This is a genomic window from Bacillus sp. 005/A4HT-01/001 (assembly GCF_004634445.1).
Taxonomy (GTDB): domain Bacteria; phylum Bacillota; class Bacilli; order Bacillales; family Bacillaceae; genus Bacillus; species Bacillus altitudinis.
The window spans coordinates 805570-1036255 of record NZ_SEIZ01000001.1 but is presented as its reverse complement, the minus strand read 5'-3'; the positions used below and the strand labels follow the sequence as shown (position 1 = coordinate 1036255).

Sequence of the window (230686 nt, the reverse complement as noted above, 5' to 3'; positions counted from 1 at the left end):
AATAGAGGGTTGATCATGTAAAAGGTCGGTTTTTCTTCAATATTTATGATTTTACAGAAGGAAAAAACATGAGAAAATAGAATTATAAAAAGGTAGTTTTTAAAGGTGGTGTAGGTTCATGAAGCATTCACTCTCACGCTTCTTCGGGCTTGGTGACAAAGAACATCCTGAGCGTGATACCGAAATAGAGGCAGAGATTGCTGAGCATGAAACATTAAAGGAAGAGATACAGGAGCTCCCGGTCGACACAATTATGCCTAACCGTTTTCAGCCACGCACCATTTTTTCAGAAGAAAAGATACAAGAGCTGGCCACAACCATTCATACCCATGGCATTATTCAACCGATTGTTGTTAGACCAACAGAAGAAGAAGGAAAATATGAACTGATCGCCGGCGAAAGACGTTGGAGAGCGGTACAAACTCTTCAATGGGAGAAGATCCCCGCTATTATAAAAGATTTTACTGATACGGAAACGGCATCTGTGGCATTGATTGAAAATTTGCAAAGAGAAGAGCTGTCTGCAATTGAAGAGGCTCATGCTTATGCTCGTCTTTTAGAGCTTCATGATTTAACGCAAGAAGCGCTTGCTCAGCGTTTAGGTAAGGGACAATCGACTGTTGCAAACAAACTAAGACTTTTAAAGTTGCCTGAAGAGGTACAGCAAGCCATTTTGGAGAAAAAAATCTCTGAGAGACATGCCCGTTCACTTGTACCTCTAAAGCTGCCAGAATTACAGATCACGCTGTTGCAGGAAATCATCGAAAAGCAGCTGAATGTGAAACAGACTGAAGAGCGTGTAGTGAAGATGCTTGAACAAAAAACAGATCGCAAACCGAAGCCGAAACGTAAGGCGTTTAGCCGAGATACGCGAATTGCGATGAATACCATTCGTCAGTCTCTCCACATGGTAGAAGACAGCGGACTTAAAATAAACACCGAGGAAGAAGAATTTGAGGAATATATCCAATTAACGATTCGAATTCCTAAATAGAAAGAAGCTGATGAGCATTACTCGTCAGCTTTTTTTGTCTTTCTCTCCCTTCAATTCATGATATTTACTTATTATTAATTAATTGGTAAAATATGATTTTCATAGTAGAAGGGAGGTGACATATAACCGATGAAAATGAAAAAGACTATTTTTGCTATTATCTGTTATTTACTAATCTCTTTTTCTCTTTTTTCAAATGAAACGACTGTATTTGCTGTGAGCACGTCAACGAATCATGATACTCATTCAGCGGAAGAAACGATTACGAAAGAAGAACTGAGTACTCTGAAGAAACAAGGTGTGGTTTCGACAGATGTAACGGTTCAACAATTAAATCAAGAGCAAGCGTCTCAGGACGATGCGATCGATGTGATCACAGCTGATGATGATTTGGAGAACTATGGTTTAAGGCAAAACAAACAGGATGAAATGGTAACGGATGAAAGGCCGAATACCATTCGCCATCTTTTTGGTAAACCGTATCCTGGAACCGATATTATGCCTCAAAAAGGGGATATATTGGTGACGAGCACTGGTGCTTTGAATGGTTTAATTGGTCATGCAGGCATCGTCATTAATGAGAAAAGCTATGCATCCATTCCTGGGTTCCGGCAGCATCCAAATATTGATTCCATTCAAAGCTGGTTTCGCTATAGTGCCAATACAAAGGTGATTCGGATTAATCATCAGGAAAAGGCAGATTTAGCAGGGGATTGGGCGCATGATTACGTGAAAGACCATCCGAAGGCTCGATATTCGATCACTATGTCTATTCAATCCTTGGACCCTACTTATTGTTCAAAGATTGTATGGCAGGCTTACGCGAAAACCGGGGACGCTGTTGGACATGCCACATTTACCATTAAAGCACCCTATGGTTTTTTGAAAAAGAAGAACTATAAAACAGTGACACCTAAAGTCATTGTAAGTGAAGGCCGAAAAATTGGCGGGCTAAACTTTTGATTGTATCTCCCTCACTTTTATAAAAGTGGGGGTTTTTTGTCTAGTTATTTTCTTTAAAAAAGATATATTAATATATTTTTAAAACATATTTTTATGCATCTATTCATGTACGGAAACACAGATTCATTCACGAATTTATAATGGGGAAACAAAAAAAGCAAACGTTTCATACTTTTTTTGATAGAATAGGAAGTATGAATGAATGAGAAATTTGTTAAGTTGAAAGTGGGTGACATCGTGGGGAAAATCATAGCGATTACCAACCAGAAGGGCGGCGTTGGGAAGACGACAACTTCTGTTAATTTGGGTGCGTGTTTAGCATACATAGGAAAACGAGTGTTGTTAGTTGATATTGATCCGCAGGGAAATGCCACGAGTGGTATTGGGATTGAGAAGGCCGACGTAGAGAAGTGCGTGTACGATATTTTAGTAGACGATGCAGATGTACTTGATGTGATTAAGACGACAGAGGTCGAAAATCTTGATGTCATTCCTGCGACGATACAGCTTGCAGGGGCGGAAATTGAGCTTGTGCCTACGATCTCACGTGAAGTGAGGCTGAAAAGAGCACTTGAATCTGTGAAGCAAAATTATGATTATATGATTATTGACTGCCCGCCATCGCTTGGATTACTGACGATTAATGCGTTAACTGCATCCGATTCTGTTTTAATACCGGTTCAGTGTGAATATTATGCGCTTGAAGGATTGAGTCAATTGTTGAATACGGTTCGTCTTGTGCAGAAACATCTAAATACCGACCTTGCCATTGAAGGTGTCTTACTGACAATGCTGGATGCAAGAACAAATCTTGGAATCCAAGTCATCGAAGAAGTAAAAAAATACTTTAGAGATAAAGTCTATCAGACCGTGATTCCGAGAAATGTGAGACTAAGTGAAGCGCCTAGTCATGGGAAACCTATTATCTTGTATGATCCACGTTCAAGAGGTGCAGATGTCTATTTAGACTTAGCAAAGGAAGTGGATGCGAATGGCTAAAGGTCTTGGAAAGGGTATTAATGCACTATTTAACAATGTGGATGCCAATGAAGAAACTGTCGAAGAAATTAAGTTGAAGGATTTGCGTCCGAACCCTTATCAGCCGAGGAAAACGTTTGATGATGATGCATTGTCTGATCTCAAAGAATCAATTCAGCAGCATGGTGTTTTACAGCCGATTATTGTTCGTAAGTCCATTAAGGGATATGACATTGTCGCGGGAGAACGCCGTTTCCGTGCAGCACAACAAGCTGGTTTGACAACGATTCCTGCGATCGTCAGGGAATTTTCAGAAACACTGATGAGGGAGATCGCTCTTTTAGAAAACTTACAGCGCGAGGATTTATCTCCATTAGAGGAAGCGGAAGCCTATGCCTCCTTACTAGATCACTTAAGTGTGACTCAGGAGGAATTAGCCAAGCGATTAGGCAAAAGCAGACCGCATATTGCGAACCACCTTCGTTTATTAACATTACCGGATGAAGTACAGAAGCTGATTGCAGATGGAACATTATCCATGGGACATGGACGCACGCTGCTTAGTTTGAAAAACAAAAAGAAGCTGGCGCCATTGGTAAAGAAGGTCGTGGACGAAGGATTAAATGTCCGTCAGGTTGAGAAACTTGTTCAGCAATTAAATGAAAATGTTCCACGTGAAACAAAGAAAAAAGAAGCACCAAAGGATCGCATGTTGAAAGAAAGAGAATCTTTCTTACAAAATTACTTTGGTACTTCAGTGACGATCAAGAAACAGAAGAAAAAAGGGAAAATTGAGATTGAATTTCTCTCAAATGAAGATTTAGAAAGAATCCTTGAATTGCTTTCTACGAGAGAATCATCGGAATGACCATCTTGATATGAGATGGTCTTTTTTATATTCTTCCCGTGATATTTTGAATAGGGGTGAAGAGAGAACGGCTTTTTTCTCTCGTCCAATCCATTTGATCAATGTGGGATAGACTTTCAGACAGTGTATTGGCCATAGACATCACAAGATGGAGACGTGTGTTTTGGAGAACGAAGTATTCCATAAAACCGCTCACGTTGACGATTCCATTAATATGAATATTACCTACTTCTGGAAGCTCTTTTTGGACACCTGCACCGGGCTTTAACGGTCCTTCTCCAATTTGAAACGATCCTACACTTTTCACTCTCCCTAAACAGGCATCAACGGCTACGATAAATGGATGTTTATGAGCTTGTTCAATTTCAGCGAGCTTTTCCTTTAAATTGACCGCATGCACTGGGTCAGAGAGAGTGCCGTATACATGCAGCTTTTTTAAATCCAGACCTGAAAGCTTTGTTCCTACAAGTGGACCTAGAGAGTCACCGGTTGAGCGGTCTGTTCCTATGCAGACGATGGCAACGGGTCTTTTTCCTGCTTTCTGAAGATGCGAGAATAAAATACTTTTAAGCTGCTGAATGGCATTTGTATCCGTATGGGACACGTATTCTTTCACCCTATTTCTTAAAAAAAGACCGTTCTTGCTATTCATAGGTCTCACTTCCTTGTCATAGTAGTTAGTAACAGTATACGGAAACAAGCTTAATTCTATACCTATGAGGTGATGATTGTGTGGAAGGCTGGTTCAAGGTGGACGCTTTTAATTTTAGGAAGCTTGATAGGAGCGGGATATGCCTCTGGTCAAGAAATTTGGCAGTTTTTTGGCCTTGATAGCGGACTAGCCATTCTACTGTTTACGCTCATGTTTATGCTGTCGACCTATGTGGTGTTAAAAATCAGTTATGAGGTGCGTGCTGATCATTTTGTGCCGGTGTTAGAGCGTCTTGTAGGTCCTTGGCTGGCCAAGGTGTATGATATTTTAATTGTTCTTTATCTATTCACGACAACAACAGTCATGATTGCCGGTGGCGGGGTGACACTTGAGATGTATCATGTGCCATTTTGGGTTGGAATCGGTGCATTTTGTTTATTCTCATTTATGATTTTTTTCTGGGATGTGAAAGGGCTCTTATCTGTGAATGCCTTCATTATACCAATTTTGGTGGCGGGGCTCATCTATGCGTTTGTTTTTTATTATATGAATAATGATCATATGTGGAGAATTGATTTTGGCCAGCAATACAATTGGCCTGCCAGTATCGTCTTTGCTTCTTTGAATATATTATCTGTTGTGGCGGTGCTATCTTCAGTGGGGAAAGAAATGAAGGGGCTTGGAGAGGCCAAGGTTGCAAGTATATTAAGCGGTTTGATTTTTGGTGTCATTTCTTATGTGTATAACGAAATACTAGTTGATATTTCTGGGAGTCTTTCAGCAGAAGGGATTCCTTTGTTTACAGTATTAGAGGGGGCACCAACATCATTGTTTGTGTTTATGACCATTGTTCTTTGTTTAGCGATTTATACAACAACTGCTGCGGGATTATTTGGTTTATCCAGCCGCATGCTCTCTTTTGTACGAATGCCCCGCTGGTTCATTGTATTCATCATGCTTCTTTTGATGGCACCTTTAACCTCTCTTGGATTTGCTGATTTAATTGCTTTCTTGTATCCGATTTACAGCTTGCTCAATCTTTATTTGCTTGTCTGTTTAATGCTGTATCCGATTTTAAGTAAAAAGATATTTTTCCGTTCTAAAAATTATACTGATAAAATAAAATAAACACCTCTCTTTCAAAGAGAAGTGCTTATTTTATCCGAATGGAATCAATCGCTTCCTTGATATCGTCATATACAGGCATGTGCTGGAGACGCTGCATGCGTTCCTCTATTTCTGAGATGGCTTGTCCCTTTAAATGCTGGGATACATGCTGTTTGACAATGGTTGTCTGGTTCATCATGTCTTCTGTTTTGGACAATTGGTACTCCAAGTGCATGCGTGTGTTTGCCAATTCATCGTGAAGCCGCATTTTCAGCAATCGCTTTAAATCTTTTCGTTGTCCTTCTCTGCGCATGGCCTGAATAGCGGCAATTTCTTCAGGTGATTGCGATTGTGTTTGTGGTGCAGATTGACTTTCGAATACAGACATGGAGCGGCGGGCACTCACATTTTGCAAGAAACGCTGGGCGTCACTAGGAGGTTTATTTTGATTGATCATATGGCGACTCCTTTCTTAACGAATACCCATTTGCATCGCAAGGCGTCTATCTGCCTTGGCATAGTCATCACCCATTGTGTACATATGTCTTGAAAGGGTGGAAAGTTCTTGTTCGTAGTCTCTCAAGGTGTACAAGGCATTCAGTTGTTTTTCATGAGAATAAAAGGATGATTGCGGCTGCTCCATCCTTACTTCCTCTAACAGTGCTTCTACATCGCTATGGGTTAATAAATCATAGTGACCAAATCCTACAAGTCCTTTCAGCTCTTGTTTTACATGATGGACGGCATCTTTGACACTATCATCAATTCCATCTATTTTCTCAAATACAGTGTGTACTTCATGTTCAATAATACTTTGTAGATCATACGATGAATTTTTTAGTAAATGGGATTTTATGATAATTTCAAGCCCGTTTTGTGCATATGCACGGCCTGAATGGATTTCTTGTAAAAGCATCGCTGTAAAACTTGTATTGTGATCAAGCTGTTCATCTAAAATACGAGCGGTTCCATTCGAATGGAATGAATACCCATTTACTTTGAATTCTCCTGAAACGAGAGCTAAAAATGCATTTGTATCAAACGATTCGTTCCACTCTATATTCATTGATGCAAAAGCTGATCTTAAAAAGGTGTCAATTTCTCTTGGTTTATATTTTATGGATTCTTGGACCGATCCCTGCTCCCGGGGTGGTACGGTGTACTTGACTTGTCCAACTCCATGATCATGGCGATTGAGTAAACCTACATAATGATTGGGTTGAATATATTCCGTGAGAACATGGGTATATTTTCCTTCTACTGCTTTTTGCTGAATGGAAGGTGCCAGGCTGCTCCATATATTTGGGCTATCGAATGTGATGGCTTTTTTGACAGCTGGCTGTTCTGTCGCAATGTAAGCACAAACAGCACCGGCAAGCGCTTGTCCAGTGAGATAGATGGTTGCATTCGGGTGCTTCTGACAGACGTCCTCGATGTATTCCTTCCCTTTAAAAAAGACATGATCTTGTTTCCCGGCTAAGGATTTTCTTTCAATGGGGTAGGCATAATCCGTTTTTAACAATGATTGGGTAGCCGTTTGAACTTCTTGTGTCGATGTCACCGTCATTTGTTTTGGCAGAGGACAGTGAAACGCGACAATGAACTCATCTGACTGTTCCTGCTGCATCGTTAAACCATATAATTGATGATCTATTTTTAGAAAATCGTTGACAGTGAGCGTATGCTGACCTACTTCTATCGTATGGTTCTGCTGGTAATTCTCTGCGTTTCCAGCGTGATCGGATATGATTTTATAATCTTTGTCGGTTAATCTATCCTTTCGATTGACCATCGTACCTGCTCCCTCACATAACATTTATGCAGATATCATAAATCAAAAAATATGGAAAAACCACAGCGTTCTACCAATAAAAACCTTTTGACCTACAGTGTTTGTGACAATATTGAAAAAAAGCGGAGTTTAAGTAACTATTGGTCACAAATAAAATGATCTAAAAGAAGGGTTTTTTCTATAAAAAAGAACGGGATTGATACATGACAGCGGCTCTTTATTTTGTGCATTGCTCTCTATCGGCATTTTTTTGTACAATAGATTTAATGAAGTGAGCAAGAGAGGTGAATGCTGATGGCAGACAAAGCATTTGGGTTACATGACGTCGTTGAAATGAAAAAACCCCATCCATGTGGTGCCAATCGGTGGAAAGTTATTCGTTTGGGCATGGATATTCGTATTAAATGCGAAGGGTGCGGGCACAGCGTGATGATCCCAAGAAGAGATTTTGAACGAAAAATGAAGAAAATTCTCGTCAAGCATGAGGAGCCAACTGCTTAAGTAGGCCTCATGCTTTTTTGATGAAATTTGTCTTTTGTTCAGAGAAACAGCTGTAATTTCTCATTTTAAAGCTCCGATTTAGTCTTTTTGGTAATGTTTCTTCTATTGAAAATGCATGATGGTTAGCTTGTCTTTTCATGTAAACCTACTTATAATTGCTCTAGGTTCATATTACGCAGTATAACGAGCACGTTTCATATAGAGGAGATGAAAGAATGGCTTTAACAGCTGGTATTGTTGGCTTACCTAACGTCGGGAAGTCAACGCTATTTAATGCAATTACACAGGCTGGAGCGGAGTCTGCTAACTATCCGTTCTGTACCATTGATCCAAACGTCGGAATTGTAGAAGTTCCAGACGAGCGTTTGCAAAAACTGACAGAATTAGTGCAGCCAAAAAAGACAGTTCCGACTGCTTTCGAATTCACTGATATTGCTGGTATTGTGAAAGGGGCATCTAAAGGAGAAGGTTTAGGGAATAAATTCCTTTCTCACATTCGTCAAGTAGATGCAATCTGTCACGTGGTGAGAGCATTTGCTGATGATAACATTACACATGTGTCAGGTAAGGTTGACCCAGTGTCAGATATTGAAACGATTAATTTAGAATTGATTTTGGCTGATCTAGAAACAGTTGAAAAGCGTTTAACTCGTGTGAGTAAGCTTGCGAAACAAAAAGATAAGGAAGCGGTAGCTGAATTTGATATTTTGGAAAAGCTGAAGGACGCATTTGAAGCTGGAAAATCTGCAAGATCGGTTGAATTTACAGATGAGCAGCAGAAGCTTGTGAAGCAACTTCATTTACTCACGTCAAAACCTATTCTGTATGTAGCAAATGTGAGTGAGGACGAAGTAGCAGATCAGGACGGAAACGAATATGTACAGCAAATTCGTGAGTTTGCATCTGGCGAAAACGCTGAAGTCATCGTTGTTTGTGCGAAGATTGAGTCTGAAATTGCAGAGCTTGAAGGAGAAGAGAAGCAAATGTTCCTTGAAGAGCTTGGCATTAAAGAATCAGGTCTAGATCAGTTGATTAAAGCGTCTTATTCACTTCTAGGTTTAGCTACGTATTTCACAGCAGGTGAGCAAGAAGTACGTGCTTGGACATTTAAAAAAGGAATGAAGGCGCCGGAATGTGCTGGAATCATTCATACGGACTTCGAGCGTGGATTTATTCGTGCTGAAACGGTTGCTTATGAAGATTTACTAGCTGGCGGAAGTATGTCTGCTGCAAAAGAAGCAGGAAAAGTTCGTTTAGAAGGTAAAGAATATATAGTGAAAGATGGAGACGTCATTCATTTCCGTTTTAACGTATAGGTTCTTGTCATAGGCAAAGTAATTTGTTATAATATACAATTGTGAGTAATATAATTTATTGCTCCTTGCCCGTATAGGGCCGCTTAGACCAAAAGGAGGTGCAATCAGATGAGAAAGTACGAAGTTATGTACATCATCCGCCCAACAGTTGACGATGAGGCTAAAAAAGCAGTTATCGACCGTTTTAATAACGTGTTAACTTCTAACGGTGCGGAGATCACTGGAACAAAGGATTGGGGTAAACGTCGTCTTGCATACGAAATCAATGATTTTCGTGAAGGCTTCTACCAAATCGTAAACGTTCAATCTGACGCTGCAGCAGTTCAAGAATTTGACCGCTTAGCTAAGATCAGTGACGATATCATTCGCCACATTGTTGTTAAAGAAGAAGAATAAATCATTGAAATATATATTTAAAGGTGGTCTTTCAATATGCTAAACCGTGTTGTATTGGTCGGAAGACTAACAAAAGACCCTGAGCTTCGCTACACGCCTAATGGTGCGGCTGTAGCCACGTTTACTCTAGCTGTGAATCGTACGTTTACGAATCAATCTGGAGAGCGTGAAGCCGATTTCATTAACTGTGTTACTTGGAGAAGACAAGCCGAGAACGTGGCTAATTTCTTGAAAAAAGGAAGTCTTGCCGGTGTAGACGGTCGCTTGCAGACAAGAAACTATGAAAACCAGCAAGGACAGCGTGTCTTCGTGACAGAAGTTCAAGCTGAAAGTGTTCAATTTCTTGAGCCTAAAAGCGGCGGTGCTGGTTCAGGTGGATACAGCGGCGGTGGCAATAGCGGAGGCCAGTATTATGGCGGCAGCCAAAATGATCAGAATCCATTTGGAAATGAACCAAGTCAAAATCCATATGGCAATCAAAACAACCAAAATCGTAATCAGGGAAATAGCTTCAATGATGACCCATTTGCGAATGATGGTAAACCGATTGACATCTCCGATGATGATTTGCCATTCTAATTGATCTGAAAAAAATGACCAAAGGAAAGGTGTGAAAACAAATGGCAGGTGGACGCAGAGGCGGTCGTGCGAAACGTCGTAAAGTATGTTTCTTTACTTCTAACGGAATCACGCACATCGATTACAAAGATGTTGATCTTCTTAGAAAGTTTGTTTCTGAGCGTGGTAAAATTTTACCTCGTCGTGTAACAGGAACTAGCGCTAAGTATCAACGTAAATTGACATTAGCGATTAAAAAATCACGTCAAATGGCATTACTTCCATACGTTACTGGTGAGTAAGTCGTTGACTTAAAAGCGAAGGGCCTTGAGCTCTTCGCTTTTTTTATTTGTCTCACTTTTATGAGAAAGTCGTTTCTGGCAGTCTAACTAGGGGAAGTATGTAAAAAGAGAGTTAACGTGACAGTTTGTTCTATACAAATACTAGGTTAATCTGTCATATTGGTATTTTAAAATATACTTGCAGTCAGGGCGTGGGAAGATGATTGAATTTAAGAATGTATCGATGCAATTTTCTGATGACCGCTATGCCGTTCAATCTGTTGATTTGGAGATTCAGAAAGGTGAATTTTTTGTATTGATTGGACCTAGTGGAAGCGGGAAAACGACGACTTTGAAAATGATTAATCGTCTCATCTCTTCTACAGAAGGTGAGATTTACATAAAGGGTCGAACCATCAGCGATTATGATATTTATGAGCTGCGCTGGGATATTGGTTATGTGCTTCAGCAAATAGCGTTGTTCCCTCATATGACCATAGAAGAGAATATTGCTGTAGTGCCAGAGCTGAAACAATGGAAGCGGACTGAGACGAATCAGCGTGTTGATGAGTTGATGTTCATGGTGGGGCTTGAGCCTTCTACCTATCGACATCGAAAGCCAGCAGAGCTTTCAGGAGGACAGCAGCAGCGAGTCGGCGTAGCACGGGCACTTGCTGCTGATCCTGAGATTGTCCTAATGGATGAACCTTTTAGTGCGTTAGATCCACTGACGAGAGAGAAATTACAAGATGATCTGCTTGAGTTACAGCGCCGTATTCAAAAGACCATCGTTTTTGTGACACATGATATGCAGGAAGCCATGAAGCTTGGAGATCGAATATGTGTGATGAATGAAGGAAAAGTGGTGCAGGTTGGACGCCCAGAGGAATTGATTCAGCATCCAGTTAATCCATTTGTGCGGGAGTTTGTTTCAGGAGCTGCCCGTCATGTAGACCATCAAGCATTTGAGCTGACAACTATTTATCAGCCCATGCCTCAAGATGATCTGTTAGGCGATGAGGCGGTCTCCATCCATGCGACGCTGGAAGAGGTTCTATCTCGACTGGCAGAGCATGAAGAGCTTGTTGTTGAAAAGGATGGGGAACGGATCGGGCTCATCACTCGTCAAGCGGTGATTCAGTATTTAGCCGGTACTTCTGCTGAGAGGGGCGAGACACATGAATGAATGGATCAGTGTGCTATGGGCTCGAAAAGATCAGCTCGGACACGCCTTACTTGAGCATATTCAAATTTCCTTCATTGCGTTATTTCTAGCGATTTTGATTGCCATTCCTTTAGGGATTTATTTAACGAGAGTCCCTAAGATAGCAGAGTGGATCATTGGGGTGACGGCTGTCTTGCAGACAATTCCGTCTTTGGCGCTGCTTGGACTTCTGATTCCTCTCGTTGGGATTGGTCAAGTGCCCGCAATTATCGCTCTTGTCGTCTATGCTCTTCTTCCTATTTTAAGAAACACATATACAGGCATTCGTGAGGTCGATCCGTCGCTGCGAGAAGCGGCGCTCGCTATGGGAATGAATCACCGCAAACGCTTATTAAAAGTAGAACTCCCTCTTGCTATGCCTGTGATCATGGCAGGTATCCGAACAGGGATGGTTCTTATTGTAGGGACAGCCACTCTTGCAGCTCTTATTGGGGCAGGCGGATTAGGGAGTCTGATTCTGCTTGGAATTGATCGAAATGATATGTCTTTGATCATCATTGGTGCTATTCCAGCTGCATTACTTGCGCTCTTATTTGATGTGGTTTTGCGGACACTTGAGAAAATCTCCTTTAAAAAAACCGTGATCTCTGTGACGGTCTTTGCTGTAATAGCAGGAGCAGTTGTCGCTGCCCCATTGCTGTTTCAACAAGAAAAGAAAGAGATCACCATTGGAGGGAAGCTGGGGTCAGAGCCTGAAATTTTGATCTCCATGTATAAGCTTTTAATTGAGCAGGATACAGATATCCAAGTCAATCTTAAGCCTGGTCTTGGTAAGACGTCCTTTGTTTTTCAAGCACTGCGGTCTGGTGATATTGACATCTATCCTGAATTTACAGGGACAGCGATTTCTGAATTTCTGAAAGAAACAGCGAAAAGCACGGATAAGGAAAAAGTGTATGAGCAAGCGCGCCAAGGTTTGGCGTCATCCTTTCAGCTTCAGCTTCTTCAGCCGATGGCTTATAACAATACATATGCTTTAGCCGTGCCTCAATCACTAGCGGATCAATATGATTTATCAAAGATTTCAGATCTGGGTCAAATCAAGAATCGCATACGTGCTGGCTTTACTTTAGAGTTTTCTGATCGTCAGGATGGATATTTAGGCATTCAAAAAGCTTATCAGTTTTCTTTTGACGATGTGGTCACGATGGAACCGAAACTTCGATATCGCGCCATTCAAAAAGGGAATATTCAGTTGGTCGATGCGTATTCGACAGACAGTGAATTGAGACAATACAAGTTGAAGGTGCTTGATGATGACAAGCATATTTTCCCGCCCTATCAAGGAGCGCCCTTGCTAAGACAGGAGACATTAAAAGAGTATCCTGAGATTGAGGCCTCTCTCAACAAGCTCGCTGGTCAAATCACAGATGATGAGATGAGAGAAATGAATTACGAAGTCAATGTGAAGGGGAAAGATGCATTCCAAGTAGCCGAAGCCTATTTAAAAAAGAAAAAATTGCTTCAATAATCAAGGGAAAGCAGGTCTGCTATAACAAAGCGGCCTGCTTTTGAAAAGAAAAAAACAAAAATCATTGACATCTATTTCAAAAAGGAATATCCTTAATTCGAGATAAATATATTTTTTAGTCATATATCTCGAATTCGAGATAATATAAAAGCGTCAGTCAAGACATAATGAGTAGGGACATGTTACGTCATGAAGAGGAGGTCATTAGAAGTGAAGAAAACAGCAGGAATTCACCATATCACAGCAATTGTTGGTCATCCTCAGGAGAACGTTGATTTTTATGCAAGTGTTTTAGGTCTGCGTCTCGTGAAAAAGACCGTCAATTTTGATGATCCAGGCACATACCATTTATATTTTGGAAATGAAGGAGGTTCTCCAGGTACCATTATTACGTTTTTCCCTTGGCCAGGTGCACAAAAGGGACAAATTGGAGCAGGTCAAGTAGGTGTGACAACATATGTCGTACCGACCGGTGCCTTCTCTTTTTGGAAGGAACGGCTTGAGCAGTTTGACGTTTCTTATGAAATGATTGAACGCTTTGGTGAGGCCTTTCTCTCTTTTGAAGATCCGCACGGTTTATTGATAGAACTTGTAGAGCGTGAAGAAGGAAAACAGAATGACTGGACATTTAATGGGGTGACACCAGAAGTAGCAATTAAAGGGTTTGGCGGAGCTGTTTTATTAACTTCACAGCCTGAGCAAACGATGCAGTTGCTAGAGCAAACGATGGGACTTGAAAAAGTCGGCACGGAAGGAGATTATGTGAGATTCCGTTCGTTTGGAGAAATCGGCAATGTCATTGATGTGAACAAGACACCTGTTGCACGAGGACGTATGGGCGTGGGTGTTGTACATCATATTGCGTGGAGAGCAACAGATGATCAGGATCAATTAGATTGGCAAAGACATGTTGCGCAAAGCGGATATCAAGTGACGCCTGTGCAAGATCGAAATTATTTCAATGCCATTTATTTTAGAGAGCTTGGCGGCATATTATTTGAGATTGCGACCGATCCTCCAGGGTTTGCACACGATGAATCTGTGGAAACGATGGGTGAAGCGTTGAAACTGCCGCCGCAATATGAGGCGCAGCGTAGTCAAATTGAACAAATCGTGCTGCCGATTGAGGTAAGAGAAATCAAAGGGAAAGGAGATTCATGATGAAGCATCTTTTTCAAAAAGGAAAGAATGAACAAAAACCTGTCCTTCTCATGCTGCATGGAACTGGCGGGACAGAGCAAGACTTATTGCCGCTTGCAGAAGTGGTAGACCCTGAAGCATCTGTTCTTAGTGTGAGAGGAAATGTATCAGAAAACGGCATGCCGCGTTTTTTCAGGCGTTTGGCAGAGGGTGTTTTTGATGAGCAAGATTTAATTGAGCGTACAGAGGAATTATATACATTTATCGGGGAAGCAGCAGATAAGTATGGATTTGATCGTCACAATGTTGTAGCCATCGGCTATTCAAACGGGGCGAATATTGCTGGAAGTCTGTTATTCCATTATGGAGATGCGCTGAAAGGAGCGATCCTGCATCATCCAATGGTCCCAAGACGAGGGGTTTCATTACCTTCATTAGCGGGGAAACAAGTCTTTATAGCAGCTGGTGAAAATGATCCAATGTGCCGTCCTGAGGAATCTCAGGAACTGGAGCAACTGCTTCAGGAGGCGGGAGCATCCGTAACGCTTCATTGGGAAAATCGTGGACATCAGCTAACGAGAGAAGAAGTCGATGCTGCGGCATTGTGGTATCGTCGTCAATTTAAATAAGGTGGGGAATACAGGTGGGATTTTTACAGAAGCTTTTTGGGCAAACCAAACAAAAGGAGATGGAACAAGTGGAAAACGTAAAACTAGCGATTATTTATTATAGTTCAACAGGTACAAACTATCAGATGGCGAAATGGGCGGAGGCTGGAGCGAAAGAAGCTGGTGCTGAAGTCAAAATTTTAAAGGTTCCTGAATTGGCACCAGAAGCAGTTGTTGCATCAAATCCAGCATGGAAAGCACATTTAGATGAAACAAAAGATGTCCCTGAGGTTCAGTTAAGTGACTTAGAGTGGGCAGATGCCATTATTTTCAGCATGCCGACACGTTTCGGTAACTTACCGGCTCAAATGAAGCAATTCTTAGACACAACAGGCGGTTTATGGTTCCAAGGGAAACTAGCAAACAAAGCAGTGAGTGCGATGACATCTGCACAAAACCCAAATGGCGGACAGGAGCAGACGGTTCTGAGCCTGTATACAACGATGTTCCACTGGGGAGCTATTATTGCCGCTCCTGGCTACACGGATGATTCCCTATACGGCGCAGGGGGTAACCCTTATGGTGTGAGTGTGACTGTTGACCAAAATGGAAAGATCCAAGAGGATGCAGAAGCAGCCGCAAAACATCAGGCGAAACGTACAGTGAATGTAGCAGAATGGATCAAAAAAGGTCAAAACGCTTAATAGATGTATACAAAAAGAATGCAGCCACTCCGCTGCATTCTTTTTTCATTAATAAGGATCTGAAGGGGTGCTGTTGTTGATCGCATCGTTGACAGCCTGTGCCGCGCCTGTTGATCCAATTGGTCCGCTTGGCTCCTCTTGTTTGAAGGCTTTTAAGCCATCGGCCACACGTTTTCCGTAGTCAGGATCAGCTTTTGTAAAGTTTTCGATCATTTGGTCTTGGATATCTTTTTGGCAGGTAGCTAAGGTGTTGACTAAGTTTTTAATCAGTTCCTCACGTTCCCAATCATTGAAGCGGCGATAGGTTTCTCCCGCTTGTCCGAAATTGTTCGGGCGGTCAATGGCTTCTCGTTTGACTTCACCCTCTACAAAAGGCGTATGATCCTTTCCATCTTGCTGCGCTTCTTTTAATCCCCCGAGAATGGACGGTTCATAATTCACATGGGGGTTTTGTCCTTTTCCTTGATCCACATGATATTCCATTTGCCCATCTCGCTGATTGGTGGCAACATGCTTTTTCGGTGCATTGATCGGCAGCTGTAAATAATTTGGCCCCACACGATATCGCTGCGTATCAGAGTATGAGAAGGTACGTCCTTGCAGCAATTTATCATCTGAGAAATCTAATCCGTCTACAAGAACCCCTGTCCCAAAGGCAACCTGTTCCACTTCAGCAAAATAATTTTCTGGATTTTTGTTTAGCACCATTCGTCCGATCGGTTTCCATGGATAGTCATCCTTGTACCAGAGCTTTGTCGGATCGAGTGGATCAAAGTCTAGATGGGGGTGGGTGTCATCTTCCATGATTTGAGCGTATACTTCCCATTCAGGATGATCCCCTTGTTCAATGGCTTCATATAAATCCTGTGTGGCATGATTAAAGTTTTCCCCTTGAATGGCTTGGGCTTGTTCTTGTGTCAGGTTGCGAATCCCTTGCTTCGGTTCAAAGTGATATTTGACCAGTACTGCTTTTCCTTCATGATTCACCCATTTATAGGCATGGACGCCAGAGCCTTGCATGTGCCGGTATGTGGCGGGAATGCCCCATGGTGAGAAGAGAAATGTCACCATATGTGTTGCTTCAGGTGATTGTGAAACGAAATCAAAAATGCGCTCGCCATCCTGACGATTGGTGACAGGATCAGGCTTAAAGGCATGAACCAAATCAGGGAATTTCAAAGCATCTCGAATAAAGAAAATTTTGAGGTTGTTCCCAACGAGATCCCAGTTGCCGTCTTCTGTATAAAATTTGATCGCAAATCCCCGCGGATCGCGTAAAGTTTCTGGTGAATGTCCGCCGTGAATAACAGAAGAGAATCGAACGAAGACAGGGGTCTTTTTTCCTTTCTCTTGAAATAATTTGGCTCTTGTATAAGTGGAAATGGGTTCGTCACCGAATGTACCGTAGGCTTCAAAGTATCCGTGTGCGCCGGCACCTCGTGCGTGAACGACACGTTCAGGGATGCGTTCACGATCAAAATGACTGATTTTCTCTAGGAAATCGTAGTTTTCAAGCGTAGTCGGTCCTCTATTCCCAACGGTTCTCATGTTTTGATTATCTGTTACCGGGTGACCTTGTCGATTCGTCAAGGTTTCTTCTGACTCTGAAGATGATTTAGGCTGTTGATCTTCTTTCAAGGTAGAATCCCTCCTTCAATATCTCCCTAACAATATGGTCATGTTGCTCCCTATTTCATACAAGGATTGATATAATGAGTGAAAACTTTTATGAGGAGCGGACCTAATGATTCGATTACACTGCCTTCACGCACATCCATCTAATATTTCTTACATTGACGACGCTTTCTATGACACAGGATTTGATCTGCATCACATCGTCGATTCATCATTTATGGAACGAGCCAAACAAGATCCCGCATTTGATCTTGAGCAGCAGCAAACCTATGCCATCAACAGACTCATGCAAGAAGGAGAGGCTGATCTTGTTTTATTAACGTGTACACAATACATTGCGGCTTTGGGGGAGCAGCAGCACCTGTTCAAACAACCAATTGTTCCGATAGATGAGCCGTTATTTGAGCAGATTTGTGAGCGAGAGGGTCCGCTTCAGCTGGTGTTTTCAAACCCAGATACAGTAGAAGGAACGATGAAGCGACTGTCTTCATATGTAAAAGAGCGGGGAAAGCAGTTGAAGGCAGAAGTGGTTGTGCTAGAGGATGTCTTTCATCTTTGCTTGAACGGTGATATACAAGCCTACCATGAGCGAATCATGGAACAGTTAAGGCAATCTGTGAAGCAGCAGCATGGAGATATTTGTGTGATGCAGCTCTCGATGGTTCACGCTGCAAAGCAGGTGGAGCAGGAAACAGGAGTGTCCATCATTCATCCGCTATCACCACTCAAACCATTTGTTTATCAAAAAATAACGGCTTTAAAAGAGTGAACCCGTCAGGTTCGCTCTTTTTGTATAGAAACGTAAATGGGATGACATGTTAAAAAAATAATGGAGCGCAAACTATTTTTAACAGATGCGCGTCTATCCAATGTAAGAAATAACAGATGCGCATTTAAGATAAAGGAGCTCTTTGTAAAATGAAGAAACGAAAGATTGATGATCAATTTGCGGATTACGTAATGGAGCATAAACACAGTTTTTATCGATTGTCCTATAGCTATGTCAAAAACCCAGAAGATGCGATGGATGTCGTTCAAGAGGCGATTCATAAAGCACTCAAATCTGTTCACCGATTAGAGGATGCGACTAAGATGCATAGCTGGTTTTATAAAATCGTCGTAAACGCTGCCCTCGACTTTTTACGAAAGAAGAAGCGTGTGCAAGTGACAGACGATGACACGCTGGAATTTTTATCACAGGGTGAATCGGATGTCTATGAGGATCAAGATGTCAGACGGGCGATAGAAGATTTGCCGGAGATGTATCGGGTCATCATTATATTAAGATTCTTTGAGGATTTAAAGCTAGAGGACATTGCTCATATTCTTGGAGAAAATGAAAACACCATTAAAACAAGATTATATAAGGCGTTGCGGCTTTTAAAAGTAGAATTATCGCAGGAGGAAATATAAATGGATAAGCATTTGGAACAGTTAAAAGAGGAATATTTAGAAATCCCTATTCCCCCGGAATACGATGCTATGGTTGAACGGACATTAAAACGAAAAAACAAGAAACCTCATTTTCAGAAATGGACGATCGGACTGGTTGCTGCGGCTGCTTTATTTGTCACCACTGTAAATGTCAGTCCGCAGGCAGCAAGAGCGATTTCAGAAGTACCCGTCATTGGAGAGCTTGTGAAAGTCGTGACGTTCACAGAATTTAAAAAGAGCGATCAGGGAACAAATATTGATCTCAAAACACCACACGTTTCAGGGCTTGGGGACGGAAAATTACAAGACAGCCTGAATCAAAAATATTTAGCTGAAAACAAAAAGCTGTATCAAGATTTTGAAAAGGAAACAAAGGGTTATAAAAATGGTCATTTGAGTGTAGAGAGCGGATATGAAGTAAGAACAAATAATGATCAAATTCTTTCACTAGGTCGATACAAGGTGACAACTCAGGCTTCTGCGGCAGAGGAAATGACATATGATACGGTGGATAAGAAAAACCATGTACTCATTACATTACCAAGTCTGTTTAAAGATGACCGTTATATTGATGTGATTAGTGAAAATATTAAAGAACAAATGAAGAAACAGATGAAAGAGGATTCAAATAAGATTTACTGGATGACGAAGCAAGATACGGTTGATCCGTTTAAGAAGATTCAGCCAGATCAAAGTTTCTATATCAATTCAAAAGGCAAACTGGTGATTTCCTTCAACGAATATGATGTGGCGCCTGGTTACATGGGTGTAGTTGAATTCACGATTCCAACAAGCGTGCTAAAGGATGTTCTTGTCAGCGATATGTACATTCATTAAAAGAAGAAAAAAGACTGCTGAAGATGTCAGCAGTCTTTTTATGTTTATGAAGAAAGTGCGTCTGTTAGTGCAGGCACGACTTGTTTCTTTCTTGATACAACACTTTTGAGTAAAGCAGTGTTGTTTTCAAGTGTGACATTAAATGCTTTTTCTACTTTTGCTGCTTCAGCACCAAGGGCAAGCGCAAGAGAATCATTTTCTAGAATGTCTGTGATCACTAAAACAAATAGATCAAGACCTTTCGCTGCGATAACTTCATTGATTTTTGCTTCGATGTCAGCTTGTCTTGCTGTTACTTCAGCAATATCAACTGTATTAACTTGTGCAATTTCGACTTTGCTGTTACCTAGTGCAAATTCTTTTGCATCCAGTGTGATTAATTCTTGAACTGTTTTTTGGCTTAGGTCAGCTCCTGCTTTCAGCATATCTAAACCATATACGTCAGGGTCTACTCCTGCGATTTTTGCCAGCTCATGCGCAGCATCAACATCCTGCTGTGTGCATGTTGGGGATTTGAATAGCAAGGAATCAGAAATGATCGCAGACAAAAGCAAACCAGCGATTTCTTTTTCAATTGTGACTTGGTGCTCTTTGTACATTTTGTTTAAGATCGTTGCTGTGCAGCCAACTGGCTCAGCACGATAGTAAAGAGGTTCACTTGTTTCAAAGTTGGCAATACGGTGATGGTCAATGACCTCTGTCACTTGTACTTGATCAATATCGCTTACACTTTGTTGGAATTCGTTATGATCGACAAGAATGACTTGTTTTGTTTCGTTTGCAGCCGTTTCAATGAAACGAGGTGCTTCTTGTTTAAAGAAATCTAATGCGTATTGTGTTTCTCCATTGATTTCTCCAAGTCTGACAGCTTCTGCTTGAACGCCAATTTTGTTTTTCAGATCAGCGTAAGCGATAGCAGAGCAAATCGTGTCTGTGTCAGGGTTTTTGTGTCCGAATACGAGTGTTTTTCCCATGTGAATTCTCCTTCTTACTTTTATTGATGATGTTTCTATTCTAACAGCTTTTGACCTTGAATTCAGGGTTTATAGCTAAGAATAATCTAAAAAATTGTAACATGCTGTCTGAAAAGTTGCATGTACAAGACGATCTAAGTTGTTCCACGTGAAACGTTCTTGGAATAGCCTGCATTTTACTTGCGATTTACGGCTATGGTAAAATAAAGGTTGGGTCAAGATATGACGGAGCGTACATCGTACGTATACATAGAAGTACACATTGAGCAAGATATAGAAAAATGATTGGATTGAGGTGAAGGTGTGAAACAAACAAAAGCGTTAGTAGAAGGCGCTATCATGATCAGTATTTTTGCGGTGATGACGCTGTTTTATTTGTATGTGCCACTTTTAGCCATTATTTTCTTCATGGCTGCTCCGATTCCGATCATTCTCTATACAATCAGGCATGGCTTGAAAAAAGGAATTGCGGCTGGCGCTATTGGCATAGTGATCAGCTTTTTAATTGGGTCTATTAATGGGCTGTTAAGTGCGCCAATGTTGATTGCTGTTGGAATAGGTATGGGTGTTTTCTACAGCAGGAGGCAGCCAGGTCAGGCTATTATTACGGGTGCGCTGATCTACTTATTCAGTTTTCTCATTTACTTTGTTGTCAGTGTCCAGCTGTTTCAAGTAGATATACTGGGTGTCGCAAAGGAATCAATTGACCAAATCATGCCGATGGTAGAGAGTACCTTAAAACAATCTGGCGCTTCTGATCAGGAGATAGCAAAACAACTCAAGCAGTTTAGAGAGATGCAGGATACGGCATTAAATTCTTTACCTGTAGCGCTTTTGATTTTTGTCACGCTCATGTCTTTCGTCAATCATTGGTTTGTGCGGCCGTTGATCAAACGGTTTGTTCCAGACATGCCAGCTCTTAAGAAATTTAAGGATATGCGGCTGCCAAAAAGCATGGTATGGTATTATTTACTCACACTGCTTTTGATGCTGATTCAGCCGGAGAAAGGCAGCTTTTTATCGCTCGTGCAAACGAGTGCTTTTCAAATTTTATTTATACTGGTGCTTATTCAGGGCTTTTCTTTTATCTTCTATTATTGCCACGAAAAAAACATCTCAAAAGTGGTACCCATTTTTGCCGTCGTATTGACGATTCTCTTTCCGCCAATCGGTGTGATTGTGCGTATTATAGGGATTGCTGACATAGGCTTTGATTTAAGAGAAAAAGTAAAAACAAATAATTCACTCTGAATGTTGAGGAGTTGATATCAGTGCCAAGCTTCTATCGAAAACCTGTCATCAAGTATCCGATCTTCGCGTTAATTGTCCTTGCGGTGATCACAGTCCTCCTCAACCTTTATTTTAATTGGATCATAGGAGCGGTTGGTCTTTTAGTCCTTGCGGGTGTGCTCTACTTTTTAAAGTGGGCAGATACGCAGGTGCAAAAAGAGATTGATTCATATATTTCAACATTATCCTATCGAGTCAAAAAGGTTGGAGAAGAAGCATTAATGGAGATGCCAATTGGTATTATGCTGTTTAATGACCAGTATTATATCGAATGGACCAATCCATTTCTCGCTTCGTGCTTCCATGAAAGCACACTTGTCGGCAGATCCTTGTATGATACATTTGAATCCATTGTGCCTCTTATTAAACAAGAGGTTGAGACAGAAAATGTGACGCTGAATGACCGGAAATTCAAAGTCATTATTAAACGGTCAGAGCGCCTTTTATATTTCTTTGATGTCACGGAACAAGTGCAGATTGAAAGACAGTATGAAAATGAACGAACGGTGTTATCTTATATCTTTTTAGACAATTATGATGATGTGACGCAGGGTCTTGATGATCAGGTGCGCAGCGCGATTAATAGTGAAGTCACATCGCTGTTAAACAATTGGGCACAAGAATACGGCATTTTCTTAAAAAGAATTTCATCTGAACGATTTATGGCTGTATTAAACGAGAGCATCTTAGCAGAGCTTGAAGCATCGAAGTTTTCCATTTTAGACGAGGTTCGTGAGAAAACAGGGGCACATAGCGCCACACTTACCCTTAGTATTGGAATCGGTGCGTCTGTTCCTTCTTTAAAAGAACTTGGCGCACTTGCGCAGTCGAGTCTTGACCTTGCCCTCGGACGAGGCGGGGATCAGGTAGCGATTAAACAGCCGAATGGGAAAGTGAAATTCTACGGTGGAAAAACCAATCCAATGGAAAAACGGACACGAGTACGCGCACGGGTCATTTCACATGCTTTAAAAGAAATTGTATCTGAAAGCGGTAATGTCATGATCATGGGGCATAAGTTCCCCGACATGGACTCTATCGGTGCCTCGATCGGGATTTTAAAGGTTGCTCAGGCGAATGGAAAAGAAGGTTACATCGTCATTGATGCCAACCAGATTGGGGATAGCGTTCAACGCTTAATTAGTGAAATTAAGAATTATGAAGAACTTTGGTCCCGTTTTATCACGCCTGAGGAAGCGATGGAGCTTGCAAAGGATGACACATTGCTTGTGGTCGTAGATACACATAAACCGTCGCTTGTGATGGAAGAACGACTGCTAAATAAGATCGAAAACGTCGTTGTCATTGACCACCATAGACGTGGTGAGGAATTTATCCGTGATCCTTTACTTGTCTATATGGAGCCGTATGCTTCATCTACAGCAGAACTGGTGACAGAGCTGTTAGAGTATCAGCCGAAGAAATTGCGGATTAACATGATTGAGGCCACAGCACTTCTTGCTGGGATTATCGTGGATACGAAGAGTTTCTCCCTCAGAACGGGGTCAAGAACGTTCGATGCAGCATCCTACCTTCGTGCAAAAGGGGCAGATCCTGTCCTTGTGCAAAAGTTTTTGAAAGAGACCGTCGATCATTACATCAAACGGGCAAAGCTCATTCAGCATACAGAGCTGTATCAAAATCAGGTAGCGATTGCTTCCTTGCCGTCTGACAGATCTGAGTATTATGATCAAATTACGATCGCACAGACGGCTGATTCTCTCTTGTCGATGAGTGAGGTTGAAGCATCATTTGCTGTCGCAAGGCGAGATGACGATACGGTCTGTATTAGTGCAAGATCGTTAGGGGATATCAACGTTCAAATTATTATGGAAGCATTAGATGGCGGCGGTCATTTAACTAACGCTGCGACCCAGATTTATGGTATAACCATTGAAGAAGCGGTAGAGAAGTTAAAAGCTGCCATAGATGAATATTTCGAAGGAGGGGTTCAAAGATGAAAGTCATCTTTCTAAAAGACGTAAAAGGCAAAGGGAAAAAAGGCGAAGTCAAAAATGTAGCAGACGGATACGCTCACAACTTTCTCATCAAACAAGGGTTAGCTGTTGAAGCAACTCCAACGAACCTAAGTGCATTGGAAGGGCAGAAAAACAAAGAGAAAAAGAATGCCATCCAAGAGCTTGAGCAAGCGAAACAATTAAAAGAAACACTTGAGGCGCTGACAGTGGAACTCACTGCTAAATCAGGTGAAGGCGGTCGTCTATTTGGATCGATTACAAGCAAACAAATCGCTGATAAATTGCAAAAAGAACATCAAATCAAACTCGATAAGCGTAAAATCGAGTTGAATGATGCCATCCGTGCGCTAGGATACACAAATGTACCGGTGAAGCTTCACCCAGAAGTACAAGCAACATTAAAAGTGCACGTCACAGAACAAGCATAAACAGAAAAGAACCCGTCTCCTCGTGAGGCGGGTTCTTTGTTTATGATGGATCCGAAATATAGACGCTTCGTCCAGCACGCATACCGGATATAAACATGAAAAATAGGACGATGATAAAGATGATAATGGCTGGCGTCCATGTATGTGTCACATCAAAAAGGATACCGATCATGAATGGACCAACAGCGGCTAATAAATAACCGAGTGACTGCGCCATTCCAGAGAGGGCAGCTGCTTGTTCCATATTGGTTGTTCTTAATCCAATAAATGTGAGGGCAAGACTGATACTGGCCCCTTGTCCGACGCCGATGAATAGCACAGAGATGACAAGAATAGGCGTCGACCCTCCGAGAAGGAGTCCAATCATGCCGAGTAAATACACAAGGACAAGGCCGACGACAAGCGGTCTTTGCGTTTTTAATTTTTCTGCAAAAACGGGCGTTAAGAAGGTGGATGGCAGACCAGTGAACTGCATAATAGAGAGCATCCATCCCGCTGTCGCTAGGTTCATGCCATGTGATGTCAAAATATCAGGAAACCATGCGATACTGCTGTAGAAAAGGAATGATTGCAAGCCCATAAAAAAGGTCACCTGCCATGCGACACGTGAACGCCATATTGGCTGTTCTTTGAGTGAAATGCTTTTGACAGCCGCTGTGTTCTGATGAAGAAGCTGCGGCGCCCACACCATCATCGCAAGAAGGGCAAGTCCAGCCCAGACAAGGAATGATGTATTCCAGCCCCCAGGCATTGCATGACTGAGCGGAACGCTGACACCAGATGCAAGTGCAGCAAAAACGGACATCGATGTCGTATACACGCTTGTCATTAATCCAGCATGTGCAGGGAATTTATGTTTCACAAGTCCAGGTAAAAGCACATTACAAATCGCAATCCCGACGCCGACTAGCGCCGTTCCCATCATTAAAAAGGTGATGCTACCAAATGAACGAATGACAATCCCAAAGAGCAGGACAGCAAGCCCAAGCCAAAGTGTTCGTTCATTCCCAAGACGTTTTCCGATTTTAGGTGCAATAGGAGAAAGCAATGCGAATGAGAGCAGTGGTAATGTCGTGAGGAAACCAGCAAGTCCATTTGAAAGCTGTAAATCAGAACGAATGGCACCGATCACAGGACCAACAGACGTAATGGCTGGCCTCAGGTTAAAGGCAATGAGTAAAATCCCAGCAATCAGCAAAATGGTTTGCCCTGTACTGCGAGGATGAAATGTTGATTTTTCTAGTTGTTGTTCCATGAATGTAAACTCCTTTATTTCTTTAAGAACGATCTTTCTTCTGTTCAAGCTCCGCTAATTTAGCTAATAAGATGTGCTGCGGCATATGCATGATTTGCTCTAACGGTACATTGAGTGATGCAGCAAGCTTTTGTGCGGTATCGGCTGAGATTTGTAAAGGTCTCATGCGCAAATCCCTCCTCTTTCAATCTATACGTTCCAATATACCATATCGACTTTGTGACTTGCTGATAAAAAATTTGGGTTTTCTTTTATAAAACCACTTGATGGCCGATAAGAAATTTTTTTGAAATTGTTTCAGATGGTGGCCCTCTCCTTGTTCAATGTGAAAGTGAAGCTTTCGTTCCTGCATCCCTTTCTGTAATAAAAGATCATGGAGTTGTTTGTTGAATAAAGGCATGTGCTGTTGGGCAGATGTTTTGCCTTTCCCTTCTTCACTGCCTACAGACAAATAGACAAGGTGGTCCACAGACTGAATGCTTTGTTGTTTAGCAAACGATAGAAAATCTTGATACCAAAATGACCCGGAGAGGGACGCGATGTTTTTAAAAAGGTCAGGGTACATGAATAAGGTATAAATAGCAAAGAGTCCACCTAATGAAGCACCTACGTGGCTATGTTCATGACCGGTCTGTTTAACTGGGTATTCTCTTTTGATATATGGAAGCAAGTCATTTGCTAAAAATGACACATATGTCTGTGCCTCACCTTTAAAGTCAGGGAATCCAGAATGCAGTGATGATGCTTTCCATGGTGTATATTCGTCAAGTCGATTGAAGGGGTGTATACCGACGATGATGATTGGCGAGATGGTTTTGGCTTCAATCATGCTTTCGATCTCTAGCAGGTGGGTTCTAAACAAAGAAGAGCCATCTTGTACAAAGACAGCTGGAACATCAATAGAGGTGTCTGGTGGAAGGTAAATATCAAGCTGACGCCCGTTCAATTCGTCATATAGAAACGTTCCGTTCATGTGTATTCTCTCCTTCAAGTTTTCAAGCTCCGCTGAAAAGAAGAACAAAGGACTAAAATGTTTAGCCCTTTGTCAAGATGCGCATCTTTTTAGTTGGTTTGATCTAGCCATTTGACAGCCTGATCAAGGAAGGTGGTTTTGCTTAGTGCTGTTCCTCCCTGAAGCATAGGATCAACGACATTTTCATTGATGTGTCCATTTTTCACAGCTTTTAGGCTGTTCCAAATTTTATTTCCCTCTAAGTCCTTCAATGCATTTGGATTCGATGAGTTTTCCTCTTGGGAGAATTGAACAAAGATATAATCAGGATTGAGTTCACCTAGGCGTTCCAATGAAATCATTGCTTGTGCTTTGGCTTTTTTGATATCACTTGGTGCTGTAAATCCTAAGTCCCCATATAAAGTAGAGTTGAAGTATACGTCTTCAGGGTACACGTACAGGTCGCCCTGTCTAATGCGTAAAATGACAGCTGTTTTGTTGTTGCTTTTGTCTTTCAGGGTTTCTTTCGCTTGTTTGAGATCTTTCTGATAATCAGAAATGATGCTTTTCGCTTCTTCACTTTTTCCAGTCAGTTCACCGAGTAATAAAAGGTTGCTTTCCCAGTCGGAAGAGACATGTGATACTGGGATCGTCGTTTGAACTTTATCTAGTTTTTTAATTGTTGCAGGCGGGAACTTGGTTGATCCGAGTATCACGTCTGGTTTTAGTTTTAAGATTTTTTCTAGGTTCGGTTCTGTTTTTTCCCCAATGCCTTCTGTTTTTGCTGTAATGTCTTTAAATAATTCAGGGAAAGTGCCGCCGACAGTAGAAGCACCAATAGGCTCGATACCAAGTAGTTTTGCATCTTCCATCGATTCTAGGCTTCCAGCAATGACGACTCTTTTCACTGGTGTTTTGAGTTTGTACGTTTGATCTAAATATTTGATGTTTGTTTCTGCTGCTTCAGCTGACTTGCTTTTGGTTGTGTTTGAAGCCGGTTTATTTTCTGCAGCACCACAGGCTGCTGCGGTGATCGTCATGATACAAAGGATAAGCAATGCGAACCATTTTTTCATTTATTTTCTCCTTTAACTGATAATTGTTCTCAATTAAAGATTGTAGTAGTCATTCGTCCTTTTATCCATAGACAATGATCTGTCTAGTGATGGACTTTTTACGGAAAAAAAGATAAAAGGTCCTGAATGACTCGTTGATGACTGGCTGCTGTGTATTCACGCCAAGGGTCAGAAGCGAGTGGATAGACGGCTTGTTGCGTCACAGCCTTGAGATTTTGCCAAGCCTCCTGTTGCTTTAACTTTTGATAAAAAGCAATGGTTTTTGGTTCTTTATGCAACAAGAGGAAGATGGCATCGGGGTCTAACTGCTGTATAGAGTGAATGCTGATTTTTTTTTCTATTAGCTGTCCATCATTCTGAAAAGCTGGTAGAAGGCCAATGTCATGAAAAATTACTTCTGCCATAGTACGATTGACAGATAAGTAGAGCTGATCTTGAAAGATACGAAGAGGCAGGACGGTTCTTGGTGGATGATCAATAAGGCATGCCTTTTTCGCTTGAATGACGAGTTCTTCGTAATGAAGGAGCCATTCTTCTGCTTCCCTCGTTTCGTTTAAGAACAGAGCTGTTTGTCTGAATTGAGCGCGCCAATCCAATTGTGTGAATGGAACAAAGTGAACAGGACAGATGGTTTTCAACACTTGTTTTTCTTCCTCTGTCACATGATCATTGGCAATGATCAGCTCAGGTTGTGCTTCCTTCAATTGCTGTAAATTGGCTTCAGCGTGCTCGTAGATACGATGTGCACTCAGATGAATCGGAATTTCTTCTGCATAATGCTCAAAATCATGTGCTGTCCATTTAGGGTGAAGAGGGGCAGCATATGGGATGATATGAATGGGTGTGAGCTGACCGAGTATGGAATGACCATAGGCAGCCATTTTCCGTTGACGGCTTTTCATATAAGCAGAAGGAGTGATACCCGTTTTTTTCTTAAAGATGCGGCTAAAGTAATAGGGGTCTTGATAGCCGATGTCTTGTGCAATGTCTTTGAGCTTTGCATGACCTTTTGCCATGAACTGTTTGGCTCTAGCCAGTCTTTTCTTGGTGATATAATCAGTGACACTCACATCAAAATGCTTTTTAAATAACTCGCTGTAATGATTGGCGCTGATACCAGCCATATGAGATAGACTTGTAAGGCTGAGAGGTTCTTCGGAATGTTGATCGATATATTGTTTTGTTTTGAAAAGGGCGTGTGTTGTGTCACAAATGTCTTCTTTATGCAGTGTGAAAAGCTGCAGGATGAGCTGTTGAAAAAGGGTTTGGCTTCTAAAAAAGCTAATGGATTCAGGTTTTTGCCATTCTGTTGTCATGTCGGACAGTAAAGAATGAATGTGTTCAATCGAGCTAATATCGATAAATTGCCATACATTCAGTAAAGATTGGGCTTGTTCAGTTGATACTTCTTCTATGCTTTGACCTTGTAGCGTGTACATCTGAAAGCGAAACAGATAGAGCTCGTGTTTTTGATGTGGCTCTGTTTTCAACATAAATGTTTCCCCAGGCATCATCGTATAGAGTGTCAGATTTTTCAATCGCCATCTTTGATCATTCAATGTAAGTAAACCGCTGCCGCTTATGTTAAAGAGGAGGCAGAAAGTATCTGAAAACTGCTGCTCCGTATGTGGAAGATCTGCATTATTTATTTTTTCAGTATATGTTAATCGATAAATGCATTGTTCAGCATTTACCTTTGTACATAATTGATGATTGTTTCCCATAAAACCACCTGATCTCTTATTAATTGATAAATATTCTCAATTGAATTGTATCAGAAAGAGCTGGAAAATGGTGTGTTTATTCTGTCAAAAAAGCACCCTGATGGAGATCAGGGTGCGTAGGGTGTAGAGAAATACTTGCATTCGTTGTCCGTCCTGCGCATGTGATAAGGGCAATCTTTTGAGATAGATCACTATGTTTCGTGTGTTCACTAGCTTTTTTCCATGTCTGTGGTTGTTAAAGGATCATCATGATAGAGTGCAAAACGAAAAGCATAATTCATCAGCACCGGCAAAACGGACGTATGTCCTTCTTCAGGGAACTCGTGATAGGCAGTATGCAAGCCGTATGACGATAAAGGCAACATACGATTTGCTAGTGAATTGGCATGATCATTCATTTGACATGGATGATGTTTTTCTAACTCACCTACACCTACAAGCAGCCTGACATCCATAGGCACCTGACGTATATAGTTGGTGAATTGGTGTTCTTTTTCTAGAAATAATTTTTTGTTCCAGTGGATAGAAGGGCTCCCTGCAATATATGTCTGATAAGCATCAGGGTGCTCAAATAGTGTGTGTAATACAAAAAGACCACCAAGAGAATGCCCAAACAGTGTTTGACGACTTTGGTTGATCGGAAAGCGTTGTTCGATATAGGGCTTTACCGTCATTTCTAAAAAAGAAAAGAAAGTAGAAGCGCCGCCATATGTATGGTTGGAGAAGTCCTTTCTTTTCCTCCCAATGGAAGCATCAGGGGCGGTAAAAGTGAGATCATAATGCCTAAGCGGATGATAGGATTCTTCTGTTTGATAGCCAATTCCAACAATGATTGCAGGTATGATTCCTGTTTTTTCAGGTCTTCTTGACTGTAAACGAATGGCTTCGACCATTGTGCCAAAAAGCGAATTTCCATCAAGTACGTACATGACTGGAAAACCAGCCGCTGGAGGAGTAGCATTCGGTTTAAATATAAAAAGTCTGTATGGGTGTGCTGTGATATCCAGTTGCTCCGTCCCAGGTATAAAAAAGGGACGGCTTTCTCCGAAAAGTGAATTCTCAGTACCCATTCCTTCAGGGTGTTTCAACATATATAAAAATTCCCTTCCTCAAAATGATCCTCATATGGTGATAAAAGCAGACTTGTGAATATTGGTTGGATGAGAGTATTACTTGAAAACTTCAAATGAAAATGATTCTCAATTATCATGTGAGCAAACCAAATAATAATAGCTATTAATTATAAAGTCAAATGTTCATAAAGTTATGTAAATGTTAATTTCGCCCAATTCATTGATGCGGCCTGCTCTGCTTCTATATTTTGCGTAGGCAGCCGGTCATCGAGAAGTTCCGCCATACCAAGCACCGTCCTTTCATACAAAAATACACTACTCTTCTTTTTAACATTTTCATTCATAACAAAATGAAATGGTCAGTCGGGGTTCTGCTAGAGAGCGTGTTGAAAGAGGAGGGGCTGTTTTAAAAGTGACGAAATAACATATAACATCAAAAATGAGGCAATAAAAAAAGTAAGGGAGGTACCCTTACTTTTTGATCGTATCTGTCAACACTAGTTAATTAAAATCCATCTGTGACATCATATTCGTAACGGATATCGGCTTTGACATTGCTCATAGTAGATCTCGCCGTAGCTTTTGCGTTGTACTTAAAGTTCCATTTTTGAGCGACTCTTAATTGATCTTCCAGAGATATACGATAAGAACCACTTGTTGCAGAGGAGAAAAGTGATTGATACCAAATGTTACTTTCACTATCCATTAATTTGTGTGTGACATTCCCTTGGTTGGGTGTTTGAGTACTAGTTGTCGTAATCGATTTAACGATTGCACTTTTAGGAATAGAAGAATTGTTCGTTAAATCCATTGTAATGACAGAAGAATCAACCCCTAAAAAATTTAAAGAAGAATTTCCCAAGTTTGTAGCCGTCCCCGTAAAATTGAATGTCCCATTTCCAGATTTAATACGATCTTGAATGGAAACAGTAAAATACATATTCCCTGTATATGTACCACGGGTCACTTTCACAAAATAAGTTTCTGAAGTTGAAGTCACGTCACCAGTATTTGCAAAAATAAAGGGTGTGACTGAATCAGGATTAATGACTCTGGACCTTCCGTCCGAATTTTTTGAATTATACACCTCGATTTTCATACCTGTATATTGCTTATTATACGAACTTCGGACATAAACTCTTTCACCTTTATTGATCGTAAACTGATAATACGCTTCATTTTCACCTTCAGGTAAGATTGTCGTGTCTGAACGACTATTTTTCCAATATCCCATTGAACTTGCAGTGTTAGGACTGTTATTCCCCGTAATTGCTGCTTCTGCTGACGTAGGTGCGAAAAAACTAGTAACAAGCGCCAATAATAATGCTGGTAATAATAAACGTTTAAAGATCGTATTTGTCATATATTAACCCTCCTTGTAATAATTACTATATCGACATTAAACTAACAAATTTTAACTGAAATGCCGATATATTTAATAATCACTATTTTCTTAAAAAAGGAGAATCAAAATGAATATTAATACGTCATACACAGCCAGTGCTTCAAACAATCTGAACCAAATAGACTCTAAAGGCCAATCAGCTATTAAAAGTACAAATGAAGTGATGACCGAATCTGATAGACGGATGAAAATATTAGATGAAAAATACGAAAAAATAAATGAACAAAATAAACGATTCAAAGATCCTCATGGTCATATATTTGATAAGTATCGAAATCCATACTCTCCTTATTTCAGAAGTGACCTAACCAAACCAGAAAGAGAAGCGGCTTACTCTATTGAAATTGGCTGGGCTAATAATGGAACAGGAGGACATTATAATTCTAATGATGCCGCCTTCCGTAATGAAAAACGGTACGATCCTACCCAAGAAAGTGTAGAAAAGAAACTATTAAATCGTCAAAAGGTGAATGAACAACTGCAAGCTTTGTTTTCTACCAATGGTTTGAACATTCCTAAAAACGCCAATTTAACTTTTACCATTGACCCAAATCATTTCAAATTAGTGGTGAGTGGATCAACTGATGAATCACTGATCAACCAAATAGAAGACATATTAAATACAAGCAACAATACAAGAGAACTATTTTTCCATATTATGAAAAGTAGAAATGATGATTCGACTCAATTCACGCCGGATTCACTTGCAAAGTTCCACCTTGTCAATCAAATCAAAACGGTGACAGGCTACAATTTAAAAGATTTAAGCATTGTAAACGGTCAATTTGTAACGGATACCGGAGCGAATATTTTCGATATCTACAAAGAAGAACTTCTGAAAAATCCATACACAGCAGAAAATGCCCGCATTGCTGCATCACATTATGGTGCACAGCTCTTTGACTTAGCCAAAAACGGATATGATTCTATTCCCGATTTGGTGTTATCTATTGGGTATGAAAACGGGTCTTTATATGACATTGGACAAAAGGTGAATTACGGAGTTAAGAAAACGATAGATTAAAAAACGCACCTGATATTTTCAATATTTGATCATGTGCGTGTACATGCCATGTTGGAGTATCGATCACATGTGTGAACAACAGCTACAAATTCCATTAGCGATACAAAGGACTCTATAACAATTTATGTTACAGAGTCTTTTCTATTTGAAGTGTGTTGTTTCGCTGTTCAACAAAACATCGACATGGTAATTTTGACTATAGTTGATGTTTTTCACTTTTTTATTGATGAAAATGTTAAAATGATGAGTAGCGTATTTTTTTATGAAAGGACGGTGCTTGGCATGACGGAACTTCTCGATGACCGGCTGCCGCCGCAAAATATAGAAGCCGAGCAGGCCGTATTAGGTGCTGTTTTTTTAGAACCATCTGCGCTAACGCTCGCTTCTGAAGTATTAATTCCAGAGGATTTCTATAGAATGTCGCATCAAAAGATTTACAATGCGATGCTTGTACTTGGTGATAGAGGGGAACCGGTTGACCTTGTCACGGTGACATCAGAACTTGCCAATACAGACTTACTAGAAGAGGTAGGCGGGATTTCGTATTTAACCGATATTGCGAACTCTGTCCCAACTGCCGCAAACATTGAATATTATGCAAAAATCGTGGAAGAAAAATCCATTTTAAGACGTCTGATCCGTACAGCGACAACCATTGCACAAGATGGATATACGCGTGAGGATGAAGTAGAAGATCTATTGAGTGATGCTGAAAAAACCATTATGGAAGTGGCTCAGCGTAAAAACTCAGGAGCTTTCCAAAACATTAAAGACGTTCTTGTTCAGACATATGATAATATTGAACAGCTTCATAATCGAAAAGGTGATATCACTGGGATTCCAACGGGTTTCTCAGAGCTTGACCGGATGACAGCTGGCTTCCAGCGAAATGACTTGATTATTGTAGCCGCTCGTCCGTCCGTAGGGAAAACAGCCTTCGCGTTAAATATTGCCCAAAACGTCGCGACCAAGACGGATGAAAGTGTCGCCATCTTTAGTTTAGAGATGGGTGCTGAGCAGCTGGTCATGCGTATGCTTTGTGCCGAGGGAAATATCAATGCACAAAACCTAAGAACCGGTAATCTCACAGAAGAGGACTGGGGTAAGCTGACAATGGCGATGGGTTCGCTATCAAACAGTGGGATTTTCATTGATGATACACCTGGTATTAGAGTCAGTGAGATTCGCTCGAAATGCCGCCGTTTGAAGCAAGAAAACGGACTTGGCATGATCCTGATTGACTACTTACAGCTCATCCAAGGGAGTGGCCGATCAAGCGATAACCGTCAGCAAGAGGTATCTGAAATTTCTAGGGCTTTAAAGTCACTAGCAAGAGAACTTGAAGTGCCGGTCATTGCCTTATCACAGCTTTCTCGTGGGGTAGAGCAGCGTCAGGACAAACGTCCGATGATGTCTGATATTCGTGAATCAGGAAGTATTGAGCAGGATGCCGATATTGTGGCGTTCCTTTATCGTGATGATTACTATGACAAAGAATCAGAGAATAAGAACATTATTGAAATTATTATTGCAAAACAGCGTAACGGTCCAGTTGGAACGGTGTCACTGGCATTCGTAAAAGAATATAACAAATTCGTCAACTTAGAAAGAAGATTTGACGATGCGGGTGTTCCGCCCGGTGCTTAAAGCCCAGCTCAAGAAGCTGGGCTTTTTTTGATCCATCTACATCGAAAGAATGACTGAAAAACAGTCGAAATGAGGAGGAGTGGAAGAAAAAGAGAGCGTATACTAAAAGGAGAGAAAAGGAGTGATGACTGATGAAGTTTCAACAATTCGAAGCCGCTCAATTACGCATCGCACGTCCGACCGTCAACATGAAAGAGGTTGTTTCTTTTTATGAAGAAGGTTTAGGGCTGAAACGAATAGGCTCATTTGATCAGCATGAAGGGTATGATGGGGTCATGCTTGGGCTTCCTCACCAGCATGTTCATCTGGAAATCACCAAACATGAAGAAGACGAAAGCTTGCCTGTTCCCCACCCAGAGCAGCTGCTTGTATTCTATATTCCGGATGAAGAAGAATTTCAGCAGATGAAAAAGAGACTGATTGCATTTGGCGGACGGCATGTCACCTCTACGAACCCGTACTGGGATCGAGGAGGCGTGACGATTGAAGATCCAGATGGATATCGAGTGGTGCTCATGAATACAGAAGGAATTACACCTGATTAAGAAAGACTCCCATCTCGTGGGAGTCCCAGCGTGTAGACAAACCCTCGCATTCGGTGTCAGTCCTGCGTGCTGGTGCTCACGAATGATAAATTCGCTCCGCGCCAGTACTCGTCCTTCCTAGGGCTGCAAAGGTTTTCTATCACGCTGAAAAGAAGACAAAGGGCTAAAATCAACACCATTTTAGCCCTTTGTCAACAACCTGAGACTCCCATCTTGTGAGAGTCTCAGATTGTTAGGAACGAGGCGTGACACGGAGCTTCAGTTCTTTTAGTCCATACATACCGCTGCTTGTCATTGGGACGTAAGAGAGAAGCTCTAGTGATTCATATCGTGACTGTATGGCTTTGATGGCAGTGTATGCTTCCAGGCGAGCAAGAGGTGCGCCTAGGCAGAAATGAATGCCATGGCCAAAGCCAATATGGGGATTAGGGTGCCTGTGTATATCGTACTCATGTGCGTTTGGAAATTGACGCTCATCCCGGTTCGCAGAAGCAAGAAAGACAATCACACTGTCTCCCTTTTTCAAGACTTTTCCTCCAAGTTCGGTGTCTTCTGTGACATACCGGACGATGGTAGGCGCAGGGGCACGAAAACGGACAGCCTCCTCCACAGCTCGAGGAATGAGGTCAGGTGATTGAGCGAGCGCTTCATACGACCCCGGATTTTCTAACAAACTAAAGATCATATTGGAGATCAGGTTGGTGGTCGTTTCGTTGCCTGCTAACAGGAGAAGATTGCAGAAAGGAATTAATTCGTCTGCGGACAGCTTATCTCCATCTTCCTCCGCTTGGATTAAAAGCGAAATCAAATCCTCACTAAGGTTCTGCCGCTTCTCTTCAATGATGTCAGCAAAAAACGCCATCATGTCCGCTTCGCTTTGATCCCGTGTTTTTTGCCATTCAACGACATCTTTTTCATGTTCACTTTTAGGCATGCTGACGAGAATATCGGACCATTCTTTAAAGGATTGTTTATGTTCTGTTGGCACACCTAAAAGCTCTGCAATGACTATGACAGGAAGCGGATAGGAGATGTCTTGAACAAGATCAATCTCTTCCTTACCTTCTATTTGTGCAATGAGATCATCCATTAACTCTTGAATGCGTGGTTCCCACAATTTCATCACCCGGGGTGTAAAGGCTTTGCTCACAATGGAACGGATTCGTGTATGTTTTGGCGGGTCCATCATGACCATTGTTTTCATCAGTGAATGTTTCCGGTGGTCTTGAGGAGGTTGACTAGAAAAGGTATCTTTATCGATGGTGACGCGCTTTGCTTCTTCATAGGTGAAGACACTCCATGTTTGGCTGTGTTCATCAAAATGAACAGGGGATTCTTGACGCATTTTGGCGTACCAATCAAATGGGTGATACGGGTCCTGCTTATTTTTCCCTCTTAATAACGCTTTCTGAACGGCACTAGGTGTTGTTGTTTCCATGATCATCACTCCTTATGGGTTGTCAGATGATTCCTTTTTTTCACTGTGTTAGATTTAAAGGTAATTCATCAGGAGAAAGGATTCAACCAACAGAAAAGAGAAATCTGTTGAAGAAAATGGGAAGGGGAGAGCGGCTTGTGGCGGACTGCTACAGAGGGGATAAGCGCACAACTGAATCAAAGCAACAATTAAGAAAAGCGTTATTTCAGTTATTAAAGGAGAAGGAATGGGGGAAGATTTCTGTACAAGATTTGACGAACAAGGCAGGAATCCATCGCACCACCTTTTATCAGCATTATGAGGATAAGTTTGACTTGGCTCAGCAGGTCATGGATGAGATGTTTGATGTCATGAAAACCGCTATTTTTGCTCCTGTACATGAAAATGAGTGGAAGAGCGATCATGCAGCATATGTGTATATTTACCGCTTTTATCAGCATTTGCAGGAACATGAAGAGGAGTATCAGATTCTCTTGAAAAGGGGAAGAGAGCTTAATGTTCATCAGACGGCCAGTGCTTTTTTTGAAGAAAGCTTTACTTTAGGGCTAGAAGAAGTCACAGGTTCAACACCTGATCCACAACACGTTCCTCTCGAGATGCAGAAGCAATTTGTCATTTCTGCTTATGTTGGAACAGCTGAGTGGTGGCTGAGAAAAGGTAGACCATACTCACCCGACTTTATGGCAAGTTCGATGATTCAATTGATTGAAAATCACTGAACAAACGGAAATGAGAAAAACAGTAATTTTGATCGAAATCTTCTTGTTCAAGCGTAGAATGAGCAATTAAAGCGCTTTTCCTCACATGTAAAACGAACAAAATTTGATTTCGAGATATTAATGTTCGGATTTCACGTTGACTTTTTCATTGTCCATTGATAAAATAAATGTGTTTGAAAGAGATAACGTTTTGAAAGGTTAACGGAGGTGCACGATATGTCTTCAGTAGTCGTAGTAGGTACGCAGTGGGGTGACGAAGGGAAAGGGAAAATTACCGATTTCCTTTCAGAAAATGCAGAGGTGATTGCCCGTTATCAAGGGGGAAACAATGCAGGTCACACAATCAAATTTGATGGAGTGACTTACAAGCTACACCTCATTCCGTCCGGTATTTTTTACAAAGAGAAAACTTGTGTCATCGGTAATGGAATGGTGGTTGATCCTAAAGCGTTGGTCACTGAGCTTGCGTATCTTCACGAACGGAATGTGAGTACAGATAACCTCAGAATCAGCAATAGAGCCCATGTCATTCTGCCTTATCACTTAAAATTGGACGAGGTAGAAGAAGAGCGGAAAGGGGCTAACAAGATTGGTACGACGAAAAAAGGAATCGGACCAGCTTATATGGACAAAGCTGCCCGCGTCGGAATCCGTATCGCAGATTTATTAGATCGTGAAGTATTTGAAGAGAAGCTTGCACGTAATCTAGAAGAGAAAAATCGTCTTTTAGAGAAAATGTACGACACAGAAGGCTTCAAAATTGAAGATATTTTAGATGAGTATTATGAATATGGTCAGCAAGTGAAAAAATATGTCGTGGACACATCTGTTGTATTGAACGATGCTCTAGATGAAGGCCGCCGTGTTCTTTTTGAAGGGGCACAAGGCGTTATGCTTGATATCGATCAAGGGACATATCCGTTCGTGACGTCATCTAACCCAGTGGCTGGAGGCGTGACGATTGGTTCTGGTGTAGGTCCTACGAAAATTCAACATGTGGTCGGCGTATCAAAAGCTTACACAACTCGTGTAGGTGATGGCCCATTCCCGACAGAACTCCATGATGAAATTGGCGATCAAATCCGTGAAGTTGGCCGTGAATACGGTACGACAACTGGCCGCCCGCGCCGTGTTGGTTGGTTTGACAGTGTTGTTGTCCGTCATGCACGCCGTGTGAGTGGAATTACAGATTTATCTCTTAACTCCATTGATGTACTGACAGGGATTGAGAAATTGAAAATCTGTGTTGCTTATAAATTGAACGGAGAAATCACTGAAGAATTCCCAGCAAGTCTAAATGAATTAGCGAAATGTGAACCTGTCTACGAAGAAATGCCAGGTTGGACAGAGGATATTACAGGCGTGAAGAATTTAAGTGAACTGCCTGCAAATGCCCGTCATTACTTAGAGCGCATTTCACAATTAACAGGTATTCCACTTTCTATTTTCTCAGTCGGACCAGACCGTTCCCAAACGAACGTTGTCCGCAGCGTGTACCGTCCATCATTATAGACTGATCAGACACCAGTAAAATCACACATTTTACTGGTGTTTTTTTGTTTAAATATTCCTTAATTTCTACGGAACGCTCTTCCTGTCATTACCAAAATGTGATAACTGTATAAAAGGGAAGGAGCGTTCTAGTGAAAGAAAGAATACGATTATTAGATATTTTACGAGGTTTTGCGATATTAGGCACATTGGGTACAAACGTCTGGTTTTTTGCGTACGCAGGGGATACCTTTGCGACAGATCAGATTGCGGATGAATATGAAAATGGCAGTTTTCTTGAAAGTCTTGTCTCTATGTTCGTTTATGGCAAAATGCTATCGCTGCTCACGATCATGTTTGGTGTAGGGCTAGAGCTGAAATACCAGCAGGCGAAAAGAAAAAATACGACTTGGCCGGGTACATATTTATGGATTCTTTTATTCTTATTGATTGAAGGCTTTGTCCATTTTGCGCTAGTGATGGAATATGATGTGCTCATGAGTTACGCCGTCACGGGTTTGCTTGTGGCGTTTATTGTCCGTGGAGGAAGTCGGCGCATCAAAAAAGGCATGATTGTCTCGGGTGTCATTCATTTGTTGGTGACGGCTTTTCTCGTTGTATTTTCTTTCTCTGAATTGGAAACTGAATCCTATGACGGGAGCAGTGAACCAGCGTACGAAGAACAACTGCCGGAGACATGGATATCTCAAGTTCAAGACCGATTACAGCACTTTTTGATGTACCGAGAAGAAGCGATCTTTATTATCCCAATGAATACCTTTTTGTTTTTATTAGGTGTGCGGATGATGAGAGCCGGTGTATTTTATGCAAATGAGCGTGGGCAAACTCTGCGGAAAACATTATTTAGAATGGGTTTGTGGATTGGACTGCCGCTGAATGCGCTCGTCTTCGTACCAAATGACATAGTAGAATTTGTGGTGCGCTATGTGTTTTCACCATTCCTCTCTATATTCTATATTGCTGTTGTGGCGAAGCTTTTAGCACGGACGGAATCATGGTTCATGTGGACTTGGTTTGAATATGTAGGAAAAATGGCGCTTAGCTGCTATATCCTGCAAAATGTCATCTGCTCGCTTCTTTTTTATAGCTGGGGATTGGGTCTTGGCGGGCAAATCAACGCCCCCCTTATCGTCTTGTCATGGCTGTTCATTTCACTTCTGCAAATTGCCATTTCAGCCCTTTGCTTAAACGTCTGGCGGATTGGACCAATGGAGTATATCCGATCACGGGCACTTCGCCGTGTGACAATGAAGAAAGCATCTTAAAGGGGAATAGATACAATGTTTTTCAAAAAAACCACGAAAAGAGAACAAGCCAATGCACAAAAAGCAGCTGTAACAGCATTTGTCTTTTATCTTCTCGCATTAGGAGGACATGCGCTGTACATGTATTTCCAGGGTAATAAACCACCTGTCACTTTTATCATTCTCATGGCGGGTCTCTTTGTTTTTTTCACCGCAGATTGGCTATATAATAAAAGGCATTCATAAAAAAAGCCCTCATCACGAGGGCTTTTTCCTTACTTCAGGCTTTTATACTGGCCTTTTAAATTTTTACGAATGTATTGAATGATTTTGCGCAGTTCGTTGGCATGCGGTCTGCCAAATGGACTTGTTTGTCTTTGCTGATAGAGGACTTGGCCTTTTTCATTTAATAAGAAATAAGCAGGTTCTCCGTGCACCCCATGATCTTCGTATGGGGCATCTTCCCCGTGATAGAAGACTTCATAGGCTTTCAATGATGTGAGGTCTTGGTCAGACATGATGGGGAAAGAAAGTCCCTCTTTGTCTGCAAATTCTTTCAAGTCTTCAGGGTTATCCGTTGAGATCGTCATTAAGTGAATATCCTTGTCTTGAAAATAGGATTGCTGTTTTTCCAGCTCTTTTAATTCCTCGACACATACTGGGCACCATGATCCTCTAAAGAAAACGATAAGGTGCCAGCTTTGATGCTCCTCTAAATGTTTGTAAAACTCAATGTGATCGCCCTGCACTGTTGGCAGTGAAAAATCGGGCATTTTATCTCCTAATTTAAATGAACTCATCCTATGCTTCCTCCTTTTTCAATCACCATGCTGTTTGTTTCTTGTATAACCAATATTGGTCGGAATCAAACGTTTCTGTGTGCTGGATTGGGCAGTAGCCATTGATTGAATGAAGGCGCTTGCAGGATTAGGCGGTTTAACAGAAGATATCAAATCCGACACTTTTTTTAAAAAAATGTCGAAAAACGTATTGCCATATGTAATTACTCTATGATATTATAAATCTCGTTGTTGCAAAGGTCTCTGAAACTTGTTAAGATGCGATTTTCCAGCTTTTAAAGCGATTGGTTTGACGCAGTACAACTTCTTCAGAATTACTTTTCACAAACCGAGAGCCATTAGCTCAGTTGGTAGAGCATCTGACTTTTAATCAGAGGGTCGAAGGTTCGAGTCCTTCATGGCTCACCATGTTTTGGCCCGTTGGTCAAGCGGTTAAGACACCGCCCTTTCACGGCGGTAACACGGGTTCGAATCCCGTACGGGTCATTGATTTACTTTAGCGTTAAGCTAATTTTTCCTCACTTGCTTGAAGGAGCACCACGATTGCTTTTTCGGGCAAGTTACTGAGGTCCGGTAGTTCAGTTGGTTAGAATGCCTGCCTGTCACGCAGGAGGTCGCGGGTTCGAGTCCCGTCCGGACCGCCATTTATACATATTCATCTTTTGATGATGGCTCGGTAGCTCAGTTGGTAGAGCAACGGACTGAAAATCCGTGTGTCGGCGGTTCGATTCCGTCCCGAGCCACTTCCAAACGCATCTGCAATCGCAGGTGCGTTTTTATTATGAAAAGAAGGCATAAAAAGGGAGAAGCCGGACCTAGGTAGGGCCCGGCTCCATAAGAAGAAGACGTTACATGTATATAGACGTTTGGTGACTGGAAAAGTTTCAATAAAAAAGGAAAAAGTCATCAAATCTTTTGGGCGGGGTTCTTCTATCCAACGTTTACTAGCAAAGAAAGCCGTTATTATTTTTATCTTTGCCTCTTAAAACGTTATAATAGACAGTGAGCCTTTTTTTTCGTAAATGAAGAAGGCGTAATGAGACATGCAAAATGGAATGACATAGATGCTAAAAATGCAGGAGGAAATCACAATGGAAAAAAAGATTCTTGTCGTAGATGATGAAAAGCCGATTGCGGATATATTGGAATTTAACTTAAGAAAAGAGGGCTACGAGGTTCATTGTGCGTATGACGGAAATGAAGCCCTTGAAATGGTAGAAGAAATTAAGCCAGACATCATTTTGCTCGACATTATGCTGCCGAACAAAGATGGCGTTGAAGTATGCCGTGAAGTGAGAAAGAAATATGATATGCCGATTATCATGCTGACAGCAAAAGACTCTGAAATCGATAAAGTCATTGGTCTTGAGCTTGGCGCGGACGATTATGTCACAAAGCCATTCAGTACACGCGAGCTGCTTGCACGTGTAAAAGCAAATTTAAGAAGACAGACGGCTGCTCCGCAATCAGAGGAAGAATCTGAATCAAATGATATCGAGATTGGTTCACTTGTGATCTACCCAGATGCGTATGTCGTGTCTAAGCGTGACGAAACGATTGAATTAACGCATCGTGAGTTCGAATTGCTTCATTACTTAGCGAAACATATTGGACAAGTCATGACACGTGAGCACTTACTGCAAACGGTTTGGGGCTACGATTACTTTGGAGATGTCCGTACAGTAGACGTGACAGTCCGCCGTCTTCGTGAAAAAATTGAAGACAACCCTAGCCACCCGAGCTGGATCGTGACAAGACGAGGCGTCGGCTACTATTTAAGAAACCCAGAGCAGGACTAAGATTCTTATGAGTAAAGTAGGTTTTTTTCGCTCGATTCACTTTAAATTGACCTTGATTTATGTGCTGCTGATCATTGTCGCCATGCAGATCATTGGCGTGTACTTTGTGAAGCAGCTAGAGCAGTCCTTAATTAATTCATATGATAATTCCTTGAATCAGCGAATCTACTCGTTATCGTATTACCTAGAACAAGATTCATCGAAAAGCAAGGCAGAATTAAAAGAGGATGCTCAAAAGATATTAAACGATTTTAACAACAAAGATGAGTCTAATGAAATTTCTGAAGTCAGCTATATTGACGAAAGCAGAGAGGTCATTGCCTCTGTGAATAACGGCAGTCAAGAGATTGCCGGGAAGAAAATCACAGATCAAATCATTAGCCGTATTTTCGCGGTTGGCAAAGACTACGAAAAAAAATTCTATGACCCAGAATCGAATAAACGAGTCCGCATATCAGCGACAGCCGTGAAAAATGAGAACCAAGAAACTGTTGGTGTCATTTATGTGGTCTCATCCATGGAAAGTGTTTTTAACCAAATGCGAACGATCAACACCATTTTGGCGACGGGTACACTCATCGCACTTGGGACGACTGCTCTACTTGGTATATTCATATTCAGAACCATTACACACCCAATTTCGGATATGAGAAAGCAAGCGATCGAGCTCGCCAAAGGGAACTTTTCCAGAAAGGTCCGAAAGTATGGACATGATGAGATTGGTCAACTAGCAACGACATTTAACCATCTGACGAGAGAGCTGGAGGAAGCGCAGCTGATGACAGAGGGTGAGAGGAAAAAGCTTTCTTCTGTTATCGCCTATATGACCGATGGCGTCATTGCCACGAATCAAAACGGTGCCATTATTCTATTAAACAGCCCAGCACTAGAGCTGTTGAATGTTTCACGTGAAACAGCTCTAGAGATGCCGATCACATCCTTGCTTGGCTTAGAAGAAACTCATACATTTGAAGATTTAGTCGAAAATCAAGACTCCATGCTGCTAGAAATTGAACGCGAAGATCAGTTGTCTGTTTTGCGTGTCAATTTCTCAGTGATTCAGAAAGAGCATGGGAAAATTGATGGCTTGATCGCGGTCATTTATGACGTAACCGAGCAGGAAAAAATTGATGCGGAACGTCGTGAATTCGTGGCGAACGTATCGCATGAGCTGCGCACACCGCTTACGACGATGCGAAGCTATCTTGAGGCTCTCGCTGAAGGTGCGATTGGTGATAAAGAGCTTGCGCCAAGGTTCCTCAGTGTCACGCAAAATGAAACAGAGCGCATGATTAGACTTGTGAATGACCTGCTCCAGCTGTCTAAGTTCGACAGCAAGGATTATCAATTCAATCGTGAGTGGACGAATTTTATCAGGTTTATCTCGCTCGTCATTGATCGTTTTGAAATGACGAAGGAGCAGCATGTCGATTTCATCCGGAACCTGCCGCAGCGTGAAATATATGTGGAAATTGATCAAGACAAAATCACACAGGTGCTCGATAATATCATTTCCAATGCTATGAAATACTCGCCAGAGGGTGGACACATTACGTTCACTGTCGATTTGGATGAGGAGCAAGGTCTTGTGTTATTCAGTGTCAAAGATGAAGGAATCGGTATTCCGAAGAAGGATATGGATAAAATCTTTGAACGTTTTTATCGAGTGGATAAGGCAAGAACAAGAAAACTTGGCGGAACCGGCCTAGGTCTTGCGATTGCAAAAGAAATGGTTCAGGCTCATGGCGGAGATATTTGGGCTGACAGCATTGAAGGAAAAGGAACAACGGTAACCTTTACCCTTCCGTACAATGAAGAACAAGAGGATGATTGGGATGAAGCGTGAGACCTTTAAAACCATTATATTGACAATCCTAATTGCGATCAGTCTTGTGTTTACGTGGAATATTTGGATGTTCCAGCCCGTCATGCAGGATCAGGCGGATGCCGGTACACAGGTCGTGGAAACGAAGAAGATTTCAAGCGACGAGCCTAGGAGTCTCATTGATGTCGTGAAACCGCGTGAGATGTTCATCCATTCCAATGGAGAGCATTTCAAAGTGGATCAAAAGGAACTCTTCCAAAACTTTTGGAATGATGTGAGCCTGTGGGATGTCAAAGAGATTGCCGATGTGTCGGACCAATATTCCGAGCAGAAATTTAAGAATTTCTTCTATGGACGCGAGGGGCAAGGCAAAACATTGGATCTTGTGTTCAATGATCCGATTCCGATTGATATTTTCCAAGCGCTGTTTAAATGGCCGAATAAATCCATTGAATACAACTCATTTGACCGGATGATTGTGCCGTTCGCTCAGCCGGATAAGGCCAATAAGAAAGTCTATTTGGTTTCATACAGCAAGGAAACGGTGCTTGAGCTGACGATTGAATCAGCCAACTATCGTAATCTGATGGATAGTATTGCAGCCGCTCAAAACGAGATGCCGCGCTATGATCTATATACTTTCTCTACGAATTCAAAACGAGATTTCCTTCTGCCGCAGAAGCAAAAGCAGCTTGAAGCGAAAATGTTCTTTATCGAAACGATTAAGACAAGCAAATTCAAGGACGCTTTGTTTACAGACCCAAGTCTAGTTGGGGAGGAATCTAATTTAAACCGGACGGTGTATACAGATGGAACGAGTCGTCTTGAAGCAAATCAAAAAGACCACCGCATCCAATATCAGCATCGTAATATCAATTCTAGTACCGTATTCCAAACGGGAGATTTGATCAAGCGAAGCGTGAAGTATTTCAATGATACCGGAAGTTTTACCGATAATTATCAATACTTCGGCATTAACAGCAACCAGCAGCTGTCCTTTAATATGTTTATGGATGGACTGCCGATCGTCAACAGCACAAAACATCCATTTGGTATGACATCACTTGAAGTACAATGGGCGAATGATGACATCTTGAGTTATAAGCGTCCAAACTACATTCTCGGCAACAAAGCGAGTCAGAGTGAACAGGTCAAACTGATGAATGGGACAGAGCTGAAAAACTTGATCATCAAGCAGACGAAGTATGATGATTTAGAGAAAATTGAACAGATTTTCCCTGCCTATCAAGCGACATCCACGGCATCAGATCAGGATCAAGCGATGTTTGTCTGGCTAGAGCCGGTATGGTGTATGAAATATAACGGAAAAACCGTCATTTTAACGAATGATTTGCTGACAGAGGGGAGCGAGAATCATGGAGTGGAATAAGACCAAAACGATCTTTATCCTAGCCTTTCTCGTTCTCGATATCTTTCTAGGTTTTCAATACTTTGAAAAGCGATCGACCGATCATTTTGCGATTATCGAAAAAACAGATACGCTGGAAGAAATGAAGGCAGACGGAATCAAATATGGCAATCTATCAGATGAAGCGAAGATTGGATACCGCATTACAGCTGAGAAAAAGCAATATACGAAAAAGGATGTCGATGGATTAGCTGATCAAAAGACGAAAAGCACATTCCCGAAAACCGAGAAAGATGATCCTGTCACCCTGCTTGAAATGACCTTCAATAAACCAGTTGCATTGCCGAAAAAAGATATGAAAACAGCAGCGACCAATCTTGTGAGCCAGCGTTTACTGGATGGCAAGAATTATAAGCTCTGGAGCATCGATGAAGAAACAGGTGAAATCGTCTTTTTCCAAACGTATAAAGGAAAATACATCTTCCAAGAAGGTCTTGATGACACCGAAACCATCGGTAAGATCACATTGGATGTGAACGATCAAAACGAGGTCGTCTCGTATCGGCAGTCGATGGTGACATCGATTAATGAAGTGAGAAAAGAAACCCTTGTCCCAGCGCTTGAAACGGTGAAGGACTTATATACACAAAATATGCTGAGCCAAAACACGACAGTGAAAAAAGTGGAGCTTGGCTACTACACGCAATACCCAGGTGCAAGCACTCAAGTCATGGTTCCTGTATGGCGAGTAGAGATTGAAGGCGTGGCAGCTGGTTCAAAGAAAAAGACAGAAGAAGAATATTTGATCAATGCCATTGATGGCTCAACACTTGATCATATAGAGAAAGAAGACAAATCTTCATTGGAGTGAGAGAACATGAGCTTGCAGTTCAGTGTACTAGCGAGCGGAAGTACGGGGAACGCTTTTTATTTAGAAACAGACGAGCATGCTTTTTTAGTAGATGCGGGCTTAAGCGGCAAACAGATGGTAGAGCTGCTTGGTCAAATCGATCGCAAGCCGGAAGACTTGGACGGAATTTTTGTCACACACGAGCACTCAGATCATATTAAAGGACTCGGTGTGATGGCAAGAAAGTACAAGCTTCCTGTCTATGCAAATGCGAAAACATGGAAGGCGATGGAGTCACATATTGGGAAAGTGGATACGGAGCAGAAATTCCACTTTGATATGGAGACGGTTCAATCATTCGGCGGTCTCGATGTTGAATCATTTGGCGTATCACATGATGCGGCAGAGCCCATGTTTTATGTATTCCATTATGGCGGGCGTAAACTTGCCCTCATGACGGATACAGGCTATGTGAGTGATCGAATGAAAGGGATTATTAAATCAGCCAATACGTTCGTATTTGAGAGCAACCATGATGTCGGCATGCTGCAAATGGGGCGCTACCCATGGAGTATCAAACGCAGAATTTTGAGCGATGTCGGACACGTATCCAATGAAGATGCAGCTCTTGCTATGACAGACGTGATTGGAGACGCCACCTCACGCATTTATTTGGCCCACTTGAGTCAAGACAACAACATGAAGGACTTAGCCCGTATGGCGGTCCAGCAGACGCTTGAAATGAAGGGCTTTGTTGTAGGGGACGGCTTTGATTTATATGATACGGACCCGAAAAAAGCAACCCCGCTTTGCGCCGTATGATTTTTACAATCGTATGATTAAGATAAGAGCTTCTTACCAACACTATATACATCATCTATTCACTGAAAGGAAGGAAACATAGTGGATTATCGCGATGTAGAGTGGAAGCCGAGACGAAGCAGAAAAGGATATTTCCTATCTGGTCTGATCGGTGTATTGGTAGGAGCTTTTTTAATGGGATTCTTTTTCCCCTATGTGTCTGGACAGAGCGGCAGCCCCTTTGGCTGGCAGTCAGCTGGAGATCAGCAGGCATCAGATGGCCCTTTAAAGACCGTCAATGTGAACGTGAATGATGCGGTCACAAAAGTGGTATCGAGTATGTCGGATACAGTTGTCGGCGTCATTAACATTCAAAAGTCCAGCTTTTGGGAAGAAGGCGGTGAAGCAGGCAGCGGGTCAGGTGTGATTTATAAAAAAAAGGGTGACACTTTTTATATCGTGACCAACCATCATGTCATCAAAGGCGCAAACCAGCTTGAAGTGAGCCTTCAGGACGGGACAAGGATCGGGGCAAATCTTGTCGGCAGTGATCAGCTTATGGATTTAGCGGTACTCACGGTCAAAAGTGATAAGATCAAGAAAACCGCCGCCTTCGGCAATTCAGACCATGTCAAACCAGGTGAGCCTGTCATCGCCATTGGAAATCCATTAGGCCTTGAATTTGCTGGCTCCGTCACACAAGGTGTGATTTCTGGAACGGAGCGTGCGATCCCTGTTGATTCTAATGGTGATGGACAGACGGATTGGAATGCGGAAGTTTTGCAAACGGATGCCGCCATTAATCCTGGGAACAGCGGCGGAGCCTTGATTAATATGGACGGCAAAGTGATCGGCATCAATTCAATGAAGATTGCTGAGTCAGAGGTGGAAGGGATTGGGCTGTCTATTCCTGCGAATCTGGTGATCCCTGTCATAGAGGATTTAGAGCGCTATGGAGAGGTGAAGCGTCCGTACCTTGGTGTTGGGATGAAATCACTAGCAGATATTGCGAGCTATCATTGGCAGGAAACGTTAAAACTGCCATCAAAGGTCACAACCGGAGTCGTCGTGATGAGTGTCGAGCCTTTGTCTCCAGCAGGGAAAGCAGGGTTAAAAGAGCTGGATGTCGTGACGTCGTTTGACGGCAAGGAAGTACAAAACATCGTCGATCTGCGTAAATATCTCTATCAAAAGAAAGTCGGCGACAAGGTAAAGGTGCAATTTTACCGAAGCGGAAAGAAAAAATCAGTCGAGATCAAGCTCTCCCAAACCGATCGGTTCGGAGGCTAGCCAGTTCCTATAGGGGACTGGCTTTTTTTATATGCACAGCATATGATAAAGAAAAGGGGGAGAGAGGATTTGGTCACATTACAGCCGGTGTCACAAACGGATTATGACGTCTTGATAGCGGCAGCCATTAAGAGGTACGCAGAAGAAAAGATACTCGCAGGGACGTGGGGTCAGGAAGAAGCGCAAAAGAACGCAGAGGAACAATTTGACCGGTTGCTTCCTGAAGGCCTTCGGACAGAGGATCATGAGTTGTGGAACATCTTACATGGAGAAGAAGCCATCGGATGGGTATGGCTTTGCTATGACCGAGATCATCCTCAGCACGAAGGATTTATTTATAATTTTATTTTGTTTGAAGCGTATCGAGGAAAAGGCTTGGCAAAACAGGCCATGGCGGCATTAGAAGAGCAGGCAAAGTCATTAGGTGTGAAAAAACTATCGCTGCATGTCTTTGCCCATAATCAAATCGCCCGCTCACTTTATGAGAAAACGGGCTTTGCTGAGACTGGGATTTACATGAGCAAGCCTTTATAAAAAAAGAGAAGTACCGTGCAGTGAGCGTACGGTACTTTTTACGTGGACATCATGGCATCTTGCGCCGTGACTCGGTATAGATCGACTTTGCATTTCACAAACGCACGGATGATGGCTGGGACTTGAGCTTCTGAACGAATCAACAATGAGGTCTCGTCATCTCTGATCACAAGGTCTGTTCCCACACTTTGTAAGTACTGCGTGAGAACAGGCTTCACCTCATCATCAATCCATGCATGCTTGAAGGTGGCACGAATGGTTGAGGACGTGATGGTTTTCTCTTGAGGATGAGTACTTGAGGACACGATTTTTCCTTCAGATATGAAAGCTGTTTTGGTACAAATAGGCTGGGTGAACCTTGGCTCGTCTGCTGTTAAAAAGACAGTTTTCCCTTCAAATTTTAACGATTCAATCACCCGCTGGATATGTAAGATAGAATCTGCATCAATATCCGCAAAAGGCTCATCAAGTAAAATAAAGTCAGGCTGATGAGCGATGGCTTGAGCCATTCCGAGCCGCTTCTTCATCCCAGGTGTAAAGGCACCGACTTTCTCTTGATAATAACGATGTAAGCCAACAAATTCGAGTAATTCTTCATAATAGCTCGTTTTCTGGCGAGCACCCGTAATTTTCGATAAATAGGCAATATGCTCAATAGCAGTCAGCCCTTCATATAAATCTGTATATTCAGGCAGAACACCGATATGATGACGTACTTTTTTTAACGACGTCATGTTCATCATGATAAACGTGCCAGAGGTGGGGCGGGAGATCCCTGTAATGATATTAAAAAAGGTCGTCTTACCAGCACCCTTCGGTCCAATGAGGCCGAAGATATCCCCTTGATGGATATCAAGATCAATATGATCTATTGCGACTTTTGTCCGATATTTTTTTGTCAGCCCTTTTGTGTGAAGCACTTAGACATCCCTCCTCTGAAACAGTAGTGCCGTTCCAATGAGTAAGACAACTGTCAATGCGGCATTCATCAGCACATAGGTCAGCGGTTCACTCCAGCGCGCATAATAATAAGGCGTCACGTATTGGAACCAGTGAATCAACCGTTCTGAAGAAAGAACAGACATCATGCTCATGATTGGAAATAGAAAGGAAAACAACATGCCAACAAACATCGATTTCTGTGGTGTTGGAAAGAGCATGGACAAAAACAAAGCACAGGAGATGCCGACACTGATAAACGTTAATATTTTTAAGGCATCAGAGAACAGAAAACGATGTGAAATCACCATATTTAATATATATGTGGTCATAATGCAACTGAGCCAAAACAGCATCAGCCCAAGATATTTCCCGATGACAATGTTTAAACGGGTCGTTTTGCTGACGAGAAAACGAATGGTTTTCAAATGAATTTCGCGGCTCAAAATATCATGAGATAATAAAAAAATAAGGAAGAAACCAAATAACGAAATCACTAGTTCATTCCCAATGGAATAAGGGTCCTTTGCCTGTTCCCACTTCCCTTGATAAGCAGCTATAAATGGAAGACTTGATACAAAAGTAGATAAAATGAAAATAATAACAATTGTTAAGATGGATTTTGTGCTTTTGAAGAGCTGCTTAAATTCATTCATACAGATGGTCCACACAAACTGTACCTCCCTTCATCTTTATTATACCGCTAGAAAAGAAAGACACCATATCTCGCTCTTTAACATTTGCTTAAATTTTATAAAAAAGAAGACTCTTCCAAAACAGTTAACTCATTTTTAAAAATGTTCAGAAAAATATCTTGATTTATCAAAAAACATCATGTATGATAGCTTTAATTCAAGATAGTTAAACAGGCAATGACGAGAGAAAGTACAATCATCAATTTTTCCACAGAGAGCTTCGGTAGCTGAAAAGAAGCAAAAATAATGATTCGAAAAATGGTCTCTGAGCCTCGTGCTGAACATATCCATGATATTAGTAGGTGACGACGAGAGTTGGTACTCGTTATCAAAACCACAGTATATGAGCCAAATTGGAGCTTTGTACTTGTAGAGGCTGTTTAGCGCGAGCAAACAGTAAATAAAGGTGGTACCACGAGACAAATACCTCGTCCTTATGATTCATAGATAAGGATGGGGTATTTTTTATTGTCCACTTTTTTTCATACAAATGTTCAAATGTTCCACGTGAAACACCACAACCATTTTTTCAAATGAAAGGGAGATTAACATGAGTGAACATGCATTGGTTTTGCAATCAGATTTCGGTATTGATGATGGAGCGGTCAGCGCAATGTACGGCGTAGCCAATACAGTGAGCAGCGGCATCCGCATTTTTGATTTAACTCACAACATTCCCCAATATGACATTTGGGAAGCGTCTTATCGCTTGCTTCAGACGGTTACATATTGGCCGGAAGAAACGGTATTTGTCTCCGTTGTTGATCCAGGCGTTGGATCAGAGCGAAAGAGCCTTGTCGTCAAAACAACAAGCTCACACTACATCATCACACCTGATAATGGGACACTTACGCATGTCGCACAGGATATTGGCATCGTGGAGGCTCGGTATTTAGATGAAACCATCAACCGTCTGCCGAAGTCAGGAAAATCACATACATTCCATGGTAGAGACATTTACGCCTATACAGGCGCGAGAATTGCTTCAGGTGTGATTTCTTTTGAAGAGGTCGGGCCAAAGGCGAATATAGAGGACATTATTCACCTTCCAGTCGTACAAGCTTATGCGGAAGAAGAAGTGATCACAGGGACGATTGATATTTTAGATGTGCGGTTCGGAAACCTATGGACAAACATTCATCATACGTTATTTGAACAGCTTTCAATCAATTATGGGGATGCAATAGAAGTTACCATTGCCAACGGGCCAAAAAATGTGTATAAAAATATCATGACCTATGGACGATCTTTTGCCGATTTAAAGGTAGGCGAACCACTCGTATATGTCAATTCACTCGATCATTTAGGCGTGGCGATCAATCAAGGGTCATTTGCAAAGGCTTATAACATCGGTATAGGCACAGGCTGGCGCCTTTCGATTCGCAAAGCTCCGCGCATTATATATGAATAAGAGGAGGAAACATCATGGCAGGTAAACAACTTTCAACGAAAACTGTCGTTGCCATCGGGATTGGCGCAGCCGTCTTTGTCATTTTAGGACGCTTCGTCTCCATTCCAACTGGGATTCCGAATACACAAATTGAAACATCGTACGCGTTCCTTGCATTAATGGCCGTGCTATTTGGTCCTATTGCAGGCGCATTGATTGGATTTATTGGTCATCTCATTAAAGATGCCACCACATTTGGACCTTGGTGGAGCTGGATTATCGTTTCGGGTGTGGTTGGTTTATTGATCGGCCTCATTTCGAACCGTTTAAAAGTAGAAGAGGGCGACTTTGGCTGGAAAAAAATCACGCTCTTCAACGCCGTCCAAGCCGGCGCACAAGCATTAGGCTGGTTTGTCATTGCGCCGGTACTCGACATTGTGATCTATGCAGAACCTGCAAATAAAGTGTTTGTTCAAGGCATCGTAGCAGGAATCTCAAACATCATCACAGTCGGTGTACTAGGCACCATCATCATTGCGGCTTATGCGAAAACAAGAAGCAAAAGCGGCAGTCTATCGAAAGAAACATCATGAAGCAAGGTGGAACACATAAATGAAGAAACCGATGATTCAATTCGAACATTTCGGATTCAAGTATCGCAGTCAGGCAGAACCAACATTGAAAGATATCAACCTGACCATCTATGAAGGAGAAAAAGTCCTCATCGCAGGCCCGTCTGGATCGGGAAAAAGCACACTAGCCCATTGTATCAATGGGCTAGTTCCTGCGTCTTATAAAGGTTCTATGGAAGGAAGTCTTCACATCGGCGGGAAAAATGCAGAGAAAGAGAACATTTTCTCTCTTTCACAGCTCGTCGGAACGGTGCTGCAAGATCCTGATGGACAATTTATCGGGCTGACCGTTGGAGAAGATATTGCGTTCACACTAGAAAATGATCAAGTCACACGCGAAGAAATGAAAACACGTGTCGAGAAAGCGGCAAAATTAACAGAGGTAGACGGCAAACTGGCATCATCCGTGCATGAGCTGTCAGGCGGTCAAAAACAACGTGTCGCCATCGCAGGCGTACTTGTCAACGATGTCGACATTTTGCTGTTTGATGAGCCACTGGCAAGCCTTGATCCCGCAACAGGCAAAGAAGTGATCGACCTTATTGACCGTCTGCAAAAAGAAACAAAAAAAACGGTCGTGATGGTGGAACATCGATTGGAAGACGTCCTCTTCCGTCATGTCGACCGCATCATCGTTGTCAATGACGGCACGATTGCAGCGGATATGACACCAGATGAATTGCTCGCCTCAAATGTATTAGAAGCGGCGTATTTACGTGAGCCTTTATATGTGAGAGCGATGAAATATGCAGGTATTCCGATTGCAGCAGGAGATCAGATCGCTAATTTACAGCATCTCACCTTAAACGACGAGGCAAAAGAGAAAATCGAGCAATGGATGGAAGCATCTGAGCCATCAGTCGAGCAGAATGAAGCGCCGGATTTACTAGAAGTGCGTGAGCTGAGCTTTGATTATCCGACAAGACCCAACACACTGAGCAACATCTCTTTTACCGTCAAAAAAGGAGAAATGATCAGCATTGCCGGTGCCAATGGCGCAGGCAAGACGACACTATCCAAGGTGCTTTGTGCATTTGAAAAGCCAACAAAAGGGACAATCCTTTTAAATGGCGATGACATCACAGGAGACACCATCAAACAGCGCTCCGAACGAATCGGTGTCGTCATGCAAAACCCAAATCAAATGATTTCGAAACAAATGATTTTTGATGAAGTCGCCCTCGGTCTCGTTTTAAGAGGCGTACAGGAAGACGACATCAAGGATCGTGTAGAGCGGGTTTTAAAAGTATGCGGGCTGTATCCATTTCGAAATTGGCCGATCTCAGCACTCAGTTTTGGACAGAAAAAGCGCGTTACCATTGCATCCATTCTTGTGTTAGAGCCAGAAATCATCATCCTAGACGAGCCAACCGCCGGACAGGATTTTAGACATTACACAGAGATGATGACATTTTTAGAGCAATTAAATCAGCAGGGCGTCACGATTATGATGATCACCCATGATATGCATCTCATGCTCGAATACACAACAAGAACCATTGTCATTTCAGATGGAGAAAAAATCGCAGACGATACACCAGCTAAAGTACTGACAGATCAGTTGCTAGTCCAAAAGGCGAGCTTAAAGGAAACGTCGCTGTATGAACTGGCGCTAAAAGTAGACTGGCCAAATCCAAATGAACTCGTGGATCGCTTCATTGAGGTTGACAGAAAGGAACGAATGACATGGCTGTAGACATGCTGTCTTATATCGATCGCCCGTCGCCAATTCACCGGCTGACAGGGGCAACCAAACTCATTTGCTTTATCCTCTGGTCATCCGCAGCGATGCTCACGTATGATACAGGCGTATTAGTGTTTATGCTAGTTGCCAGTATCGTGTTCTTTCAACTGTCGAATGTGCGATTTCGTGATATCTCCTTCGTGGTGATCGTCCTAGCGATTTTCCTTGTGATCAATAACATCGCCATTTACATCTTTGCTCCCCAGCAAGGTGTCGCCATCTACGGAGCAAAGCACGAGCTATTTCATATTGCAGGCTGGTACAACGTCACACTTGAACAGCTTTTCTATCAATTGAACATTACACTGAAATACGTGACCGTGATGCCAGCGGCACTATTGTTTATTGTCACAACAAATCCAAGTGAATTCGCCTCATCGCTCAGCAGAATCGGGGTCAGCTACCGGATTTCGTATGCTGTAGCGATTGCTTTGCGCTATATTCCAGATATTCAACGTGATTTTCGAACGATTGCCATTTCTCAGCAAGCAAGAGGCATTGATTTATCGAAGAATGAAAAACTGGGGAAACGGATTAAAAATGCGCTGTCGATTGTGATGCCGCTGATTTTCTCCAGCCTAGAGCGGATTGAAACGATCAGCAATGCGATGGAACTGCGCGGGTTTGGAAAGCATAAAAAGCGCACATGGTTTACGGCGAAAGACTTTCAAAAAGCAGATTATGCGGCGTTAATCTTTGTTGGAGCGGTACTGATTGTGTCGCTAGTAATTACATTTGTTAGAGGAACGAGATTTTACAATCCGTTTTGATAGAAGGAAGCCTTCACAGGAGTGGAGGCTTTTTTATTTGGTTTGTGGATAAAAGGTGTGGAAAATGGTAAAAGACTATTAACATGTGAATAAATCGGTTATATTGAACAATGAGCGAAACACATGTGAATAACCAAACAACATATTGGAGGAATTAGAAACTTATGAACAAATCACTTTATGCTTGTGCAGAACATATAGAAACCGTACTAGACATGTACATAGATGATCACGAAACACCGCCAGAATTCAGAAAAATCGAACATACACACAGCTTATCCACAACCTGTGAATTGTGCGATGAACCTGCAATATATATAGTGGGGAACGAATGATCGGACACAAAATACACAAATTTTATCCACAATTGTTGATAACTTATATGAATAACTTGTTCTTAAGGTGGGGATGACCTGTGAATATATCAATTATCACAGTAGGAAAATTAAAAGAGAAATATTTAAAGCAAGGCATAGCCGAATACACAAAACGATTACAAGCATACGCAAAAATCGAGATCATTGAGCTCGCAGACGAAAAAGCACCCGAGAATCTCAGCGAGCAAGACATGAAAATCATCAAAGACAAAGAAGGCGAACGCATCCTAAGCAAAATCAACCCAGACGCCCACGTCATCGCCCTCGCCATCGAAGGAAAAATGAAAACTTCCGAAGAATTAGCCGATACAATAGATAAGCTGGCAACATACGGAAAAAGTAAGGTGTGTTTTGTCATAGGTGGGTCACTTGGGTTAAGTGATGCTGTGATGCAGCGTGCGAATGAGAAACTTTCATTTTCAAAAATGACGTTTCCGCATCAGTTGATGAGGCTGGTGTTGGTGGAGCAGATTTATCGGGCGTTTCGGATTGTGCGGGGGGAGCCTTATCATAAGTAGATGAGGTTTTTTTAATCATTCCTACCATAATTAATAGTATCTTGATGTAAAAAGGTTCAGCTTAATGTTCTATAAAAGATGTCTTTGCTAGACATTGTAAACTTAAATCTTATGAGTATCTGATAATGATACATTAAACTTTCCATTCGCTGTCTTCTCTGTTTTATCTTTTGTTGATGCATCATAGGAAAATCATTGAATTTTTCAATAACCAATATTTTTTCTTTTTAAAATCGCTAGGTTTATTCTTACTGTTAATTTTTTATGTCTAATTCCATAACTTATTTAAACAATAGTGAGTAGAAGAATATGAATGATAATGAACCTATTTTGTGAAATCGTAGAGACTAACAATTTCTGTTAAAATATTATTCGATTGAATGAAGTTTTATTGAAATTAGGTAATGGAAAATTAAATAATAGGAGACATAACTTGAAAAAATAAAATATTAAATAGATATGGATATCGCACTTGAACAAGCATTAAAAATATCTGGTGTAAAGATAGAAAGAGAAAGCTTTCTGACCAATACCTTTTCAGAACTTGTATCTCCAGCACATTATCCATATTGATTTACAAGATAGCATACTAGTAAAAGATTAATAATTCAATTATTAATCGGTAGTATAAAGTAAATGTATTAAAAGAAAGGAGAATAAATAATGGCTACATCTATAGAAGTAAATAAACAGAGTGTAAAGCAACTATTAGAAACAGGAAAAGTAAATAAATTTGTTATTCCTGAATATCAACGTCCGTATGCATGGACTGACGAACAGATTCAAACGCTTTTTGAAGACTTAACAGAGTATACAGAAAATGATAATGGAAGCACTTATTTTCTAGGAACGATTGTTTCTTATGAAAATGATAGTGGTGAACAAGAAATTATAGACGGTCAGCAGCGAATTACGTCCTTATTCTTATTGTTACGAGCGCTTTACTTCAAACTTAATTCAATGAAAGAAACAAAGGAAGTAGCAAACTTTAAAGCACAAATAGAATCAGCATTGTGGGAACAAGATGAATTAACAGCTGAGGTTAACTTTGAAAAAGCTCTAATTGAATCTAGAGTTATAAGTGATGAGGGAAACAAAATTTTTGGTCAGATTCTTGTTAACGGGACTACTAAAGAAACTGCAAAAGATAACTATTCACTTAACTATAAATTATTTACAGAGTTAATTGAGAATTATGCTTCAAATGAACCGGAGTTATTTTTTTGGTTTATTAGGAATGTTTTAAACAAGGCAATCTTATTACCAATCACAGCTGATTCCCAAGATACAGCTTTAACGATCTTTTCAACTCTTAACGATAGAGGACTAGCTTTATCCGATGCTGATATTTTTAAAGCGAAAATCTATAATAATTTAAGTGTTGATATTAGAGCTGTTTTCATTGAGCAATGGCAACAACTTGATGATGAAGCGAAAGATGCTGGTGAAAGCATTCAAAAACTATTCTATTATTATATGTTCTATTTAAGAGCCTTAGAAAATGATCGAAATACTACAACTCCAGGTCTAAGAAAGTATTATTCCAGAAATAATTTTGAACAGTTATATAAAACTGATATTATTACAAACTTAAATTCAATGCTGAATTTATGGAAGGTGGTTAACAATCGTGTGGAAATAGAAGATGAGAATTGGTCTAAAAATATCGAGATTAAACAAATACTTGATGGGTTATCTTCGTATCCAAATGAATTTTGGAAGTATCCAGTAGTTATTTATTATCTTAATTATTATCATTTACCAAATTTCGAAAACCTTTTTTTACGGTTTCTTAAAAATTTACTTGCTGTTTTGGCAGCGCGTTACATAGTTACGCCAACTATTAATGTAGTCAAGCGAGGGATTTTAAATCTAAACTCTGAAATTATTAATTCGCCTACACCTATATTTAATTTTAATAAGTTGGATGAACAAGAGCTGAAAATTAAGATTAAAACTGCGCATCGTAATACTGTTCGGATGATTTTAAAGATACTTGCTTATCAAAAGCAGGAGAAACTCCTTCCTGATAAATGGGAAATCGAGCATATACTACCTAAAAAATGGCAATCCAGTTATTTTCCAAATAATTCTGAGGAAGAGATAAAAGAACTTGTGGAGCATTTGGGAAATAAAATACCTTTTGAAAAAAAGCTTAATATCATTGCAAGTAATGGATATTTTAAAAAGAAACAAGACAGCTACAATAAGTCTAAAGTTCAAATCTTATTAAATTTATCTAGCGAACATAAAGACTGGGGAATGAATGAAATTCGAGAAAGAGACATACGAATTTCTGACGAGCTATTAAATGTATTTAATGATTGGGGATTAAATCAACCCGATTTTCTAAGTAAAAGTGAAGAACAACCAACCCCAACCCCTGAAGATTTAAGAGCAATAAGGGAATTAAAAAGAAAAGGTCTAATTTAAAATTTATTTTTTAGAAGCTATGAATTTGAGTGACTTGTGTTAATTTCATAGCTTTAAATATACTTACCGCACTTAGATACGTCACGGATTTAAAAACATCAAATTAAATGAACAGTTAATAGAAAATAATTTTAAAAACTCTTAAAGGAGAACAAGATAATTAAATCATTTGTTATTACTTTTATCGTATTACCTTCATTATTAGGAGCTGCATTGGCATTCACTTTAGAAATACTACCCCTAATATGGAGTATCATTACACAAAAAGGGACAAGCTTGGCATTTAAAGATTTAGTAATTACATTTGTTTTAGGCTATGTAATGTATCTGGTGTATATTGTATATAAAGCGATCATTCACAAATTCAATAAAAATAAAAGTCACTAAAAATATATACAGATACAAAGCGAAATTTTAACAAAAAGCTCTTAAATTATTAATTTAAGAGCTTTTTTGAGTTTTCAGCTATCTTTCTAACGAACATCACGATCACCATTCTTTAAATAATCCTATATAATGTAATAATTTACATTCAAACAATCCAGATTATTCCGATATATGGTTTATAAGGATAATAGAGGGGTGTAGTATGAATGGCAATTACATTACCAGAAAGTATTAAAAGTACTGCTACTGCAGGAGAACGAATTTTATTTCGAACATTAAAGGAATATCTACCCGAGGATTATATTGTTCATTATGAGCCTAATATCAATGGGTTTAGACCAGACTTTGTGATAATCGGTCCGGATCTAGGAGTATTAGTTTTGGAAGTAAAAGATTACACCAAAAATACAATAAGAGAGCTAAACGACAATACCTGGGGCATTTTAAATTCTTCTGGTGATTTACATAGAGTGAAGAATCCCCTAGTTCAATCCAGAGAATATGCTTTTAAAATAAAAGATATGCTTGAGAAAGATATTGATTTAATCAATACAGAAGGGAAATATCAGTTTAAATTAAAGTTTCCTTATGGTTATGGTGTCGTCTTCACTCGGCTTCATGAAGAACAACTTTTAAAAAATAAAGTATATGAGGTTATTGATCCACATTTTATTTTATCGCGTGATCAGATTGATCCGGATAATGACCATTTTGATCCTGAGATCTTAATAGAAAAATTGTTTGATATGTTTCATGTGCCTTTCAAGTTAAATACGCCACTATCATCTGACGAATTAGAAAGGATTCGCTATCATCTATACAAAGAAATACGCGTTGGAGCAGATGTTGAACCAGTCCCATATCAAGAAAAACTGTTATTATCTTTTCGAAACATCAAAACGATGGATCTGCATCAAGAAAACTTGGCTAAACAGATTGGTGATAAACATCGGCTAATTAGAGGAGTAGCAGGAAGCGGTAAAACCTTAATCTTAGCGACTCGAGCAAAAATGTTAGCTGAACAACATCCGAATTGGAAGATATTAATACTCTGTTACAATGTAGCTTTGAAACAAAATATTAAACAAATGATTCATTCTAAATTTACAGAACCAGATGAATTTCTGACATCCGATCATAGAAAAACACCAAATTTAAATAATATACAAATATTAAATTTTCATCACTGGATTAAAAAAGATCATGGTATTTCAGAACTTGAAATAGATGATTACATTGAAAAAGTAGAAAATGATGCTTTAACTCCTGTAAAGTATGATGCCATTTTAATTGATGAAGGGCAGGACTTTGAAGGGAGCTGGCTGCATCTCATCAGCTTATGCTTAGATCAAGAGACGCAATCTTTACTTTTAGTAGAAGATAGAGCGCAAGATATCTATCGGAAAAGTAGAAGCTATGTGAAAGATACGGGGCTTGATTTTAGAGGTAGATCTAGAATCTTAAATATAAATTATCGTAATACGTCACAAATTGTGGATTTTGGATGGAAATTTTACGATAGCCATAGAGCTTTAGATCTTAAATTAAAACAAGAACAGACAGAGACAATCGAAATCATCCCTCCAAAAAAGACGAAACGTAAAGGGCCAGAAGTAGAGCTTTTAAGATGTAATAACTTTAAAGAAGAAATAGAGGAGATTACTAAACAAATAGTGGATCAACATAATGAAAAGAACATACCTTACTCTGAAATGGCTATTTTATATCGTATAAAGGGATATAATAACCATTATATATCAGCGATTCAATCTGAATTTCAAACAAAGAATATTCCTTACAATTGGATAACTGAAAATGGTGCAACCAAACATAAGTTCAATCCAGAGGAAGAGACAGTCAAAATTTGTTCTCTCGATAGTAGTAAAGGTCTTGACTTCCACTCAGTTTTTATTGTGAAAGCTGATCTGATGCCATTAAAGTATGAAGAGGATCAAGAAAAAGAAGTGTCTTTAATGTATATAGGAATGACTCGTGCTAAAGAGTACCTATCAATATCTTATTCAGGTGTTTCTTCGTTTACTCAGTATTTTGAGGATGTAAAGCAAAAAGAGCCGACATTTAATCAATAATTTTAAATAGTAAAAGGTACGGGAATTATTCATTTCTCATACCTTTTTTCATGTAAGAAGAAAAGAAGACTCTTCTTAATAAATATCGTATTATATAATGAAAACTTAGTTCAAAAAACAATGACAGCAGGTATTGGGAACGATCACATATTCAATCTACAATTACTCAAAGGAGACTTTCATGGGTTTCAAAGCTGATTTTAAACATGAAATACGTAACGTAATAAAAGATATAGAAAAAGAAATAAATAAAACATGGAAAATTGAATATAAAGGGCATTTTATAGAAATTATAAACCAAATAAAAGAAGAGCAACTAATCATTGATGGTGTGACAGTTGATAAAAAACAACGAAAAAGTTTATTGACTCATATGATCCCTTATTCAAAATTGTCAGGGATATTGGAGCTTCAAGATGGTACAAAACACAAGGTGTCCGTTAAACTTGGCGGTTATGTACGATTTCGTTGTATGGTGAAAGTAGATCGTGAAACGATTTTAGATGAATCAATGAAGATAGACTTTCTACCATGGGATCATAAAGAGAAAATCGTTCCCTTTATTCAACAACAAATTCAATCACATCATAAAATAGTAGACGACCGTTTACCCGATGAAGATTATTTATTTGACGAAAATGAACCACGATTGGCTCCCGGTTTATCTGATTATTATGTAGATGAACAACCTGCTCCTTTTTATGTGAAGAAGCTATTGATGCTTTTTGAAAAACAACTAAATCATCCTACAAATGAAACAAGAAAAAAAACATATGAAAAAATCATTTCTAACAATATGGCGAGCCGCAGCAGTGAGCTAATTGAACGATTTCAGCAAACACAATGGGATGAATCCCGTGTACAGCAAGAAGCGTTATGGCTTCTTGAATATGCGGCACATCGGGAGGTCGTCAAATTTGCAGTTATGATATTGGGATGTACGAACTGTGAAAAATACAAAGAGCTTTTATTCACAATAGGTATGCATGAAGAATTTACTTCTTATGTCGTGATTGCATTGAAGAATGGCACAATTCAAGGAAACGAACATGTTTGGCGTCTTGCAAAGTCTGTTGATGGATGGGGAAAAATTTCGGCTGTTGAGCAATTGGAAGCCTCGACGCCAGAAATAAAACGTTGGTTACTAACAAAGGGCTGCGAAAATACAATCATGAATGAATACTTAGCCTATACTTGCGCTCTTAATGGTGATCTGGAAACAGCTTTATCAGAAGATGAAATTTCCAAAGAATTATATGATGGAGCGAGTCTCATCATTCAAGCATTATTAGAAGATGAGGTTTCTATCTACGTAATCGATGAGTATTCAAATGCAAGCTCAGTTCTCTGCCGATTTATTCACCATGCTCATAAGCACTGCCAAGCAATTGAGGACTTTTATACAATATTGAAAATAAATGAGTTTTTAAATGATGAACAAGAGATTTGGGAAGACCGATTGAATGCTTCATGGAAACAGGACGATTATAAGGCTATCCAGGAAGCTGTTCAACCGTTTATTAATGACAGTAGATGGCCAAAGCTTGCGATCGATTCGTTACAACAGGGTTTTAGCTCCCAAGCACTTGAAATCGCTCTCTTTTATCGTTTAGATGTGATTGAGCATCTATTTGCTTTACTTGAGAAAGATCCGGCAAATAGTGAAATATACTTTGCTGTGATGGACACAAATCATCACCAGCATATTAGAGAGCTTTGTACATTTGCAGAAACACATTTATCGTTATCAAACCTCTCAGATGATGAAGTGGCTTGTCTACAATATATTGTGCAAGATTTATATGAACACGAAGGTGTAGGATTGCCATTGATTCAAGCTGCACTTAGATCAGATGATGGAAATTTACAGTATCATGCTTTAAGTGTATTAAAAGAATGGTCTCCTTCGTATTCGCAGCAAGCGGCCACAAGAGAATTGATTGAACATATTGCTGTGAAGACAAAGGATAAAGAAGATCGAAAGTTAGCCAAATACTTATTAAAGAAATAGGCTTCGGTTTACCTTCGCACTACGAGAATAAAATCTAAATATTAGAGAGCAGGCACACCATGCACACAATCAAAAAAATAGGCCAAACCTTCTCCTACATCACACCAATATCACTCTCTGACCGCCCCATCCTAGGCATGGTCATAGGCAATAACAAAACATTAATGATCGATGCTGGTAATTCAGAAGATCATGCGAACTATTTTATCCAAAAGACCTTAAAACAAGAGAACGCCATGCCGGATATGGTTGTCCTCACGCATTGGCATTGGGATCATATTTTTGGTCTACCGGCGCTGCCTCATGCGGTTTCAATTGCTTCTGCAAAAACCAGAAAGGAAATGGAGAAGCTTCTTCCGTTTTCTTGGTCAGATGAGGCGATTGATGAGCGGGTGAGGGAAGGAACGGAGATTGAGTTTTGCGCGAAGGCGATAAAAGAAGAATATAAGAATCATCGAGAGATTCAGGTGGTTTTACCGGATGTGACGTTTGACCGTCGGATGGAGATTGATCTTGGCGGGGTCACTTGTGTTGTGCAGCATGTTGGAGGCGATCATGCCGCAGATTCAGTGATCGTGTATGTGAAAGAAGAGAAAATTCTATTCCTAGGAGATTGCATTTATCCGAAAATGTATGCAGAAAAAGTACATTTTACGTTGAATGAAATCTTGCGTCTTTTAGATGAGTTAGATGCTTTTGATGCCGATACGTATATTCCTTCACACCAAAGACCGTGGACAAAAGAGGAGTTTCGTCAGGAAACAGACAAGCTTCGGATGATGGCGAAATACACAGATCTTTGTGGTGGAGATCAACAGAGAATCACGATAGAATATCAAAATTACGTGAACAGAGAATTGAAAGAAGATGAACTAGAAACCATTGCTTACTTTGTAAATGGTTATTAAATAATTGTGGTGACTAAACAGAAAAAGTCTCGTTTGAGGGAAATCACTCAAATGAGACTTTTTTATTTCTAAGGTAAACCTACAAAGTCTTCTGCATCACGAACTGTGACAGACATCTGTTTTGCATTCATAATAATGACACAATCCCAAGTGGGCTTTATTTGCAGTTCATCATTCTCATCAATACGAATAATCCCTTTAAATTCAACAGTCTGTTCTAGAAAGACCATTTTCTTTTCTGTATCATCTTTGACGGCTGTTAAATGTTCAGGATAGTGAATCGTCCAATCATAAAAAGCGGTTTTCTTCATAGTTCCTCCTATTTTCATTCGTACACATCTCCGAATACTTCTTTTGTTTGCCGGATTGTCAGTGATTTATTGGTTGGATCAATTGAAATGACACAATCCCAAGTAGGTTTGATTTGTAGCTCGTTGTTGTCGTCTATCCAGATGATGCTATTTAGTTCAATGGATGGCTCTAAAATAACCATTTTCTTTTCATGATGATCGGTAATCGCTGTTAAGTCTGCTTGTAAATAGATGGTCCAGTCAAAAAAAGTGATGTTTTTCATTGTTTCTCCCCTCATCTTCGCTTATATTTCCATTATAACCTGAGTGTTTTCTGACACCATTTTTTATCAATTCTTCTATTAATAGAGAGGTTACTTACAGATGGACAACATAACTGACCTATACGACACGTTCAAAACCAAAATATCGAAATATCCAATTGAACAAAATCATTGGCAAGTCTTCAAAGATGGAACAACGATTAAACAATTAAAAGCAGGTACATGCATGATCAAGGCTGGCGATCCAGTGAAGCATGCCTACTTCTGCATAACAGGTCTCTTCCGTCTCTTCTATTTGTTACCGGATGGAAGGGAGTACAACGTGGCATTTACGTTGGAAGATGATTTTGCTACTTCTTATGCAAGTATGATCAACGGGCAGCCTTCTCCTTATTCGATTGAAGCGATGGAGGATTCTATCGTGATTGAAATTCCGTATGATCTACTTCAAAGGTCGATGGACAGCAGTCATATGTGGGAGCGGTTTGTTCGGGTGAGTGTAGAAAGGCTGTATACGAGAAAGGAAGAGCGTGAGAGGGAACTGCTCTATTTGCCAGCCATTGAGCGATATCAGGCATTTTTATTGAAATATCCCGGGTTACATCAGCGTATCGCTCAATATCATATTGCCTCATATATCGGTATTTCTCCGGTTTCGCTGAGCAGGCTGCTGCATCCTGCTGAACATTAACCTATGTTAATGCACATTCTCTAGATCTGGCGTACAATCATCACATCATAGAAGAATCGAGGGGCTTGATGATGAAATATATGATGGTTGTTTTATTAGAGTTCTATCCATCTTGGCTTGCTTTACCACGAGAGGAGCGCAGAACCCATGCGGCTTCGCTGCAAGAGTTGATGCAGAAATATGAGGAACATGTGATGGTGCGCTTTTTTGATGCTGAAGCTCTTCCAGGTAAGGATTACACAGATTTTGTGATGTGTGAAACAGATGACCTGAAGTTCTATCATTTTATGTGGGAAGAGATTAGAGATTCTATTCCTTACACAAGTGGTTATGTCAAAATGAAAGAGGTCATCATGGGAATGGAAGATGCTTTTCAAACATATGAAAAAGAATCTTTGAAAATGGATTAGTAATCGAAAACCACCTGCTATCAGGTGGTTTTTTGCACATTCTATTTTTTGGTATAATCAGGGGTAAGGTAAGAACGGGTAAATTTTTGAACTGAATCGGAGGTACTTATGAAGCAGCTGTATATGAAGCAAAAGGTATTTAGTCTGAGCGGCAGGTTTACGGTAAAGGACCAACAGGAGAATGATGTATATGAGGTCGAAGGCAGCTTTATGAAGGTGCCAAAGACGTTCACCATTTTGAATACAGAACGAGACGTCATCGCTGTAATTACGAAGAAAATGTTTAGCTTTTTACCGAAGTTTTTAGTAGAAGTCGGTGGACAAGAGGTATTGACGATCAAAAAAGAGTTTACGTTCTTCAAAGCCAAATATTCAATTGATGCTGCTGGGATCGAAGTACAAGGGAACTGGTGGGATATGAATTTCCAAGTGCTGCAAAGCGGCGAAGTGATCGGTCAGGTAAAGAAGGAATGGTTTACTTGGGGGGATAGCTACAAGGTGGATATTTTGAAAGAAGAGATGGAGCCTGTGATGATTGCATTGGTTGTTGCGATTGATTGTGTGAAAGCGGATGAAGCGGCGTCTAGGTCTTCTTCGACGACAATGAATAATTAATTGGAGGGTTTAAAGTTGGACAACCTCACCCGCATTTTAAGATTAAGAGATGCAGAGATATGGGAGTATGAATTTCTCGATAATAAAGACATCATCGTCTATTTCTCGATTACAGATTTAAATAGAAAAGCAACGATTCATGATAACCCTCTGGCCACTCAAGAAGAACTGGATGAAAGAGATAATTACATATCAATGGATGTGCACAGCCATCTAGATCTCAAGAAAACGCTAGCAGAAGATATATTTGATGACTTTATCACCAATATCTCAGCTTTAGTAGAGCATATGCATGATTTTCACAATGCGCATGTTTTTATTCACATGCATGTTCATGACAAAATCGAATTAACAGATTTTCAGTTAGAAGAAGATGAAGAGATGCATGGCGATGAAAAAGAACAACTCTATACATTTAAACGTTTATGGATTCAGCAGGCATGTTTTCAATTGGTCGAACAACAATTAAATCGAAAAATCACAGACATGTCTAACAGTAGGTTTTGCCAAGATCTAAAGTGAGGTGAGCAAACGAATGACATTCCCATACAAAGTATTTCAAACAGTCGTCGAATGCGGCAGTTTTACAAAAGCCGGTGAGAAGCTTGGGCTGACGCAGTCTGGGGTGAGTCACAATATGGCGAAGCTTGAGTCAGAGCTTGGGATTGTGCTGCTTCATCGGAATCGAAACGGGCTGTCGCTGACAGATGCAGGTGAGCGGGTGCTGCCCCATATTCGCCAAATCATTCATCATGCGTCATTGCTTGAGCAGGAGGCGGCGTTGATTCAAGGGATGGAAGTGGGGAGTATCAAGATCGGCACGTTCTCTAGTTTTTCTTCAAAAATGCTTCCGCAGCTCATTCATCGTTTTACGAAAAGTTATCCCAATATCCAATTGGAGTTATACGAAGGCGGCTATGAAGAGATTGAAGAGTGGATCGCGTCTGGCACAGTTGATCTTGGATTTTTAACACAGCCATCTAGAGATTTGGAAACTGTTCCACTGTTTCAAGATGAATTGGTGGTGCTCATGCAAGAGAGTCATCGTTTCCATACAAAGAAGGTGATGGAAGTGGCTTCGTTCCAGGATGAACCATTTATTATGCCAAAAGCGGGCTGTGATCAACTCATTAAGAAAATATTAAAAGAAAGAGGCGTAAAACCCCATGTTTTATTTGAGATTGGGGACAACAATACGCTCATCTCTATGGTTCAGGAAGGCCTTGGGCTCACGATCATTCCGAAGTTGATGTTGCCGCCTCAGGTGCCTCAGGCGAACGTAATTCCACTTGAGACCAGTGTTTATCGCGAAATCAATATGGCGTTTAAATCTTTTAACGCAGCCTCTCCCTCTACTAAAAGATGGATTGAAGCGGTCAAAGATCATTTTAAATAGATTCAGCTTGAACGAGAGTCTCTATTCAAGCTGATCAATTTATAGCGTGACCACCCCGCGAATGGTAATAACCGCTGCTCCTGCTACTTTAATGACCGGCTTTGCTTCATTCGGAATGACCGTGATACGAAGCAATCCTGGTCTGCCGATGGCATCACCTTGAGCAATGCGCAGATGAGTGGTTTCTTGCTGAGGAATGATCCCTTCCAAATACAGATATCCGGCTAATGCCCCGTTTGCTGCTCCGGTTACAGGATCTTCGGGTATGCCAATGCCAGGTGCAAAATCCCTTGTATAAAGATCACAGTCCTTTATGGATTGAAACGTATAAAGATGAGTCGTTGTGATACCCTGCTCTTTATTCATTTTCCCTAAAGTTGCTAATTTTGGTGCCGCTTGATCAATGTCATCCTGGTGTTTCAGCGGAACAAGGAGATGCCAGTTTCCGGTGTTTGCTAATTTTATAGAATAGGATGGATCAATCCTGTCACTGCTTATACCGAGCATGTCACTAAGCTCTTCTACATCCATGATAAAATCTCGCGTCTTTGGCGTAACCTGTGTCATCTCCACATCCACAACTTTGCCATTTTCCTCGTGCCATACAACGGGAACATGGCCGATCTTTGTTTCTAACACCACCCCTGATTTTTCTTTAGCCATATCTAGCTCCGTCGCTAAAAGCCAAGTCAATCCAACCGTCGCATGCCCGCAGAAATTGACCTCTTCCGTTGGAGTGAAATATTTCACTCGATAATCGGCTTTCTCATCATGTGCCGGCAGCAAGAAAACGGACTCGGGTAAGTTCAACTCCTTGGCGATATTCTGCATCTCATCCTCCGTTAACCATTCCCCATCCAACACCACCCCAGCGGCATTACCTCCAAATTTCTCAGTTGTAAACGCATCGACATGATACACCCTAATATCTTTCATCTGACGAATCCCCCTAACCATGTTGTTATGTTCATCATAAATGTGTAGGATGTATTCGTAAAATGAATCTTTTGAATGTGATGAATTGGAATTGTTCATGTAATATTAAACAACTAGGCGGTAAGGCTGAAAAAAATAATGATAGTTCAAAAGGCAGTTCAAAGAGAATCTGATTTTTGTAGTATGCTTGAACAAAACAAAAAGAAAGCGAGGGGGTCAGCATCGCTTTAGGAGGATATATCAATATTGGATTGGTATTCTATGATGACATTCATTTAACAACCACTTTCCACCAACTGATTGTCTATTTAACAAAGAAAGGCATTTCAATAACGAAAGTAAAGTTTAGTCAAGATGCTAATGGCGAAGCATGGATCGAACATGATGTAAAAGAGATTAAAATCAAAAACAATTACTTGGAAGGTTTTTATACAGAATTTGAATTGGAGGGAACATGTCTAAAACATACAACCATGAACATACAAAAAGAAGCTGGTTTTGTTGGGTTCGTTCTGTGTTTAAATTGGACAGAGGTTGTTTCACATGATGTCGTTCGTATTCAACAGGAGATCGTACAGTGTCTTGTAGAACTTTATCCTACTCTTACGTTCGAGTATTCATTCATTGGACATGAAATGGAAGTCGAGCTTCATCCAGATGATGTTGAAAAGAGTCTGCAAGAACATCATGCTTTTCCAGTTGTTCTTATAGGTAAAGGGGATTATTTAGTCACTTTTTATGGTGATACTCTCATTGACGGGCTAACTACTCAAGAGAGAGGGAAGAAATATTTAAAGGTTAAAAGAGAACAGTAAAAAAGCCTCCTGAATGTATCAGGAGCTTTTTCCTTTCATCACCCATAATAATTATTCGCCTGAATAAAAAATTGGGATTGCATGTAGTTATATGTGATTTTCGAGAAGTCGAAGGGCTGTCCGTTTGTGAGATGGAAAACGGTCTCGACGCGGAGGGCAGGATCGTCTTGTTTAAGTCCGAGGTGCTTCGCTTCAGTTTCGTTTAGTTTGCCAACTTGCAGGTACATGTCAGAAAAGCCCACTTTAAGACCAAGGCCTTCACTAATGAATTTAAATACAGAATCGGCTGCAATTTCTGTGTTGAGGTAAGGAATAATGGTTTTCCGGTAATAGGACTCTTCTAAACATAAAGTTTGTCCATTGATGTAACGAATGCGTTTAAGGTAGAAAACATCCTCATCTAGTTCAATGTTTAAATTCAGCGCAGCTTCTTCTGGCGGTTTGATGGTATCTAACGTGAGAACTTCTGATGTCAGTTGAAATTCCTCTAAATCTTTTTTGAACCCTTGGTTGGATAAAAGGCTGATATAGCCTTTGCGTCTATGCCTTCTCACAAAGATGCCGCTGCCCCTCACCTGATAGACAATCCCTTTTCTTTCGAGTAAATCTAATGATTTGATAATTGTACTTTTGCTCACAGCAAATTGATTCATGAGCGTCTCAAGCACAGGAAGTTTGTCTCCTTGCTGCAGCTCATGTGTGACAATATATTTTTCAATATCGCTCGCAATTTGTTGATACTTTAACATAGCCATTCCTCTTTGTTTTCACGATTTATTGTCTTTGTATTATAGCACATCCCGATTTCTCTTTGATATGCAAACTAAAATTATATATGTATTGATAAATTGTACCGGTATAATTATAATGTACATATACTAGTAGTGATAAAGGGGGGTTTTATATGTCAAAAGTGAGGGATTATCAAAAGCTTGCAGAAGACATCTTAGAAGCAGTTGGCGGAGAAGAAAATGTGGTGAGTGCCGCAAGATGCGCCACGAGGCTGCGTTTGGTGTTGAAGCGTTCTAATCCAAAGGCAAAAGAAGCAGTCAACGCCATGCCTGGAGTCATTACAGTGGTGGAAAACGGTGGTCAGTTTCAGGTTGTGATCGGTCAGCATGTGGGTGAGGTATATGAGCATTTTTCCAACCTTGTTCAGCTCCAAACGTCTGATGATGACCAGTCGAATGAAAATAAAGGAACGATACTGAATCGGGTCATTGCGACCATGTCCGCTGTGTTTGCGCCATTTGTGTATATTTTAGCCGCAGCTGGTATTTTGCAAGGTGCACTTATCTTAATAAATTTGATATTTCCAAGCTTCTCGAAAACAGGCACTTATGAAGTGTTTAGCTTTATTTCTTGGGCACCGTTTACGTTCTTGCCTATTTTTATTGCGATCACTGCAGCCAAGCATTTCAAAACAAATATGTATATCGCGGTTGCTTGTACAGCAGCGCTTGTCAGTCCTTCTTGGACAGAGATTGCTGGACGTGTAGCATCAGGGGAAGGTGTGACCTTTTTAGGGATTGCGTTATCTGAAACGGTTTATACATCATCCGTCTTGCCACCGCTTTTCTTAGTATGGATTCTTTCTTATGTAGAAAGATTCTTAAACAAACGAATTCATGAGGTCGTCAAACCGCTATTTGTCCCATTTTTATGTATGGTCGTTATGGTTCCGTTAACCATACTATTAATCGGTCCTCTTTCGACAGCAGGTGCAAATGGGATTGCAAACGGATACAATGTCTTAGCTGAAAATGTACCAGCTCTGGCAGGGGCCATTATCGGCGGTTTCTGGCAAGTACTCGTGATTTTCGGTGTTCACTGGGGCATCACGCCAATGGTACTTGCGAACTTTGAACAATATGGACGTGACTCTTTTCAGGCATATCAAACCATCGCTGTTATCGCTCAAGTCGGTGCGGTGCTGGGAGTTATTTTAAAAGCAAGAAATCGGGAAACACGGAAAGTTGGGGTTTCAGCTGGAATCACAGGACTCTTCGGTATTACGGAGCCTGCGATTTACGGTGTCACCTTACGTTTTAAAAAGCCGTTTATTTTCGGGTGTATTTCAGGAGCGGTCGGTGCCGTTGTAGCCAGCTTCTTTACGCCTTATTACTTTGCATATGCAGGGCTGCCTGGCCCGCTGACCATTGTGAACGGAATCGATGCAGATTATCCAACGTCTATTATTGGTATTTTGATTGGTGTGGCCATTGCGCTGATTTTACCAGTTGTGCTTATTCAATTGTTCGGTTATGGGGAAGATACGGTAGACCAGCCAGCTGGTGAAACATCTGTTAAAGATCAAGACGGAGAAACGACACAAGCTTCTATGAACAATGAAGAAATGATCACGGCTCCACTTACAGGAAAGGTGCTTTCGTTATCTGAAGTACCAGATGCCGTATTTAGCTCTGGTGCGATGGGGAAAGGCTTTGCCGTTCATCCGACCGATAACAAACTGTTTGCACCGTTTGACGGCAGTGTCGTCATGCTTGCACCAACAAAACATGCGATTGGTCTGCGTTCTGAATTTGGTGTGGAGTTACTTGTTCATGTAGGAATTGATACGGTCTCTCTAGATGGATCGGCATTTACACTCAATATCAAAGAAGGCGACAAGGTGAAAAAGGGTGACTTGTTGATGACATTTGATCAGGAAGCAATTGAAAGCAAAGGATTACAAACAATCACACCTATTATCATTACCAATACCCAAGCATACGAAGATGTGATTGTAGAGAAACGTTCGACATGTCAGCCAACTGACGTGATGATGACAATTGTGAAATAGGAGGAATAGATAATGACTTTACCAAAAGATTTCTTATGGGGCGGGGCATTAGCCGCTCATCAATTCGAAGGTGGATGGAATGCAGCTGGCAAAGGGCCGAGTGTTGTAGATGTGATGACAGCAGGTGCTCATGGTGTACCAAGACAGATCACGGAAACGATAGAAGAAGGAACTTTTTATCCAAACCATGAAGCCATTGATTTCTACCATCGTTACAAAGAAGATATCGCCATGTTTGCTGAAATGGGATTAAAATGCTTGCGAACATCGATCGGCTGGAGCCGAATTTTCCCTAAAGGGGATGAAGAAGAGCCGAATGAAGCAGGCTTACAGTTTTATGATGATGTGTTTGATGAGCTGATTAAACATGGAATCGAGCCTGTCATTACGTTGTCTCACTTTGAAATGCCCCTTCATTTGGCAAGAGAATACGGCGGATTCCGAAGCAGAAAAGTCGCTGAATATTTCGCGAAATTTGCGGAAGTATGCTTCAATCGTTACAAAGACAAGGTCACGTACTGGATGACATTTAATGAGATCAATAACAAAATGGACGTCAACAACCCGTTGTTCCTTTGGACAAATTCAGGGGTATCTGTCAAAGAAGGCGAAAATGCCAAAGAAGTCATGTATCAAGCGGGCCATCATGAATTGCTTGCAAGTGCATGGGCAGTGGCAAAAGGCAAAGAGATCAATCCGTCCTTTCAAATTGGAGCGATGGTGTCCCACGTGCCAATTTATCCATATACCTCAAACCCAGAAGATGTCATGCTGGCAGAAGAATATATGAGACAGCGCTATTTCTTCCCAGATGTCCAAGTGCGTGGCTACTATCCAAGCTACGCGTTAAAAGAATTTGAGCGCGAAGGCTATCATATTCCATTTGAAGAAGGCGATGAAGAAAGTTTAAGAAAAGGAAAAGTAGATTACCTTGGCTTTAGCTATTATATGTCAACAACGGTCAAAAGCGATGCAGTATCTGATCACAAAGGAGACATTGTCAATGGAGCACTGCCACATGGTGTAGAAAATCCGTATATCAAATCAAGTGACTGGGGCTGGTCCATTGATCCGACAGGTTTAAGGTATACATTGAATCGTTTTTACGATCGCTATCAAATCCCGCTATTCATTGTGGAAAATGGCTTTGGTGCCATTGATCAAGTGGAAGAAGACGGTTCTATTCATGACCCAGAGCGAATTCAATATCTCGCTTCTCATATTCAAGCACTGAAAAAAGCGGTTGAATATGACGGTGTGGACCTCATCGGCTACACACCTTGGGGCATCATTGATATCGTGTCATTCACAACCGGTGAAATGAAAAAACGCTACGGCATGATTTATGTTGACCGTGATAACGAAGGTAATGGTTCAATGAAGCGTCTTAAAAAAGATTCGTTTACTTGGTATCAAAACGTCATCGCAACGAATGGTGAAGAAGTGTAATAAAGGAAAATGCAGACCCGGATGAGTGTGGTATACGCTTGTTCGGGTTTTTGTGTTTCTTTCGACAAAAATGGTGCGCATATCCTTTTGTTAACAAGAAATAAGTCTTATAATTTAGATAGAATATTTGATGATGAAAATAAGAGAAGATAGATGGAATGGGAGAGGTAGTAAATGACGAAATGGTGGATGGTTCGTGCGGGTGACCAAAACGAATTAATTACAATTTGGGAAGAGAAAGGCATTGCATCGATAGGGTGGCCTAAATTAGGTAATCCAAAACAATATCAAACAAAGCAAGAGATGAATGCTCGAGCTGATGTCATATTCGCTGAGAACAAACCTTTTACGAGAAGAAGCTGGGTCAGTCAGGTATGGAGGTTTAGTAGAGAAATCAAAAAGGGAGATCGAATCATTACGTACATAAAAGAAAGCCGTGAATATCGAGTAGGTACGGTGATTGCTCCGCATTTTTTTGATGAAGCAGTTGGAGATAAAATGTATCCAAATCATATTCAGGTAAATTGGGAACCAATAGCAGTTAAACGAGATTCTCTCAGTCAATCAGCTAAGAACAGCCTCGGTTCTATATCAACTGTTTTTCGTGTAGATGATTGGGGGAAAGAGATTGAACATTTACTCAAAAACCCTACATCTATATCAGCACCTGAAGATGAAACCGAAGAAGATGAAATTATCGAAGATTTAGTCAGCAAAGCTACTGTCATGATTGAAGATAAAGTAGATAAATTGGACCCGTGGCAAATGCAAGACTTAGTCGGAGGCTTACTGCAAGCAATGTCATACAATGTTCGCGTGAGTCCAAAAGGGCCAGATGGCGGTGTGGATGTATTAGCTTATAAAGATGCATTTGGATTTGAAAAGCCTATTATTAAAGTACAAGTAAAGCATCGGAAAAATTCAGCCAGTTCGCCAGAGGTGCAGCAATTATTAGGTGCTAATCCAATGAATGCTAACAGTTTATTTGTTTCTACTGGTGGGTTTACTTCTCATGCAAAAGCTGTTGCGAAGCATAATGAGGTTCATCTAGTGGACTTAGAAGAACTCGTAAATCTTATTGTACATTGGTATGAACATATGCCAGCTGAGACAAGATCCTTATTACCTCTGAAAAAAGTGTATGTACCTGAGTGATCTTTTTATTGTCTATGTTTCAATAACTCCTGAATACAAAGAAAAAAGAGGGTAATGACGGTAAAATAGTTCATTGGATTCTGAAAGATATTGATGTTCATTGATAATTGAAGAAGAATCCACAGACTGAATACCACCATAACAGCAGGAATAATTAATTTATACACAATGGTTCTCCCTTCTAGAGTAGTGCGGTTTTAGTTGGCATTGTCTCATATCATTGTAGAGGTTGAAAAGAGGTAAAGGTTTTAATAGGTTCTATCACATAATTCGGTATAATTGGTCTATAAAAACGATAAATGGTAGATAAAGAATAGGAGTTGTTGAAATGAATCAAACTCTGCAAATGGGTGCCAATACCGTACTAAACTCTCCAAAGGGGCAATTATTCATCAGTTATGAAGTGTCATCTGCAATTGATATTTCTTTAACGGCGTTTCTCTTAACAGATTCAGATCTAGTTCAAGGAGATAATGGCATTATTTTTTACAATCAGCCGGAGAGTACTACGGGTGTCGCGACACTTTTACCAGCAGAGATATCAGATCAGTTGAAAAGACATCAATTGAATTTTGATATGAGCAAAGTGCCTGTCGGAATCACAAAGATGGCTATTACACTAACAGAGGATCGAGGAATCGGCTTTTCTCATGTGAAGAATCTGCAAGCAGAAATTCGAACAGGTGATGAGGTGCTATACCTAACACCAGTAAGCTTTACAAATGAAAAGGGTATTGTCGTAGTAGAGCTATACATAAGAAATAGTGAAACGAAAGCACGATCCATCTGGCGTGGCTTCGATTCTGGATTGGAAGGGCTATGCAAGCTTTATGGGGTGGAGGTTGAACCTGATGAACAGGATGTTTCTACACCTCCTCAAATGGTTTCTGAAAAACAAATTAATGAGCCTGCTCCAATGAACACAGCCGCTAAAGAGAAAGTCTCTGCACCTATTAGCTTAGAGAAAGTTCAAGGTAAAATTAGTCTAGACAAAGGTCATAAACCGATCATCATTGACAAAACACCAGAGATTACGGCTACAGTATCTTGGGAGTCTGGTACCGATTATGATATTTACGCGTTGATCTATACGAAGTCAGGAAAACAAATAGATGTGGCCATGTTTGGCGCAAAAGGTGTTCCCGCTCTCAAAAGTTACGGTAACGGGGCTGTTGAGCATATGGGAGATGTCGGTAGAGATCGTGAATCAATGAAAACAGAAGTCATTAAACTAAGGTTAAATGATGATATCCTTGCGGTGGTACCCGTTGTTTACTCTGCTCAATCAAATGGAACAGGTTCTTTCTATAGATATAGAGTGTCTATGAGTATCGATAATCATCAAGGAACGTCTGTCACGATTTATGCAAAACATGCAAATGACAATGATCGAATTTATTCTTGTGTTCCTGGTATACTTCAAAACACAAATGATGGCGTGATCATCCGTCCACTAGAGCTTTACAGCAAGCCGAATTCCGAGCGCAGACCTAAATTAAAAATGAAGTCTTCAAATGAAATTGATGTTTTGATGGATAAAGGACCAATCAATGACTATAAGTGACGTGAACATGTGGCTAGACAGAGTATAATGAACTGTCTGGCCTTTTCTATATCTCTACAATGGATAAACTCGTTTATCCAAATTAGAGGGTAAATTGAATAGAAAGTCCATTCCATTTTTTATGTCATTTAGCCTATTTTTCAGTTTTGGAGGTCACGGTAAAATAGACTTTATGATCAATAATGGAGGGAGTGGCTTCTTCTGGGCAAGATACTTGATGCAAAAGCACTAACCAGTGCCATGGATACAAGGGCAAAACACTATCAGGAACTCCGCGAACAAATGATAGATTTTAAAAAGGCATTACAAGGTGTTGCCAACCTCGGTGACGACTTCACTGGAAAAGGTGCCGATAACATTAAAAGCTTCTACAAAGAGCTCGCAGGAAATGTGGACATGTTTATTAGCTTCATTGATAAACAAAAAGCCTTTCATGAAGGTGTTTCTGGAACGCTTGATGATACAAACTTTGGCGGCGATACCTTTGTAGAAGAACACTTTTTAGACAACGCTGTACATATGGGCATCAAAAACGCCAAAAGCATTGTAAAGGATCAAAAAAAGGCACTCAAAACGATTTTTCAAGATATTGATGACCTCATTTCTCTGGAGGTATTTGATAGTAAAACCTTTGACGAAAAGATTGCAGATGCGGAAGATGAACGCAAGAAAACGGTTAAAGATTTAATAGAACTTGATCAAAATCTAAAAGATGAATATGCTTTGTCAGAGACTGAGGAGAAGGCTACAATGGCATTGTACGCAGAAATGATCAATGCCACAAATGACGGAAAATCCATTTCGCCTATGAATTTTGACAAGAAAGCGTATCAAAATAGCGAAATCTACAAGGCAAAAAGCGATATTGAGAAGCAAACTTCTGAATATCTAAAAATCAAAAAAGATCAAGAAGAAGCCCGCAAGATCGCAAAGGAACAAGAAGCGCTCGCCAACCGTCCGTGGTATGAAAAAGCTCTTGATTACGGAGGAAATATTGTCAATGAATTGACAGGCGTGAACGATGCAAAACGTGCTGCAACAGGTGTCGATCCGATCACAGGTGAAGAACTCACCGCAGGACAGCGAGTCGCCGCAGGAGGCATGGCTGCAGCAGGATACATCCCGATCGTCGGCTGGGCAGGACGTATTTTCAAAGGCGGTAAAGCCGTTTATAAAACGACTCAAGCCACGTCCGCCGCAGTCAGAGCAGTAGACATTTACAAGACATCACAGAAGTCTTTTGACGCCCTGAAAACATCACAAAAAGGCTTATATGGCCTCACCGCAACAAACGGCTTCAGCGAAGCGATTACGGGTCGAGATATGTTTGGAAATAAGATCTCGAAAGAACAGCAGGAAGCGAGTATGAATGCAGCGCTTGGGATGCTTTTGCCGTTTGGGGCAAAAGGGTTTCATGGGAAGATGGGTGTAAAGAGTTCAGGTATACCTAATATTTCAAAAAGGCATGATGAAATTGCTCATAAAAGTTATTATGGTAGAAAAGATTTTAGAATAAAGATAAATAGTGCAGTATATTCTCATCATGATAATAAGCATTTAAAGGCTAGAACTGCCGAAGAAGCGAAACGTTTTAGTGAAACCGGAAGACGAAATGCTCAATACCTACCTGAAATAAATAATAAAGTGATAGAAAAAGAAGCTCTTCAAAGAGGGCATATCATTGATAATGGCAATAATAATTTTTACTTCATTTATGATACTGGTAAAGTTGTTGGTTATGATAATGGAAAATCTACTAGTTGGATTAGAGGAGAACTAACGAGTGGTAATGTGTATCACGGTCATCCAATAGCTGGTGATAGATTAAATAAGTATTTAAACAAATTAGGAATAAAATAACTATAAAATTAACAAAGAGGTCGGATAAAGATGAGAAAGCATGTGAAACTTGATATTCCGGAAGTAAACATTCATCCCTTGAGGATAACTGAAGGTTGGAATGTCCGTTATAATCATTTTTGGGAAATTGACCCTAGAAAGTTAGAAACAGAAGATGAAAGATGGTTTATGTTCACTGAAAGTTTGTTACAGCTTTATCATGAGAAATCATCAATAACATTGGACTTAGGTTGGTATCCCGATTTATCTTCAGATGGCAACTATCTTGTTCTAATAGTTAAAAATACAGATTGGGACAATCCTATTCAGGAGTTTAGCTCTGATGACTATAGCAAAGTGATAGATTTTATAGAATTTCATTTAAAAGAAATTACATATAACTGGTGGAAATAAAACTGTATGTATTTCTACGAGGTTAATAAGGCTATTGCTTCTCTGTTTTGCCGTTTCTATGGTGGTGGTCTTATAATGAATAAAAACCAAACAATGCTTAAAAAGCAAAATATGTGGAACCATCATTGGAGCATTAAAAATGTATATAGAACTGGATAAAATTTTATCCGCTGATAAATACTAGTAAGTGAGATACTCTTGTATTTTAGCCTAAACGATTGGGGAGAACTATCAAAACAGGTACTCAATAAACTAATAGAGTGGCAGCGAAAAATTGCGTACTGTCTCGATAATGAGTGCAATGAATATGAGTTTCATATTTTATTGGATTTGCTGAATACTAATGATGCGGAATTATTTGAGATTTGTATTGATACATTAAGAAGTTATCCTATTGAAGAGGGTAAAAAAATAGTACTGAAACATCCTCAGATTACAGAACGTATAAATCAAATGTTGACTACTACTGCGAACCTACCAGCAAAGACAGTTCTTCGAGATTTCATTTCAAAAATACATTCAAATTAGTCCGTTATTGCTGAAATTTAATGATGAAATAAGATCTTGATTGGTTTTATACTGATCAAGATTATTTAATTTACACTGATGAAAAATGTCACATTGTAAAAAGAGTAAGTAGGAATGTATTTATTCGGGATTTTAAACAACATAAGATTCATTATTACGTACATGTAATTATACAAAGTCCCCATTTATATTGATTTCCTAGATTTATATCCGGAAATTTTGAAAAAAAGCATAGTTATCTAGAAATCAGTTCATTCCACCGTGTAGCCTGGTGGAATTTTCAAGGGGGAGATGTCTAGAGAGCAATGTTTATACGCCTTGTGGAGGTGCTCCTATGAATAATAAAGGAAAAACAAAAATCGAAACCTTAAAAAGAAAAAGCAGAAGAAAGCACTTAATAAACGAATTAAGTTATATGACACTTCCAGAACCCCCTTTTTTGGAGGTCGAAGAGAATCAATTTTTTTGTCAGAAGGTATTTACTTTCCTGCAATCGAGAGAACATAAAAGTCAAATACATGGAGACAACGATCTAGAGCATATTGAAAAGTCTACACAAATGTTAAATGAAATGGTCGGGAGGATAAAAGAGACTCCTAAACAAGGGAGATTGCTTTTTTTCCGAGATCATGAAATTGAAGCGCTTTTAGTAAATGTGGATGAAGTGTTTCATCATTTAAATCAACTTCTTGAGCAAACCAAATTTTTAAGTGGATACGGAGATTTCATTTTAATAGCAGAGGATTTTCATTTTGGATTATGCATAGAGCGTACAGAATATTTTTATGAGTTTAGTATTTGGGGCTGTGAGATTAAAAGTGGGATGTAGAGACGAAGAGATAAGGTTTTCTTGATAGTCAGGGTTTCTCAATGGTGTCAGGTTGACATCGTTTTTAGTTTGTTTTATTCTTTCTCACTCTATCAGTCATCTGAAAAGGTACATTTGGTTGATAAAAACAGACTCTTTGATCTATATTTATTCATTTTTTATTTGATTTTTAAGAAAAATGTTGCTTTTGTTTAAAAAATTACTTACTATAGTGATATTAACATGTTAAAAGCGGTTTCATGAAACGATGAAAAGCTAAAAATAGAATAATGCGTACATTCAATAAGGCGTGTTACTGTTCGGCAGGCAAGACCTAGATTGGATGGGATATCTGTATTTGTATATTCCCACCCAATCCAGGTCTTTTTTTGTTGCCTGAGCTCCTATAATTAAAAATGAAAGCGGTGACTTTGATGAACCATAAAGACTTAGCTCAAGACATTCTAAAGCATATTGGTGGAAGTGAAAATGTTCAAAATGCGATCCACTGTATGACGAGATTAAGGCTGACATTAAAAGACTCTTCACGTGCAAACTCTGAAGAAATTAGTCGTCTTGATGGCGTTATTCAAGTAGCGGATACAGCAGGTCAGTATCAAATTATTATTGGAAATGATGTAGGTTATGTCTATAAAGAATTTGCAAAGCTTATTGATCACAACCCAGAAGCAAGCGGGCAAATTGTCCAGAATAAAGATCATAGCTTCAAAGGATACTTCAATCGTTTTGCCAATTTAATCACTGGCATTTTTGCACCAATTATCCCTGCAATTGCCGGTGCTGGTATGTTGAAGGCTTTGTTGATTTTGTTGCCGATGCTGAATTTGATGAAAGAAGATAGCCAGACCTATTTGGTGTTGAAAATCATTTCAGATGCGGCGTTCTTCTTCTTGCCGATTTTGTTAGCCTATACAAGCTCGCAAAAATTTGGCACAAACCCTATGGTATCCATGGCTTTGGCTGGGGTTTTATTACATCCTAACTTAACAGCTTTGTTTAGCAGTGGCGATCCAGTTGCTTTTGCTGGAATACCCTTGAAAGCTGTATCTTATGGCGCATCGGTTATTCCAATTATATTGATTGTTTGGCTTATGTCCTATGTTGAAAGGCTTGCGGATAAATTATCACCGGGACCCGTCAAAATTTTTATGGTTCCTTTAATCACAATGATCATTGTCGCGCCGATTGGTTTACTGTTTCTAGGGCCGCTCGGTATGTATCTGGGCGCAGGGTTAGCAGCGGGAGTGCTATGGATACAACAAACTGCGGGATGGGCGGCTGTTGCAATTTTAGCTGTTTTCTTACCTTTTATCGTGATGTTTGGCATGCAGAAGGTGTTCTATCCAGTTGTTATCGCTTCCCTTGCTTCGCCTGGATATGATGCGCTCATTGGAGTAGCCATGTTAGCGGCGAATTTTGCACAAGGTGGAGGTGCTTTGGCAGTTTCATTTAAAACAAAAGATCCTAAGTTAAAACAAATTGCGATGTCCGGAGGAATTTCTGCTTTATTTGGCATCACAGAACCTGCATTATACGGTGTCCATTTAAAGCTTAAGAAAACATTACTTGCATGTATGATTGGAGCAGGGGTTTCAGGTATATTTGTTGGATTAATTAAACTGAAAGCGTTTGTCATGGTTTCACCTGGAATTGCCACTATGCCGATTTTCATTGAAAAAGGGACTTCAAACTTTACGTTTGCCATTATTGGTGCAGTCATTTCAGCGGTAGTCGCATTTATTGCTGTTTACATCATTGGCTTTAAAGATGCAGAAAATGAAGTCGTCCAGAAGAGCAATGAGCCTATCTCTACAACAGAAAACACAAGAAATCGTGAGGTCATTTATGCACCGATCAAAGGAGCTGTCATCCCATTAGCGAAAGTAAATGATAAAGTATTTTCTGAAGAAGTGATGGGTAAGGGGGCAGCGATCCAACCTAGCGATGGAAAAGTAGTAGCTCCATTTGATGGGCAAGTAGAAATGATTTTCCATACAAATCATGCGATTGGTCTAAAGTCAGACTTAGGTGTTGAAGTTCTTATTCATATTGGGATTGATACCGTTAACTTAAATGGACAACATTTTACTTCACATGTTCAAAAAGGTGATACAGTAAAGCAAGGCCAGCTTTTAATTGAATTTGATGATCAGAGTATACAAAAGGCTGGTTATGACACAACAACACCAGTGATCATTACAAATTCGGCTGATTATTTAGAAATTTTAACCCAAGAGGGAAAAACCAATCCTTCTGGTCATCAGCAGCCACTTTTAACTGTCTTATAAATAGATTTTGAATGTAACCAGGAAGGTGATATGGTATGGAAATTATAAAAGTGCTGAATACCAGTGTGGTTCTCGCTAAACGAGATGATGGAAAGGAAATCATCGTAATGGGGAAGGCGATCGGGTTTAAAAATAAGCCTGGCAGTCTTATTCAAGAGGAAGATATACAAAAGATTTATGTGCTAGAAGATCGAAGCACGTCAAATGATTTAGCTGAGCTCATGAGAGAGACTCCAGAGGAATTTTTAATCATAACGGATGAGATTATTTCCTATGCGAAGCATCGATTATCCACACACTTAAATGAGCATCTTTATATTTCTCTAACAGATCACCTTTTTATGGCTACAAAGCGCTTTAAGGAACATCTCACGATACAAAATCGCCTGCTTTGGGAAGTGAAGAAATTTTACCCCGAGGAATTTAGCATTGGTATGCACGCACTCGATCTAATAAAAAAACAACTAGGTATTCAATTACCGGAAGAAGAAGCAGCGAATATTGCTTTTCATCTAGTAAATGCGCAGCAGACAGAAGACAATTTGAATCAAATCGTGATGATGACCAATATGGTCAAAGATATTCTAAACATCATTAAAATGCATTATAAGATCGATATTCCAACAGATACGATTAATTACTCCAGGTTTTTAACACATTTACAGTTCTTTGTTCAGCGGTTGCTGGAGAACAAAATGCTTGAAACAGATGACCATGATTTAATCGATCAAATCATGAGGAAATACCCTGAAGAAGTGAAATGTGTGGAGAAAATCGAGAAATATATTAAAACAAATGTGGATTACACCATATCCAATGACGAAAAAATGTATTTAATTATTCATGTCAATCGAGTGGTTTTAAGAAATAATGGATCGTCTTAAGGGAGGAAGAGAGATGTCTAATCAAGTTAGAAAGTTTCCAGAAGGTTTTTTATGGGGTGGCGCTATTGCGGCTAATCAAGCAGAAGGTGCATGGAATGTAGACGGAAAAGGGCTATCGACTGCTGATGTGGCGATTTTTAAAAAAGGCCTCAGCAAGTCTGACTATAAAAAGCACAATAAAGTGGATGAAGAACAAATTCAACAAGCGATGCGTGCAGATACCGCTGAAGGTTATCCGAAACGAAGAGGTGTCGATTTTTATCATCGTTATCCAGAAGACATGGCGCTCTTCAAAGAGATGGGATTAAAGACGTTGCGTGTCTCGATTGCCTGGACACGTATTTTTCCAAAGGGAGATGAAGAAGAGCCGAATGAAGCGGGATTATTGTTTTACGACCGCTTATTCGATGAAATGAAGAAACATGATATTGAACCACTCGTTACGCTATCTCATTATGAAATGCCGCTATACTTAGTCAATCAATATGGTGGATGGTCTCACCGCATTGTTGTTGATTTCTTTGTGAAATTTAGTCGAGTGGTATTTGATCGATACAAAGATAAAGTCAAGTATTGGCTGACTTTCAATGAAATTGATAGCATTGTTCGCCATCCGTTTACAAGTGGAGGAATCGTGTCAGAGCGTTTTGATAATGTAGAGCAGGCTGTTTATCAAGCGCTACATCATCAATTTGTTGCAAGTGCTCTGGCAGTGAAGTATTGCCATGAAATGATCCCGGGTTCAAAAATTGGCTGTATGCTGACGAAATTAACAACGTATCCTTATTCTTGTAATCCAAAAGATGTTTTAAAGGCATCGAAGAACAATCAATTTAATATGTTCTTCACAGATGTACAGGTGCGCGGGGAGTATCCACGTTTTATCCATCGACTGTTCAAAGAAAAAAACATTCACATTGAGAAACAGCTAGGAGATGACGAGTTATTAAAGGTTCATACCGTCGATTTTATTTCTTTTAGTTATTACAATTCACTTGTTGCTACTGAAAACAGTGAAGGGATGGAAACGGTCAGCGGAAATACGATAGGTGGCGTAAAGAATCCTTATTTAGAAGTGAGTGAGTGGGGATGGCAGATCGATCCTATTGGTATTCGTATTTCTTTAAATGATCTATACGACCGCTATCAATTACCGCTATTTATTGTTGAAAACGGATTAGGAGCAAACGATCAGGTGGAGCAGGATGGAACGATCAATGATGATTATCGTATTAGTTATCATGAACAGCATTTCCAGCAGATGTTAGAAGCGATTGAGGATGGAGTCGAATTGATGGGGTACACGAGCTGGGGGATTCTTGATTTAATCAGCTATTCATCGTCAGAAATGGAAAAACGTTATGGGTTTATCCATGTTGATCAAGATAACGATGGAAATGGAACATTAAATCGCACACCTAAGAAAAGTTTTTACTGGTACCAGAATGTGATTCGTCAAAATGGACTGGAAATGAACGAATAGATGTGTCAGAAATCTTTTAAGGAGTGGTGTATACCCACTCCTATTTTTTATTGATGAATGTTTCAGCTCGTAAAAGAAAAGATATGCATATGGATATGCATTTCCCTCAAATTTAAGCAATTCACTATCATTACCTTTCACATTCATATAAAATAAGAGCTAGTGAAAATTTGAAGAGATGCTTGATAAATGAAGGGCATGTAAGCTGTATGAAATGATGAGTTGTTTCAAGTACGTGAAGGTTGCAAAGCTGTTTCTCCTCACGCATGAATCTTGTAAGCGTAACCATTATTTGTCACTTCATTGCAATGTGTTGAGGGGTGTGTCAGCATGAGGAATCCGTATTTGAGAACGGCCTCTAGTCTTTATATCAATTATTTTTTATTAGGTATGGTCAATATTATTTTGGCTTCTAATATGCCATTTTTGATCAAACAATTAGATACAAATAGTGCGGGGATAAGTTATATGATATCTGCACTCGGTATTGGCAGGGTGCTCACGTATGGTCTATCGGGCGTACTGTCAGATCGTTTTGGACGAAAGCCGGTCATTTTGGTTTCTGGGGTGCTGATGGCGGTGTTCCTCATCGGAATCCCATTGTCTCCGAATTATCAAATCGCGTTTGCGTTTGCGATTTTGGCAGGGGTGGCGAATTCGGCGATGGATGCAGGGACGTATCCGGCTTTAATGGAAGCTTTTCCTCAAAACTCGGGATCTGCAAATGTGATGGTGAAGGCGTTTATTTCGATTGGGGCGACCATTCTGCCGCTCGCTATTTTCTTTTTAGCAGAGCATGATTTGTTTTATGGATTTGCGTTTTTTGTACCTGCTTTTATCTATTTAGTGAATGTGATGATGCTGTGGACATTGCCATTTCCGAATCATCGCAAGGTGGAGCAAGTTCAGGTGACGGAGCATGATGAACTTCCGCGCTTCTCATCAGAGCCTACGTTTTGGAGAGAAGGGGTCGCACTGATTGTGATCAGTTTTACATCAAATGGTCTGTACGCCTTGCCGCAAATTTGGCTGCCTACGTACGGTGAGGAAATTTTGGGGATGGCTTCTGGCAGTGCTGTGAAGCTGCTTAGTTACTATAGCATGGGCGGTTTGCTGTCTGTCTTATTGCTCGCATTTCTTTTGCGCCGCATTGTTCGTCCGGTCACCGTGCTGCTACTCTATCCGATTATTACATTAGCCTCTATCTGTGTGCTATTGGTCGTGAAGTCTCCAGTCATCGGGACCGTCAATGCATTTGTATTGGGCTTTTCAACAGCGGGTGTCTTTCAGCTGACGTTAACCGTAATGGCTGAGTTCTTCTGGAAAAACAAAGGGACGATGACAGGAATTATCTCAACAGCAGGCGGAGTGTCCGCCATTGTGATTCCAGTCGTCACTGGTTTGATCGAAACCCACTCGACCATTTTGCAAATCTTTATATTTGATGCGGGTGTGGCTGTTGTAGCGATCATCGGCGCGGTGTATATCCTTTATCGATATCGCCGTGTGATGATACACGAATAAAAAAAGACGACTTCCAAAGCGGAGGTCGTCTTTTTTCTGTGTTTCGTTTAGAAACGGTCATTTTCAAATAGAATTTGTTTCACTTGTTCAACAGGCATATCCTCGCCAGTAAACAGTTTGTACGCAAGGGCACCTTGCCATAGCATCATGCCAAGACCGTTAATCGTTTTGGCACCAGCTTCTTGTGCTTGAGCAAGAAGTTTTGTTTTTTGCGGGTTGTAGACGACATCTGTCACGATTAAGTCTTTGCGTAATACATCAAGGGTATCGTCAATAATGCTGAGCTCATCTAATGGTTTCATGCCAAGACTTGTCCCGTTTGCTAAGATCGCACTTTCAGCTACTTCACGACGGAAAGCGTCTTTGTCTTCAAGTGGGAAAATATTCGCTTTGACACCGAATGATTTCATTTCGTTGTTGATGTAATTTACATTTTCCTCTGCTTGAACAAAGTATTGATCATTACGAGCAAAAATACTAATTTCACGAATACCTGATTGTGCAAGCTGAATGGCGATCGGTGTTGCAGCGCCGCCAGATCCAACGAGTGTAACCTTTTGTCCAGCTAATTCAACGCCGTGTTCAATTAAGTTTCTTACGTAACCAAGACCATCTGTGTTGTAACCAACCAGCTTGCCATCTTTGTTCACAACTGTGTTGCTTGCGCGAGTATATTTTGCAGAATCATCTAGTTCATCTAAGTAATCGAGTACTTTCATTTTGTTCGGCATGGATACGTTAAATCCAGCTGCACCCATTGCTTTCATCCCGTTTACTGCTGCTTCTAGTTCATCATTTCCTACCTCAAAAGCAAGGTAAGCATAGTTGATTCCTGTTAGTGTATAGCCAAGGTTGTGCATCCGTGGTGACAGGCTGTGTCCGATTGGTGTTGCAAGAAGACCGACTAATTTTGTTTTTCCATCAATATTACGTTCGTGTATGTTTGTCATGATTGACATCTCCTTTAATTATCTAAACAATTTTTTCATGCGTCGTAAAACAAAGACTGCTAACAATACGCTGATGACCGCAATGATCATATCGAAGAATAAAGTCATTTTAATATCGTACGTGCTGACGAGTCCGCTTGTAATCAGCGGAACAAGGATAAACGCTGAGCTTGCCGCAATGTTGACATATGATGAAGCCGTTGCTTTGTTTGTAGGGAATAATTTCATCATAATACTCATCGCCAACTGGAAAATGCCGGCTGTAAATAATCCTAAGAAAAAGGTACTAACAATGACAATGCCGTACGTTTCGATTTGAAATAGTGAAAGCATGGCAAGGAATGCCCCGATTGGGTAAATAATGGCGACCATAATCGGTGAAATGAATTTATCTAATACGATTGAAAGCAATAGAACAGATACGAGTGCACCGATACTAAAATAAGAAAGAAGCTGTGTCGCTTGTCCTGAGCCAAGCCCAATCAATTTCAACCCGAGCTGTGGAAGCCAAGTTTGCCATACGACAAATAATGCAGTAGACGTGAATCCCATAAGTACAACAGCTAAACCTTCACCAAACATTTTCGGTTCTTCCTTCATTTGCTCTTGAACGGGAAGATCGTTTTGAGAAGCCGTTTGCTTATGATTTGGGAACGGCATAAAGATCAAGTAAATGCCTACAAGTAAATAAAGAAGTCCTAGCCCAAAGAATGCCCAGCCCCAGAAGATGTCATGTGCAATAAGGAATGCCAAGATAAATGGAAGAACAGTCGCACCAATTGATACAGACGCCTTCACTAATACAGAAGCTGAACTTGCTTTTTTAGGAAATGATTCTGTCAAAGCAGGATATGTTCCTGAATCAAGTAATGAGTTTGCAATCCCTGCGGAAATGGCAAAAATGAAAGCCAATGTATAATTGGTCGTTGTTGGAATCCCAATTAAGAATAATAAGTAGAGAAAGTTACCTGTAATAATGACAGGTTTGCGCCCCCAGCTGTCTGCCAGCCGGCCAGAGAAAAAGAGAGCAATTAATTTACCGATCCCGATTGCTGATACAAGCAAGCTGATTTTTGGAATATCTACATGGTAGCGTTCAGATAAGCTTTCCATGTTTGATGCCACAATAATATTGATCATGCCTAGCATGAAATAGTTTAAGTACATGCCAAGTGATGATTTAATGTATGGATTTTTCATGTTCCCACTCCTATATTTGAAACCCTGTTCGGGCCAAATTCTTGTTACCCTTTGTTATTTCCTTAAACGTAAATAATATTAAGTCCATCACAACACCCCTTGTGTGATTGATGAAAAAATAATGAATATTCATCTGTTCTTCAAATAAGTACATCGTTCTACTAAAAAATTAAAAATAATAACAGTTATCATCAGTAGATGGACTTCCTCGATTTGATCAGAATCAAAAGATCCATCTTTAACTGTAGTTGATATGATAAATAACGATATGTTCACAAAAGGTATAACGATATACTAAAAGAAGCAACGAGATAAATATACTCCTGTGTATAAAATGTGTCAAGTTTATGACTTTGTGATTTAAAAAAAGAAAAATGTAATAAAGAAATAGTTGACTTGCTCAATAAAAAAAGGAGAATCGCTTTGCAATTCTCCTTTCAGCGTGTAGACAAACCCTCGCATTCTTTGTCAGTCCTGCGCTCCGGTGCTCACGAATGTCAAATTCGCTCTGCTCCGGTGCTCGTCCTTCCTAGACTGCAAAGGTTTTCTATCACGCTGAAAAGAAGACAAAGGGCTAAAATAAAGTTCATTTTAGCCCTTTGTCAACAATCTGAAAGGAGAATCGCTTTGCAATTCTCCTTTTCATGATCATGTCGAGGTTTCTCGAATATGAAGTTGAGGCTTTAATATTAACCGCTGCAGTTCTTCATCCTGCTCGTTCATTTTATGATACAAAAGGTTGGCTGCTTTGACTCCAATGGATCGTGGAAATGATGAGACTGTGGTGAGCGGTGGGTGATACATCTCCGCTTCAGGAATGTTATCGAACCCAACTACATCAATGTCTTCACCAGGCTTGATGTCACGCGCTGCCAATTCTTGAATCACCCCAAACGCCACTAAATCACTGAAGCAAAAAATAGCAGTAGGTGGTTCGGGAAGGTCAATCACTTGGGCAAGGGCTTCTTTCCCGCCTTCACGGGTAGGCACCATATCGATAATAAGAGATTCATCCATCGTCAGGTCCTCATCATCATGGGCTCTTTTGAACCCTTTCATCCGTTCAATCCAAGTCGATGAGGATTTGATTCCACCTAAGAAGGCGATGCGGCGATGCCCTTTTTGAAGAAGATGACGCACCGCCATCCAAGTGCCTTGTTCATAATCAACGCCGACATAATCACAATGGACATCTGCTAATTCACGGTTTGCCAATACTTTTGGTGTGCGAATGTTGTTTAATTGTTTGACCGTTCGTGTCGAACTTTTCGATGCTGGATTTAAGATAATTCCACCCACTCGGTGCTCTACCATTGTGGAGATGAGCCGCTCCTGCTTATCTACACTATCAAAGGTTGTCCCAAGTAAAACGGTATAGCCAAGTGATTCAAGTGTGGTTTGCACACCGATTAAAAATTCAGAAATAAAGGTGTTTGAAATATCCGTGACGATCACACCTACAATATTTGAACTTTTCGACCGCATGTTAGCAGCGACGCGATCGTACACGTATCCCAAATCCTCCATGGATTGCAGCACTTTTTTCCGGGTGGCTTCAGAGATCCTAGGGTTGTTGCGAACAACGAGTGAGGCCGTTGAAGTCGATACACCGGCATGCCGAGCGACTTCTTGTAATGTCACACGCTGTTTGTTCATTTTTTTCATTTGTCTTCACCAACTTCATTGGATTGCCTAACTATGGTTCATCATCAAGATGGATGTCTCCACCAAACGAGCCGAACATTCTTTGTTTCATTATACCTTAATCAAGGGGTGTTGATGAAGTGATGTCATATCAGCTTCAGATAAGGAGGAGACAACATCTTAAAAGATTACCATTGACAGCTTTCTTTTAGAGGCGTAAAATATAAAATTATTCAGAAATAGCAACATTTAAAGTAAATATCGAAGGCTATGATTGCTGTGGGTCACACTATGGCAGGAGCAGCTTCTGGAGAGACCGCATGTATGTGCGGCGCCGAAGGGTTCACAATCTCAGGCAAAAGGACAGAAGAGTACGAAATATTGTATTTGTGATGCATGGATCATACTGTGTATTGCTTTTCTCTATTTTGCTATTCTTTTATGACCGTGAGATTGGAGCGCATCCAATCTCTTTTTTTATGGACTTTTTGATAGTTCATTATTTCAGTATAGGATCGTGTCGTAGGAGGGTGTTGAAATTGGCACAACAAGAGTTAAAGCGAGATTTATCAAACCGTCATGTTCAATTAATTGCCATTGGCGGAACGATTGGAACTGGGCTGTTTTTAGGGTCTGGAAAAGCCATTCAATTGGCAGGACCATCGATCATTTTTGCGTACTTAATTGTCGGAATGGCCATCTTTTTTGTCATGAGGGCACTTGGAGAATTGCTCTTATCTAAGGCGGGCTATCAGTCTTTAACGGATATAGCAGAGGATTATCTTGGACCATGGGCTTCCTTTGTGACAGGATGGACGTATTGGTTTTGCTGGATTATGACAGCGATGGCGGATGTTATTGCGGTCGGGGTGTATGTGCAGTACTGGTTTGATATTCCGCAGTGGATTCCTGCTATTATTTGTTTATTGATTTTGCTAGGATTTAATTTATTAACGGTGAAGCTTTTTGGAGAAATGGAATTTTGGTTTGCACTTATTAAAGTGATTACGATATTACTGTTGATTGGCGTTGGAATTGTCCTGTTAATCATTGGTTTTCAAACAGATGCAGGACCCGTGACGGTAACGAATCTGTGGTCACACGGCGGATTATTTCCAAATGGTGTGACAGGCTTCTTATTGTCATTCCAGATGGTGATTTTTGCGTATGTGGGCGTGGAACTTGTCGGTGTGTCAGCAGCAGAAACAGCGAATCCGCAAAAAAATATCCCGTCTGCGATTAATAAAATTCCATTAAGAATTCTATTTTTCTATGTAGGTGCGATTTTTGTATTACTATGCATCAACCCATGGACAGAACTCAGTGCATCAGAAAGTCCTTTTGTGAAAACCTTTGGGCTCATTGGGATACCAGTAGCGGCGGGACTCATCAACTTTGTCGTCCTGACATCTGCGGCGTCTGCTTGTAATAGCGGTATGTTCTCAACGAGCCGAATTTTGTATAATCTCAGTCATCAAAAACAAGGACCGGCATCTTTTGGCCGACTGAATAAGCACGCTGTTCCAAGTAATGCCCTGTTTGTGTCGACAATTGTGGTGTCAGTAGGGGCTCTTTTAAGCAAGCTAATTCCTGAACAAGCCTTTGGTATTGTGACAACGATTAGTGCCATTTGTTTCATTTGGGTATGGAGTATTATTTTAATATGTCATTTGAAATATAAGAAGACACGTCCTGAACTGCATAAGGCGTCTACCTTTAAAGCGCCATTTACACCTTTTGTGAATATAGCGGTTCTTGTGCTCTTTGCTGCCATTCTTGTCATCATGCTTTTCGCTGATGCGACACGTCCAGCCCTGTTATTGACACCCGTATGGTTTGGGTTCTTATTTTTGATTTATGCACGACAGAAACGACGTTCAACATAATGAACGAAAAAAGCACAGCCTTTTTAAATGGCTGTGCTTTTGCTTATTTAACGATTTCGAATCTTCAACATATAGTATGCATTAAGAATGATCAGTACAAGTCCAACGACGATGATGGAGAAGAGTTGAGAGTGATTGGCGCCAAGAGAATAGACAATCAAAATAAACATGGCACCGGTCAATAAAATATTCATCATTTGAAAAGTGTGAAAAAGCCCATCGAGCATCACATGCTTTTCGCCTTCATCAGAAATGGCGAGCAGTTTTTTGCCATAATCTTTATCGGTTGGACTAGGTAGGTGACGATTAGGATAGACGAGCTTTAGGACAGAGATCGATGCATAAGAAAGAATGACAGTGATCAAAAATAAGGCAGCATTTGTGAGAATCAGCCAGAGTGGTTGCTCGGTTACGATGGAAATACCAATTGCAATGATCGATAAAATGGTACTCACCGTATTAGCTAACGTTACATCAGTAAAAGTTCGGTACTGTTTTACCTCTAGTTCATCCTCCTCATCACCAGATACCGAAAGAGAGACTCTTTTCTTCATGCGCGAAATGCCTGAAAAACAATAAATGATGAATAGAACTGTCAAGCCAGTGATGACAAGAGTCGCTTCAAATGCAGCTTGCAGAAGTGTCAGCTCAAATTCGGCTGCCAGTAAACAGTAAGCACCGAGAAAACCAAGGAGAGCACCTAAGAGCATTTTGTATACAGTTTTCATGTGAGTTCATCCTCCTCGAATAGAAAAATTTGTTCAATGGGTTCTTGAAAAATACGTGAAAGCCTCATAGCAAGTAAGAGAGACGGCATTAATTCATCTCGTTCCATTAAGCTGATCGTCTGGCGGGAAACCTTTGCCCGTTTCGCAAGCTCCGTTTGGTTTAAACCATCACGTGCCCGCAGCTCTTTTAGCCGATTTTTCATTCTGTCACCTCAACTCTGATCAAAATGTTATCTTGATTGTAAAGTATTATATTCATTTTGACAAGTATAGTTGTCAAAATGATAAAAATAATTGTCAGAAAGATCGCCTTTATTCAAAAGGAAATCAATGATACGCTAAAGAAAAGAGAAACGGAAAATAGGTGATGCCCATGTTCATTGATCAATTAAAAAGTGACTTACATCAATCACAGCCGCTATTTATCGGAGAAGAGACAGCGTTCAAAGCGGCAGTCCTTGTCCCTTTGGTGCAAGTAAACGGGGAATGGCATGTTTTATTTGAAGTGCGATCACTGACGATGAGAAAACAGCCTGGCGATATTAGCTTCCCAGGAGGCAAACTCGACGGCGACGAAACCGCACAAGAAGCTGCACTGCGGGAAACATATGAAGAACTAGGGATTCCGCCCGAATCCGTCAAGGTGTTAGGACAGCTCAGTCCTTATATTGCCTCTCCATCCTTTGTGGTATATCCATTTGTCGGTATCATTGATGAACAGCAGGTCAAACATTCCTTTAATCAAGAAGAAGTAGAGGAGACCTTTACTGTGCCGCTATCATGGCTCAGCCAATACGAACCATACTTACACCATGTATCGGTGCAGCCAACACCAGGAGAGGACTTTCCTTATGAAAAAATCATGAATGGTGAAAAATACAGCTGGGGGAGTCGTTCGATTGAGGAGTGGTTTTATGATTACGATCGTTACACCATTTGGGGATTAACTGCCCGCATATTAAAACATTTTGTGATGGTTGCAAAAAGAAATTCCTAGAGAATCAGCTCTAGGAATTTGTTGTGGAAAGGCGTTCTTTTGCGGTTTCTTTTCTTTTCCCTTTTCCAATTAGGATGGGTGCTTTCGCTTGGCTCAATCCATATGAAGGCATGTTCACGTAGATAGATTCATATGAGCCGGCTTGAATTTGATACGTTTCATGATAAATTCCGACCGCGTCATTATTTCGTGCCCTTTGGTTAAATCCTTTCCAAGCAGCCAAATGCTTCTCCATCTTGGCGTAAGCAAGGAGATCCTCTGTTGATTTCCAATATTGGATCATGGTGGTGGTGCGTAAACCGAAGTAATTTTCTGTCCCGAGAAAACCAAGCTCTTCTTGATGTGTATAAAGTTCTTTGATCATCCCCGGCATCGCCTTAAATACTGGCAACCATTGATGGACAGCCCAGCGTTTATTGATTCTCATTCCGATAATGAACACAACAATCGGCTCAGAATTGTCTGTTGTATACCTGCCAGCACGTATATTTTTTTTCATTTGTTCATCCTTCTTTCTTCATCGATTCACAGGTCTCCACGCACCAATCAATTCCAGCCTGCGCCACTTTCTTTCCGTAATCTAACGTATACAGCCAATACTTCGCATCAGCTTCATCTGGATACAGCTCTTGAATGTTTTGTTCAATCGCAACATATGTCTCATAACGGATACGGAGCTGCCTCTCATAATCCTGTAAAAGCACCAATTTTTTCTCAAACGAAAGATATTGACCAAAGAATAACTTTAATAACACTTCATTTCGTTCTGATGGTACTTGATCGAGCGGCTGCGCCAGCCATTGCCTCAACGTGTCCAGCCCTTTTTCAGTCAGATGATACTCCCGCTTGTCTGAGCGCCCAGTTGTAGAAGCGGGTGAAACCTTCGCAAGCCCTTCCTCGACTATTAACTTTAAAGCTGGATAAATTTGTCCGTAACTAATTTTCCAAAAGTGATGCAAGCTCCTATCAATTAATTGCTTCACTTCATACCCAGACTTACAATCTGTCGTTAAAATCCCCAAAATCGCATACGTCGTATCATTGTATTTTTTCATTGATCAACACACCTATCTAAAAGATATATCATTTAGATATATAATAAACGATGTATAACTGCAGATACAAGAGGTATGAGAAAAAAATAAATGCTAGAAAGGAGGTGAAGAGATCACTGATTTGTTAATCAATGAGATGAATCCTTCATATAGAGTGAACGATTATAGTTTGGAGGGGACATATGAGTAAATCGAAAATCTGGATCATGACTATTCTGGCGGTCCTACTGATTGGTGGAGGCGGCTGGATAGCATATCAAGCAATCGCAAAAAAGAGTGGTTTGAATCACCCCTACGCCTTTGCATATAAAACAAATGATCGTGTGAACTGGTTCAAGGTAACGGAGAGAAACGGAAAAGTAACAGGCCAGCTGAACGAAACCATTTTAGAGGAAAATCCGCAAAGGCATTATGATCCCAATCTATTTATCAACAAATATCAATTAACCGGAAAATCAATTGAAAACGGTTACGAATTTTATGTGAAGCAAGGGAAAGAAACGGTCACATATGAAGTTCACCTTGCCGAAAAAGATCTTTCTGTGAAAAAACAAGGTGAAAAGCACAGCATCACATACAAAGCAGTTGATCAAAAAAACCTACGTGCTGTTCAACAGGACATTCATACTCGATATGAGAAACTGATGGATGACACGGAAAATAGATTTCATGATTATGTACGAAACTTCATTAAGAAAGTAACAGGCGCTTATGGTTATCTGTATACAGCAGAGGATGGTTCATACCAACTATTTTTAAAAGTAAAACGAATGTATATGCAGTCTGAATGGGCAGGTTCTTTTCTAATGAGAAAGGTTCCAGGAGATGGTGGTGAACCTTATAAAGAAACGAAACATACAGCAGGTGGAGTTTCAGATGGGATAATGTTTGATTTGAGTACTTATCCTGCAATTGAAAAGGGTTTTATTTTAGGGGAAACTGACCGAGACGCAACATACATTAAATTTCCTTTTAAAATGGCAGGCGGGATCATAGAATTTAAAGCGGTCACGAAAGAGGAATATCAAGAACAAACGGAAGCATTCAAAAAGAAGGCGAAAGAATGGCAAAAATAGATCGTGTTGGAACAGATGATTGTTGTGAATGGCATTTCAGGACGATCAGAATAAATAGGGATCTTGAAGGTTTTTCAAAACATATTTGAGTGGAGGTACCTATGAGTAAATTGAAAATGTGGGTCGTGTCTATCCTGGCAGTACTCGTCTTAGGTGGAGGCGGCTGGACAGCATATCAAGCAATCGCACAAAAGAATTCATTGAATCATGCCTATGCATTTGCGTATAAAACGAAGGATAAAATGAGCTGGTTTGAGATATCTGAGAATAAAGGCAAAGTAACGGGGCATTTGAATGAAAAGTATATAGAAGAAGTAAGGTGGGATCCGCAAATCTATAAAAAACAATTTGTCGTATCTGGCAGTTCAAAAGAAAATGGGTATGAATTCAAAGTCACACAAGGTAAAGAAACGATCGTATACGAAGTTCACTTTTCAGGAAAAGACCTTTCAGTAAAAAAACAAGGCGAAAAGAAAAGTATGATATATAAGGCAATCAATCAAAAAAAGCTAGATAAATATCATAAAGAGATTCAAAAACGATATGATTATCTATTCGATACCGCTGAAGATAGGTTTTATGATAGTATGAGAAACTTCAAGGAGAAAGTGGCAAAGGTATATGGCTTTCTCTATACGGCAAAGGACAAACAATTATTTTTACAGGTGAAAACCATGCATATTGAGATTGGATGGACCGGCTCCCTTCTAATCACAACTGTTCCTGAAGAAGATTGTAAGTCTTATAAAGAAATGAGATTAGAAGTCTCGGGTGAAACGGATGGAAGAACTTTTTTTATGGGCTATGAGCCTTCAATTGAAGATGGAATCATTATAGGTTCCACTGATCGAGATGTAAAATCAATCAAACTTCCATTTAAAATGACAGGCGGTACTGTAGAGTTAAAAGCAGTTACGAAACAGGAATACCAAAAACAAGCGAAAGCATTCAAAAAGCAGGCGGAAGAAAGAAAAAAATAGATGATAAGAAACCAGATGAGTGAACTTATCTGGTTTTTTATTAATAAAGAGTTCTTATTGATGATAAAAAATATTGGTGTATAAAAAAAGTGAGAAAGGTTGCTTCAACTAAATTAAAGAAAATTAATTTAGGTATATAGACCTTAATAATTTTTAGAAAAATAAATGTTGACGCTTTCATATAATCAATATATACTAAAAACAAATCCAATATAAATAAATTAGACATGTGACTGGTCATGCAGGCAGGATCTAAAAACGATGAATTTCTTTAATTTGTCGTTTTAGATCCTTTTTTTATTGCCAAAATATAGGTCTCATGTATGAGAAAAGGAGGAGAAAAAATGGATTACACACAAGTCGCCAAAGACGTTTTACAGCATGTAGGTGGTAAAGAAAACATTGCGCACCTTGAGCACTGCTCAACAAGACTTCGCTTCACACTAATTGATCAGAAAAAAGCAGATGTACAGGCATTAGAAAAAACACCAGGTGTCATAGCAGTTAGAATGTCAGGACAATGCCAAGTGGTCATTGGGAATGACGTGATTGAAGTGTATCAAAAGGTAACAAATTTAATGGGCGGCAGCTCGTCTGGGCAAGGCGTGCCATCCAATCAGCCAAAAGAAAAAAGAAAAGCAGGCACAGTTCTATTAGATTTCATTGTGGGTGTCTTCCAGCCGCTTGTTCCGGCAATCGCAGGCGGAGGGATTTTAAAATCATTTCTTCTCCTTTTCTCTTTATTAGGCTGGGTGGATGCAAAAGGCCAAACCTATCAAATACTGAACATGGTGGGTGACGCACCACTATACTTCCTGCCATTACTAGTCGCTGTCACAACGGCAAATAAACTAAAGGTAAACCCACTGGTCGCATTATCAGCAGTCGGTGCACTCCTTCTTCCGAACATGACAGCCATGCTTACTGAAGGTGCGCAATTAATGTCATTCGACGTAAAAAATATAGCTTATGCGTATCAAGTGTTTCCAGCAATCCTTTCTGTATTGCTTTACGCTCAAATGGAAAAATTCTTCACACGATTTTCACCAAAACCAATTCGGATTTTCTTTGTCCCAATGATGTCATTAGTCATTACTGTACCAGTTACGTTACTGCTATTAGGACCACTTGGTTTTACAGCAGGACAAGGGTTTTCATCCGTTATTCTTGCAATGTTTAATACAGTAGGCTGGGTAGCTGTCGCAATTTTAGCAGCGGTACTCCCGTTTATGGTTGCATCAGGCATGCACAAAGCAATGGTCCCTTATGCAGTGACAACGATGGGGAACCTCGGGAAAGAAGCACTTTATTTACCAGCATCCCTTGCGCATAATATTGCGGAAAGTGGAGCGTGTTTCGCAGTGGCACTGCGCACGAAAGACAAGGTACTCAGATCAACAGCCATTTCGGCAGGAATTTCAGCATTTTTTGGCATCACAGAGCCTGCTTTGTATGGTGTGACACTTCAAAATAAACGCGTACTTGGAAGTGTCATGATTGGTTCGTTTGTTGGCGGGATCTTCATTGGATTAGTTGGTATACAAGCCTTTGTACTTGTTGGTCCTGGATTAGCAAGTATGTCGATGTTTATATCAGATGAGCTTCCACGAAATCTAATGTTTGCTGTCATTGGAGCTGTCATTTCCTTCGTTGTTGCTTTTATCGCTGCTTTTGTATTAGGTAAGGATCAAAAAGTAGAAGAAAAGACAAATGATCAAGAAGCATTTGCTGAACAAATTGGAGCAGGGGAAACATTCAAAAGCCCTGTGATTGGTCAAATGATCTCACTATCTGAAGTAAAAGATGATATATTCTCTTCAAAGGTCATGGGAGACGGGATTGCCATTGTTCCTTCAGAAGGAGCGTTATATGCACCAGTAGATGGTGAGGTCACCTTGCTGTTCGAAACAAACCATGCACTTGGTATGAAAACGGACAAAGGGGTGGAAGTATTATTCCACATTGGCATTGATACTGTACAGTTGGAAGGACAGTATTTTTATCCAAAAGTGCAGGCAGGAGATCGTGTACAAGCAGGGGATTTACTCATTGAATTTGATGTAGAAAAAATCATGGAAGCAGGATACGATCCAGTTACGCTTGCTGTCATCACGAATACAGATCAATATGATATTAAGGTACAGCCATTACAAGAGGTCAATCGCCAAGATACATTGATGGTTATCACCCAATTAGGAGGCTAAACATATGACGACAATAAAAGGTTTTCCAAAAGGATTTTTATGGGGCGGCGCCATTGCCGCCAACCAAGCAGAAGGCGCTTGGAATGTAGATGGAAAGGGCCCATCTGTTGCTGATATTGCGATGTACCGGTCTAATTTGAGTGTAGAAGATTATGAAGGGCATCTAGCTGTTACTTCTGAAAATATAGATCGAGCGATGAAAGACCCAGATGATAAAAAGTATCCAAAACGCAGAGGTGTTGATTTCTATCATCACTATAAAGAGGATTTGGCTCTATTTGCTGAAATGGGTTTTAAAACTCTTCGCATTTCTATTGCATGGAGCCGTATCTTCCCAACTGGAGAAGAGAACGAACCAAATGAAAAAGGACTCCAATTTTACGATCGTGTATTTGCAGAAATGAAAAAACACAACATAGAACCGATTGTGACGTTGTCACACTATGAAATGCCGTTAGCACTGAGCGTGAAATATAATGGCTGGGTTGAAAGAAAAGTCGTTGATCTCTTTGTTAAGTTTGCCAATGTATGTTTTGAACGCTATAAACATGATGTGAAATATTGGCTGACCTTTAATGAAATAGATAGTATTCACCGCCACTCTTTTATTACAGCAGGAATTATTCCTGATCGCTGCCCAGAAGGGAAAGAGGAAGAGACGGTTTATCAAGCACTCCATCATCAATTCATTGCCTCTGCACTCGTAACAGCAGATTGTCATCGCATCATACCAGGCAGTCAAGTAGGGTGTATGCTGACAAAATTAACAACGTATCCGCACACTTGTCATCCGAATGATGTGGAGCGGGCATTGAAACAAAACTTAGAAAACTATTTCTATGCAGATGTTCAGGTATTTGGTGAATACCCGCCGCTTATCAAGCGCATGCTTGAGAGAAAAAACATTCATATCCAAATGGAATCAGATGATCTTTCTATTTTAAAAGAAAATACAGTAGATTTTATCTCGTTCAGCTACTATATGTCTTTAACTGAATCAGCTGATGAAGGATTAGAAAAAACGGATGGAAATACCATCCGTGGAGTTAAAAATCCTTACCTTCCATCTACTGATTGGGGATGGCAAATTGATCCGGTTGGTCTGAAAATTTCTTTAATAGAATTATATGATCGTTATCAAAAACCACTGATCATTGTAGAAAACGGCATGGGTGCAAAAGATGTTGTTGAAAGTGATGGATCAATTCACGATGATTATCGTATTAACTATTTCAAAGAGCATTTCCGCCAAATGAGAGAAGCGGTGGAAGAAGGCGTTGACCTCTTCGGATATACGAGCTGGGGCTCAATTGATATTATTAGTGCAGGTACATCACAGATGTCAAAACGATACGGGTTTATTCATGTAGATCAAGATGACGATGGAAACGGTACATTAAAACGTTCTCGTAAAGACTCATTTTATTGGTACAAAAAGGTCATTGAAACAAATGGTGAATCGCTTGATTGAAAAACCACAATCATGAAAACAGGTGATGACGATGTTTAAAATCAAAAAAGTTTTAAACTCGAGTGTGGTTCTGGCTGAAGATCAGAACCAACAGGAGATGGTTCTATTCGGCCGGGGGATTGGTTATGGACAAAAACCAGGTCAAATGATTGAAGAAAAGAAGGCAGATCAAGTGTTTATGTCTGTCGATAACATGAGAGCGAAGGAATTTCTCCAACTATTAGATTCAATGCCACAAGAGTTTATCGATTTAACTCAGCATATTGTTCAATATGCTGAAAAACGCTTAAACTCAAGTCTGAATTCTGGTGTCTATTTTACCTTGATGGACCACTTGAATTTTGCAGTAGAACGGCACAAGAAGAATATTAATATTACAAATCGAGTATACTGGGAAATCAAAAACTACTATACCGAAGAATTTGAAGTAGGTAATTATGCGCTTGAGTTAGTCAACAATACATTGGGCATACAATTACCAAAGGAAGAAGCGGCCAATATCGCCTTTCATTTAATTAATGCGTTAGGTGAAGAGTCCGATTCCAAAGATGGCATGAAGTATGCCAAGATGATCGGAAGTATTGTGAATCTCGTCCGCTATACGTTGAATATGAAAATGGATCAAGAGAATATTCATTACAGCCGATTTATTACACATGTGAAATTCTTTGTTGAAAGATTTTACGCAAATAAATTATTATCAGATCAAGAAAATGAGTTGTTTGAACAAATTGCACACTTGTATCCTCAAGCGATGGATGTGGCTTTCAAAATCAAAGATTATATTAAACAGGTGCACAGTATTGTTATTCCAAATGACGAACTTACGTATCTGGCGGTACATATTCACCGCCTCATTTCTTATCAAGAACTAAAATAAATGTGGACCACTTGCCTTGTAATGAGGCAAGTGGTTATTTGTATTGTATCGGTTTATGTTCCGATAGGTCGTTCTGTTGGGCTAAGATTTGTATCATTTAACGAATTGTAAGACACCGTTTGTCCGAAAACAACGATGGCTAAAGCGAAAATGAGTAAACTCACTTTTTTCATCATAATTCCTCCAATTAAGTGTAGTGTGTTCCAATTGATAGGCATCCTTCAAAAAGAGATATGCTTGGTGAATTGAACCCAGCTCTTCAAAGTGTTTGGCAGCTAGTGCACTTAATTCACGGGCACCTTCAACATCCTTTAATTCTTTCAGAATACTGATGTCATCGAAACAGGTTTGAGCTTTTTTGGATATGTCTTCAGTGAAATATAGATGATAGAGAAAATTCATTTTTGCTGTATAGATGGGGTTTCTGTCTATTTCTTGTTTTTGTTTGAATAATTCAAAATAATAGAGAGCTTGCGACTTTTCATCAATGGAGAGCAGCTCTTTTAGTAACATAAACATGGAGTGTTCGAAATAACAAGATGAAAGGTAGTTATCATCACTAAGAGCCTTTTCTAGGGCATCAATACATTTTTTTGATTCTCCAGCTTCGGCATATAGAATACTGATATTGTGATAAAGCTGTGATGCTAGAAAATGATCGTTTAATTGATTTGAGATGTGTAATGCTTTTGTGTAGTAATTCTCAGCTCTTTTGAAATCGCCAATATCCATGAAGTTGGTGGCTGCGATCACAAAAGCTGCTGCCAGTCTTCTTTCATAGCCATCATGACCTTTGAAAATATCGATAGCATTCTGAATATAATGAAGTGAAATCAGGCTTTGGCGAAGCATCATATATAGGTTTGCGACCTTCGTATGGAATTCTGCTACTTCTATTTCATCAGGAATGTTTTGCAGTTTTTTCTCAGCAATTTTAAACAGTCCGATGGCTGATGCATAGTCTCTGTTATATGAAGCGTAAAGGGCTTTATATAGGTAAAAATAGTATTCAATTAAGTCGTTTGTTTTAGAAGGGTATTCTAGCACTGTCGGTTCATTCAGTTTTTTACCCCTTCGTTCATATAACATGAGCTTAAACTTGCCTTCTAGCAATGAATAGTAGGTCAAGACCTCCTGATTCTCTTCCATCTCTTGAAGTAATTCCTTTAATTCTGTGTAGATTGTCTTTGCATTGTGTACATCATGCTTACGAATGGCAATTCGCCAATCATTTAAACGGTTCCCCACCTGTTCAGCTGAAATGATCGTCATGGAAATTTCACCTCTTTAACATCCTTTCGCCTGTTTCAATAAAAAACGATATCACAATTTTTGGTAAAATATAATCGTTTCAGAGAGGTGATTGACAGGAGGTAATAAAAAGGACCTTATGTCATGAGATGTACGTTATTGTAATGATCATTAATTGTTTATTCAAATGAGTAAAATCTTTTTTTGGAAGTCTAAAAACGTGATAGATACTATTAGTTTTAAGTTTATGGTCGAAAATACCATCTGAATATATGAAATAAAGCTATTTTAGCTATGAGAGAAGAACAATGAAAGGTCGATCTAGAAGGGAAATTCAGTTATGATGTTGCTAGATGATTTTGGGAAAGAAACTGGTAGTTACTGAGAAAGGTGAAAATCCGAGACAAGTGTTGACCTTTCAGAAAGGATGTTGAAATGAAAAAAAGATTTCAAATGTTAAACTGGCAAATGACAATTGTGATGACGACGCTTTTACTTGTTTTAGTCACTCTTTATATCTCAAAGAGATACTTTTATAGCAAAGAAATTGAGTTGCTGACAGAATCTTGTCAACAAGAAGACGGCAAAATCATACTAGAAACAAATAGTTTGACTATGGATTACTCCTTTGAGTGTAAGAAAAAATAAAACAGGCAGAAAGCTGCCTGTTTGACACCAATTAAAACCCTAAGTTTTGTAACCACTTGTTTAACAAGGCCTCTCGTTTCTCAGCGGTGAAGCGGTCGTATTTTCCTAAATTTAAATGAGCTGAAATTTCACCGTCATTCATAAACAAAATTCTTTCAGAGCAAAGGGCCACTTTTGGATCATGGGTGACGAGAAGCAGAGTTGTTCCTTCAGAATTGATTTGTGAAAAAATATCCATGACTTCCTTTGTGGTTCTTGAATTAAGAGCACCTGTGGGCTCATCTGCAAAAAGAATGTTTGGTTCATTCATAAGAGCTCGACAGATAGAGGCTCTTTGGAGCTGTCCTCCTGATACTTCTGATAAATATCTATCAGCTAAATGATCAATATCAAGTTTCTCCATTAGATATTTTGCTCGTTCATTGACTTCTTTTCTCGGCATTTTCTTCGCTAAGTAAGCTGCAGCAATGATGTTATCAAATAGATTGAGGTTTTTTAGTAAGTGGCTGTGTTGAAAGACGAATCCCATCTCTGATAAGCGCAAAGCTGTTAACTGTTTGTCTGTCATTTCTGATAGCAGTTGACCTTTATATTTGATTTCCCCTCTGGAGGATGTCTCTATACCGCTAAGTTGATAAAGCAAAGAGGTTTTTCCACATCCTGAAGGTCCCATAATGGTGACAAATTCTCCACGTTTAATTGATAAGTGAATATTTCTAAGAATGGTCTGTTTTTGTCCTTTTAATGAATCAATTTGTAAAGACAATTGTTTCGCTTCAATTAATTGTTCCATGTGAAACATCTCCTTATGAAAGTGTATGACGGCTGATTTTACTAGAAAAAAAGGACTTCAATAACCACGAGATGACAGTTAAATTCACCATAAACAGCAGGAGAGGATACACGATCCAAACCCATTTCGGGGCTAACCACTGAAGGCTGGATGCTCCTAATGATGCTCCGCCTGCACTCATTAACGCCGGACCAATAGTATGAACAGCGATTGCTCCAATGAAGGCACCAATAGAGAGAACGACGATAAAACTTGTTAAGTATTGATAGGTTAAATCTTTTTGAGAAAAACCAATCGTCCTTAACAAGTGAGTACGATTTAAATCTTTCGCCCTTAACATGTGTAGAAACATCATTAACATGAGGCTGGCTGTTCCAAAAGCTGCGATGGTTGAAAATAATGCAATCACTTTTACTAGAGATGCGGTGCTTCCTATTGTTTGATGCACATATTCTTTCATATCTGTCACTTTTGCAGGAGACATATTTGTTTCAAGTGCTGCTTTTTTTCCTGCCATATCTATTCCTTGTTTTAATTGTATTTGAATGGTTTTCCAAAGGGATGATTGAGGAAAAGGCTGAGATAATGCTTTAGCAGTTTTCCCTCCGTTGGTGACGTCTTGATAAATGCCGGTAACCATTTTTTGAACTTGCTGCCCATTTGTGGCGAGAGTGACTTTTCCGCCTATCTTTTTCTGAAGTGAGTCAGCACTCAACACCGATAAAGCAATCTCTTCCTCCTTCAACGGTTCCCTTCCTTGTAAATAGGTGAGAGGGAATGCTGATAGATCACCTGTTTCTAAATAGAGCGTTTCTAGTGTATTCTCCATTGTTTTGGCTTGTAGAGAAGTTGTTTCATAGACGGCAGATGTTTGAATGTCTTGGTCTACGCTAATCATAGACTCTATTTTATTTGTACTTTTCTCTAAATGATTTCCCTGCCGAATATCAATTCGAAGGTCACTTTTTCCTGAGCCAAGATATGTGACGAAATCTGGTGATTGTAATGTGTACCATAGCGGAATCGGCATTAACATTAAAAATGTACAAAGCGCAATAATACAGGTAATTGTTGAATACATCTTTATTCGCGAGAACAGATCTTTCAAACCAAACCAAAAATTGACTGGGAGGAATTTGTTTTTCTGGAGGTACATAGGAATTTGTTTTTTATGGCTTGGTGAGCTTATGCCGCCTTGAATGGCTTGAGCTGCTGATATTTGACCAAATCTCCTTAGGACAGTATAGCTGAATGAGATGACGATCATTGCCGTCAAAATTGATACCAAAAGCGGGATCACTTGATGAATAAAAGAGAGGCGATTCCCCATATATTGCTGAATATTGGCTGTAAACAAATCACCAAACATGAGTGTCATCAAATATCCCGCTATACACCCTATACAGGCAAGCACAGCATATTTCCCAACGTATAATTGTTTGATTTTTGATAAAGGAATTCCTAGCACTTTTAAGATTCCAATTTCACGTTCATCCTCTTCTATAGCGGCGGTCATAGCCAGACGAAGAGAGAGGAGAGAAATGCTAATGAGCAGAAAGCAGACAAGAAGAAGAATGGCGATCACCATACCATCTGTTAGAGCATTCAGCATGCGAAGCAGGGATAATGTGACAGCAGGCCCTTGTTGTGGCAGCTCAGATGATTGATAGAGTGATTGAAAAGCATCTGCTTGACTAGCATCATGCAATAAGAATTCAATTAAGTACTCCTTTTTTTGAAACACTTGATTCAGTGTCGCCCAGTCCGCATCATGCAGAAGAAATCTCTTTGAACTGACAAGACTTGGATTCATTTGGGCATCTCGTAAGAACGTTTTGATTTGAAAAGAGAATTGATGAGAGCCTTTTGTAATGAGTAACCTTTCGCCAATCTTTAAATGGTATTTTTGTTGAAAATAAATAGGGACTGCTACTTCTCCTTTATTGACAGTGAGCTTTTCATTTCGTTCGTTTAAAAGAAAATCAAAATAGCGATTTTGTTTTACAAATAAATGATCCATCACACCCGCTTGAGCAGGCTCCTGCCCGAACTTGATGCTGACGTGTTCGATCGGAATCATTGGAACAATTTGATGTGCCTTTACCATCGACTGTTTACTTGAAAATATATCGACCGCTTTTTCATCTAAGCTGCCATCGTGCATTTGGACAAAGTCTGGTGCTTTGGCTGATTGGAGTAGATCAGAAATGGAACCATTCAGCTGGACCGTCATTTGCGCAGCGCTTGTTGCTAAAAATGATGTCATCATGATGCAAAGGGTTAAGCCGATTGAAATGAGACGGTGGCGGGTTAGGTCTTTCTTGATAAACGTCAATCTCATGAGGCTGATTCTCCTTCATGTCGAAGCATATTTTTTGTAAGGAAGGCAAGTGCAAACATCAAGGCACTGACGATTAACACGGTCACATACATGCTGGCGGAAAAAGTGTTGAACAAGAACCCGTACATCATTTGACCGAGCGGTGCAGCACATTGAGAGACCATTGTCAAATTGGCCATGACTTTTCCTAATTGAGCATTGGGTGTTTTCTTTTGCACATGTGAGATGACAACGATCGAAATCATGGTGAGCAGCATGGCAATTGGGAGACACCCTGCTAAAAAGAGAAAATAGGCTGGAAATGTACCAAATTGAAGAGCCATCTTGGATGTTGAAAAAGCAACAGGCAGCAAAATGACTGCGATGACGAGCAGCCAGCGATACAAAGTAGGAATGCGCCAATGTTTCGCTACAAGCCCAACTAGCAGGGCGCCTGCGATGACGGCAAACTCAATGATACCCATTCCTATTCCGTACATGATGTCACTGCTTTTCATTGTGACCCTTAAAATAATGGGACCTCCAACGATAAAAAATGGTGTGAGGATGAAATTTAGCAACGCTGCAAGCAGCATGGCTCTTTTTAAAAATGGCTGGCTTCCGATATAGGAAAATCCTTGTTTCATATCTTTCAAGAGTACTTTGGTCATCGGTTCTGCGAGTGGGCTAGGTGAGAAAGAGATATTTAACCGTAAAAGCATGCATGCTGATAGAAAAAATACAATGCTGCTAGCGCCTATGATGACCTGGCTCCCAATGAGTCCGTATAAAACGCCGCCAATGATAGGAGCGACAACACCTGAAAGGGCCTGCACGCCATTCACGATGCCATTTGCTTGTTCTAATTTTTCTTCTTTCACTAGCTGAGGAATACTCGACATCACAGCAGGAGCATAAAATGTACTCATGACACCAAGGAGAATCATGACGGCTCCAATCATATAAAGCGAATCATGACCTGAAAATAACCAGAAATAAAAAGCCAGAATCATAATGCCAGTAAGAACATCAAATAAAATCATCAAATTTCTTCTGTTAAACCGGTCAGCAATTGCTCCTGCTAATGGCGAAAGGAGGAGCGGGATATTGGATAAAGCGAAAAGCAGAGCATATAAATCAACGCGATGTGTCATATCCAAGACGTGTAAAGATAGAACAAAACGAATCAAGGAAGACCCGAAAACGGAAATAATTTGCCCGAGAACGAGATAGATAAAATGGGTGGAGCCATTTTTGGCTGATAACGACATGAAAATCACTCTCCTTTTAGACCGACCGTCAGTCTATAATGTATGCAGGATTGGTATTGAAGTGACCAATCACTGATTATTGTCTTCCGGTTCTCCAGTTAAACGTTGGAGAAGGAAGGAGAAACTTCCCTTTTCTGCATGTAATGAGGCTTCAAGGATTGCGATAAATGCTAGAGCTCGTTGTATGCTTTCCGCTGTGGTCCATTGGAAAAGTCCCTCATCAAAGATAACCTGTGCAGAAGCGAGGAGAAATTCGACAGTTTCTTGCGGGTAATCCGTTTGAAATATCCCTTCTTCTACCCCTTGCTGAATGACTTCTGCTAAAACGGGTGATAGCTCTGTAATGGCTTTGATCAAGCTTTTTTGATGCATCTCTGCATTAGCAGGCTGATGAAATTGTTCGATCATGCCTTCTTTATGGCTGCCCTGTTTAGGAGATTGTGCCATGATGATGCGAAATAATTTATCGACCACTGAGATATCTGGATCAGCGGCAATACGCTTTGCCTCGATGATATCTGCTTTTATGATCCGGTTAATGATTGCATCCATCACTTCTTCTTTGGAAGTAAAGTAATAATAGAATGTGCCTTTTGCAATGCCAACGGCTTTGAGGATGTCAATAATTGTGGTTTGCTGATAGCCTTTGGTTGAAAAAAGCTTCTCTGCTGCATTCAAGATGTCATTTTTGCGTTCCTCAGGATGTTTAACGGTTCTCATAAAGCCATCCTTTCTTTTGACTAGACTGTCGGTCGGTCCCTTGATTTGATTAAACACTTTTTGGCGTATCTTTGTCAACGGCTGTTTTTTTAAGCTTTGCATTTATTGTGCAATGACACTATGATACATTGAATGAAAACCCCTTCAGGAGAGATGCTGAATGCAATTTTTAACCAGTGAATTGGCGCAAGAGATGGTTGAACGTACGATGCATATTTTACATCAAAACATCAATGTCATGAATGCAGATGGTGTCATTATTGGGTCTGGTGAACGAAAAAGGATTGGACAAAAACATGATGGAGCACGTTTAGTGCTGTCAAGCGGAGATAGTGTGGAGATTGATCAGGAGACGTCCCGCCGCTTAAAAGGCGTGAGACCTGGAATCAATCTGCCTATTTGCTTTCGGGAACAAGTAGTTGGTGTCATTGGGATTACGGGTGAGCCAGAGGACATTCGTCATCATGCCGAGCTGGTGAAAATGGCAGCTGAGCTCGTATTAGAGCAATCTTTTCTGCTTGAACGCTTCCAGTGGCGGCAGCGAATAGAGAGTGAAATTGTGAATCAGCTCATCTCCGAGTCTGACATGGGTGATCATCAGCTGAAACACCGTGCTGACTGGCTTGGAATGGATTTAGACAAGCGGCGAATGGCTATTGTTTTTCAGCCGATTCCATCGTCTGAGGACACTGTACACAAAATGATGCATGCCATTCAATACGATAAGAATGCGGATGATTTACTAGGCATGACCTTCCGTCATGAATTGATCCTGTTAAGACAGTCGATATCTGACTATCAATTCAAGCATGTGATCGAACAGCTGCAACAAACAATGGCAGGTGCAGTTGATGGACAAGTGCTAGTGGGTGTAGGAACTGTCGCTGAGGACATGAGTCAATTACCGTTGTCCTTTCAGCATGCGAGAGAGGCCCTGCGGTTAGGAAAGGTGCTCCATCCAGAGGAAAGCATATATGTCTTTGAATCTTATCAGCTTGAAAGCTTGTTTATAAAAGCGAGAGCCGCCAAAGAGGGCAAACGGTGGAGTGATTTTTATCATCCGCTGATACAAGAAATGGAGCTCGTTCAAACGTTAAAGGTTTACATTGAAGAGGGCGGGGATTTACAAAGAATCGTTGATCGTCTATTTATTCACCGTAATACACTGCGATATCGGTTAGATAAAATCCAGGCATTGACCGGAAAAGACCCTCGTCATGTGAAACAGTTGATGGAGCTGTACATAGCACAATTGGACCATCAACTGTCTTAATTGTGCATTTGCACAACTGAATGAAGTAATAAATAAAAGAAGTTCATTTAGATTCACAACTCGATCCCAATGGGTAAACGCTTACAATTAAGAAAAGACAATCAGGAGGGCTGGAGTATGGGTGGAGATGTGACAGTAAGTACATTGGGCGCATTGACTGCGCTTGTAATCGCTATTGTTCTTATTTTAAGAAAAGTATCACCTGCTTATGGCATGCTGGCAGGCGCATTTATTGGCGGTTTGGTTGGCGGTGTAGATGTTGTGCAGACCGTGAACGTCATGATGGAAGGCGCAAAGGACATGATTCCGGCTGTTCTCCGAATCATGGCGGCAGGTGTACTGGCAGGGGTTTTAATTGAGTCGGGTGCAGCGTTATCTATTGCGGAGGCCATCGTCAAAAAACTTGGAGAGGCGAGAGCACTTTTAGCACTCGCACTTGCAACCATGATTTTAACAACGGTGGGTGTTTTTGTAGATGTAGCAGTCATTACAGTAGCACCAATCGCACTTGCCATTGCCAAGCGTGCAAAACTTTCTAAAACGGGGATTTTACTTGCGATGATTGGAGGAGGGAAGGCGGGGAATATCATGTCACCGAATCCGAATGCCATTGCAGCCTCTGATGCTTTTGGTGTACCGCTTACTTCCCTGATGGCGGCAGGTGTCATACCGGCTATTTTCGGGATAGCCGTCACATATGTATTAGCCAAAAAGCTTGCGAATAAAGGGACACCTGTTCTGGAAGAGGGAGCTGACCAAGGCGAGGTTCAAGTACCTGGTTTTTTACAAGCGCTTGTCGGCCCGCTTGTGACCATTCTCTTGTTAGCCTTGAGACCGTTGTTTCAAATAAATATTGATCCAATGATTGCCTTACCAATAGGAGGAATTGTTGGCGCTCTTTTCATGAAAAAAGGGAAGTTTCTCAATGATTATGCGATGTCAGGGCTGCATAAAATGTCAGGTGTAGCGATTATGTTACTAGGGACAGGAACGTTAGCTGGAATTGTATCGAATTCTTCCATGAAAGAGGTATTTATTCAGGTGCTTGACGCTTCGGGATTACCTCCTTACTTGCTTGCACCAACGTCTGGAATTTTTATGTCGACAGCCACAGCTTCGACAACTGCAGGGACGGCAGTTGCAAGTGGTGTATTTAGCGGAACTCTTATTGGTCTTGGTGTATCTGCCCTTTCAGGCGCAGCTATGATTCACGCTGGCGCAACTGTTCTCGACCATATGCCACACGGAAGCTTTTTCCATGCAACGGCAGGAAGTGTTCAAATGGATATAAAAGAACGGTTGAAATTAATGCCCTTTGAATCGTTAATTGGTTTGACATTAACCGTTGTATCGACCATTATCTTTGGTATTTTCCAGCTGTTCGGCTGAGGACTTAATGAGAAACGAGGGGTTTTTGGATGAAAATTGTGATCGCACCAGATTCATTTAAAGAAAGTTTATCTGCTTATGAGACAGCATGTGCCATTGAACGAGGATTTCGCTCTATTTTGCCAGATGCAGAATATATGAAAATCCCAATGGCAGATGGAGGAGAAGGCACAGTTCAATCGTTAGTGGATGCGACAGGCGGAACCATTGTCAAGCAAGTGGTCACAGGCCCGCTTGGCAAACCTGTGGATGCCTTTTTTGGTATGTTGGGAGATGGGCAGACAGCTGTCATAGAGATGGCAGCAGCATCAGGATTACATCTTGTCCCGCCAGAAAAACGGAACCCCTTATTCACGACGTCTAGAGGGACAGGAGAATTAATGCTTGCAGCGCTGGATAAAGGAGCGAAGCATTTAATCATTGGGCTTGGCGGAAGCGCAACAAATGATGGCGGCGTTGGCATGATGCAAGGTTTAGGTGCTTCTTTTCTCGATAAAGCAGGCCAAGACCTCACGCCGGGCGGTGGATCACTGAATCAATTAGCTACTATTGATCTATCTCGACTGGATCCAAGATTGCGATCCGTCCGTCTGGAAGTGGCGTGTGATGTGAATAATCCTTTAACGGGTGAAAGAGGAGCGTCTGCTGTGTTCGGTCCTCAAAAGGGAGCAGATACAGAAATGGTTCAACTGTTGGACAAGAATTTATCTCATTTTGCACAAGTGGCTAAGCAGCAGCTTCATGTCTCCTTTGGGGATGCGGCAGGTGCAGGAGCGGCAGGAGGACTGGGCGCGAGTTTATTAGGCTTTTTACAGGCTGATCTGCAAAAGGGAATCGATATTGTACTGAAAGCCGTACATTTTGCTGACATACTAAAGGACGCTGACCTAGTCATTACAGGGGAAGGTCGGATTGATCAGCAGACCATTTACGGCAAAACGCCAATCGGTGTAGCCAAAGCTGCGAAACAATATGGACTCCCTGTCATTGGCATCGCTGGGTCCCTCTCAAAAGACAGTGCAGTCGTACATGATCATGGCATTGATGCACTTTTTAGTATTGTCCCTGGCGTCACGACTCTGGCTGAAGCCATGCATGATGCTAGTGTACATGTAGAGAGAACAGCAAGGAATATTGCGGCTGTCATGGCATTTGGAAGAGATAAGTAAATGATGAAAAATGTTTCCTTTTCTATCACATTCCTTTCTATAGAAATGTGGTAAAATGGTTCTAAATGAAAAAGAAAGTTGGAGGAAACACAAATGTCTAATCTACCGAATTGTCCATCGTGCAGTTCAACCTATACATACGAGGATGGCAGCATGCTTATTTGTCCAGAATGTGCGCATGAATGGTCGCTAGAACAAGAACAAGCGGCAGAGGAACAGCTTGTTGTCAAAGATGCGAATGGAAATCTATTAAGTGATGGTGACACGGTCACTGTGATCAAAGATTTAAAAGTCAAAGGTTCTTCTTCGGTTTTAAAAATAGGAACGAAGGTCAAAGGGATTCGTTTAGTCGAAGGCGATCATAACATTGATTGTAAAATTCCTAGCTTTGGCGCGATGAAGTTAAAATCGGAGTTTGTGAAGAAAGTATAATATATGAAAAGAGGCTGTCGATCATCAGCCTCTTTTTTATTTCGATATTTATAGGTGAAAGGTATAATCTTAAACATCATTTCATACATATGTACCTATTGAAAATCATTCTTTTTTTAAAAAATCAAGCCTCTTTTCTTATAAAAATTCACGCTTTTCTTAACTCTACCTTAAAAAAGGCAGATGATTCTCTAAATTTTGCCTAATCCCCTTCACAACTTTTGGGCATTGCTGTACCATATGGAAGTGTTCTTCTATTTTTGACGGATCATGGTGTTTATCAGGAAATAGATGATAGATGATACTTAGACAAAGAAGGAGAGGTAACGTGACGAACGTTTTAGAACTGCAACATGTATCTAGGCATATTCGCGGGAAAAAGATTGTTCAAGACTTGAGTTTCTCTGTCCAAGCGGGCGAAGTCTTTGGCTTCTTAGGGCCGAATGGCGCAGGAAAAACGACAACCATTCGCATGATGGTCGGTCTTTCTCCCATTACATCCGGTGACATTCTGATTAATGGTCATAGTATTCAAACCTCATATCAGCATGCTATCCAAGATGTCGGTGCAATTATTGAAAATCCAGAAATGTATAATCATTTAACGGCAAGACAAAACCTTGTTCATTTTGCCAGAATGAATGGAAAAGTGGATGAAGGTCGAATTGATGAACTGCTAGAACTAGTTAGTTTGCAGCATGTGAAACATAAGCGTGTCCGTACGTTTTCATTAGGAATGAAGCAGCGTTTGGGGATTGCTCAGGCATTGATACATAAACCGAAACTGCTAATCTTAGATGAGCCGACCAATGGACTAGATCCAGAGGGAATTCGTATGATACGAGATTACTTGAGAAGGCTGGCAAAGGAAGAAGGACTTGCTGTCATTGTTTCAAGTCATCTCATGTCAGAAATGGAATTGATGTGTGATCGTTTCGCCATTATCCAAAAAGGAAAGCTGATTGCGATTGAGGATCAGCGTGCGGAGACGAAGCAGGATGATTTGGTCAATTATCGAATGAAAGTAGCATCAAGTGAGCTTGAAGAAGCTCAAAAGCTCGTTGAAGCATTTGAGGAAGGCATCACAGTTAGAGAAGAGGAACAGTACTTATTCTTCTCCATCCTAGAAGAGAAAATGCCACAATTGATTCGTCATTTGAGCGAGGCTTCTATTCATTTGTACGAAATCAAAATAGAAAAACAAACCTTAGAAGATAAATTCTTAAGCTTAACAGGTAAAAAGGAGGCAGACGTATGATTCGCCTCATTCAAAACGAGTGGATGAAAATCAGTTATCGTGTGGGTACTTGGATTATGGTTGGGCTTCTTGTTTTAGGTATGATTGCGACGTTGATTTTTGCTGTTAAGACAAATGACGGAGATCAAGCATCCGGTGATTGGAAAACTGAGTTGCAAGAAATCAATAAAGCAAATAAGAAAGAATTGAAAGAGGATAATATAAGTTTTTATAAGAGATCCCTTGAAACCGATATAGCGATCAATGAGTATCGAATCAAACATGATTTACCTCCAGCCGATCAATTCGGTAAAAATGCATGGACTTATGTGAAAACAAATGCTAATTTGCTTCAGCTGGTCGGTGTATTTGTGATTATTATTGCAGCCACAATTGTCTCGGCTGAATATAAGCATGGTACAATTAAATTATTATTGATTCGTCCGCCATCCAGGTTGAAGGTTCTTTTGTCTAAATACTTTACCGTTCAACTATATTCACTTTTCCTGATCGCCGTCCTATTTATCTTATCCTTTATCTTAGGTGCGATATTCTTTGGACTAAACAATGATTATGTGTATTTGGCTTATCAAAATGGTGAAGTCATTGAACGGTCTCAGTTTGCAAATATGGTCTCTTATTATTTGGCGCATTGTGCTATGTTTGTTGTATTAGGGACACTTTCTTTTGCCATCTCAACGGTGTTTAGAAGTGAGGCCATTTCCATAGCGATTAGTGTATTAGCCTATGTTGTCGGAGCATCCATCACAAGCATTTTGATGTTCTTCTTTGATTGGGCGAAATACTTATTGTTTGCCAACGATCCTGTACAGTATTTCGCAGAAACACCTACTTATATCGAAGGCATGTCCCTAGGATTCTCATTAACGGTCCTAGTCATTTATTGGGCCATCTTCTTGGCGGTTGCTTTAATCGTCTTCCAAAAGCGAGAAGTAAAAACAGGTTAATTTAACTTTTTAGGAGGTTTCTATCAATGATTAAGCGTAAAGGTGAAAAAATTATGGGGATTATCAGTATTGTCCTCAACGTAATTGGTGTTGGTTTTGGGGCATTGATGCTCTCTGTGGACCCAGCATTTTATGAAGAAATGAATGAGATTTTACAAGAGGAAGGCAGCGCCTTGCCAGTTGAAACACTTGAAGCTTCGGTTCATGCCTTTGGCGTTCAGTTTATGGTTGTTTCCGCAATTGCGGCTGTCTTAGCCCTTGTTGGTGTGATTGTTTTGAAAACAGACCGCCGTGCCGTGCTTTCTGGTATTCTTTTCTTGGTTTCGGCTGTGACTCTTTTAATTGGAACTGTTGGTCTTGCTTTCGTTCCGATGATCTTGTTGCTAATCGTTGGATTGATGTCACTAATTAGAAAACCGAAAACAGACATTCACACAAGTGAATATCCTTCATAATTCAAAGAAAAAGACATGCGCTGGTTTGCGCATGTCTTTCTTTTTATATGATGCCAATCAGTTTGGCGATGATGAGTAAAACGATACTGAACCCCCACATCCAAAAGAAGGAGTAGCGGATATGTTTCCCCATATCGACCCCTGCAAGACCTATGGCAAGCCATACAGCAGGTGCAAGGGGGCTGACAAAGGTGCCGATGATATTTCCAATCATCATGGCGTATGCCGCAGATGTCCCTGACACACCAACCTCTGATGTAATCGATTCGACAATCGGCAAGAGTGCATAATAATAGGCATCCGTACTTGTCAACATATCAAGCGGAACCCCAAATATCCCCACAATGATATGTAAAAATGGCAGTAAGAAAGCTGGCAAAATGTGAATACTGTCCACTGCAATCGCCTTCAGCATGCCTGTTCCTTCAAGAATTCCTAAAAAAGAACCTGCGGAGAAAATAACAGCTGCCATCATTAGTGCACTTGGAGCATGCGCCTTAATTCTCTCCATTTGTACATTTACATTTGGAAAGTTAATCAGAAGTGCTAGTGAAAGACCAATCATAAACATATAACTAGCAGGAATCACGTTCAGCACGAGAAGGACAACAACAGCTAAAAATAGAATGAGGTTGACCCAGATTAAGTGATAACGCTTTAAAGACGCATCGCCTGTTTCGCTGATCGATTGAATAGCACGATCCCAATCGGCGCCTTCTAATTGGACAGCAGCTATTTCATTTGCCGCGATTTTCACCCGAATTCGTTTTTCTTCTCTTTTTCCTAAAATGAATGCCATTCCTAATACGAGCACGACCCCGATCAGCTGAATGGGAATAAGCGGTACCCACAGTTCAGATGGGTCCATATTTAGGACACTAGCTGCCCGTCCTGTGGGGCCAGCCCATGGAATCATATTGGTTAATCCAGCACTCGTTCCGATTAACAATAGCAATAAATAAGGACTCATATGTAATTTTTTATAAAGCGGAAGCAGTGCAGGTACAGTTAATAAAAAGGTTGTAGCGCCTGCTCCGTCTAAGTGTGCGATGACCCCAATCAAGGCAGTTCCCATCGCAACTGTGACAACATTCCCTTTTGTCAGCTTGATTAACGCTTTAATTACAGGTTCAAAGAACCCTGTATCTTGTAAAATGCCAAAAAATAAAATGGCGAAGATAAACATGGTCGCCACTGGCAATACTTTGATAATCCCTTGTTCAAAGAAAGTTTGAATGTCATTGATACCAAATCCTGCGATGAGCGCCCCTATTAAAGGCACCATGACCATGGCGACAATTGGACTTGCTTTCCCCCAAATCAGCAAAACAACAATCGTTAAAATAATCAACAATCCAACAAACGTTAACATAAGCCCCTCCCCCTACAATAAACCGTTTACATTTGTTTGTTTTTTTACCAATGCAATCCCACATTTGCATTGAAAAAAAGAGTATCAAAAATATGAGTATTAGGCAACCGCTTTCATACCTATACAATGGTAAAAAAGGATGGCGGGGCCAATCATGGTGCGGTGTTCAATATGTCAAAAAATTTAGATAAAAAATAATACTTCTATTGATAATCTACTGCCTGGAGATGTTTTATAGGTATTTAGATTCACTTAAAAGTAAAAAGCGCCCTTTGGATGGACGCTTCTTTCACACTATTTTTTCAAAATAACATATTCGTAAGGATTCAGTTGTAACCGTTGAGATGTATGCTGTCCAGTCAGCATATTTTCATAGCTTTCCGCTGAATCTAGTGAAATGTTCTGTTGCTGTTCTGTAAAATTCATCATAAACACAAAGTCTTGCGATCCATCTGTTCGTTTCTGGACACTGACTCCCTCTGGAATCGAAGAGGATAGGATGGGATGTATGCCTATTCCTGTGATGAGATCTTCGTAAAAATCATCATAAAACGCTTGCTCATTTTCAGAAGCCATATAGTATGCTTTCCCTTTGCCAAATGGACGAACAGTAAGGGCGGGCTGTCCTTCGTAGCAGCCATTCTCAAAATGCCCTAACACAGAGGCTGATTCTGGGTGAATGGATTCGCAATATTGTCCGACATGGTAGGTGCGTCCATTTCCTGTGGTCATTAAAACGTGTTCATCTGGCATCAATGTGTTGATTTCCTCTGCCCAAACACCAAGTACTTGGCGGAGAGGGCCAGGGAAACCACCGAGGAAACAGAGGTCGTTTTCATCGACTATGCCGCTCCAGTATGTTGCCACAAAAATGCCGCCCTCTTTGACAAATGCTTCGATCTTTTCTGCCACGCCTGGTTTGATCATGTAGAGCATTGGTCCAACAAGCACTCGATAGGATGAGAAATCCTTTTCCATCCCGACAATATCAACAGGGATGCCCTTTTTCCAGAAACTGCGATAGTGAGTTTGGCAAGCCTCTACATAGCGTTTGTTGGTATTATTTAAGCCTTGCGCATCATCAATTGCCCAATGGTTTTCCCAATCATATATGATGGCGACTTCTGGTTGAATGGATGTACCCGCAATCGGCTGAAGCTGCTCCAGCTGTTTTCCTAAATCAGCGACTTCTTGAAACACGCGCGTGTATTCATGTCCAGAATGATCCACAACGGCGCCGTGGAATTTTTCAGAGGCGCCTCGGCCTTGTCTCCACTGGAAATAAAGGACGGAGTCGGACCCGTGGGCAATCGCCTGCATGGCAGAGAGGTGTGCCATTCCTTTATGCTTCACCTTATTCACTTCATGCCAGTTCACGAGGCTTGGTGTGCTTTCCATCACAAGAAACGGCTGACCGCCCTTTAATGAACGATACAAATCGTGAACGAAGGCGACGTTTGACGCTAATTCTGCAGTGGTTTCTCTGCCGCTATGCCATGCTGGATAGCTATCCCATGAGATCACGTCGACTTCTTTTGCAAATTGATGATAATCCAGTCCAAGGAATGGACGCATATGCGGATAGTCGCCCATAAAATTGGTGGTTACTGGCACATGAGGTGTTAATTCTCTCAGCGGTTCAATTTCATTTTGATAAAAATTGATCGTTTGCGCTGTGACAAAACGCTTCCAATCTAGGTTCATGCCATGAATCATGTGCTCTCCGTGAGGTGCTGGTGACTCGATTTGCGACCAATCGGTAAAGGTGTGGCTCCAAAATCCCGTCCACCATGCTTGATTCAAAGCTTCAAGGTCATGGTTGTATTTGTCTTTCAAATAGTCTCTAAATGCTTCTTGGCAAAGATCACAATGACATTCACCGCCGTATTCATTTGAAATGTGCCACATGATCAGCGCTGGATGGTCCTTGTAGCGTTCAGCAAGCAAACGATTGAGTGTATTCGTTTTTTCTCGATAAACTGGTGAGGTAAAGCAATGATTATGGCGAAGTCCGTGTAAGTTGCGCTGGCGGTTTGCTTCAACGCGTAAGACTTCTGGATATGTTTGCGAGAGCCAAGCAGGTCTTGCTCCGCTTGGCGTGGCGAGAATGGCGTGAGCTCCCTGCGCTGCCAAGCGGTCCATGATATCATCCAGCCAGGCAAAATCATATTCCCCTTCTTTTGGCTCGAGCTTGCTCCAAGCGAAAATGTTGATAGAGAATGTTTGACAGTGTGCAAGCTTCATTAATCGAAAATCTTCGTCAATGATCTCCGGCATATGAAGCCATTGATCAGGATTATAGTCGCCACCATGCAAAAAGCCTTTCACATTTGGGTGAACGAGTGGGTAACGCTTTCTCATTTTGTCACGTCCTATCTGTTTAATTACGGTGTCATTTGTTTAAATACATCAAGAGAAGGCAGGGCTTTTCCGTTGAAATCAAACATGGCCTGATTTTCCCAAGCATTCCCGACTGTGCCGGTTGTTTGAATGTAAGCGAGCCCGTATTGACTAGACCACGGCGCACCTTTTGCTGGAATCCAAAGTGGTTCCCAATAAAAGAATCCTTTTCCGCGATTGTTTTTCACTTGTGAAATTTTTTCTGATAGATCTCGTATAAAAGATGCCTGCCCTTGTGGTGATGCTGGATAACCGGCCGTATTGACTGAATCTTGGTTAAATGAGTTATCGAGGTTGTCACCATTTGCTGTTGTAAAGCCGTAGGCGGTTTCTACCACGATGACATCTTTTTTATAGCGGGCGCTAATATCATTCATATTGGTAGTAAGACCGCTAAATCCCCCGTCCCAATACGGGTAGTAAGATAAACCGATCGTATCGAACGAAACGCCTCGTTTGGTGATTTCATCAAACCACCAGCGAGATGCGCCATTGTCCCCTCCATGTGCAAGGTGAAGCATGATTTTGATGTTTGAATCGACAGAGCGGACCGCATTTGTTCCCGCTTTTAGCAAAGCAGCGAGCCGGTCAAATTCACCGCCGCCTTCACCCCAGCTCTTTCCGTTCGGCCAAAGCATACCTGAATTCAATTCATTCCCGACCTGTACCATATTTGGTAGGGCATTTTGTGCTTTCATCGCTTTAAGTACATCGCTTGTGTAAGTGCCAACCGCTTTTTCTAGATCGCTTTGGGAGAGATTGGTCCAAGCTTTCGGTTTGAACTGTTTACCGGGATCGGTCCAGAAATCACTGTAGTGAAAATCAAGCAGCACTTTCATGTTTTGTGCTTTTGCACGTTTCGATAGAGCAATGGCGGTATTTAAATCGTTTGTCCCGCCGTTATAGGCACGGCCTTGGTTGTCGTATGGATGGTTCCAGAGTCTGATGCGCACATAGTTGACACCTTTCTCTTTTAATAGCTTGAGCGGATCAACCTGCTGCCAGTTTTGGTTGTAGTATTTGCCGCCGCTTCGCTCCACTTCTGCGAGCATGGAGATATCGGCTCCTTTGATGAAATCACCTTGCAATCCATTGATCGGTTTCACCGAAATCGTATCAGCCTTTGCTTCAGGCAGAATACCTAACCCCATCAGAAAGAAAACGACAACAGTGACAAGCAACCATTTCTTCATCAAATCTCCCCTTATCCTTTTGTCCCGCCTTGTGTGAGGCCGGATACAAATTGTTTTTGTAAAACAAGAAACAATAAAGCAACTGGAATCGCAATGAGTAAAGCCCCGGCTGCAAAGGTCGTGTAGCTGGCACCCATTTTGTCTGATACAAGATTGTATAGACCGATTGGGAGCGTATACATTTCGGGTGAGCGGACAATGACACTGGAGATGATGAAATCACCCAGCGGTCCTGTAAATGAGTTGATGGCAACAACGGCTAAAATCGGCTTGGCAAGTGGCATAATAATTTGGATGAAAATCCGGAAATGCCCTGCGCCATCCATTCTGGCTGATTCATCGAGATCCTTTGGAATCGCATCAAGATAACCTTTCATTAAATACGTATTCATCGGGATTTGTCCGCCTGCATAAATCAAAATCAATGCGAGGTGGCTGTTAATGAGTCCAAGCATTTGAGCCAATACAAAAATGGCAATCAGCGCTGAAAATTGAGGAATCATTTGCAGCAGCAAAAAGAGCATCAGTCCATTCTTGCGTCCTTTGAATCGGAACCTAGAAAAGGCATAACCTGTAAAGCTAACAAGGATCAACGTTAAGAGCATAGTCGCAATACTGATTTTCATTGAGTTCCAATACCATTTTGCATAAAGTGCTCCCTGACCGAAGAAGAGTTCTGTAAAGTGGCTGAACGTTGGATTCTTCGGAAACATGCTTGTGCTCATCAGGCTATTCCCAGGATTAAAGGAAGCGCCGATCGTCCAAAGGAGTGGATATAGAATACATACGGAGGCGATGAAAAGGATGAAATAAGTGATACTCAGACGAATGAGCTTATTTTGTTTTGATCCCATATCACATCATGTCCTCCTCTTTAAATGAATTCGTTCTCTTAAACTGCCAAAGTGCAATGGCAATGACGAAGATTGACAGTAAAATTGTAACAGCGGCAGCGAGTGCATATTGAGAAGATTGCATCGTCAGTTTGTAAATCCAAGACACCAAGATGTCCGTTCCCCCAGCAGTTGAGCCAGCCACAGGCGGTCCTCCGCCATTAAATAAGTAGATGATATTAAAGTTGTTAAAGTTAAACGTATATTGCGTGATTAATATAGGTGCAATTGAATAGAGGACAAGCGGTAATGTAATGGAACGGAATTTCTGAAAGAAATTTGCCCCATCAATGGTTGCAGCCTCGTATAAATCTTCAGGAATGGCCTGTAAAACGCCGGTTGTCATAATGAACACAAAAGGAAAACCAAGCCAAGTCTGCATCGCAATAAGAGCGATTTTGCTCCAAAATGGATCTGTCAGCCATGGTTTTGGATCAATTCCAATCGATGCAAAAAGGGTATTGTTAATCGCACCAAACGTGTCATTAAACAATCCAGCAAACACCAAAATGGTCACAAATCCTGGAACAGCCCACGGCAGAATCAAAATCGTTCTGAAAAACCGTTTTCCTTTTAAATCTTTTTGATTGAGCAGAACCGCTAGGAAAATGCCGACAGCACATTGAAGGGTCGATGCAGCCAACGTCCATACGACCGTCCAGCCTAGTACATCAATGAATGTGTCTCTCCAAATATCGATTGAAAAGATATTTTGAAAGTTTTTGATGCCTACCCAATCAATGAGATTGGCAGGAGGCGAGTGGTATAAATCATAGTTTGTAAAGGCCAGCGCAAAGCTGAACATAATAGGAAAGACAACAGAGAATAGAAGTAAAAAGAAAGCAGGAGTGCTCATTAAGTAAGGAAAGCCTTGGTCGATGAGCTGATGGTATTGAGCACGGATGGAATGAAGCGGAACCCCTTGATCACGTTTCTTTCCGTTCATAAATGCATCTCGTATCATGAGTACATAAAAACCGATGCCAAATCCAGCTGTTAAAAGTGCAATAATTCCTTTTGCTAAAAGGAAAACAGAGTTGTCACGAGGCAGCATCGTACCAAGTGTGAACAGCCCCCAGAAGCCAATATTGAATAAATCATAAAACACTACTAGAAAAGAAACGCCAAACAGGAAAAAGAGTGCCCCTTTGCCATATTGTTTGTTGTATATTTGCCCCATCCCGGGTATAAGAGAGAACATTAGCGCCCGTCTCCGGTGTGTCTTTGATTCCACTATGTGTGTGCGGTCTAGTTCAAGGTTACCCGTCACGTCTAACACCTACTTCATATGAAATTAGATCAAGTGCAGGCAGCATGATAGATGAACAGCTACCTGCGCTTGATGTTTATTTGGAGTGATTCGCTTTAATTTGCGAGTCGATTTGTTTGACCGCATCATCAAATGCCTTTTTCACATCGGTACGGCCGGTCGCAATCAGTCCTAATGCACTGTCAATCGGCTTCCACACCTCTGCCATTTCTGGATTGTTCGGTGTCAGCGTGGCATATTTCGTTTGCTTTGAAACAGCATCCGCATTTGCGTTTTCAGTAATCACTGGGTCTTTCATCAGCTTTTTCACTGGTGGAATTTCCTCTGTAACTTCAAAGCGCTTTTTCGAATTTTTTTCGTTCGTGATAAACTCAACAAATTTCTCGGCAAGTTCTTTATTTTTAGAATAAGAGGAGACGTTGTAGCTCTTTACACCTAAGAACGAGCTCATATGTTTTCCGTTAGGGAGTGTTGGCAGTTCCGTCACGCCGTAGTCGATACCCGCTTCTTTATAAGGACCAAATGACCATGGACCAGAAATCACAGCCGCTGCCTTTTTCTCAGTGAATAAGGAATTGAGGACATTGATTCCTTGCTCACCAATGATGCCTTTCGGGAAAAGACCTTCGCTAAAGAATGTCTGAATGTATTTTCCGCCTTCGATGGCACCATCGTTATTAAGACCAATATCATTGACGTCATAAGACCCATCGTTTTTCTGTTTGAAAATATAGCCGCCTGAACCGCCTAATACACTTTGTGCGTAATAAATTTCATCCCACTTCGCAACAAAACCGTATTTCCCGTCCTTTGTCAGCTTTTTCGAAAGGTCATACCAGCCATCGAGTGTCGTTGGTGCCTTTTTCACAAGGTCTTTGTTATAGAAAAGCACAGTGGTTTCAACGGATTTTGGCAGGCCATACAGCTTACCATCTACCGTTTGTGATTGAATCGATTCGTCTGTGAAGGAATTGATTACTTTTTGATCTGGTTTGATTTCTTGTAACAATCCCTCTGTGACAGCTGATCCAATTTGGTCGTGAGGCATGGTGATGACATCTGGACCAGTGCCGGCTGCGCCATCAAGACGAAGCGCTTCAATTTGGTCGGCATATGCTTTTTCGACTACTTTGACTTTCACGTCGTTTTGTTTTTCAAATTCTTTGACAGCGTCTTGAATCCCATCAGACTTTTTGACATCCTCCCACACTAGCAAGGTCTTTGTACCTGTAGATGCCGGCTGTGTACCGCTTGAATTGTCATCTCCTGGTCCGCATGCTGACAGCAGAAGCACAGCAGTACCAACGACTGCCGATAATGTCGCCCATTTTCCCTTTTTCATTCGTAATCCCCTCTCGTTCTTTTTTCACAGATGATAAGAAAACGCTTTCTTAATGTGAGAATATCAACTTGAGTAAAAAAAGTAAACACATTTTATTAAATTTATTAAGTAAAATTTTTTACTGAAATAAAGAGAAAAGAAGCCCACCATATACGGCAGGCCTTCCAGCTGTTTATATCGTGCTTTTCCGAAAGACAGGTTCTGAGGCAATCAGCACGGTTTTTGGTAATGTTCTGCCATCAACAAGTCTTTCTAAAAGTAAATCGACAGCTGTTTCGCAAAGTAAAGAGGTATGGATGTGATAAGTTGTGAGCGGTGGTGACACATATTGAGAGACGTGAATATCGTTGATACTAAAGACACTCACTCGATTTGGTAAAGAAAAACCGCGTTCATTTAATGCTTGTAAACAGCCTATCGCAAGAGGATCACTTGCGACACAAAAAGCGGTTGGCAGGTGATCGCCGAGCTCGTCGATCGCCTTCATCATCAATGAATAGCCTTCATCTACAGAGAAGTGGTGACCGATATAGACCAATTGTTCATCCAGTTTGTTGTGTGCTGTCATGTACTGGCGGAAGGTCGTTTCACGAATATCTGGAATACGTCTATTTGTATTGAGATCAAGATCTGTCCCGCCAATAAATCCGATGGATGTGTGCTGTTTTTCGATAAAAGAATCAATAATCTTTTCTACAATTCGTTTCAGGTTTGGTTTTACAGAATCAAAGCGGTCTTCATCTGGTGATGTATCAATAAAGACGATATGTTTTGTGATCGCATATAATTGATCCAGCTCAGTTTTTTTAAATCGACCGATGGCGATGATGCCTTCTGTAGAAGGATCAATAGAATGAAGACCATCAGATGGGTTGTAAGCGGTAACATTTAAGCTTCTGGTATTGGTGAGTTCCTCAATGCCTAGACGAATGGATTTAAAATAAATATCTTCAAGCTCTTCTTTTTCGGTCATCCAATAGAGAAAGGCAATTTTTTTTAGTGAATGTTTGAATGTCTTTTTTTGATAGGACAAAGCTTCTGCTGCCGCGTATACTCTCTCACGTGTTTGATCTGTAACAGATAGGTTGGGATCTTGGTTCAATACGCGAGACACGGTGGCGATGGATAATCCGGCTTTTTCCGCAATGTCCTTTATTTTAGCTGCCAAGTCAGCACCTCCTATAGAAAATATCTCCTTTCAGTATAGAGTCTTTAAAAAAATTAGTAAATATTTTTATTAAATTGATTGCGTTTAGACTGTTCTTTACGATCTCGAAAGGAATTAGTAAGATATATGTATTGAAGATGTAGGATTAAGATTTCTGATAGGAGAGGGACAGATGTATTATGATGCACTGAAGACATTTGTGACAGTGGTAGAAGAGAAAAACTTTACAAAAGCAGCTCAGAAGCTACGGATTTCTCAACCGAGTGTCAGTCTTCACATTAAGAACTTGGAGCAGGAATTTCAGACGGTTCTGCTCAATCGTTCGCCAAAGCAATTAACGGTGACGCCAACTGGGGATATGCTGTACCATCGATCAAAACAAATCATTCGTTTATATGAACAGGCGAAGCAGGATATTTATGAGCATCATCATCTGGCACGAGGAAAGCTCACGATTGGAGCGAGTTTTACCATTGGGGAGTATGTGCTGCCGCAAATTTTGGCACAATTTCATCAGCTCTATCCGCATGTTGATATTGAGGTAGTCATTGATAATACAGAGGCGATCGCTAGACATGTTCGGTTGTTCCATGTCGACATCGGACTGATTGAAGGACAAACCAATGACAAAGAACTCTCTGTAGAAACGTTCCTAGAGGATGAACTGTATATCGTTGCCCCATTAGACCATCCGTTTGCAAAGAAAAAGGATGTCACCATTGATCAATTGCAAAATGAAACATGGATCACAAGAGAAGAGGGATCTGGGACAGGAGAATACTTACAGCACGTCCTGAAATCAAATGGACTGAAAGCGCGGACCTTTGTGACATTTAGCAGCAATCAAGCGATTAAAGAAGCTGTCATTCATGGAATGGGGCTATCTGTTTTATCTAAATATGTCCTCCAGCGGGGCAGCATTGGTGGGGAATTGGCTGTCATTTCTGTGAGGGGAATGGACTTTAAACGGACATTTTCCTATGTCGAATCCCCGATGACAGGTGGGAATAAGAATAAGGAATTGCTTGTTGAGTTGTTGAGAAAAGAGAGAAAAGACGCTTCTCCGCAGTAGGAGAAACGTCTTTTTTTATAATCCTTTGATGTTGATTTCATCGACTGGGAGGAAAATCTCACCTGTATCTGTGTACTTCATGGTGACTTGATCCCCTTCTTTTAAATAAATAATAAGAGGCTCTTTTTCAGATGACATGGTGTAGTTTTTCCCATCGTCTAGTAAGAAGGTGACGGTTGTATAATCACCGGTCTTTTCCTTATACACCCTTTTCACTTTACCTGTTGACTCTTTCTTTTCTTGCTTTGATGAACTATTGACGGTACCGCCGCCTTTTTGAAGAGCAGTTTTATAGGCTCTTAGTGCTTCATTTGGTGTAGAAGCGTATGCGGCGATTTCAGGATTGGCTGCCGAAACAATAAAGTAGTTTTGCAGGAACCCGTTTGAATCGAGAACAGGTGTAAGCCAGCTGGCTTCCCCGTAGAAATTATAAAGAATCGGCATGCGGCCCTTCCATTTCTTTTCGATAAATCGCTTCTCAATAATTTGCAAAGCTCCCTGTGAATCCATGTAGGATTCTTCAAGATTACCCGTATAATACGTGGCTTTTCCTGTTCGGGCATTTGTTAGTGCATACCCGAGCATGGAATCAACGCCCTCTTTTGGACTGGTGAAATCTGTGAAGTAATACATATCCCCTTTTGAATCAAACACCGGACTTACATTGGCTTCCGTTCCCTCGTCTGAAGGCAGCTTCACATCTGATTTTCCAAACATACTGTTCCAGAAACCATGTACATAGTTGCCGAAGTAACTATTTTGCAGACTGACGGCCTCTGGTGACACAGCGCCATCAATAAAGGCTGGTACTTTGTCTAAGGAATATTTCTTCGTTTCACCCGTTTTGGCATCCACAACAACTACACCGGAAGCTTTAAACCCGTTTCGTGCAGAGATGAAATCTCCAAATGTTTGGATGTAATAAGGCTTGCCATCATCATTGATCTCGAGCTGCGTATCTCCATAGAAAATCAAATCTGGATACTGAAGACGGATATGCCGCTCAATTTCCTTATTGAAATAGGAAGAAGGCGTATAGACCATCTCGGTTTTCACAAACTTTGGATTGGCAGATGAGTCGGTCGCACTTAATGTAAAGTAACCCGGTGTGCTACCAGAACGAATCCATTTAAAGAAATCGGAGAACTCGACGGGTGCGATATACACATACTCACCATTGACCTTCTGAATTTGCAAGCTGCCAAGCTCGTAGTAACTCGTGTTTGGCACCTGTCCGAACGATTTCTTCATCTTATTGCGAGCAAATTGCGGTGGTACACTCGCAGGTGTCTCTGTCTCATCGAACGCTTTGATTTCGACTTTTTGCTCCATTTTAGACACGTCGAATTTCTCATTTGCATTAAATAGAAAAGCGGTTGCCATATAAACACCGAGCAACAATAAAATGAGAAATAATACGCCTTTGATCTTTCGCTCCAATCCCACTGATAAAAAGGCACCTGCTGCTGTCACAACAAGTCCAATGAGCCACAGTGATGATGGGTTGCGGTCTAAATTGGTGATGTAGTAGAAGCCGAAAATCCCGATGATGAACAGCAGGGCAAGTCCTGCAATCCACATAAGGGGCACCTGTTGTTCGGTCCCTTTCTTTCTAACGATCAACCTGAGTGGTGTGAGCAAAAGGGTCAAGACAAGACCGATCACAACCGAAAATAACAACATATATCCCACAAACAGATCTCCTTTCAATTCAATCACTCTTTTAGTATATACGAGTGAGACAGGGAAAAGATTCACCGGATAGAAGGTTCATTTAAATGCCGATCGAGTCGATGGCGGATTGAACATCTTCTTTCAGTTCAAAAAATGTGAGTCTTTTTTCGATTTTTTCGATTAAGGCGTCAATGGCTTCACCTGACATATGGATTTGGATGTTCCTTTGATGTTTGTACACGTTAATCAGAAGGTCATCAATCAGATCTACTATTTTTTTGGCTTCTTGGCGATCCTCTGCAAATTCATTTTGCAGCTGATGCCGGATGGCTCTGATAAGCGCTGTTTTCTGTTCTTCTTTGATCTTTGCCTTCAAAGCAGCCAGCTCTGCTGGTGTCATGTCTTCCGTGTTAAAGTTTGCTTGAGAGAAGATGGAGCTAGATGTATGCGTATCTGTGACTCTCTGCAAAAAACGATCTGCGTCTGTTGGTTGTTTCTTTGAAAATTCCATTTGTCGTACTCCTTAAGAAATACCCATATTCTTGGCAAGGGTTGTATCTGCATCGTGGTATTGTTTTCCTAGCTGGCTCATATCATCTGATATTGAGTCCATCCACCTTTTCATATCCATCGCATGATCAATCGCTGCATCATACTTTTTGACCGAATAGAACTCATTTTCAAGACCCTCTGTTTTTAAGTGGCGAATCACAGCATCCACATCTGAAGCCGTCAGCTGGTCATACGAACCAAAACCGACAATTTGTTTGTATCTTGAACGAACGCGTTCCACCGATTGATCCACTTTGTCATCGAGTTTCTCAATTTTGCGAATGATTTGCTGCATATGGTGCTCGGCATATGTAGAGAATGTACGACCTGTGTTCATGAGAACATGCGACTTGATTAAAATCGCTACCACACTTTGCGGGTGAACATTTGATTGGCTCAATTGATGTAACATGGCGGCAGTGAGAGAAGGGTTTTTTCTCAACATATCATCAATGGTTTGAACGGAGCCATCTGACGAAAAGGAATACCGGTCTAAGCCATGGCTGCCGGCGAGGGCTTCAAGAAATAAATTCGCATCAAGTGAAGGGTTCACACTCATTGCCCGATTGAGGAGATTTTTCATAAACTGGACGGCCTTTGAGGAGTCCTCAGTGTAATCGACGCCTTCAGGTAAAGCGGCATCATACATCACTTTCACACGACCGATTTCTGTCGTATGACGATTTAAGAGAGATAGCCCGTCATTGAGATTGATATATTCTGTTAATCTATTGCGGTAATCACCTTTTAATGCTTTGGCTTGCAGACCATCCGATAGATTTGGGTAAATATTCGGATTCTCAAAGGTGACCCCGCCTTGAATAAAATCATTTTTGACAAGAACATAAGAAGCATTTGATCCGCCAAGTGAATGCCCTGTCACATACATCTTCGCATTCGGCATTTTCTTATGGATCTCTTTCGCATACCGGTCCGCTTGCACCATTTGATTCTCTGCACCGTGTTCAAAAGGGATATTTTTAATCAAATACTTCGTATCTGAAATCAACCAATCTTGTACAATCTCATTTGTATAGGTCGTTGTCCCTGTCGTCACCTTCGTCGTGACTTCCTTTGACGTCTGTGACTGGCTAAAAGGAGGCAGCTTTGTCAAAATGGTAGAAAGAAGATCATCTGACTCTTTTTTTCCATGTTTTTTAATGGTATCTTTATATTGGCCTGCCCCAATCGGTTCTGAGCCGCGGTAGGCGATGACGGCGTTTTTGATTTTTGTGAGGTCTTTGCCTTTACCGGATCGAATAAAGTCATCCTTTGATACCAGAGTTAGTGAGTTAAGCCCTTTTTCTGTTTCTTTATAGTCAATGACATACATTTTTCTATCATTGCTAATTTCTATTTCTTTATAGTCCTTATAGTTTTTAATAGCATAAGATTTTGTTGATATTTCTTTATAGTCTTCGTCAGTAAGCTTAAATCGAGTTGACTTTATGGTCAATATTAACACTCCTGTTATCTTTATATTTGGTAATTATATTATGTAGTGGTATAAATATCTATTTTAGATCTATCGCTTATTATACAAAAAATATCTCTATTATATCAATAAAAGGTGGATATTATTTAAATGAAAAATACAATTAAAATTATATGTGTTCTAGTTCTCGTCATAGTTATCTCAGTGATTTTACTTATTCTAGAATTTGACAAGAAAAAAGAATCAAACGATGCGGGAGGAAAAAATATCGTGGAAGAAAGAGAAAAGAGTGATCAAGAATTAGCAGAAGAGTTTGCAGAGAAGATGAAACCCAAGATTGAAGAGCACTTACACAAAAGAGATATTCATAACTTTATAAAAACCATAACGTTTGAAAAAGATGTGACCATTAACCCAATGGGAGATATTACGATTGATGGTTATGTAAATGATGAACCGGAAAAGTACGGTTTCTCAGCTTCTTTACAATATAGAGCTAAAAAAATCGGTTCAATGAGTTATGACCCTGATTTATCAGACCGCTTTATAGATTGGGAAGAATATAAAGATGAGCCGGAAGTGAAAGAAAATTACCTTAAAAGTTTTACTAAGGAGGAACGTGATCAGTATCTGAGAGACATTGGAGAAAAAGAGTAAAACAGGTACTAGCCTACCTGTTTTTATTTTGCCAAATTCAATAGTCAGCTGATTAAAGTTCATTAAGGAGTTTTGCTTTTTATGAAAAATATCATGAAATTTTCTATCATAATTGTGGTCGCCGTCATCTCCGTAACTGTGTTTGTTGTAGAGTACATTCATCAGAGTTTTTCAGATGAAGTAGTGCAAGAGAAAAGCGATCAAGAAAAGGCCGAAGAATTCGCAGAAAAGATGAAACCAAAAATTGAAGAATATTTACATGAAAAAGATATTCACAATTTTATTAAAACCATCACATTTAAAAAAAATGTATCTATAAGCCCTATGGGTTATGTCACAGTTGATGGATATATAAATAACGATGCAGAAAAATATCATTTTTCTGCATCATTAATATACAAAACTAACGAAATCGGTTCGATGAGTCATTCCCCTGATTTATCAGATCGTTTTATAGACTGGGATGAATATAAAGATGAACCTAAAGTGAAAGAAAATTTTTTGAATAGTCTCTCTAAAAAAGAACGTGAACAGTATCTCAACGATATTGGAGAAAAAGAGTAAAAAATATCCGTTATCAATTTGTTCCCTATAAATGATGACTAAAGTAATATGCTATTAATCAATAAAAACACTTTCATTTAAAGGAGAGCTTCAAACATGGCAAATAAAAAGAAATTGATCTTGGATGTAGACACTGGAATTGATGATGCAATTGGTATTTTGCTTGCAGTGAAAAGTAAGCGGTTTGATATGTTGGGGATCACAACGGTGTGCGGGAATGTGTCTGTTGAAGCGGCTACGTTGAATACGTGTAAAGTGCTTGAGCTGGTTGAGGCAGAGGAAATCCCTGTCATCAAAGGTGCAGCGACGCCTCTTTTGAGAGCCCCTCATTATGAACATCGGGTGCATGGGGAGGATGGAATTGGCGGCGCTTTAAAGGACGCCCGGCCTAAGAAGACCGCGGATGAAGGTTTTGCGCCTGATTTTATCATTGACCAAGTGCTGAAGTATTCGAAGCAGGTTACGCTCGTGTTGACAGGACCGTTAACGAATTTAGCCCTTGCGGTAAAAAAATGCCCTGAGCTGATTCATCACGTAAAAGAAGTCATTTTTATGGGGGGTGTCGTGCAGGGACAGGGGAATGTCACACCGGTTGCGGAATTTAATACATATGCAGATCCAGAAGCGGCGAAATTGGTGCTGGAGGCTGGTTTCCCTTCATTGACTCAAGTAGGGCTGGATGTCACAAGACAGGTCTTGTTAACGGATGAGAGAATTGCTGCCATTCAAAATGAAACGTTAGCCAATTATATCAGAGAGAGCACAAGCATTTACCGCCAGCGCTATTTTGAGCGGAATGGGGTGTGGGCATGTGCTATGCATGATCCGCTTGCTGTAAGTCTTGCAATTGATAAACAACTTGTGAATACACAGGCGTTTCATGTAGAAGTGGAGACGAAGAGTGAGTTCTGCGATGGTCAAATGATATGTGATTTTCAGCATCAATGGGGAAAAGATCGCAATCTTCGAGTGTGTATGGATGTAGATGCTGAAGGGTTTTTTGATTTAATGATCAAAGTCTTGAATTCTTAAAAAAGAAGTCTGTGCAAACAGGCTTCTTTTTTATAAGATGGAAACATGAGGAAATGTATGCGCTCACATGAATAGAGAAGGAGTGAAGTCAATTGGCTTTTGTCAGTTTAAGCAGTATGGATAAGATAAGGGCAGCAAGCAGAGGATTGCCGCCAAAACTGAAAGCAATTGCTGAGCACATTACAAGTGAGCCCCGCGACATCATCCATTTGTCGATTGTCGAGCTTGCCAAAAAGACAGCGAGCTCAGAGGCAACGATTTTTCGTCTTTGTAAAAGGCTTGGATTTGAGGGGTATCAAGATTTGAAGATTGCTATTGCCCAGGAAATAGACCAAACGAAGCCTGATTATGTAGATGAAGAGATGAGTCTTGACGATGATACTGCCGTTTTTATGCAAAAGGTATTTCAGGCAAACATCACTGCATTAAAGGATAGTTTTCAATTGTTGAATCCAGAAGATGTAGAAAAAGCCGTACAATTAATCCATGGGGCAGAGCGCTTAGAGTTTTATGGCAGTGGTGGGTCTGGCCTCATCGCCACAGATGCTTTCCACAAATTTATGAGAACAGGCATCAACTGTATTGTTCATACAGATTCTCACTTTCAAGCGATGTCGGCAGGTCTGCTTGATCAAAAGAGCACAGTGCTTGGTATATCTCATTCTGGTCGAAATAAGGATTTACTGGATGCGATGAAAACAGCCAAGCAAAAAGGAGCGAAAACCATTGGCATTACAAGCTATCAGCGTTCTCCATTGAGTCAGCTTGCAGATGTCACGCTGTATACATCAACGCAAGAAACGGCTTTCCGAACGGAAGCGATGTCTGCTAGGCTTGCTCAGCTTACTGTGATTGATGTGCTATATTTTGCGCTTGCACATTTAAGGCAGCAGGAAACATTAACAAACTTAAAGCAAATGAGAGAAACCATCTCTCAAAAAAGAGTGTAATGGTTTCAAAAATAAATTTTTCTATTAGTGAAAAATGCTGTTGTGGTAACGATTCTAAGGTTTTAAATGAAAATTATTTTCTTTTTGATCGTTGAATGTCGAAAAAAATATTCCTATAATGGGATTTATCAGGTACACCGGCACCACGACACTTTATTTCAAATCAATGATTGGGCGTGATACAGATGAAGGGAAACCAGGCGGTAATTGGTTTGGATATTGGAACAACAAGTACAAAGGCGGTTCTATTTGGACCACAGGGGAAAGTCATATCAAAACATTCTGTTCCTTATGACCTCATTCACCCCCAGCCAGCATGGGTTGAGCAGAACCCTGAACATATTTTAGATGCTGTGATTGCGAGTGTAAGAGGCGCCTTGACGAAAGCAGCATTTGATGCAAAAAACCTCATAGGTGTGGGAATTAGTACGGCGATGCATTCCTTAATCGTCATGGATGAGAATGGAAAAGCATTAACAAACAGTATCATTTGGGCTGATAACAGAAGTGCAGAACAAGCGAAACGAATCATAACGGACTTAGATGGCTTTCAAATTTATAAAAGAACCGGAACACCGATCCATCCAATGTCACCGCTTTCAAAAATACGATGGATCAAGGAAGTGACACCTGACGTCTTCAATCAGGCAGCAAAATTCATTTCCATCAAAGAGTATGTTCTTTATCATTTCTTCGGTCAGTATGTGGTCGATTATTCAATTGCATCAGCAACAGGACTGTTCCGATTGGAAACGCTTCAATGGGACGAGGAGGCCCTACGTATTGCAGGAATTCAGGTGAATCAGCTGTCTGAACTTGTTCCAACGACGCATCAGCTGCGTGGGCTTCAGCCAGAAATTGCGCTGCGAATGGGCATTGAAGAAGATACACCATTTGTTGTGGGTGCGAATGACGGTGTCCTAGCGAATCTTGGTGTAGGTGCGATTGGCAAAGGTGAGGTAGCAGTCACGATTGGGACAAGTGGTGCAGTACGTACAGTCGTAGATCAGCCGATTACAGATGAGCAATCAAGAACATTTTGCTATGCATTGACGGACAAGCACTGGGTAGTCGGAGGACCGACCAATAACGGCGGGATTATGCTGAGATGGCTGAAGGATGAATTTGGGTCGTCAGAGGTGGAGGTAGCGAAGCGTCTAGGTGTAGACCCTTACGATCTGATGATTGATATTGCAGAGAAGGTTCCAGCTGGCTCAGAAGGACTGCTGTTTCTACCATTTTTAACAGGTGAGCGTGCACCTTATTGGAATCCAAACGCAAGAGGCACGTTCTTCGGGATTGGTCTTCAGCATAAGCGCGAGCACTTTATTAGAGCCGTGTTAGAAGGCGTCATTATGAGTGTTTTCTCGATCGGTGTGGCACTAAGAGATTTAACAGGTCCAGCGAAGGATGTCCGGGCTTCTGGTGGATTTGCGAGATCCCCGCTATGGAGGCAGATTTTGGCGGATACGATGGGCAGAGAAGTGCTCGTTCCAGAAAGCTACGAGGCTTCCGCACTTGGGGCGGCTGTCCTTGCACTTCATAGTTTAGGTCATATGGAAGAGATAGAAGAAGTACAGGAATGGATTCGTATTTCTGCTCGCCATGAACCAAATATGGAGAACAACGAAACATACATAGAGCTATTTTATTTATATGAGCGTCTCTATGACAAACTGAAGGATGAATTTGATGTCATTAGTGCGTTGCAATTAAAACAAAATCGTTAAACATCGGGGAAAAGGTGGGAGAACATGCTTTTATTCATTGTGATTGCGGCGATTGTCCTTTTACTCATTCTCATTACAGTCGCTAAGTTGAATCCGTTTGTGAGTTTGATTATTACCTCTATGCTAGTAGGTTTTGCTACAGGAATGGATTTACAGGAAATCATTCAATCGATTAAAACGGGATTAGGGAACACGTTATCGTTACTGGCGATTGTGCTAGCGCTTGGGACCATGCTTGGGAAAATGATGGCTGAGTCAGGGGGCGCTGAGCGGATCGCTCAAACACTCATCAGTCGTTTTGGGACGAAGAATGTGCATTGGGCGATGATGTTTGTAGCCTTTATCGTGGGGATACCTGTCTTTTTCCAGGTCGGATTTGTTCTTCTCATTCCCTTACTCTTTACCATTGCGATTGAAACGGGCATTTCGCTCGTGACGATTGGGATTTCATTAATCGCAGGCTTGTCTGTTGTGCATGGGCTAGTCCCGCCTCATCCAGCTGCAATGGCAGCAGTAGGCATCTATCATGCCAACGTGGGGAAAACGATTTTCTTTTCAATCATCGTCGGTTTGCCAACAGCTATTATTGCTGGACCGTTGTATGGTAAGTGGATTGGAAAACGAATACATAAACCAGTTCCAGAGATGCTCAGAAAGCAATTCACGGAACGACATGCTGATCGGAAGCTTCCTGGTTTTGCGAATACGATGTTTACCATTTTGGTGCCGGTCATTCTTATGCTGCTTGCCACGTTGGCGGATATTATTTTGCCAGAGGATAGTATGTGGTATCAGATGTTCAAGTACATTGGAGATCCCATAACAGCTTTATTGATTGCAACAGTGTATTCTTTCTTTAGCCTTGGCTTTATACAAGGGATGAGCCGTGACCGAGTGCTGTCATTTAGTAATGAATGTTTGGGACCGATCGCTTCCATTCTGCTTGTGATTGGAGCAGGCGGAGCGTTCAATAATGTACTGATCGATTCAGGTGTTGGGGATTATATTGCTGATTTAGCCAAACACTCCCCAATCTCACCGATTTTACTTAGCTGGTTGATTGCTGCGGTTATTCGTGTGGCAACAGGATCTGCTACAGTATCCATGATGACAGCGGCCGGAATTGTAGCCCCAATCGCTGCATCCATGCCGGATGTGAGCAGAGAGCTGCTTGTTTTAGCAACAGGAGCGGGTTCACTGATTTTGTCTCATGTCAATGACTCTGGTTTTTGGCTGATCAAAGAGTATTTTGGTATGACCATCAAAGAGACGTTTTTGACATGGACGGCTATGGAGACCATCATTTCCGTTAGCGCCATTGCATTTATTATGATCATTAATATGTTTATATAACGGTACAACAGCTCAATTCTTCGGGATTGGGCTGTTTTTGGTTTGTTGTTATGCCGCTTTTGACAATTTAGGATAAAATAATGATATTGAGCTATGGGAGGCGGACACGATCGAACCTTTAAAACATGTATATAATAAACCATTTATTCAACATTTAGCAGAAAAACTTGCGCAAGCGTCAACTGTATTTGATGCTGATCACTTTCAGCAGCTTGTGTTTCAAGAGGATTGGGAGCAGCTCGAGTTGAAAGGACGAATGAGAAGAGTAACTGAATCGATGCACGCCTGTCTGCCTGAGGATTATGAGAAGGCAATCGATGTACTGCGTCAGACAGCACCGCATTTTACAGGGCTCAGTGCGCTTGTATTTCCAGACTACGTCGAGACATATGGTGTTGACCATTGGGATATCTCGATCAAAGCACTTGAATTCTTTACACCGTTTTCCACTGCTGAATTTGCCGTTCGACCTTTTCTCATTCGAGATCGAGAGAAAATGCTGGCGCAGATGCTTGTGTGGTCACAGGATCAAAATGAACATATTCGCCGTCTCGCTAGTGAAGGATGCAGGCCTCGTTTGCCGTGGGGATTATCCGTCCCTGCGCTGAAAAAGGACCCTTCTGTCACGCTGCCCATTTTAGAAAATTTGAAGTCAGATTCGGCCAAGTATGTGCAAAAAAGTGTAGCGAATCATTTAAATGATATTTCTGCAATTCAGCCCGATCTCATGAAGCAAATGGTCAAAAGCTGGTATGGAACCAATGAACATACAAACTGGATTGTCAAACATGCATCCCGTACGTTATTGAAAAAAGGCGATCCAGATATCATGGCTTTATTTGGCTATGGAGATGATCCGTCTATCCAAGTAACGGATTTGAAGGTGACGCAAGACCCCGTTCGTATTGGAGAGAAACTGACCTTTCATTTTATTCTTCAGGTTGATAAGCCATTAAAGCTGCGCGTAGAGTATGCCGTTGATTACGTGAAAGCTCGTGGTACACGCAATCAAAAGGTATTTAAAATCACAGAATTTGAAACAGGATCGGCGCTGCATAGAGAATTTGTCCGGTCACAGTCGTTTCAAAATATGACAACGAGAAAGCACTATGAGGGCATTCATACATTAACCATCATCATCAACGGCATCCCAAAAGCGTCTGTTGATTTCGAAGTCGCAGCAGCTGCTCATGAAAAAACCCGCCACTGAGGCGGGTTTCAGCGTGTAGACAAACCCTCGCATTCGGTGTCAGTCCTGCGCGCTGGTGCTCACGAATGTCAAATTCGCTCCGCGCCAGTACTCGTCCTTCCTAGACTGCAAAGGTTTTCTATCACGCTGAAAAGAAGACAAAGGGCTAAAATCAAGTTCATTTTATTGATACCCGCCACTGAGGCGGGTTTTTACTTGCGTTTCTAAGCTTTCTTTTTCATTAAAAATGAAGCAATGATGGCGGCTGCTAAGAAACCGATGCTGATAATCGAGCTAGGTAAGTTCTCTGGTCTGAATAGGAACAGAACAAAACTGACACTGAGTACAAGACCAGCAAATAAAGTGAAATACGGAAATAACCAAACTTTGAAATACGGTTCCTGCGGATATCTTGGACGCAGTTTCAAATGTGCCAGACAGATGCTGATCCAAATAAGAGAAACCGCAAAACCAGGGATAGCCAGCATATAGCTGAAAATTTGATCTGGATACAAGTAAGCAAAGAATGTTCCGATTAAAAGAAACAGAACGGTCACCCATAAACTTAAAATAGGTACACCTCTTTTGTTGACCTGTGCCAGCTTTTTTGGACCGCCGTCTGATTTAGATAGAGAATGAATCATTCTCGTCGTGCCGTAAATACCAGAGTTGGCGGCAGATAGAACGGCTGTAATTAAGACGAAATTAATGAAGTGAGAGGCACCCTGCATGCCAGCTGCTGAAAAGACTTGGACAAAAGGACTGTTATTCGGATCGATTTGATTCCAAGGAATGAGTCCGCAAATAATCAAAATCGGCAGTGTGTAAAACAAGATGATGCGCCACATCATACTTTTGACAACACCAGGTAGTACCTTTTCTGCATCCTTTGTTTCTGTAATGGTCAGCCCGATCAATTCAGAGCCTCCATACGAGAAGATCACCACTAATAATGAGGCAAAGACAGCACCCCATCCGTTCGGGACAAAGTTTTGGTAATTGGTGAGAACAGGCGTGCTTTGTTCACTCGGAATGATTCCAAATAATAATGCAGCACCGAGAATAATAAACACAATAATAACGAAAATCTTCATTCCAGCGAACCAAAACTCAATTTCACCAAAGTATTTTACATTATTTAAATTAATTCCGATGACTAAGAGCGAGCAAAGTAAACATAAAGACCATAAAGGTACGTTTGGCATCCAATATTGAAGTAAACTCCCCGCTGCAATGATTTCAATGACACATACAGTGAGCCACATAAAACAGTAAACCCATCCGACAACAAATGAAAAACGTTGACCAAGCGCAATCTGTATGAGGTCGCGAAGGTTATTCCCCGGGTAGACGATGGCCATTTCAGCTAAAGCCGCCATGACAATGAGAAGAAGCAATCCAGCAAATACATAGGAAAAGATAACTCCAGGACCTGCTAAGCCGATTGTATCGGCACTTCCTTTAAAGATTCCTGTACCAATGACCCCGCCCATCGCAATCATGCGAATATGACGCGGCGATAAAAGCTTTTTTAATTCGTGTTGTTCCTGATTCGCGCTCATGACGTTCTCCTTTTTTAAAATGCTTATGTTCCATTTTCTTTTTTCGAGCGGTCAGTGTCAATATAAAAAAAGAGATTTTTCAGACAAAATAGGCGGTTGATTCTATCAAATGAGCCGTTTTCTTCCATAAATCCTTTCCATGACCCATCCCCAAAATCTGAAACTTCGTGAAAAAATGAACATTTGCCTTCATTCTGACATAAACAATTTTCAGTTTTTGTCGATATATCTTTTGTATTACTAAAGTCCTAATAAAGAATTATTTATAACTGTAAAATATTTCAAAAAAGTATGGAAGAATGAAAGGAGTTATTGAAGATGTTTATGAGAAAAGCAAGTGATTCATCGTCGGGGGCCCTTCTTAGTGAAAGCAGTCAATTAGTTGAACGAATTGAGAAGGGAGATTTTTCAGCCAGAATTGATACTGCTGCATTCTCTTCTAGTCAAACAATAGAAGCAGTGGCTCAAATAAATGAAGCGTTGCAAAAGATGCAAGAAGCGCAAGAAGATATTCATATGCGTATGAATTTAGTGACAAAAGCGATTAAAGTGGGTCTATGGGATATGACGGTTGTAGCAGGAGATCCTGTGAATCCAAAAAACGAATTCACATGGACAGATGATTTCCGCAGAATGCTAGGTTTTCAAAATGAAAACGATTTTCCTAATGTCTTAGACAGCTGGGCATCTCGAATTCATCCAGATGAGCAGGAATACACCTTGAATGCATTCTCTACGCATTTATTGGATCATTCTGGCCGTACACCGTATGATATCGAGTATCGTCTGAAGTTGAAAAATGGCGAGTATCGCTGGTTCAAAGCAACTGGAACGACGATTCGAGATCGAAATGGGGTACCTCTTCGTGTGGCAGGGGCTCTTTTTGATATTCATGATCAGAAATTGAAAGAAGAAGAGCTGCAAGCATTCGTGACAAGATATGACTTGATCAACCGTGCGCTTGTGGAAGCTCCTTGGGATATGGTTGTAGAGGCTGGCGATCCTGTCAATCCAAACAATGAATTCTGGTGGTCTCCGCAGTTTAGAAAAACGCTTGGTTTTACAGATGAAAAGGATTTCCCGAACGTGTTGAGCAGCTGGAGTGATCGTTTGCATCCTGAAGATAAAGAGTCGGCTCTCCAAGCCTTTGCGGATCACTTAAATGACCATTCTGGCCGCACACCATTTGACATTGATTATAGATTGCAGAGTAAAAATGGCGAGTATCGCTGGTATCATGCGGGCGGTGAAACCATTCGTGATGAGAAGGGTGTCCCTTTACGTGTCGCAGGAACGATTCGTGATATTACGTTAGAAAAAAATAAAGAAAAAACAGCGAATGAAATGGCTTCTCAAGTAGAGCAGCTTTCAAGTTCTATTAGTGAAATGGTATCTGGCATCAGTTCTGTGACAAACCAAGCACAAGAGCTTGCTGTCGCTCAAGAGCAGTCAACGTCTGCTGCTAATCTGGCGAAAAACAGTGCAGATGAGACGAAGAACATTTCAGACTTAATCAAAGAAGTGGCAAACCAAACGAATCTGCTTGGTTTGAATGCCGCGATTGAAGCAGCAAGAGCAGGCGAGCAGGGACGCGGTTTCTCAGTCGTTGCCGATGAAGTGCGTAAGCTAGCGCTTCATAGTGCCAATGCGACAGAAAATATCGAATCTAGTTTAACTGAAATGAAAACACAAATCGATCAAATTCTTGAAAATATCTCCAATATGACAGCTCTTACGCAAACACAGGCTGCTTTAACAGAGCAAGTGAACGCTTCAGTTGATGAAGTGAATCATATGTCTCAGCGTCTGGTGGCATATTCAAAGAGTATCTAATGTCAAAAAACCGCCTTTTCATCAGAAGGCGGTTTTTTATTTAAGCATGATCTGCTGGGAAAACAATACCGGCGTCTTTCCTAGCGGCTTCAAGAACCTTCATGACAGAAAGACTGTCATCAAGCCATTCATAACACTTTTCGACATTTCCTGTTTCAATGATATGCTGAAATGCTTCCGCTTCATAAAACAGGCGGTTTGAATTGGTTTGTGCATTGAGTGAAGTGACTTGGTCTCCTATATGCAGCAACACTTCCTCACAGCCATTCGCACCATTTTTCACATGCAGGAACCCTTTTTCCCCTTGAATCAAAGCGAAATTCATACTGCTTGTATCTTTGCTGCCAACACTTGTGGCGATGAAATCATTGTAAGTAAAAGTTAATACACCAGATGTGTCGATGCCGTTTGGATGGCGGTTGGCCTGGTAACGAACGTCTTTCGGTGAACCAAATAGATTCATAATGAAATGAACATTGTAAATGTTAATATCCATGAGGGCACCGCCAGAAAACTCTGGGTTAAAGACATTCGGCGTTTCCCCGGCGAGCAGCTGATTATATTTACTTGAATATTGACTGTAGTTGCATTGAACGAGTTTGATTCTGCCTAATTGATGAAGGTGTTTTTTGATTAAATGATAGTTGGGCATATGAACGGTTGTAATGGCTTCAAATAGGAAGAGCTGCTTTTCCTTTGCGAGAGCGATTAAGGCTTCTAGCTCTTTCACATTAGAGGTAAAAGGCTTTTCGCAAATCACATGTTTTCCGTGTTTCAAAGCAGCCGTGGCATGCTCGCTATGTAAACGATTGGGTGATGCGATATATACCGCTTCTATGTGGGGATCTTCGAACATAGCGGTTAAATCCGTATAAGTCGTTTGCACCCCAAATTGATCTGCGAGTTTCTTTGCCGTGGCTTCCTTTCTTGAATAGACAGCGTGGCAAGAAGCACCTTCAAGCTGTTCAATTGCCTGGAGGAAACCTTCCACAATCACACCTGTTCCAATGGTTGCTATTCTCATTCTATTCATAACCCCTTCCATACGATTGATGTCACGTCAAGCTGTCTCTAGTATACCTGATGTTTTCATACAACGTGTACTTAACAGCTAGTCGCAGAGGGGTGCCAGTAAAAAATACCGGCACATCTTTGGCAGCCCTTACAATTAACTAATGTTAGCTAATGTTTGTTTCGTTAACAGTTGAATGGCCGCCTTCCTCTTTTTTAACTCTTGAATGGATTTTTGAATATCTTCTACTTTTTGTTCGAGCAGCTGTTCCGCTTCTGTTTTCGACTGTTTCTCGAATAGTGACGTGATAATTTCTCGAATTTCTTTGAGTGAGAAATCTAGCTTTCTTGCTTCAGTGATAAAGGATAGCATGAGTACATATTTTTTATCATATAAACGATAGCCGTTATGTGCTCTCTTAGGCTCGGGGAGCACACCCTCATTTTCATAAAAACGAATGGTTTCAATATGTACACCAGACATTTTTGACAATTTTCCTCTCGTAAATGTAATCATTCCCTGCACCTCCTTTCTTTGCTATCCATCATACAATTAGATTTGCTAGTTTCAAAATATTCTCCGATGAACATTTGTTCCTTTTCATACTGTTAAAATGACAGGTCTGTCCTATTCACAGCGGATTTCATAGAATAGGTTATAATAGATGAGGATGAAGTGATTTTTTGTTACAGATATGAACAAGTAGACAGTGTGAGAAAAAAACGATAGGCTAAAATAGGTACATAGTATGATGAACAGCATGTGATCATGTAGATGATCACTCAAAATAGTGACAGCACGTTTTGCTGAGAAAAGGGGAGCAGTGAATGTATAAATTAGTCGCAATTGATATGGATGGTACGTTATTAAATGATCAGCATATGGTGCCGGATGAGGTGTTTGAAGCCATTCAACAGGCGAAGGCAGAAGGCGTTAAAATTGTTTTATGTACAGGCCGGCCGATTGGCGGGGTGCATCGCTATTTAAAAGAGCTGCAGCTTGATCAAGAGGGGGATTATGTCATCGCCTATAATGGAGCGCTTGTACAAAACAGCCATACAAATGAAGTCGTATCAGAATTAACTTTATCCTATGATGATTTGACTTCTTTATATGAACTGAGCCGTCAGCTGGATACACCTATGCATTATTTCGATTCAGCTCATCTATACACACCAAATCGGGATATTAGTGAATACACGGTACTTGAATCGTACTTAACGAAATTGCCGCTTAAGTATTTACCTGTCGAAGAGGCAGACCCATCCATGAGACTTCCGAAGATGATGTATATTGATCAGCCAGAACGTTTGGGAAAGACGATACAAGCCATTCCATCTGAAGTGAAGGATCAGTACATGATGGTAAAAAGCACAGATTTCTTCCTAGAAATTCTTCATCCTGATGTGAGCAAAGGGAATGCCGTGAAGCTTCTAGCGCATGAACTGGGAATTTCTCGTGAAGAAGTGATGGCGATTGGTGACAATGGGAACGACGTGTCGATGCTGGAATTTGCAGGTTGTGGCGTTGCGATGGGAAATGCCATTGATGATGTCAAAGCAGTTGCGGATGTTGTGACAAAATCCAATAACGAAGCAGGAGTCGCACATATCTTGCATGAGCGAGTCATCGGAAAATAAAGAAAGAGCGGTCTACCAATGAGGTAGCCGCTTTTTTATATGTGTGAGAAAAAGTAAACAAGCATACGTCTGCTGTTCAAATTTGTTTTTTCGAGCATCGCCTTTACATGATCATGCACCGTATGAGGCGAGATAAATAACGTACTGGCAATTTCTTTTGTGGATTGTCCTTTTATTAAGCAGTCTAGGACGTTCATTTCTCTTTCTGTCAGCCGGTATGTTTTCGCTATATAAGGAAGAATGTCACTTGTTTGAGCTCGTTTAATATGAATCATGACAGCCTCTTCGTGCCCGGCTGCTTGTGCTAAACGAAATGCTTGAAGAGAGAGAAAACGCCCTGTCGGCATTCTGGTGATGTTGACCGCTGTTTGGTCACCGCCGCCATATAAAAGCTTAGCACCTAATGCTCTAAACGGACGGGGCATGACGGCACCGTCATGAATTTGTTCAAAGGTTTGGAAGGTGTGAAGCCAATGAAGTCCGGTTTCATTTCCATAAAGAAGATGGTAATCGTGTGAAAGAATGAGGAAGCCTTGGTGTTCCGCCGTTTCATCTTCTTCCGTTTCTCTTCTTTTAAAAAGTTCATCTCTCAGCTTGGCAGCTAGTGCTGGTGTTTGGCGACTAACCGCTTGTATATCTTGTTCATGAAAAGGTTCCTTCTCCTTTTTCCGATAAAGGCTGGCAATTCCCCAGCATTCACCTTGAATCACAAGGGCTGCCCGCAATTCATCTGCCCATCCGTTAGGTAACAAAATGTGCTGGTATCGACCACTATTGGTGTATTCTCCACTTTGGACGAGACTGGCAGCGTGGACAGGACCTTTCGCTAGATCTTCATGCTGGTGCACATCTTTTTTTAAATATTCATTTTGAAACAGCTCGTTATGTATGGCTTCAATCGGCTCATCTGTAAAAGAACCCGTCGAGAGGAGAGTAGCTGGATCAATGGTTGTGATACAGGCAGCATCAAAATCACAGATAGCAGCAAGTTCATCTCGAATGCTTTTTCTCAGCTGCTGAAAATGAGCGGCTGGATTGTTCATTTGATCTCCTCCTCAATATCCCCACTTTTAGGGATCGTTTTTTCTCATCTATCTTCTTACAATGAAGATAACATACCGTTAGTGTAAAGGAAACGAAGCAAAGCGGAAACTGGAGGAGAAGACATATGAGTGTAAATCAACATTGGCATGATCCTGTTGCTGAATCCTATGCGGCGACAATTGCACATAAAGTACCGGGCTATCATCTTTTGCATGAGCTGACAGTGGATAGAGTAGAAATCGAATTAATGGGAGCGGCTTCTCGCATGTTAACAGTCGGAGCAGGTGGGGGCGAAGAGATCATCAACATGCTTCAAAGAAATAAAGACTGGCATATCATAGGGGTTGATCCATCTCCAACCATGCTTGATATGGCCAAGCGCAGAGTGGCACAGCTTCATATGCAAGATCGCGTCACATGGTATGAGATGGCCTTAGACAAAGTGCCGGTTGAAAAGTCGTACGATGCAGCAGTAAGTTTGCTTGTCATTCATTTTGTAAAAGATCAGCTGCCCTTTTTACAGGAGATCGCCCGCCGGCTTCAGCCAGGGGCACCGCTCGTACTGGCGTTTATTCAAGGAGACCCAGAAACGCCTGCATTTCAGCAGGAGCTTCATATGCTTTCTCTATTCATGAAGCGTCAAGGCTTGGGAAAGGAAGTGTTTACGTCCTTCCGAGAAAGGCTGGGTGTCACAACATATCCCGTGTCTGAAGAAAAGATGACAGCACAATTAACCGAAGCAGGATTTCAAGACATCAGACCTTATTTTCAAGCTGGCATGATCAAAGGGATTGTTTGTAAAAGAGGCAATAGAAAGGCGGTTGGAAAATGAGGTCAAAAGTGATAGTGATAGGCGGCTATGGACATGTGGGGCAGCAAATATGTCTTCAATTAAGTGACGTGTATCCAGGGCAAGTCTTTGCGGCTGGCCGAAGTTATGAGAAGGCTGAACAATTTTCACGCCAAACGAATGGGCGTGTACGTCCATTTCAGATAGACGTAAGACAACCAGTGGATACGGACTGGATGGATGAAACGAAACTCGTGATCATGTGTCTTGATCAAGATGACACGTCATTTGCTGAAACATGCTTACGATCAGGCATTGATTATCTAGATATCTCGGCAAAAGGAGCCTATATTGAGAAGCTAGCAAAGGTCCATCAGCAGCAATTGAACGCAACGGCTGTGCTGAGCGTAGGTCTTGCACCTGGTCTCACCAATTTGCTTGCAGCGAAGGCGGCATCTATTCTGACCTCTGTGGAGCAAATTGATATTAGTATCATGCTTGGGTTAGGTGACCAGCATGGAAAAGCAGCTATTGAATGGACGCTTGATCATGTGCATACGGATTATGAGCTGACGAAGAATCATCAACGAAAGAAAGTCAAAAGTTTTACTGGAGGGAAACGCATTGATTTTGGCAAAACGCTTGGAAAGCGGCAAGCCTATCAGTTTCCTTTCTCTGACCAGCAAACATTGCCTTCGACGCTCCATGTGCCTTCTGTGACAACAAGGCTCTGTTTTGATTCTGGCATAGCGACACGTGCATTTGCTCTCACAAGGAAACTCGGAATGACGTCCCTTCTCACGATGCCGAAAATCAAGGAACGAGCCGTTTCACTGATTCAATCTGCTCAAATGGGTACAGATCAATATGCAGTGAAAGTGGAAGCGGTAGGAATGAAGGGTAACGAAATTCATCAAGCAGCGCTTGGAATAAAAGGTCGCGATGAGTCTCAAGCAACGGCTCAAGTCGCAAGTGCTGCGGCACTGCATGTATTGAGCAGGCAGTTTCAGGCAGGTGTCTTTCATATCGAAGAATTATTTTCATTAGCGTATGAGAATGGTGATTTTGCGTTGGTGGATCAAAAAACGAACGAAAAGCACGCATTAGCATTGAGAGCCAGCCCTTTAACGGCATAAAAGAAAACGACAAAAGATACGCATCAGCTCAAAAGTACAGGTCAGTCATGTGGGCGCTTTATTCATGATCCGAAAACAATAGCTTGCTCGCCATGTAAATGGCCGAGAGGTGGAAGAGATTTAATCAAGGATTGTAGTCGGAGCTGATATAATGGTTACATTGGGCAAATAAATCTCAAGTGGGTGTTTACAAGTGTTAGATACAGAACAAGATGTAGTGAAGAATTATATAGATTCACCCCAAAAATTGAAAAATTTATATAGACGAGTATTGTTCGTTGTCAGTCTATCGCAAATATTTGGAGGGGCTGGAATAGCTGCAGGAATTACGGTAGGTGCCATTTTAGCGCAACAAATGCTTGGAACTGAAGCCTATGCAGGAGTCCCAATCGCTTTATTTACTTTGGGGTCAGCTGGGTCAGCTTTCATTGTAGGAAAGCTTTCGCAACGTTATGGACGACGCATCGGTTTATCGACAGGTTTTGTTGCTGGAGGGCTCGGAGCAATTGGCGTTGTGCTGGCAGCTATGATGAATAGTGTCATTTTATTATTTGCATCGCTCTTCATTTACGGAGCAGGAACATCCACGAACTTACAAGCGCGTTATGCTGGGACGGACTTAGCGAATTCTAAACAGCGTGCAACTGCCATTAGTACAACAATGGTCATGACAACATTTGGAGCAGTAGCAGGTCCGAATTTAGTTGAAGTGATGGGTAAATTTGCAGTTTCCATTGGTGTTCCAGCACTTGCCGGTCCTTTTATTTTATCAGCAGCAGCATTTATTGTAGCTGGTCTTGTTCTTTTTATTCTGCTGCGTCCTGATCCATTAGACATTGCCCGAAGAATAGCAACTTACAAAGCAGAACATGGTCATGGAAATAAAGCAGATGCTGCTGATAAAAAAACAGATAAAAAAGGGCTTACAGTAGGTGCCACAGTGATGATCTTAACTCAAATTGTCATGGTGGCACTCATGACCATGACACCGGTGCATATGCAGCATCATGGTCATGGATTAGCCGAAGTGGGCATTGTGATTGGTTTTCACATAGGGGCCATGTATCTTCCTTCACCTATCACGGGTGTACTTGTAGATAAACTAGGACGAACAGCTATGAGCATAGCGTCGGGCATCACACTGTTACTTGCTGGTTTATTAGCAGCATTCGCACCAAGTGATTCAATGATTCTATTAATTATTGCTTTGTCTTTACTAGGATTGGGATGGAACTTTGGTTTAATTAGTGGTACTGCTCAAATAGTGGATGCTACAGAACCATCAACCCGGGCAAAAACCCAAGGAACACTCGATGTTTTTGTTGCGTTAGCAGGTGCTTCTGGCGGTGCCCTTTCAGGAATGGTCGTGGCGAACACGAGTTATGCTACATTATCTTTAAGCGGAGGAATTTTATCATTAATTCTCATCCCTGTCATCGTTTGGTCTTTTAAAAGTAAAACATAATGCAGCTCCGTGCTGATCCATCACAAAAAAGACATGCCTCCAATCATAGGAAAGCATGTCTTTTTTGAATCTCTCTTCACAGGATGCTAGTCTTCTTATGATGCCGAGGACACATCTCCTTTTTTCTTGATACTGGCTTTAATGAGCTCAGTCAATGTGTCAGAGCCTTTTGTGGAAAGATGAACACCATCTGGCTGAAAATAGGACGGCTGTCCGGTAGCGGCTGAATGCCAATCGACTAAGCTCACATTGTGATGTTGATTGGCCACACGCTCAATGACTGCATTCACATCATTTTCCCAAGATCTTGGAACGCGAGTGTTCACAAGAAAAATATGAGCCTTCGAGAAATGTTGAATGAATGAGGTCAAAGTCCCCTCTGTAAAATAACCATTTGTGCCAAGCTCAATAATAACAGCGGCATCAGCCTTGTTAAAAGAAGCATATTGAGGGGCGATGCGGATGGCTTCGTTCATTTGCCTTCCGACCCTTGCGTCAATGGTGATGGGTTCATAGGCCTTTTCTAAATTTGAAGCAATGTCTAACATGACGGAATCACCAATGGCAAGAACTTGGTGAAATTGTTTAGGATCCGCTGCTTTTTTCTCATGTTTGTCTTTCTTTTTCTTCACTTTTGATTCTGTCTGATCGCCTGCCTTTTGGGGTGCTGTCTTAATTTGTGTTACTTCCTTGGCATGTGGGGATGTATGAGACGAGCTAGACATGCCAATGGTAAATAAAATCAAAAGGACTGCGGCAATCCCAAGAAACACTTTATTGGACATAGACCATTGCTTGATTCCTGTTTTCCAAATCGACCAAGAGGCAAAATAGTGTCTAAACCCGAGTTTACGAATCGGCTGTTCGATCAAACGATAGGAAGCCTCTGATATGAGTAGAATTGCGATGAGCTGCAATGTGACACGTCCCATGGAAGGCTGTCCAATCTCAATGACCGGTGTGGTCAGCACGATAATTGGATAATGCCATAAGTAGATGCCATAAGACCGCTTTCCGAGCCAAACGAGTGGTTGAAAAGACAGCCATTTTCCAATAAGACTGGCAGGATGGCAGACACACGCAATTAAGATCGCTGCATTCAAACAGAATAAAAGCATACCGCCTTGGTAGAGAAAGCCGTCAAATTCGTCGACTGCATAAACACATAAGAGGAAAATGACCATCGAACCGAATCCGGCTATATGTAGTATACGTCTGCCGACAGGAAGTAATTTTCTGCTGGAAAGTCTGTGCATGGGCCAGACAAATGCAAGACTGCACCCGATGAGGAGTGCAAACGCACGTGTGTCTGTTCCATAATAGATCCTGCTCGGGTCAGTTTCCGGTGAATAGAGAATGGCCATCCATAACGCAGATACAAGTGCCAGACCAAAGGTGATCATAGGAAGATGGGATCTATTTTTCACCCATTTCAGTCCAGCAATCAACAGTACCGGCCAAATGAGATAAAATTGCTCTTCAATCGCCAAAGACCATAAATTTTTTAGTGGAGATACAGCATTGAAGCTGTCAAAGTAAGAGAGCTGATGAAAAATATACCACCAGTTACTCACATAAAAAAAGGACGATAAGGCATCGCCACGAATGGACATTAATGCATTTGAACCAGCAATGGCGCACCAGCTGACGATTAAAAAAATCATGACGTAGGCAGCTGGAAGCAGCCTTCTGATGCGGCCCATCCAAAAAGGCAGAAGCTCTTGATAGCCCAAATCCTGCTTATGCAGCAAGATGGTTGTAATCAAGTAACCAGAAATCACAAAAAACAAATCAACGCCAAGAAACCCGCCGCTTGCGGGTTCAATATGTAAGTGATAAGCAATGACCGCTAATACGGCAACAGCTCTCAGCCCATCTAATCCTAATATGTAACGTAAACGGTTTTCCTTGCTGTTCATGAAAAAGAATCCCCCATCAATGTCAAACGCGTCTTTTTTGTTGTCACTCCAAAAGAACAACGATTCTTTTATTTTATATAAGATTAGACGAATCAGCATTACATTTTGTTGGCGAATTTCTGTCTTTTTTAAAATTTTTTTATATGAAGAAATATTCTAATGCTTGAGGGATTCTTATTTTTATACTCAAACCGAAAATCCCTGTCATAATAAAAGAAGAAGGAAAGGGGATGTGTTGAATGAGAACGATTGAAAATGATCTGTTATTGGTTCAAATCAATGAGAGAGGTGCCGAGGTGAGAGAGGTGCTTCATCAAGAAAGTGGACGTCAATATATGTGGTCTGGTGACCCTGCTTATTGGGGCAGGGTGTCGCCCGTCTTATTTCCGATTGTCGGACGGTTGAAGGATGATCAATACAAGATAGACGATCAAACGTATCAACTCTCGCAGCATGGATTTTTGCGTGATGTTGATTTTGAACTATTTGAAGAAGGAAAAGATCAGGTGGTTTTTCAATATCAATCAAATGGCCGTCACACGTCACAATATCCGTATGAATTTACAGCGCGCATCAGTTATGCACTGTCGGAAAATGGACTAACGATTTCCTGGGAAATTGTTCATGAAGGAGATGGCACGATGTATTTCTCGATTGGTGGACATCCGGCATTTCATGTCCCGCTTGTTGAAGGCGAGCAGACAGCTGATTATTCACTCACATTGGCACCTTCCACCGAACATGATCCAGTCCAATATGAACTTCATGATTCACTTGTGAGAGAGAAGGAGAAAGGTGTTGAGTTTAAGCCGATTCAACTTCGCCCAGAACTTTTTCAGAACGATGCAATGATCTTTAGTCATATTCATCAAGTATCATTGATTTCTCAAGCAGGTCACGGCATTGAGGTCGATCTCAGTGGTTTTCCGTTCGTTGGTATTTGGTCTCCATATAATCAAGAAAAGGGAACAATGGCTCCTTTTGTTTGTATTGAGCCTTGGTATGGGATCGCTGATATGGAAGGGACGAATGGGCAGTATAAGGAGAAATTCGGCATTCAAACTTTAGAGAAGCAAGAGACCTTTCACGCAGCCTACACCATTTTCTTTAAATGAACATTTGTGCATGGTGAAGTGAACAATTTGTTATGATAGAGGAAAAAAGGAGGCGTACGAATGGATCGGGAGAAACAGCAATTAAGTATTGAAGCAGCAAGGCTCTATTACTTATCTGATTACAGTCAGCAGGAAATCGCCAAGCAGCTTGACCTGTCGAGGCCAACGGTGTCTCGTCTGCTTCAGTATGCGAAGGAAAAAGGGTACGTCCAAATTACAGTGATGGACCCATTTGAGGATTTAAATGAGCTGTCCTCATTGCTGAAAGAAAAATATGATCTGCTCGAGGCTCATGTGGTATTTTCACCAAAGGACGATTATCCAACGATTACTGATTACTTGAGCCGGTTTGGTGCAGATTATCTTCAGAATACGGTGAAAGACGGCGATATCGTTGGAGTGAGCTGGGGCACCACGATGTATCAAATTGCTCAAAAGATGCAACCTAAACAGGTAAAAGGGGTAGAAGTTGTTCAGCTGAAAGGTGGAATCAGCCATTCACATGTGAATACATATTCTGCGGAAACGATCCAGCTGTTTGCATCAGCTTTTCAAACGGCACCACGCTATTTGCCGCTGCCTGTTGTGTTCGATAGTGCCACCGTTAAAGAGATGGTCGAACAGGACAGACATATCCAGCGCATTATTGAAATGGGCAAACAGGCAAATATCGCTGTGTTTACTGTTGGGACGGTAAGAGATGAGGCGCTTTTGTTTAGACTCGGTTATTTCCGTGAAGAAGAAAAGGCGCTACTCAAGACATCCAGTGTTGGAGATATCTGTTCGCGTTTTTATGATCAAGAAGGACGCATTTGCAGTGAAGCGATTAACAATCGCACAATCGGTGTGGAGCTTGATGATTTGAGAACAAAAGAGCGCTCCATTCTTGTTGCTGGTGGACATCGAAAGGTTGCTTCTATCCACGGGGCGCTGAGAGGAAAATATGCGAACGTATTGATGATCGATCAGCACACAGCAAGAGCTCTTTTAAATGTCACAAAATAGATGAACAAAATTTCATAACTATGTTTACAATTGTTCAACAGTCATTTATGATGAAAGTATCATAATTAAAAGGAAGTGTGAACCATGACAATAGCAAAGCTCATTGATCATACAGCACTAAAACCAGATACATCTAAAGCTGCGATCATGCAGTTACTAGAAGAAGCAAAGACATATCAATTTGCTTCCGTTTGTGTGAACCCAACTTGGGTATCTCTTGCGGCGAAAGAACTAGAAGGAACAGGCGTTGATGTATGTACAGTTATCGGTTTCCCGTTAGGTGCAAACACAACAGCAGTGAAAGCATTTGAAACAAAGGATGCCATTGAAAACGGTGCAACTGAAGTGGACATGGTCATCAATATTGCGGCATTGAAAGATGGCGAATATGATGCAGTTGAACAAGATATTCGTGCCGTTGTAGACGCAGCAAAAGGCAAAGCCTTAGTGAAAGTCATCATTGAAACTTGTCTACTCACAGATGAAGAGAAAGTACGAGCTTGTGAACTTTCTGTAAAAGCTGGCGCTGATTTCGTCAAAACATCGACTGGATTTAGTACAGGCGGTGCAACAGCTGAGGACATCGCATTAATGCGTAAAACAGTTGGACCTGACATCGGTGTCAAAGCATCAGGCGGCGTGAGAACAAAAGAAGACGTAGAAGCGATGACAGCTGCAGGCGCAACCCGCATCGGTGCCAGTGCAGGCGTTTCCATAATTAAAGGGGATCAATCAGCTCCTTCTAAAGACTATTAATTCATACGATCCTATGGTAGGATAACATTCATGACTCATTAGATGATGAAAAAGTCATATGCGGAAGGATCTCATTTCTGGGATTTTCTTCCGCAATTTGTTTGCGAAATAGGGTTTGTTCTATACAAGCACATTAATGTAAACGAATTCATTCAAGGAGGAAAAACATGAAATACGTCATTGGTATTATCGGTTTGCTGGTGATTCTCGCCATTGCATGGCTGGCAAGTAACGGGAAAAAGCGAGTGAAATTCCGTCCAGTCATTGTCATGATTGTACTGCAATTTATTTTAGGTTATATTCTGCTCAATACAGGTGTTGGGAACTTCCTAGTCGGTGGCTTTGCAAAAGGATTCCAAATGCTTCTAGGCTATGCTGGTGAAGGGATCAACTTCGTATTTGGCGGTTTAATGAATGATAATGCGTCAACTTTCTTTATCAATGTCTTGCTGCCGATCGTCTTCATTTCTGCCTTGATTGGTATCCTGCAGCATTGGCGTATCCTTCCGCTGATCGTACGCGGAATTGGGTATTTGCTTAGTAAAGTCAATGGAATGGGGAAACTAGAATCTTACAACGCCGTAGCGTCAGCGATTTTAGGTCAATCCGAAGTGTTCATTTCCATTAAGAAACAGCTTGGATTATTACCTCAACAGCGTCTTTATACATTGTGTGCATCTGCGATGTCGACTGTATCAATGTCCATTGTCGGTGCGTATATGCAAATGATTAAACCGGAGTACGTTGTTACAGCACTTGTGCTGAACCTATTTGGTGGATTTATTATTGCGTCTATCATCAATCCATATGAAGTGTCTAAAGACGAAGACATGCTTGAAGTCGTAGAAGAGGAAAGACAATCTTTCTTCGAAATGCTCGGCGAATACATTATGGATGGTTTCAAAGTAGCCATTGTTGTGGCTGCGATGTTGATTGGATTCGTTGCATTAATTGCGATGATTAATGGCATTTTCACAGCTGCCATCGGTGTTTCTTTCCAAGATGTACTTGGATATGTGTTTGCACCATTTGCGTTTATTGTTGGTGTACCATGGAGCGAAGCAGTACAAGCAGGAAGTATTATGGCGACCAAGATGGTGTCTAACGAATTTGTGGCGATGCAAATTCTTTCTGGCGATGCCTTCCATTTCACTGCTCGTACAGAAGCGATCATTTCTGTATTCCTTGTGTCATTTGCGAACTTCTCGTCTATCGGTATCATTGCTGGAGCCGTTAAGGGCTTGAATGAAAAACAAGGAAACGTTGTCGCACGCTTTGGATTAAAGCTGTTATTCGGTGCAACACTTGTCAGCTTCTTAACAGCAGGCGTTGTCGGTTTGATTTACTAAACTAAAGAAGGAATGGTGAAAACAATGAGAATGGTAGATATCATTGCGAAAAAACGTGACGGAAAAGAATTATCTTCAGAGGAAATTTCTTTCTTTGTCAAAGGTTATACGGACGGAACAATTCCTGACTACCAAGCAAGTGCCTTGGCGATGGCGATTTTCTTCCAAGATATGACGGATCAAGAACGTGCAGATTTAACACTTGCTATGGCAAACTCAGGGGACACAATTGACCTGTCTGCTATCGACGGTATTAAAGTAGACAAGCATTCAACAGGCGGTGTAGGCGATACAACAACGCTTGTACTCGCTCCTCTTGTTGCAGCACTTGATGTACCTGTTGCAAAAATGTCTGGGCGTGGTCTTGGACATACGGGTGGAACAGTCGACAAGCTAGAGGCAGTCAAAGGCTTCCACGTTGAAATTACAAAAGACGAGTTCATCGAGCTGGTGAACCGTCATAAAGTAGCGGTCATTGGACAATCAGGCAACCTGACACCTGCTGATAAAAAACTGTATGCCCTTCGTGATGTGACAGGAACTGTTAACTCAATTCCGCTCATTGCAAGCTCTATTATGAGTAAGAAAATCGCTGCTGGCGCAGATGCAATCGTATTAGATGTGAAAACAGGTGCAGGTGCTTTCATGAAAACACCTGAAGACTCTGAGAAGCTTGCAAAAGCAATGGTTCGTATCGGAAATAATGTTGGCAGACAAACGATGGCTGTGATCTCAGACATGTCTCAGCCGTTAGGATTAGCGATTGGAAATTCCCTTGAAGTGAAAGAGGCGATTGACACGCTTAAAGGCGAAGGCCCTGAAGACTTAAACGAGCTTGTGCTCACATTAGGAAGTCAAATGGTCGTTCTTGCGAAAAAAGCAGAGACACTTGATGAAGCAAGAGAAAAGCTAATTGAAGTCATGAAAAACGGCAAAGCGCTTGAGAAATTCAAGGAATTTTTAGAAAACCAAGGTGGAGACGGCTCGATTGTAGATCAACCGGAAAAACTGCCGCAAGCACCTTATCAAATCGAAGTGCCGGCAAAAGAATCAGGTGTGATCGCTGAAATCGTCGCAGACGAAATCGGTGTTGCAGCGATGATTCTTGGAGCAGGACGTGCAACAAAAGAAGACGAAATCGACCTATCTGTTGGCATTATGCTCAACAAAAAAGTAGGCGATCGTATAGAAAAAGGTGAATCTCTCGTGACGCTGCATGCAAACCGTGAAGATGTTGCGAATGTCATGGAGAAAATTTATGACAACATCCGCATTGATGACCATGCCGATGCTCCGACTTTGATTCATACAGTGATTACTGAATAAAGAGAAAAAGACAAAAGTGATGAATCGCTTTTGTCTTTTTTATGTAAATTTTAGGTAGCGCTTCTTCTAGATATGATAAGTTAGATGAGTGGGAGGGGATAAACCATGAGAATGCTCAAACTCATTCTCTTTATTTTTGTTGTCTTGATGATCATTGGATTTATCAGCTACTATGTGGGACCAACAACAACACCAAGTTCTTAAGACGAGCAAAAGCTCGTCCCAGCGTGAAGACAAACCCTCGCATTCGTTGTCAGTCCTGCGCGCTGGTGCTCACGAATGTCAAATTCGCTCCGCTCCATTGCTCGTCCTTCCTAGACTGCAAAGGTTTTCTTTCACGCTGAAAAGAAGACAAAGGGCTAAAATAAACTACATTTTAGCCCTTTGTCTACGGTCTGAGACGAGCAAAAGCTCGTCTTTTTTAATTGAAATAAAAAATTTCACTTTATGAAACAAACCTCTTGCAATCATGAAACAATGGGTGTATATTAGTTGACGAGTCAATGATTGATATATCAACTAATTGATCTGAATAGAAAAGAGGGGATGGCGTTGACTGCATTTTGCTCTGAAGAAGCAGAGGTATTATATCGTTTGCAGTGCGTGAACCGTATGATGGGTGTGAAGTTCGAAGCATGCACGGGCATCAGCCAATCAAGACTGGAGTTGCTATCACTGTTATTCCAAGCCGACGAAATCAGCCAATCAGATTTGCAGAAAAAAGTAAATATTGATAGTGCGGCTGTGACGCGTCACTTAAAACAGTTAGAAACAAAAGGAATGGTCACGCGCAGAAGAAAGCCGGAAGATAATCGAGTCACGCTTGTTCGTCTGACAGATGAAGGCAGAACAAGAATCGAAGCTTCTAAAAAAGAAAAAGAACGATTTATCTCAGAAATGCTTGAAAACGTAAGTGATGAAGAACGAAAGCTTCTCACTGATGTGCTCATCCGTATACAACAAAACATCGAAAAGATTCAAACAACCTAAAGGAGTGTTACACATGGCTACAACATTAAAAACAAACGATTTTATGGATATTATGAAAGGGCGCCGCTCCATTCGTAACTATGATCCAGCAGTGAAAATTAGCAAAGAAGAAATGACGGAGATTTTAGAAGAGGCAACAACAGCACCATCATCAGTGAATGCACAGCCTTGGCGCTTCATGGTCATTGATAGCCCAGAAGGAAAAGAAAAGCTTGCACCACTCGCAAAATTCAACCAAACACAAGTAGCTACATCATCAGCTGTCATCGCTGTGTTTGCAGATATGAAAAACAATGAATACTTAGAAGAAATTTATTCAAAAGCAGTAGAAAATGGCTACATGCCGCAGGAAGTAAAAGAAAGACAAATTGCTGCATTAACTGCACATTTTGAAGCTCTTCCAGAGCAAGTGAATCGTGAAACGATCTTAATTGACGGTGGACTTGTGTCAATGCAGCTGATGCTTGCTGCTCGTGCGCATGGTTATGATACAAACCCAATTGGCGGATATGACAAAGAAGTCATCGCTGAAACATTCGGCTGGGATAAAGAGCGCTATGTACCAGTTATGCTTCTATCCATTGGGAAAGCGGCTGACGAAGGTTATGCTTCTTACCGTTTACCGATTGACCGCATCACAGAGTGGAAATAATTTTTAAAAAAAGGGAGACGATCATATGATTATTATTCATGCAGGGATGACCATTCATCCAGAGAAAGAAAACGTATTTCTAGAAGAAATCAACGGTTTAATGAAAGCTTCACAGGAAGAAGAAGGAAATGTGTCCTACAAGCTTTTCAAGGATACAGAGAAAGAAAACACCTTTTTAATGGTCGAAGTGTGGAAAGATGAAGCAGCGGTTCAAAGCCATAATGCAAGTGCACATTTCCAAGCTTTCGTCGCAAAGGCAAAAGAATTTTTAGCCGCTCCACTTGATGTTGTTGCATATCAAGGAGAGCAGCTTTCATAGAAAAACAACAAACACCCTAGGCATTTATAGCCTAGGGTTCTTTTATTGTCGACAATTCGTTTCACCTATTTCAATCTCGTATTGTGCATTTTCCACAAAGTTTCTGAAAATAAAATGTTTTTCGACTTAAGTATATTGGAATATGCTAGAATTAGATATTATTTATTACCAAATTAGGGAGGAACCAATATGAAAAAAGGGAAATGGACGAGCATCGCACTAACAGCTGTCCTCAGTTTAGGCACATTGACAGCTTTCAGCACCCCTCTATCTGCCCACACCTCAGAAAAGTCAACATCCTCAGATGGTGGTCATTATTCAGGTATTCCATTCGACGCAAGTGTTGTCAATGAAGACCGCCTCATCAAAGCCTTGAAAAAACAAGGAAAGATCAAAAAGAATGCCAATGAGGCAGAAACCCAAAAAGCATTAAAGAACTACCTAAAGAAAAAAGAAGAAGCAGCGATGAAACAAAGCGCAAGTACCTTAACAGAAGAACCTGAATTCCTAAAAGAATACAAACAAAATGTACATAATAAACTAGCCAAAAAGAAAAAGTTAAAGAAGCATAAAGGAAAAGAAGGCAATCAAGTAAAGCCGGTGAAAAAGGAAAAATATAAAGGCGACGTCCGTAATGATAAAGTTTTGGTCTTATTAGTAGATTTTAAAGATTATAAGCATAATAGTATTAAAAAAGAAGAGACTGATATGTACTATGACAAGTACGATCAGCAGCACTACCAAGATATGCTTTTCGGAAAAAATGGCTACATTGGTCCAGATGGTAAAAGAAAAGTATCTATGAAGCAGTATTATGAAAAGCAGTCCGGTGGAAGCTACACGATTAGTGGAACAGTAGCTGGATGGTATACAGCCAAGCATGAAGCAGCATATTATGGCGGGAACGTACCAGACGAATCAGGAAGTGACGGCAGACCGCGCGAATTGGTGAAAGAAGCCCTCGAAGCAGCGGCAAAGGATCCAAACATTGACCTTGGTGAATATGATCAATGGGACCGCTATGATATGGATGGGGACGGTGTTTATAATGAGCCAGACGGTATCATTGACCACCTCATGGTTGTACACGCTGGCGTAGGTGAAGAAGCTGGCGGCGGACAGCTTGGCTCTGACGCGATTTGGTCGCATCGCTGGTCACTTGGTGATGTATTTGAGATTCCAAACACTGAATCAGAAGTGGGTCAAGGCGGAAAGTTAGGCGCTCTAGATTATACGATTGAGCCTGAAGATGGCGCAGCAGGCGTGTTCACACATGAATTTGGACATGATCTTGGTCTGCCTGATGAATACGATACACAATACACAGGCAGAGGAGAGCCCGTTTCTTATTGGTCTATCATGTCAAGCGGAAGCTGGGCAGGTAAAGTACCTGGTACGGAACCAACAGGTTTTAGTCCATATGCAAAAGAAATGCTTCAAAACTTGCATGGCGGCAACTGGCTTTCTGGAAAAACCATTGATGGTAAGACATTAACAAAAAGCAAAACAGTTTTAATCGATGAAGCAGCAACAAAAGGAACCAACCATGATGCGGTTCGAGTCGATTTGCCAGATAAAGAGATTGTGGTCACTCAGCCTGCACAAGGGCAATATTCATACTTCAGCGGAACAGGTGACAATTTGAATGCTACCATGACGACATCAGGGATTGATTTGTCGAAGGGAAGCAAAGCCGAGCTTACGTTTAAAGCATGGTACGATATCGAAGAAGATTATGACTATGCGTATGTAGAAGTTCGTGAAGCTGGGACAGACAAATGGACAACCATTGCTGGTAATATTACGAATGATCGAAATGAGGCAGGAGCGAATGAAGGCAATGGCATCGATGGAAAATCAGATGGCTGGGTAGATGCATCCTTTGATCTTTCTGCTTATGCAGGGAAGAAGATCGATCTTCAATTCCGCTATACAACCGATGCAGGATATTCACTGCCAGGTTTATTTGTAGATGATCTAAAGATTACAGCAGATGGAGCAAAAGTGTGGTCAGATGATGCCGAGGGAACGTCCACGTTCACTTTTAATGGATTCTCTCAATCTAATGGAAAACAATATGCCGCTCAGTATTATTTACTAGAATGGCGCTCTTATGCTGATGTCGATAAAGGCTTAAAGCATATCAAACGAGGAGCAAGTCTGATGAGCTATAATAACGGTTTGGTCGTGTGGTACGTCGATCAATCGTACAGTGATAACTGGGTTGGAAAACATCCAGGGAACGGCTTCCTTGGAGTCGTAGATGCAGATCAACAAGTGTTGAAATGGAGTGACGGCTCTATTGCAGCGACAGGTTTCCAAGTACATGATGCAGCATTCTCTTTGAATCCAAGCACGAAGCTGAATATTGATTATACAGCGACAACAGGCTTAACCTTAGAGGATCGCTATATCCGCCCAACGCGTACATTTAGTGATAAAAAGAACTATGTGAATCCAAATAACCCGGATGCAGGACGTGATGTGCCAACATACGGCCTATCCTTTAAAGTCGTCGGACAAAGTAAGGACCGTTCTGTTGGAAAGGTATTAATTTCTAAAAGCAACTAAACAAAAAGCCGGATTCTATCCATGAATCCGGCTTTTTGATACGTTAAGACATGGATTTTTAGCGTATGACTCGTCTTTGGTCGAATGTTTGTTCTTTTTTATTTTGATATCCGAATGAAACCATTATATAATAGAGATTGGAAGGTTTTTCTTTCATTCAATGTTCTTTTTAGTTGTTAAAAAACCAAGAAAGGATGAGCGTTACCAATGAGTTGTGTCACTGCCAAGCAATTAAAGGTGATTCGAGGGACGATGCAGACTTTTTGCAGCCATTTAGAGTATGATGGCCACGGTAAGCTTCATATTAATACCATCATGGCTTTTATTAAAAAGGAATTTGGTGTAAGAAAAATGAAAGACATTCCACAAAGTCGTTTTCATGAGGCGTTAGAGCTAATCCAAGACTTTGATTTATACACGGACAAAATACAAATACGAGACCGTCTATCAGAAAGGAATTCACTAAATTGAATATTTTAGCAATGATTTTAGTAGGAATTGTCGCTTTAGAGCACATTGTCATCATGTTACTAGAAATGTTTTTTATGGAATCAAAAATGGCGAAAAGATCTTTCAATCTGCCTGAACACTTACAAAAGGATCCAAATGTGAAAGTGATGTTTGCTAATCAAGGGCTATACAATGGCTTTCTAGCTGCTGGACTCATTTGGGGGCTCATTCTTGGTTCGAATACCGTAGGATATATGATTCAGCTATTTTTCGTTCTTTGTGTGTTCATCGCAGCAGTATTTGGCGGGGTGACGTCTAATAAATCGATTATCATCAAACAAGGGTTACCAGCTTTTCTTGCATTAATTGCACTTATCCTGGCTATATAATCCTATCAGCGTGATAGAAAACCTTTGCAGTTTAGGAAGGACGAGCATCGGAGCGAATTTGACATTGGTGAGCACCGAAGCGCAGGACTGACACCGAATGCGAGGGTTTGTCTACACAGTAAAGCCGCCCCAGAGGGCGGCTTTTATCTTTTACGCATTCCCATCAAACGAATAATGGACGTAAGACAAAGGGCAACAGCGACAGCCAATATGATTTTTCCATACATGACGCCCGTAAGATTCATTAAAAAGACAGCCAATATGATACAGAGCGTGATGATAATCATCACAATCGAATAGGTTTTCATCTCTTTTTCCACTCCTTTTAAATTCCCTCTAGCGCAAGAGGTCTGTCAATTGTTTCTCATATTATATCATTTCATCACAATTTTACATGAAATCCCCTGTCAATAGAATGTGACAGAATGATTAGATTTGAAGTGAGGCTATATTTTTTAAAAAATCGGGTATAACATAAAGAGTTGTATCCAAGTCTGATTGCTTGATATTTAATTGTGCAAAATATAAAATAGCCACATGATAAATAGAAAGGATGATAAAGTTGAGCAAGAACGTTTTATTAGTATCAACAAGCAGCTCAGAAATGAACGGACACCCAACAGGCTTATGGCTAGAAGAATTGGCCGAGCCATTTCATATTTTTAAAGAAAATGGACTCAACGTGCAAATTGTTTCAATAAAAGGTGGAACAGTACCGATCGATAAAAATTCAATTCCTGAAGGAGTTCCAGCACAATATCAAGATGTGTATGAATTACTTCAAGACACAAAGGCACTGACAGATGTAAACCCAGCTGAGTATGATGGCATTTTCTTTGCTGGAGGACATGGCCCAATGATCGACTTTGCGTCCAATCAATTGGTTGCCGATGCGATCTTAGCGATTTCAGACAAAAATGGAGCCGTTGGGGCAGTTTGCCATGGCGTTTCTGCCTTTGTTGATGTGAAGGATCGTGATGGAAAATCATTTATCGACGGCAAGAAAATAACAGGATTCACAAACGAGGAAGAGGATGCTGTTCAGCTGACATCTAAAGTTCCATTTTTATTGGAAACAAAACTTCGCGAGCAAGGGGCAGCATTTGAAAAAGGCGATGCATTTGCGCCATTCGCTGTTGTAGACGGACAAATTATTACTGGACAAAATCCAGGATCAAGTGCAGAAACAGCACGCTTATTTGTCAAAACCATTGCATAAATCATCAAATAAACCAGTCGTGACTCATACGGCTGGTTTTTTGTTATGAAAATTTCCTAAAAAAGTCCAAAACAAGTATTAGAAAAATGGTAAAATAATCACAGGGTAAAAAACCCAAATTAGGGAAAAGGGGATGTTCCTGTGAGAGCATTTTATGTCAAAATCACCGCCGCCTTACTGTCTATTTTATTGGTCACAACAGGTTTATTTTCACCAGCAATCAAAGCAGAAGATGCACCAAAATCAAGTGAAAAAGTATCGTCACTGACTGAAAAAGCCATTCAGCAAGTGCAAGAGTCGTTTGAAAAGCAGGATAAAGGGACTGCGGTTCAACAGAAGGAAGTAAAAAAATCATTTAAAGTAGATAAGAAAAAGGGAATGAGTATTAAACGAAAAGCGGCTGCAGATGGAAAGATGCGCACGTCTGCCGTTCGCTCTATTGATGGACTAGCCATTAATCAATCGGCAGTTTTAAACGAGGAAGATCCAGTTGATTTATGGTTCTTAAGTACATCGTCCCCTCAGGCGCTCATCAGCAGGATTACCTCTCCAAATGCTGATTATTTCGTTCAGTTATTTGTTATTGATTATGAAGAAGGACAAGCTTATCCAACGGATCTGATTCAACCGGCAGGCAGTCTGCTTGCGTTAAACAATTTACCAGCGGGTGATTATGCGTTTGGTATTACTAGCGGTGGAGACTTTGGAGACTCATATACATTACAGGTGAATGCAAAAAACCCACCAAATTTCACAGGTGCTGAATCCCTGTCATCAACATTGCAATACTTTGTTGCTTCGTATGCCAATGGGGATGTTTTCGCAAATGGTACAAAAGTGTATAACAAACAATCTAAGACCGCTGATTATAAATGGGAGCGTGTATTTTATTTCTCATATGATGGAAAATATCAACAGAGAACGCATTCTGTTGACAGTGTAAAAGTGAAAAGTATTTCGGCACCAGTATCGTACTCTGCTCCATACGCGAGTTCCTCTGAGGCCATTCTTGTCTACTTAGATGTGGAGACATTATTTATGTATCATGAATCATCGTTTGCTAGTGGGCAGTACTACCATAGCAGCTTTGTTGATACTCTCGGAAAGACAACGCCAAGGCGTTTAGACATTGATGACCTGACAAATTACGGCGATCATATTTTGGCTGTTGATTTAAAGACAGGAAAGCCAATTGATTTCTTCAGTGTCCTTAATTTCTACTATGCAGCAGGGATCGAGAAGCTGCCAACGATCAATACATTGAATTAAGATCGGCGGTTGACATCAAATCGCCACATGTGTAGAGTAAAGATAATTAAATGACAAAAGTCCACTAGGGGAGTCATGTATGACTGAGACAAGAGAAAATCTTGGACCCTTTGAACCTGATCTAGTTTGTACTAGCGGAGGGAAGTGGAGCTGGACCTTGTCTTATTCATGATTGAATCGATAAGAAGGCCGCTCCATTTGGGGTGGCTTTTTCATTTATTCAACTGAAAAAGAGGAGGCTTTTTTTATGACATTTTCAACCCAATTAAGGCAAGAAGCAGAACCATTATTTGAAGCGATTTATCAGCATCCGTTTGTGAGAGGACTCGCAGCAGGAGAACTCGAAAAGGAACAGATCATTCATTATGTCAAACAGGATGTAGAATATTTAAATGCCTTTATTAAAATTTATGCGGCAGCCATTAGCAGATGTACAGACAGAGAGGACATTACCTTTTTCCATCAACAAATGGCTTTTGTCCTTGATAGTGAGACACATCCTCATCAAAACCTTTGCCGGGTGGCAGGTGTCGCTTATGATGAACTGCAAGGTGCATCTTTGGCGCCAAGTGCTCATCACTATATTCATCACATGCTGCAAGTCGCCGAGGAAGGGACGCTAGGAGAAATCATTGCGGTTTTGCTCCCTTGCCCTTGGACCTATTGGGAAATAGGCAAACGAATGCTCAGAGATGTAGAGCCCGATCCTGCCCATCCATTCTATGAGTGGATCACGTTTTATGGCGGGTTAACGGACTCTGTTACAGTGGAGCTTTGCAAACGGCTTGATCAGTGGGCGGATGAAGCAAGTGAGAAGGAAAAGAAGAAAATGAAACAGCACTTCATCTTAAGCTGTCAGCTTGAGTATAAATTCTGGGACATGGCCTTTACTGTCGAAGAGTGGCCTGTCCAAATGGAGGTGCATTCTTCATGACATGGAAGATGAAAGAAGTCGTTCTTGCTGTCATTTTATCTGTGGCATGCGGAGTCATCTATTTAGGGTGGTCGACTCTTTATTTACCGATTACAGCCCTTGTCGGTCCAGCAGGAGGCAACATCATGTTCGGAATTTGGGTCATTGCCAGTCCAATCGTTGCTTACATTATCCAAAAGCCTGGCGCTGCCCTCATCGCAGAAACAGCTGCCGCCGCCGTGGAATTACTGACAGGCAGCCACTTCGGTCTTTCTGCGCTTTTGATTGGTGTGTGCCAAGGACTTGGAGCAGAAATCGCCTTCGTTCTATTTGGCTATAAGCGATATCGCATGTGGACACTCATGTTGTCTGGTGCCTTTGCAGCAGTAGGGGCAATGGCATATAGCCTCATTGCCAATGGATTCGGCTATTACACACCTCAAGTGTTACTCATGACACTTGTCACTCAAGTCATCAGCGGTATGTTACTCGGCGGTTGCTTGGCAAAGGTTGTGGTGGATGCTTTATCTAAAACAGGTGTGCTGAATCAATATGCCATCATGAAAGAAAAACGAAGTAAGGGTGACCAGCATGGATTCATTTCTCGCGTGCAGTAATCTCACTGTCCGTTTTTATGAACAGCCGAATCCCGTTCTTCATCAAGTATCTCTTTCTATTCAAAAGGGGGAAAAGGTGCTGATATTAGGACCAAGTGGAAGCGGGAAATCTACGCTGATTTCTGTGCTTGCTGGCATTATTCCAGAGCATATGGAAGCTGAAGTACAGGGAGAAGTGATGCGGCAAAGGCATACTGGTGTCATGTTTCAAGACCCAGATTCGCAGTTTTGTATGCACCGAGTCAATGAAGAAATTGCGTTTAGCTTAGAGAATCGATCTGTCCCTCGAGAACAAATGGATGACATGATTCAGCATCTCATGAAAAAGGTACAGCTGGATGTCGACCCAAACACAGATATTCATACCTTATCTGGCGGAATGAAGCAGCGGTTGGCGCTTGCTTGTTTACTAGCATTAGAGCCAGATGTCCTGTTCTTTGATGAACCGACTGCACAGCTTGATCCAGCAGGAAGAATGGAGATATTTCAATTACTTCAGCAGCTTTCAGCTGAACAGAATCAGACGATGATTTTTGTGGAGCATGTGTTAGACGGTGTCATCGAGTGGATGGATCGGGTGATCTTATTAGATCATCAAGGCCGTATCATAGCAGATGGAACGCCAAAAGACGTGATGAACACATTTGAGGGAGAAATGAAAGAAGCCGGCATTTGGCGTCCGAAAATATTTCCCGAGAAATGGTCCACTATCGTACAAGATCCGTTTCATCCACTGAGTCAAACACTCTTGCAAACCTTTGAGGCGAGAAAAGAACGTCATGAGAAATTGTCATCAACAAATCGAGAGGTCATTATTCGCACAGATCATCTACAATTAAGCTACGGGAAAAAAAGCATTATAGATGACCTGCACGTTGATATAAAAGCAGGAGATTGGGTTGCGATCATTGGTGAAAATGGCAGCGGAAAAAGTACGTTTCTTAAACATGTCATCCGTTTAGAACCAATAAAAAAAGGTCACATTTTTTTAAAAGGAAAACACCTGAAAAAGTGGTCTGACCGAACATTATATGAAAAAGCCGGCTTTGTATTTCAAAATCCAGAACTTCAATTTATACAGGACACAGTGTTTGATGAAATCGCATTTGGTGGGAGACAGCGAAATTGGCCAGAGCCTGTGGTGCAAGAAAAAACGAATCAGCTATTGGCAGAGTTCGGCCTAGAGAAGCATAGAGACGTGCATCCTTTCACCTTAAGTTTAGGACAAAAAAGAAGATTAAGTGTTGCCACGATGCTTCTTTTTGATCAGGATGTACTCATTTTAGATGAGCCGACCTTCGGGCAGGATGAGAAAACGGCGAGGGAGTTAATCCGGCGTTTAAAAGAACGTCAACGACAAGGCACCACTATTATCATGGTCACACATGATATGGAACTCGTTGATGAGTGCGCTGATCAAGTGCTTGTTTTTCATCAAGGGGAGCATGTTTATGATGGTACGCCTTTTGATTTATTTTCTCATCAGGAACTTGTCACTTCCTGTGAGCTGAGAGTGCCGTTACATTATCGCTATATGGCTGAAAGAAAGGAAGTGATGACGATTGCAAAGTAATCACTCCTTTCTATCCACTGTAAATCCAGTCATGAAATTACTCGCCCATCTCCTTGCGATGTGCTGTCTGATGGCGATTTCTGATCCTAAAACGACGTTCATCATCTGGCTGTTTGCACTTGGAATTGGACTTGTCCTAGGCGGCTGGAATTTGAAATACCTCATCACCAGACTTGTACCTTATCTGCTCTTTTTCATTCTCGTGTTTTGGATGATCGCGGCCTTTGGCAAGGGAGATCATACAGTTTGGAAGTGGGCATGGTTTCATATTACAGAGGAGAGTTTAAGAAATGGGCTGACCATTTCTTTTAGAATGCTTGGCTTTGTGACATTTGGTCTCCTTTTTACATCAACAACTGATTTGACGGCCTTTATGATGAGCTTAATCCATCAATGCCGAATGTCACCCAAATGGGCATATGGGATGCTGGCAGGCTTCCGGTTTATCCCGTTGTTTCAAAGTGAATTGAAGCAAATGAAGGCTGCACATAAAATTAGAGGTTACAAGCAAAAAAACAGTTGGAAAGCGTTTATACGTTATGCACTCCCTCTTTTCACGCAAGGCGTACGGAAATCTGAACGACTAGCCATTGCGATGGAAGCAAGAGGCTTCACAGGGACGAGGGAGAGAACGTATTATCATGTCATCAGCACTTCATGGATCGACTGCATGTATCTTTTTTTCATCGTCATTAGTGTGTTGATATGCATCTTCTTCTTTTAAAAACAGCCACATTCTCTTGATGGAATGTGGCTGTTTTATATGTCTTAGGTCATTTGGTTGATATTAGTACACATTGCAGGCTGTAATAGATCATATAAAGAACCGATAAAGAGAGTGTACTGAGAAAAAGAGAGGATGAACGTGAGCGAATGTCACAGAGAATTGATAACATAATAGACGCTTTACCAATCGTTGGACTAGCTATGAGAGAGCAGCTAACCTTTTCTGTATTAGGGAAAGAGAAGGTTCTTTATTATCAGCAGCACGGGAACATTGACTTAGGGTTTAAAGCAGGCGACGTTGTAGCTCCCGGGTTCCAAAACTTTTCGATGTTGAAAAATGGGAGAGAGCCATCATTTATCCAGATTCCTAAAGAGGTGTACGGAATTCCTATGGACATCGTCGCCGTCCCGATTAAAGATGACAATGGTCAAGTAATCGCTGCCTTCTGTGTAGCATATGACCAAACGAATCAACAACGATTAGAACACATTATGACGGAAAGTAACGATGCTTCCGAAAAACTAGTCGCGATGGTACAGCAAGTGGCTGCACATTCAGAGGAACTACAAGCGACAAGTGAACAAATTCTACAAAATACAAAAACCACTGTCGAAAATTCCTCTAAAATCAACCAAGTGTCTAATCTCATCAAAGGTATCTCTGATCAAACGAACTTACTTGGACTCAATGCATCCATTGAGGCTGCAAGAGTCGGTGAAGCAGGAGCAGGCTTTGGGGTGGTTGCTACAGAAGTGAGAAAGCTGTCTACTCACGCGAAGCAAGCAACGACTGATATTGAAACAGCGCTAAAAGATGTGCAAGGCTCTATCAAAGGAATGGAAGAAGAAATAGCACAAATCGTGGCTTCTTCTGAACATCAAGCAGAACTCGTTGGCACTTTCACAAAAATTATTGAGGGGCTGCACGAAACGAACGAAACGATGAAATCATTGGCAACAGACTTAGTGAATTATCAAGTGAAATAAATAAACGAATCACAAAACCTCCAGCCGTATCGGAGGTTTTTTAACGTGTTGAAGTGAGTTTTTTGTCATGATATTGACGGGTTTTTCACTGACAGGGAAGTTACACTTCTGTATGATAGAAAAAGAGAGACCTGTTTTGATCATTAGACCTATACATAAGGAGGAAGCCCATCTTGACACAATCAGCAAAGCTGCAAGAAGTACTTGCGCCTTACCGTCCATTGTTAGATCAAACTGAAAAACCACTGATTCAATTACAGATAAAACAAGGAAAAACAGGACCATATGACAGCAAAATATCAGGTGATCCTTATTTCCCAAAAAACGACGAATATCCCGTTGATGGAGAAGGCCATCCTATGAAGCTGCTGGCACAAATCAATTTCGGCCAGCTGCCAAAGCTGAAAGATTACCCAGAAACAGGACTTTTGCAAGTTTTTATTTCTGTACATGATGATCTTTATGGGATGAATATTGACCATAAAACAGAGCAAAAAGATTTTCGGATCAAATTTATTGAGGAACCTTTCTTAGCTGAAGAAGACTTATTGACTGATTTTTCATTCGTGAAAATTCCTGACGATTTTTATTTTCCAGTTACGAAGGAAGGCGCGATTACAGGTGAATTATCAAGCGAAACGATCAGTGTAGAAGATTTCCGCTTTGAAAAAGTCACAGGAAAGCGAAGCTGGGATCTATTCGAAGATGCTGTTGGTATTGATGGTGATGAAGCAGATCAATTGCTAGATGAATTTTATGAGACAGCAAGTGGTTTTGGCCATAAAGTTGGCGGATACCCAGGTTTTACACAAGAAGACCCGCGTACCTATGTAGACCAAGAACATACTGTGCTATTATTGCAAATTGACTCAGATGATGAAGTGGACATGTTGTGGGGAGATTGCGGCATTGCTAACTTTTTTATCAAACCAGAAGACCTCAAACGAAAACATTTCGAAAATGTCGTCTATAACTGGGATTGCTCCTAATTTTGTAAAAAACACTCTTTTTGAAGAGTGTTTTTTGTCTATTTTTAGCCTTTTTGCCCCTAAATCGTCATTTCTGAGAGGTAATATGTCATTCTTTCTAGTTGACCGTATCAAAAAAAAATGTAAAATCATCTTAAAGTCCTCTTTTTTGAAAATAATAATAAAATGACATATCAATCAACAATGAAATGCTCGAAAAAGCGGAATGTACTGGGGGGGATCAATTGATCATTTCGAAAGTAATCAACAATAATGTGGTCAGTGCGTATGATGACGAGCAGCATGAGCTGGTCATTATGGGCAGAGGGATTGCGTTTCAAAAGAAAAGCGGAGACCCAATTGACGAAGAACGTATCGAAAAAGTATTTTCCATTCAAAATAAAGATATATCAGAAAAATTCAAAACCCTGCTTTATGATATTCCGATCGAGTATATGCAAGTGTGTGAGGCAATTATCGATCACGCGAGAACGACCCTTAACAAAAATTTAAATGACAGCATCTATGTCACGTTAACGGATCATATTACCTTTGCTATTGAACGTCATCAAAAAGGAATGGACATTAAAAATGCCTTGCTTTGGGAAATCAAACGGCTGTACAAAGAGGAATTCATGTGTGGTGTAGAAGCTATTCGGATCATACAGGACAAGCTCAACATCCATCTTCCCGAGGATGAAGCAGGCTTTATTGCGATGCATATTGTCAATGCAGAACTGAATGAGGAAATGCCGAATGTCATTCAAATTACAAAACTGATTCAAGATATTTTGAACATCGTAAAGTATCATTTCCAAATTGATTTAGACGAAGAATCATTAAATTATTTCCGTTTTGTCACGCATTTGAAATTTTTTGGACAGCGTCTGTTTAACGAAACACAAATGGAAAATCAAAATGAGTTTCTGTATGAAGTGGTAAAGGAAAAAAATACAGCCGCTTTTCAATGTGCGGAGAAAATTAATGACTATGTTCAAAAAGAATACAACCGAAGTCTCATAGAAGATGAGATGTTATACTTAACTTTGCACATCGATCGAGTCATAAAAAGAAAATAAATCAAAAAGAAAGCGTTGACATATCAAAATTAACATGCTAATTTATAACTATAAACTCAATAGCCCACAATCTTTTAGGATTGTTACTGGTCAAGCAGGCAAAACCTAAATCATTGTCCCTATCTTTGATAAGGCATGATTTAGGTTTTTTTGTATCTAAAGGCTTATAAAATTGAATAACGATCAATCGCTATGAAGGATTGTTACTGGTTAAGCAGGCAAAACCTAAATATCGATTAATGTCTGAATCGCTATTTTTCGGGCATTAATGGATGTTTAGGTTTTTTCTATATCAAGATGAAATCAACGATTGGAGGGTAACACAATGAACCACAAACAAACAGCAAAAGAAGTTCTAGAGCTTGTCGGCGGTGAAAAGAATGTAAAGCAAGTCACGCATTGTATGACAAGACTTCGCTTCAATTTATACGATGAAGGCAAAGCGGATAAGGAGAAGCTGCAATCAACAGATGGCGTCATGGGCGTGAATCAAAGCGGCGGTCAATACCATGTCATTATTGGCAACGACGTATCAAACGTCTATCAAGCAATGATTGCTGATTCTGGGTTATCAACAGATGTAAAGTCAGGCGATACAGAAGAAGCATCAAAACAAAATGTGATTTCAAAGCTTTTCGATTTTATCTCTGGTGTCTTCACACCGATTCTTCCAGCCATCGCTGGAGCTGGTATGATCAAAGGAATCTTGGCATTAATGCTGACGTTCCAATGGATCTCAGATAAAAGCAGCACATATGCGATTTTAACAGCTATCGGAGACGGAGCCTTTTACTTCTTACCGATTCTGCTCGCTGTAAGCGTCGCCAAAAAAATTGGCACAAATCAGTATATCGCCGCTGCCATTGCAGCAGCCGCACTGCACCCGCAGCTCACTGCCTTACTAGGTGCAGGAAATACAGAATTTCTAGGCTTGCCAGTGGTTGCCGTTGTGTACTCTTCATCGGTGATTCCAATTCTACTCACTATCTGGCTCGGCTCATATGTGGAAAGATTCGCAGAAAAATATAGTCCGAAATCACTAAAAATCATTCTTGTTCCAACAGTTACACTTCTTGTCGTGGTACCAGTTATGCTCATCGCAGTTGGACCGCTTGGTGGGATTATCGGAAATGGTCTTTCAGGTGGAATTGATTTATTGTTCAAACATGCAGGTATTTTGGCCGGACTCTTAATCGGTGGCTTTATGTCACCATTGATCATTACGGGCATGCACTATGCACTACTTCCAATCATGATCAACAACATTACATTAAACGGTTTTGACTTCATTCTTCCAATGATGTTTGTAGCGAATATGGCACAAGCAGGCGCAGCATTCGGTGTCTTCTTAAGATCAAAAAACAAAACATTCAAATCATTGGCGATGTCTACAAGTATCACTGCATTAATGGGTATTACTGAACCTGCTATGTATGGTGTGAACATGCGATTGAAAAAACCGTTCCTTGCAGCCCTCATTGGTGCAGCAGCAGGCGGCGTGTTCATGTCTATCTTCAAAGTAAAGTCATATGTGATATCAGGATCAGCAGGTCTTCCAGGTCTCCCAACGTTCATTGGACCGACATTTGTGTACTCCATCATTGGATTAGTGATCGGCTTTGTTGTAGCAACCATCATGACACTTGTTCTAGGGTTCAAAGATGTACCAGTGAAAGATGATACAAAAGCAGACAAACCAGAAGAAAAGAAAGATACAGTAGCGCTTCAAAATGAAGTGGTACAAAGCCCGCTTGAAGGTCAACTAAAGCCGCTCAATCAAGTAAATGATGCAACATTCTCTAATGAAATCATGGGTAAAGGAACAGCCATTGTCCCAACAGTTGGACGTGTAGTAGCCCCGTTCAACGGCAAGGTTGAAACCATTTTCCAAACGAAACATGCCATTGGTTTAAAGAGTGATCAAGGCACAGAGCTTCTCATCCATGTGGGGATTGATACAGTAAAACTTGGCGGTAAACATTTCACAAGTCATGTAGAGTCAGGTGATCTTGTTCAAGCAGGAGATCTGCTAGTTGAATTTGATATCGAGGGCATTCAGCAAGAAGGCTATGATGTAACAACGCCAATTATCGTCACCAACACAAATGATTATGCACAAGTTAATGCGAAAACAGATGGGGCGATTACAGTAAAAGAGACATTGCTTACAGTCAGTGTAGAAGAAAATGAGGAGGGCATTCAACATGACGAATTTAGAAAAAACATTTCCTAAAGGTTTCTTATGGGGCGGCGCAGTAGCCGCCAACCAAATTGAAGGTGCTTATAACAAAGATGGAAAAGGCTTATCAACAGCGGATGTATCACCACACGGTATTATGCACCCATTCGATGAATCAATGAAGGACCTTAACTTATATCATGATGCGATCGACTTCTATCATCGCTACAAAGAAGATATTGCCCTGTTTGCAGAAATGGGATTCAAGTGCTTCAGACTATCCATTTCTTGGCCACGTATTTTCCCAAATGGCGACGATGCGGAACCGAATGAAGCGGGCCTCGCTTTCTATGAAAAAGTATTTGATGAACTGCATAAGCATGGAATTGAGCCAGTTGTCACGATCTCTCACTATGAAATGCCGCTTGCACTTGTGAAAAACTATGGCGGATGGAGAAACCGCAAGCTTGTGGGTCTTTATGAAACATACGCTAAAACATTGTTCACTCGCTTTAAAGATAAAGTGAAATATTGGATGACTTTTAATGAAATCAACGTTGTGTTACATGCTCCTTTCACAGGGGGCGGCCTTGTATTTGAAGAAGGCGAAGACGAGAAGAGCATTCAATATCAAGCAGCGCATCACCAATTTGTTGCAAGTGCTCTAGCTGTTAAAGCAGGACACGAAATCATTCCAGATGCGAAAATCGGTTGTATGATTGCAGCGATGACCACATATCCGTACAGCTCAAGACCTGAAGATATGTTCGCTGCGATTGATCAAGATCGTAAAACATTGTTCTTCTCAGATGTACAGGCGAGAGGCTATTACCCTGGATACATGAAACGTTATTTCCTGGAAAATAACATCAACATTGAATTCCAAGACGGTGACGAAGACATTCTAAGAAACCATACAGTCGACTATATTGGCTTCAGCTATTATATGAGTTTTGTGACAAGTACAGATCCAGAGGTACTTGGACAAGTGACTGGTGGCAACCTATTTGAAGGCGTGAAAAACCCTTATCTAGAAGCAAGTGATTGGGGCTGGCAAATTGATCCAAAAGGACTTCGTACAACACTAAACCAACTATATGACCGCTACCAAAAACCATTGTTTATCGTAGAAAATGGATTGGGTGCTGTGGATCAAGTAGAAGAAGACGGCTCCATTCAAGACGATTACCGAATTGATTACCTCAGAAGTCATTTGCTCGAGGCAAGAGAAGCGATCGCAGACGGCGTTGATCTGATCGGCTATACAAGCTGGGGCCCAATTGACCTTGTCAGCGCATCAACAGCTGAAATGAAAAAACGCTACGGCTTCATTTATGTCGACCGTGATAACGAAGGAAAAGGTACATTAGATCGAAAGAAAAAGAAAAGCTTTGATTGGTATAAACAAGTGATTGCGACAAATGGAAAGCATTTAGACGCATAAAAAAGAGAGACAAACCGCTGATCAAACGGTTTGTCTCTTTTTATTGTGAGTGGACTATGATGTCCACACTTGATCCGCAATCTCAATCACATGACGCAGCTTTTCCCATTGCTGTTCTTCTGTTAACAAATTGCCTTCCTCTGTTGAAGCGAATCCGCATTGTGGGCTCAAACAGATTTGGTTGATGTCCACATATTGAGCTGCTTCCTCGATTCGTCTTTTGATCTGATCAACGGGTTCAAGTTCCCCATACTTTGAAGTGACAAGACCTAGTACGATTTGAAGGTTTGGATTCTTCACATAACGCAGGGGTTCAAATCCGCCAGAACGGTCATCGTCGAATTCTAAGAAGAGACCATCCAAATCGAGACCCGCAAAAATCGTTTCTGCCGCTGCCTCATAACCACCTTCGGCTGCCCAAGTTGATTTAAAATTACCACGGCAAATGTGCATAGTGATCACCAAATCCTCTGGTCGATCGGCAACCGCTTCATTGATTGTTTTCGCAAACGATTCACGCAGTTCATCTTCCTCGCGGCCAAAAGCTTTGATTTGTTCATGTCCTTTTTCAGAAAAGAACACAGCCCAAGCTGTATCATCTAGCTGTAAGTAACGGCAGCCTGCATCATAAAAAGCACGGATGGCTTTTTTATAAGCTTGTGCCACGTCATGGTGAAAATCATCTAAGCTGTCGTACACACCTTCTTCAAGCTTTCCACGGAAAAAGAGCATATTCGGACTTGGAATTGTCATTTTAGCCGTATGATCATCCGCGATGCTGTGAAGGAAGCGATAATCCTCTAGCATTGGATGATCTGTAAAATCAATCTTACCTGTTACTTTGATGCCTCTCGCTTTTGTCGTCGTATTGTGGAATTGAATGCCTTGGTCTGCTTCAAATCCTTCGACCCCATCAAGCCCTTCTAGAAAGTCAAAATGCCACCATGCACGTCTGAATTCTCCATCTGTGACAACCTCTAATCCAATTTCTTTTTGCTTCTCTACAATACGAGTGATTTCTTCGTTTTCAATTTGTCTGAGCTGTTCTGCTGTCAGTGTACCGTCTGCTTTTTGCTTGCGGGCTTCTTTGATGCGTTCAGAACGAAGTAAACTCCCTACTTGATCTGCGCGAAATGGCGGCTTTGTTGTTTTCTTACCAATGGTTTGTACTTGTGTCATGCTGAATCCCTTCTTTCTTCAGGTTATAATTCAAATAAAAAAGCTCTTCCTTGGATAAGGAAGAGCATCATATACTGTGAGATCTCTGCCTTATCTTCAAACAAGCTTCAGCTTGCTTAAGGAATTAGCACCATTCTGTTCCTAGGAACAGCGGTTGCCGGGTTTCACAGGGCCAGTCCCTCCACCACTCTTAATAAGGTTACCTTTGATTCAATTTTCTTAATAAACACAATTATTCAATCTTTTCGAGAAAAAGTCAATGGTTTTTCCTATTTATTTTCCTACATAAACAAATCAGCGACGAGAACACCTGCTAATCCAACAAGTGATAGAACTGTCACCATTAAAGTCCACGTTTTAAAAGTTTGAGCCATCGACAAATTAAAGTATTCTTTGTAAATCCAGAAACCTGCATCATTCACATGAGAGAATGTTATACTGCCGGCGCCTGTTGCAATCACCATTAGTTCTGGGCTGACTCCCGTCAAACCAATTAGCGGTGCAGAAATGCCAGCTGCTGTGAGACCCGCGACAGTCGCTGACCCTAAAGAGACACGAAGGACAGCTGCAATTAGCCAAGTGAGGAGCAGAGGAGACAGTGTGCTTCCTTGCATAATCCCTGCAATGTATTGATCAACGCCGCTGTCAATGAGCACCTGTTTAAAGGCGCCGCCGCCTGCAATGATCAATAGAATCATCGCAATGGAGCCAATTGAATCCGTAATCGACTTCATGACGTCCTGCATGCTCTTTCCTCTGCCAAGACCAAATGTGTAGATGGCAAGTAGCACAGAGATTAATAGGGCAATCGCCGGCTCACCTAAAAACTCAGCCGCCGGTAGCAGCGGGGAGGAAGGGAAGAAAATTTCTAAACATGCTCTGAATGTCATGAGCAATACAGGTAAAATAGCGGTGAAAATACTAATGCCGAAGCTTGGCATTTCCTCTTCTGTAAATTCCTTTGGATTAAACAAGTCCTTTGGAATGTGTGCATGCAGTTGGTCTTTCTTAAATAGTTTCGTAAACAGAAGTCCGCCTACTAAAACAGCAGGAATGGCTAAAATAATTCCAACCAATAAGGTTTGTCCCATGTTGGCTTGAAATACATTGGCAATGGCTGTCGGCCCTGGGTGAGGAGGGAGGAAGCCATGTGTGGTAATGAGTGCAGCGACGAGCGGCATTCCCACATACAACACAGGAAGTCTTGCGGCTTGAGCAATGGTAAAGACTAATGGAATAAGAATAATGAATCCGGTTTCATAAAATAGAGCAATTCCGATAACAAATCCAGTCAGCATCGTCGCCCATTGGATTTTCCCGATACCAAAGCGGTCGATGAGTGTCATGGCAATACGCTGAGCACCGCCAGAATCAGCCATCAATTTACCAAGCATCGCTCCAAAGCCAAGAACCAACGCCAGATGGCCGAGTGTACTTCCAAGCCCTTTTTCGACTGAAGCAATCGCTTCAAGTGGTGACATGCCTTCTAAAACGGCAACGATTAAAGAGACAATAATCAACGAAATGAAAGCGTTTAACTTAAAGACAACCATGAGTAAAAGTAATAACAAAACGCCAAGTCCGATAAAAACTAACGACATGATCTTTCCTCCTTTGTGCTGCATAAGGGAGCGTGAACGCTCCCTCTGCTTTATCCTTCAAGTATGTCTACTGCTTCTTTTAACGTATCCTTTGAGCCAACATTTCCCGGGAAAATCACATAAGACATGAATGGGAATTTGCTTTCTTCTCCTGTTTGCCAAACGGGAATACCTGGTTTGATTTGACCTGCGACGGTCGCACGTTTGACGCTGAGTCCTCTTGTTCCAATATCGCTTGAGGTGATTCCACCTTTGGCAATGAGGTACTTAGGACGAATGGAGAGGCGCTGGACAATGCTTGTCACCGCATCACTAATCTGAACAGAGAGTTTCAATTCTTCCTCTCGGCGATTGTCTCCAAGATCAAGCCGTTCTCTCCTTGTATAAACAGCAACCGATTGTCCGGTTGTTAAAAGCCTTTCAGTTTGTTGAATCACGCGGTCAATTTCCTCTTGAAATGCTTCAGGTTCTAACACGAGGTGTGTATCAAATTCAATAAATGCAATGTCTTTATTTTGCTGCAGCGCTCGCAATTGTTCCGTTGTTTTTTTGACATGGGAACCGACCATGATGAGGCCACCGTGCGTGCTTTCTTCCTGTATTAAGTCTTGTCTAGCTAAAAGTGCTTGATCCTCAACACCGCCAAGCACTTTTGTGAGAGCGGCCGCACTTCTAAATAGAAAGTGCTGACCTGCTTTGATGGCATCTATGAGGGCAATGACAAAGACTTTGACATCGTCATAGTCTACTGCATTGACAACCACTTTTTGAAAATCCTTCACGGTCATCAGCTGATCCTTGATTTGTTCAATACGTAAAGCCCGGATATCTTCTAAAGAAATATAAGTAGTGTTTTCCTTAGTGAACGATCCGTTTGATTTCTCTTCGATCCATTCTCCGAGGTGAGAAGATTGAAATCCGAATGTACGATCCAATGCAAATTCTGTGTCACCAGCAGGAATTAATTCGTGACCTTCCTGTACATAGTGAATATTGCCAATCGTAAAGCGGCCGCCTTCTTTAAAAAAGGGAAGAAGGATTTCGCCGTCAAATTGGCGGGAGCTTTGCTGTTCAATGGTCGTTCTGAGAATGTCAGTCTCTAGCGGGAAGTGTCCACGCAGGGTGGAGTCCCCCCGGCTGACAATGATGAAATCTTGATCAAGCCGTTCAGCCGTTTTCACAATCGTTGATGCGATCATTTCATGAAGAACCGCCGTTTCTTTCTCTGTCATACTGCGAGAGTTGGTTAAGATAAAGAACATACGGCTGTCTTCAAGAAAACCAGCTTCAATGCTTTTCTCTGACCAATCGGTGAAAACAGAGACGCCGTGTACCGTTTGAATGCCTGTTGGGTCATCGTCTAATACAATCACTTTATGGTGAAAATGGTTTAGTGCTTGTTCGTATGCTGATTGAATGCGATCTGAATCCGCTTTCGGAATGGCATTTAGTAACTCAATGCTTTGTTTCATAGAACCTCATCCTTTCTTCACTTCAACATGAGCCATTTTTTCGTAATATTGAACGATTCCGCCGTGATCAAGTCCAGACTTTCCATCCGCTTTGAGGGCGTGGAAGATTTCTAGCAGCTGACTAGAAAGCGGGAGAGGAACGCCGATATCGTGGGCAGTTTCCATGACATTGGTTAAATCCTTTAAGTTGATGTCAATACGTCCGCCAGGCTCAAAGTTTCGTTCTAAAATGAGAGGAACCTTCGCATCGAGTACAGCACTTCCTGCCAGTCCACCTCGGATGGCTTCATACATTTTATCAATCGCAATGCCAGACTTAGCGGCAAGAACGAGTGCCTCGGACATGGCAGCGATATTTAAGTTGACGATGATTTGATTCGCAAGCTTAGCGGTTGTCCCGCTTCCATTTGATCCAACTAATACGACATCTGTGCCCATGGCATAGAGGACATCCTTTACTTGTTCAAATATCTCTTCTTCTCCGCCCGCCATAATCGCAAGTGTCCCGTCTATCGCCTTTGGCTCTCCGCCACTGACAGGAGCATCGATAAATTCGACCTGATGCTGTTTTGCCAGTGCCGCTAATGCTCTAGAAGTAACAGGTGAAATAGAGCTCATATCTATAATAATCGTGCCAGGTTTTGCTGTAGCCAATATGCCTTGTTCACCTGCTACGACTGCTTCTACATGCTCACCTTTTGGAAGCATCGTGATGATGATATCGCTTACAGATGCTGCCTCAGCAGCTGATGCAGCGGCATTTGCACCCACTTCTTTTAATGCTAGAACAGCTTCTGTATGAATATCGAAAACAGTCACAGTATGACCGGCTTTTAATAGATTGAGTGCCATAGGTTTCCCCATAATGCCTAATCCAATGAATCCAATTTGCTTTGCCATTTTGTCCGCCTCCTATTTAGAAACCCCTTACAAAAAGCGCTTTCTTTTCTTTTTGTTAGTATATATACTATCTTTCTAATTTAATAGTAGGAAATAAACTATTGTTCATTTAATGTACATGACGAAATAGGAATGTGTCAACGGAAAATATGAGAAAAGTCACAAAAAAAAGACCGGAAACAGCTCCGGTCTATTGTAGATTATGTTTTATTTTTAGCTACAGCTAATCGAGAACGTTTGACGTTGTCGATCGCATTTGATCCTAATTCTAAAACAGCTGCGACATACAAAACATCAATAATCACAAGCTGATTAATACGAGAAATCATTGAGTCAGAACGATAGGTTGTTTCTCTCGATGAACTGAGCAGATGAAAGTCGGATTTCTTGGCGAGCTCTGATTTCGGATAGCTCGTGATCGAGGCGACCGTTGCACCTTTTTCCTTTGCAAATTGCACGGCATCAAGGATTTCTCTACTTTCCCCTGAATGTGAGATCGCGACGATAAAATCATGTTCCGTTGCATGTGTTGCAATCATATTCATCATATGAGGATCACTGCATAGACTCACTTCAAAGCCAAGCTGGAGAAACTTATGATAGGCATCTCCGGCAATAAAACTGGAGGCACCTGCTCCAAAGAAGACGGTTTTATGAGCCTGTTTCATTTGCTCAATAAATTGTGTCACAGCTTGGTCTTCTAAAATATGCTTCATATCCTGAATAGAGTTGGTTGTTAACTCTATGACCTTATGTTTAATATCTGCGACACTATCAGATGCTTCGATCTCACCGTATATAGATTGAGGCGTATTGGTCGCAATATCCTGCGCGACATGGACACGAAACACTTGATAGGACTCATAGCCAATTTTTCGCAGAAAACGAAAGATCGTCGTTTCACTTGTGTTGCATTCAGCAGCGAGTGCACTAATCGAATGAAGCACAACTTTCTGAGGGTTTTGTAAAATGTAATTGGCAATCTTTTTCTGGGTAGGGGACAAACTATGAAATGTTGTCCGGATATGACTGAAAATATTCTCTTCTATGATAAACACCACACTTCATCTAACATTCTATCTTAAGCATACAGGAACTTATGAAAACGGTAAACAAACCTCACATGAAAAATAAAGAATAATATGGAAGAAAACACTTCTTTTGGTTCTTTTGTCATGGTATACTCAATTGGTAATAGACAAAAATGGGGGTTTTTACTATGACAATGAAAAAAGGCTTAACGATCAGCCTGCTCATTTTTTCGCTGATTGTTTCGTTGTTTGCGCCAGTTGGATCTGCGGATGCCAAACAAGTGAAAAAAGCAAAAGTAAGCACACACTATTATAAAAAGAAAAAAACGTTTAAATATGCACAGGTGAAAAACCTTAGTAAAGCGCATATGAAAACCATTAACCATGATTTAAAAGAAGATATTGCATTTTCCTACTCTACGTATTTGTTCTTAAAGGACGAAGCGAAAAAAGAAGGCATTGGGAAGATCACATACGAGAGATCGTTTAAAACGAAATTTAACAATGGGAAGAAACTAAGTATCCTAAACTATGATTACATGAATGACGGTAGCATGCACGGGGATACGATGGTTACGAGCATGAACTATGTGTTAACAAAGAAAAAAACAAAGCAACTGTACTTTACAGATGTGGTAAAAACAAAGAAAAAGCGTACAAAAGTAAGAGATTATATCTATAACTACACAAAGAAGCATAAAAGTAAATTCTATGCGAATCTGAAAAAAAGCGATATTCAAATCGGCTACGACACGCAGTACTACTTCACGAAAAAGGGAATCGCTGTTGTCTTCCAGCCATATGAAATTTCACCGTACTATGTAGGAATTCCTATGATTCAAGTACCTGCGAAGGTGTATAAATAAACAAGAGAAACGGCCATGAATTTGGTCGTTTTTTTATACATAAAAAGAGCCCCTGGTGATGAGGCTCTTCTTTTTACATTTATACTTGTTTGGGTGCATCGTTTAGTGGGTGACGGCGTTTGCCGTTGTAGTGGCGGCGCATACGAAAGATTTCAAACTCCGAAAGCTCTGCGCTTTTTCGTTTTTGGGTGCGGTTATCTTTTTTGAAAGAGAATAGTAAGTAGCAGCAAAGTGAAGCGATAATCAATAAAATCATCATATGACATTCCTCCAATTCATCCTATTCTTTAAGTGTAGACAGGGTGAGTGATGTTTATAACTGAAAATAGTTAGCAAATAGCGTTTAGTTCTAAAGGTTTATTCTGGCTGCTTTTTTAGGTCTAAAATACTGGTTGTTTTTAACTATTATATTTCCAGTTATTTCACTCGTCAAGAAGAATTTTTCTGGGGTTGTCTCTATTAGTACGATTAAGTGTCATAAAAGTTTCAGAAAATTGTAAACTTTTATTAAAAAACCGTTCCCGAACAGGAACGGTTGTAAACATGTTTATGCTTTTTCTTCAAATAAACGTGCAATTTCCACGATCACTTCTGACGCTTTCAGCATGTTCTCTACAGAGATGAATTCATATTTACCATGGAAGTTTTCCCCGCCAGTAAAGATGTTTGGCGTTGGAAGTCCTTTATATGAAAGCTGTGAGCCATCTGTACCGCCGCGGATTGGTTCAATGACAGGTGTCACTGAGCGGTTTTCCATGGCTTCATGAGCGATGTCTACGATATGTTTGACTGGCTCAATTTTTTCTCTCATATTGTAATATTGATCCTGAATGCTAAGGGTGATGCTGTTTTCGCCGTAGACTGCTTTTAAGTCGTTTGCGATTTTTTCAAATAGTGCTTTGCGCTTGTTGAATTTCTCTTTATCAAAATCACGAATAATATATTGCAGCTCTGCTTCTTCTACTTCTCCTACAAATCTTGTGAGATGGAAAAAGCCTTCGTATCCTTCTGTGTATTCTGGAGATTCATCTGAAGGAAGTTTGTTGTGAAAGAGCATGCCGATCTTTGCAGCACTGACCATTTTGTCTTTTGCTGTCCCTGGATGGACGTTGTTTCCTTTAATTGATACTTTTGCACCTGCGGCGTTGAAGCTTTCATATTGAAGCTCTCCTAGCGGGCCGCCGTCAATCGTATAAGCATAAGAAGCGCCAAAGGCATCAACATCGAATTTGTGAGGTCCTCTGCCGATCTCTTCATCTGGTGTGAAGGCGACACGAATTTTTCCATGCTTGATTTCTGGATGCTCAATCAGGTAATGCATGGCGGTCATAATTTCTGCGATACCAGCTTTGTTATCTGCACCAAGCAGGGTCGTGCCATCAGTCGTGATGAGCGTATGTCCTTGGTATTTTTGTAAATTTGGAAACTGCGCTGGAGATAATACGATATGTAGATCTTCGTTTAACGTGATGTCCCCGCCTTGATAGTTCTCATGAATCTGCGGTTTCACGTTCTTGCCAGTGAAGTCAGTGGCTGTGTCGATATGAGCCAGGAAGCCAATGGTTGGCACTTCTTTGTCTGTGTTAGATGGAATCGTGCCCATGACATAACCGTTTTCATCCATTGTCACTTCTTGAATGCCGATGGATTTCATCTCTTCAACTAGCTGCCTTGCTAGGTTTAGCTGTCCTTCAGTGGATGGGCAGCTCTCTATGTCTGCATCAGACTGTGTATCCACTTTTACATAACTTGTGAATCGCTGGATCATTTCCTCTTTCATCAATACGTCACTCCTTTTGTAGAATATGTTCATTTTATCATGTCTTGAATGCGCTTCATAACAAGAAAGGCTTTCTCTGACAATTAGAGAGGAAAAAGACCTACTTTTATTTTGCGATGTGCTGAATGGTTCTTTAGGGTGATTTTTTTGGGTGTCTTTTTATTTATAATGAGGACATATAAAATCATCCATTTGTACGTTAATTTGGGAGAAAGGGGTGCGAAAGTTGGATTCTAGTCAAACACTTGCACTCGCTCAAAAGTTCCAGGAAGCTGCTGATGGCATTCGGCAGTCGAAGCAGCTGCTTGAGAATCGGCTGAAGGCAGTTGGATCAGGCTGGCAAGGGGAAGCAAGAGATAAATTTGATCAAAGCTTTGAGGAAACAGTGGCACGCTATGATCAATTTGAAAAGGACTTGCTTGAAACAAGTCAGGAACTGCGGGATGCTGCTGTCAAAATCGAGGAACGTAAAGCTGAAATCGCCAGAATGGAAGAGCTTGAGCGAAAAAGGCGAGAAGAACGGAGAGAAAGAAACAGAGAAGGGAGATGATGTGATGGCGCGTGACATTGTAGTAGATCCAGATCAGCTGACAGGGCTGGCGAATGATTTTGTAGGAGAGCTTTCGGCCATCGAAACAAAGCACCACGATTTACATAGTGAACTGGATGGCCTCATCCTAGGCTGTGATCCCCGTTATCGAAGCTGTTTTTCTGGAGTAGGAGATGCATGGGGTTCTGGACAAGCCTTAATGAGCAAATTGAGCAGTGACGACATTGCCATTCGTCATGCAACGGATAAAATGGTCGAAGCTGATGATATTTTAAGGAAAATGTACAGTTTGTATGATCAATATGGTACACTCACGAGCCTAGCTGGTATTGTGATGATGCAGGCAAAATACTATGGGCTTGGCATGACGACCTTTATTAAAGAAAATGGCCGCTATGCTGCGCAGCATTCAAAGCTCCTTCTTGATGTGACCGGACGGGTAGAAGGAACGAGATTTGACCGGTTGGCAAGGATTTGGCTGAGCAAAAAAGAATTATTAAAACGATCCAATTGGTCGATGGCTGACCTTGTCCATAAGAAATTCACGAAATTTTATCCTAGCGATACAGTTGCGTTCACGAACAGTGTACGTGATTTCACAAAAGGAAGTATCAATTGGAAGGACACAGCTGGCATCAAGTCTGTTCTGAAAAATGGTGCAAGGTTTGCGAAAGGAAATGCCATCATTGCAACGGTCGTCACGGGTGCAACAGAAACGGTTGGCTGCGGTCTGAAAATTGCGGAGAACTATGCGGAATTTGGGGATCAGCCAGAAGTTCTCAAGCGTGAAAATGCAAAGGCTGTTGGAAATGCAGTGAATAATACGGTCTTTATTGCAGGCGGATCTGTTGCAGGTGCCGTTGTAGGCGGCGCTCTTGGAAGCTTTGCAGGACCGATTGGAACAGTGGTTGGCGGTGCGATAGGATCAGCAGTAGGTGGCTTTATTGGTGAAAAAGTCGCCAAGCTTACTTCTGGTTTTGCAGAACAGGTCGCAGTGAAATTAAAAGACCCAATTCATGCGGTTGTCGATAAAGGAAAAAAAGCATTTGAACTGGCAGGTCAAGGTGTTAAAGCAGTCAATGACACCATTGATCAAGCAAATCAGGTGATACATAAAGGAATAGAAAAAACAAAAGAAACCGCAGATTCGCTGTTGAAAGGTGCAGGTGATTTCTTGAAGGGCGCATTTTCTTTTGGATAAGGAGAGATCAAGTTGGATCAGCTAAGTCTAAGTATCGAGGAACTCATCTTTAGTTTTTACAGTGAAGGCTATTTTGAGCAAGGGATGTCTTTAAAGGAAGCCTATTATCCAGATGTAGAGGATGAACGTCTTGGATTTTTATTTGAAATTGCATGCCGCTCTTTGCTGGCAAAAGACGTGCTGGAATTTCGAAATAGACAATACCGTTATAAAGAAGAATACCGGCATTTCATTCAAGCCATGAATGATGCATCACATACCGTGAAAGCTTCAAGGTTTGGTGCATTAGATGAAGAGGTCAGTACGTCCTTTCATACGACTCAGGCAGGTGTGTATTCACACCATACGCTTTATGATCAACAAGTGCATCAGATTCACAAACTAAAAGACGATCAGCAGACTGTGGAGCAAGTGACAACCTTTTTGAACATACACATGAGTGAACACCTCACACCAGTCATCAATTTGCAGGCGGAAGAATTCGAACTGCTGTTAGAACAAGCCAGTCAAGGGAATGATGATTGGCCTTCTTTTCTAAATAAAGCAGAGAACCAAGAGCTTGTGAGGGCATTTGTTTCTGATGTAAGGGTCAGAAAAGGAAAAATGGATTCTTTGATGAAGGTCACTTATGATAAAAATAATACGCCGGATGTAGAGTCTATGATATTTGTTATTCCGGGGCAGAAGCATTCTTGGCTAGTGTCGGGCATGAAGGAAAATGAATTTCGGATAGAGACGGCTCATAGGGACGGATTACGTTCTATATTCTAATGGAGAAAAGGAGAATGGCGCTTGAATCCAAGTGAAGTAATAGAAGTGAGGAGCAGACCCTTTCTAAGAGTATGGGCATTCTTAGCAACGGGCGGGTTTGGCATCATCGGTATTTGGTTATTTTCAGAAGCTCTTACATTTGAATCGAATTATACGTTGTTTTTATTTTTAGGCGGATTATTAGGCATTGTCTATGGGTGGATCTCTTTTTTGATGATTCTTCCGGCTTTTACGAAGAAGGGAAATGTGATTTTTCGCATTCAGCGTGGAGAGAATGGCGCTGTTTTATACCGGCAACAAACAATCCCTTTTCAAGACATACAATCTATTGATATGCGTAGGCATCGTTACAATATCAGGGGATTTCTGTTCATGGATGTGCTTATTCGGAAATATGATGGGAAATTGATCAAGATTCCGGCGTACAGTATTTTAGATGAAGAAGTATTTGAGCAAACGGTGAAACAAGACATTTATCCATATTTACATGAGACCGCCCAAGAGAATTGGAAACAGCAGCATGGTCATGGTGAAAAGCAGAATCAATAGATGTTTTCGCCATCATTCCATGAGGTGAGACGCCACTTTTTTTAAGAAATCGTGTATGATGTCAGTAAAGACTGAACAATCAAGAGGTGATGAGAGATGGACAAAGAAATGGTAATCGACCTCGTCACAGAACAAATGGCACGAATTCGAAAAGAAAAAGACTATACGCAGGACCGTATGGCTGAGGTGCTTGGTCTATCCAAGCGGCATTTGCAGCAGGTAGAAAAGAATCGTCTTCGCCTCAACTGGACGCAATCTGCGGCCGTATGTGCATTATTCAGGGATAGTGACATTTTAAAAGGGACACTTGGGGATGATCCACTTGAGATTTTGGAAGTCGTCGCCCACGATGAATTGCATTTATCTGTTGAACGTACGATTGGCGGAAAGGTTTGGTGGCGGACGTCTGTGAAAAAAGGTACGTTTCGTCTCCAGCAAAATGTACTAAGCCAGCATTACCGCATCTTAGATGATGAGAATTATCGCTATTATAGTTCCTTTAATAAAGAAGAAGCGAAGCGGCGGTTAGAGGAATTAAGTGAGCTGTCGTAAGCAGAAAAAGAGAGGTACCTCTATGACAGGTACCTCTCTTTTTTGTGTTGTTTATACTTTCAGAGTGTTTTTCGCCCGAATAAAGGCAACAAGCTGTTTGATTTCTTCATCTGTTAGTGGAACGCCGTCTACATGGATGGTTCCTTCTTTTGCTTCCGTCAGCTCAATTTTGATATCAGAGATTTTGCGTTGGATCTCTGGCTCGTCCGTTCTACCAAGTAAAAAATCAATGGACGTATCATACAAATCAGCCAGCAGTTTCACTGCTTCAAGCGAAGGTCGTCGGTACCCAGATTCGTAACCGGCATAGGTGCTTTTGGCGATACCTAGGCGATCTGCCGTATGCTGGAGAGACCATTTTTTCTTTTTTCTAAGGGTGGTTAAACGATCGAGTATCATACATGAACGCTCCTTTATATACAACAACAGTATATCATATTTTGACAAAGAGTGTACGCGTTATGCGTAATAATTTCTTGATTAATTCGCGTTATGTGACTATAATGGCAATGAAGGTACGCGTAAAGCGTATATTATAGAATAGCACAAGCTGGCTTATAATATGTGTGACAAACGAAGTAATTTTACTGAAAGAGGTGGACCTGTTGAAGAAATTATTGCTTTTAACCACTGGTGGGACGATTGCATCTGTAGAAAGTGAAAATGGTTTAGCTCCAGGTGTTAAAGCTGAGGACCTTTTAAGCTATTTAAACGAAATTAATGCAGACTACACAATGGACACAAAGTCCCTAATGAGTATAGATAGTACCAATATGCAGCCTGAATACTGGGTTGATATCGCAACAGCCATTTATGAAAATTATGATCAATATGACGGATTTGTCGTCACGCATGGTACGGACACAATGGCCTATACATCAGCAGCACTATCGTATATGCTGCAAAATCCTGATAAGCCAATTGTCATTACAGGATCACAAATCCCAATTACGTTTAAGAAAACAGATGCGAAGAAAAACATTACAGATGCGATTCGTTTTGCATGTGACGGTGTTGGCGGCGTATACGTCGTATTTGATGGCAGAGTCATTCAAGGAACTCGCGCAATCAAACTAAGAACGAAAAGCTACGATGCATTTGAAAGTATTAACTACCCATATATTGCATCGATTGAAAATCATCAAATTGAATACAATAGCAAAGTAAAAAGATCATCAATGAAACCGCTTAAATTAGATGCATCCTTGAACACAGACGTTTGTTTATTAAAACTGCATCCAGGACTGAAGCCTGAGTTTTTAGATTCAATCAAAGGTTTGTACAAAGGGGTCGTCATTGAAAGCTACGGCAGCGGCGGAATTCCTTTCGAAGGAAGAAACCTTTTAGAAAAAATCAACGAATTGCTGGAAGAAGGCATTTCTGTTGTGATCACCACTCAGTGTCTCGAAGAAGGAGAAGACATGAGTGTGTATGAAGTAGGACGTAAAATCAATCAAGAACTGGTTGCTCGTTCAAGAAACATGAACACAGAAGCCATCGTGCCAAAGCTCATGTGGGCATTAGGTAAAACAACAGATCCACGAGAAGTGAAAAAGATTATGGAAACGCCAATCGCAGAAGATTTAGTGATTTAACTATTCTATAGAAAGCAGGTCATACGAGATGGTTCAAGCAACTTATCGTTACGAGAAGGATTTTCTAGGTGAAAAAGAAATTCCCGCAGACGTGTATTATGGTGTTCAAACGCTTCGTGCAAAAGAGAATTTTCCGATTACAGGATATCGCATGCATGAGGAACTCATTCGAGCATTTGCCATTGTCAAAAAAGCAGCAGCTCAAGCCAACATGGAAGTCGGACGTTTATATGAAGGAATTGGAAATGCGATCGTTCAAGCTTCAGATGAAGTCATTGAAGGCAAATTCCATGAATATTTCATCGTAGACCCGATTCAAGGCGGCGCAGGAACGTCTATGAATATGAATGCCAATGAGGTCATTGGAAACAGAGCCCTCGAGATCATGGGACATCAAAAGGGCGAATACATTCATTTAAGTCCAAACACACATGTGAACATGTCACAATCGACAAATGATTCGTTCCCAACGGCGATCCATATTGCAGTGCTCAAGCAGTTAGACATTTTACTTGAGACGATGCAGGCCATGCATGACGTATTTCGAAAGAAAGCAAAAGAATTCGATCATGTGATCAAAATGGGGCGTACTCATTTACAAGATGCTGTTCCGATCCGTTTAGGACAAGAGTTTGAAGCATACAGCCGTGTGCTCAGTCGTGATATTAAACGAATCAACCAATCAAAACAGCATTTATATGAAGTGAATATGGGTGCGACCGCTGTTGGAACAGGCCTCAATGCAGATCCTCGCTACATCGAAATCGTAGTGAAAAAGCTTGCTGATATTTCTGGACTGCCATTAGTAGGCGCAGAGCACCTCGTCGATGCGACGCAAAATACAGATGCATACACAGAAGTATCTGCTGCCTTAAAAGTATGCATGATGAACATGTCTAAAATTGCGAATGACCTTCGCTTAATGGCATCTGGCCCACGTGCAGGTCTTGCTGAGATTGCATTGCCAGCCCGTCAGCCGGGATCATCCATTATGCCTGGAAAAGTCAATCCAGTCATGGCAGAGCTCATTAACCAAATCGCATTCCAGGTCATTGGGAACGACCACACCATCTGTCTTGCTTCTGAAGCAGGCCAGCTTGAGTTAAATGTGATGGAGCCTGTTCTGGTCTTTAACTTGCTTCAATCTATTAGTATAATGAATAACGGATTCCGCTCATTCACAGATCACTGTTTAGCGGACATCGAAGCAAATGAAAAACGTTTGAAAGAATATGTCGAAAAAAGTGCAGGTGTCATTACAGCGGTAAACCCTCACTTAGGCTATGAAGCTGCGGCTAGAATCGCAAGGGAAGCCATTTTAACAGGACAATCGATCAGAGATCTTTGCCTGCAAAATGATGTGTTAACAGAAGAAGAACTTGATATTATTTTGAATCCTTACGAGATGACAAAGCCTGGCATTGCGGGTGCAGAGCTCCTAGAGCGATGATAATATCAAAAATTTTATTTTATTAATATGTGGAATTGCCTGTGAAAAAGAGAAAAACAGGCAATTCACTTTCTTTCGAATTGACACACTTTTTTCACAATATTTTGAAAACGCTTAACGCACGCACAAAGGGAGGAAACAAAATGAAAACACCACGTCTACCGTCTATTTTAGAAGTCGTGTCTGTACTTGGCTTATTTTTAGCAATTGTTTTATCATTCACTCTTTACTTCAAATTAGATATTCAGCTAGCATTGTTCATCTCATGGTTTATGGTTATTGCATTAGGAATTCGTTTAGGGCATTCGTACAAAGACCTTCAAAATGCGATTACAAAAGGGATATCAAATGGATTAGAGGCTGTTTTAATCTTAATTGCAGTAGGTGCACTTGTTGGTACATGGATTGCTGGCGGTGTTGTACCCACGTTAATTTATTACGGACTGGAATTTATTCATCCTAATATCTTCTTATTAGCTACATTGATTATCTGTTCTATTATGTCTGTTGCTACTGGTACGTCTTGGGGTACAGTTGGAACAGCAGGTATTGCGATGATTGCGATTGGTGAAGGATTGGGTATCCCATTACCGATCGTAGCTGGGGCTGTTTTATCTGGCGCTTATTTTGGTGATAAATTATCTCCTCTATCTGATAGTACTGTGCTCGCTTCCTCTCTTTCAAAAGTGGACGTGCTGGCGCATGTAAGAGCCATGATGGTTTTATCCATACCGGCCTTTGTTATTACGGCTATTATGTTTACAATTACTGGATTTATGTATGGTGGAAGAAATATTGATCAAGATAAAGTAGAGTTTTTGAAACAAGCATTGCAGGATACATTCACGATTAATATTTGGATGATCATTCCGGCAGTCATTGTTGTCCTATTACTTGTATTGAAAAAACCGTCAATGCCTGTTATCGCAATTGGTGCACTGCTTGGGGCAGTCTGGGCGATGGCATTCCAAGGAATGAACCCAGCTGATGCGCTTGGTACAGCTTATAACGGCTTCTCTATTAATTCAGATGTAGATTTCTTAAATACACTGTTGAACCGTGGCGGTATTGTCAATATGTTAGGATCTCTAGTGGTCATTATTCTTGGACTTGGTTTTGGTGGAGTTCTTGAATACTTAGGCGTGTTAAAAGTGATCGTCGCAACATTCGAGAAAAAATTGCACAATGCAGGAAATGTGACACTGTCTACACTTGTAGTAGCATTCTTTGCGAATATCTTTGGTTGTGCAATGTATGTCTCATTAATTCTTACACCAAAAATCATGGAAAAAAGCTATGACAAATTAAAATTAGACAGACGTGTGTTATCTAGAAACTCTGAGGTTGGTGGAACACTTACGTCTGGTATGGTTCCATGGTCAGATAACGGAATTTACATGGCAGGGATTCTAGGCGTCTCGACATTCTCTTATTTACCATTTATGTGGCTGAGCTTTGTTGCCATTGGTCTTGCCATCATCTACGGATATACAGGGAAATTCATTTGGTACGTGAAAAATCAACAAGACTCAGAAGAATCGGCATCATAAGCCACTGCAAAAGCCGCCCCTCCCCCGGGCGGCTTTTGTTTGTCCTAGGACCGTAAGACTATGTGTGTTTCCAGAAGGGTGGTTGTGTATTTTGACCCCCTATAAAAGAGGGCTTAAGGTGTGGTGTGAAGCAGATTGAAAGCATATTTATACCATAAAAAGGGCACAAATCCCTATTCAAACATGAGTCTTTGAACCTTATAATAACAATATTGGAAAAAGTGCGATTCACCATTACGCTCGTTTAGAGGGACTCTAAGCAGCGTTTTTATTTTTGACAGGAGGAGGAACCCATATGAGCTTATCGGATATGCTGTCTGCCCTTAACGGTGGCATTTCAAATAAAAAGGCAGAGATCGAAGAGAAAATTGCTCGACTCAAAAAGGCAAAAAGTAAGATTGAACGTGAACAAGATGCCGCAGAAACAGACCTAAAACAAATCAAGCAGCCAAAGCTTGGGGCCTCTTGGAAAGGGGAGCGGAGCCAAGATTTCAAATCAGAACGAAATGAAGCGCATGATGCGCTGCAAACGATCGTAAGCGATAAATATCCACGCTACGTGAGCCGAATCGAATTCAAAATCAGTACACTAGAAGCAGAGCAGGCTGCCTTATCCTTTGCCAGCTCTTTAGCTGGAGATGCCGCACGTTTGGCTGAAAAAGGAGAAGACGCAGTAGAAGACGCAAAACGCTTGATCTCAAAAGCATGGAGCAGCTTGTAAGCGAGCTTCATGCTGAACCAATCTGGAGGATATCATAATGGGACAAATTAAGTTAAACTACCAAACAGTGATGGATAAACTAGATGAAGTCTCCCAAGCAGTTGAAGCTTTAACAATGAAAAAAGCAGCAGATAAAGCTGGTGAAAACAGCCTTGAATTTGTAACCAAATGGACGGCACGTGAAGCAGAGGTGGGCGAAATGGTCTCAAGCTTTAAAGAAGCCTTAATCAAAAACGTTCAGGATACACGCTCAAATGTGAAGACGCTAAAAGAACAGGATGAAGCGATTGCGGCAAAATCATAAGCCCCAATCGTTTTATTGATAGCGTAGCTGAGTACGATGTAAAATATAGTCGTAAAGACTCATATATAATTCGGGATTTATGACCTTAGATTATTCCGTTTTTCTTCCAAACACCATGTTAAAAGGACACCTTTTCCCTATTTAAGCCTAAGGCTTTTCACCTTATACTATACTTAATGAAAGCGAACGATAGAAATGTCAGGACTGGAAAAAGCAGATGATCTGCCCGGTTTCAAAAACGCTGACGCCGTGCTTTCTTATGAGGTCTAATAGAGGTGGATGACATGAGTTTATCCGAGATGCTGCATCATCTGCATATGGGGATTGAAAACAAACGTGCAGAATTTGACGAAATGATCTCTCGGTTAAAGACAGCCAAAAGTAATATTCGAACAGAACAAGATCTTGCGCAGTCTGACATAAAGGAAATCAAGAAGCCTGCTCTAGATTCGTCATGGAAAGGTGAGAGAGGAACGGACTTTCACCGTCATCGGAAAGAAGCCTATCACGTGCTGCACGACATTGTGAACAATGAGTATGAAACCTATATTACGGAGATAGACCAAAAAATTATGCACTTTGAGTTAAAAAAAATGGAACTCGCTGTCGCTAGTAATTTTGCAGGAAGAGCCCAAGATGTGATGGAAAAAGGCGAGGATTTTGCAAAGGATGTCAAACATTTAATTGAACGGGGCTGGAAAGCTCTTTAATAAAATAAACGAAACAGCCGGCTGAACAAGCGGCTGTTTTTTTTGGTTTAGTCACATCCGCCGCTACCACCTGAATCACCACCGCAGGAGGCATCAGAAGCGTGATGTGTATACGAATCAGTATAGTTACTGGTTGTTGAACTGTGATGTGCAGAATGCTTAGAAGATGAACGCTTATCTTTTGGTGTAAACATGTGGGCGGTAATGGCGCCTAAAGAAGCTAGTATGATGATGATAACAAACATGATGTATCCCTCCTCTTGTTTCATATTCATACGTTTGAGCCATAACAAAGTTCCCGGTCGGAAAGAAAAACTGGGCAAAGAGTTCTATTTTCGTTTATGATGATAGGCAAAAGTAATTGACCAAGGGAGGGGAGTCTATGTTATCTCTACGTCAGGAGGAGCTGTTGAGGCGGTTAATGCAGGCAGAGCAGGAGCTGACAGGTGAAGAAATTGCACGCCTGATAGGCGTCACATCACGAACAGTTCGAACAGATATGAAAGCGCTTAAATCAATATTAGAAGCACATGGGGCAACACTTCATATGAAACGTGGAGCAGGGTATACATTGACTGTCGAAGATTATGGAGCATTTCGTACTTTTTTGAAAAACTCAATGAGAGAAAGAAATGAAAAAAAGAATCAAGTTATTCCAAATCAGCCGGAGGATCGTATCTCTTATTTATTGAGAAGGCTTTTGTTGTCCGAAGGCTATATGAAATTAGATGAATTGGCCGAGGAATTATTTGTGAGTGAATCTACTGTGAAAAATGACCTGAAAGCAGTCAAGCATCTATTTTCTTTACATGGACTTTCTGTTGCACACCGACCTAAATATGGACTGAGGCTGAGTGGAGATGAAATGAAATTAAGGTATTGTCTAGCTGAGCATGTGTTTCAGCAAGAGCATCCGAACCCTGCCCTTTTACCTGAAGAAACGTATCAATTGATTCAAGATATGGTGCGTTCACGTACAAAGGCAAGCGGCCTTCATGTGTCAGAGATCGGTTTAAGCAACTTAGTGACACATATCGCCATTGCGTGCAAACGAATTGAAGAGAAAAAATTGGTGATGATGCCGGAAGGAGAACTCAAAGACATTCAAACACAGCCCGCTTTTCAAGTAGCGAGGCAAATGGCAGAAGATATGCGTCACGTACTCGGTATAGATTTTCCATTATCTGAAATGGCCTATATTGCGATTCATTTAATGGGGGCAAAAATGATGGCGTATGGAGAAACGGGCCACACGCTATTTCACATGCTAGATGAAGAGCATTTCCGTTTAACTCACCAATTACTTGGTTATGTCGAAGAGCACATGTCACTTGATATTCAGACAGACAAGGAATTGATTGTGGGACTAAGTCTTCACCTGAGATCAGCGATTCATCGGTTCCGATATGATATGAACATCCGTAACCCCTATTTATCAGACATAAAAAGGCATTATCCGATTGCTTTTGAAGCAGGTGTCTATATGGGAAGATGGCTGAAGGAAAAAGAGAATGTAGAGATTCATGAAGATGAAATCGGATATTTGGCGCTGCATATTGGTGCTGCCATAGAGCGGACAAAAACTCAGACTGTGAGAAAAAAATGCTTGATTGTGTGCGCAACGGGTGTCGCGAGCAGTCAGCTTCTTCTCCATAAGCTGAAGGCCGCCTTTAGCGAAAGGCTAGAGATTGCTGGTACTGCAAGTGTCAGTGACCTTTTGTCGTATGACTTGAGAAGTATCGATTTGATCATTAGTACCATCCCGCTTCAGAACACACTACCTGTGCCAGTGATTGATGTACATACGATCCTCAGTGAAGACGATATGTTGAGGCTGAAACGATTTGTACAGGGGTCACAAGAAATGGGGGTCTTGCGATATATCAGTCCGAAGATGACTTTTTTTCAGCAAGATCTACAAACAAGGGAAGAGGTTCTTCAATTTTTCGTGAATGTATTGCAGAAACAAAACCGAATCCCCGATGATTTTGAACAGCTATTGCTGGAAAGAGAGGAAGTGTCACCTACGTCGTTCGGTCATTTGGTCGCAATTCCTCACCCAATCAAACCGGCAACAGATGATACGTTTTGTGCGATCTGTACGTTGAGAAAACCAGTGCTGTGGGGCGAAGAGCGGGTACAGGTCGTCTGTTTGTTAAGTATACAGAAGACGTATCAGAAAGAATTGCAGTCACTTTATCAATTTCTTGTGCGTTTGACAGAGCAGAAGGAAGTGGTGGAGCAAATCATCAAAGCTGCTTCATTTGAAGAACTGACGGCGGCGCTGCACGTGTTGGAACAGCCAGATGAAAAAAAAGGATACCCATTTCCGCATCTGTGAGGAAAAAGATTGGATGTTAATGAAAGCGCTTTTAAAATAACATCAAAAAGGAGGATGATCACGAGTTTTTGTAAAGGGGGAGACGGATCATGAGCTTTAAAGAGAGAGCGGCCGACGTCATGGGACATGTCGCTTATCGTATTACAAATCAGAAATATATTATGGCGATTAAGCAAGCATTTGTCACATTAATGCCAATTATCATTACGGGGGCATTTGCTGTACTGGTCGCAAATATGATCATGAGCCCGGAAACGGGGCTTGCCCATTTTGAGATATTCAGGTTTTTAGCAGAGCTTCAGCCAATTATGAAGGCAATCAATTATGCCACGCTGAACTTTTTAACGATCGGGGCTGTGTTCCTTATCGGGATTGAGCTCGGGAAAATCAATGGACACAAATCATTGTTCCCAGGATTAATGGCATTGATTTCATTTATATCCGTTATTCCGACGACACTTCTTCTTGAAGTCGATGGATCAATGCGTGAGGTTGTCGATGTGCTGGCGAGGCAATTCTCCGATCCAAAAAGCTTATTTTTGGGTATGATCATTGCCATCGTCTCTGTAGAGATCTTTTGTAAGCTTACCGAGGTGAAGTGGCTGCAAATTAAGATGCCAGATTCTGTTCCATCAAATGTGGCGACGTCTTTTTCTTCACTTTTCCCATCAATTATTACGATTACAATCATTAGTTCATTCGGGTTTGCGTTTCATCGTGTGACAGGCATTTATTTGCATGAAGCGGTGTATAACGTCGTGCAGCGTCCGCTTGAAAGTGTTGTGCAGGGACTGCCTGGTATTTTAACGTTAATGTTTGTGGCTCAATTTTTCTGGGTGATCGGTATTCATGGCAACCAAATGATTAAACCGATTCGCGAGCCGCTGTTATTAGGATCAATTGCAGTGAATATGACAGCATTTCAAGAGGGCAAAGAGATTCCAAATATTATCACGATGCCATTTTGGGATGTGTATATGAGCATTGGTGGTTCGGGTGTGACGATTGGTCTGTTGATCGCCATTTTTATAGCAGGAAGAAGAGAAGAGATGCGGAGCATTGCCAAGCTTTCATCAGGACCTGGACTGTTTAACATCAATGAACCAGTTATTTTCGGATTACCTGTCATGTTGAACCCTGTGATGGCAATTCCGTTTATCGTTACACCACTCGTGACAGGTACGATTGGTTATATCGCAACCGCTACAGGTTTTGCGGGGAAAGCGGTGGTGATGGTGCCGTGGACGACACCTCCGATTGTGAATGCTTGGCTGTCTACCGCTGGCAGTATGGGGGCTGTCATCACACAGCTCATCTGTATTGTTGTCGCTGTTTTTATCTATTTGCCTTTTGTCCTCTTGTCCAACCGGAAGCCAGAAGCAGCACCTGATTCAGAATAGAAGGAGGGCTCATGAATGAACATGCAATTTAGATGGTATGGCAAAGAAGATCCTGTCTCCCTTTCATATATTCGGCAAATTCCCGGCTTGAAAGGGATTGTCAGTGCCGTCTATGATGTGCCGGCTGGCGATCTGTGGCCGGAGGAAAGTATTGCTCATTTAAAAGCGGAAATCGAACGTCACGATCTTGCTTTTGAAGTCGTAGAAAGTCTCCCGGTCCATGAAGATATTAAGCTGGGAAAGCCTAGCCGGGATGTTTATATCGAGCATTATCAAGAAAATATCCGGCGATTAGCAAGGCATGGTGTGAAGGTCATTTGTTATAACTTCATGCCAGTCCTTGATTGGACACGAACACAGCTCGATTTCCCACTAGCTGATCAATCGACGACTCTTGTTTATTTTCAGCATCAGCTTGAACAGATGGATATAGAAAAAGATCAACTTTCCTTACCAGGGTGGGATACGTCTTATACGCAGGAAGAAATGAGAAAGTTGATGTCTGCATACAGGGCATTGGGTGTGGAAGGGTTGTTTGAGAACCTAGACTATTTCTTGGGAAATATCCTTCCAGTTGCAGCGGAAGAGAACATGAACATGGCACTGCATCCAGATGACCCTCCTTGGAACATATTTGGTCTACCCCGCATTGTCAGTTGTGAAGAACAAATAGATCGTATCCTTCAGCTCGATGAACGCTCACAGCATGGACTGACCTTTTGTTCCGGTTCCCTAGGCTGTAATGCGAAAAATGATGTTCCTGCACTTGCGAGAAAGTATGCCAAAAAAGGGCGTATACACTTTGCTCATTTACGCAATGTCAATTTGTATGAAAACGGTGATTTTGAAGAGTCGGCACACCTGTCGTCAGCAGGCAGCCTCGATATGGGAGCGATTGTGAACGCATTGTTTAAGGAAGGATTTGCTGGCTATGTCCGGCCAGATCATGGACGAATGATCTTTGGTGAGACGGGCAGACCTGGCTATGGATTATACGACCGGGCACTTGGAGCTATGTATTTACAAGGGATGTGGGAAGGACTTCAAATTCACACGAAGAAAGGTCAGGTGGCAACATGAACAAAATCGACATACCCAATGACTTTATTCTAGGTGCTGCGGCTTCTGCTTGGCAGACAGAGGGTTGGAAAGGGAAGAAACCGCATCAGGATTCGTATATAGACCTTTGGTATAAGGAGGGGTATCACGTATGGCATGAAGGATACGGACCAGCGGGAGCAACGAATTTTTACGAGCGCTATCCTGAAGATGTCGCCCTTATGAAGGAAATTGGGTTATCTCATTACCGGACATCGATCAATTGGTCGAGGTTTCTCATAGATTACGAGAATGGAATTGTAGATGAGGCCTATGCTCGTTATATTGATGATTTCATCAATGAATTACTTGAAGCAGGTGTAGAGCCAATGTTTTGCTTAGAGCATTATGAGCTTCCTGCCGTTTTACTTGAAAAGTACGGCGGCTGGTCATCTAAACATGTTGTCGAGCTGTTTGTTCTTTATGCAGAAAAAGTGTTTGAACGCTATGGAGACCGGGTCAAACATTGGTTTACCTTTAATGAACCAATTGTTGTTCAGACTCGTGTGTATCTAGATGCTATTCGTTATCCTTTCGAGCAAAATACGAAGAAGTGGATGCAGTGGAACTATCATAAAGCCTTGGCGACAGCAAAAGTGGTGAAGCTGTTTCAGGAAATGGGCTTGAAGGAATCAGCCGGTGCAAAAATCGGGGTCATTCTCAATCCAGAAGTGACGTATGCGAGATCGACTGCGTCGCATGATCAAGAAGCTGCCCGCATGTATGACTTGTTTTTTAATCGAGTGTTCTTAGATCCCTCCATTAAAGGCGAGTATCCAGAAGAACTGCTTGATGTATTGAAAAAGCATGACATTCTTTTCGATGCAACGGAAGAAGAGCTTCAGATCATTAAAGATCATACAGTCGATGTGGTCGGTCTTAATTTATACTATCCGCATCGCGTTAAGGCACCTAGCAAGGCTTGGAACGAAAATACACCGTTTCATCCATCTTATTATTACGATCTATTTGAGCTCCCAGGGAGAAAAATGAATCCATTCAGAGGCTGGGAAATCTATCCGAATATCGTCTATGATATGGGCATGAGAATAAAAGAAGAATACGGCAATATCGAGTGGTTTGTGGCTGAAAACGGTATGGGGGTCGAGCAGGAAGAGCGGTTTAAAAACGAAGACGGCATCATTGATGATCAGTACCGAATTTCATTTATCAGCCAGCATTTGAAAAAAGCCCTTCAAGCGAAAAAAGAAGGTTCAAACTGCAAGGGATATATGCTGTGGGCTTTTACGGATAATGTCTCACCGATGAATGCATTCAAGAATCGCTACGGATTAGTAGAGATCCAGCTGGAGAATGAACGGAATCGTCAGATGAAAGCGTCAGGGTACTGGTACAAGACATTAATCCAAACGAGGAAATTAAGGGATGAACCAGATGTCATTTATCAATAGGAGTGATGGGATATGAAGCGAATCATTCTCGCTTGTGCAGCAGGAATGTCGACGTCGATTGTGGTATCTAAAATGAAGGCAGCCGCAGAAGGAAAAGGGCTGGATTATGAAATTTATGCGATACCTGAAGGGGCCATTGCGGATGAATTAGAAGAGCATGGGGACGATGTAAAGGTCATTTTGCTAGGACCGCAAGTTAGTTTTATGAGAAAGGCAGCAGAAAAAACAGCGGCACCTTATCATATACCTGTCGATGTGGTAAATGTAAGATTATATGGAACAGCGAATGGAGAAAAAATTCTAGAACATGCACTGAAACTAGCAAATGAATCTTGAGCAATCGGAGGAGAAGCAGATGACGGTATTAGAGGAAATGCAGGGAGCAGCCTTTCAAATCATTGCCCATGCAGGTGAGGCACGAAGCCATTATGTAGAAGCCATTCGTCTAGCAAGAGCGGATGACTTTGAAGCAGCGCAGCAGTTGATTGAAAAAGGGGAGGAAGCGTTTCGAAGCATCCATGACCTGCACTTGTCGCTGATACAAAAAGAGGCGGCGGGGGAACAGCTTCCCTTTTCTTTACTGCTCATACATGCAGAAGACCAAATGCTCACAACAGAGACCATTCATCTGCTCGCCATCGAAATGATCGAAATGTGTAAAAAAATGAATACCCTGTCAAAATAGATATCAGTTATTAACCAATTTCTGTTATAATCATTCGGTAGATAAAGAGAAAGCAGGATTGGTGAATGAAAAAAACATGTATGTGGCTTGCAGTTGGTTTAGTCATGCTGCTCATTTCGGGCTGTATGGGTACGAAACAGCAAACAGAAGGAAACCAGCAAGCCATCAAAGAGGTAAAGGGTCAAGTACAAACGAAAGAAACAACAGAAACGCAGCAAATTGAAGCAGCAGAGATAGACAAACAAAACTGGATTCAGCAAAAGGAACCCGTTGCGCTTCCAATCTTGATGTATCACAGTATCTCTAGCGGTAATTCGTTACGTGTGCCAAAAAGCGAATTTGCAGCTCATATGAAATGGCTGAAAGACAACGGCTATGTCACGCTGTCGCCGAAAGAGGCATATCAAGTTCTCGCGACCAATTCGACACCAAGTGAAAAGTATGTTCTTATCACATTTGACGATGGATATACGGATAACTACACAAAGGCATTTCCGATTTTAAAGGAATATGGAATGAAAGCCACGATTTTTATGATCGAGCAGTCCATTGGCCGCCCGCATCATTTAACCGATGCCCAAATGGATGATATGGTGGCGCATGGTATTTCAATAGAGAGTCACACCATTCATCATTTAGAGCTCAATCGTTTATCACAGAAGCAGCAGGAAGAAGAATTAAAAGGATCGAAGGTATTCTTTGACCAGCGGTTTTCTCAACAAACGGTCATGGTCAGCTATCCGGTCGGTCGCTATAACGAAGACACACTGAAGCTGACGAAGGAAGCAGGATATGAAATGGCTGTGACCACTGAACCAGGACATGCGAAAAAGGAACAAGGCATGATGTCCTTACACCGCCTGCGCATTTCACCGGGACTTTCACCCGAAAGCTTTGGCAGGCTGATAGAGGGAAATTGATCAATATTAGATCACAGATGTTTCACATGAAACATTTTACGACACGTTTCGTGGATTAAATACGATTTGTTTGAGATAAATGTATGCAGAAAGAATCAGTTTTTTATATACTGATTCTTTTTTATTTAACTTAATAAGGTCTTACAATTGCCAATAGAAAGTAGGAGGGCTTAGAAGAAAAGTACAGGTTATTATACTTGAAAGTTATTTTGAGTGTTGTTCAGTATATTTGATTCATTGCATAACAAAAAGCTGTATAATTTATTTGAAATAATGAAAATTCTGCATTTGAAATGAATAAGTAAGATTAAAAAATAAGCTTAACTATGGTAACAAATTGTTACTTATGGTAACATATTGTTGCACAAGTTTTTTGTTCAACTCGGACTAAGTTGAACTAGTTTTCAAACTGAAGCACGAGAGCTTCAAGGTGAATTTCTTGAACGTTCACCATACAACTGAAAAGAAATTTAATTTGGGCACTCGGCTGACTACCGTGTGCTTTTTCTATGTATAAATTTAAAATGTGAGGAATAAACTGAAATAATATGAAAAAATAAAGCAGCCCTCCAAAAAACAGAAACGAGATAGAACCAGCATTACCTTGACTAGGGGTAATGAAGGTGCCGCTTTATTTTTCATTATCATCTTAAGGGTTCATTCAGAACGTTCTCTTATCTAAAATCCATATGATGAACTGGACTAGAGTTCGGATTGAATTTAAGATAAGGAACCAAAGCTTGTACTTACAGGTACAAGCTTTTTTCTTTTTGTTTTTGCGTCTCTCAACGCGTGAACGCACAAGTCTTGTTCTTAAACCGACCCCTTCTTTCTAGGCATAAAAACACCTTTAGTATGGAAGGGGGGAGGACTATTGTTTGCAACACGTTTCTATGTATATTTTACCATCTTTCCTATTTAATGACGAATAGCACCTTGTTGTTTCCTCTCTGTTTTTCTTTGCGTTTCATTCATAAAACTCCATATGTGTTTTCTCTAGTTTGTAATAATCCAATCGATCTTTCAAGGTTCCTGTATGAAATTCAAATTTATGTCCATCAGGGTCTGTGAAATAAATCGACTTCTGATCTCTTTCGTCTCTTGGCCGGCTTGGTAAGATGTTGACGTTCAAATCTTTTAGTTTGTTATACGTTGGATCTACATCCTCCTCATCAATAGAAAAAGCGATGTGTGTGTAAGAGTGATGGATGTCTTGACGAGGAATGTCTTTTTCTACATTGAGGGCAAGCCACAGGCCGTTCAAATCAAAGTAAGCTGTCGTTCTGCCCTTTGTTAACAATTTGGCATTAAAGACCTTTGTGTAAAAATCAATAGATGTCTCTAAATCAGAAACAGAAAATAATAAATGGTTTATTCCTTTGATGTTCAATTTAATCACCTCAAATTCAATGATGAGAAAAAAGCTTGCAGACTCAATCTACAAGCTTTGTTGTTTATTGATAAACAGGATAACCCGTTATCTTTATATCTTTTCCGAGTGGTTCAAGAGTGAGTTGATCGAGTTCAATTGCATCACTCATGAGGCGTATGCCTTCGCCTCCGAAAAAAGAAGGAGAGAGTCGTCCGCCAATGAGCTTGGGCGCCATGTAGATGACGAGTTTATCGACCAGCTGCTGCTCTAAAAATGAGGCATTGATTTGTCCGCCGCCTTCAATCATCAGGGAGGAGATATTTCTTTCTCCGAGCACTTGAAGTACTTCTTGTAAGGGCACCCGGATATCGCTATCCGTCATGATGACGCTGACGCCAGCTGCTTCTAAAGCGGCTCGTTTTTCTTCATCGGCTTGTTTTGTTGTAAAGATCCATGTTGGCGCCATTTGATCCGTGACCACCTTTGCTGTCAGCGGGATAGACAGTTTAGAGTCTAAGACAATTCGAATCGGATGATGACCGTTTGGAATGCGTGCTGTTAATGAAGGATCGTCGTGAATGACAGTTTGCGCACCGACCAAGATGGCATCGTTGATACTGCGAATGTGATGTGCATCATAACGGGACGTTTCTGATGTAATCCACTTGCTGTCAGACGTAGCAGATGCAATTTTTCCGTCTAACGTAATGCCTGCTTTGAGTGTCACGAAAGGCGTTTTTTTCGTAATAAAGTGGTTGAACACTTCATTCATGAGAATGGATTCCTGCTCCATGACGCCTGTGATGACTTGAATGCCTGCATCTTGTAAAATGGCAATCCCACGCCCGGCAACAAGCGGGTTCGGATCTAGTGCAGCAACGACAACTTTTTCTACGCCAGCTTTCACAAGTGCTTCAGCGCATGGGCCTGTGCGGCCATGGTGGGAACAAGGCTCTAGTGTCACATAGATCGTGGCACCTTTTGCCTTCTCTCCAGCCATTTTGAGCGCATGAATTTCTGCATGTGGTTCGCCGGCCTTCATATGCGCCCCGACCCCAACAATTTCATTTTCTCGCACAATCACAGCCCCGACGAGCGGATTGGGAGATGTCTGACCTTTCATTGCTTCGGCATTTTCAAGGGCTAGTTTCATATATCGCTCATGATGTGGCAATCGTACGCACCTCTTGATCCGCCTTCATATGGCCTGAGCGGTTAATTTTTGTCTGCAAGTATTTTTCATTGAACTCAGAGACATCACCCCAAAGTGGAATCCGTCCAGAAAGAGAAAGGCCTGCATGACTGATAGCATCCGTCTTTTTCGGATTATTGGTAATAAGTCTGACTGGCTTTGTACGCAATGTTTGAAGAACAGCAATCGCTTCTTCATATTGACGTGTATCATCTTCAAAGCCTAGTGCTTCGTTTGCTTCTACTGTATCGTAGCCGTTTTCTTGCAAGATGTAGGCCATGGCTTTACTGAAAAGACCGATCCCGCGTCCTTCATGGTTGGCTAAATAAAACAGTGCGCCTGCTCCATTGTCCTCAATCATTCGCATAGACTGTTTCAATTGGAACCCACAATCACAGCGTTTGCTTCCGAAAATATCGCCGGTGTGGCAGATGGAATGCATGCGGATCAGCGCTTCATCCGCATGTTCGAAATCTCCGTAAACAAGGACACTTGATTGCTGGTGATCTGCAAGCTCACGGGAGGAAAGGCTTTCGATTAAAGCTTCATCTGATAATGGTTCTTTCCCATCGTCTTTTAACCATGAATACCAGTTAAACATGACCGTTCTACCGTCTAAATTCACTGGCAGTTTAATAGGTCCAGTGATATATATAAATCCGTCTTCTTGCTGTACTCGTTTGATTTTATCTTTTAAAATAGCTGTTTTAACCTCTGTGTGTTTGTCCATATTCTACACCTTCTTTTTTGTCTGTTTCTTCAATCTGTAAACGAACGAGAACGCCAAATGGATCAATAAATTCGTTGCTTTTTCCTGTCGTGTTCATGTGAACACCTGCTTTTGTCAGACGTTCGACGACGGATGTTCTATCGTCTTCTTTTGGGAAAACCAGTGTATAGCTTCTAATTCCTGAAAAACGTGGATCAATGGCTCCTTTTCTCCCGCGTCCCCATGCATTAAAGGCAAGGTGGTGATGATAGACGCCACCAGCAACGAATAAGCTGGCTGGGGGAGCCATTCGGATATGAAAACCGAGCGTGTTCACATAAAAGGAATCGGCTTCTTCTGGGTTGAGATGGAAATGCAAGTGTCCCATGATTGTACCAGCCGGCAGTCCTTCCCAGGTGGAATCAGCGGCTTCTTGCAGGAGACCATCTCCATCAAGCGGGGCATTTCCGCCACCTTTCAGCTCTCCATGCTCACCTACCCATATGTCCTGAGGACGATCAGCATAAATCTCAACGCCGATGCCATCTGGATCACTTAAATAAATGGCTTCACTGAAAAAGTGATCGCTTGCTCCAATTAAAGGATAGCCTTTTTTGATCACATGCGCCAGCCATGTGCCCAGGTTTTTTCTGGTAGGTAATAAAACCGCAAAATGATAAAGTCCTGGCTCATGATCCGGCTTCTCTTTCAGCTGCACATCTTCTTTCAGCACAAGGATTGGTTCCTTTGCGTTGCTGCCAAGCGTGACAGTAGAATCCGTCTGTTCTAATAAAGTAAAACCTAAAATGTCTGTATAAAAAGGCAAAGAACGCTCAAAGCTGGACACATGTAATTCTGTTACACCTAATCTTACCTGCTCTATTGTATTCAAAGCTCGGTCATCTCCTTCATGTTATATGCATCTGTATGTTCAATGGTTTATTGAAAATTGATAAAAATGATTACCTTGTTACTTTTAGTAACTAAACTATATAATAGTTAGTGACTTATTTCAAGTAATTAATTATGTTATAATGAAAAAAAGTAGAGAAAAGCAGGAGGGAGTAAAGTATGGCTCAAGTAGATGGCTGCCCAATTACAGATGCCATGGAGATTTTAGGGAAGAAGTGGGTGATTCTCATCATCAATCAGCTTTTGACAGGGCCAAAACGTTTTTGTCAGCTAGAAAATGAAATGAACATCAGCGGACGGTTATTATCAGAAAGGCTGAAAGATTTAGAAGCTGAAGGACTTGTTGAGAAAAAAGTATATCCCGACATTCCAGTGCGGATTGAATATGAACTAACAGAACAAGGAAAGAAAATTGAACCAGTCATACGGGAAATGTATGCTTGGTCTTTAGAGCGAAAAAATAGTGAAAAGGGTGAACATGTCCCTTCTTAATCGACTTCGATCAGTGTCCCTGATCGATTTTTTTTTGTGATTTTCCAGAAATCTAAGTCAATAGTATGAAAAATGATGTTGACAATAATTTCATTCATCATATAATATCAAGGAGAAGAGGGTTCTTTTCCCTGTAATGGAATGGGGGAGGTTATGCCATGGTATCATGAATGGGACAGATTACCTAAACCGTGTATCACTACATCATGTAGCAGCAGACATCTTTGACTTGTCGAAAGCAAAGATTTATTTTTTAAACTCAATTGATAATGATTATCATAATCATTTATGAGTGTGATTCATACGCTGATAAAGGTTATTTTTTTTATTATCTATTGAGAATAATTATCAATATCAATTAGGAGGATATATATGAAATCACTTCGTTCAGCATCACACGTCTTATTATTCTTTAGCTTTGTTCTATTGTTTGCTCTAGCCCCGGTTAGCTCTGCCTCAGCAGCAGGCTTAGCAGATGGTCAATATTCAGCACAATATGTGGTATGGAAAGCAGACAGTGATTCAACGTCAACAGCAAATACGTATTTTGAAAAACCAGCTAAGCTTGTTGTGAAGGACGGAAAAATCAAAGCGCAAGTCACGTTAACGAACAGCTCTTGGATTACAAGCTTTAAAACATTGGATCAAGGTGTCTACAAAGATGCGAAGGTGATCAGTACAAACGCAGCTGCCAACAAGAGAACGGTAGAGTTCAATGTCAACAGCCTGACAGATGTTGTACCAGCTAAAGTGAGTGTGACTGTACCGGTCATTGGATATACAGGCAATTACGATATTCGCGTCAAGTTTGATGCAGCAACTGTTCAATAAAAAGGGAGGAAATTCATCTGATGAAAAAATGGATCAGGATGCCAGCCTTTGTGGCTGCATTATTGCTGGCACTTATACTGCCTTTTTCAAATGCACAGGCTGCCTCATTAAATGATGGTACATACTCCGTCAATTACACTGTGATGAAGGCCGAAGGAACTGCCGTTTCGATGGCAAATGATTACTGGCTGAAGCCGGCAAAAGTGATCGTGAAAAATGGCAAGCTGACTGTGCAAATGACCATTAAAAACAGCAGCTGGGTAACGGAATTTAAAGTGCCGGGAAATGGTGGCTATGTCGATACGACGGTCCTATCAACGAATAAGAAAGCCAATACAAGGCTTGTTCAATTCCAAGCACAGAGTTTGTCTAAACCAATCAAGTCAAAAATCCATGTCACAGTCAAATCGGCTGATTATGATCACGACTATACCATCCAGCTGAAATTCGATGAAAGCAGCATCAAGTCACTTTCTTCTGACAGTTCAAAAGAAACAGCAGGTGCAGCAAAACATCAAGAATCATCAAAAGAAACAACCAAAACAACTGATTCATCCACCAAAACAAAACAAGAAGAAAATCCTCAAACTGGTGATACAAGCCAGATGGGATGGCTCCTTGTGCTTGTCTTATGTTCAGGCGGGTTTTTAGCGAGAAAGTGGATCATCAAGCATTAACGGAAGGAAGTGTCATCTTTTGAAACGTCTTTTTCATCTACAGACAGCTATTCTGCTCGTTTTATTCAGTTTGTTGACTGCGTTTCAGCTGCCTCAAGGAACGGCTCAGGCGGCATCATTGGCTGATGGTGAATATACAGCAGGATTCACCATTTTAAAAAATGGTAGCACTGAAGCATCCATGATGGATACGTATACAGAAAAGCCAGCTAAGCTCGTCATCGAAAATGGTAAGACGACTGCCTATCTTACACTGAAGCAAAGCAAAGAAATCACAGATTTCAAGGTCGAACAAAATGGCTCTCTCGTCACCACTGAAACGGTCAGTGAAGATGAGACAGCGAATACGCGTGTGATCAAATTTGATGTAGCCGATGTATCAGCCAAATTAAATGGCTGGGTCAAAATTTACTGGGACTTAGGCGGCTTTATTTATGATGAGGCGTATGACGTACAGCTCGCTTTCGACGAGAGCAGTCTCACACTTGTCACGCCTGCGAAGCCAGACGATAGTGAAACAACACCTGATGATCAAAACGGTACGACGCCAGGCGACAGCGAAACAAAGCCAGATGATCAAAACGGCACGACACCAGGCGACAGCGAAACAAAGCCAGATGATCAAAACGGCACAACACCAGGCGACAGCGAAACAAAGCCAGATGATCAAAACGGCACAACACCAGTTGATTCGACGCAGAACCAATTAAAAGATGGTGTGTATCGTATCAACTACAGTGTGCTGAAGGGCGATGAGGATGAGGCATCTCGGATGAGCCAATACTTCTCACATCCAGCATCGTTAACCGTTAAAAATGGAACGCAAACCGTTTCCTTTACGGTGAAGGATCATACGTCAGTTGATTCTTTGAAAATAGAGAAAAACGGTTCTTATCAAGAAGTGAAAAACGTGAGCACAGATCAAGCAAAGAACACAAGAGTGGTTTCATTTGAAGTATCTGATCTGAAAAAAGCAGTTAACGGAAAAGTACACATTGTAGTAGCAGCCGCTCACTATGATCAAACGTACGATATTCGTTTTCAATTTGATTCAAAAAGTATCGTTCCACTGAAGGACGGTCAAATAGAGGAAGAAACACCGGCTACACCAGAAACACCAAAACCAAATAAACCAGCACCAGACACAACGAACGGCGGAACGAATCAAGAGACAGTTCAGCTAAAAGACGGGGTGTACAAGCTTCCTTTTTCAATGAAGAAAGCAGACAAAGATGAGCTTTCTCGCATGAACGATTACGTCGTGAGCCCTGCGACATTGGTGGTGAAAAATGGCCGCCATTTCGTTTCATACACTGTGAAGAACAGCTCAGCCATCACGTCGTTCCAAGTAGGAACCGGCGGTAAATTTGAAGAGACGCTAGTTGCAAAGGCTGATCAAAAAGCAGATACACGAGTGATTCAATATGAAGCAAAAAGTTTGAGTAGTGATCAGGCAGCACGCGTGAAAATTGACATTCCAGCTGCAAATTATCATGAGCAGTACGATGTCAAACTTGTCTATGATACGAAAGGCATCGCAAGTGGTGAAGGAAGCGGAATTGCGACGGTGATCGGAGACGATGAGAGCATCGGCTTTGTGAAAAATCCGAATGATCACGATTCTCAACCAAACCAGCTTGCGAATCTCGCCCCTGAGGAAACGGGTGCAGAGCAGATGACCTTTACGCCATCAGATGACCAAACCAAGTCTGAGAAAGGTCAGCTGAACCCAAAAACAGGAGATACTTCACTTCTTTGGGTGTACATTCTTTTATTCGGCGGATCACTATTCGTGCTCGTCAGAAAGTATCAAACTCGTACAAGATAAAGAATCTATTTTAAGTGAGGTGTGCCATTCATCTCGGCGCACCCACTCTCTTTTTTCGAAAGGAGGCTTTTGTTTTTTGAAGCATCGAATGTTATGTACCCTGATTACTGCTCTATGTGTGTGCGTCCTCCTAGCAGGCTGCTCACAATCAGCTGAAAGCTCAGCGAAAGGCAAAAAAAGCGCAGCATCAAGTGCCCGCATTGTGGCAACGACTGTAGCTGCTGCTGAGATCATGGATGCGCTAGAGGTGGATCTTGTCGGGGTGCCAACAAGTCAAAAATCCTTGCCGGCTCGATACAAAGGACTCCCAGCAGTCGGTAACCCAATGAGCCCGGATATGGAAATCATCCAATCACTTCAACCGACAGATGTCCTGTCTGTCACGACCCTTCAATATGATTTAGAAACGCCTTTTCAACAAGCTTCTGTCCCTGCGACATACCTCAACCTTGAGAGCCTGGACAAGATGGAGAACGCCATCACAAAGCTTGGAGAAAAATATGATAGAAAGACACAAGCGAAACGCATTGTGGATGATTTTGAACAAAAAAAGAAAGACATACAAGAGAGAACGAAGGGAAAGACGAAGCCATCCGTTCTCATTTTGCTTGGTGTACCAGGCAGTTATTTAGTGGCAACAGAGAATTCCTATATCGGTGATCTTGTGCGTATTGCAGGAGGAAAGAACATCGTAAAAGGTGAGAAAATGGAGTATTTGGCATCCAATACGGAGTATTTACAAAAAGCCAATCCAGATATCATTCTTCGAGCCGCACATGGGATGCCGGATGAAGTCGTCAAAATGTTTGATCAAGAATTTAAAACAAATGATATTTGGAAACATTTTAATGCGGTCAAACAAGACCGGGTGTACGACCTCGAAGAAAGCTTATTCGGGACAACAGGCAACTTAAAGGCAGCAGAGGCATTAGATGAATTAACTCGTATGTTGTACCCGTCATAAGTGGCGAATCTTAATGATAAAAGGACGTTCAAGATGAAAAAAACAGGGATTTTATTTCTGATAGTCAGTCTCTTACTAGCCGGCGTATTTATTTATTCCGCCATTACGGGGAGCATTCATGTTACACCGATTGAATTATTGGAAGGGCTTATGACCGGTCAACATGCACAGGTAGAAATCATTAAAGATTTAAGAATCCCCCGCATGCTCATTGCGATGTTTACAGGGGCGGCTTTATCTGTCTCCGGTGTCCTCTTGCAGTCTGTGATGAGGAATCCATTAGCAGATGCCGGTGTTATTGGTATTTCATCGGGAGCTAGCTTCTTTTCTTTAATGGCAATTACAGCGCTTCCTCAATTTTATTTCTACTCTCCTTTATTTTCAGTTTTAGGCGGGGCAATTGCCTGCTTCCTCGTATACGTGTTGTCTTGGAAAGGCGGCTTAAGCCCGATTCGAATGATTCTGGTGGGGATCGCCATCAATGCCATGTTTACAGGGATGGCAGAAGCGTTTGTGACCATTTGCAGCTATTTCAATATCACCATTAATCAGTCGGGGCAGTCGAATCTGACGATGAAAACGTGGGGAGATGTCCGTTTAATCGGTGTCTATGGCCTTATTGGGCTTGTGGTTGCGCTTTTCTTTAGCAGATGGTGTAACTTGCTTGCCCTTCAAGATAAGACGGCGAAAAACTTAGGATTGCGTGTGACCAGAATGCGCCTTTTGATTTCAATCACGGCGGTGTTATTAGCAGCGGTGACTGCTGCGGTAGCGGGCGTGATTGCCTTTGTCGGTTTGCTCATTCCCCATATCTCTAGAAGGCTCGTCGGCTCTGACCACCGGGTACTGATTCCATTTTCTGCGTTAAGCGGGGCCTTGCTCATTTTGACGGCTGATACGCTCGGCAGAACGCTTGTGGCACCAAATGAAATCCCTGCTTCTACAATCATGGCTGTCATTGGCGGACCGTTTCTGATCTTTTTATTAAGAAGGGGGGATCGTCTGCATGGACATTCGTGAGGTGTCGTTTTCCTATGATCGACAGAGGGACATTGTTCAATCGGTCACCACGAAGATCGAAAAAGGAAAAATCACGACCATTATCGGTCCAAATGGCTCGGGCAAATCCACGCTGCTTTCCTTGATGGCACATAACCATTGTCCACATAAAGGACAGATTCATTTAGATGGACAAGAGCTGAATGCGTTCAAGCCAAGGGAACTCGCGAGAAAGCTGGCAGTCGTACATCAGCAAAATGAAGCGCCGCTCGATTTAACGATCGAACGAGTCGTGGCATTTGGGAGAACGCCCTACCAAACGATGCGCGGCAGTGACAAGGAAGAAGATGAGAAAGCAATCGAGTGGGCGCTGTCCTGTACCAAGCTGACGGATAAGCGAAAGATGCCACTCGCCTCATTGTCAGGCGGAGAACGGCAGCGTGTATGGATTGCGATGGCTTTAGCGCAAAAAACACCGATCCTTTTCTTAGATGAACCGACGACTTATTTGGATATGTATTATCAATTTGACATTCTGGAGCTCATTCGAGAGCTCAATGTCGAGCATGGATTAACCATCGTGATGGTCCTGCACGATATGAATCAGGCGATTCGCTATAGTGATGTCATCATCGCCATGAAAGATGGACAAATTATCCGCGAAGGGCGGCCCAATGATGTGTTAACCGAAGAAATGGTGCGGCACATTTATCATGTGTCCGTCACAATTAAGCAGGATGCAGAAACAGGGATGTATATCGTGCCTGTAGGCATATAAGTTGTGCAAAAAGCAGGTGAGACAGTGTGAAACGAGGGAAAAGGATCGGGCAGCGAATGCTGACGATCGTCTGTTTAGGTGTTTTCCTATATAGCGGTACTGCCATTGGCTTGGAGCTCTTTGGCTATTATCAAAATCGTCAGGTGCTTGCAAAGGCTCAGACACTTTACACACACGAGGATGGAATGAAACAGCGAAAACCTGGAGAAATTCGTCAGTCATTTGATGATTTGCGAAAGGTGAATGAAGACATTGTCGGTTGGATTGATATGAAGGACACGATGATTCAGTATCCAATTGTTCAGTCAAACGATAATTCATTCTATTTAACTCGTAATTATGTAAAGGATGACACACGGGCAGGCAGTATCTTTATGGATTATCGTAATGACGTCTTGCATGAAAGTCCCAATACAGTGGTGTACGGTCATCGGATGAGGGATGGGTCTATGTTTGCTGGTCTCACAAACTATTTGAAAAAAGATTTCTTCCAAGATCATCGCACATTTCAGTACGATACGCTGTACCAAAGCTATGAAGCAGAGATTTTTGCTGTGTATGAGACGACAGTCGATTTCGATTATATTCAGACTGATTTTCAGGATCTTGGTGAATATGCGCACTACTTGCAAGCTGTGCGTAAGAAGTCCATCTATCAAACGAAAACAGACGTATCCACAGATGACTTGATTCTCACATTATCGACCTGTGATCACGTGCTGGCACCTAAAAACAAGCGTCTCGTGGTACAGGCGAAGCTAAAGAAAGTTTACTAGAAAAGGAGAGACAGACGGTTGAAATGTTTACATGTGATTTGGGCAGGACTCGTCGTCGTGCTTCTCCTCGGCGGATGCAGCCAGGCGGCGCCTGTCGAGAATGAGAGCAAGCAAGGTGCGCTCAACATTCAGGATTTTGCCGGCAGAACATTATCGTTTCATGAATCACCTGAACGGATCGTCTCGTTGTCAACTGGCGACATGAGCATCATTTATGCCTTAGGTGGCCAGGTTGTCGGCCGGCCAACTGCCGAATTGCCAGACAATCTACAAAAGGCAAAGTCCGTACAATCAATTGGCACAACCCATCAATTTGATGTCGAGTTGATCACGAGCTTAAAGCCCGATGTGGTGCTTGGGAATGAATCATTAAACAGCAAGGATATCTCTACTATAGAAGGGATTGGTTCACAGCTTCTTTTGACAAGTGCCAACTCAGTGAAGGACATCCAGCGTCAAGTTACTTTATTTGGTGATTTACTTGGAAAGCAGCAAAAGGCAAAAGCGCTCAATGCTCAAATCGATCAGCGGATTAAGCAAGTGAAGCAGCCTGAGAAAAAAGTAAAGACACTCGTTGTATATGGTGCGCCCGGCACATATATGGCGGCACTTCCACAATCTTTAAGTGGTGATCTGCTGCGGATCGCTGGTGGGGCGAATATTGCTGAAAACGAACCAGCACTCGAAAAGTTTCCGCAATATGCACAAATCAATGCAGAAAAGGTAATCGAGGCCGATCCGGATCTCATTTTGCTGATGACACACAGTAATCCTGAAGATGTCAAAGCAGGCTTTATGAGTGAAATGAAGCAAAATGCGGCGTGGCACGATGTATCAGCTGTCAAAAATGGACACGTTGAGATTCTGCCAAGTGACCTATTTGGGACAAATCCAGGCGCAGAAGTCATCAGAGCGATCGATGAATTAGAGAAGAAATTGAAGCGATTGTCATCATGAAGATGAATGCAGAACTAGATTTTCAAAAAAGGCAGTCAAGACGAAAATGGCTGTTACCAGGATTGTTCCTCTCTTTATGTGTGGGCGTCTGTCTAGGACTTGCGGTAGGTTCTGTCCAATTGTCGCTGACGGATTTAATGGCTGTGTTCACGGGATCAGGTCTGCCTGTTCATGAAAAAATTGTCATGGATTTACGGTTGCCGCGTGTGCTCATTGGTTTTCTCGTTGGGGCCTGTCTCGCAGCATCAGGAGCGATTTTACAAGGAGTTGTCCGAAATCCACTGGCTGACCCTGGAATCATTGGTGTGACTGCGGGCGGCGGGTTAGCTGCTGTCCTCAGCATGATTGTTCTTCCGCAATTCACGTATTTGCTTCCGGCAGCCGCTTTTCTGGGCGCCTTATTAGCAGCTCTTGTCGTGTATATGCTGTCATTTGATCAAGGGGTTTCACCGCTTAAATTGATCTTGGCAGGTGTTGCCGTCAATGCCTTGCTTGGTGCGGTGATGAATGGGTTTATGGTGCTTTACAGTGAGCGTGTGCAGGCTGTTTTGCCTTTTCTATCAGGGGGATTAAACGGGCGGAGCTGGCATCATCTTAGCTTTGTGTCGCCATATGCGCTGGCTGGATTATGTCTTTGTTTTTTCGCCATTAAACCGTCCAATCTCCTTTTGCTTGGCGATGAATCGGCTCAGCTATTGGGCCTTCGAGTAGAGCGGACTCGATTTTTTCTCATTGCGCTGGCCGCTCTTTTAGCTGGAGCAGCTGTCAGTGTCAGCGGTTTAATCGGTTTTGTCGGGCTTGTTGTACCCCATTTTATCCGTCTTTTAATCGGAGATGACTACCGGTATTTGCTGCCGATTTCAATGCTTGGAGGGGGCGTGCTTGTGGTCTTTGCCGATACAGCGGCACGGGTCTGGTTTACACCGGTTGAATTGCCTGTAGGGATCTTGCTTGCCTGCATCGGTGCACCTTTCTTCCTCTATTTATTAAAAAAGAAAGGGAGGGGTTAAGATGGATGTCATTGCAATGGATGACGTGAGTCTCAGTCAAGGCGGCTTTCGGCTGTCTTCCATTTCAGCAGCTGTTCCTAAAGGGAGTGTGACCGGAATCATTGGCCCGAATGGGTCAGGTAAGTCGACTTTTATCAAAGCGGCCGCACGACTGACCTCAATCGAAAGCGGCATGATTTACATTCACGACATCCCACAAAAAGAGATGACGGCACAGGAGATCGCCAAGGAGGTGGCAGTTCTCATGCAAACAAGAACCGCCATTCCATCGATGACAGTACGTGAGCTGGTCGCACTTGGACGCAGTCCGCATCGTTCCATCTGGAAAAAAAGCACCACGTCAGATCATGAAGCGATTGAGTGGGCGCTTGAGGTGACGAATAGCCGCACCAATGAAAACAGAATGCTCCATACATTATCAGGCGGAGAAAGACAAAAGGCATATATTGCAATGGCACTGGCTCAGAAGACAGAGACTATCATTCTGGATGAGCCAACCACTTATTTAGACATTGCGCATCAGCTTGAATTACTGGAGCTGCTCAAACAGCTGAATCAAACACATGGCATCACCATTTTAATGGTTCTCCATGACTTGCAGCAGGCCGCAAAATATTGTGACCGTCTCATTGCTATGAAGCGAGGTCAGGTGCATCAAATTGGCTCACCAAATGAAGTGTTAACAGAAGACTTTTTCAAGGAGGTTTTTGGGATTCAGGCGGAGGTTCACTTAGACGGACCGCATCCACTCATTATCCCCATTGCCTCCATTCAACAACAAAAGGGAGATGAACCAAACATGATTATTGTAAATAACCAAGTAAGAGTAGAAAAAGGCAGTGCCGACCACCTTGTTAAACGGTTTAACAAGCAGGGGCAAGTAGAATTTATGGAAGGTTTTTTAGGAATGGAAGTATGGGTCACTCAGCAGACAACTGATTACGATGAAGTGACCATTCATACCCGCTGGAATCGAAAAGAAGACTTTGTGAATTGGACAAAATCTCAGGCATTTGGTGATGCGCACGCTCATGGAAAGGCGAAACCTGAAGGCCTGTTAAAAAACAAAATTACGTACTATGAAGTGCAAGTGACAAGACCTGCTTTACAGAAAAAAGCCTAAATATTCAAAAGCGCTGCAGCGAAGAAGCAGCGCTATTTTTTTGTGATTGTCTCTTTCCGTCACATATTTTTGACAAAGTATTCAAACAACTGACACAATCCCATCCAAATTTTAGGTAAAATTTACTTTATTTTTGAAGCGCATGGGTGTAAAGTACAGGTATAAATAACTAACCGAATGAAAATCAAGAGTAAAATTTCACCTAGTGAACTATATCAAATGGACTTCCGCTTGTGAATCATTGAACAAATAGTGAACTTTTTGTGAAATGGTGAGCATAAATATCTCGAATCATTCGGCATGCGAAAGTAAGGGAGGATGTAAGGCTGTGAGTGAGCTGTTTTTAGCAAGATTTCAATTTGCCTCAACGACATTATTTCATTTTATTTTTGTTCCTATGTCTATAGGTTTGGTATTTATCGTTGCATTGATGCAAACCCTTTATGTCGTCAAGAAAAAAGAGATTTATAAAAAGATGGCGAAATTTTGGGGTCACCTTTTCTTAATTAACTTTGCAGTAGGTGTGGTGACAGGGATTCTGCAAGAATTCCAGTTTGGGATGAACTGGTCTGATTATTCAAGGTTTGTCGGTGATGTCTTTGGTGCACCGCTTGCCATTGAAGCGCTATTGGCCTTTTTCCTTGAATCGACCTTTATTGGCCTTTGGATATTCGGCTGGGACCGTCTGCCGAAAAAAATTCATTTGTTATGTATTTGGCTTGTTTCTCTTGGTACGATCTTTTCGGCGTTTTGGATTTTACTCGCCAACTCATTTATGCAGGAGCCAGTTGGATTTGTGATTAAAAATGGCCGTGCAGAAATGAATGACTTTGGGGCGCTCGTGACAAATCCGCAACTTTGGGTAGAGTTCCCGCACGTTCTGTTTGGTGCATTGGCAACCGGTGCTTTCTTTATCGCGGGTGTCAGTGCCTATAAAATGATCAAAAAACAAGAAGTGACCTTTTTCAAAAAATCTTTCCAGATTGCCATGGTGCTTGCTTTCATTTCTGGCTTAGGTGTGGCGTTCTCTGGACATGATCAAGCAAAGCACTTAATGGAATCACAGCCGATGAAGATGGCAGCAAGTGAAGCCCTTTGGAAGGATAGTGGAGATCCAGCGGCTTGGACACTATTTGCCAACATTGACACAGATAAAAAAGAAAACTCTGCGGAGATCAATATTCCGTTTGCTTTAAGTTACTTGGCTTATTCGAAGTTTAGTGGAGATGTGCCAGGCATGCTGACCCTTCAAAAAGAATATGAAGCCAAGTTTGGTCCTGGAGATTACATTCCTCCAGTCAAAACAACCTTCTGGAGCTTTAGAATCATGGTGGGTGCCGGCATGTTGATGATTTTTGCTAGTATGATTGGTTTGTATTTGAGCTTTAGAAAAAAAATAGAATCAAACAAATGGTATTTACGCTTCATGGTATGGATGATTGCGTTCCCGTTTATTGCAAACTCAGCTGGTTGGATCATGACGGAAATTGGGCGTCAGCCGTGGACAGTCTTTGGTATGATGACAACCGCACAATCCATTTCACCAAACGTATCGTACGGCATGTTGCTATTCTCAGTCATTAGCTTTACGACCATTTATCTGATTCTTGCCATCGTGCTTGCCTACTTATTCATTCGAGAAATTAAAAAAGGTGCACATTCTGAAGAGAATACAGATCAAAAGGATGAAACGGACCTGTCTACAGATCCATTTGATGGAGGCGCATATCATGGCATATCTTAACGAGATTTGGTTTATTCTTGTCGCAGTATTGTTTGTTGGATTTTTCTTCTTAGAAGGATTTGATTTTGGTGTTGGGATGTCCATGCAGCTGCTTGGAAAAGATGCACACGAGCGCCGCATTTTAATCAATACGATTGGCCCTTTCTGGGATGCGAATGAGGTCTGGCTGATTACAGCTGGTGGGGCTATTTTCGCCGCTTTTCCTCACTGGTACGCTACGATGTTCAGCGGATACTATATTCCGTTTACGGTTCTCCTACTAGCGCTCATTGGGCGGGGGGTCGCCTTTGAATTTAGAGGGAAGGTCGAGAAGGCTTCATGGATCAAAACGTGGGACTGGGTGATCTTCTTTGGCAGCCTGCTTCCGCCATTTTTACTCGGCGTGCTATTCACAAGTATTTTACGAGGAATGCCCATTGATCAAAGCATGAATATGTACGCTGGATTTACAGACTTTGTGAATCTTTATTCAGTGATCGGCGGGGTAGCCGTGACGGTTCTTTGCCTTCTGCATGGATTGATTTTCGTCACACTCCGCACTGAGGGTGATTTAAGAAATCGTGCAAGAAAGCTAGGTCAGCGTGTTTTATTGATTGCACTGCCGGTTCTTGTTGTGTTTGTCGGTGTGTCTATTCTTGAAACAGACATTTATACCGTGCGTCCGATCATTACGATCCCTTTAACTGTACTTATTGTGGTTTGTTATGTAGCGGCTCTATTCTTTATGAGAAAAGAGCGTGATGGCTGGACATTTTTATTCACAGGTGCAGGTATTATGGTGACGGTGACCATGCTTTTCACAGCATTATTCCCGCGTGTCATGATTAGTTCGATCAACCATGCATTCGACCTCACCATTCAAAACGCTGCATCAGGATCTTATTCACTGACGGTCATGACGATTGTTGCCATTTCTTTGCTGCCTTTTGTGCTTGGGTATCAAATCTGGAGCTACTATGTCTTCCGTAAACGTGTAAGCGGTAAGGAGCCAATGACCTACTAATGGATAAACGTTTGCTTCAACTAAAAGGAATGAGGGGGCTTCTTGCCCTCTTAGGTATTGTGTCAATCATCCAAGGAGCAAGTATTATTTTTCAAGCACAGTGGCTGGCACATGCCATAACAACGCTGTTTGACGGGAAGAGCCTCATGCAGGCAACGCCTTATGTCTTGCTGTTTCTTGCTGCCTTTCTGGTGCGGCACGGTCTCACCTTGATGCGGGAGAAGGTCATGTTCACCTATTCTTCCCGAATTGGAGCAGACGTCAGAAAGCAGCTGTTGGACCAGCTTTTCCGTTTAGGGCCAGCTTTCACGAAGAAAAAAGGAACAGGAAAGCTTGTGACATTGGCGATGGAGGGCATTGCCCAATATCGTCAGTATTTACAGCTGTTTTTGCCGAAAATGGTGAACATGGCAGTTATTCCGGTGATGGTGCTTGTCTATGTTTGGACATTAGATGAAACATCTGCTGTCATTCTCATTGTCACGCTGCCAATTTTAATTGTTTTTATGATTTTGCTAGGACTTGTCGCTCAGCGTAAAGCGGCCAAACAATGGAGATCGTATGAGAAATTATCCAATCATTTTACTGATTCTCTCCGTGGCCTTGAAACGCTTCGCTACTTAGGGATTAGCAAAAAGCATTCTCGCAATATTGCAGAGGTCTCAAAGCGTTATCGAAAGGCGACGATGAGCACACTGAAAGTCGCCTTTCTTTCATCTTTTGCTCTCGATTTCTTTTCTATGCTGTCCATTGCGACTGTCGCTGTATTTCTCGGCTTGCGCTTAATTGAAGGAGATCTTTTGTTATTGCCCGCTTTGACCGCACTGATGCTTGCGCCAGAATATTTCTTGCCAGTACGTGAAGTAGGTAATGATTATCATGCGACGTTAAACGGAAAAGAAGCGAATGAGGCGATTCAAGTGATTTTAGAGGAAAAGGGCTTCCGAGAGCAGGAGACACAATCCGTGCAGCTGAACGAGTGGAATGAGCAATCTGAGCTCACACTGCAAGATGTCAGTGTCTTACATGATGAGCATGCACCATATTCGATTCAGGATGTGGACCTCACTGTGAAAGGAAAGAAAAAAATTGGGATCATCGGTGCCAGTGGTTCGGGGAAATCGACGTTAACGGATGTTCTCGGCGGTTTTGTTGAACCGTCTGCAGGTGAAATTATCCTAAACGGAAAGCCGCTTGCTCATTTACAGCTGGCGGCATGGCAAAAAGAAGTCGTTTATATGCCGCAGCATCCTTATTTATTTCACATGACACTGAGAGAAAACATTCGTTTTTATGAACCGAATGCAACCGATGAAGACGTCGAAAGAGCGGTGCAAGAGGCAGGTTTGTCTCAGCTCGTAGCGGATCTCCCCAATGGACTGGATGAGGTCATTGGCGAACAGGGCAGAGGGCTGAGCGGTGGACAAGCGCAGCGGATTGCCCTCGCTCGCACAGTGCTCGGCCAGCGATCCATTATGCTGTTAGATGAACCAACGGCTCATCTGGATATTGAGACAGAGTATGAATTAAAGAAAACAATGCTTCCATTGTTTGAAGATAAACTTGTGTTTTTAGCCACACACAGACTTCATTGGATGACGGATATGGATGAAATCATTGTGATGGATCATGGGACGATTGCAGAGATGGGGACTCATGAATCATTAATGGAAAGAAAAGGTGTGTACTATCAATTGGTACAGGAACAAATGGGGGCGGTCACACATGGTCAGTAAAGGGTGGTTTATACCTTATATCAAGGAGAATCAAAAGCTGTTTGCCTTGGTGCTTTTTTTAGGGGCGATTGCGGTGTTTTCTGCTTCTATGCTCATGTATACGTCAGGGTTCCTCATTTCAAAAGCTGCCACAAGACCTGAGAATATCTTGATGGTCTATGTCCCCATCGTGGCAGTACGTACCTTTGGTATTTCACGCTCAGCTGCTCGTTATGCAGAGAGACTGGCGAGCCATCAGCTCATTTTGACGATGATTGAAAAAATGCGGGTACGTCTTTATGACATGGCTGAACGAAGTGCCAAACAGACTAAGCTTGGAACAGGTGAAATGCTTGGGCTGTTATCAGAAGATGTGGAGAGATTACAGGATGCGTATTTAAAAACAATTTTTCCATCCATCGTTGCGCTGCTTTTATATGCCGCTTCGATTGGAGCACTTGGGCTTTTCTCATGGCCTTTTGCCGGGTTGATGCTGCTTTATATGGCGCTGCTCGTATTTGTATTCCCATACATCACAGTACTTGTGAACCGGGCACGACAAATTCAAATGAAGAAAGGCAGAAATGAACTGTACAGCCATTTAACAGATGCCGTCATGGGCGTGAGTGACTGGTTGTTTAGCGGCAGACAGAACGATTTTGTTGAAGGCTATGAACGAAAAGAAGCAAAGCTATTAGCGCTCGAATCGGCAAAGCACCGGTTTATCCGTCTGCGCCAATTTTTAGCACAGCTAGTCATTGGAGGAGCAGTCGTCCTTGTCGTGTATTGGAGCGGCTCAGTCGTTCAGGCTGGTTCTATGCCACACACGCTCATCGCAGCCTTTGTGCTTGTGCTGTTTCCATTAACAGAAGCCTTTCTTCCGCTGTCAGATGCAGCAGGTGATATTCCTGTTTATCAGCATGCCGTCAGCAGATTAAATCATTATGAAGAGCAGTCGTATGAAGGATTAGTGGAGAGGAAGGCAGCAGACGAGACACCCGTCTCTGATGGCGTTGAAGCGGTCTGTTTTGATCAAGTCACCTTCGGATATGAAGCAGATCAACATGTACTCAAGCATTTTTCGTTTTCACTGAAGCAAGGTGAATCGCTCGCTCTTTTAGGAAAAAGCGGTGCAGGCAAATCGACCATTTTAAAATTGTTAGAAGGGGCAGTCGTGCCAAATCAAGGGGGTGTCAGCATTCAGGGGAAACCGGTACAAAGCATTCAAGAGGAGATATCCTCCTATGTGTCTGTACTCAATCAACAGCCCTATTTATTCGATACGTCTGTTTTAAACAACATTCGCTTAGGTTCTCCAGAAGCGACAGAAGAGCAAGTAAAAGAAGCCGCGCGGCAAGTGCAGCTGCACGATTACATTGAGTCTTTGCCAGAAGGTTATCACACAGGTGTACAAGAGACAGGGGTTCGTTTCTCTGGTGGAGAAAGGCAGCGTATGGCTCTAGCACGGATTTTGCTGCAAAACACACCGATTGTTGTATTAGATGAGCCAACCGTCGGGCTTGATCCACGCACAGAGCGTGAATTGCTTGAAACAATCTTCCGTGTGTTAAAAGGAAAAACAGTCATTTGGATCACCCATCATCTCACTGGCTGTGAGGCATGTGACCGTATGATGTTTATTGAAGGTGGACGCATTGAGATGGAGGGGCAGCATCATGATTTGCTGAAAGAAAATGCGCGTTATCAAAAGCTGTATGAAATGGACCGTCCATTTTCGGTCGTGTAAAAAATGGATGACAAGAACGTTCGGACAGAAGATTTCTGCCCGAACGTTTTTTTGAGATTAAGGATTTACTTTTCCTACACCCGCATTTGATACAACTTCTGATTTCACATTGTTCACGTTAAGCAAAGAGTAGTTATAAGGAGGGTTGTACGTACCTGTTGAAGACGTTGGCAGGCTACCTGTGCTGTTAATATAAGAGTTGTTGATGACATGCCAAGTACCAACTTTACTGCTGTCCCAGCTGCCGATGGCATTTTTCGTGTTTTCAAATACGTTGTGTTCAATTCTCATTTTCGCGCCCATACGTGAATTAATCGCTGTTGTTAGAATGTTTTTGTAATAGTTGTTATACACATGGCCTTCCCCGAAGCGCATAGACGGTACACGAGAGTTCAAGTTTTCAAAACGGTTGTTGTGGAACGTGATTTTTCTGTTGTAGTTATCGTTATCGGAGCTGCCCATCAGCATCGTTTTCCAGCTGTCATGGACATAGTTCCATGAGAACGTAATGTAATCAGAGTCATTTTTCACATCGAATAACCCATCATAGTCATCTTTATCAGAGTTTAAAGTGTTGTAGAGTTCATTATGGTCGACCCATACGTTTTTAGAGGCACCTTCGATTCCGATGGCATCTTTATCACCGATTTTGCTGTGATGGATTTTGAGGTTGCGGATGATGACGTTATTAGCACGCCATACTTTAATACCAATCCCGTTAAATTCGCCGTTTGTCCCTTTACCGACGATGGAGACATTGTTTGTATCTTTCACATCAATTTTATTGGCCGAAGTATTAGAAGGAGTAATCGTTCCGTCTACCACGATTTTCAATTTTTCATTTGTTCCTTTGCTTTTGAGGGCAGCTAATAGTTCATTTCCGGTTTTCACCGTCACCGTTTTACCGCCTTCACCGCCTGTTGTACCGCCATTTAATGTGGAGAATCCTTGCTGATTAAAATTGGCCATAATCGAAGGGCTTTCTGGATATTTCGTTGCTGCTTTTGCCTCCCCATTTGGCGCAAATAATGAAGTCACGAGACCAACCGCTAACACACCAGCTAACATTGGAACTTTTTTCTTCAACATGAACATCTCCATTCTCTATTTTGTTTTAATGTAAACGTTTCCAAAATAAGCTGCGATTCAACCGCTCCCCCTTCCTTCGCCAGCATCGCCTCTTTCGGAATGTAGGAAGAGCATAGCACGCAAAAAGGTATCATCGGCTAAGAATTGGAACGAAGTATTCCACGATTTTCAAGGAAACTAAGGCAATGATTATTTCAATTTATCTACATGAGACAAGGATCATTGACGATAGGTATTGGGGTAACCTAGTGATTATGAAAAGGACGTTCTTCTTTTCAAGGAAAATCAAGATGATTACGAAAGCGTCATTTTGTTAGAGACAAAGACATGTCATAATCATTACATAAGAAAAAATTGGATATCAAATAGATCCATGCGCTAAACAGCAGGTAGAAAAGGCTCCAATTAAAAAAAGAAGGTCTATTTTAAACGATGCGATCACCGGTGTCGTCTAATCAATAAGAGATAGAAAGGAAGGAGGGACGTGTTTGGAGCAGACCGAGGAGACTTTATGGATCAAGCGGGCAAAACAGGGGGATGATGCCGCATTTACCGCCCTTTATCGGCATCATTATTCGTTTCTTTACCGTTATTTGATGAAATTGACCCTTCAACAAGAGCTGACAGAGGAGATCATGCAAGAAACGATGCTCAAAGCGTACATGAAACTTTCTTCTTTTAGAGGAGATTCATTATTTTCAACATGGCTCATGTCCATTGCATCTAGACAATTTTTAGATCATCAAAAGAAAGGAAAACGTGAACAAACGAGAGAAGGGAAGGCGAATCAAGAAGCCATCCGCCGGTTCAAATGGGATGTTCAGCAAAAAGGCCATACTTGGCATGACATGTGGGATGCTCTAAATGAGTTAAAGGCTCAGGAGAGAGCACCGATCCTTCTCCATTACTATTATGGCTTTACTTACCCTGAAATCGCTTCGATGCTCGGGGTGAGAGAAGGTACGGTTAAATCGAGGGTTCATCATGGGATCAAGAAAATTCGAAAGGAGTGGGACTGATGAAAGAAGATCGTTTCGCCGATCGTTTAAAAGAGGGGCTGCAGGAGCTCGATGAACAAATCGAAGTAGAAAAGCCGAGTGAACAAGCTTTGATGTTGATGCTAAAGCAGGCAAGGGAAAAAGAGAAAAAACGTTTTAAACAAGAAGTGCTGGCGTACATCATCGTCAGTCTGACCATCATGACACTTTTTGCAGCTGCCATTACTCATTTGCCCATCATCTTCATTCTTCTCCAAGTGGTGAGCGTGCCACTCTGTGTGGTTGTCGGCATCAAGGAATACCAACATATTAAAGGAGGGTCCTCCTTATGAGTCAGACGGAAATGATCATCTTATTGTGCGCATTACCGTTACTGTTTGCACAAGGATTTCTCTTATTTATGGATGCTAAGAAAAGAGGGCGTTATAAATGGTTCTGGGGCATCATTGGGTTAATCAACTTCCCATCTTCTTCTATTTTATATTGGCTGTGTGTTGTCTTACCTGATCGTAAAAGAGGAGAAAAGCTCAGGAAAGATTGAAAGACGTTGTAAAACTTTTGACCTTTTTTTTGAATGATCATCATCTAGAAAAAATGAAAGTTTCATGAATGTGTCAAAGAAAGCGGGATGATGAACGTCCAGTTCGTCATTTCTAGCACGATAGTCATTCTTTGAGCGGGTCATTTTCATGACGGAAGGTGATTCTGCTTGATCTATCTCATTTCGGCATCGTTTTCATCTGTTATCAATATTGATCAGTTTTTACAAATGGTGTTAAATTAATCTCAATATGCGTTAGAAAATCTAACAACCAAAGAGTGAGATATTGACAAGGAGGCAGATGAGACATGTTGACCTTAGATCGAGCAGCACAAACAGCACAAAGCTACATCCACCGTGTGCTAGAGGATGTAGAAAAACGGAATCCAGGCGAGGCGGAATTCCAGCAAGCCGTGAAAGAAATTCTGGAATCCCTCGTCCCGGTTTTTGCAAAACACCCAGAGTATGAAAAACAGGGGATCTTAGAACGCTTAATTGAGCCTGAGCGGCTTGTGATGTTTCGTGTACCGTGGGTAGACGATGAAGGCAAAGTACAGGTGAACAGAGGATTCAGGGTTCAATTTAATAGTGCCATCGGTCCTTATAAGGGGGGCATTCGTTTCCACCCATCGGTCAATGCCAGCATCATCAAGTTTTTAGGATTTGAACAAATCTTTAAAAACGCACTGACAGGTTTGCCGATCGGCGGAGGAAAAGGTGGATCAGATTTTGACCCTAAAGGGAAATCTGATGGAGAAATCATGCGTTTTGTTCAAAGCTTTATGAGTGAACTCAGTCGTTATATTGGACCTGATCAAGATGTACCGGCAGGAGATATTGGGGTAGGCGCACGCGAAATCGGCTATATGTTCGGCCAGTACAAAAAAATGCGTGGTGCGTATGAAGCAGGTGTCCTGACAGGAAAGAGCCCTGGCTTCGGAGGCAGTTTAGCAAGAAAAGAAGCGACCGGCTATGGACTGGTGTACTTTATGGAAGAAATGTTAAAAGCCCACGGAATGCAATTTGAAGGACGATCTGTTGTTGTGTCTGGGTCAGGAAATGTATCGATTTATGCGATGGAAAAAGTATTGGAATTAGGCGGAAAGGTTGTGGCTTGTAGTGATTCAAGCGGAGCCATTTACGACCCTCAAGGCATTTCACTTGAGACAGTGAAGCAGCTGAAGGAAGTCGATAACCAGCGAATTAGTGCCTACATAGACATTCACCCGCATGCTGAATTGATTGAAGATTGCGAACAAATTTGGTCTCTCCCTTGTGACATTGCGCTGCCATGTGCGACCCAAAATGAAATTTCAGAGTCGCAAGCACAGCAGCTAGTGGCAAACGGTGTCATCGCTGTAGGAGAAGGGGCCAATATGCCGTCCACACTTGAGGCCGTCAAAGTATTTGAACAACATGATATTTTGTTTGCACCAGCAAAAGCAGCAAATGCTGGGGGAGTGGGTGTTTCGGCGTTAGAAATGGCGCAAAACAGTGCGAGAATGTCTTGGACTTTTGAAGAAGTAGATGGTCAGTTGAAACAAATGATGCAGTCGATTTATCGTCAGTGTACTGAGACAGCTGAAGAATACGGATACGCTGGAAATTTAACGGTAGGCGCAAATATTGCAGGATTTCGCAAAGTGGCAGATGCCATGATCGCACAAGGCGTCATTTAACTCCTGCTCTCCCGCACCTGTTTATTTCATGACAAGATCGGGAATCGTCTTGTAAGAATGACAATAAGGAGGCGCGGGAGAAAATGAAAAAGTGGCTGAAACAAATTGTCAAATGGGCACCAGTGATTTATCCAGTGGTGAGGAAAATATACAAAGAACGAAAAGTATCCAAAAGTCGTAACGTATCAGCCGGGTAATCCGGCTTTTTTTTATGAAATGAATGAAACAAAAAAATATGCTGTGTGAATGATCCATTTCACTTCTCTCTCCGTTAAGTACATAACAAACGGAAAGAGGAGGCAAAACAGATGAAAATGAAAAAAGCATTTTTAACGATCCCGCTTAGTGCAGCATTATTATTACCAACTGCTCAAATGGCAAGTGCACACGAAGGACATATGCATGGGGATGCAAAAAAGTCGTCATCATCACAAGAGGTGTCAAATAAAGCAACGGATCTTCGCGCAGCGCTTGATCAGCTCTTCTCAGAGCATGCTTATTTAGCAGTGATCACGATGCAAAAGGGAATTGACGGCAGTAAAGATTTTGATCAAGCAGCCGCAGCGTTAAATGAAAACACGAATGATCTATCAGATGCGATCGCCTCTGTGTATGGAAAAAAAGCAGGGAAACAATTCAAAGAGATTTGGTCAAGCCATATCGGCTACTTCGTTGATTATGTACAAGCGACAGCGAAAAAAGATGAAGCAGGTAAAAAGAAAGCGGTCAAAGAGCTTGATCAATACCGTATGAAACAAGCTGATATGCTTGATAAAGCAACAGGTGGAAGATTGAAAGCAAGTGAACTTGAAGAAGGATTAAAGATGCACGTCAATGAACTGCTAAAAGCTTTTGACAGTTATACAGAAAAGGATTTTGATACAACCTATGAAACGGTCAGAAAATCCATTCATCATATGTTTGAAGTAGGTAAAGGTGTATCATGGGCGATTACAGATCAATTTCCTGGGAAATTTGATCAAAAATCAGTCGATACTCCAGCGGCAGATCTTCGTGAGGATTTAAACTACTTGTTCTCAGAGCATTTGGCACTCGCGGTAGTGGCAATGCAAAAAGGGAATGATGGCAGCAAGGACTTTGACCAAGCGGCAGCAGCCTTAAATGAAAATACAAATGATTTATCAGATGCGATCGCTTCTGTTTATGGAAAAGATGCAGGAAAACAATTTAAAACGATCTGGTCAAGTCATATCGGATATTTAGTTGATTATGTTAAAGCGGATGCATCAGGAGACGAGCAGGCAAAAGAAAAGGCTGTCAAAGATTTAGATGCTTACCGTATGAAACAAGCAAAATTTTTAGATCAAGCGACAGATGGCCGATTGAAGGCGGCTGACTTAGAAGCTGGGTTGAAAACCCATATTGATGAGCTCATCAAAACGTACACGTCTTATCATCATGGTGAATATGATCAGCTGTACCCGACTGTCAGAGAAGCATACGGCCATATGTTCATGGTTGGTCAAGATGTCGCATCAGCTATTGTCGATCAGCATCCTGACATGTTCAAATCCAACATGCCAAATGAGATGCCGAAAACAGGTATGGGAGGCACAGCCGGTCCATTAGGTATGTCATATGAAGCATTTGCTGGGATGATGGCAAGTCTCATCTTAGCCGGAGGTGCAGTGGGGGCGTTCTTCCTCATTCGCCGTAAACCATCAAATTAAGCAGGCATCAAGACAAGAGGGAACGTGCACAATCGTGCCGTTCCTTTCTTCAAAAGGAGGTCGACTTGCGTGAAAAGATGGCTGTTTGGTATTCTGACGCTTTTCATCATCACGGGCTGCGCATCCCAATCAATAGATGAAAAGTCATCCTCTGAAACTGCATCATCTCCTGAGCCAATGACAGCAAAACAAGCCAAGAATCCATCTCATTCACACGACACGTTAAAAGAAGAGCCATCGGGTATTGTGCCAGCTGACATCTCCATTCCAGCGATTGATGTCCAAGCAAAAGTGGAGAAAACGACTTTATCAAAGGATGGCAGTATGGGTGTTCCGCAAAATTCAGATCACACAGCTTGGTTTGAAGATGGTCCGAAGCCTGGTGATAAAGGGAATGCTGTCATAAATGGTCATGTTGATAATAAATGGGGTCCAGCTGTTTTTTATCGACTAAAGGAGCTAAAAAAGGGAGACAAAGTCATTGTGACATCCTCGTCAGGGGAAAAGCGAACCTTTGAGGTTCTCAAGGTGAAAAGCTATCCGCGCGAAGAGAAACCAAATGCTTTTTTCGGGTACGCCTTTACACGGAATCTCAATTTCATCACATGTACGGGAACTTTTGATCATGCAGCCGGTACACATGAAAAAAGATTGGTTGTCTTTACACAACTGATTTCCTCATAAGAAAAAGGCGGATACACGGAGGTGTAACGCCTTTTTTTCATGATTTCCACAACAGCATCTTAGAAGAAGATTCATAGGTCATTAGATATGGTTGGTTGTATAAATAGGGGCGTTTGTCATATAAATGAGTTGGCAATTTTTATTTCTTTTCAGTAGAATATGAGTAATGAAGAGAACTGTAAGCGTATACAACCTGTCCAAACAAGGCAGATTCTCCACCCTAAATGAAGGAGGCCGATCTAATGCTGAGTAAAAGACTGGCGCACATTTTAAGTCAGCTGATGGCAGCTGAGACTCCTCTCACGAGCGCAGCGCTTTCTGTCAGTTTACAAGTGACAAGCCGCACCATCCGAACAGACATCAAGGAACTGAATGAGCGTCTAGCCCTTTATCAAGCAGCTGTATCAGCTGTTAGAGGCGCTGGCTATGAGCTGTTGATCAACGATGAGAATGCCTTTCGCCGTTTTATGAAGGAAGAAGTCGAACAGGAAGAACCACTTGCTGTTCTTCCAGAAGAACGAGTTCGATTTATTTTGAAAAAGCTGCTTCTAGCGGAATCATATGTGAAGCTGGAAGACTTACAGGAGCAGCTGTTTATTAGTAAATCGACGATGAGTAATGACATGAAATGGGTCAAACGTAAGCTCGAACCCTTTGATCTGAAGCTTGAAGCAAAGCCGAATAAAGGCTGCCGGATTAAAGGATCTGAGATGAAAATCCGTTATTGCATGTCAGAATATTTATTCAATGAACGGCGTTCCTATCAAACCATGCTGGACACGGCGGTTACGATTTTGCCAAAACATGAGCTGGAATTGATTCAGAGAACCATGATTGATTATATCAACGAGGAAAAAATGAATCTATCAGACATTTGCATGAATAATTTAATTGTTCATATTGCTATTGCCTGTAAACGGATTAGACACGGAAACTATGTATCTGTGCTGCCTGAAGAAATCAACGAAATCCCAAGGGCAAAAGAATACAAGGTAGCCAAAAAAATGGTTGAGCGTCTTGAAGGGCTGCTGGATGTCTCATTTCCACAAGAGGAAATCGTTTATATCGCCATCCATTTGCTAGGAACAGCCAAAATGGTACAGTCTTTTTCAACGGGCGGTCAAAAACAAATTGTGGATGATGACACGAGCCGTCTTGTTCAACTGATGCTGAAAGCCATTGATCAAAAATTGCAGCTGGATTTAGCGGGAGATGCGGAATTGCTGATTGGCCTCAGTTTGCACTTAAAGCCAGCGATCAATCGGTGTAAGTATGGAATGAATTTAAGAAATCCAATGCTAGATGAGATCAAAGCGGGCTATCCAATTGCCTTTGAAGCAGGGATTGTGGCGAGCAGGGTCATTGAAGAAGAGACAGGTTTGTCCATTCATGAAAATGAGATCGGCTATATGGCACTTCATTTTGGTGCGGCCTTAGAGCGTAGGAAAATGGAGATACCACCGAAGCGATGCCTGATTGTCTGTGCGTCTGGTGCAGGGAGTGCAAGGCTACTTCAAGATCGTTTGCGGTCACAATTTGGGTCAAAGCTGACCATTTTAGGAACAGCAGAGCTTTATTCCCTTCCGCATGTCTCTTTACATGCATTGGATTTAATTATTACGACCATTCCCATTCATATGGATTTACCGATTCCGGTCATTCAAGTGAACACGATTTTAGGAGGCAGTGATTTTTTAAAAATAGAAGATGCTTTGACAAGTGAAACAAGAGTGACATTAGCCACGCAATATATGAAAAAGGAATTGGTCTTTACAAAACGCGCCTTTCAAACAAAGGAAGAGGTCATACACTTTCTCACGCAAAAGGTCATTGACATGGGCTTAGCGCCAGCAGAACTTACACAATCTGTGATGGAAAGAGAAGAGTCTGCACCGACTTCATTTGGGCATTATACAGCAATTCCGCATCCGATGACCCCGCTGACAGAAGAGACGTTTTGGGCGATCTGTACATTAGAAAAACCGATTATTTGGGGAGAGAAAAAAGTTCAATTTGTGTGCTTGCTTTGTGTCGAAAAAGAGAATGCCAAAGACTTAAAAGGCATGTACCGTCTGCTTGGAGAGCTTGTCCATCATGTGAAATTTATTCAGCACCTCATCACCTGTGACACCTTTGAAGACATGCTGGATGTCATGGATAAAAAAGCGCCTTCGTACAAGAACTAATGGTGTGATATTAACTTTTTCCGCTTCCTAAAGGAAAAAGTATGGGTGTTTATGAAAGCGGTTTCATAATATGATGAATGTGTAAAGAAAAGCTTCATACTTCAAAAAGGGGGCGTTTACAATGAACATTTTATTAGTTTGTGCAGCAGGTATGTCAACAAGCTTACTTGTCACAAAAATGGAGAAAAGTGCACAAGAACAAGGAAAAGACTATCGTATTTGGGCAGTATCTGGAGATGCTGCAAAAAATCATATTGATCAAGCCGATGTGCTTTTATTAGGACCTCAAGTTCGTTATTTATTACCGCAAATGAAAAAACTCGGAGAAGACAAAGGAATTCCAGTAGACGTGATTAATACCGTGCATTATGGCGTATGTAATGGTGCTGAGGTTTTAAAATCTGCTGAACAGTTAGTGAACGGATAAAGGGGGCGGAAGGGATGAATGGATTCAACCGATTTCTAGAAGAGAAGGTTATGCCGTTTGCAGGGAAGATTGCCGCTCAAAGACATTTACAAGCATTGCGTGACGGAATTGTTTTAACCATGCCTCTCATTATCGTCGGTTCACTGTTTCTTATTTTAGCCAACCTTCCGATTCCGGGATATAGCGATTTTATGGCAAGTGTCTTCGGAGCCGAATGGGCCACGAAACTATCCTATCCTGTGAATGCCACCTTTGACATTATGGCACTTGTTGCGACCTTTGGGATCGCGTACAGGTTAGCTGAAAAGTATGCAGTCGATGCACTGTCATCTGGTGCAATTGCTGTCGCAGCTTTCCTCCTAGCCACACCTTATCAAGTCCCGTTCACACCTGAAGGATCAACAGAAGCTATCCTCGTGAATGGCGGTATTCCCGTCACACTGATGGGCAGTAAAGGGCTATTCGTTGCCATGATTATTGCCATGCTTTCCACCGAAATTTACCGCTTTATTGTACAGCGGAATATCGTCATCAAAATGCCTGATGGTGTACCGCCAGCAGTTAGTAAATCGTTTATCGCACTTATTCCAGGTTTTGTGGTCATCACGCTGATCTGGGTCGCTAGGCTTCTGATTGAGATGACACCTTTTGAGAGTATTCATAATATCATCACGGTCTTA

At 41.4% G+C, this 230686-nt stretch carries 217 protein-coding genes, 4 tRNA genes, 1 pseudogene, 3 riboswitches and 1 other annotated feature (2 of these 226 running past the window's edge); of the genes and pseudogenes, 160 read left to right on the top strand and 62 right to left on the bottom strand.

Features of this window, described 5'->3' with window-relative positions; all coding sequences use genetic code 11:
• From rsmG to ES896_RS05410, 5 genes are all read left to right on the top strand, one after another.
• On the top strand, nt 1–13 hold the end of the coding sequence (gene rsmG / locus ES896_RS05430) for a 16S rRNA (guanine(527)-N(7))-methyltransferase RsmG (RefSeq protein ID WP_135226529.1). It extends 707 nt beyond the left edge of the window; the window shows 13 of its 720 coding nt (coding positions 708–720); its start codon lies beyond the left edge, outside the window; it ends in the stop codon at nt 11–13.
• Between the two features lie 105 nt (nt 14–118).
• Entirely contained in the window at nt 119–994 is an 876-nt protein-coding gene (gene noc / locus ES896_RS05425) for a nucleoid occlusion protein (RefSeq protein ID WP_024718432.1), read from the top strand.
• Between the two features lie 129 nt (nt 995–1123).
• Nucleotides 1124–1957 carry a YiiX/YebB-like N1pC/P60 family cysteine hydrolase gene (locus tag ES896_RS05420; RefSeq protein WP_041508097.1) on the top strand — a complete coding sequence of 278 codons (834 nt, stop codon included), beginning with the start codon at nt 1124–1126 and terminating at the stop codon, nt 1955–1957.
• A gap of 237 nt (nt 1958–2194) precedes the next feature.
• Complete coding sequence (gene soj / locus ES896_RS05415) at nt 2195–2956, top strand: sporulation initiation inhibitor protein Soj (protein ID WP_008360890.1); 762 nt, start codon at nt 2195–2197, stop codon at nt 2954–2956.
• On the top strand, nt 2949–3803 hold the full coding sequence (locus ES896_RS05410) for a ParB/RepB/Spo0J family partition protein (protein ID WP_035390144.1): 855 nt from the start codon (nt 2949–2951) through the stop codon (nt 3801–3803). The genes soj and ES896_RS05410 overlap by 8 nt, the downstream gene beginning before the upstream one ends.
• Before the next feature lie 25 nt (nt 3804–3828).
• Here ES896_RS05410 and yyaC read toward each other — a convergent pair whose 3' ends face one another.
• On the bottom strand, nt 3829–4455 hold the full coding sequence (gene yyaC, locus ES896_RS05405; RefSeq protein WP_008347570.1) for a spore protease YyaC: 627 nt from the start codon (nt 4453–4455) through the stop codon (nt 3829–3831).
• Nucleotides 4456–4527: 72 nt separating this feature from the next.
• Here yyaC and ES896_RS05400 point away from each other — a divergent pair, with 72 nt between their 5' ends.
• Nucleotides 4528–5583 (top strand): YkvI family membrane protein, encoded by a 1056-nt coding sequence (locus ES896_RS05400; RefSeq protein ID WP_135226528.1) that lies wholly within the window; start codon nt 4528–4530, stop codon nt 5581–5583.
• Nucleotides 5584–5608: 25 nt separating this feature from the next.
• On the opposite strand, the gene ES896_RS05395 is transcribed toward ES896_RS05400, so the two are convergent.
• Nucleotides 5609–6019, bottom strand: coding sequence for a hypothetical protein (locus ES896_RS05395; RefSeq protein WP_007497462.1), 411 nt, complete (start codon nt 6017–6019; stop codon nt 5609–5611).
• Nucleotides 6020–6034: 15 nt separating this feature from the next.
• Nucleotides 6035–7354, bottom strand: a complete 1320-nt coding sequence (locus tag ES896_RS05390; protein ID WP_076821505.1) for a hydrolase — start codon at nt 7352–7354, stop codon at nt 6035–6037.
• Nucleotides 7355–7648: 294 nt separating this feature from the next.
• Between ES896_RS05390 and ES896_RS05385 the strand changes: the two genes are divergently transcribed.
• The 10 genes from ES896_RS05385 (at nt 7649) to wrbA (ending at nt 15554) form a co-directional block, all read left to right on the top strand.
• Complete coding sequence (locus ES896_RS05385) at nt 7649–7855, top strand: DUF951 domain-containing protein (protein WP_008347561.1); 207 nt, start codon at nt 7649–7651, stop codon at nt 7853–7855.
• Between the two features lie 215 nt (nt 7856–8070).
• A complete protein-coding gene (ychF, locus tag ES896_RS05380) occupies nt 8071–9171 on the top strand; it encodes a redox-regulated ATPase YchF (RefSeq protein WP_007497458.1) in 1101 nt (366 codons plus the stop codon).
• Between the two features lie 108 nt (nt 9172–9279).
• A complete protein-coding gene (gene rpsF / locus ES896_RS05375; RefSeq protein ID WP_008347557.1) occupies nt 9280–9567 on the top strand; it encodes a 30S ribosomal protein S6 in 288 nt (95 codons plus the stop codon).
• A gap of 36 nt (nt 9568–9603) precedes the next feature.
• Nucleotides 9604–10146, top strand: a complete 543-nt coding sequence (gene ssbA, locus ES896_RS05370; protein ID WP_007497456.1) for a single-stranded DNA-binding protein SsbA — start codon at nt 9604–9606, stop codon at nt 10144–10146.
• A 41-nt stretch (nt 10147–10187) separates the two neighbouring features.
• Nucleotides 10188–10427: a 30S ribosomal protein S18 gene (gene rpsR / locus ES896_RS05365; RefSeq protein ID WP_008347556.1), complete on the top strand. Its 240-nt coding sequence runs from the start codon at nt 10188–10190 to the stop codon at nt 10425–10427.
• Between the two features lie 199 nt (nt 10428–10626).
• Entirely contained in the window at nt 10627–11592 is a 966-nt protein-coding gene (locus tag ES896_RS05360; protein WP_035704107.1) for an ABC transporter ATP-binding protein, read from the top strand.
• Complete coding sequence (locus ES896_RS05355) at nt 11585–13102, top strand: ABC transporter permease/substrate-binding protein (protein WP_135226527.1); 1518 nt, start codon at nt 11585–11587, stop codon at nt 13100–13102. Before ES896_RS05360 ends, ES896_RS05355 begins: the two co-directional genes overlap by 8 nt.
• Before the next feature lie 189 nt (nt 13103–13291).
• Complete coding sequence (locus tag ES896_RS05350; protein ID WP_171465983.1) at nt 13292–14263, top strand: ring-cleaving dioxygenase; 972 nt, start codon at nt 13292–13294, stop codon at nt 14261–14263.
• A complete protein-coding gene (locus tag ES896_RS05345; protein WP_024718443.1) occupies nt 14260–14871 on the top strand; it encodes an alpha/beta hydrolase in 612 nt (203 codons plus the stop codon). The genes ES896_RS05350 and ES896_RS05345 overlap by 4 nt, the downstream gene beginning before the upstream one ends.
• Nucleotides 14872–14930: 59 nt before the next feature.
• A complete protein-coding gene (gene wrbA, locus ES896_RS05340; RefSeq protein ID WP_045034926.1) occupies nt 14931–15554 on the top strand; it encodes an NAD(P)H:quinone oxidoreductase in 624 nt (207 codons plus the stop codon).
• A 48-nt stretch (nt 15555–15602) separates the two neighbouring features.
• On the opposite strand, the gene katX is transcribed toward wrbA, so the two are convergent.
• Nucleotides 15603–17102 carry a catalase KatX gene (katX, locus tag ES896_RS05335; protein ID WP_230677060.1) on the bottom strand — a complete coding sequence of 500 codons (1500 nt, stop codon included), beginning with the start codon at nt 17100–17102 and terminating at the stop codon, nt 15603–15605.
• 196 nt (nt 17103–17298) lie between these two features.
• On the opposite strand from katX, the gene ES896_RS05330 reads away from it, so the two are divergent.
• From ES896_RS05330 to rsiV, 3 genes are all read left to right on the top strand, one after another.
• Nucleotides 17299–17958 (top strand): hypothetical protein, encoded by a 660-nt coding sequence (locus tag ES896_RS05330; RefSeq protein WP_060832808.1) that lies wholly within the window; start codon nt 17299–17301, stop codon nt 17956–17958.
• Nucleotides 17959–18107: 149 nt separating this feature from the next.
• Complete coding sequence (locus ES896_RS05325; protein WP_007497431.1) at nt 18108–18602, top strand: RNA polymerase sigma factor; 495 nt, start codon at nt 18108–18110, stop codon at nt 18600–18602.
• Nucleotides 18603–19460: an anti-sigma-V factor RsiV gene (gene rsiV / locus ES896_RS05320; protein WP_048001995.1), complete on the top strand. Its 858-nt coding sequence runs from the start codon at nt 18603–18605 to the stop codon at nt 19458–19460. It begins immediately after the preceding gene.
• Between the two features lie 44 nt (nt 19461–19504).
• Here rsiV and ES896_RS05315 read toward each other — a convergent pair whose 3' ends face one another.
• Nucleotides 19505–20434 (bottom strand): manganese-dependent inorganic pyrophosphatase, encoded by a 930-nt coding sequence (locus ES896_RS05315; RefSeq protein ID WP_135226526.1) that lies wholly within the window; start codon nt 20432–20434, stop codon nt 19505–19507.
• Nucleotides 20435–20737: 303 nt separating this feature from the next.
• Between ES896_RS05315 and ES896_RS05310 the strand changes: the two genes are divergently transcribed.
• From ES896_RS05310 to rplI, 3 genes are read left to right on the top strand one after another with little or no spacing between them, the layout of a single operon-like run.
• The gene (locus ES896_RS05310; protein ID WP_135226525.1) at nt 20738–21685 is read left to right on the top strand and encodes a YybS family protein; all 948 of its coding nucleotides are present in this window, start codon (nt 20738–20740) and stop codon (nt 21683–21685) included.
• A gap of 20 nt (nt 21686–21705) precedes the next feature.
• Nucleotides 21706–23685, top strand: a complete 1980-nt coding sequence (locus ES896_RS05305; RefSeq protein WP_017359884.1) for a DHH family phosphoesterase — start codon at nt 21706–21708, stop codon at nt 23683–23685.
• A complete protein-coding gene (gene rplI, locus ES896_RS05300) occupies nt 23682–24131 on the top strand; it encodes a 50S ribosomal protein L9 (RefSeq protein ID WP_007497423.1) in 450 nt (149 codons plus the stop codon). The genes ES896_RS05305 and rplI overlap by 4 nt, the downstream gene beginning before the upstream one ends.
• 40 nt (nt 24132–24171) lie before the next feature.
• Here rplI and ES896_RS05295 read toward each other — a convergent pair whose 3' ends face one another.
• The 7 genes from ES896_RS05295 to ES896_RS05265 all read right to left on the bottom strand — a co-directional run bounded on the left by ES896_RS05295 (nt 24172) and on the right by ES896_RS05265 (nt 31574).
• The gene (locus tag ES896_RS05295; protein ID WP_017368453.1) at nt 24172–25386 is read right to left on the bottom strand and encodes a CynX/NimT family MFS transporter; all 1215 of its coding nucleotides are present in this window, start codon (nt 25384–25386) and stop codon (nt 24172–24174) included.
• Nucleotides 25387–25408: 22 nt separating this feature from the next.
• Nucleotides 25409–25552, bottom strand: a complete 144-nt coding sequence (locus ES896_RS05290; protein ID WP_008347524.1) for a YycC family protein — start codon at nt 25550–25552, stop codon at nt 25409–25411.
• An 18-nt stretch (nt 25553–25570) separates the two neighbouring features.
• Nucleotides 25571–26359 (bottom strand): alpha/beta hydrolase, encoded by a 789-nt coding sequence (locus ES896_RS05285; protein ID WP_025208333.1) that lies wholly within the window; start codon nt 26357–26359, stop codon nt 25571–25573.
• Between the two features lie 89 nt (nt 26360–26448).
• Nucleotides 26449–27414 carry an iron-hydroxamate ABC transporter substrate-binding protein gene (locus ES896_RS05280; RefSeq protein WP_017359887.1) on the bottom strand — a complete coding sequence of 322 codons (966 nt, stop codon included), beginning with the start codon at nt 27412–27414 and terminating at the stop codon, nt 26449–26451.
• Between the two features lie 98 nt (nt 27415–27512).
• Complete coding sequence (locus ES896_RS05275; RefSeq protein ID WP_135226524.1) at nt 27513–29138, bottom strand: AraC family transcriptional regulator; 1626 nt, start codon at nt 29136–29138, stop codon at nt 27513–27515.
• A gap of 209 nt (nt 29139–29347) precedes the next feature.
• Nucleotides 29348–30229, bottom strand: a complete 882-nt coding sequence (locus tag ES896_RS05270) for an alpha/beta hydrolase (RefSeq protein ID WP_007497413.1) — start codon at nt 30227–30229, stop codon at nt 29348–29350.
• A 487-nt stretch (nt 30230–30716) separates the two neighbouring features.
• Nucleotides 30717–31574 carry a hypothetical protein gene (locus tag ES896_RS05265; RefSeq protein WP_046344902.1) on the bottom strand — a complete coding sequence of 286 codons (858 nt, stop codon included), beginning with the start codon at nt 31572–31574 and terminating at the stop codon, nt 30717–30719.
• Nucleotides 31575–31683: 109 nt separating this feature from the next.
• On the opposite strand from ES896_RS05265, the gene ES896_RS05260 reads away from it, so the two are divergent.
• The 3 genes from ES896_RS05260 to ES896_RS05250 all read left to right on the top strand — a co-directional run bounded on the left by ES896_RS05260 (nt 31684) and on the right by ES896_RS05250 (nt 34832).
• Nucleotides 31684–32640: a DUF4885 family protein gene (locus tag ES896_RS05260; RefSeq protein ID WP_135226523.1), complete on the top strand. Its 957-nt coding sequence runs from the start codon at nt 31684–31686 to the stop codon at nt 32638–32640.
• Between the two features lie 282 nt (nt 32641–32922).
• Complete coding sequence (gene dnaB / locus ES896_RS05255) at nt 32923–34287, top strand: replicative DNA helicase (protein WP_003214779.1); 1365 nt, start codon at nt 32923–32925, stop codon at nt 34285–34287.
• A 131-nt stretch (nt 34288–34418) separates the two neighbouring features.
• Nucleotides 34419–34832, top strand: a complete 414-nt coding sequence (locus ES896_RS05250; protein WP_017359894.1) for a VOC family protein — start codon at nt 34419–34421, stop codon at nt 34830–34832.
• Nucleotides 34833–35064: 232 nt separating this feature from the next.
• Here ES896_RS05250 and ES896_RS05245 read toward each other — a convergent pair whose 3' ends face one another.
• Complete coding sequence (locus tag ES896_RS05245; protein ID WP_056703851.1) at nt 35065–36270, bottom strand: cytochrome P450; 1206 nt, start codon at nt 36268–36270, stop codon at nt 35065–35067.
• Nucleotides 36271–36386: 116 nt separating this feature from the next.
• On the opposite strand from ES896_RS05245, the gene ES896_RS05240 reads away from it, so the two are divergent.
• From ES896_RS05240 to ES896_RS05225, 4 genes are all read left to right on the top strand, one after another.
• Nucleotides 36387–36989, top strand: coding sequence for a TetR/AcrR family transcriptional regulator (locus ES896_RS05240; RefSeq protein ID WP_240688367.1), 603 nt, complete (start codon nt 36387–36389; stop codon nt 36987–36989).
• A 216-nt stretch (nt 36990–37205) separates the two neighbouring features.
• On the top strand, nt 37206–38501 hold the full coding sequence (locus ES896_RS05235; RefSeq protein WP_007497400.1) for an adenylosuccinate synthase: 1296 nt from the start codon (nt 37206–37208) through the stop codon (nt 38499–38501).
• 131 nt (nt 38502–38632) lie between these two features.
• Nucleotides 38633–39766 (top strand): DUF418 domain-containing protein, encoded by a 1134-nt coding sequence (locus ES896_RS05230; protein WP_135226521.1) that lies wholly within the window; start codon nt 38633–38635, stop codon nt 39764–39766.
• A gap of 15 nt (nt 39767–39781) precedes the next feature.
• Nucleotides 39782–39991 carry a hypothetical protein gene (locus tag ES896_RS05225; RefSeq protein ID WP_057078799.1) on the top strand — a complete coding sequence of 70 codons (210 nt, stop codon included), beginning with the start codon at nt 39782–39784 and terminating at the stop codon, nt 39989–39991.
• A 29-nt stretch (nt 39992–40020) separates the two neighbouring features.
• Here the strand turns inward: ES896_RS05225 and ES896_RS05220 are convergent, their stop codons facing one another.
• Nucleotides 40021–40545 carry a peroxiredoxin family protein gene (locus tag ES896_RS05220; RefSeq protein ID WP_007497396.1) on the bottom strand — a complete coding sequence of 175 codons (525 nt, stop codon included), beginning with the start codon at nt 40543–40545 and terminating at the stop codon, nt 40021–40023.
• Between the two features lie 332 nt (nt 40546–40877).
• Between ES896_RS05220 and ES896_RS05215 the strand changes: the two genes are divergently transcribed.
• The 11 genes from ES896_RS05215 (at nt 40878) to ES896_RS05165 (ending at nt 49013) form a co-directional block, all read left to right on the top strand.
• Nucleotides 40878–40953 (top strand) — tRNA-Lys (locus ES896_RS05215).
• Nucleotides 40954–40959: 6 nt separating this feature from the next.
• Nucleotides 40960–41031, top strand: a tRNA-Glu gene (locus tag ES896_RS05210).
• 81 nt (nt 41032–41112) lie between these two features.
• Nucleotides 41113–41189, top strand: a tRNA-Asp gene (locus ES896_RS05205).
• Nucleotides 41190–41215: 26 nt separating this feature from the next.
• Nucleotides 41216–41288 (top strand) — tRNA-Phe (locus ES896_RS05200).
• A gap of 348 nt (nt 41289–41636) precedes the next feature.
• Complete coding sequence (yycF, locus tag ES896_RS05195; RefSeq protein WP_017359978.1) at nt 41637–42344, top strand: response regulator YycF; 708 nt, start codon at nt 41637–41639, stop codon at nt 42342–42344.
• Between the two features lie 7 nt (nt 42345–42351).
• Nucleotides 42352–44190, top strand: coding sequence for a cell wall metabolism sensor histidine kinase WalK (gene walK / locus ES896_RS05190; protein ID WP_007497390.1), 1839 nt, complete (start codon nt 42352–42354; stop codon nt 44188–44190).
• Entirely contained in the window at nt 44180–45559 is a 1380-nt protein-coding gene (gene yycH, locus ES896_RS05185; RefSeq protein WP_017368443.1) for a two-component system activity regulator YycH, read from the top strand. Before walK ends, yycH begins: the two co-directional genes overlap by 11 nt.
• Nucleotides 45546–46409, top strand: coding sequence for a two-component system regulatory protein YycI (locus ES896_RS05180; protein ID WP_017368442.1), 864 nt, complete (start codon nt 45546–45548; stop codon nt 46407–46409). Before yycH ends, ES896_RS05180 begins: the two co-directional genes overlap by 14 nt.
• 6 nt (nt 46410–46415) lie before the next feature.
• Nucleotides 46416–47210, top strand: coding sequence for an MBL fold metallo-hydrolase (locus ES896_RS05175; RefSeq protein ID WP_007497388.1), 795 nt, complete (start codon nt 46416–46418; stop codon nt 47208–47210).
• A gap of 81 nt (nt 47211–47291) precedes the next feature.
• Nucleotides 47292–48479 (top strand): S1C family serine protease, encoded by a 1188-nt coding sequence (locus tag ES896_RS05170; RefSeq protein WP_025208320.1) that lies wholly within the window; start codon nt 47292–47294, stop codon nt 48477–48479.
• Between the two features lie 69 nt (nt 48480–48548).
• Nucleotides 48549–49013 (top strand): GNAT family N-acetyltransferase, encoded by a 465-nt coding sequence (locus ES896_RS05165; RefSeq protein WP_135226520.1) that lies wholly within the window; start codon nt 48549–48551, stop codon nt 49011–49013.
• A gap of 38 nt (nt 49014–49051) precedes the next feature.
• Here the strand turns inward: ES896_RS05165 and ES896_RS05160 are convergent, their stop codons facing one another.
• Together ES896_RS05160 and ES896_RS05155 are read right to left on the bottom strand one after the other, a co-directional pair.
• Nucleotides 49052–49933, bottom strand: coding sequence for an ABC transporter ATP-binding protein (locus ES896_RS05160; protein WP_135226519.1), 882 nt, complete (start codon nt 49931–49933; stop codon nt 49052–49054).
• Nucleotides 49934–50623: an ABC transporter permease gene (locus ES896_RS05155; protein WP_025208317.1), complete on the bottom strand. Its 690-nt coding sequence runs from the start codon at nt 50621–50623 to the stop codon at nt 49934–49936.
• Nucleotides 50624–50815: 192 nt separating this feature from the next.
• Nucleotides 50816–51086 (top strand) — a binding site (T-box leader).
• Nucleotides 51087–51197: 111 nt separating this feature from the next.
• Here ES896_RS05155 and ES896_RS05150 point away from each other — a divergent pair.
• The 10 genes from ES896_RS05150 (at nt 51198) to ES896_RS05105 (ending at nt 63907) form a co-directional block, all read left to right on the top strand.
• Nucleotides 51198–52058 carry an SAM hydrolase/SAM-dependent halogenase family protein gene (locus ES896_RS05150; protein ID WP_135226518.1) on the top strand — a complete coding sequence of 287 codons (861 nt, stop codon included), beginning with the start codon at nt 51198–51200 and terminating at the stop codon, nt 52056–52058.
• 14 nt (nt 52059–52072) lie between these two features.
• Complete coding sequence (locus ES896_RS05145) at nt 52073–52630, top strand: ECF-type riboflavin transporter substrate-binding protein (protein ID WP_024718471.1); 558 nt, start codon at nt 52073–52075, stop codon at nt 52628–52630.
• A 19-nt stretch (nt 52631–52649) separates the two neighbouring features.
• On the top strand, nt 52650–54365 hold the full coding sequence (locus tag ES896_RS05140) for an ABC transporter ATP-binding protein (RefSeq protein WP_135226517.1): 1716 nt from the start codon (nt 52650–52652) through the stop codon (nt 54363–54365).
• Complete coding sequence (locus ES896_RS05135; protein ID WP_041092085.1) at nt 54356–55183, top strand: energy-coupling factor transporter transmembrane component T family protein; 828 nt, start codon at nt 54356–54358, stop codon at nt 55181–55183. The genes ES896_RS05140 and ES896_RS05135 overlap by 10 nt, the downstream gene beginning before the upstream one ends.
• A gap of 164 nt (nt 55184–55347) precedes the next feature.
• Nucleotides 55348–55518: a CxxH/CxxC protein gene (locus ES896_RS05130; protein ID WP_008360116.1), complete on the top strand. Its 171-nt coding sequence runs from the start codon at nt 55348–55350 to the stop codon at nt 55516–55518.
• Nucleotides 55519–55598: 80 nt separating this feature from the next.
• A complete protein-coding gene (gene rlmH / locus ES896_RS05125) occupies nt 55599–56078 on the top strand; it encodes a 23S rRNA (pseudouridine(1915)-N(3))-methyltransferase RlmH (RefSeq protein WP_017368434.1) in 480 nt (159 codons plus the stop codon).
• Between the two features lie 663 nt (nt 56079–56741).
• The gene (locus ES896_RS05120; RefSeq protein WP_098680394.1) at nt 56742–58511 is read left to right on the top strand and encodes a DUF262 domain-containing protein; all 1770 of its coding nucleotides are present in this window, start codon (nt 56742–56744) and stop codon (nt 58509–58511) included.
• 593 nt (nt 58512–59104) lie between these two features.
• Nucleotides 59105–60988 carry a 3'-5' exonuclease gene (locus ES896_RS05115; RefSeq protein WP_135226516.1) on the top strand — a complete coding sequence of 628 codons (1884 nt, stop codon included), beginning with the start codon at nt 59105–59107 and terminating at the stop codon, nt 60986–60988.
• Between the two features lie 181 nt (nt 60989–61169).
• Complete coding sequence (locus ES896_RS05110; protein ID WP_135226515.1) at nt 61170–62999, top strand: hypothetical protein; 1830 nt, start codon at nt 61170–61172, stop codon at nt 62997–62999.
• Nucleotides 63000–63058: 59 nt separating this feature from the next.
• Entirely contained in the window at nt 63059–63907 is an 849-nt protein-coding gene (locus ES896_RS05105) for an MBL fold metallo-hydrolase (protein ID WP_135226514.1), read from the top strand.
• A 68-nt stretch (nt 63908–63975) separates the two neighbouring features.
• Here the strand turns inward: ES896_RS05105 and ES896_RS05100 are convergent, their stop codons facing one another.
• A complete protein-coding gene (locus ES896_RS05100; RefSeq protein ID WP_116306579.1) occupies nt 63976–64218 on the bottom strand; it encodes a hypothetical protein in 243 nt (80 codons plus the stop codon).
• 14 nt (nt 64219–64232) lie between these two features.
• Nucleotides 64233–64481 (bottom strand): hypothetical protein, encoded by a 249-nt coding sequence (locus ES896_RS05095; RefSeq protein ID WP_025208306.1) that lies wholly within the window; start codon nt 64479–64481, stop codon nt 64233–64235.
• A 100-nt stretch (nt 64482–64581) separates the two neighbouring features.
• On the opposite strand from ES896_RS05095, the gene ES896_RS05090 reads away from it, so the two are divergent.
• The 5 genes from ES896_RS05090 (at nt 64582) to ES896_RS05070 (ending at nt 67593) form a co-directional block, all read left to right on the top strand.
• Nucleotides 64582–65172 (top strand): Crp/Fnr family transcriptional regulator, encoded by a 591-nt coding sequence (locus ES896_RS05090; protein ID WP_135226513.1) that lies wholly within the window; start codon nt 64582–64584, stop codon nt 65170–65172.
• A 71-nt stretch (nt 65173–65243) separates the two neighbouring features.
• Entirely contained in the window at nt 65244–65582 is a 339-nt protein-coding gene (locus ES896_RS05085; protein WP_135226512.1) for a darcynin family protein, read from the top strand.
• 108 nt (nt 65583–65690) lie between these two features.
• Nucleotides 65691–66197 (top strand): LURP-one-related/scramblase family protein, encoded by a 507-nt coding sequence (locus ES896_RS05080; protein WP_007497338.1) that lies wholly within the window; start codon nt 65691–65693, stop codon nt 66195–66197.
• A 15-nt stretch (nt 66198–66212) separates the two neighbouring features.
• Nucleotides 66213–66719 (top strand): hypothetical protein, encoded by a 507-nt coding sequence (locus ES896_RS05075; RefSeq protein WP_025208302.1) that lies wholly within the window; start codon nt 66213–66215, stop codon nt 66717–66719.
• Between the two features lie 13 nt (nt 66720–66732).
• Complete coding sequence (locus ES896_RS05070) at nt 66733–67593, top strand: LysR family transcriptional regulator (protein ID WP_135226511.1); 861 nt, start codon at nt 66733–66735, stop codon at nt 67591–67593.
• 39 nt (nt 67594–67632) lie between these two features.
• Here the strand turns inward: ES896_RS05070 and ES896_RS05065 are convergent, their stop codons facing one another.
• Entirely contained in the window at nt 67633–68529 is an 897-nt protein-coding gene (locus tag ES896_RS05065) for a PhzF family phenazine biosynthesis protein (RefSeq protein ID WP_135226510.1), read from the bottom strand.
• 251 nt (nt 68530–68780) lie between these two features.
• Here ES896_RS05065 and ES896_RS05060 point away from each other — a divergent pair, with 251 nt between their 5' ends.
• Nucleotides 68781–69344, top strand: coding sequence for an Imm64 family immunity protein (locus ES896_RS05060; protein WP_167764439.1), 564 nt, complete (start codon nt 68781–68783; stop codon nt 69342–69344).
• 38 nt (nt 69345–69382) lie between these two features.
• Here ES896_RS05060 and ES896_RS05055 read toward each other — a convergent pair whose 3' ends face one another.
• Nucleotides 69383–70093 (bottom strand): GntR family transcriptional regulator, encoded by a 711-nt coding sequence (locus ES896_RS05055; protein ID WP_135226508.1) that lies wholly within the window; start codon nt 70091–70093, stop codon nt 69383–69385.
• A gap of 155 nt (nt 70094–70248) precedes the next feature.
• Between ES896_RS05055 and ES896_RS05050 the strand changes: the two genes are divergently transcribed.
• The 11 genes from ES896_RS05050 to ES896_RS04995 all read left to right on the top strand — a co-directional run bounded on the left by ES896_RS05050 (nt 70249) and on the right by ES896_RS04995 (nt 86104).
• Nucleotides 70249–72147, top strand: a complete 1899-nt coding sequence (locus ES896_RS05050) for a beta-glucoside-specific PTS transporter subunit IIABC (protein ID WP_135226507.1) — start codon at nt 70249–70251, stop codon at nt 72145–72147.
• A 9-nt stretch (nt 72148–72156) separates the two neighbouring features.
• Nucleotides 72157–73596, top strand: a complete 1440-nt coding sequence (bglA, locus tag ES896_RS05045; protein ID WP_135226506.1) for a 6-phospho-beta-glucosidase BglA — start codon at nt 72157–72159, stop codon at nt 73594–73596.
• Nucleotides 73597–73770: 174 nt separating this feature from the next.
• Nucleotides 73771–74751: a restriction endonuclease gene (locus ES896_RS05040; protein ID WP_046527586.1), complete on the top strand. Its 981-nt coding sequence runs from the start codon at nt 73771–73773 to the stop codon at nt 74749–74751.
• A gap of 328 nt (nt 74752–75079) precedes the next feature.
• The gene (locus ES896_RS05035; RefSeq protein WP_035390067.1) at nt 75080–76315 is read left to right on the top strand and encodes a TerD family protein; all 1236 of its coding nucleotides are present in this window, start codon (nt 75080–75082) and stop codon (nt 76313–76315) included.
• A 201-nt stretch (nt 76316–76516) separates the two neighbouring features.
• Nucleotides 76517–78175 (top strand): ribonuclease YeeF family protein, encoded by a 1659-nt coding sequence (locus ES896_RS05030; RefSeq protein WP_135226505.1) that lies wholly within the window; start codon nt 76517–76519, stop codon nt 78173–78175.
• Nucleotides 78176–78205: 30 nt separating this feature from the next.
• On the top strand, nt 78206–78568 hold the full coding sequence (locus ES896_RS05025; protein ID WP_046527526.1) for a hypothetical protein: 363 nt from the start codon (nt 78206–78208) through the stop codon (nt 78566–78568).
• Between the two features lie 862 nt (nt 78569–79430).
• Complete coding sequence (locus tag ES896_RS05015) at nt 79431–79925, top strand: YxiF family protein (protein ID WP_017359943.1); 495 nt, start codon at nt 79431–79433, stop codon at nt 79923–79925.
• A gap of 413 nt (nt 79926–80338) precedes the next feature.
• Nucleotides 80339–82213 carry a beta-glucoside-specific PTS transporter subunit IIABC gene (locus ES896_RS05010; protein ID WP_017359942.1) on the top strand — a complete coding sequence of 625 codons (1875 nt, stop codon included), beginning with the start codon at nt 80339–80341 and terminating at the stop codon, nt 82211–82213.
• Between the two features lie 35 nt (nt 82214–82248).
• Complete coding sequence (licT, locus tag ES896_RS05005) at nt 82249–83097, top strand: BglG family transcription antiterminator LicT (protein ID WP_135226504.1); 849 nt, start codon at nt 82249–82251, stop codon at nt 83095–83097.
• A 13-nt stretch (nt 83098–83110) separates the two neighbouring features.
• Nucleotides 83111–84580 carry a glycoside hydrolase family 1 protein gene (locus tag ES896_RS05000; protein WP_017359940.1) on the top strand — a complete coding sequence of 490 codons (1470 nt, stop codon included), beginning with the start codon at nt 83111–83113 and terminating at the stop codon, nt 84578–84580.
• Between the two features lie 330 nt (nt 84581–84910).
• A complete protein-coding gene (locus ES896_RS04995; RefSeq protein ID WP_135226503.1) occupies nt 84911–86104 on the top strand; it encodes an MFS transporter in 1194 nt (397 codons plus the stop codon).
• Nucleotides 86105–86151: 47 nt separating this feature from the next.
• Here the strand turns inward: ES896_RS04995 and ES896_RS04990 are convergent, their stop codons facing one another.
• The 3 genes from ES896_RS04990 to ES896_RS04980 all read right to left on the bottom strand — a co-directional run bounded on the left by ES896_RS04990 (nt 86152) and on the right by ES896_RS04980 (nt 89919).
• Nucleotides 86152–87054: a shikimate 5-dehydrogenase gene (locus tag ES896_RS04990; RefSeq protein WP_008344408.1), complete on the bottom strand. Its 903-nt coding sequence runs from the start codon at nt 87052–87054 to the stop codon at nt 86152–86154.
• An 18-nt stretch (nt 87055–87072) separates the two neighbouring features.
• Nucleotides 87073–88254, bottom strand: a complete 1182-nt coding sequence (locus ES896_RS04985) for an MFS transporter (protein ID WP_007497314.1) — start codon at nt 88252–88254, stop codon at nt 87073–87075.
• A 648-nt stretch (nt 88255–88902) separates the two neighbouring features.
• Entirely contained in the window at nt 88903–89919 is a 1017-nt protein-coding gene (locus ES896_RS04980) for a LacI family DNA-binding transcriptional regulator (protein WP_024720466.1), read from the bottom strand.
• Nucleotides 89920–90195: 276 nt separating this feature from the next.
• Nucleotides 90196–90275: riboswitch (glycine riboswitch) on the top strand.
• A 162-nt stretch (nt 90276–90437) separates the two neighbouring features.
• Between ES896_RS04980 and ES896_RS04975 the strand changes: the two genes are divergently transcribed.
• Nucleotides 90438–91784 (top strand): amino acid permease, encoded by a 1347-nt coding sequence (locus tag ES896_RS04975; RefSeq protein ID WP_135226502.1) that lies wholly within the window; start codon nt 90438–90440, stop codon nt 91782–91784.
• A gap of 47 nt (nt 91785–91831) precedes the next feature.
• On the opposite strand, the gene ES896_RS04970 is transcribed toward ES896_RS04975, so the two are convergent.
• Together ES896_RS04970 and ES896_RS04965 are read right to left on the bottom strand one after the other, a co-directional pair.
• Complete coding sequence (locus tag ES896_RS04970; protein WP_135226501.1) at nt 91832–92512, bottom strand: DUF3169 family protein; 681 nt, start codon at nt 92510–92512, stop codon at nt 91832–91834.
• On the bottom strand, nt 92509–92715 hold the full coding sequence (locus ES896_RS04965; protein WP_025208285.1) for a helix-turn-helix transcriptional regulator: 207 nt from the start codon (nt 92713–92715) through the stop codon (nt 92509–92511). The genes ES896_RS04970 and ES896_RS04965 overlap by 4 nt, the downstream gene beginning before the upstream one ends.
• Nucleotides 92716–92885: 170 nt before the next feature.
• On the opposite strand from ES896_RS04965, the gene ES896_RS04960 reads away from it, so the two are divergent.
• Nucleotides 92886–93509 (top strand): NUDIX hydrolase, encoded by a 624-nt coding sequence (locus ES896_RS04960; protein WP_024720463.1) that lies wholly within the window; start codon nt 92886–92888, stop codon nt 93507–93509.
• Nucleotides 93510–93519: 10 nt separating this feature from the next.
• Here ES896_RS04960 and ES896_RS04955 read toward each other — a convergent pair whose 3' ends face one another.
• Both ES896_RS04955 and ES896_RS04950 read right to left on the bottom strand, forming a co-directional pair.
• Nucleotides 93520–94008 carry a DUF4188 domain-containing protein gene (locus ES896_RS04955; RefSeq protein ID WP_135226500.1) on the bottom strand — a complete coding sequence of 163 codons (489 nt, stop codon included), beginning with the start codon at nt 94006–94008 and terminating at the stop codon, nt 93520–93522.
• A gap of 4 nt (nt 94009–94012) precedes the next feature.
• Nucleotides 94013–94564: a PadR family transcriptional regulator gene (locus ES896_RS04950; protein WP_008347390.1), complete on the bottom strand. Its 552-nt coding sequence runs from the start codon at nt 94562–94564 to the stop codon at nt 94013–94015.
• 182 nt (nt 94565–94746) lie between these two features.
• On the opposite strand from ES896_RS04950, the gene ES896_RS04945 reads away from it, so the two are divergent.
• The 5 genes from ES896_RS04945 to ES896_RS04925 all read left to right on the top strand — a co-directional run bounded on the left by ES896_RS04945 (nt 94747) and on the right by ES896_RS04925 (nt 101175).
• Nucleotides 94747–95640: a hypothetical protein gene (locus ES896_RS04945; RefSeq protein ID WP_135226499.1), complete on the top strand. Its 894-nt coding sequence runs from the start codon at nt 94747–94749 to the stop codon at nt 95638–95640.
• Nucleotides 95641–95741: 101 nt separating this feature from the next.
• Nucleotides 95742–96620, top strand: a complete 879-nt coding sequence (locus tag ES896_RS04940; RefSeq protein ID WP_116306550.1) for a hypothetical protein — start codon at nt 95742–95744, stop codon at nt 96618–96620.
• A gap of 344 nt (nt 96621–96964) precedes the next feature.
• Nucleotides 96965–98824 (top strand): beta-glucoside-specific PTS transporter subunit IIABC, encoded by a 1860-nt coding sequence (locus ES896_RS04935; protein ID WP_135226498.1) that lies wholly within the window; start codon nt 96965–96967, stop codon nt 98822–98824.
• 4 nt (nt 98825–98828) lie between these two features.
• On the top strand, nt 98829–100295 hold the full coding sequence (locus tag ES896_RS04930) for a glycoside hydrolase family 1 protein (protein ID WP_065461409.1): 1467 nt from the start codon (nt 98829–98831) through the stop codon (nt 100293–100295).
• A gap of 31 nt (nt 100296–100326) precedes the next feature.
• Complete coding sequence (locus tag ES896_RS04925) at nt 100327–101175, top strand: PRD domain-containing protein (protein ID WP_008347382.1); 849 nt, start codon at nt 100327–100329, stop codon at nt 101173–101175.
• Between the two features lie 93 nt (nt 101176–101268).
• On the opposite strand, the gene ES896_RS04920 is transcribed toward ES896_RS04925, so the two are convergent.
• From ES896_RS04920 to ES896_RS04895, 5 genes are all read right to left on the bottom strand, one after another.
• A complete protein-coding gene (locus ES896_RS04920; RefSeq protein ID WP_135226497.1) occupies nt 101269–102447 on the bottom strand; it encodes a response regulator aspartate phosphatase in 1179 nt (392 codons plus the stop codon).
• Nucleotides 102448–103105: 658 nt separating this feature from the next.
• Entirely contained in the window at nt 103106–103867 is a 762-nt protein-coding gene (locus ES896_RS04910) for an ABC transporter ATP-binding protein (RefSeq protein ID WP_008347378.1), read from the bottom strand.
• A 13-nt stretch (nt 103868–103880) separates the two neighbouring features.
• On the bottom strand, nt 103881–106208 hold the full coding sequence (locus ES896_RS04905) for an FtsX-like permease family protein (RefSeq protein ID WP_135226496.1): 2328 nt from the start codon (nt 106206–106208) through the stop codon (nt 103881–103883).
• Nucleotides 106205–107458, bottom strand: coding sequence for an MFS transporter (locus ES896_RS04900; RefSeq protein ID WP_025208276.1), 1254 nt, complete (start codon nt 107456–107458; stop codon nt 106205–106207). The genes ES896_RS04905 and ES896_RS04900 overlap by 4 nt, the downstream gene beginning before the upstream one ends.
• A gap of 69 nt (nt 107459–107527) precedes the next feature.
• Nucleotides 107528–108178 (bottom strand): TetR/AcrR family transcriptional regulator, encoded by a 651-nt coding sequence (locus ES896_RS04895; RefSeq protein ID WP_135226495.1) that lies wholly within the window; start codon nt 108176–108178, stop codon nt 107528–107530.
• 160 nt (nt 108179–108338) lie between these two features.
• Between ES896_RS04895 and ES896_RS04890 the strand changes: the two genes are divergently transcribed.
• From ES896_RS04890 to ES896_RS04860, 7 genes are all read left to right on the top strand, one after another.
• Nucleotides 108339–109451 carry a CdaR family transcriptional regulator gene (locus ES896_RS04890; RefSeq protein WP_135226494.1) on the top strand — a complete coding sequence of 371 codons (1113 nt, stop codon included), beginning with the start codon at nt 108339–108341 and terminating at the stop codon, nt 109449–109451.
• 117 nt (nt 109452–109568) lie between these two features.
• Nucleotides 109569–110840, top strand: a complete 1272-nt coding sequence (locus ES896_RS04885; RefSeq protein ID WP_135226493.1) for a GntP family permease — start codon at nt 109569–109571, stop codon at nt 110838–110840.
• Between the two features lie 29 nt (nt 110841–110869).
• Nucleotides 110870–112009, top strand: coding sequence for a glycerate kinase (locus ES896_RS04880; protein ID WP_135226492.1), 1140 nt, complete (start codon nt 110870–110872; stop codon nt 112007–112009).
• Between the two features lie 93 nt (nt 112010–112102).
• Complete coding sequence (locus ES896_RS04875) at nt 112103–112441, top strand: zinc ribbon domain-containing protein YjdM (RefSeq protein WP_017359922.1); 339 nt, start codon at nt 112103–112105, stop codon at nt 112439–112441.
• A gap of 328 nt (nt 112442–112769) precedes the next feature.
• A complete protein-coding gene (locus ES896_RS04870; protein ID WP_135226491.1) occupies nt 112770–113699 on the top strand; it encodes an ABC transporter ATP-binding protein in 930 nt (309 codons plus the stop codon).
• Nucleotides 113696–114646 carry an ABC transporter permease subunit gene (locus ES896_RS04865; protein WP_073413258.1) on the top strand — a complete coding sequence of 317 codons (951 nt, stop codon included), beginning with the start codon at nt 113696–113698 and terminating at the stop codon, nt 114644–114646. The genes ES896_RS04870 and ES896_RS04865 overlap by 4 nt, the downstream gene beginning before the upstream one ends.
• Nucleotides 114647–114672: 26 nt before the next feature.
• Entirely contained in the window at nt 114673–115101 is a 429-nt protein-coding gene (locus ES896_RS04860) for a DUF4064 domain-containing protein (RefSeq protein ID WP_007497283.1), read from the top strand.
• Nucleotides 115102–115144: 43 nt separating this feature from the next.
• On the opposite strand, the gene ES896_RS04855 is transcribed toward ES896_RS04860, so the two are convergent.
• From ES896_RS04855 to ES896_RS04820, 7 genes are all read right to left on the bottom strand, one after another.
• On the bottom strand, nt 115145–116473 hold the full coding sequence (locus ES896_RS04855) for a CitMHS family transporter (protein WP_052320571.1): 1329 nt from the start codon (nt 116471–116473) through the stop codon (nt 115145–115147).
• A gap of 294 nt (nt 116474–116767) precedes the next feature.
• Nucleotides 116768–118834 carry a beta-galactosidase gene (locus tag ES896_RS04845; RefSeq protein WP_135226490.1) on the bottom strand — a complete coding sequence of 689 codons (2067 nt, stop codon included), beginning with the start codon at nt 118832–118834 and terminating at the stop codon, nt 116768–116770.
• 23 nt (nt 118835–118857) lie between these two features.
• A complete protein-coding gene (locus tag ES896_RS04840; RefSeq protein WP_060781581.1) occupies nt 118858–120066 on the bottom strand; it encodes a glycoside hydrolase family 53 protein in 1209 nt (402 codons plus the stop codon).
• Between the two features lie 11 nt (nt 120067–120077).
• Entirely contained in the window at nt 120078–120920 is an 843-nt protein-coding gene (gene ganQ / locus ES896_RS04835; RefSeq protein WP_007497274.1) for a galactooligosaccharide ABC transporter permease GanQ, read from the bottom strand.
• 1 nt (nt 120921) lies between these two features.
• A complete protein-coding gene (locus ES896_RS04830; protein WP_007497272.1) occupies nt 120922–122160 on the bottom strand; it encodes a carbohydrate ABC transporter permease in 1239 nt (412 codons plus the stop codon).
• Nucleotides 122161–122305: 145 nt separating this feature from the next.
• A complete protein-coding gene (ganS, locus tag ES896_RS04825) occupies nt 122306–123571 on the bottom strand; it encodes a galactooligosaccharide ABC transporter substrate-binding protein GanS (protein ID WP_008347347.1) in 1266 nt (421 codons plus the stop codon).
• A gap of 172 nt (nt 123572–123743) precedes the next feature.
• Entirely contained in the window at nt 123744–124739 is a 996-nt protein-coding gene (locus ES896_RS04820) for a LacI family DNA-binding transcriptional regulator (protein WP_060781579.1), read from the bottom strand.
• Nucleotides 124740–124911: 172 nt separating this feature from the next.
• Here ES896_RS04820 and ES896_RS04815 point away from each other — a divergent pair, with 172 nt between their 5' ends.
• On the top strand, nt 124912–125811 hold the full coding sequence (locus tag ES896_RS04815) for a LysR family transcriptional regulator (protein WP_017359912.1): 900 nt from the start codon (nt 124912–124914) through the stop codon (nt 125809–125811).
• 15 nt (nt 125812–125826) lie between these two features.
• On the opposite strand, the gene ES896_RS04810 is transcribed toward ES896_RS04815, so the two are convergent.
• The 3 genes from ES896_RS04810 to ES896_RS04800 all read right to left on the bottom strand — a co-directional run bounded on the left by ES896_RS04810 (nt 125827) and on the right by ES896_RS04800 (nt 129493).
• Nucleotides 125827–127503 (bottom strand): hypothetical protein, encoded by a 1677-nt coding sequence (locus ES896_RS04810; protein ID WP_008347341.1) that lies wholly within the window; start codon nt 127501–127503, stop codon nt 125827–125829.
• Between the two features lie 82 nt (nt 127504–127585).
• Nucleotides 127586–127996, bottom strand: coding sequence for a hypothetical protein (locus ES896_RS04805; RefSeq protein WP_135226489.1), 411 nt, complete (start codon nt 127994–127996; stop codon nt 127586–127588).
• Nucleotides 127997–128008: 12 nt separating this feature from the next.
• Nucleotides 128009–129493, bottom strand: a complete 1485-nt coding sequence (locus ES896_RS04800) for a lipase family protein (RefSeq protein ID WP_135226488.1) — start codon at nt 129491–129493, stop codon at nt 128009–128011.
• Between the two features lie 129 nt (nt 129494–129622).
• Here ES896_RS04800 and ES896_RS04795 point away from each other — a divergent pair, with 129 nt between their 5' ends.
• The 7 genes from ES896_RS04795 (at nt 129623) to ES896_RS04765 (ending at nt 136968) form a co-directional block, all read left to right on the top strand.
• Nucleotides 129623–130129, top strand: coding sequence for a DUF1433 domain-containing protein (locus ES896_RS04795; RefSeq protein ID WP_035704010.1), 507 nt, complete (start codon nt 129623–129625; stop codon nt 130127–130129).
• An 81-nt stretch (nt 130130–130210) separates the two neighbouring features.
• Nucleotides 130211–130693, top strand: a complete 483-nt coding sequence (locus ES896_RS04790; protein ID WP_035704015.1) for a DUF1433 domain-containing protein — start codon at nt 130211–130213, stop codon at nt 130691–130693.
• A 96-nt stretch (nt 130694–130789) separates the two neighbouring features.
• Nucleotides 130790–131725 (top strand): nucleoside hydrolase, encoded by a 936-nt coding sequence (locus ES896_RS04785; RefSeq protein ID WP_135226487.1) that lies wholly within the window; start codon nt 130790–130792, stop codon nt 131723–131725.
• A 116-nt stretch (nt 131726–131841) separates the two neighbouring features.
• Nucleotides 131842–132675, top strand: a complete 834-nt coding sequence (locus ES896_RS04780; protein ID WP_035704036.1) for a MurR/RpiR family transcriptional regulator — start codon at nt 131842–131844, stop codon at nt 132673–132675.
• 185 nt (nt 132676–132860) lie between these two features.
• The gene (gene gntK, locus ES896_RS04775) at nt 132861–134405 is read left to right on the top strand and encodes a gluconokinase (RefSeq protein WP_057078852.1); all 1545 of its coding nucleotides are present in this window, start codon (nt 132861–132863) and stop codon (nt 134403–134405) included.
• Between the two features lie 24 nt (nt 134406–134429).
• On the top strand, nt 134430–135758 hold the full coding sequence (locus ES896_RS04770) for a GntP family permease (RefSeq protein WP_048002495.1): 1329 nt from the start codon (nt 134430–134432) through the stop codon (nt 135756–135758).
• Nucleotides 135759–135867: 109 nt separating this feature from the next.
• Nucleotides 135868–136968, top strand: a complete 1101-nt coding sequence (locus tag ES896_RS04765; protein WP_057078854.1) for a DNA alkylation repair protein — start codon at nt 135868–135870, stop codon at nt 136966–136968.
• Between the two features lie 203 nt (nt 136969–137171).
• On the opposite strand, the gene ES896_RS04760 is transcribed toward ES896_RS04765, so the two are convergent.
• On the bottom strand, nt 137172–138509 hold the full coding sequence (locus tag ES896_RS04760) for an amino acid permease (RefSeq protein ID WP_007498042.1): 1338 nt from the start codon (nt 138507–138509) through the stop codon (nt 137172–137174).
• A 318-nt stretch (nt 138510–138827) separates the two neighbouring features.
• On the opposite strand from ES896_RS04760, the gene ES896_RS04755 reads away from it, so the two are divergent.
• The gene (locus ES896_RS04755) at nt 138828–140342 is read left to right on the top strand and encodes a methyl-accepting chemotaxis protein (RefSeq protein ID WP_008347318.1); all 1515 of its coding nucleotides are present in this window, start codon (nt 138828–138830) and stop codon (nt 140340–140342) included.
• Nucleotides 140343–140382: 40 nt separating this feature from the next.
• On the opposite strand, the gene ES896_RS04750 is transcribed toward ES896_RS04755, so the two are convergent.
• Together ES896_RS04750 and ES896_RS04745 are read right to left on the bottom strand one after the other, a co-directional pair.
• Entirely contained in the window at nt 140383–141366 is a 984-nt protein-coding gene (locus tag ES896_RS04750; protein ID WP_125589265.1) for a Gfo/Idh/MocA family protein, read from the bottom strand.
• A gap of 144 nt (nt 141367–141510) precedes the next feature.
• Nucleotides 141511–141870, bottom strand: coding sequence for a MerR family transcriptional regulator (locus ES896_RS04745; RefSeq protein ID WP_007498034.1), 360 nt, complete (start codon nt 141868–141870; stop codon nt 141511–141513).
• A gap of 311 nt (nt 141871–142181) precedes the next feature.
• Between ES896_RS04745 and yidA the strand changes: the two genes are divergently transcribed.
• Entirely contained in the window at nt 142182–142994 is an 813-nt protein-coding gene (gene yidA, locus ES896_RS04740) for a sugar-phosphatase (RefSeq protein ID WP_135226485.1), read from the top strand.
• Nucleotides 142995–143029: 35 nt separating this feature from the next.
• Here yidA and ES896_RS04735 read toward each other — a convergent pair whose 3' ends face one another.
• Complete coding sequence (locus tag ES896_RS04735) at nt 143030–144037, bottom strand: helix-turn-helix transcriptional regulator (RefSeq protein ID WP_135226484.1); 1008 nt, start codon at nt 144035–144037, stop codon at nt 143030–143032.
• A 125-nt stretch (nt 144038–144162) separates the two neighbouring features.
• Between ES896_RS04735 and ES896_RS04730 the strand changes: the two genes are divergently transcribed.
• From ES896_RS04730 to ES896_RS04720, 3 genes are all read left to right on the top strand, one after another.
• The gene (locus tag ES896_RS04730) at nt 144163–144870 is read left to right on the top strand and encodes a class I SAM-dependent methyltransferase (RefSeq protein WP_135226483.1); all 708 of its coding nucleotides are present in this window, start codon (nt 144163–144165) and stop codon (nt 144868–144870) included.
• Nucleotides 144867–145964 (top strand): saccharopine dehydrogenase family protein, encoded by a 1098-nt coding sequence (locus ES896_RS04725; protein WP_135226482.1) that lies wholly within the window; start codon nt 144867–144869, stop codon nt 145962–145964. The genes ES896_RS04730 and ES896_RS04725 overlap by 4 nt, the downstream gene beginning before the upstream one ends.
• A gap of 193 nt (nt 145965–146157) precedes the next feature.
• Nucleotides 146158–147429, top strand: coding sequence for an MFS transporter (locus ES896_RS04720; protein WP_135226481.1), 1272 nt, complete (start codon nt 146158–146160; stop codon nt 147427–147429).
• 95 nt (nt 147430–147524) lie between these two features.
• Here ES896_RS04720 and ES896_RS04715 read toward each other — a convergent pair whose 3' ends face one another.
• On the bottom strand, nt 147525–149348 hold the full coding sequence (locus tag ES896_RS04715; RefSeq protein WP_135226480.1) for an acyltransferase family protein: 1824 nt from the start codon (nt 149346–149348) through the stop codon (nt 147525–147527).
• Between the two features lie 239 nt (nt 149349–149587).
• Between ES896_RS04715 and ES896_RS04710 the strand changes: the two genes are divergently transcribed.
• From ES896_RS04710 to ES896_RS04660, 11 genes are all read left to right on the top strand, one after another.
• Nucleotides 149588–150463 (top strand): aldose 1-epimerase family protein, encoded by an 876-nt coding sequence (locus ES896_RS04710; protein WP_135226479.1) that lies wholly within the window; start codon nt 149588–149590, stop codon nt 150461–150463.
• Nucleotides 150464–150523: 60 nt separating this feature from the next.
• Nucleotides 150524–151468, top strand: coding sequence for a sugar-binding transcriptional regulator (locus ES896_RS04705; RefSeq protein ID WP_008345726.1), 945 nt, complete (start codon nt 150524–150526; stop codon nt 151466–151468).
• Between the two features lie 84 nt (nt 151469–151552).
• Nucleotides 151553–152224, top strand: coding sequence for a deoxyribose-phosphate aldolase (gene deoC / locus ES896_RS04700; RefSeq protein WP_007498018.1), 672 nt, complete (start codon nt 151553–151555; stop codon nt 152222–152224).
• Between the two features lie 167 nt (nt 152225–152391).
• Nucleotides 152392–153573, top strand: a complete 1182-nt coding sequence (locus tag ES896_RS04695) for a NupC/NupG family nucleoside CNT transporter (RefSeq protein WP_019743592.1) — start codon at nt 152392–152394, stop codon at nt 153571–153573.
• 24 nt (nt 153574–153597) lie between these two features.
• Nucleotides 153598–154899 carry a pyrimidine-nucleoside phosphorylase gene (locus ES896_RS04690; RefSeq protein WP_050827650.1) on the top strand — a complete coding sequence of 434 codons (1302 nt, stop codon included), beginning with the start codon at nt 153598–153600 and terminating at the stop codon, nt 154897–154899.
• 546 nt (nt 154900–155445) lie between these two features.
• Nucleotides 155446–155889: a MarR family winged helix-turn-helix transcriptional regulator gene (locus ES896_RS04685; protein ID WP_045033720.1), complete on the top strand. Its 444-nt coding sequence runs from the start codon at nt 155446–155448 to the stop codon at nt 155887–155889.
• A gap of 13 nt (nt 155890–155902) precedes the next feature.
• On the top strand, nt 155903–156541 hold the full coding sequence (locus tag ES896_RS04680; protein WP_017368360.1) for a nitroreductase family protein: 639 nt from the start codon (nt 155903–155905) through the stop codon (nt 156539–156541).
• Between the two features lie 25 nt (nt 156542–156566).
• The gene (locus ES896_RS04675; protein ID WP_017368359.1) at nt 156567–156860 is read left to right on the top strand and encodes a putative quinol monooxygenase; all 294 of its coding nucleotides are present in this window, start codon (nt 156567–156569) and stop codon (nt 156858–156860) included.
• A 189-nt stretch (nt 156861–157049) separates the two neighbouring features.
• A complete protein-coding gene (locus tag ES896_RS04670; RefSeq protein WP_007498008.1) occupies nt 157050–159431 on the top strand; it encodes an immune inhibitor A domain-containing protein in 2382 nt (793 codons plus the stop codon).
• A gap of 207 nt (nt 159432–159638) precedes the next feature.
• Nucleotides 159639–159902, top strand: a complete 264-nt coding sequence (locus tag ES896_RS04665) for an ORF6C domain-containing protein (RefSeq protein WP_008345710.1) — start codon at nt 159639–159641, stop codon at nt 159900–159902.
• Nucleotides 159899–160270, top strand: a complete 372-nt coding sequence (locus ES896_RS04660; RefSeq protein WP_007498006.1) for a DUF1304 domain-containing protein — start codon at nt 159899–159901, stop codon at nt 160268–160270. Before ES896_RS04665 ends, ES896_RS04660 begins: the two co-directional genes overlap by 4 nt.
• A 143-nt stretch (nt 160271–160413) precedes the next feature.
• Here the strand turns inward: ES896_RS04660 and ES896_RS04655 are convergent.
• Nucleotides 160414–160608 (bottom strand): annotated as a pseudogene (locus ES896_RS04655) (hypothetical protein); the annotation flags it as partial.
• 224 nt (nt 160609–160832) lie between these two features.
• Here ES896_RS04655 and ES896_RS04650 point away from each other — a divergent pair.
• The 11 genes from ES896_RS04650 to bglH all read left to right on the top strand — a co-directional run bounded on the left by ES896_RS04650 (nt 160833) and on the right by bglH (nt 173244).
• Nucleotides 160833–161489, top strand: coding sequence for a type 1 glutamine amidotransferase domain-containing protein (locus ES896_RS04650; RefSeq protein WP_017358640.1), 657 nt, complete (start codon nt 160833–160835; stop codon nt 161487–161489).
• 141 nt (nt 161490–161630) lie between these two features.
• A complete protein-coding gene (locus tag ES896_RS04645) occupies nt 161631–162758 on the top strand; it encodes a hypothetical protein (protein WP_135226478.1) in 1128 nt (375 codons plus the stop codon).
• Nucleotides 162759–162814: 56 nt separating this feature from the next.
• Nucleotides 162815–162918: riboswitch (TPP riboswitch) on the top strand.
• 87 nt (nt 162919–163005) lie between these two features.
• Nucleotides 163006–163692, top strand: coding sequence for a thiaminase II (tenA, locus tag ES896_RS04640; RefSeq protein WP_135226477.1), 687 nt, complete (start codon nt 163006–163008; stop codon nt 163690–163692).
• Nucleotides 163689–164288 (top strand): ECF transporter S component, encoded by a 600-nt coding sequence (locus ES896_RS04635; protein WP_035702599.1) that lies wholly within the window; start codon nt 163689–163691, stop codon nt 164286–164288. Before tenA ends, ES896_RS04635 begins: the two co-directional genes overlap by 4 nt.
• Complete coding sequence (locus tag ES896_RS04630; RefSeq protein WP_135226476.1) at nt 164263–165861, top strand: ABC transporter ATP-binding protein; 1599 nt, start codon at nt 164263–164265, stop codon at nt 165859–165861. Before ES896_RS04635 ends, ES896_RS04630 begins: the two co-directional genes overlap by 26 nt.
• On the top strand, nt 165851–166585 hold the full coding sequence (locus ES896_RS04625; protein ID WP_024719222.1) for an energy-coupling factor transporter transmembrane component T family protein: 735 nt from the start codon (nt 165851–165853) through the stop codon (nt 166583–166585). The genes ES896_RS04630 and ES896_RS04625 overlap by 11 nt, the downstream gene beginning before the upstream one ends.
• 149 nt (nt 166586–166734) lie before the next feature.
• Nucleotides 166735–167574 carry a methyl-accepting chemotaxis protein gene (locus ES896_RS04620; RefSeq protein WP_024719223.1) on the top strand — a complete coding sequence of 280 codons (840 nt, stop codon included), beginning with the start codon at nt 166735–166737 and terminating at the stop codon, nt 167572–167574.
• Nucleotides 167575–167747: 173 nt separating this feature from the next.
• On the top strand, nt 167748–168563 hold the full coding sequence (locus ES896_RS04615; RefSeq protein ID WP_035702594.1) for a YwqG family protein: 816 nt from the start codon (nt 167748–167750) through the stop codon (nt 168561–168563).
• 224 nt (nt 168564–168787) lie between these two features.
• A complete protein-coding gene (gene licT, locus ES896_RS04610; protein ID WP_017368351.1) occupies nt 168788–169621 on the top strand; it encodes a BglG family transcription antiterminator LicT in 834 nt (277 codons plus the stop codon).
• Nucleotides 169622–169946: 325 nt separating this feature from the next.
• Entirely contained in the window at nt 169947–171854 is a 1908-nt protein-coding gene (locus ES896_RS04605) for a beta-glucoside-specific PTS transporter subunit IIABC (RefSeq protein WP_135226475.1), read from the top strand.
• Complete coding sequence (gene bglH / locus ES896_RS04600; protein ID WP_135226474.1) at nt 171826–173244, top strand: aryl-phospho-beta-d-glucosidase; 1419 nt, start codon at nt 171826–171828, stop codon at nt 173242–173244. Before ES896_RS04605 ends, bglH begins: the two co-directional genes overlap by 29 nt.
• 54 nt (nt 173245–173298) lie before the next feature.
• Here the strand turns inward: bglH and ES896_RS04595 are convergent, their stop codons facing one another.
• From ES896_RS04595 to ES896_RS04575, 5 genes are all read right to left on the bottom strand, one after another.
• Nucleotides 173299–174423, bottom strand: coding sequence for a 5-methyltetrahydropteroyltriglutamate--homocysteine S-methyltransferase (locus ES896_RS04595; RefSeq protein ID WP_135226473.1), 1125 nt, complete (start codon nt 174421–174423; stop codon nt 173299–173301).
• 87 nt (nt 174424–174510) lie between these two features.
• Nucleotides 174511–174623, bottom strand: a riboswitch (SAM riboswitch).
• An 81-nt stretch (nt 174624–174704) separates the two neighbouring features.
• On the bottom strand, nt 174705–176024 hold the full coding sequence (locus ES896_RS04590; protein ID WP_008345676.1) for a gluconate:H+ symporter: 1320 nt from the start codon (nt 176022–176024) through the stop codon (nt 174705–174707).
• A gap of 50 nt (nt 176025–176074) precedes the next feature.
• The gene (locus ES896_RS04585) at nt 176075–177496 is read right to left on the bottom strand and encodes a four-carbon acid sugar kinase family protein (protein ID WP_046526794.1); all 1422 of its coding nucleotides are present in this window, start codon (nt 177494–177496) and stop codon (nt 176075–176077) included.
• A 6-nt stretch (nt 177497–177502) separates the two neighbouring features.
• On the bottom strand, nt 177503–178396 hold the full coding sequence (gene garR / locus ES896_RS04580; RefSeq protein ID WP_035389960.1) for a 2-hydroxy-3-oxopropionate reductase: 894 nt from the start codon (nt 178394–178396) through the stop codon (nt 177503–177505).
• A 200-nt stretch (nt 178397–178596) separates the two neighbouring features.
• Nucleotides 178597–179454 carry a MurR/RpiR family transcriptional regulator gene (locus ES896_RS04575; RefSeq protein ID WP_017368342.1) on the bottom strand — a complete coding sequence of 286 codons (858 nt, stop codon included), beginning with the start codon at nt 179452–179454 and terminating at the stop codon, nt 178597–178599.
• Nucleotides 179455–179615: 161 nt separating this feature from the next.
• Between ES896_RS04575 and ES896_RS04570 the strand changes: the two genes are divergently transcribed.
• Nucleotides 179616–180293, top strand: a complete 678-nt coding sequence (locus ES896_RS04570) for a DUF3298 and DUF4163 domain-containing protein (protein ID WP_017368341.1) — start codon at nt 179616–179618, stop codon at nt 180291–180293.
• A 79-nt stretch (nt 180294–180372) separates the two neighbouring features.
• Here the strand turns inward: ES896_RS04570 and ES896_RS04565 are convergent, their stop codons facing one another.
• Both ES896_RS04565 and pepT read right to left on the bottom strand, forming a co-directional pair.
• Complete coding sequence (locus ES896_RS04565; protein ID WP_008345664.1) at nt 180373–180552, bottom strand: hypothetical protein; 180 nt, start codon at nt 180550–180552, stop codon at nt 180373–180375.
• Between the two features lie 288 nt (nt 180553–180840).
• Complete coding sequence (gene pepT, locus ES896_RS04560) at nt 180841–182073, bottom strand: peptidase T (RefSeq protein WP_008345662.1); 1233 nt, start codon at nt 182071–182073, stop codon at nt 180841–180843.
• 226 nt (nt 182074–182299) lie between these two features.
• Between pepT and ES896_RS04555 the strand changes: the two genes are divergently transcribed.
• From ES896_RS04555 to ES896_RS04535, 5 genes are all read left to right on the top strand, one after another.
• Entirely contained in the window at nt 182300–182623 is a 324-nt protein-coding gene (locus ES896_RS04555) for a WXG100 family type VII secretion target (RefSeq protein ID WP_017358661.1), read from the top strand.
• Between the two features lie 4 nt (nt 182624–182627).
• Entirely contained in the window at nt 182628–183824 is a 1197-nt protein-coding gene (locus ES896_RS04550) for a DUF6861 domain-containing protein (protein WP_017358662.1), read from the top strand.
• A gap of 12 nt (nt 183825–183836) precedes the next feature.
• Nucleotides 183837–184595, top strand: coding sequence for a hypothetical protein (locus ES896_RS04545; RefSeq protein WP_048001179.1), 759 nt, complete (start codon nt 183837–183839; stop codon nt 184593–184595).
• A gap of 21 nt (nt 184596–184616) precedes the next feature.
• On the top strand, nt 184617–185144 hold the full coding sequence (locus tag ES896_RS04540) for a YfjD family protein (RefSeq protein ID WP_135226472.1): 528 nt from the start codon (nt 184617–184619) through the stop codon (nt 185142–185144).
• A 96-nt stretch (nt 185145–185240) separates the two neighbouring features.
• Entirely contained in the window at nt 185241–185696 is a 456-nt protein-coding gene (locus ES896_RS04535) for a helix-turn-helix domain-containing protein (RefSeq protein ID WP_017368337.1), read from the top strand.
• Between the two features lie 51 nt (nt 185697–185747).
• Here ES896_RS04535 and ES896_RS04530 read toward each other — a convergent pair whose 3' ends face one another.
• Nucleotides 185748–186095 carry a helix-turn-helix domain-containing protein gene (locus ES896_RS04530; RefSeq protein WP_017368336.1) on the bottom strand — a complete coding sequence of 116 codons (348 nt, stop codon included), beginning with the start codon at nt 186093–186095 and terminating at the stop codon, nt 185748–185750.
• 206 nt (nt 186096–186301) lie between these two features.
• On the opposite strand from ES896_RS04530, the gene ES896_RS04525 reads away from it, so the two are divergent.
• From ES896_RS04525 to ES896_RS04500, 6 genes are all read left to right on the top strand, one after another.
• Nucleotides 186302–187291 carry an asparaginase gene (locus ES896_RS04525; RefSeq protein ID WP_017358664.1) on the top strand — a complete coding sequence of 330 codons (990 nt, stop codon included), beginning with the start codon at nt 186302–186304 and terminating at the stop codon, nt 187289–187291.
• A 28-nt stretch (nt 187292–187319) separates the two neighbouring features.
• Entirely contained in the window at nt 187320–188741 is a 1422-nt protein-coding gene (gene aspA / locus ES896_RS04520; protein WP_025208223.1) for an aspartate ammonia-lyase, read from the top strand.
• Nucleotides 188742–188884: 143 nt separating this feature from the next.
• On the top strand, nt 188885–190291 hold the full coding sequence (nhaC, locus tag ES896_RS04515) for a Na+/H+ antiporter NhaC (RefSeq protein WP_017358666.1): 1407 nt from the start codon (nt 188885–188887) through the stop codon (nt 190289–190291).
• Between the two features lie 295 nt (nt 190292–190586).
• Complete coding sequence (locus tag ES896_RS04510) at nt 190587–191012, top strand: YwqH-like family protein (protein ID WP_017358667.1); 426 nt, start codon at nt 190587–190589, stop codon at nt 191010–191012.
• A 37-nt stretch (nt 191013–191049) separates the two neighbouring features.
• Nucleotides 191050–191316 carry a YwqI/YxiC family protein gene (locus ES896_RS04505; RefSeq protein ID WP_008345634.1) on the top strand — a complete coding sequence of 89 codons (267 nt, stop codon included), beginning with the start codon at nt 191050–191052 and terminating at the stop codon, nt 191314–191316.
• 284 nt (nt 191317–191600) lie between these two features.
• Nucleotides 191601–192026, top strand: a complete 426-nt coding sequence (locus ES896_RS04500) for a YwqH-like family protein (protein WP_007497950.1) — start codon at nt 191601–191603, stop codon at nt 192024–192026.
• 47 nt (nt 192027–192073) lie between these two features.
• On the opposite strand, the gene ES896_RS04495 is transcribed toward ES896_RS04500, so the two are convergent.
• Nucleotides 192074–192271, bottom strand: a complete 198-nt coding sequence (locus ES896_RS04495) for a hypothetical protein (protein ID WP_017358669.1) — start codon at nt 192269–192271, stop codon at nt 192074–192076.
• Between the two features lie 137 nt (nt 192272–192408).
• Between ES896_RS04495 and ES896_RS04490 the strand changes: the two genes are divergently transcribed.
• The 7 genes from ES896_RS04490 to ES896_RS04460 all read left to right on the top strand — a co-directional run bounded on the left by ES896_RS04490 (nt 192409) and on the right by ES896_RS04460 (nt 199882).
• Nucleotides 192409–194367, top strand: a complete 1959-nt coding sequence (locus ES896_RS04490; RefSeq protein WP_135226471.1) for a BglG family transcription antiterminator — start codon at nt 192409–192411, stop codon at nt 194365–194367.
• Nucleotides 194368–194456: 89 nt separating this feature from the next.
• A complete protein-coding gene (locus ES896_RS04485) occupies nt 194457–195767 on the top strand; it encodes a PTS sugar transporter subunit IIC (RefSeq protein WP_024719533.1) in 1311 nt (436 codons plus the stop codon).
• A gap of 15 nt (nt 195768–195782) precedes the next feature.
• Nucleotides 195783–196847 (top strand): mannonate dehydratase, encoded by a 1065-nt coding sequence (locus tag ES896_RS04480; RefSeq protein ID WP_135226470.1) that lies wholly within the window; start codon nt 195783–195785, stop codon nt 196845–196847.
• A complete protein-coding gene (locus ES896_RS04475; protein ID WP_135226469.1) occupies nt 196844–198277 on the top strand; it encodes a glycoside hydrolase family 1 protein in 1434 nt (477 codons plus the stop codon). The genes ES896_RS04480 and ES896_RS04475 overlap by 4 nt, the downstream gene beginning before the upstream one ends.
• Nucleotides 198278–198289: 12 nt before the next feature.
• A complete protein-coding gene (locus tag ES896_RS04470) occupies nt 198290–198613 on the top strand; it encodes a PTS sugar transporter subunit IIB (protein ID WP_008345616.1) in 324 nt (107 codons plus the stop codon).
• A gap of 19 nt (nt 198614–198632) precedes the next feature.
• Nucleotides 198633–198962 carry a PTS sugar transporter subunit IIA gene (locus tag ES896_RS04465; RefSeq protein ID WP_008345614.1) on the top strand — a complete coding sequence of 110 codons (330 nt, stop codon included), beginning with the start codon at nt 198633–198635 and terminating at the stop codon, nt 198960–198962.
• Nucleotides 198963–199027: 65 nt separating this feature from the next.
• Nucleotides 199028–199882 carry a polysaccharide deacetylase family protein gene (locus tag ES896_RS04460; protein WP_135226468.1) on the top strand — a complete coding sequence of 285 codons (855 nt, stop codon included), beginning with the start codon at nt 199028–199030 and terminating at the stop codon, nt 199880–199882.
• Between the two features lie 967 nt (nt 199883–200849).
• On the opposite strand, the gene fosM is transcribed toward ES896_RS04460, so the two are convergent.
• The 4 genes from fosM to ES896_RS04440 all read right to left on the bottom strand — a co-directional run bounded on the left by fosM (nt 200850) and on the right by ES896_RS04440 (nt 204047).
• Nucleotides 200850–201272, bottom strand: a complete 423-nt coding sequence (gene fosM, locus ES896_RS04455; protein ID WP_135226467.1) for a FosM family fosfomycin resistance protein — start codon at nt 201270–201272, stop codon at nt 200850–200852.
• A gap of 64 nt (nt 201273–201336) precedes the next feature.
• Complete coding sequence (gene ribD, locus ES896_RS04450) at nt 201337–202428, bottom strand: bifunctional diaminohydroxyphosphoribosylaminopyrimidine deaminase/5-amino-6-(5-phosphoribosylamino)uracil reductase RibD (RefSeq protein WP_135226466.1); 1092 nt, start codon at nt 202426–202428, stop codon at nt 201337–201339.
• A complete protein-coding gene (locus ES896_RS04445) occupies nt 202415–203176 on the bottom strand; it encodes a GTP cyclohydrolase II (RefSeq protein ID WP_008345606.1) in 762 nt (253 codons plus the stop codon). Before ES896_RS04445 ends, ribD begins: the two co-directional genes overlap by 14 nt.
• Nucleotides 203154–204047 (bottom strand): VOC family protein, encoded by an 894-nt coding sequence (locus ES896_RS04440; RefSeq protein ID WP_017358676.1) that lies wholly within the window; start codon nt 204045–204047, stop codon nt 203154–203156. Before ES896_RS04440 ends, ES896_RS04445 begins: the two co-directional genes overlap by 23 nt.
• Nucleotides 204048–204226: 179 nt before the next feature.
• Here ES896_RS04440 and ES896_RS04435 point away from each other — a divergent pair, with 179 nt between their 5' ends.
• From ES896_RS04435 to cydC, 15 genes are all read left to right on the top strand, one after another.
• Entirely contained in the window at nt 204227–204559 is a 333-nt protein-coding gene (locus tag ES896_RS04435) for a winged helix-turn-helix transcriptional regulator (RefSeq protein WP_007497926.1), read from the top strand.
• Nucleotides 204560–204931: 372 nt separating this feature from the next.
• Nucleotides 204932–205390, top strand: a complete 459-nt coding sequence (locus ES896_RS04430) for an NEAT domain-containing protein (RefSeq protein ID WP_058337097.1) — start codon at nt 204932–204934, stop codon at nt 205388–205390.
• 20 nt (nt 205391–205410) lie between these two features.
• Entirely contained in the window at nt 205411–206067 is a 657-nt protein-coding gene (gene isdC / locus ES896_RS04425) for a heme uptake protein IsdC (protein ID WP_035702537.1), read from the top strand.
• A gap of 19 nt (nt 206068–206086) precedes the next feature.
• Nucleotides 206087–207895 (top strand): NEAT domain-containing protein, encoded by a 1809-nt coding sequence (locus ES896_RS04420; protein ID WP_135226465.1) that lies wholly within the window; start codon nt 206087–206089, stop codon nt 207893–207895.
• A 76-nt stretch (nt 207896–207971) separates the two neighbouring features.
• Nucleotides 207972–208859, top strand: coding sequence for a heme ABC transporter substrate-binding protein IsdE (gene isdE / locus ES896_RS04415; protein ID WP_135226464.1), 888 nt, complete (start codon nt 207972–207974; stop codon nt 208857–208859).
• 33 nt (nt 208860–208892) lie between these two features.
• Nucleotides 208893–209879, top strand: coding sequence for a FecCD family ABC transporter permease (locus ES896_RS04410; RefSeq protein WP_017368325.1), 987 nt, complete (start codon nt 208893–208895; stop codon nt 209877–209879).
• Complete coding sequence (locus tag ES896_RS04405; RefSeq protein WP_135226463.1) at nt 209866–210636, top strand: ABC transporter ATP-binding protein; 771 nt, start codon at nt 209866–209868, stop codon at nt 210634–210636. The genes ES896_RS04410 and ES896_RS04405 overlap by 14 nt, the downstream gene beginning before the upstream one ends.
• A gap of 26 nt (nt 210637–210662) precedes the next feature.
• On the top strand, nt 210663–211412 hold the full coding sequence (srtB, locus tag ES896_RS04400) for a class B sortase (protein WP_135226462.1): 750 nt from the start codon (nt 210663–210665) through the stop codon (nt 211410–211412).
• An 18-nt stretch (nt 211413–211430) separates the two neighbouring features.
• Complete coding sequence (locus ES896_RS04395; RefSeq protein WP_017358683.1) at nt 211431–212369, top strand: ABC transporter substrate-binding protein; 939 nt, start codon at nt 211431–211433, stop codon at nt 212367–212369.
• Nucleotides 212366–213379: a FecCD family ABC transporter permease gene (locus ES896_RS04390; protein WP_008345586.1), complete on the top strand. Its 1014-nt coding sequence runs from the start codon at nt 212366–212368 to the stop codon at nt 213377–213379. The genes ES896_RS04395 and ES896_RS04390 overlap by 4 nt, the downstream gene beginning before the upstream one ends.
• Nucleotide 213380: 1 nt before the next feature.
• A complete protein-coding gene (isdG, locus tag ES896_RS20385) occupies nt 213381–214502 on the top strand; it encodes a heme oxygenase (protein WP_046526783.1) in 1122 nt (373 codons plus the stop codon).
• 328 nt (nt 214503–214830) lie between these two features.
• Nucleotides 214831–216246: a cytochrome ubiquinol oxidase subunit I gene (locus tag ES896_RS04380; protein WP_135226461.1), complete on the top strand. Its 1416-nt coding sequence runs from the start codon at nt 214831–214833 to the stop codon at nt 216244–216246.
• Nucleotides 216233–217249, top strand: coding sequence for a cytochrome d ubiquinol oxidase subunit II (gene cydB, locus ES896_RS04375; RefSeq protein ID WP_017368319.1), 1017 nt, complete (start codon nt 216233–216235; stop codon nt 217247–217249). Before ES896_RS04380 ends, cydB begins: the two co-directional genes overlap by 14 nt.
• A complete protein-coding gene (gene cydD, locus ES896_RS04370; RefSeq protein ID WP_135226460.1) occupies nt 217249–218985 on the top strand; it encodes a thiol reductant ABC exporter subunit CydD in 1737 nt (578 codons plus the stop codon). Before cydB ends, cydD begins: the two co-directional genes overlap by 1 nt.
• Nucleotides 218975–220711: a thiol reductant ABC exporter subunit CydC gene (gene cydC / locus ES896_RS04365; RefSeq protein WP_135226459.1), complete on the top strand. Its 1737-nt coding sequence runs from the start codon at nt 218975–218977 to the stop codon at nt 220709–220711. Before cydD ends, cydC begins: the two co-directional genes overlap by 11 nt.
• A gap of 57 nt (nt 220712–220768) precedes the next feature.
• On the opposite strand, the gene ES896_RS04360 is transcribed toward cydC, so the two are convergent.
• Entirely contained in the window at nt 220769–221800 is a 1032-nt protein-coding gene (locus ES896_RS04360) for a pectate lyase family protein (RefSeq protein ID WP_017368316.1), read from the bottom strand.
• Nucleotides 221801–222288: 488 nt separating this feature from the next.
• On the opposite strand from ES896_RS04360, the gene sigY reads away from it, so the two are divergent.
• The 10 genes from sigY to celB all read left to right on the top strand — a co-directional run.
• Nucleotides 222289–222819, top strand: a complete 531-nt coding sequence (gene sigY / locus ES896_RS04355; RefSeq protein WP_060781553.1) for an RNA polymerase sigma factor SigY — start codon at nt 222289–222291, stop codon at nt 222817–222819.
• Nucleotides 222819–223130, top strand: a complete 312-nt coding sequence (locus ES896_RS04350) for a YxlC family protein (RefSeq protein WP_024719514.1) — start codon at nt 222819–222821, stop codon at nt 223128–223130. Before sigY ends, ES896_RS04350 begins: the two co-directional genes overlap by 1 nt.
• The gene (locus ES896_RS04345; RefSeq protein ID WP_008345569.1) at nt 223127–223339 is read left to right on the top strand and encodes a hypothetical protein; all 213 of its coding nucleotides are present in this window, start codon (nt 223127–223129) and stop codon (nt 223337–223339) included. Before ES896_RS04350 ends, ES896_RS04345 begins: the two co-directional genes overlap by 4 nt.
• A 308-nt stretch (nt 223340–223647) precedes the next feature.
• Nucleotides 223648–225018 carry an NADP-specific glutamate dehydrogenase gene (gene gdhA / locus ES896_RS04340; protein WP_039165114.1) on the top strand — a complete coding sequence of 457 codons (1371 nt, stop codon included), beginning with the start codon at nt 223648–223650 and terminating at the stop codon, nt 225016–225018.
• An 83-nt stretch (nt 225019–225101) separates the two neighbouring features.
• Entirely contained in the window at nt 225102–225215 is a 114-nt protein-coding gene (locus ES896_RS20255) for a hypothetical protein (RefSeq protein WP_226650551.1), read from the top strand.
• A 111-nt stretch (nt 225216–225326) separates the two neighbouring features.
• On the top strand, nt 225327–226709 hold the full coding sequence (locus ES896_RS04335; RefSeq protein ID WP_019743488.1) for a hypothetical protein: 1383 nt from the start codon (nt 225327–225329) through the stop codon (nt 226707–226709).
• A gap of 69 nt (nt 226710–226778) precedes the next feature.
• Nucleotides 226779–227393: a class F sortase gene (locus tag ES896_RS04330; protein WP_135226458.1), complete on the top strand. Its 615-nt coding sequence runs from the start codon at nt 226779–226781 to the stop codon at nt 227391–227393.
• 242 nt (nt 227394–227635) lie between these two features.
• On the top strand, nt 227636–229579 hold the full coding sequence (locus tag ES896_RS04325; RefSeq protein WP_050826737.1) for a BglG family transcription antiterminator: 1944 nt from the start codon (nt 227636–227638) through the stop codon (nt 229577–229579).
• Between the two features lie 121 nt (nt 229580–229700).
• Complete coding sequence (locus ES896_RS04320; protein ID WP_007497889.1) at nt 229701–230006, top strand: PTS sugar transporter subunit IIB; 306 nt, start codon at nt 229701–229703, stop codon at nt 230004–230006.
• A 14-nt stretch (nt 230007–230020) separates the two neighbouring features.
• Nucleotides 230021–230686, top strand: the 5' end (the start) of a protein-coding gene (gene celB, locus ES896_RS04315; RefSeq protein ID WP_007497888.1) for a PTS cellobiose transporter subunit IIC. The gene runs 684 nt beyond the window's last position; only the first 666 of its 1350 coding nucleotides appear in the window; it begins with the start codon at nt 230021–230023; its stop codon lies beyond the right edge, outside the window.

Bases quoted from the DNA above. Each gene is read 5' to 3' on its own strand.
- ES896_RS04760 (WP_007498042.1), bottom strand. From the start codon at position 138,509: ATGAGCGCGAATCAGGAACAACACGAATTAAAAAAGCTTTTATCGCCG.
- ES896_RS04460 (WP_135226468.1), top strand. From the start codon at position 199,028: ATGAAAAAAACATGTATGTGGCTTGCAGTTGGTTTAGTCATGCTGCTC.
- ES896_RS05400 (WP_135226528.1), top strand. From the start codon at position 4,528: ATGATTGTGTGGAAGGCTGGTTCAAGGTGGACGCTTTTAATTTTAGGA.
- cydD (WP_135226460.1), top strand. From the start codon at position 217,249: ATGGATAAACGTTTGCTTCAACTAAAAGGAATGAGGGGGCTTCTTGCC.
- ES896_RS04885 (WP_135226493.1), top strand. From the start codon at position 109,569: ATGGGTGGAGATGTGACAGTAAGTACATTGGGCGCATTGACTGCGCTT.
- ES896_RS05260 (WP_135226523.1), top strand. From the start codon at position 31,684: ATGAATATTAATACGTCATACACAGCCAGTGCTTCAAACAATCTGAAC.
- ES896_RS04445 (WP_008345606.1), bottom strand. From the start codon at position 203,176: ATGGACAAACACACAGAGGTTAAAACAGCTATTTTAAAAGATAAAATC.
- ES896_RS04570 (WP_017368341.1), top strand. From the start codon at position 179,616: ATGACAATGAAAAAAGGCTTAACGATCAGCCTGCTCATTTTTTCGCTG.
- ES896_RS05345 (WP_024718443.1), top strand. From the start codon at position 14,260: ATGATGAAGCATCTTTTTCAAAAAGGAAAGAATGAACAAAAACCTGTC.
- ES896_RS04780 (WP_035704036.1), top strand. From the start codon at position 131,842: ATGGATAAGATAAGGGCAGCAAGCAGAGGATTGCCGCCAAAACTGAAA.
- ES896_RS04665 (WP_008345710.1), top strand. From the start codon at position 159,639: ATGAGTTGTGTCACTGCCAAGCAATTAAAGGTGATTCGAGGGACGATG.
- ES896_RS05245 (WP_056703851.1), bottom strand. From the start codon at position 36,270: ATGGAAACAACAACACCTAGTGCCGTTCAGAAAGCGTTATTAAGAGGG.
- ssbA (WP_007497456.1), top strand. From the start codon at position 9,604: ATGCTAAACCGTGTTGTATTGGTCGGAAGACTAACAAAAGACCCTGAG.
- ES896_RS04755 (WP_008347318.1), top strand. From the start codon at position 138,828: ATGTTTATGAGAAAAGCAAGTGATTCATCGTCGGGGGCCCTTCTTAGT.
- ES896_RS04690 (WP_050827650.1), top strand. From the start codon at position 153,598: ATGAGAATGGTAGATATCATTGCGAAAAAACGTGACGGAAAAGAATTA.
- ES896_RS04995 (WP_135226503.1), top strand. From the start codon at position 84,911: ATGAGGAATCCGTATTTGAGAACGGCCTCTAGTCTTTATATCAATTAT.
- ES896_RS04905 (WP_135226496.1), bottom strand. From the start codon at position 106,208: ATGAGATTGACGTTTATCAAGAAAGACCTAACCCGCCACCGTCTCATT.
- ES896_RS04500 (WP_007497950.1), top strand. From the start codon at position 191,601: ATGAGTTTATCCGAGATGCTGCATCATCTGCATATGGGGATTGAAAAC.
- ES896_RS04795 (WP_035704010.1), top strand. From the start codon at position 129,623: ATGAAAAATACAATTAAAATTATATGTGTTCTAGTTCTCGTCATAGTT.
- yycF (WP_017359978.1), top strand. From the start codon at position 41,637: ATGGAAAAAAAGATTCTTGTCGTAGATGATGAAAAGCCGATTGCGGAT.
- ES896_RS05090 (WP_135226513.1), top strand. From the start codon at position 64,582: ATGGACAACATAACTGACCTATACGACACGTTCAAAACCAAAATATCG.
- ES896_RS04790 (WP_035704015.1), top strand. From the start codon at position 130,211: ATGAAAAATATCATGAAATTTTCTATCATAATTGTGGTCGCCGTCATC.
- ES896_RS05080 (WP_007497338.1), top strand. From the start codon at position 65,691: ATGAAGCAGCTGTATATGAAGCAAAAGGTATTTAGTCTGAGCGGCAGG.
- ES896_RS04585 (WP_046526794.1), bottom strand. From the start codon at position 177,496: ATGAAACAAAGCATTGAGTTACTAAATGCCATTCCGAAAGCGGATTCA.
- ganS (WP_008347347.1), bottom strand. From the start codon at position 123,571: ATGAAAAAGGGAAAATGGGCGACATTATCGGCAGTCGTTGGTACTGCT.
- ES896_RS05150 (WP_135226518.1), top strand. From the start codon at position 51,198: ATGAGTGAACATGCATTGGTTTTGCAATCAGATTTCGGTATTGATGAT.
- ES896_RS04535 (WP_017368337.1), top strand. From the start codon at position 185,241: ATGGACAAAGAAATGGTAATCGACCTCGTCACAGAACAAATGGCACGA.
- ES896_RS04980 (WP_024720466.1), bottom strand. From the start codon at position 89,919: ATGAAAAAAATGAACAAACAGCGTGTGACATTACAAGAAGTCGCTCGG.
- ES896_RS05395 (WP_007497462.1), bottom strand. From the start codon at position 6,019: ATGATCAATCAAAATAAACCTCCTAGTGACGCCCAGCGTTTCTTGCAA.
- ES896_RS05140 (WP_135226517.1), top strand. From the start codon at position 52,650: ATGAAGAAACCGATGATTCAATTCGAACATTTCGGATTCAAGTATCGC.
- isdC (WP_035702537.1), top strand. From the start codon at position 205,411: ATGAAAAAATGGATCAGGATGCCAGCCTTTGTGGCTGCATTATTGCTG.
- ES896_RS05410 (WP_035390144.1), top strand. From the start codon at position 2,949: ATGGCTAAAGGTCTTGGAAAGGGTATTAATGCACTATTTAACAATGTG.
- bglH (WP_135226474.1), top strand. From the start codon at position 171,826: ATGACGAATTTAGAAAAAACATTTCCTAAAGGTTTCTTATGGGGCGGC.
- ES896_RS04505 (WP_008345634.1), top strand. From the start codon at position 191,050: ATGGGACAAATTAAGTTAAACTACCAAACAGTGATGGATAAACTAGAT.
- noc (WP_024718432.1), top strand. From the start codon at position 119: ATGAAGCATTCACTCTCACGCTTCTTCGGGCTTGGTGACAAAGAACAT.
- ES896_RS05100 (WP_116306579.1), bottom strand. From the start codon at position 64,218: ATGAAGAAAACCGCTTTTTATGATTGGACGATTCACTATCCTGAACAT.
- ES896_RS04770 (WP_048002495.1), top strand. From the start codon at position 134,430: ATGCTTTTATTCATTGTGATTGCGGCGATTGTCCTTTTACTCATTCTC.
- ES896_RS04895 (WP_135226495.1), bottom strand. From the start codon at position 108,178: ATGAGAACCGTTAAACATCCTGAGGAACGCAAAAATGACATCTTGAAT.
- ES896_RS05330 (WP_060832808.1), top strand. From the start codon at position 17,299: ATGATTCGATTACACTGCCTTCACGCACATCCATCTAATATTTCTTAC.
- ES896_RS04990 (WP_008344408.1), bottom strand. From the start codon at position 87,054: ATGACAAACATACACGAACGTAATATTGATGGAAAAACAAAATTAGTC.
- ES896_RS05350 (WP_171465983.1), top strand. From the start codon at position 13,292: ATGAAGAGGAGGTCATTAGAAGTGAAGAAAACAGCAGGAATTCACCAT.
- wrbA (WP_045034926.1), top strand. From the start codon at position 14,931: ATGGAACAAGTGGAAAACGTAAAACTAGCGATTATTTATTATAGTTCA.
- ES896_RS04950 (WP_008347390.1), bottom strand. From the start codon at position 94,564: ATGAAAAAATACAATGATACGACGTATGCGATTTTGGGGATTTTAACG.
- ES896_RS04530 (WP_017368336.1), bottom strand. From the start codon at position 186,095: ATGATACTCGATCGTTTAACCACCCTTAGAAAAAAGAAAAAATGGTCT.
- ES896_RS04745 (WP_007498034.1), bottom strand. From the start codon at position 141,870: ATGATTACATTTACGAGAGGAAAATTGTCAAAAATGTCTGGTGTACAT.
- ES896_RS05270 (WP_007497413.1), bottom strand. From the start codon at position 30,229: ATGTTGAAACACCCTGAAGGAATGGGTACTGAGAATTCACTTTTCGGA.
- ES896_RS05240 (WP_240688367.1), top strand. From the start codon at position 36,387: ATGGGAAGGGGAGAGCGGCTTGTGGCGGACTGCTACAGAGGGGATAAG.
- ES896_RS04595 (WP_135226473.1), bottom strand. From the start codon at position 174,423: ATGACACAAGTACAAACCATTGGTAAGAAAACAACAAAGCCGCCATTT.
- ES896_RS05355 (WP_135226527.1), top strand. From the start codon at position 11,585: ATGAATGAATGGATCAGTGTGCTATGGGCTCGAAAAGATCAGCTCGGA.
- ES896_RS04785 (WP_135226487.1), top strand. From the start codon at position 130,790: ATGGCAAATAAAAAGAAATTGATCTTGGATGTAGACACTGGAATTGAT.
- ES896_RS04605 (WP_135226475.1), top strand. From the start codon at position 169,947: ATGAACCACAAACAAACAGCAAAAGAAGTTCTAGAGCTTGTCGGCGGT.
- ES896_RS04430 (WP_058337097.1), top strand. From the start codon at position 204,932: ATGAAATCACTTCGTTCAGCATCACACGTCTTATTATTCTTTAGCTTT.
- ES896_RS04405 (WP_135226463.1), top strand. From the start codon at position 209,866: ATGGACATTCGTGAGGTGTCGTTTTCCTATGATCGACAGAGGGACATT.
- ES896_RS04590 (WP_008345676.1), bottom strand. From the start codon at position 176,024: ATGTCGTTAGTTTTTATCGGACTTGGCGTTTTGTTATTACTTTTACTC.
- ES896_RS04715 (WP_135226480.1), bottom strand. From the start codon at position 149,348: ATGAACAGCAAGGAAAACCGTTTACGTTACATATTAGGATTAGATGGG.
- ES896_RS04325 (WP_050826737.1), top strand. From the start codon at position 227,636: ATGCTGAGTAAAAGACTGGCGCACATTTTAAGTCAGCTGATGGCAGCT.
- ES896_RS04930 (WP_065461409.1), top strand. From the start codon at position 98,829: ATGACGACAATAAAAGGTTTTCCAAAAGGATTTTTATGGGGCGGCGCC.
- ES896_RS04680 (WP_017368360.1), top strand. From the start codon at position 155,903: ATGGCTACAACATTAAAAACAAACGATTTTATGGATATTATGAAAGGG.
- ES896_RS04970 (WP_135226501.1), bottom strand. From the start codon at position 92,512: ATGAAAACTGTATACAAAATGCTCTTAGGTGCTCTCCTTGGTTTTCTC.
- ES896_RS04830 (WP_007497272.1), bottom strand. From the start codon at position 122,160: ATGTTCTCTCTTATACCCGGGATGGGGCAAATATACAACAAACAATAT.
- garR (WP_035389960.1), bottom strand. From the start codon at position 178,396: ATGGCAAAGCAAATTGGATTCATTGGATTAGGCATTATGGGGAAACCT.
- katX (WP_230677060.1), bottom strand. From the start codon at position 17,102: ATGAGAACCGTTGGGAATAGAGGACCGACTACGCTTGAAAACTACGAT.
- ES896_RS04345 (WP_008345569.1), top strand. From the start codon at position 223,127: ATGAGTCAGACGGAAATGATCATCTTATTGTGCGCATTACCGTTACTG.
- dnaB (WP_003214779.1), top strand. From the start codon at position 32,923: ATGACGGAACTTCTCGATGACCGGCTGCCGCCGCAAAATATAGAAGCC.
- ES896_RS05250 (WP_017359894.1), top strand. From the start codon at position 34,419: ATGAAGTTTCAACAATTCGAAGCCGCTCAATTACGCATCGCACGTCCG.
- ES896_RS04710 (WP_135226479.1), top strand. From the start codon at position 149,588: ATGAGAACGATTGAAAATGATCTGTTATTGGTTCAAATCAATGAGAGA.
- ES896_RS05120 (WP_098680394.1), top strand. From the start codon at position 56,742: ATGGCTACATCTATAGAAGTAAATAAACAGAGTGTAAAGCAACTATTA.
- ES896_RS04630 (WP_135226476.1), top strand. From the start codon at position 164,263: ATGGATTCATTTCTCGCGTGCAGTAATCTCACTGTCCGTTTTTATGAA.
- ES896_RS05315 (WP_135226526.1), bottom strand. From the start codon at position 20,434: ATGGGAAAAACACTCGTATTCGGACACAAAAACCCTGACACAGACACG.
- ES896_RS05070 (WP_135226511.1), top strand. From the start codon at position 66,733: ATGACATTCCCATACAAAGTATTTCAAACAGTCGTCGAATGCGGCAGT.
- ganQ (WP_007497274.1), bottom strand. From the start codon at position 120,920: ATGGGATCAAAACAAAATAAGCTCATTCGTCTGAGTATCACTTATTTC.
- ES896_RS04845 (WP_135226490.1), bottom strand. From the start codon at position 118,834: ATGAGAAAGCGTTACCCACTCGTTCACCCAAATGTGAAAGGCTTTTTG.
- ES896_RS05025 (WP_046527526.1), top strand. From the start codon at position 78,206: ATGAGAAAGCATGTGAAACTTGATATTCCGGAAGTAAACATTCATCCC.
- ES896_RS05275 (WP_135226524.1), bottom strand. From the start codon at position 29,138: ATGGGAAACAATCATCAATTATGTACAAAGGTAAATGCTGAACAATGC.
- yidA (WP_135226485.1), top strand. From the start codon at position 142,182: ATGTATAAATTAGTCGCAATTGATATGGATGGTACGTTATTAAATGAT.
- gntK (WP_057078852.1), top strand. From the start codon at position 132,861: ATGAAGGGAAACCAGGCGGTAATTGGTTTGGATATTGGAACAACAAGT.
- pepT (WP_008345662.1), bottom strand. From the start codon at position 182,073: ATGAAAGAGGAAATGATCCAGCGATTCACAAGTTATGTAAAAGTGGAT.
- ES896_RS04675 (WP_017368359.1), top strand. From the start codon at position 156,567: ATGATTATTATTCATGCAGGGATGACCATTCATCCAGAGAAAGAAAAC.
- ES896_RS04860 (WP_007497283.1), top strand. From the start codon at position 114,673: ATGATTAAGCGTAAAGGTGAAAAAATTATGGGGATTATCAGTATTGTC.
- ES896_RS05050 (WP_135226507.1), top strand. From the start codon at position 70,249: ATGTCAAAAGTGAGGGATTATCAAAAGCTTGCAGAAGACATCTTAGAA.
- ES896_RS05385 (WP_008347561.1), top strand. From the start codon at position 7,649: ATGGCAGACAAAGCATTTGGGTTACATGACGTCGTTGAAATGAAAAAA.
- ES896_RS04360 (WP_017368316.1), bottom strand. From the start codon at position 221,800: ATGTTGAAGAAAAAAGTTCCAATGTTAGCTGGTGTGTTAGCGGTTGGT.
- ES896_RS04470 (WP_008345616.1), top strand. From the start codon at position 198,290: ATGAAGCGAATCATTCTCGCTTGTGCAGCAGGAATGTCGACGTCGATT.
- ES896_RS05175 (WP_007497388.1), top strand. From the start codon at position 46,416: ATGAGCTTGCAGTTCAGTGTACTAGCGAGCGGAAGTACGGGGAACGCT.
- ES896_RS04920 (WP_135226497.1), bottom strand. From the start codon at position 102,447: ATGACGATCATTTCAGCTGAACAGGTGGGGAACCGTTTAAATGATTGG.
- ES896_RS05180 (WP_017368442.1), top strand. From the start codon at position 45,546: ATGGAGTGGAATAAGACCAAAACGATCTTTATCCTAGCCTTTCTCGTT.
- gdhA (WP_039165114.1), top strand. From the start codon at position 223,648: ATGTTGACCTTAGATCGAGCAGCACAAACAGCACAAAGCTACATCCAC.
- ES896_RS04495 (WP_017358669.1), bottom strand. From the start codon at position 192,271: ATGTTTGTTATCATCATCATACTAGCTTCTTTAGGCGCCATTACCGCC.
- ES896_RS04910 (WP_008347378.1), bottom strand. From the start codon at position 103,867: ATGGAACAATTAATTGAAGCGAAACAATTGTCTTTACAAATTGATTCA.
- ES896_RS05115 (WP_135226516.1), top strand. From the start codon at position 59,105: ATGGCAATTACATTACCAGAAAGTATTAAAAGTACTGCTACTGCAGGA.
- ES896_RS20255 (WP_226650551.1), top strand. From the start codon at position 225,102: ATGAAAAAGTGGCTGAAACAAATTGTCAAATGGGCACCAGTGATTTAT.
- ES896_RS04730 (WP_135226483.1), top strand. From the start codon at position 144,163: ATGAGTGTAAATCAACATTGGCATGATCCTGTTGCTGAATCCTATGCG.
- ES896_RS05280 (WP_017359887.1), bottom strand. From the start codon at position 27,414: ATGAAAAAATGGTTCGCATTGCTTATCCTTTGTATCATGACGATCACC.
- ES896_RS05145 (WP_024718471.1), top strand. From the start codon at position 52,073: ATGGCAGGTAAACAACTTTCAACGAAAACTGTCGTTGCCATCGGGATT.
- ES896_RS05220 (WP_007497396.1), bottom strand. From the start codon at position 40,545: ATGAGTTCATTTAAATTAGGAGATAAAATGCCCGATTTTTCACTGCCA.
- ES896_RS04880 (WP_135226492.1), top strand. From the start codon at position 110,870: ATGAAAATTGTGATCGCACCAGATTCATTTAAAGAAAGTTTATCTGCT.
- ES896_RS04565 (WP_008345664.1), bottom strand. From the start codon at position 180,552: ATGATGATTTTATTGATTATCGCTTCACTTTGCTGCTACTTACTATTC.
- ES896_RS05290 (WP_008347524.1), bottom strand. From the start codon at position 25,552: ATGAGACCTTTACAAATCTCAGCCGATACCGCACAAAAGCTTGCTGCA.
- rplI (WP_007497423.1), top strand. From the start codon at position 23,682: ATGAAAGTCATCTTTCTAAAAGACGTAAAAGGCAAAGGGAAAAAAGGC.
- ES896_RS04670 (WP_007498008.1), top strand. From the start codon at position 157,050: ATGAAAAAAGGGAAATGGACGAGCATCGCACTAACAGCTGTCCTCAGT.
- ES896_RS04840 (WP_060781581.1), bottom strand. From the start codon at position 120,066: ATGAAGAAATGGTTGCTTGTCACTGTTGTCGTTTTCTTTCTGATGGGG.
- ES896_RS04865 (WP_073413258.1), top strand. From the start codon at position 113,696: ATGATTCGCCTCATTCAAAACGAGTGGATGAAAATCAGTTATCGTGTG.
- ES896_RS04890 (WP_135226494.1), top strand. From the start codon at position 108,339: ATGCAATTTTTAACCAGTGAATTGGCGCAAGAGATGGTTGAACGTACG.
- tenA (WP_135226477.1), top strand. From the start codon at position 163,006: ATGACATTTTCAACCCAATTAAGGCAAGAAGCAGAACCATTATTTGAA.
- ES896_RS04685 (WP_045033720.1), top strand. From the start codon at position 155,446: ATGGCGTTGACTGCATTTTGCTCTGAAGAAGCAGAGGTATTATATCGT.
- cydB (WP_017368319.1), top strand. From the start codon at position 216,233: ATGGCATATCTTAACGAGATTTGGTTTATTCTTGTCGCAGTATTGTTT.
- yyaC (WP_008347570.1), bottom strand. From the start codon at position 4,455: ATGAATAGCAAGAACGGTCTTTTTTTAAGAAATAGGGTGAAAGAATAC.
- licT (WP_135226504.1), top strand. From the start codon at position 82,249: ATGGAAATTATAAAAGTGCTGAATACCAGTGTGGTTCTCGCTAAACGA.
- ychF (WP_007497458.1), top strand. From the start codon at position 8,071: ATGGCTTTAACAGCTGGTATTGTTGGCTTACCTAACGTCGGGAAGTCA.
- yycH (WP_017368443.1), top strand. From the start codon at position 44,180: ATGAAGCGTGAGACCTTTAAAACCATTATATTGACAATCCTAATTGCG.
- ES896_RS04965 (WP_025208285.1), bottom strand. From the start codon at position 92,715: ATGAAAAATCGGCTAAAAGAGCTGCGGGCACGTGATGGTTTAAACCAA.
- ES896_RS05055 (WP_135226508.1), bottom strand. From the start codon at position 70,093: ATGTTAAAGTATCAACAAATTGCGAGCGATATTGAAAAATATATTGTC.
- ES896_RS05225 (WP_057078799.1), top strand. From the start codon at position 39,782: ATGTTTTTCAAAAAAACCACGAAAAGAGAACAAGCCAATGCACAAAAA.
- ES896_RS05265 (WP_046344902.1), bottom strand. From the start codon at position 31,574: ATGACAAATACGATCTTTAAACGTTTATTATTACCAGCATTATTATTG.
- ES896_RS04900 (WP_025208276.1), bottom strand. From the start codon at position 107,458: ATGTCGTTATCAGCCAAAAATGGCTCCACCCATTTTATCTATCTCGTT.
- ES896_RS04490 (WP_135226471.1), top strand. From the start codon at position 192,409: ATGTTATCTCTACGTCAGGAGGAGCTGTTGAGGCGGTTAATGCAGGCA.
- ES896_RS05235 (WP_007497400.1), top strand. From the start codon at position 37,206: ATGTCTTCAGTAGTCGTAGTAGGTACGCAGTGGGGTGACGAAGGGAAA.
- ES896_RS04945 (WP_135226499.1), top strand. From the start codon at position 94,747: ATGAGTAAATCGAAAATCTGGATCATGACTATTCTGGCGGTCCTACTG.
- ES896_RS05010 (WP_017359942.1), top strand. From the start codon at position 80,339: ATGAACCATAAAGACTTAGCTCAAGACATTCTAAAGCATATTGGTGGA.
- ES896_RS04410 (WP_017368325.1), top strand. From the start codon at position 208,893: ATGAAAAAAACAGGGATTTTATTTCTGATAGTCAGTCTCTTACTAGCC.
- ES896_RS05085 (WP_135226512.1), top strand. From the start codon at position 65,244: ATGAAATATATGATGGTTGTTTTATTAGAGTTCTATCCATCTTGGCTT.
- nhaC (WP_017358666.1), top strand. From the start codon at position 188,885: ATGAAAACACCACGTCTACCGTCTATTTTAGAAGTCGTGTCTGTACTT.
- cydC (WP_135226459.1), top strand. From the start codon at position 218,975: ATGGTCAGTAAAGGGTGGTTTATACCTTATATCAAGGAGAATCAAAAG.
- ES896_RS04960 (WP_024720463.1), top strand. From the start codon at position 92,886: ATGTTCATTGATCAATTAAAAAGTGACTTACATCAATCACAGCCGCTA.
- ES896_RS05015 (WP_017359943.1), top strand. From the start codon at position 79,431: ATGAATAATAAAGGAAAAACAAAAATCGAAACCTTAAAAAGAAAAAGC.
- ES896_RS04390 (WP_008345586.1), top strand. From the start codon at position 212,366: ATGAAGATGAATGCAGAACTAGATTTTCAAAAAAGGCAGTCAAGACGA.
- ES896_RS04695 (WP_019743592.1), top strand. From the start codon at position 152,392: ATGAAATACGTCATTGGTATTATCGGTTTGCTGGTGATTCTCGCCATT.
- ES896_RS04620 (WP_024719223.1), top strand. From the start codon at position 166,735: ATGTCACAGAGAATTGATAACATAATAGACGCTTTACCAATCGTTGGA.
- deoC (WP_007498018.1), top strand. From the start codon at position 151,553: ATGACAATAGCAAAGCTCATTGATCATACAGCACTAAAACCAGATACA.
- ES896_RS04855 (WP_052320571.1), bottom strand. From the start codon at position 116,473: ATGTTAACGTTTGTTGGATTGTTGATTATTTTAACGATTGTTGTTTTG.
- ES896_RS04485 (WP_024719533.1), top strand. From the start codon at position 194,457: ATGAGCTTTAAAGAGAGAGCGGCCGACGTCATGGGACATGTCGCTTAT.
- ES896_RS04875 (WP_017359922.1), top strand. From the start codon at position 112,103: ATGTCTAATCTACCGAATTGTCCATCGTGCAGTTCAACCTATACATAC.
- ES896_RS04815 (WP_017359912.1), top strand. From the start codon at position 124,912: ATGTATTATGATGCACTGAAGACATTTGTGACAGTGGTAGAAGAGAAA.
- ES896_RS04465 (WP_008345614.1), top strand. From the start codon at position 198,633: ATGACGGTATTAGAGGAAATGCAGGGAGCAGCCTTTCAAATCATTGCC.
- ES896_RS04805 (WP_135226489.1), bottom strand. From the start codon at position 127,996: ATGGAATTTTCAAAGAAACAACCAACAGACGCAGATCGTTTTTTGCAG.
- ES896_RS04940 (WP_116306550.1), top strand. From the start codon at position 95,742: ATGAGTAAATTGAAAATGTGGGTCGTGTCTATCCTGGCAGTACTCGTC.
- ES896_RS05095 (WP_025208306.1), bottom strand. From the start codon at position 64,481: ATGAAAAACATCACTTTTTTTGACTGGACCATCTATTTACAAGCAGAC.
- ES896_RS04935 (WP_135226498.1), top strand. From the start codon at position 96,965: ATGGATTACACACAAGTCGCCAAAGACGTTTTACAGCATGTAGGTGGT.
- ES896_RS05065 (WP_135226510.1), bottom strand. From the start codon at position 68,529: ATGAAAGATATTAGGGTGTATCATGTCGATGCGTTTACAACTGAGAAA.
- aspA (WP_025208223.1), top strand. From the start codon at position 187,320: ATGGTTCAAGCAACTTATCGTTACGAGAAGGATTTTCTAGGTGAAAAA.
- ES896_RS05130 (WP_008360116.1), top strand. From the start codon at position 55,348: ATGAACAAATCACTTTATGCTTGTGCAGAACATATAGAAACCGTACTA.
- ES896_RS04705 (WP_008345726.1), top strand. From the start codon at position 150,524: ATGGATCGGGAGAAACAGCAATTAAGTATTGAAGCAGCAAGGCTCTAT.
- ES896_RS04735 (WP_135226484.1), bottom strand. From the start codon at position 144,037: ATGAACAATCCAGCCGCTCATTTTCAGCAGCTGAGAAAAAGCATTCGA.
- ES896_RS04985 (WP_007497314.1), bottom strand. From the start codon at position 88,254: ATGAAAAATCCATACATTAAATCATCACTTGGCATGTACTTAAACTAT.
- ES896_RS04510 (WP_017358667.1), top strand. From the start codon at position 190,587: ATGAGCTTATCGGATATGCTGTCTGCCCTTAACGGTGGCATTTCAAAT.
- ES896_RS04435 (WP_007497926.1), top strand. From the start codon at position 204,227: ATGGCTCAAGTAGATGGCTGCCCAATTACAGATGCCATGGAGATTTTA.
- ES896_RS04320 (WP_007497889.1), top strand. From the start codon at position 229,701: ATGAACATTTTATTAGTTTGTGCAGCAGGTATGTCAACAAGCTTACTT.
- ES896_RS04550 (WP_017358662.1), top strand. From the start codon at position 182,628: ATGGCGCGTGACATTGTAGTAGATCCAGATCAGCTGACAGGGCTGGCG.
- ES896_RS04480 (WP_135226470.1), top strand. From the start codon at position 195,783: ATGAACATGCAATTTAGATGGTATGGCAAAGAAGATCCTGTCTCCCTT.
- ES896_RS04635 (WP_035702599.1), top strand. From the start codon at position 163,689: ATGACATGGAAGATGAAAGAAGTCGTTCTTGCTGTCATTTTATCTGTG.
- ES896_RS05135 (WP_041092085.1), top strand. From the start codon at position 54,356: ATGGCTGTAGACATGCTGTCTTATATCGATCGCCCGTCGCCAATTCAC.
- ES896_RS05285 (WP_025208333.1), bottom strand. From the start codon at position 26,359: ATGAACGGAACGTTTCTATATGACGAATTGAACGGGCGTCAGCTTGAT.
- ES896_RS05105 (WP_135226514.1), top strand. From the start codon at position 63,059: ATGCACACAATCAAAAAAATAGGCCAAACCTTCTCCTACATCACACCA.
- ES896_RS05035 (WP_035390067.1), top strand. From the start codon at position 75,080: ATGAATCAAACTCTGCAAATGGGTGCCAATACCGTACTAAACTCTCCA.
- ES896_RS05110 (WP_135226515.1), top strand. From the start codon at position 61,170: ATGGGTTTCAAAGCTGATTTTAAACATGAAATACGTAACGTAATAAAA.
- walK (WP_007497390.1), top strand. From the start codon at position 42,352: ATGAGTAAAGTAGGTTTTTTTCGCTCGATTCACTTTAAATTGACCTTG.
- ES896_RS04925 (WP_008347382.1), top strand. From the start codon at position 100,327: ATGTTTAAAATCAAAAAAGTTTTAAACTCGAGTGTGGTTCTGGCTGAA.
- ES896_RS04335 (WP_019743488.1), top strand. From the start codon at position 225,327: ATGAAAATGAAAAAAGCATTTTTAACGATCCCGCTTAGTGCAGCATTA.
- ES896_RS04750 (WP_125589265.1), bottom strand. From the start codon at position 141,366: ATGAGAATAGCAACCATTGGAACAGGTGTGATTGTGGAAGGTTTCCTC.
- ES896_RS04350 (WP_024719514.1), top strand. From the start codon at position 222,819: ATGAAAGAAGATCGTTTCGCCGATCGTTTAAAAGAGGGGCTGCAGGAG.
- rsiV (WP_048001995.1), top strand. From the start codon at position 18,603: ATGGATAAGCATTTGGAACAGTTAAAAGAGGAATATTTAGAAATCCCT.
- ES896_RS05000 (WP_017359940.1), top strand. From the start codon at position 83,111: ATGTCTAATCAAGTTAGAAAGTTTCCAGAAGGTTTTTTATGGGGTGGC.
- rpsF (WP_008347557.1), top strand. From the start codon at position 9,280: ATGAGAAAGTACGAAGTTATGTACATCATCCGCCCAACAGTTGACGAT.
- ES896_RS05420 (WP_041508097.1), top strand. From the start codon at position 1,124: ATGAAAATGAAAAAGACTATTTTTGCTATTATCTGTTATTTACTAATC.
- ES896_RS05390 (WP_076821505.1), bottom strand. From the start codon at position 7,354: ATGGTCAATCGAAAGGATAGATTAACCGACAAAGATTATAAAATCATA.
- ES896_RS04955 (WP_135226500.1), bottom strand. From the start codon at position 94,008: ATGAAAAAAAATATACGTGCTGGCAGGTATACAACAGACAATTCTGAG.
- ES896_RS04725 (WP_135226482.1), top strand. From the start codon at position 144,867: ATGAGGTCAAAAGTGATAGTGATAGGCGGCTATGGACATGTGGGGCAG.
- ES896_RS05360 (WP_035704107.1), top strand. From the start codon at position 10,627: ATGATTGAATTTAAGAATGTATCGATGCAATTTTCTGATGACCGCTAT.
- ES896_RS05295 (WP_017368453.1), bottom strand. From the start codon at position 25,386: ATGGAACAACAACTAGAAAAATCAACATTTCATCCTCGCAGTACAGGG.
- isdG (WP_046526783.1), top strand. From the start codon at position 213,381: ATGGATGTCATTGCAATGGATGACGTGAGTCTCAGTCAAGGCGGCTTT.
- ES896_RS05325 (WP_007497431.1), top strand. From the start codon at position 18,108: ATGAAGAAACGAAAGATTGATGATCAATTTGCGGATTACGTAATGGAG.
- ES896_RS05040 (WP_046527586.1), top strand. From the start codon at position 73,771: ATGACGAAATGGTGGATGGTTCGTGCGGGTGACCAAAACGAATTAATT.
- ES896_RS04475 (WP_135226469.1), top strand. From the start codon at position 196,844: ATGAACAAAATCGACATACCCAATGACTTTATTCTAGGTGCTGCGGCT.
- rpsR (WP_008347556.1), top strand. From the start codon at position 10,188: ATGGCAGGTGGACGCAGAGGCGGTCGTGCGAAACGTCGTAAAGTATGT.